This window comes from Caballeronia sordidicola (genome assembly GCF_000729995.1).
Taxonomy (GTDB): domain Bacteria; phylum Pseudomonadota; class Gammaproteobacteria; order Burkholderiales; family Burkholderiaceae; genus Caballeronia; species Caballeronia sordidicola_A.
In genome coordinates this window covers 288,358-519,043 of record NZ_JNFG01000199.1, presented here as the reverse complement: position 1 = coordinate 519,043, position 230,686 = coordinate 288,358, and the positions used below count along the sequence as shown (strand labels likewise).

Sequence of the window (230,686 nt, the reverse complement as noted above, 5' to 3'; positions counted from 1 at the left end):
AGCAGTCCGCACGACCAGATCAAGGAGCAACTGCGTCTGGCGATCGAGACGATCAAGGAATTGCAGGAGAGCCAGCTGATTAACAACCCGGATTACGGATTGCTGGCAAACGTCACGGACGAGCAGCGCCAGGTGCCGCTCACGGGCGCGCCGACCCCGGATGACCTCGATGAGTTGCTGACGAAGGTCTGGAAGGAACCGGCGTTTTTCCTGACGCATCCATGGGCGATCGCGGCGTTCGGCCGTGAGTGCACGCGCCGTGGCGTGCCGCCTCCAACCGTCAGCCTGTTCGGTTCGCAATTCCTTACATGGCGAGGCATTCCGCTGATTCCGTCAGACAAGGTGGCGATCGAAGACGGCAAGACCAAGATCATGCTGCTGCGGGTGGGTGACAAGCGTCAGGGCGTGGTGGGTCTCTATCAGCCAGGCGTAGCCGGCGAGCAGGGGCCCGGATTATCGGTGCGCTTCATGGGAATCAACAATCAGGCGATCGCTTCGTACCTGGTGTCGCTGTACTGCTCGCTCGCCGTGCACACGCCGGACGCGCTGGCAGTCCTCGAGGACGTTGAGGTTGGCAAGTACCATGACTATGCCGACAAATACCTCTAGTTCGCCGATAGCCTATCCCGACCCGAGCTCAGCGCTTCCTGCCGGTTTGCCCGATCCAGCAACGCTAACGCGTCTTGCAAACGAGTTCTTTGCCGCGTTTCCGGGTAGCACGCCAGCGGGCAACGGCGTGCCGGGCAGTGCGCCCTCCGAGCTCGCCGCGGCGGCGCCTGCCTTGCCGGCTTCAACGAATCCAGTACCGCCGGGTTCGCCGATGGCGGGACCCTCCGGCGCAGGCAGCGGCATACCGGGCGCGGCGATGCCGCAAGGCAAGGTGCCGGGCGCCAACCTTGCACCTTCAGCGCCGACCCACGTTCTATCGCTCGGCAACCGCGCGCCCGCCTTGTTGCCGCATGCCGCTGCGCAGAACGGCTTGCCCGACAATCTGGTGACGGTCGCGCCCGGGCTCGACAGCCGCTACGGCGGTACGGCGCTTGGCGTGCCGGAAGCCGCCGCGGCGAATTTGCCGGCCGATGGCGCACCGGGTCGCAGTAGCGCATCGCCTTACTATTTCATGAATCTCGACAGGCCTCAGACGCATGGCGGCCAGAACGCGCCGCTACCTACGGTATCTCTGTTCGATCCTCTGAGTGTTCCGTCGCTCCTGCCTGCTGGAGAGTCCGCGCAAGCTATCCCGCCGCAAGGGTCAGCGCGCGGGTTCACCGGTACGGCACCCGTCCAGCCGGACACCACCGAGCGTTATTTTCTCGACGATATCCGCTCGCCCGGGACGCCGGCATCGAGCCGCAGATCGGACCCGGTCGCACAGGCGCAGTCCGGCCATCCTCAGTTCGACGTGAACGCGATCCGACGCGACTTCCCAATTCTGCAGGAGCGTGTGAACGGGCGGCAGCTCGTATGGTTCGATAACGCGGCGACTACACAAAAGCCGCAGACCGTCATCGACCGGCTCGCCTATTTCTATCTGCACGAGAATTCCAATATTCATCGTGCAGCGCATGCGTTGGCTGGGCGCGCGACCGATGCCTATGAAGGAGCCCGCAGCAGGGTCCAACGCTTTATTGGCGCCTCCCAGCCGGAGGAGATCGTGTTTGTGCGCGGCACGACCGAGGCCATCAACCTGATTGCCAAGTCGTGGGGCGTGCAGAACATGGGGGCGGGCGACGAGATCATCGTGTCGCATCTTGAACATCACGCGAACATCGTGCCGTGGCAGCAATTGGCGTCGCTGGCGGGCGCGAAGCTGCGCGTGATTCCAGTCGACGACTCGGGCCAGGTGCTGCTCGAAGAGTACAGCCGGCTGTTGAACGACAAGACGAAGATCGTTGCGGTCACGCAGGTGTCGAATGCGCTTGGCACCGTCGTACCCGTCAAGGACATTGTGGAAATGGCGCACCGTGTTGGCGCGGTTGCGTTGATCGACGGCGCGCAGTCGGTGTCGCACATGCGCGTGGATGTGCAGGCTCTCGATGCGGACTTTTTCGTGTTCTCCGGTCACAAGGTATTCGGCCCGACCGGGATCGGCGCGGTCTATGGCAAGCGGGCGCTGCTCGATGCAATGCCGCCGTGGCAGGGCGGCGGCAACATGATCTCGGACGTGACGTTCGAGCGGACGACGTTCCAACCGGCGCCGCATCGCTTCGAGGCGGGCACCGGCAACATCGCAGATGCAGTCGGCCTGGGCGCGGCGATCGACTATGTGACGCGCGTCGGCATAGAAAACATCGCGCGTTACGAGCACGAGTTGCTCGACTATGCGACCGGCTTGATGAAGCCGATTCCGGGCGTGCGCCTGATCGGCACCGCGCAGGACAAAGCGAGCGTGCTGTCATTCGTTTTGAACGGCTACACGCCCGAGGAAGTGGGGCGTGCGCTCAGCGAAGAGGGCATCGCCGTGCGGGCCGGCCACCATTGCGCACAACCTATCTTGCGGCGCTTCGGCCTTGAGGCGACCGTGCGGCCGTCGCTCGCGTTCTATAACACGCCGGAAGAGGTCGACCGGATGATCGCAGTGGTGAAGCGACTGGCCAGGCACTGAGCGGCGGGACACATGTGCGTATGCGCATGCGGGTTTGGACCGCCGCCGCAGCCTGATCTGCCGGGTGTTAAAACGCCGGTATGATCGCTCCTTTATAGCGCGTCAGAATGAACTCGCGCACTTCGTCGGATTGATATGCCTTGACGATCTGCTGCACCCACGGCTTGTTGGCATCCTGCTCCCGAACGGCGATCAGGCAGGCATAGGGCCCATTCGCATCTTCTACCAGGATGGTGTCCCGACCTGGATTCAGACCGGCTTTGATCGCGTAGTCCGCGTTGATCGTGGTCGCATCGAAATCATCGAGTGTGCGCGGCAGTTGCGCCGCGTCGATCTCTGTAAATTTGAAATTCTTCGGGTTACTGATGATATCGCGAGGCGTCGCGTTGATACCCGTAATGGGGTCGATCCCGGAGCGCAGTTTGATCACCCCCGCCTTTTGCAATAGCAACAGGGTCCGGCTCTCGTTCGCCGGATCATTCGGAATACCGATGCTGGCGCCGTCGGGAAGCGCTGAGAACTGCTTGACCTTTTTGGAGTAGATGCCAATAGGGCCGATCCATGTACGCCCGACTCCCACCAGCTTATAGCCACGTGCCCGAATCTGGGCAGCGAGAAAAGGACGATGCTGATAACTGTTGGCGTCGATGTCGCCTGCATCGAGCGCGGCGTCCGGCTGTATGTAATCGCTGAACGCCACAATCCGGATATGCAGACCGTAGTCGCGCTCAGCCACTTTTTTGACGGCCTGGAAAATTTCTTCGTGAGGCCCCGTCGTCACACCGATCTTCAGGACTTGCTCGTCCGCGTTTGCATTCAGGCTGCCCGTCAAAGCGAAACAGGCCAGTGAAAGCAGGGCGACCCGCCGGGAGAAACGCAGCAAAGAGGACACGTTATATTCCTTTACCTGGTTTGTTGAGCGCGCAATTTAACGCCGGCTTGCACACACGCAAACCAAGTATTTCGGCTTTAGAAAGCATCGTCCTCTTGAGCCGGTCCCTCTGTCATGCGCCGGCGAGGTCACCCCGACTAGTCGTCGAGGCGAATGCCGACCTTTAGCGTCACTTGCCAGTGCGCGACTTTGCCGCCTTCGACATGACCACGGGTTTCAATGACCTGAAACCAGTCAATGTTGTGCAAGGTTTTGTCGGCTCTTGCCAGAGCCACCGACACCGCGTCGTCACTCGATTGCGTTGACGAACCGGTCAGTTCGATTTGCTTGTAGACGTGATGGGACATGGAGAAAGTTTCCTTTAATAATTCAGGCTGCGAATCTGCCTTCGGTGGCGATTTCGCCAAGGGGTTTGCGCGGACTGGGCGTTTCTCGCGCCTGTAGCGTCTCCGAGAGTGACGCCTTGTCGCCGAGACGGCCTATCGCGATCGCTGCTTCAATCGAGTAGGTGTCCGGGATTTTCAACTCTGTCCGGATCTTGTCTCGCTCGATTCCGGCGAGCCCGTGCGTATGCCATCCAGCCAGACTTGCCTGCAGCGCAAGATAGGCCCACGCGGCGCCGCTGTCGAACGAATGACTGATTGACGTCACTTCGTCTGTCGCGCCGGGCGGGACAAACGTACTCTTTGAAAGGACGATGACCAACGCTGCTGCCTCACGGGCCCAGCTGCGATTGAAGTCGTTCAGGAAGCCCAGGAATTGCTTCCAGTGCTCGCTGTCGCGCGTTGCGTAGATGAACCGCCACGGCTGTGAGTTATACGAGGAAGGCGCCCAGCGGGCGGCCTCGAGAAACGTCAACAGCGTCGCATTGTCGATAGGTTCCGGGCTAAAGGCGCGCGGCGACCAGCGATTGACGAATTGCGGATCGATAGGGTGGTCTGCGCTGCGAGGGTTCGGCGTTGTCATGATGGGTAGTCGCTCACAAGTTGCTCACTGGTTAGTCTCTCAACAGAGCCGCGAAGGAAACGGCACGGTGAAGTCGTTGAGTGGCTCGGTTCGAATCAAGCAGTTACGTGAGCGAGTATAAGAACGAGGCACGATTTGATCTAACAAGAAATCGGCCGAACCTTATCGCGATGGAGCGGCAACGCGATTTCGTGTTCGGATATAAGGGGGTGAGAGCATGCGCAGGGACGGAAGCTTTCACCAGGAATGGCCGCATCGGAGCCGGATTTCCATTCCGGTTTTCCTTCTATCGATATGCGAACAAACTGGAAGAGCGGCATTGACCCGCGCGATGCGCTCGACGCATGCTTGCAGGTTGTGATTCTTCTCTTTCTCAATCCACGTCAGGTCGACTCATGCCTTCGTCAACTCCCCGCTTCGGTATTTGGGCGCTGGTGCACGGTAGCCGTGCCGCGCTGCAGGATCCCGACGAACCCTACGATGCTTCATGGTCACGCAACCGCGAGCTCGTCCTGGAAGCCGAGCGACTCGGTTTCGACTCGACGCTGGTCGCGCAGCATACGATCAATCCGCATGATGAAACGCTTGATCAACTGGAAGCCTGGACTGCTTCGGCAGCGTTGGCTGCTTTAACCTCGCGCATCGAGATCATCACGGCGATCAAGCCATACCTCTATCATCCCGTCACGCTGGCCAAAATGGCCTTGCAGATTGAAGACATCAGCGGCGGGCGATTCGCCATCAATCTGGTCAACGCGTGGAATCGTCCTGAACTGGCCAAGGCCGGTATTGGTTTTGCGGAGCATGACGAGCGATACGCTTATGGCCGTGAATGGATCACGGTCGTGAATGACCTGATGCGTGGCAAGCGCACCAATTTCAAGGGTCGGTTCTTCAACGTGGAAGACTATGTCTTGCGTCCTGCGGACCGCTTCCGGGAGCGACCGCGCATCTATGTCGGCGGCGAGTCGGAGCCGGCGAGGGCACTCGTGGCTGACCACGGCGATGTCTGGTTCATCAACGGCCAACCGTTGCAGGATGTGCGTCGGCTGATCGAAGACGTGGGAGGGCGCGCCCGTACCGGTCCGCCATTGCGCTTTGGGCTTTCTGCTTTCGTGATTGCGCGGCCAACGGACGGGGAGGCGCAGGAGCATCTCGATCACCTGTTCGCGCTTGCTGCGAAGGATGCGCCGTTGCGCGCAGTGCAGAAGGAAAACAGCGATCCAAAGGTGGTCATGCACCAGACGTTCGCCAAGTCAGCGCGCGTTGGATCGAATGGCGGAACCGCAGCGGGGCTGGTTGGCAGCTATGAGACGGTCGCGCGGCGGATTGTCGAGTTTCATCGGGCCGGAATCGAATTGTTCATGCTCCAGTTCCAGCCGTTCGAGGCGGATATGAAGCGATTCGCGCAAGAGGTGATTCCGCTCGTTCGTGAGCTGACAGCGCGGGACGATAAGTGAGACGTAGGCAGGACATTTGACCCACACGGACCTACGAATTCAAGGAGGGATTGATAGGCATCTACGCGCGCTCCCTCGGTTGGACATAAGCGCGCTGGCGGAACAGAAACTGATCTGACGCATCATCTTTCAAGATCGGTGTGACGTGAACATGCGTAACGCCAGAATACGATTTGATTCACCTCACCGAAACGCATGCGCGACGGCGGTCCCACCGGCTCTCACATAGTGCTGTCTGGTGCGATTCGTCGGTCGCACGGCAAAACGTTCGGCAAGGAGCGCGCGGGTCAGGTTGAGTTGGCCCGCGCGTTCGGCCGCCGCAATCAGTGTCTGCGTAATAAGATCCCGCTGGGCGTGGCTGCCGCCGATGCGCACCGCGTTATAGCGCACGGGCAGGATCAGTTCGACCGCGCGGGCGTAGGCACCTTCGGCGAAAGCGAGTACGCCGTCGATCAGGCGACGGCCAACGTCGGCGGTGATGTTGCGGTTGTCGCCCAGACCCTCACGCACGTAGTGATCCAGCGAGCGGCGCAGGCGTTCGATGCCCAACTGGTTACCCGCCCGCGAGACAGCGAGCGCAATATGCAGATCGTTGAATACAAGCACATGGTCGTCGACATGGGTCAGCCATTGGTTGGCGAGCGGCCGCCAGCGGTCTCCCACGTTGGCCCCTGCCAACTCCAGTCGCCAGAGCAGAGCCGAGGCATCGACGAGATCGAGCAGGAAGTCACCGGCGAGCTTCGGTGCAACGTGCTGATCATAATCGGCCAACACTTCATCAAAGCGCTCTTCCTCGATCAGGTAGAGCGCAAGATGCCAGCCGTTGTGAATGGCAAGCGCGTGAGCCTGGCGCCAGGCCGGGCGCGCTGCCTTGAGGAACGCGATACCTTCGGTTTGCCGGCTTTCGGCCTCAAGCACGTGTGCGATCGCATGAATCGCCCAGCCGTCCCCGTCGTTGCGAGCGATTGCCGCGTGAGCGACTTCTTCCGCACGACGCAGTTCGCCCGCTTCCTCAAGGCCGAACGCATACTGTCCGAGGATATAGCCGTAGTTCTCACCCTGCGGGTCCCATTCCGGCAGCACTCTCGCGATGGAGTCACGGATGCTAAGCGACTGACCGAGGCAGAAATAACCGTCGTGCGCGAAGCGCAGCGCTAATGCATCGGTCGGATGGTCGACCAGAATGCTTTCCCAGATATGGATCGCGTTGGAGATTTCGCCTGCGGCCAACGCCTTGGCGGCAGCGAGGTGGAGGACTTCGCGCGAGGTCGCGCCGGCGCTTGCACGGTCGGCCGCGCCGAGGGCGGTGGTGACGCGTGGATGGTCGCCACGAAATCCGCCCAGCAGGAACAGTGAAGCGATGGCGCTACTGCCCAGACCAAAGCCAGGATCGTTGTCCACCGCACTTTGCAATCCGGCGACGGGATCGCCCTTCCAGCCGAAGTAGTCGGAGATGGCGCGATCAAGCGCAGCGGCAGATTCGGTTGATGCTGTTACCGGCAAGCCTTGGGCGTCCGCGGCCATCACCGTGCTCCGGGGTTGCGGCCGTGCAACCGCCTCTGTCTTGCGGCGGCAGAACAGCGGACGTGCTGCCCGCTACCCTTCACGCGGGTCCGATCCGATACGTTGGACGGTGGCGTCATGGACTGCGGTTGAGCAGGAGCGACACGAGATGATGCACATCGCCGCCAACGTAACCAGTGAAAATGGCCAGCAGCGACCCATTGGTTGCGCCCGAAATTTCCCTTTCGATACACGCGATAAGCGCAGCGACCAGCAGCACGGTGCCTGCCCGTCTAACGGACACGCGGTGCGGGTCCGATGGTGTGGCGGCGTTTCCAGTGGCTTCATCGAGCGTTCGATGAAGGCGATATCCGAATCCCTTCATGGCGGTGGTCAGCGGGTCGATTTGAACACTAATAGTCTCCGCAATCGCGAGGCGGTGCCGAACTAACTTTTTCGTATATCGATAGCAGTACGGCTTCTTTGCAGTGCGTGTGTTCCGCCTCGGCACGGGCGGCAAGACACTACCCGCGCCTGTTTAACGCTTGCATTGCTGCATCGCTTCGCTCCGACGCACTGACGAGGTCTGTTTGTCTCAGCGGGCTTTACCGCCTTCAGTCGTGGGCGCAGGGCGGGCGCGCTGGTTGTAAAGAATCTTGCGGCGGCGTTCCTGTTCCTCGGGTGTCACGCTGGCGGGATCTTCCGGTTCCCCTGCGGTCACGGCCAAACCTCGTTGCACTGCCGGCCTTTCCGACAGTTCATCGAACCAGCGTTTGAAGTAGGGGAATTCCTCCAGGTCGATGCCTTGTTGCTGCCAGGAGACCGTCCAGGGGTAGGACGCAATATCCGCGATCGTGTATTCGTCGCCGGCCAGGTATTGGCGATCATAAAGGCGGTTGTTCAGCACGCCATAGAGGCGGTGAACCTCGTCGTTGAATCGACGCTTGGCGTACGATTGGTCGCCGGTGCTCTCCGGGACCCGCGAGAAGTGACCGCGCTCGCCGAATTTCGGTCCCTGGTTGGCCATCTGCCAGATCACCCATTGGGTTACTTCATACTTGGCGTGAACATCGTGTTGAGGCCAAAAGCGACCTTCCTTTTCAGCCAGGTAGAAGAGGATGGCGCCGGATTCGAATACGCTGACAGGGGAGCTCTCGCGCTTCGGTTCAGTGTCGATGATGGCCGGCATTCGATTGTTGGGGCTGATCGCGAGAAACGCATCCTTGAATTGGTCGCCTCGGCCGATGTTCACCGGAACAATGGTGTAGGGAACACCCAACTCCTCAAGCAGGATGGTCACCTTCTTGCCATTCGGGGTCGGCCAGTAATGGACTTCAATCATGAGCTTGCTTCCTTTTAATGATCTGCCGAAAACGGCACACGGCGTCTGGCAAATACGCAATAAAGATCGGGGGCTGTCAGGTCGGGAAGTATTGGTTTGCCGGCCTCGCAAGCCCGTAGTGGCCGCGCAGGGTCGTGGCCTCGTAATCGCGCCGGAACAGGCCGCGCTGCTGCAGGATCGGAACGACGTGATCGATGAACACATCGAGTTGTGCCGGCAACACCGGAGGCATGACGTTGAAGCCATCTGCGGCGCGGCTTTCCACCCAGTCTTCGATAACGTCGGCCACGCGCTCGGGTGAGCCCGCGACCGTGAAATGCCCGCGGGCGCCTGCCAATTGATGCAGCAGCGCGCGCAGCGTGGGACGCTCGCGCGCCACGAGACCGGTAATCACCGCTGCGCGGCTCTGCGCCGCCTGCACGGTGGCGGGGTCCGGAAAGTCGTCCACGGATAGCGGGTGATCCAGGTCAAGGTGCGAGAAGTCGTATCCGCCGAAGCGGTTTGACAGACGGCTCAACCCAACACTAACGTCGGTCAGTCCGTTCAGCTCTTCGAGCAGCGCTTGCCCTTCGGCATCGGTTGAACCGATTGCTGCGCTTATCCCCGGCAGTATGACCACCTGATCGGCGGCGCGCCCTTGAGCGGTTGCTGCCGCTTTGAGATCGGCATAGAACTCGACAGCGGATGCTTTTGTCAGATGGGCCGTGAATACGGCTTCCGCATATTTTGCGGCGAACTGCTTACCCGCTGCGGACGAGCCGGCCTGCACAAGCACGGGTCGTCCCTGCGGCGAGCGGGGCAGGTTCAGTGGCCCGGCCACGCTGTAAACACGCCCTTTGTGACCCACGCGGTGAACGCGGGCCGGATCTAGAAAGCGTCCGCTTGCGGCATCGTCGATGACTGCATCGTCGGCCCAGCTGTCCCATAGCCCTGTTGCCACTTCGAGGAACTCATGCGCGCGTGCATAGCGTTCGGCGTGCTCGATCTGCTGATCGTAGCCGAAGTTCGGTCCTGCGCCGACAACCCAGGACGTAACGATGTTCCAGCCGACGCGTCCGCGCGAGATGTGATCAAGGGATGCGAACTGACGGGCCAGGTTGAACGGCTCGGTATAGGTGGTAGACGCTGTTGCAATGAGCCCAATGTGGGTGGTCACTTGCGCCAGCGCAGCAAGCGCGGTCACCGGCTCGAGCGCGCCGCTGGCGACATACTGCGCGCCGTCGCCAAGCGCGAGCGAATCCGCGAGGAAGATCGAATCGAACAGACCCTGCTCGGCTCGCTTCGCGAGTGAGCTGTAATAGTCGATGTCGGTTAGTGCATGCTGCGATGCGCCTGGGTGACGCCATCCCGCCTCGTGATGACCGCGGCCGTGGACGAACAGATTGAGATGGATTGATCTGGGCATGTGGAGTCGCGAACCTGTCTGGCGCCGGGGACTTCCGCGCCCCGATCAGCCGTTGATCTTAGCAGCAAGCACAGCGCCGCCCAACGAAGTACGGCTCATATGGATATCATTGGGTGACGAGGTTTTAGCGCTGGAATTTTGTAAAGAGCCGCGGCAAGAAAAGGCTTTCATGGATGCGACCGAAACGCCTGCATCCCGTTGCTTTGGTTCTCGCGATGGTCTTTTTGCTGCAAGGAAAATTCAGATGTAAAACATGGATTTATAACGTACTACGTATTAAAAAATGGCTGAATGGAAAATCAATGGCAGAGGCATTCACGGCGCGCAGCGCGAGATCGATCCTGACAAAGCCCGTCCAAAGGAGGCGCAAGCGCCCGGCGGTGCGATACCTGCATGTGGAACAACAAAAACGCGTATATGCATATCGTGATTACTTCGTTGCGCCGATAATCCTACCCTCTAGCATTGGACGAGTTTCGGTGAATTCGTGAATTGACCAAGCATAGGAGAGCCATGTCCGTTCTTGATGAAGTGCTGCAAGCAAATGCAGAGTATCAGCAGGATTTCAGCGATAAAGGCGAGCTGGCACTCCCTCCGGCACGGCACTTTGCGATACTGACGTGCATGGACGCGCGGCTCGATCCTGCCAAGTATGCAGGGCTATCGGAAGGCGATGCCCACGTCATCCGTAATGCAGGCGGCCGAGCCAGCGACGACGCCATTCGCTCCCTCGTTATCTCGTACAAGCTGCTCGGAACCCGGGAATGGTTTGTGATTCATCATACCGACTGCGGCATGGAGCTCTTTACCGACGACGTGATTGCAGGCTTGCTTGAACACAGCCTCGAAACCGCGACCGTCGACGCAACCGGGCGGCATGACGTAGGGCAAGGTCCGGGCTCACCGGAAGGGCGCTACATAAAGTGGCACACCATTAGCGATAGTGCGGGTAGCGTCGTTGAAGACGTCCGGCGCATTGCATCGCATCCGCTTGTGCCGACGACTATCCCTATCTACGGCTTTCTTTACGATGTCCGCACTGGACGCTTGATTCAGGTTCCCGGCGCCAGCCGGGACGAAGCACCAGCGAAAGCTTGAAGTGCCAATCGACGCAAGTCCGATTGTTCAGCGACGCAGCGAACGCGGCAGCAGTTAGTGCGAAATATCCTCTGTCGCTCTCGTCAACGGGCCCATTATTCTTCGGTTGCAGCGGCAATCGTTGGGGCGGGAACAAGTTCCCACTGTAGCTGTGCGAAGAGCATTGTGACCAGACCGGTTTATATCTGGTACGGCAGTCAGCCCTTGGTAATCAGCCTCGCGAAGATCCCTTTAGACCGACCACTTGCGTATAGTCCTGACCCGGCGTTCTCCGTCGAGGAGCCCGTGTCGCGCAATCTTGCATGTGACAGCACTCATGCCTATCTGCGCACTATGTCTCTATGACTTACGGGCCCGCTCAAGGCCCCATCCCACTAGCCCATACAGGCACCATCCTGCCACCATGGCGGGCAGGAAATAGAGCGCTTCTACATTGGGTGCCGCAAGCAACGCGATCGCCGGGCCGGGACAATAACCCGATAGTCCCCAGCCAGCACCAAAAATCACGGCGCCGGCGATCAGTTTGAGGTCGATGATCTTCGTCGTCGGTAAATCAAACGATGGCGCCAGCAGCGGTGTTTTGCGTCGCAAAATAAAATGGAACGCGACAGTCGCAACCGCCGCGGCGCCCCCCAGTACAAAAATCAGACTGGGGTCCCAGCGCCCGGTGATATCAAGAAACCCAAGTACTTTCAGAGGACGGGGCATGCCGGACAACGCGAGCCCCACCCCGAACAGGAGTCCGCACACGAGACTGGTCAGATAGCGGAGCAGCATTACTGAAACCCCAGCACGTGCCGCACCACATAGGTTGTCGCAATGCCCGCTGCAAGAAACGTCAGCGTGGCGACAAGGGAGCGCGGCGACAGGCGGGCGAGGCCGCACACACCATGTCCGCTGGTACATCCTCGCGCTAGCGCCGTACCGAAGCCAACTGCCAGGCCGCCGGCGACAAGCAGACCTGGAGGAAAGCCTGGTCTGCTGTGCGGGGCAAGCTGGGGATATCCGGCATGGGCAGTCAGCCTGTAGAAGAACCACGCCCCGCCGACGAGACCGGCGAGAAAAATCGCGCGCCACAAAAATTCAGCGCGATCGCTGGAAACGAGACCCCGGGCAATACCACTGATGCCGGCAATCCGGCCATTGAACCATAGCAATAGTGAAGCTGAGACGCCGATCAGAACACCGCCGATCAGTGCGCTATAGGGTGTAAAGGATTCCATGGAAACACTTTGTCGAGGCTGATGAAATCACCTTCCGGCGCGTCGCCGGGATTCAGGAAGGAGCATAGCAGACAGTCGTAAAGGGCCGTCTGAATGATGTCCGAACAGAAAATGATCTGACGCATCAACTGTTCGCGATCGTGCATGAAGTGAAAACCTATTGCCGGAACACGCCGCGGGATCATGTCGCCGTTCAGCGATGTTTCATCCTCAACGTCAGCCGGCTTAGCCGGCCTGGCTGCCCGTGCCGAACTAATCTCGATTGCAGATAAGCAATTTCCATTTTGATAGTAGGCCCGTGTCATTCGCACTGTTCCAATTGAGGGCAAGCCTTCGCATAGGTGACAACGGTTTGGGATGCTCGCTTCGCTTTGATGTTCTGCAGCAGAGCTTTGCGATAGCCAAAAATACCGGGAGCCCGCGAGCAATCTTTCTATCTGGAACAATCATGTCGACCCGTACTATCGAAGGCGCTGAATTGCGCTTGCCCAAACTTCCCGATCCAAAGCGCGTCCAGCGTATTTCCAACGACGCACAGGCGCTGGACGTGGCTCGCCGCCTCGCCGATGAATTCGCACCGGGCGCCGCGAGCCGCGATCGAGAACGCTTGCTACCCTGGGCCGAACTCGATCTCTGGTCCGAAAGCGGCCTCGGCACGATCACGGTACCGCGCGAATACGGCGGCGCCGACGTGTCGCTTGCGACCCTTGCCGAGGTATTCGTCATACTGTGCGCGGCCGATCCAGCCTTGGGGCAGATTCCACAGAACCATTTCGGAGTGCTGGGCGTGTTGCGAGAGATCGGCACACCCGCTCAAAAGTTGCGCCTGTACAACGAGGTATTGGCTGGGGGACGGCTGGGCAATGCCGGACCGGAGCGTCGCTCAGCCGAAGCTTCGACCATCCTCCAGGGCACCACGCGTCTTCGCACGACTGCTGACGGATTGCGCCTGGACGGCCGGCGTTTTTACTCCACGGGTGCACTGTTCGCACACCGCGTGCCTACTCGAGCGATAGACGACGAAGGTCGCGCTGTCCAGGTTTGGGTACCCCGTGATGCACCGGGCTTGAGTGTGATCGATGATTGGAGTTCGTTCGGTCAGCGGACCACGGCCAGCGGCAGCGTGGTGTTCGACCAGGTAGCAATCGACCCGCAAGACGTGCTTCTGATCTGGCAATTGGCCGATCGTCCTGGCCTATACGGCCCGACTTCACAACTGATCCAGGCCGCGATCGACCAGGGCATCGCCGAAGCGGCGGTCGCGGATGCAGTGACTTTCGTTCGCGAACGCGCCCGGCCGTGGATCGATTCGGGCCTGGCGCATGCCGTGGACGATCCGTACATCATCGCTGATGTCGGTCGCCTGCAAATCGACCTGCATGCGGCTCACGAAGTTCTGCTCGAGACCGGCCGTACCCTGGATGCGATTGCCTCAGGACCCCTTGACGCTGAGTCGAGCGCACGTGCTTCGGTGGCGGTCGCCGAAGCGAAGGTACTGACCACGCGCATTGCGCTCGAGGCCAGTGAAAAACTGTTCGAGCTGGCCGGCTCGTCTGCCACGCGCGCGGCCCATAACCTGGATCGTCATTGGCGCAACGCGCGTACTCACACGCTTCACGACCCGGTGCGCTGGAAGTCGCACCTGATCGGTAACTACTATCTTAACGATGTGCTGCCCACGCGGCACTCCTGGAATTAAGCCATGACCTTTTTTGAATCCAAGGGCAGCACGGCCGCCGCGCTCGCTGGACCGATCCCTTCCGCACGTCCGGCTCGCGTACCCGATTTGATCAACGATGACGCGCAGGCGCTGGAAGTCGCGCATCGCCTCGCCGCTGAATTCGCGCCCGAAGCGGCGCTGCGTGACCGCGAGCGTCGCTTGCCATGGGCCGAGCTCGATGCCTTTGTCCAGAGCGGCCTGTGGGGTATCACCGTGCCGCGTGAATACGGCGGCGCCGGCGTGAGCAACGGTGTGCTCGCAGAGGTGACAGCAATTATCTCGGCAGCCGACGGCTCGCTCGGCCAGATTCCGCAAAACCATTACTACGCGCTGGAGGTGTTGCGCGTAGGCGGCAGCCACTCGCAAAGGCGCTTCTTTTACGAGCGTGTACTGGCGGGCGAACGCTTTGGCAATGCGCTCGCCGAGATCGGCAACAAGGACTTCAAGCGTCGCACCCGGCTCACGCGCGCGCCCGGCGACTGGCATATCGACGGCCAGAAGTTTTATTGCACCGGCGCCCTCTACGCGCATTGGATTCCCACGCTGGTCGTGGCGGATGACGAAGGCCGTGACGTCACTTATCTCGTGTTCGTGCCGCGAGCAGCACAGGGCGTCACGGTCACCGACGACTGGGACGGCTTCGGCCAGCGAGTGACCGGCAGCGGCTCCGTCCGCTTCGAGCGTGTGGCGGTGCAGCCCGAGTGGGTGATCCCGTTCCAAACCTCGTTTGATCGCCCCACCACAATTGGTCCGCTGGCGCAGATCATCCACGCGGCCATTGATTTGGGTCAGGCCCGTGGCGCTTTCGAGGCGATGTTGCCGTTCATCCGCGAGCGTTCGCGGCCGTGGATCGATGCAAAAGTGGCGCATGCCAGTGACGACCCGTTGACGATCGCCCAGGTTGGGGACCTCGCGGTGCGCCTTCGGGCAGCGGAGGCCTTGGTGCGCAGAGCCGGACGGGCAGTCGACGCGGCGCAAGCCGAGCCCACTGAGCGCTCGGTGGCGGAAGCTTCTGTTGCGGTGGCTGAGGCGCGTGCGCTCACGACCACCGCTTCACTCGACGCGGGCTCGCGCTTGTTCGAACTCGCCGGTACCGCAGCGACGCTCGATGGCCTCGGTCTTGACCGGTTCTGGCGCAATGCGCGCACCCACACCCTGCATGACCCGGTGCGCTGGAAGTATCACGCCGTGGGCAACTTCTATCTCAACGATAAGCTTCCGCCCCGGCATGGAGCGCTTTGAACGCTTGCCTTTACGGCTGCGCTGCCTGCAGCTCACGCGCCACTTCCGCACTGCGTTTTCTTCGCAGCCGCGGGTTGAACGCGGTGTGCAGCGCGTCGCTCAGAAGGTTGAGTCCGAGCACGGTCAATGCAATCGCCGAGCCCGGCACTGCGATCATGTACCAGGCAGTGCGCAACGCTTCGCGCCCCGTGCCGACCATCGAACCCCAGCTCACCACATTCGGGTCGCCGAGCCCGAGGAACGACAACGCTGCTTCCGACAGGATCGCATTGGCGACCAGCAGCGCGGTGGAGACGAGAATCGGCGTCATTGCGTTCGGCAGGATTTCGATGAAAATCAGGTGCGCGTCGCTGGCGCCTAACGCTACGCTCGCACTGACGAATTCGCGCTCGCGCAACACAATGAACTCGCCGCGCGTCAGGCGCGCGATGCTGGGCCATGCCGTCACGCCGAGCGCAAATACGATGGTGCCAAGCGAAGGCGTCAGGATGGCGACAAGAATGATCGCGAGCAGGAAGGGCGGTACGGTCTGGAAAAACTCGGTGATCGCCATGAGCACCTGATCAATCAGACCTCCGAAATAACCTGCGGCACCACCAATCAGAATGCCTAGAACGAGCGCTATGACGGCGACCGACCCGCCCACGTACAATGAAACACGCGCCCCGTGAAAAAGCCCCGCCAGCAGGTCGCGCCCCATCAGGTCCGTGCCAAGCGGGAAACCGCTAGTGGCGCCGGGCCATTGATAAGGTGCCGCTACCATGTCCAGCGGATCGCCCGGGAAAAACCAGTTTGCCGAGAGCGCCGCGCCCACAGCCAGCACGAGCAGAAGTGCGCCGAAGAACGCCGACGGTTTCCAAAGAAAATGCAGGAATTTTTTCATTGCCGGTGCCTCGTACGCGGATCAATCAAGCCATAAAGCAGGTCGACAACAAGATTCAATACCACCACCAGCACAGCCGACAGCAGCAACACGCCGACGAGCAGATTCACGTCGCGGCTCTTGATCGCTTCGAACGAGAGTTGCCCGAGTCCCGGCCAGCCGAACACCGTCTCCACGATGATCGAGCCGCCCAGCAACGCGCTGCTCTGCAGGCCCAACATGGTGAGAACGGGCAGCATGGCATGACGCAATGCGTGATGCGTCACCACGTACCATGGCCGGCCACCCTTGGCACGGGCAGTGCGAATGAAGTCTTCCTGCAGCGTCTCGATCATCGAAGCGCGCGACAGCCGTGCGAAGACGGCGACGTAATAAAGCACGAGCGTGGCGGCGGGCAGTACCAGGTGCCGCAGCCGGTCGAGCAACAGCCCGAAGCCGTGATGCGCGATGTTGGTATCGACGATACCGCCGATCGGGAGCCATTCGAGGTGCACGCCGAACACCACGATGAGCATCAGCGCTGTCCAGAACATGGGCGCTGAATAGCCGAGGGTCGCGAGCGTGGACAAGAGCGTATCGACAAATCCGTGCGGCCGGCGTGCAGCGAGCACGCCCAGCAGCACGCCGAGCAGCACCGAGATGACCAGTGACGTGCCGATCAAAACCAGCGTGGCCGGCAGGCGCTCGAAGATCAGCGTCGCGACCGGCTCGCCGAAGCGAAACGAAAAGCCGAGATCGAGCCGCAGCGCATGCCCGACGTAATGCAGCAACTGCCACACGACACTGTGGTTGAGCCCGTAAGCCTCACGAAGCTGGGCCACATACTCCGGCGAGACGTTGCCGCTCTCGCTCGCGATGACATCGACGAGATCGCCCGGCATCAGCTTGAGCAGCACGAAGTTGAGCACCGTGGTGCCGAGCAGGACCAGCACCAGTTGAATCAGGCGGCGCCTGATCCTCTTCCCGTTAGTGCCGGATGTCAGTTGCAGCATGGTCGTTACGCCTTGTCGAACCAGACTTGCGCGAAATTGGCACGCGAATGGCTGGCGGTATCGGTGACATTGCGCAGGTTCTTGGCCCACACGCCGAACCAGCGGAACTCGAACAGGTTGATGAGCGACAGGTCGCGTTGAGCGATCTTTTGCAACTGGACGTACAGGTCGCGTCGTTTGGCCGGATCGGTTTCCGTTTGTGCCGCTTCGATCACATGGTCCATCTCGGGGCTCGCGTAGCCGGACGCGTTGAACCAGGGGGTGCCTTTGGATTCTGCTTTCGACCAGTAATGCTGCTCTATGCCGATCTGCGGATCCAGGCCGTCGGTGCCCCAGGTGCTGATGAGCTGGAAGTCGTAGTCCGTGAACACGTTCTTGATCCAGGTCGGGAGGTCCTGTCCCCGCAAGGTGACGTCGATACCAACGCGGCGCAGCGCCTGACGCACGAATTCACCGGTGCGGCGATAGTCGTCGCCATACGGAATGAAATCGTGGTTGAGCTTGAAACGCCAACCGTCCGCCTGCTTCGGGAAGCCCGCCTTGTCGAGCAGGGTTTCGGCAAGTTTCGGATCGTACGGATACTGCTGCGTGTCGGGCGTGTAGAACGCCTTCACCAGCGACGATTCCGGCCCCGTGGCGGGCACGGCGTAGCCACCCCATACCGTCTTGACGAGGACGTCCCGATTGATCGCGTGCGCGATGGCCTGACGGACTTCGAGTTTGGCAAGAATCGGGTCCCGCAGGTTCGGTTCGAGCCACAACCATGCCGCGTAGCCGTTGTAACCCTCCCGGGACACCACGAGGTTGGGCAGCGTGGCAAGCCGGTCTGCGTCCGCGAACGTCACCGGATTGCGCTCGCCATATTGTGCGGCGCCGGTCTCGAGCGCTGTCGCTCGGCCCGACACGTCGGGCGTGATCTTCCACGTCAGGCGATCCAGATACGGCTGGCCGGGCGCCCAGTACTTATCGTTGCGATCCAGCACAATACGATCGCCGCGCAGCCATTCCTTGAACACGAACGGACCGGTTCCTACCGGTTTGTTGTTGTACGGATTGTTGCGGATATCGGTATTTTCGTAGAGATGCTTCGGCAGGATCGGCGTGCCGAGCGAATCGAGAATACCGAAGGTGGCAGGCGTCGATTTCGATAAATGCAGAACGACCGTATGCGCATCCGGCGTGTCGATTTTCGTCAGGAATTGCAACACGCGCCGCGATGCCGGGCTGATCTTGAGCCAGACCTCCTCGGCGGAAAATTTCACGTCGGCCGAGGTGAACGGCTGGCCGTCGTGCCAGGTGGCGTTCTGACGCAACTTGAAAGTCCACGTGAGGCTATCGGGCGAGACTGTCCAGCTTTCCGCCAACTGGGGACGCGGTTTCAGGTCGGGGCCGTATTCAACGAGACCATCGAAGATCTTGCTCGCGACCGCACCAATCATGGTCGCGGAATTGACGAAGAACGCGAGGGTCGGCGGCTCCGGATGAATGACTGCGGTCAGCGTGCCGCCTCGTTTGGCGCCCTGCAGCGTGATCGGCAGCGGTTCGGTCAATGCCCATGCCTGGCCGGTGAACATGAATGGCGTCGTGGCGCCCGCGAGCAGCGCTCCGGCGCCTTTGAGCAAGCGCCGCCGCTTGAGGTCGGCGACTGCCGCGCCTAGCGGATCATCGCGAAACAGGAGCGTCGAGGTCGAAGGCGGGAGTGGCTTGGGCGGCTTGGATGTCACGATGGGTTTTCCTTGTAGTGAACGGTAACGGCACATGCGACGACGGTACGGCGTCGATTAGCGCGCGCGTGTGGGGATGCTGCGGCGAGGTCCAGATGGAGCGGTGATCGCCGGTTTCGACCAGACGACCCGCTTGCATCACGAGCACGCGATCAGCGATATAGCGGACGACAGAAAGGTCGTGCGAGATGAAGAGCAGGGCGAGCCCGAGTTCGGCCTTGAGGTCGGCCAGGAGATCGAGAATCTGCGCCTGGATGGATACATCGAGCGCGGACACCGGCTCATCGCAGATCACGAGTTCAGGTTCGAGCACGAGGGCTCGCGCGATGCCTATCCGTTGTCGCTGGCCGCCAGAAAATTCGTGCGGATAGCGCTGCAGTGCCGAAGAGGGCAGGCCAACCGCATCGACTATCCGGCGAATTTTTGTTTCGCGTTCGCGTCGTTGCGACACGCCATGAATCGCGAGAGCTAGGCCCATAGTTCGTTCAACGGTATGCCGCGGATTGAGCGAGCCGTACGGGTCCTGAAAGATCATCTGCACGCGCCGGCGATACGGACGCAATGCACGGCGCCGGCGATGCGTGATGTCGTCGCCATCGAATACGATGCTGCCGGCGGACGGTTCCAAAAGTCGCGTCAACGCGCGGGAAAGCGATGACTTTCCGCAGCCCGATTCGCCGACGAGGCCCACGGTCTCGCCTGCTCGAATGTTGAACGAGACACCGTCGACCGCGCGTACGGCACGCCCTGCGCCGGGATAATCGACTTGCAAGTCGGTTACCTCAAGCAAGATGCGCGGGTCGGGATTCGCTGTTGCGTTTGTGCCGGGCAGCCGCTCGCTGATCGTCTCGGTCAGGCGGCCGTCGCGGTAATGCAGTCCCGCACCGAAGTGCAGCGACGCGCCAAGCAGCGCACGGGTGTACGGCTGCGAAGGATGCGCAAACAACGTCGCGCTATCGGCTTCCTCCACCTTCGCGCCGTCCTTCATCACGATCACGCGGTCAGCCCAGCGCGCGACGACGCCAAGGTCGTGCGTGATCAGCAATACCGCCATCGACAACTCGCGTCGCAACTGATCGATGAGTTCGAGAATTTGCGCCTGGATGGTGACGTCGAGCGCGGTCGTGGGTTCGTCGGCGATCAGCAGGCTCGGACGGCACGCTACCGCGATCGCGATCATCACGCGTTGCCGCTGGCCGCCGGAAAGCTGATGCGGATAATGATCAAAGCGCAGAGACGGCTCGGGCAGACGCACGAGGTCCAGAAGCTCAAGCGCCTGTTTGCGTGCCTCTGAAAATGACATCGGCTTATGCAGCGTCAGCGCCTCGGCGACCTGCCGGCCAATAGGCTGAAGCGGGTTGAGCGACGTCATCGGCTCCTGGAAAATCATGCCGATGCGATTGCCCCGCAACGCGCTCCATTCGCGCTCTCGCAGCGTGAGCAGGGCCTGGCCTTCGAAACGTATTGACCCTTCAACATGCGCTTGCGCCGGCAGAAGTCCCATTGCAGCCAGTGCGATAGTCGATTTACCGCTGCCCGATTCACCGACCAGCGCCAGCATTTCGCCGTGTTTAATGGAGAGATCGATGGGGTGAACGGCCGGACGTCCGCCGAACGACACGGCCAGCTTGTTCAATTCGAGCAGTGGAGTCGTCGGGTTCATTTGGACAGTGTGCAGGTCTGTTGTTTCGGCAATTGCACCTCGCTGCGGGGATAGCCGATCACCTTGTTCCCGCTGGTTCTTTCATCGATGCGATGCTCCATAGTCGGAAATCGCCGCTTAAGCAGATAAGGCGCTTTGAAAGTCAGGTTCACGTCGATGTCGATGTCGAAGCCGTTACTGCCGACGAAATGCATGCTGAAAGCGCTCAGAGGGCTGTTCTGGCTCATGGCGGGACACGCGACGGACTAATTGAAATGAAAGAGTAGCGATCGGCTTGCGGCGTTAAACACAGTGTCGCGAGCGACGAGGCAGGATCGCTAGCATGGCATGGCTGCGCTTTTTGGCTAACCATCGAATTGACATTTGCATTCCACGAAAGCGCCATCACCACGATGAGCCGGTCGTGGCGATGGCCCAGGCGGGCAGTGGTTATTTGCTTCCGGAATCCGGCTGGCCAGCGCTTAGCGCTGTGCGTGCCGCATTGCCCCGTAACAGTGCATTCGACGGCGCATGAATCCGGCCGCAGAGCACATTGCGATGATGCAGCTCTAGCGGATTACGACGTGCCAACCCATGGTTGCCCGCAAGTTCGATTGCGAGTTCTACCGACTGCGCCGAATTTTCGATGACTACATGCTTGAGCGTGCCTGCCAGTGAGTCGGGCGCGGTGCCCGCGTCAAAAGCCTCGGCATGACTGCGCATCAGCCAGTCGTTGGTTGCAAGCAGAATTTCAATGCGTCCCACGATCTCCTGTACGGTCGGCAGGCTGGCGAGAGAGGCGCCGCCAAGCGAACTGGGGCGTCGCTGGTTAAGGAATTCAATAAGCCAATCTCGCGCGGCGCGTGCGGCGCCGTCGTAGACCGCGCCCAGCAAGCTGAAATACCAGGCAATGCCTTGCGCGTCACGCTGTAGCCCGAGACGAGCAGGCTTGAGCGCGACCACGTCCGCGAGCGGGATGGCGACATCCGACAAAATGACATCGTGGCTCGCCGAGGCGCGCATGCCGATCGGGTCCCAGGTCTCCACTATTTGTACACCCGCCGCATTGCGAGGCACCAGGAAATGGCCGAGTCGCGGTTCGTCCTCGTCGGTCCGCGCCAACACATTGATCCAGGACAGCAGCGGCACGCCAGTCACGTAGATCTTGTGTCCGGACAGATGCCACTTATTGCCCACGCGTCGGGCGACGGTATCGGGCAACCCGCCGTGCGAGGGCGAACCGAGTGCCGGTTCGACTTGCGCCGCATTGATTAGCGAGCGCCCCGTGACGGATTCATCCGTGAGCCGGCGTATAAGGTGAGCGGGCCAGTCGGGGTCGTGGTTTCTTGCGGCACGCGAAATTGCAGCGTGCTGCGCGTAGTGCATCGCGAGGATCAGCGCGACCGATGGATCGCCGTGGGAAATCGCGCCCACCACCGCGCGCGCCACGGCAAGGCCTGCGCCATAACCGCCAGCCGAATGTGCGATCGTGAGCTTCAGCAACCCGGCCGCGCTCAGCGCGTCGAATTGCGCGCTGGGTGGCTCGCCGGTGCGGTCGTGTGCAGAGGCATTAAGCGCGAACTGCCGGCCCAATTCGACAGCTTTACTAATTAATTCTTCATGCGAGGTTGCGTCATCGCGGGGCACTGAGAACGTACTCATCGAGCAGGCACCGCTTCGTAGCCAGGTGCGAAAGTCAGGCCGTCGAGAACAGTCGGCTTGGGGTCATCCAGTAAGTGTGCGGTCATGATTCGATACGCTCAAGTGCGAGTGTCAGGTCCTGGCTTCGATCCAGGTGTCGGAGAAATCGCCTGCTGCCAGGTCGATGCTGTTGCTCAAGTTATGGACACGGGCGTTATAGACCTGCAACGAAGGCACCGTCACAAGTGGTAGCACCGGCAGGTCGCGGCCAACAATGCGCTGGACCTCCCTGAACGCAGCGCCACGCTTTGTTTCATCGGTCTCGACCGCGGCTTGCCGGAACAGCTCATCGACTTGCGGGTTTTGGTAGTGCGAAGCATTGATCCAGATCAGCGGATGCTTGACGCCGTCGGACCAGTAGATGCGTTGCACGCCGACAGTCGGATCATAGAGGCGTCCCAGTCCATTGATATTCAGGTCGAATTCGCGGGTGATGTAAGCGCGGCGCAGGAAGGTCGGCTGGTCGCCATCGAGAATAGAGAGCTTGATACCCACGCGAGACAGCGCTGCGCGAAGATACTCCGCCGTGCGCCTGAAGTCAGGGCCGGGGATGTAGGTTAGCCTCAATGCGAAGCGTTGACCGTCGGACTGTCTTTTATATCCTGCGTCGTCGAGCAGCCGGTTCGTCACGCTCAGATCGTACGGGTAGTGGAACGTGCTGTCGTCGAAATAGTTCGACAACACGGCCGAGACCGGGGAGTTCACGACGGCAGAACGCTTGTAATAGATATTGTCCCTGATGAAATTGCGATCGAGCGCCTGGGCAATGGCTTTACGCACTTCGGCCTTGGCCAGAATCGGGTTCTCGACGTTGAACTCCAGAAACGACGCATTGTTCAGATAAGCGTCGTAGGTGTCGTCTATGCGGAGTTGCGGTAGCGTGGCAAGACGCCCCAGATCAGCCAGCCCGACATTGCCGGCGGCATCCGCTTCACCCGTCTCGAGCGCGGCTGAAATGGCAGCCTGGTCGGGGACGATCCGGTAGATGACGTGGTCCAGATGAGGTGTGCCCTTGCGCCAATAGTTCGGATTCTTGCGCAGGCTCACGTAGCTGCCTCGCACCCATTTATCGAAGATGAACGGGCCGGTGCCAATGGGTGCATTGAGGTTCGGGCTGGCGAGCGGATCGCCGTCTCCATAGCGATGCTGCGGCACGATCGGCAGTTCCGCCGATGACAGCGCCTTGATGAGATAGGGCGTAGGCTTCGTGAGTACCAGCACGACTGTAAGCGGGTCCGGCGTATCAACGCGCGCTACATTCGCCAGCGTGATGCGCCCGCGCGGCCCGAGTTTTTGTTGCGTAAGCACCGAATAGCGCACATCAGCGGAAGTAAACTCACGACCGTCATGCCACGTTACAGCGGGCCGCAGCTTGAACGTGTATTCAAGCCCGTTGGCGCTGACGCTCCAGGAAGTTGCCAATAAGGGTTGAGGCTTGAATTGAGCGTCATAGCGCAGCAATCCCTCGGTGATCTTCGCGCTGATGTTGCGAATAGTTGTGTTGGTGTCGAGCAGCGACACCAGCGATGGCGGTTCTGTCGGGATGGCGTAAGTCAGCGTGCCGCCTTCCACCGGCGTGTTCGATGCGGCTGCGTCGGCCTTGACTGGCACGATCCCCGTGGCCCCGGCCGACATCAACGCAAGCGATGTTTGCAGGAACGCTCTTCGATTCAAAGTCATTTTTTATCCGGCTTAAGCTGGCTGCCCTGGCGTTGTAGTAAGTGCGCGAATGCCGGGCACGGGCGAGGAAACCAAGTATTTCAAGCGTACCGCTGGGGGCGTTCGTCGATCCACATGCGCGCCCAGCGAGCCGCATAGGCCACGGCAAGATCTGATTCGAAGAAGTAGTCGAGTTCGTCGAATACGAAGGCCGGCTTCAGCAGCGATACCTCATCCTGAATCACGAGATTGGCTGCGAACAGTCCGCCGGGTAGCGCCTGTGCCGCCGGTGCGACGTCATAACCTTTGTAATGCATGCTCGATTGGCCTCCGCGACATGAAGCATGTTGAAAGCAACGAGTCGAGGTTAGCCTGCTTATCGAAGCGCGAGAAATAAGCATTTGGCAAAAGCAAATCCGAATTGGGTCGTCGTTGGATAGATGCAAAAGAAGAGTGCTCCAACAGAGCGGCGACCGGACTTGAACGCTTGAACATGATGAACCCGGGCGCATTGCTCGAAAACGCATATGCGTACCAGTAGATGAGTCATATTGGTAGCGTGAATTGTTAGATCGAGCCGTGTTTCTGCATAGGCAATTCTTGGGTAATGTACGCGCAGGACCTGAGTGGTCCAAACGGACTTAGGCACTTGCCTGGCGAGGTGCGCCTGAGTTCATCAAGCGATCCGAACCCGCCGCATGTGAATCGAAGAATACCGGATCGATAATTTCGGAGCGCCCACATGAATGACCGTACTGCTGCCCTGCAGGCTTCCCCGTCCGCGGCGATTCGCCATCAGCTAGGTTACCCGGTGATCGACACCGACGTTCACACGAACGACTACACACCCGCCCTTGAGGATTACGTAGCGAATTATGGTGGTGTGGGCTTGGTGGACGCGCTGCGACGCGCATCAGGCGCACGCCGCAACGCGACCTTGCGCGATGGACGGGACTGGTACGAACAGACTCCGGAGGAACGGCAGCGGCATCGCACGATCAGGTTGCCGTGGTGGGCGCGGGTCACGCGCAATACGCTCGATGTGGCGACTTATCATCTCCCCGCACTGCTCTATGAGCGCCAGGCCGAACAGGGCTCGGATTATTCGGTGCTGTTTCCCAACAACGCGCTCGCGGCGCTGGCTGCCGGCGACGATAGGCAAGCGCTGCAGCGAGCAATCAATCACTACCACGCGGACCTGTATAGGCCATTTGCGGATCATTTGACCCCGGTCGCCGGCATCCCGCTGCACACACCGCAAGAGGGCATAGAGGAGCTTGAGTTTGCGGTCAAGACTCTCGGCCTTAAAGTCATCAACATCAGCGGCGGTGTGCGGCGTCCCATTCGCGCGCTCGCCGAGAAATATCCTCCCGAGCAATATCCGGATATTGCAAAGCACGCGTCTTACATCGACTTTTACGGCATCGACAGCGAGCACGACTACGACCCGTTCTGGGCCAAGGTTGTTGAACTCGGCGTACCGGTCACGACGCACTACGGCAGTCAGGGCTGGACCGGCCGCTCGTCGATCAGCAACTACATGTACAACCACATCGGACATTTCGCGGACGCATCGGAAGCGTTTGCGAAGGCGCTATTTTTCGGTGGGGTGACGCGCCGTTTTCCAGCGCTGCGGGTCGCACTGCTCGAGGGCGGTGCCGCATGGGGCGCGAATGTTTATATCCATCTCGCAGACCGTTTTTCGAAGCGCAGCCGCGAAGGGTTGCGGCACTATGATCCGCGCGAGACCGATCGCAAGCTTCTGCTCGAACTGTTCAAAAAATATGGCGATGGCCTGACCAAGGGGCGTCAACTGGAAGAAGAGACGCTGATTCGCGACACGCTCGGTTCGTCGTACACCCGTGACGCGCGCCAGCCCGCAGCGCACGAACTTGAAGACTTTGCGGCAGCCGGGATTGAGAAGGTCGAAGACATTCGCTCACGCTGGGTCGACAATTTCTATTTCGGGTCCGAGTCGGACGACCGCACGATCGCCGCCGCGTTTAATGAGCGCGCCAATCCGCTAGGCGCAAAAATCAACGCGATTTATTCGTCGGATGTCGGGCACTGGGATGTACCCGACCTGACCGAGGCGCTGGCGGAGAGCTGGCAACTCGTGGAGCAGGGCGTGATCAGCGAAAGCGATTTCAAGGCCTACGTGTTCGACAACCCTTACAGACTCTACACGCAGGCGAATCCTGATTTCTTCAAGGGCACAGCGGTCGAACGTGCATTGGCCGGGAAACGCTAAACGACTGTCCGACTGTCTCTGCCAGGAAAAACACATTGTCTACTGACTACACGCTTGACCGCTTGTCCCTTGAGGCCGTTTCCGGGTCCGCCAATGCAGCATGGCAAGCCCGCTACGGAACGCAGTTGCCCGAGTCTCTGCCCGAATGGAACGACACGCTGGAGACGTTGCTATCGCATCGCTCTGTGCGCGCCTATAGTGATCGGCCGTTGCCCGGGGGTACGCTTGACACACTGATTGCGGCCGCACAATCCGCGTCAAGCTCGTCGAATTTGCAGACCTGGAGCGTCGTCGCAGTTGAGGATACTGAACGAAAGGCCCGACTCTCCGTTCTGGCGGGAAATCAGGCGCATATCCGGGAAGCACCATTATTGCTGGTGTGGCTCGCCGACTTGGCCAGGCTTGAGGCAGTGGCGGCGAGCGCCAGCGTTAAGCCCGAAGGACTGCACTATCTGGAGACGCTGCTGGTTGGCGTAATCGACGCGGCGCTCGCCGCGCAAAACGCGGTGGTCGCGCTCGAGTCGCTGGGTCTTGGTTCGGTCTACATCGGTGCAATTCGTAACGCCCCCGTGCAGGTGGCCGCAGAACTGGGCTTGCCGGCGCATGTGCTGCCGGTATTCGGCTTATGCGTCGGCTACGCGGACGAGACTCGTCCAGCGCAGGTCAAGCCTCGCCTGCCGCAGTCTGTTGTATTGCACCGCGAACGCTACGATGCGCATGTGCAGCCAGCCGGCATCTCTCTTTACGATAGGATTTTGTCGGAGTTCCAAGCTCAGCAGGGTCAGTCCGACGCGGCCTGGACCGACCGCTCGGTGGAGCGCTGGCGTACCCGGGAGTCGCTGCATGGCCGTGACCGCTTGCGCGATGCACTGGCCGCACTGGGCTTCGAGTTGCGGTGAAGGCCTTGGCGTGCATCATGTAAGCCACACTTGTAAGCCGCACGCCAGCTTTCCTTAGACCTACGTCAGAACCGCTTCCTTCGTAACAATCTTGCGGGGAATCAGCTTCAGTTCGTAGAAGGTATCGGCGATGCGTTGCTGTTCGGCAAGCACAGTGTCATCGATCGGTTTGTACACGTGCGCATAGTGGCGTAAGCCGGTCTCGATGATTGCCGCGTCAAGACCCTGAATAGGCGCCAGTTGAGCCGCGGCCGCCGAGACATTCTGCTTCACCCATTGTCCTTCCTTGCCTAGCTCTTCCAGAGCGATTGCGATCACGTCCTTGCGCTTTTGCGCAAACTCGCGCTGACTCAAGAAGAACTGGTGATGGCTGGCCACGCCTTGTGCGTCGGCAATGAGACGTGCGTTGCTTTGTCCCTCCACTGCTGCAAGAAACGGATCCCAGATGGCCCAGGCGTCAACGGCATGCTGTTCCAGCGCGGCGCGGGCGTCGGCCGGCGCCAGGTACACAGGCTGAATATCCGGAAAGTCGAGACCGTTTTTGCGCAGCAGCGCAACGATGAACCAGTGGACGTCCGACCCCTTGTTGAACGCGATCTTTTTCCCCTTGAGATCGGCGACGCTCTTGATCGGCGAGTCTTGCACGACGACCACCCCTTCGGCGTGCGGCGTGGGAACCTCGTAGGCGGTATAGACGAAATCCGCGCCGGCGGCCTGGGCAAATACAGGTGGCGCCTCGCCAACATAGCCGAAGTCGATCGCCCCGACATTCAACCCTTCAAGTAACTGCGGACCCGCGGGAAACTCGTTCCAGGACACCTTGACACCAAGCGGCGCGAGGCGCTTTTCGAGTGCGCCATGCGCTTTCAGCAGCACCAGCGTACTGGCCGCCTTCTGGTAACCGATTCTGAACTGGTCTGACTGGTATTTTGCCCACGACGGCAACGCAACGCCTGCCATGGTTGCGCCTAGTGCTGCGATAAAGGTCCTGCGTCCCCGTTGCTTCGAGTCATTCATTGCCAAGTGTCCGGTAGTGGTTACTCATCAAGGCTGCAAGCGGCTAAGGCGAGGAGCGATCGGCTATATGCGCGTGGTGCACACACGCTGCCGCGGGACTCGCCGAGATGAGCCAAGTCAGATTTCGCGCAACGATAGAACGCAGCGCCGGCAATCACAACGAAGCAATTGAAATATGCATATGGCCCTTTGATGCCGTCATGTCCGCGGCTACTCCCGCCAGCGGCACGGCCGCTTATCGATCCGCGTCACTTTGTGAATTTCAAATGAAATTAAATTATTTCTGCTTTCTGCGCCTTGCTCTCATAGTCTCAGTCAGGCGGCGCATTGCGCCGCAATCATCATGAGAATAAGCCGCGCGACTGACCCGGCGTTGAACAGCCAGTCCCCGCGGTTTTCCGTCTTTCAATCCGGAATCCCTGGCTTGCAGGGCGCTGCTTTGAAGTGAATCTGGTCTGGAGCGCTGTCCGATGTCGCACGTATCGCCGTCTCCCGAGAGAGCGTCGCAGAAATCACTTTGGGTGGTTGGCATCGCCATTCTTCTGGTGTGCATCGAGGCAAGCTGGAAGACCCAATCGACAAAAGAGACCGGCGCCACCGCCGCGCGCCGCGTCGTTATTCCCAATGACGCGAAAGCACCTGACTATGTGGTTTACCGGGCGGTCGATGACCACACGGTTTCTTTCAGCCTGAAGGCCGGGGATGATTGCGTCTATGTAGACGATGCGAAAAGCGTGAGTCGGGACGGCAACACCGGCACGGCACTCGTGCCGGTTTTTTGTCCCGCTCGCGGGGCTGGATGGACATCGTTGAGCCTCTTGACGCGTAGTGAGCCTGCGCAGGCGCGTTGATGAGGCATTGCGGGGGGGCGCTTCGCGCTATATCCCCCGAACGCCGATCACCTCGATCACGCTGGTCAATCCCCACTGTACCAACCGTTCTTTGCTTTTACCGAATGTGCCCCAGGCGTCCACGATTCTTCGTTTTGCGTGGCGACGTAATTCCACCGCTTTGAGAACGACCTATGAAGCCCATCCCCTGGTTGAGTGTTGGCGCGGTAGCGGCCGTTGCGGTCGCGGTCACGCTGATCGGTGTCAAGAATGTCCAGGGCGACGTCAACCGCCAGATACTGAATGTGTCGTACGATCCGACGCGCGAGCTATACCTTCGGCTCGATCAGCAGTTCGTCGCCAACTATCAGCGTGAAAATGGCGTTCACCTGCAGGTGAAACAATCGCACGGAGGCTCCTCGCGGCAAGCGCGCGCGGTCATTGATGGTGAACAAGACGCGGACGTGGTGACGCTCGGACTGTTCACCGATATCGATGCGCTCCGCAAGCGCGGCCTGATTGCCGATGGTTGGCAGGACCGCTTGCCGCATCATTCCCAGCCCTATTATTCGACCATTGTCTTCGTGGTTCGCCGGGGCAATCCCAGAGGCATTCATGATTGGCCAGATCTGGTGAAACCCGGCGTGGAGGTCATCACGCCGGACCCTCGAACGTCAGGCAACGGGAAGCTCAGTGCGCTGGCTGCGTGGGGCGCTACGACGACGCGTGGGGGCACCGACGCTGACGCACGCTCGTATCTGGAGGCCCTGTACCGTCACACTACGCGCCTTGATAGCGGAGCTCGCGGCGCCGCGACCACCTTCGTTGTCGAGAAGGTGGGTGACGTTCAACTGACCTGGGAAAACGAAGCGATACGCGAGCTTGCCGACGCGCCGGGCGAACTCGAGATTGTGTATCCGCCGGTCAGTATTCTTGCCGAGCCTTACGTTGCGTGGGTCGACCGCAACGTCGCCCGGCACCACAGCGAGCGCTACGCACGAGCTTATCTCGACTACCTCTTCACTGATTCGGCGCAGGAGATCGTGGCGCAAGCGGGGTACCGGCCAATCAATCCTGCGATTGCCAGCAAATACGCTGACCGATTAAGGCCGATCAAGCTTTTCAACGTGACCGATATAGCTAAAAGCTGGGACGACGCCAGTCACAAGTTCTTCGACGAGAACGGGGTCATCGATACCGTTCTCGGTCCTGCCGGCACGGCGGCCGCCGAAAACGGCGCTGTCGCAATCCAAAAGAGTGGGGCATGAAACCCAGCATGAAACTCCTAAGCCAACTTAACTACACCACGCAGAAGGGTCGCCGGGATCTGGTGGCCGGCCTCACAGTTGCCGCCATATCCTTGCCGCAAGGCATGGCGTATGCGTTGATTGCCGGCGTCGATCCGCGCTTTGGTTTGTACTCGGCCGTGATAGTGACGCTGGTGGCGTCGATCTTCGGATCGTCGTCGCATCTGATCAATGGACCGACCAGCGCCATTTCCCTCGTGGTATTCAGCGCGCTCGCTTTTCTGGATCCCAATGCAAGCGCGGACATATACGAAGCCATGTTCCTGCTCGGCGTGATGGTCGGCATCATTCAAATAGCGATAGCGGTGTTCCGTCTGGGCGACCTTACACGGTACATTTCCGAATCCGTGATCCTTGGTTTCATGGCGGGCGCGGCCGTGCTATTGGCAGTCGGGCAGATCGGCAATGCGCTTGGCGTGCGTGAGAAAGGGACTGGCCACCAGCATGTGCTTTACCGGCTGTGGCTGACTGTCGTCCACGGCGATCCGGTGAACCTTAAAGCCCTTGCGATCAGTGCTGTCACGGTCGCGCTTGCACTCGCATTACGCCAAGCCGTGCGTCGGTACAAGCTGCCGCAATTCGATATGTTGCTGGTGCTGATCGTGATAAGCCTTTCCGCTTTTGCCTTGGGATGGTCGACGCCGGGGGCAGGGGGCAAGACGGCGATTTCGGTGATCGGCGCGTTGAAGGCCAGCCTGCCCGAGCCGCATATTCCTGAGATCAAGTGGTCATGGCTTGGGCAGCTCTCGTCGTCGGCAATTGCGATCGCGTTCCTTGGTTTGCTTGAAGCGCTTTCGATTGCTAAATCGATTGCGCATAGGACCGGCCAGCCGCTGGACTATAACCGTCAGTGCATGGCTGAAGGACTCGCTAACCTGGTAGGCGGCTTTTTCCGGTGTTTGCCGGGCTCTGGTTCTCTTTCCCGTTCAGCCATCAATTACCAGGCGGGCGCAGTCACACGGTTCTCGGGCGTGATCACGGCGGTGATCGTCGCCGTTGCAGTGCTGCTTCTGGCTCCGTTGACACGCTATATTCCCAAGGCCTCGCTTGCCGGTCTTCTGCTTGTTACGGCGTTCCGCCTGATCGACTTCGAACGCATCCGCTATGCGCTTAGGGCGTCTCGTTACGACGCGGGGCTCGTGTTGATTACGGCATTGTCGGCGCTTGTGATTGGTGTCGAGTTTGCCATTCTTGTCGGCGCAGCCGTGTCGATTGTGCTGTTCGTGCCGCGCGCGGCCAAATTGAAAGCGACCGAATTGTTTGTTAGTCCGGAGCGGGTGGTGCGCGAACGATTGCCGAGCGACCCGGAATGTACGTCGGTTGCGGTGTACGACCTGGAGGGCGAGTTGTTCTTCGGCGCCGCACTAGAGTTGGATCGTCACTTCGAAACGATCAATGCGCAAGTCGAGGCTCGCGGGATTCGCCACGTCGTCTTGCGGCTCAAGCGAGTGCGTAATCCAGACGTGGTGTGTATAGAAAAGCTCGAACATTTTCTGCGCGAAAGTCAAAGCAACGGCCGGATCGTTTTGCTCGCGGGACTGCGTCCTGAGTTGCAGGCGGCGCTGGGCAATCTTAAGTTCTCCGACTGGTATCCGCCCGAGCGTTTCTTCCCTGAAGAGGACGAGCGCTATTCGGCAACGCTTCGTGCAGTACGTTACGCGTATAGCCTGATTGCGGATGCGAATACGTGTGCCCACTGCGCACAGCACAGGGTAGAGCCGACTCCTGTGCAAGAGGATGACCGCCTGTATTACCTCGTCTGACTTGTATTGCAGATGAAATCGCTTTCAGCCGATGGCGGCCCGAGCCGGCGCTATACGTTCATGGCCGGTCTTGCCCGCCGCACTGCTTGAGTCAGAATCGGCCGCCGTATTTGCTATCACGAATATGTCATTTGACATCATTGCTCGTGGCACCAAGAATGGGCTTCATGTTGCGACGCACCACGTTCGCAGCATGTTTTCGAATTAGCCGCCATTGCCCGCAAGTGTCCGCCTACCAGGAGCATAGAAATGACCCAGTTTTCTCCGGAACAGTTCGCCGCAGGACAAAAAAGCCATGTCGACACATTCTTCAGCCTGACGAACAAGGTGTTCGAGGGCGTCGAAAAGCTGACCGCCCTGAACTTGCAGGCCGCGAAGTCGATATTTGCCGAGACGCAGGAAACCGCGCAGAAGACGCTGTCGGGGAAGGACCCCCAGGATCTGCTCAAGCTTCAAAGCGGCCTGACGCAGCCGGCCGCTGAAAAGGCCCAGGCATATAGCCGTCATGTGTATGAGATCCTGACGGGCACCCAGGCGGAATTCCTCAAGGCCGCCGAAGCGCAGTTTGCCGAATACAGCCACAGCGCGCAGAGCTTCATCGACACACTGACCAAGAACGCGCCGGCCGGCTCGGAAACTGCAGTGGCCCTGCTGAAGTCGACGATCACCGCAGCCAATACCACGTACGACACCGTTCACAAGGCAACGAAGCAAGCCGTCGAAATTGCTGAAAGCAGTTTCGACGCAGCGACGTCTGCTGCGTCGAAGGCGGCGAAGGACACCGCTACGCAGGCATCGCGAGCCTCTAAGGCCGCCTGACACAACACCCAGGCGGGGGGGCAATGCGCCGTGCAGCACCGACCGCCGGGGCGTTCCCTCCGGTCGGTCGGAAAGGGCTTTGTTGGCCACCCCTGCGGTCCTTTCGCAATCAAATGCTGCTTGTTCTCTGAGGTGCGAGGACCGACGCATCCGTTGTCATCCTTTGCTTACGAGCCGGTCCGCCGCGGACCTCGAAATCAGTTCACGAAACCATGCTTGAGAATGCTGACCTCCCAGCCGATCCGCGCGAACCAACGGCCGACGGTCAGCGCTCGCACGCCCGGTTCGGCATCGATCAGAACAAGCCGCGCCCCGAGGACCGCGACCCACTTGCCGAGGCTGATACCCAGTTGTCCGGCAGGAGCGCTCACTGATCCACGCAGATGCGCGCGTTCGTAATCTTCAGGCAGCCGCACGTCCAACGCGTAAGTTGTCCGTGATGGTTCCGCAAGCCAGGTCTGTAGTTCGTCCGCGTCGATAGTGGGAAAGCTTTCGGCAAGAGCCGCAAGGGCCTGTTTCGCAAAATCCAGATCGACGGGACGGATGGCCTGCAGAGGGTTTTCTGGTCCGTGATTGAGTGGGTAGCCCGCGTCAACCCAGCCGAGCGTCCCGAAGTCGAGCGTCGACACGGGGTTCGTCAAGCCAGCGAGGATCAGGGTCTGGGCACCGAGCACAGCGCGGGAGCGCCCAGCACAGGTGACGACTACATGCGTGTCTGGAGAATCAACCAGTGCATTGAACCGCGGCAGTATTTCGCCGCCCGGCGTCGGGAACGAGCCGGGAATGTGCTCGCGCTCGTACTCCGCTACTGAGCGGGTATCGAGCACGATCACCGAGGCACCGTTACGCCTGAGCGCGGCCAGTTCAGCGGCGGTCGTGACCGGCGTGCGGAAGCTTCTTTCCACCTCACCCGCTATCACCCGAGGACCTGCGATACGAATCGACACCACAGGCAGGCGCTCGTTACCGGTCAATCCGCCCGCGAGGCCCCGCACGTCGGTATAGCCTAGTTCGAGAAGCTCGGATGCGGCTTTCGCGATCAGCTTGCCGTCGGCATCGAGAAGCACGACTGGGGTATGCCGGTGCGGGACAAGCTCGCGCACGCGACTCGACAACTCGGCGGCGGCAACATTGGCTCCATGGAGCGGGGCGCCATTACCGAATTGCTGCGCCGGCCGCAGATCCAGAACGGCGAGCTCACCGGAGCTGCGCAGAAAAACACCCAAAGCTGTAGCGTCGACTTCCTGATAGGGCATCGTGAGATATTTTATGTTTGGGGATTGTCATTGGGATCGAGCACCCGTTGTCCGGTAAAACGTTTGACGCTTTGAACATTCGGCATCCTGACGAAACGAGACTCGTGATCGTAATAGTTCCACCATTAACGGCATTTTTCCAATAGCGCGCACTCGCGCTGTTGGCGGACGGAATAGGTGTACAGCGGACCAACATACGACGCGGGGTTCTCAGTCACAACCAAGCAATCGCACTATGCATATATGTCGCGCCGGCGGTTTTCAGCGCTGTCCGTGTATTGGATATCAGCATTGATCGTTTCGTTCTCAGCCCCTTGGTTGCTAGGATTGTTGGCCTGACGTGATCGCCGGTATGTTTTGTCGTTCCCGCCGTGGCGTGGTGCGTCGAGACCTGCACGAATCTCGCGGGTCGATTCCTTGATGCCGTGCCAGCCGGGCGCAGTGTCACTTACATAACGAAGGAGCATGGCGATGGGCATCACCGCAATCAATATTCGCAACCAGTTCAGGGGACACGTCAAGGAGATCATCCGTGGCACGGTGGTATCCGAGATCGACGTGCAAACGCCGTTCGGTATCGTCACGTCTGTGATCACCACCCGTTCCGTTGATGAACTCGATCTTCAGGTCGGCAGTGAAGTGGTCGCGCTCGTCAAGGCGACCGAGGTATCCATCGCGCGGCTTTGAGCTTCGTGCGGATCTGAATGGGAAATGAAGCCGAGACCCGGCTAGCTGGATGATCGCGGCTAGCCCGGCGGCGGTCGCTCAGGAGCTCAACAGTTCCGGCGTTTGCGTGGCCGGCGCCGCTATCGTCTCGCCCAATGCGTTTTCCAGCAGATGGACTTCCCATCCGCGTTGCCGCAGCCAATAGGCGGTCGTGACAGAACGGGTGCCGTCGTCATCGATGAGCACGAGGCGCGCGCCGCGCGTGGCCACCGTGCGGTGGGATACCGCGAGCAACTGGCCCCCCGGCGCCGAGATGGAGCCTGGAACATGGCCTGCTTCGTATTCCTCGGCCGAGCGGATGTCGAGCAGGTAGGTCGTGCGCTTATCGGTGTCCGCAAGCCATTCCTCGACGCCCTGATGGCTCACTGTGCTGACGTCAGCACGTGTCGCGAGTGCGAGCGCGTGTTTCACGCCGAAGCCGGCTGCGGCGGTACTGGCGGGCACGCGCTTCTCGCCGCCGGTAGCCAGTTCAAGCGTTTCGCGAGTCCACCCTGCGGTGCCGTCCTCTAGGAACGCGACGCGGTTTGGCACCCGCGCGTCGATGAGCGTCTGCGCGCCGATGATCGCGCGTGGAAGGCCCGCGCATGACACGACAACGAATGTGTCCGGATTGGGGACCTGGTCGAGGAAGCGATACAGAATCTCTTCACCTGGTGCGTTCACCGCGCCCGGTACGTGGCCGCGTGCAAACTCGTCCCGAGTCCGGGTGTCGATCACGATGACGTCCTCTTTCGCGTCGACCAGTTTCTTGAGCTGCGCTGCTTCAATGGACGGTGTGCCGCGCAAGTCGCGCACGCTTTCTGAAAAAATTATGCCGGGGATGTCGAAGGTGGGCAGCCCGTTGAGACCATCGGCCGTCCAAGCGGGAATACCGCCGGTGAGTACGTTGATGTCACTGTAGCCAAGGCGTTCGAGCGTCGCAGCGCCTTCTACGGCTGCGTCATCACCGTTGTCGACGAGCACGAGCCGCACCGACTTGCGTGGTACGAAGCGCAGCGCATCGCGTTGCAGATTTTCCACCGGCAGGTTGGTTGCAAAGAGCGGGTGTCCTTTTGCGAACGCTTCCACCGACCTCAGATCCAGCAGGGCGAGTTCCTCGCCGTTGCCGAGGCCGCTTTCTGTCAGCCATTTCTGTAGTGTCGCGCGATGAATATGCCGGATGCTCATGTCGATCTCCTGCTACGTAGTCTTGAATGAAGTTGGGACGCGATAGGCGGATGCTGTCGCGCTGGATCCGATGCCCGTTGCACAGGCAGGCGGCGAAGGTCCCGGAAAGGGCGGTGCCAGGAACCAACATAGCGTACGAGCGAAAGCGCGACAGACTCAACGAAGCGATTGCGGGATCGTTAGCATTGGTACTGCAATCGGGCTGATTCTGTTGATGAGGCCCACCCGCACGGTGCGCTTGCTACAGACGCAGTCCCGCCTGCTTCAATAAAGGCAGAATACGTTCGCCGAAGTATGTGAGGTCGGGCAGGAAATCGAAGAAGCCGAGTTGCACGCCGTCTATGCCAGCTTTTTTCAGCGCGACGAGCTGTTCGACCACCTGCTCTGGAGTCCCGATAATCTCGATGTTGCCGCCAATCCCGCGTCCCTGTTTCTGCGATGCATCCTTGCGTCCGCGCCATGCGTGCGCATCGCTGTCGTAGCTTCGATCGCCGCTCGACACCGTGTTCGCCACGATCGCATCGGCATACTCGTTGGCTTCGCGCTCAGTATCGCGGCTCACGATCACCGGATTGATCACGGTGCGCACCGTGCGGCCCACGCGTGCGGCTTGCGCCTTGATGTTGGCAATATGCGCGGGCAGCGTCTCCAGCGCACTGTCGATATGCGCACCGCCTGGGCTTGTGATGAACACGATGTCCGAATACTTTGCGGCGAACGCGATGCCCGCTTCGGAGCCGGTCGCGTTCACCAGCACCGGACGTCCGAACTGCGGTTTCGGCGTGATGTAGCCGTTGTGTACTTTCCAGGGCGACTTACCCTCGAACGAGAAGTTCTCGGTATCGGTCCACAACCGCTGGACGACATCGAACAGTTCGCTGGCGAGTTCATAGCGGGTGTCGTGCTCGATGCAATCCCAGCCGAACATCTCGTGCTCGACGGCACGGTGCCCGGTGACAATGTTGATGCCCCACCGGCCCTTGGAGATGTGATCGAGCGTGGCGCCGTACTTCGCCAGATGCAGCGGATGGATCGGGCCGTACAGCACGTGGATGGTCGAGATCAGCAGGATGTTCTTGGTGATCGCGGCCATGGCGCCGAGCGCAACGAATGCATCGAGCGAAGCTTCGCCGTCATAGCCGCCTTTCGGCAGCCATTGCGTGCGGCTGAACGCGAGTTCGAAACCAAGCTCGTCGGCCTTGCGCACCACTTCCGCGTTGTAGTCGAAGGTCCAGGTGGACGTGCGCGGCAACGTCGAGCGCTTGATATCCTGCAAGTCAAGAAAGACACCCAGCATTAGCGGTTGCTCAAAGGCCTTCGCGAGCGGACTGCCGGGAATGTCGGCAGGAGAGGTCGTTTCGTAGGTCATGGTGGATGCGGCGAGGCCGCCAACGGAATGGACTTGATAGTGTGGGTCCCATGAAGGGCGCGGCCAACGAAGATTAAGCGGATTGGTTATGAATTCAGTCCGCTATACCCGTGATTTAGATATCTCGATTGCTTGCTTTGCTTGAACTTCCCGAAGTGCTCTACTATCCGCGGCCGGTGTTTGGGCCGGCCTCATTGGCACATTACTGAGCACAGTGCTCAGCACAGCGGGAAGCATGGCATGGATCCTTGGGACGTCATCGTGATAGGCAGCGGCGCGGCAGGACTGGTCGCCGCGTGGCATGCGCGCGCGGCGGGGGCGAACGTGCTCGTCGTGAACAAGAGCCTGGTAGGGCGCAGTGGCGCGACCATCACATCGGGCGGTGGTGTGTCCGTGTCGGGGCGCACGGCCGTCGAGCTCGGCTTCGACGCGAATCCCGACGATACCGACGAAATATTTTTCTCCGACACCATCCGCTCCGGCTCCTTCCTGAGCGACCAGAGGCTCGTGGCGGCGATGGTGGAGGGCGTGGGAGACGAACTGCGCCGGCTGATCGCAGACGGTGCAAAGATCAGTGCTCCGAAGCATGCACCGGGGCACAGCAGCGGCCGCGGTGTGCGGATTCCCGGACCGTCAATGCAGCGTGTGGTCACCACGGCCGCATTACGCGCGGGCGTGCGCTTTCGCGAGGACTTTCAGTCGACCGATCTGCTGACCCGCGACGGCGCGGTGATTGGCGTGGCAGGCCTCGACCGGCGCACCGGCGTGGTCGAAGCGCTGCACGGACGCGCAGTCGTGATCGCGACAGGTGGCGCGACCTCGAATTGGAGCTTGCGTACGGCGCCTGAGGAGCTGTCGGGCGACGGTCACGCCATGGCGCTTGCGACGGGCGCCGACCTGATCGAGATGGAGATGCTGCAGTTCCTACCATGCTGCCTGGTCGCTCCGGACATGTGGCGCGGCTTGCAATTTCCCTGGATCCTCGGGCCGCAGAGCGGCGTTCGCGCGTGGCTGCTTAACCGCTACGGCGAGCGCTTCATGGCGCGCTGGGATCCCGAGCGCATGGAACTTGCCACGCGCGATGTCGTTGCTGCGGCGAGCGCCGCCGAGGTGTTCGAGGGGCGCGGCAGTCCGAACGGCGGCGTGTATCTGTCATGGGCGCATCTGCCGCGCGACATAGTCGATAACTTCACGCAGTGGTCTCGCTCATTTTCCACAGACTGGCGTTGGGAAGGTTTCGACATGACACCGCTTGTCGAACGCATTCGCGCCGGCTATGCGATTGAAGTTGCGCCCGCAGCGCATTTCTCGCTCGGCGGGATCCGTGTCGATGTGGATGGCTCAACCGGCGTGCCACACCTGTACGCGTGCGGGGAGGCCACCGGCGGCGTGCACGGCGGCAACCGACTGTCCGGCAACGCGGGTGCGCAGGTGCTGGTGCAAGGCAAGACCGCGGGCCGTTCTGCCGCGGCGCTTGCGCTTAGCCGGTCTGACGAGGCGGTAAATCTTGTCGCACTTGAACAATGGCGCGCGGTGCAGGCCCGGATCAAAGCGCCGTTCGAGCGCACGGATGGAATCGCGCCCTTCGATATGAAAAGGCGCCTCGGTCAACTGGTCGACAGCGCGCTCGGAGCGGTGCGCGACGGAGCGGGACTTGCAAAGGCTCTGGATGAAGTACGTGGCATTTCGGGCGACGACCTTTCGCGGCTCGCTTGCCGCAATCGTGATGCCGGCTGGAACCGCGACTGGAGCGATGCGCTCGAATGCATGTCCGCGCTGCCTGTGATTGAAAGCGCGTTGCTATCTGCGCTTGCGCGCACGGGGTCGCTTGGCGCGCATCGTCGGCACGACCGGAACGAACAAGCCGTCACGGCTCCACTGGAACATGGCCTGATCTCGCGGCAGGCCGGCTCGCATGCGCTGCTTCACCGCGCGGAGCCGGTCCGGTTCCCATTTCTCGCGCTCGCATGAAAGCGAACAGTGCGTCGATGACAATGGTCATCCATCTCCACCGAAGGCCCGGCGATAACACCCCGAGCACCTACATCCTTCCGAGTCCCGAGGAAGCAGGCATTGGTGCGAGCGACTGGTCGGGCGTGAGCGTATCAAGCGCTTTGCAGTATTTGCAGCGCGCCGTCGATCCCGCGCTCGCATTCTCATTGTCGTGCCGGCGCGGGTTGTGCAACGTGTGTGCGATGCGAATCGACGGCGTGGTGACCACTGCCTGCACAACGCCAATGCGCGACGGCATCCTGATCGAGCCGGCGCGCAGCGCCTTGCTGCTGCGTGACACTGTGATAGAACTGAGCCTCGTTCGGCGCGCGCGCATGGAGGCCGTCACACCGCTGCCGGGCGAGCACGATGCCTGATGCGGTCGTCACACGGCATCTCGAGCGCCTTCTTTCGCCACAGCTGGCGGAGGATTTTCGGCGCGGTGTAGTGCCCGACAAGGCTGCCGCTACGCACGGCACGCTCGAGCGCTTGCCGGAGGTGCTGAGGCAGCCGCCACTCGCCAGCTTCGTTGCGTTGTCGCGCGTCTATCGCGGGCCGGTCGCGTTCGGGCGGGGTCTGCGCTTTCCGCAAGTCTTCGACGCAAGCGCAAACGCCGCCAATCTGCGCCAGCTAGGCCTGACAGTTTATCTGCGCGACATCGCGCCGTACGCGGCGGGCGCTCATGCGTTCCTGCGCGAGCTGGAAGCAGAATTGGGTATCGCGCAAGGAAGCGCTCGTCTCACGGCTTTCTCGTCACCGCATGATGACGGCGTCGCTTGTCACTACGACGCGGAAGAAGTGATCTCGGTACAGATGGAAGGCAGCAAGACGTTCTACGTCGCACCGATGGATGAGATTCCCCAACCGTACGGCTCGCAATTTGGCCCCGGGATGGCCGCCTCCGAGGACATGTACGCGCAAACGCGCGAGGCGTTTCCGGATGCGTCGCGTGCGACCTTCGACGCGATCAGGATGACACCCGGCTCCGTGCTGTTTCTGCCTCGTGGCACGTGGCACCGTACCGAAGCGACGGAAGACTCGTATTCGATCAGCATCGTGCTCCGGCCGCCTTCCTTGCTCGAAACGCTGCAGCAGCAGTTGCAAGGACTTTTGCTGCAGCAACCGGCGTGGCGCACGCCGCTGTACGGTTCGCGCTTAGAACATGGAGGCTCTGTTTCGGCGCATGAAACCGCCGCGCAGCTGCTTGCCGCGTTGCCGGACAGTCTGAAGCGCCTGAGCGCGAGCGACCTCATGCCTCACTCGATCGATGAACGGGTGGCGTCGATCGATCAGACATCGCGTTTCAGGCGCATCCCGACGTCGCGTGCGCAAACCATGCCTCTAAGTCGCATCGCAATGACGCTGACGGTGAGCGCCTGGGACCGCGACTGGGTGACGCGGACCACGCTCGGAACTGACGCGCCAGTGTTGCTCGAGCCGGTTATCGGATGGCTTGCTGCGAACGAATCGGAGTTCAACTTAAAGGATGTCGAGCGCGAGTTTCCGTCGCATCGCAGTGCGGATCTTCGTCAGTTGCTCGGCCTGCTCGTGCATGCTCAGTATTTGCGTTTTCTTGACTTTCCCGCAGCGTGAGCTGCGTCGATGTCCGCTGGTGCAGCGCTATCTTCCCGTGCAGAAGATGCGTTCGAAAATCATATAGATAACCTAATTAATTGGTTCATCCCGACATGAGGCGTCAGTACCATCCACGGGAACAGGACTTTTCCCGGGACCCCGATCATGGCTGTCAGTCGCAGAAGTTTTCTTAGGATTGCCGCGCTCGCCGGCATGGCAACGGACCTCGCATTACCCATAAGTGCCCGGGCGTCGCAGACGCTGCCACGAGGTGGCACATTGGTCATCGGTGCGGGACCGGAATCCACCAGCGGCCTGACAAGCGCGATCACCTCGGCGGGCACCGCGCAGCTCGTCTCGGGCAAGATCTTCGATGGCCTGCTCACCTTCGACGAGCAGTTCAATCCCAAGCCCCAGCTCGCTACGCACTGGGAAGCGTCCAGCGATGGGCTCTCGCTGACATTCCATCTGCGACCCGGCGTGAGGTGGCACGACGGCCAGCCGTTCACGTCGAAGGATGTTGCCTATTCGGTGCTGGAGATATGGAAGAAGTATCACAGCCGCGGCCGTACGACGTTTGCCAATGTGATCGCCGTGGATACGCCCGACGCGCTGACGGCAACCCTTCGTCTCGGCAAGCCGGCGCCTTATCTTCTAAGCGCGCTGATGTCTTCAGTGGAAGCGCAGATCTTGCCGCAACATCTCTATGCCGGTCGGGACGTGCTTTCGAATCCGCTGAACAACGCGCCAATCGGCAATGGTCCGTTCAAGTTCGTGAAGTGGGAGCAGGGCAACTATGTCCTGCTCGAACGCAATCCGGACTACTGGGATGCGCCGCGGCCGTACGTCGACAAGTTGCTGATTCGGTTCATTGCGGATCGAAGCGGTGGGGCAAGCGCGCTTGAAACCGGCGAGGTGCACCTGACCGACAACTATGGAGTCGCGCTGACCGACATCGTGCGCCTGTCACGCAATCCGCAGATAGTGGTCACCGACTATCCCGCCACCTATATCACCGGTACCGCCGCGTTCGAATTCAATCTCGACCGCCCGCAGTTTCGCGATCCTCGCGTGCGCCAGGCTTTTGCGCATGCGTTCGATCGTGATTTCATTGTGAAGAACATCTGGCTGGGTTATGCGGAAAAGGTCGAGGCGCCGATCCCGAAAGCCTTCCCTGCCTTCTTTACAACCGATGTGCCCACGTACCCGCTTGATCTCGCGAAGGCCGAGGCGCTGCTCGAAGGCGCCGGACTCAAGCGCGATGCACAGGGCGTCCGGCTCACGCTCACTAACGATCCCGCACCGACGGGTCCACTCGCGCCCATCGCGCAGCATCTTCGTAGCAATCTGCAGAAGATCGGTGTGCGGCTGAACATCCGTTCGTCGGACTTCGGTGAGTTCGTGAATCGCGTCTATACCCGGCGTGATTTCGACACGATCATCTATTCCGCCAACGCGGGTCCGGACCCGGCTATCGGCACGCAGCGCTTCTACTGGTCGAAGAACTTCAAGCCGGGCGTGGCGTTCTCGAACGCTGCCGACTATCACAATCCGGAGGTTGACCAGTTGCTGGAGAGTGGCCAGGCGGAGATCGATCCGGCCAAACGCCGAGCGATCTACGACCGCTTTCAGCAACAGGTGCAAACCGATGTCGCGCGCATCCCGCTGATCTCGCCTCATGTGGTCACACTCGCCCGGCGCGAGGTGCTCAATTTTGGCGGCAACCAGGCGTTGTATACAAATTTCGCCAACGTCGCACTCGACAGAAAACCCGCGTGAAGCATTCGCGCAACACCGTGCGTTGCTTGCAACGCCGTTATACGAGGACAAATTCATGAGTCAGGATTCAGTCTCGGAGCTGTGGTACACGCGCTGCCCGGTGCCAACCACATCGGGTATTGCCCAGCATTTCCGCTGGTTGCATCGCGAATTTGAACGCAAGGGCATCGCGCTCAAATCGATTCGGGCGGCTGACGACCAGGCGGTGCGCAATTCGCATTTCGACCACACGCATGCCGGGATGTTTCGAGAGGGCGGCAACGTCCCGCCGATCTGGGCCAGGGCCAACGGCCGCGACACGGCGGTGGTCGGCATTACGTGGGTGGATGAGGAACAACTGATCCTCGTGCGCGAGGACAGCGACATTCGCGATCTGGTGGGACTGAAGGGGCGCCGCCTGGGTCTGCCGTTACACGCGACGCATCTCGTGGATGTGGGCCGCGCTCAGGATTTACGCGGACTGCTCACGGCGCTCGAACTCGGTGGGCTCACGCGCGAGCAAGTGGAGTTCGTGGATGTGGCGGCGGGCGGCTTCGACTTGCGCGAACAGGACGCGAACACGCCGCGCCGGCCTCATGTGAGTGCGGCTGCACTTATTGAAGGCTCTGTGGACGCGATCTACGCGAAGGGCGCGGTCAGCGCGACCCTCATCGCTGAGCATGGCCTGCGGCCGATCTTCGATATCAACGCGAACCCCGACCCGCTGGTGCGTGTCAACGCGGGCACGCCGCGTCCCATCACCGTGGACAGGACGCTTGCGCTCACGCATCCAGAAGTGGTCGCACGTTATCTTGCCGTACTGTTACGCACTGCGCAGTGGGCCGGGGAGCATCAGGAAGAGGTGGTTACTGCGATTGCGGCGGAAACGGGGAGCACGACGGAGGCGGTGCGGCGAGGCTTCGGCCCGAACCTTCACCGGCAGTTTACGCCGTTGCTCTCGGACCTCTACGTGGACGGATTGCGCCAGCAGAAGGCGTTCCTTCTGCGCGAAGGTTTCCTCAAGGCCGATTTCGCCTACGACGAATGGATCCTGCGCGAGCCGCTCGAGTTGGCCCGGCAACTTGCCGAAGAGATCGAATTTTCGCGAGCGGCCTGATTGAAGGAAAACAAACGTTTGAACGCTATAGTCCCAGCGGCTTCACGCCGGAGCGAGCGTCGCGGAAGCAAAGTTGCCGTAGATTCCCTCAGCGGACACGAGCACGTCGTTCACGCGCTTGTTTGCCAGCAGCACGGTATCGGGGGAGATGAGCGGGATACGCGGCAGGTCTGTCTGCGCGAGCGACTGGAACGTCGCGTAGAGCGTGCGGCGCTTGCCCGGGTCGACTTCCACTTGCGCCGCTTCCAGCACGCGGTCAACTTCCGGGTTGTGATAGTGCGCGCCGTTGGAAAATGCCACGCCCGGTTGGAAGTCGGCTGACCAGTAGAAGCGCTGTGTTCCGATGGCGGGATCCGGACCTGCGGTCGCACCATTGAGCGTGGTGTCGAAATCACGCCGCTTGTAGACGCGATTGACGAATTCACCATAGTCGCTTGAACGGATCGACATGTGCACGCCGATCTTCGCAAGCGTCGCGCGGATGAATTGCGCCGAGAGGATCGAGGTGCCAATAGGCAAGGGGTCGTTCTGGAACGCCATGCGTACCCCGTCCGTTCCACGCTTGAAGCCGGCTGCGTCCAGCAAAGCCTCGGCGCGTTTCAGGTCGTACGGATAGAGTGGCACGTCTCCTGTATGGAACGCGGGCATTCCGGCGGGTATGGGGGAGTTCGCCACTTCGCCGTAGCCATAGAAGATATTCTTGAGAATGAACTCGCGATCAATGCAGTGGGCGAAGGCCTGGCGCACGCGCGGGTCGCGAAATAACGGGCGGTCGAGATTGAATTCGAGCACCGTCAAGCCGACAGCGTAGTCGGCGGCATGTTCGGTCACCGTGAGCGACGGCTCTCGTCCAAGGCGCCCAATAGCGCTTTGAGGCACTGTGCCGGTTGGGGCTATGTGCACGGCGCCCGTCTCCAGTGCGGCAGCCGCCGCGTTGGCCTCGGGGAGAATCCGGAACACCACGCCATCGAGAAAGGGCTTTCCCGTGTCCCAGTAGCCAGGGTTACGTTCGAGCACGATTTCGCTGCCCTGCGTCCAGCGCACGAAACGAAACGGTCCGGTTCCGACCGGCGCGTTGTTATAAGGGTTCGAGAGGACATCCCGGTTGGCATAGAGATGCTGCGGCACGACCTGGGATTCGACCGACGACAACGCGCTCAGGATGTAGGGAGCGGGCTTCGAGAGGCGCCAGATGGATGTGAGGGGATCGGGAGAATCGGCGGCAATGGCATTCGCGAAGGTCGAGCGTCCGCGGCCGTGATATTTCTTCCAGATTTCCATCAGCGAGAAAGCGACGTCGGCCGACGTGAAGGGCTTCCCGTCGTGCCATGTCACACCAGGGCGCAAGTGGAAGGTCACCGTCAGCCCATCGCTGCTCACTTCCCAGCGGGTGGCCAGTTGTGGACGCGGTGTCATCCCCGGACCATAGGTCAGCAGGCCGTCGAAGATCTTGCCGGATACGGACTGTGCAGGACCCGCTGTCGTCCATGCGCTGGTGAGGGTGGGCGGCTCCGGATACTGGGCTACCAGAAGCGTACCGCCACGCTTTGATGAGGCCGGCAAGACCGCCGCAGTCGCGAGCCGGCCAGTGAATTCAGAAGAAAGAGCGGCGCCTGAGAGCAGCGCCCGGCGGATGAAGTCGCGACGTGTCGACGGCATCGCTTAAGGGGTCTGAGGCGGTTCGGATACCAAAGCAATCTTGGAGAAGCCAGCGTCGTTGATCTCGCCCATTGTCTCGATCACCTTGCCGTATGCCAGACCCTTGTCGCCACGAATATTTATTCGCCGTGTCTTGTCGCCTTCCGTGGCGCTGGTGAGCGCGCTGACCAGCGTGACGTTAGTGACCTCGGTCTTGTCGACATACAATTTGCCCTCCGCGTTCAGGCTTAGCGCAATGGGCGGCTTCTCCTCGCTCAAGGGCTTCGCGTTGCTGGTGGGCAGGTCGACCTTCACCCCGGATGCCATGAGAGGAGCGGCAACCATGAAGACGATCAGCAACACAAGCATCACGTCGACGAGCGGCGTTACGTTGATCTCGCTGACCGGTGGCACGCCGCCTACGGCACCTCGATTATTCGACAGCTTGACGGCCATGATCAGGCTCCCTGGGTCGCGATCGATCGAACATCCGCGCCGCTTGCCGGCTGCACGGACTTATCCTTTTGCCTGGCACGGTTGTCGCCATCCGCTGCGTCGACCGTGGCGTCGCCCGCATCCACCTGACGCGACAACTGTACTTCCACAATCCCGGTGAGCGTGCTTAGCGTGCTGGCGTAGTCGTTCAAGTCTCCCGATGCACGGTTATAGGCGATCACTGCGGGAATGGCCGCAACCAGACCGAGCGCCGTGGCGAACAACGCTTCGGCAATCCCCGGCGCCACGACGGACAGACTCGTATTGTTAGACGCTGCAATCCCCTGGAACGAATTCATGATGCCCCACACAGTGCCGAAGAGGCCCACGAACGGCGACACCGAGCCGACCGTGGCGAGGATGGACAGTCCGCGTTGCAGCTTGCCAATTTCGATGTTCGTGGCAATCCCCGCTACGCGATTGATACGCTCCTTGAGGCCGTCAGCACCCCGGTGGGTGGCTTGGAGGTCCAGGTCGTGGGTCTGGCGCCACTCGCCCAGCACGGCGGCGTAGATGCGCGAGAAGGGGTCTGCAGGGTGCTGCTGCACGGACGCCGATAGCTTGACGAGCGAGCGGCCGCTGCCGAGCAGATCGAGCCAGACGCCGGCACGTCGGCGCAGGCTGCGAAACCGGGAGATCTTTTCAGCGATGACCGCCCAGCTGCTGACCGATGCCAGCGCGAGAAACACCATGATGGCCTTGACCACCACGTCCGCGTTGATGAAGAGATGCCATGGCGACAAGTGCGCCGACAGATTTGCTGCGTTCATGTTTGCAACTCCGTAATGAGAGAGTGGTAGGGCAACGCCGACGGTCAGTAGTCGAAGCGTCAGTCGCCGAACTTGTAGACGATTGCGCCGGTAAGCTGGTATGACGAGCCGCCGAGATCGGGCAGGTGCGGGAAGGGCGCAGCAGCCCGGATGGCTTCCTCGGCCGCGTCGTCGAGCACGCTTTCTCCCGACGACTGCAGATCGAGCTTCAGCAGCTTGCCCTCGGGACTGAGCGTGAGCTTGTAGCCAATCCGGCCTTCAAGATGGCGCATCTTTGCGGCGCGCGGATAGTGCCCGGCTGCGCTGCCGTTGATCCGTGCGTAGACCTGGTTCACGTAGTCGGTCGGGATGCCCTCCATGCCGATGTTGTGCGGTACTGGACGTGCCGGGGGCGCGGGCGGTGCCGGCGGCGCTACCGGTTCGGTGGTCGGCTTGGCCGTTGTATCGACTGGCGGAGCCGGAGGGGCTGCGACCTCGGCTTTCTCCGCGGTAGTCGGCACGGTAAGGCGACGCGCCACGGGCGCAGCGCGATGCACCGGCGCGGGCGTCGGCGGCTGCAGCTTCACCGGCGGCGCCTTTGGCGGAGGAGGCGGCGGAGGCGGTACGATCACCTTGGGCGGCTCGGGCGGCGCCAGCACCAGTTGAATGGCGTGGTCGACGGGTTTGGGCTCGTCTTTATGCCCCGACAATGCAATCAGCGCGACCGCGGCGGCAACATGCAGTGCGATCGAGACGACTACGCCGGGCCGCGCCCACCAGCGATCACTCATTTGTGACGACTCGACGAGCAGACCGCTTGGATGCGAAAGGACTATGGCGTTCATCGGCTATGACGTGCGTTGCGGGCACGTCCGTGAGTTGGATCGGATGGATCAGTGTCGGACGGTACTTCTATTCGCGACTTCAACCTTAGCAACAAAATATAGGATCACGAAACATTAATTCGCGATGAAGTTTCTCATCGTGCTGATATGTGAATGAGGAGCTGCATGAGATGTCGCGCGAGCAGCGTGATCGACAACCATGCGGTCACACTGCAAAGCGATAAAACGAAAACGGCAGGTCCACGTCGTCTTGTCGTGGCGCAGTCTTGTCGTGCCTGTGTCTGCTGAACGCCGGTTTCGGGACGGCGTCGATCAAGCTGCGCGTATAAGCATGCGCGGGGCGGGACCAAATGGTTTCGTGATCGCCGGACTCCACAATCTTGCCTGTGTTCATCACCAGCACGCGATCGGCTATGTAACGGACCACGGAAAGATCGTGCGAGATGAACAGGTAAGAAAGCCCGAGCGACTGCTTCAGTTCGACAAGCAGGTTCAGCACCTGCGCGCGGATGGACACGTCGAGCGCGGAGACCGGTTCGTCGCAGATCACGAGCTTCGGCTGCAGCACCAGGGCGCGCGCAATGCCAATTCTCTGCCGCTGGCCGCCTGAAAATTCGTGCGCAAAGCGCTGCAGCGATTTCGAAGCGAGCCCCACGCGATCCGTGATGTCAGCAATGCGGCGGCGGCGCTCCTGCTTGTCGGCGACGCCGTGGACAATCAGCGCCGCATCGAGAATATCCAGCACGCGCTGGCGCGGATTCAACGATGCGTAAGGGTCCTGGAAGATCATCTGGATCTTCGGGCGGATTGCACGCAGCTTGCTGCCGCCGAGATTCGTAATGTCCTGGCCGTCGAGGCTGATGGAACCGCTCGTTGATTGAATCAGCCGCAGGATGGTCCGGGAGAGCGTCGACTTCCCGCAACCGGACTCTCCGACAAGGCCGACCGTTTCGTCCTGACCGACGTCGAACGACACGCCATCCACCACGTTGCGCTTGCCGTCGTAGCGCGTGACGAGGTCGCGCACGGCGAGCAACGGCGCCCGAGTGTCTGCCGCCGGCGCGCGAACATACGGACTGCGGGTGAAGATGATGTTCGGCGCGCTTGCGATGCGTTCGTCGCTGAGCGAGAAGTCGCGCAGGCCGGTGTCGGCGTCGATGTGGCTGCGAATCTCGGTGAGACGGCGCGTGCGGTAGTGCAGGTTCTGGTCGAGCGTGAGCGACGCTCCCAGCAGTCCCTTGGTGTAGGGGTGGCGCGGCTGCGTGAAGATGCGCTGGGTAGTGCCGTCCTCCACGGCCTCGCCGCTATACATCACCGCGACGCGGTTCGCATACTGCCCGACCACGCCGAGATCGTGCGTAATGAGCAGCACCGCCATCGAGAGGTCCCGGCCCAGCGAATCCAGCAATTGCAGGATCTGCGCCTGGATGGTGACATCGAGCGCGGTCGTGGGTTCGTCGGCGATCAGGAGACGCGGGCGGCATGCCACGGCCATCGCGATCATCACGCGCTGGCGCTGGCCGCCCGAAAGACTGTGCGGATAGTCGTGCGCGCGACTTGCGGGTTCCGGCAGCCGGACGAGATCCAGCAGTTCGGTCGCGCGCTTCCACGCGGCATCGGCCGATAGCGGCTCATGCCGGCGCAGTACTTCCACAATCTGGGCGCCTACCGTCATCACCGGATTCAGGCAGGTCATCGGCTCCTGAAAAATCATGGAGATCGCATTGCCGCGGATCGAGCGCATGGTCGGCTTCGACAAGCCGACGAGGTCACGGCCCTCGAAATCGATCCTGCCTTCGAGCGTGGCGCTGGACGGCAACAACTGCATGATCGCGAGCGCGGTAGTGGACTTGCCGCAACCGGATTCACCGACGAGTGCGAGCATCTCGTTCTCGTGCACGGTGAAGCTCAGGTTGCTCACCGCATGCTGTGCGCCAAAACGTACGGCGAGCCGATCGACTTCGAGTATCGGTTTCATCATGAACGCTCGGCGAGACGCGGGTTGAGGGCGTCGTTGAGGCCGTCGCCGAGCAGGTTCAGCGCGAGCACGGTAAGCACGAGCGCGCCTCCCGGCAACGCGGTCAAGTACCACGCGGTGCGCAGCATTTCGCGACCGTCGCCAATCATGCTGCCCCAGCTCACCACATTCGGGTCTCCCATGCCGAGGAACGACAGCGCGGACTCCATAAGAATTGCCGTGGCCACCATCACGGAAGTCGTCACGATGATGGGAGGCAACGCGTTAGGCAGTATCTCGCGCCAGATGATGCGGGCATGGCCGAAGCCCAGGCTGCGGGCGGCCATCACAAAGTCACTCTGCACCAGCGAGCGGAATTCTGCCCGCACGAGGCGCGTGATGGTGGGCCAGGAGGTGACACCGATCGCAAGCGAAATGACGGTCATCGAGGGATGTCCAATCGACACGATCACGATGACGAACAGGAACGACGGCGTGGTCTGGAACAGTTCGGTTACGCGCATGAGGACATCGTCGACCCAGCCACCGAAGTATCCCGCAAGCGCGCCGACCAGCGTGCCGATCACCACGCCGATCAGCGCGGCCGTCACGCCGATGGCGAGCGACGCGCGGCTGCCATGGGCAAGTTCCGCGAGTACGTCGCGGCCGAGCGAGTCCGTGCCGAGCCAGTATTGCGGATCCTGCCCGGGGGCGAGCAGGGGTTGCGCGACGATGTCGAGCGGATCTCCGGGAAAGAGGGTGCCTGCGAAAAGTGCGATGAGAAGCAGCGCAAGCAGCAGCGCGGCGCCGCTCACAACAGAGGGATTGCGCGCGAGCGCCCTGAGTGCAGGCCAGCGGCGCGCTTCCGATTGGTCTAACGATGCGTCAGTCGGTCCATGTCCAAAGCGCCCAAAGCGCCCTAAGCGTCCAAGCCACAAAGAGATGAACTGGCGGCGCCAACCACTGCGCTCAAGTTCTACAGCAGTGTCGCGCAAGAGCCGATTACCGCCCGGCTGGACCGGCGAGCCATCGGCTTGTTCGAGAGGCGAATGATTGGATGACATGAGGGACTTTTTCAATGAAGCGCGATGCGCGGGTCGAGCCAGGCGTGCAGCAGATCCACCAGCACATTAGCCACGATCACGAGCATGGATGACAGCAACAACACGCCGAGCAGCACGTTGTAGTCGCGGCCCTGTACGGCTTCGAGCGCAAGGCGCCCGAGGCCGGGCCAACTGAAGACGGTCTCGATCACCGCAGCGCCGCCGAGCAGATTGCCAAGATGCATGCCGGCCACCGTGGTGATCGGCAGCAACGCGTTGCGAAGCACGTGGCGCACGGTGACGAACAGCGGGTGCAGGCCCTTTGCCTGCGCGGTGCGTACATAATCTTGCCGCTGAACTTCGAGCATCGCGACACGCGTGAGGCGCGCATAGATCGCGACGAAAAAACTCGCCAATGCGAGTGCGGGCAGCAGCGCATGACTGACGCGGTCCAAGAGCCAGGACCAGCCAGTGAGATTGACACCGAGCGTCATGTCGCCACCGCTAGGCAGCCATCCGAGCTTCACCGAGAACAGCACGATGGCCATGAGCGCGAGCCAGAAGCCGGGCATGGAATAAAGCACCAGCGCAAAAAACGACAGCACGCGATCGGGCCACTTCCCGGCCCAGCTCGCCATCGCCACGCCGATGATGATGCCGGCCACGATCGCGAACGCCAGCGCACTCACCATCAGGATGAGCGTGTTCGGCAGGCGGGCCATGATCAGCGTCATGACCGGCGTGTTGAAGCGCGGCGAAAATCCCAGGCTGAAGTGCGAAAGGTGCTTCAGGTACGCAAGAAGCTGTTGCCACAGGGTCAGGTCGAGGCCGAAGTGGTGGCGCATCATCGCCATGGTCTCGGCGGTGGCGGAGCCCGATTCCCCCGCGAGCACGTCAGCGGCGTCGCCGGGCACCAGTTGCAGGAGCGCGAAATTGAGCACCACAACGGCGATGATCGTCGGTATGGCTTGCGCTCCAGTGCGGTGCAGGCGCAGCGCCACCCGTTTCAAGTTAGAGGAAGTCATGCGCTAGGTTCCATCGGTTCCATCGGTTCAGGGACTCAGGTACACGTCGGAAAAATTCGAATCGAGGCCGTCCGGCGACGTGGTGTGGTTATGCACCCGCTTGTTGTAGATGGTCACTTGCTGTTGCTCGACCACGTTGACGTCGGGTAGATCACGCTGGACGATCTGCTGGAACTGCCCGAACAGTTGCTTACGTTTAGCATCGTCGGGCTCGACCGCAGCTTGCTCGAGCAAGCGGTCGACCTCTGGATTACTGTAGCCGGACGCATTCGTGAACGGCACACCCTTGCGGATGCTCTGCGACCAGTAAAGACGTTGCACACCGACAGTCGGATCGAAGAGGTTGCTCATGCCGTTGACCGCGATATCGAAGTCGTGGTCCGAATAGACGCGCCTGAGGTAGGACGGCAGGTCCTGGTTTCGAATCGTCACCGCGATGCCGATCTTCGCGAGCGCGGAGCGCAGGTAAGCGGCCGTGCGTTGCGGAATATCGCTGATCGGCAGCGGATCGACAATGACGGTGAAGCGCACACCGTCGCTGTTACGGGGCAGGCCCGCCGCATCGAGCAGCGCGTTGGCCTTGGCCACGTCGAAGGGGTAGGGCGTAGGTGTCTGGTCATGGTAAGGGCTTTCGGGAATGATCGGACTGCTGAGCACACTCGCGTAACCGTAGTAGATCGTCTTCTGGATCACATTGCGGTCGATCGCCCGCGCGATCGCCTGGCGTACGGCTGGCACTTTCAGGTACTGATTGCCCAGGTTGAACTCAACGCGCACGACGCCCGCTTCGAACTCATAGCCTCGCGTTTCAATACCGAGCTTTGGATCCTGCTTGAGCCGGGCGATGTCGGAAAGCGGTACCGGGGTATTGCCGCCCAGGTCGACGGAGCCCGTCTCGAACGCAATGGAACGTGCCGGCGCGTCCGGAATCAGCTTGACGATTATTTTGTCGAGGTAAGGCTTCGGCTTGTCCCAGTAGTCCGGATTGCGATCGTATTCGATGTAACTACCGCGCACCCATTTCACGAACTTGAACGGCCCCGTACCAATGGGCGCGTTGTTGTTCTGGTTTGAGAACGGGTCCGTTCCCTCATAGATATGTTTGGGCACGATCGGCGATTCGCTAGCCGAAAACGCCTTGATGAGGAAGGGAGAAGGCTTGGACAGCACGAGCACGGCCGTGAACGCATCGGGTGTCCTGATCTGCGTGACGTCGGCGAAGGTGCTTTTGCCGCGCGGATGCACACGCTTGAGCAGTTCGATAGAGTAAGCAACGTCCGCTGACGTGAAGTCCTGTCCGTCGTGCCACTTCACTCCGTGACGCAGGTTGAACGTGTATTGCAGGCCGTCCGCACTGACCGACCAGGACGTTGCAAGCTGCGGCCCGGGATGCAGGGCGAAGTCATAGGTCAACAGCCCTTCGGTGACCTTCGTGCTGACCTTGAGGGTAGGGACGGCCGTGTTGGTCAGGTCGACGAGGGTAGGCGGCTCGGGGTCGACCACGAAGTTGAGCGTGCCTCCCTGTATCGGCTGGGCTACGTCGGCCGTGCTTGCGCCAATGGCCGAACCTTCAATTAGCAGGGCAGTGCTGGCAACCATGCAGGCAACTACGAACCGCCACGGCGGCAACGCAAATCTCATCGATGAAATCCTGTGCGTGAATGTTGGGCGATGCATTTACGCCGGTACCGCGAGGTGTCGCTCGGCCAGCAGCGCGCGGGCCGCGGCGAGGGGCACCGGGTCGATCCAGCTTGCTATGTCGAAGTCTTGCGAAATGAATTCGTGCTTGAAGAGAAACTGCTTGAAGTGATCGAATGCCGCGATCGCGTTCCGGTCGAGGCCAATCTGCAGTTGTGTGGCCAGTTGCGAACCGTAGGCATGCCTCGCCCAATGCTCGGCAGAGCGGGTCTCGCGCGCTACATAGGCGGTCGCCTCCTGGGGATGTGCGCTCGCCCATTCGCCCGCTTGAATCGCCCGCGACAGCACGCGCGCGACCAGATCGGGGCGCTCGCGCAATAGCTTGGCATCGACCGTCAACGGCCGCGGTGTGCCGTTGTTGGCATGGGCGAACCGGTCCGGCTGGTTGCTGAGATCGACAATCGCGCGGGCGCCAATAAGGTTCGCGGCTTCGAGTCCACTCGCGCCCTTCACGAACACCACATCGACTTCATCACGCGCGAGGGCCAGCGCTTCGAAGCTGAATTCCTGGCCGCGTTCGGTTGCGAGCAACCGTGCTGCGCCGCTATCGAGCACGGCGGGTTCATCGGCGAGGCCACGTGGAGCGGTCGGAAGATCGACAAGTTGCACGTCGTCCAGCGTGAGGCCCACCGCGCCGAGCAGCGTGACAAAGCCGCGCAATGCGGTCGCGCGATGAAAGTCGACCACCTTCGCGCGGGTATTGCGAGGCAGGCCGAAGCGTCGTCCGCGCAGGTCGGCCGGCTCTTCAATACCGCTTGACGGGAGCGCGACCAGCCCTTGAAACTCATCGACCCACGAGAGCCCGATCACGCGCGTGTCAGCACCTTGCGCGCGCGCCCACAGCGCGGGGATGTTGCCGCCCTGGCGAAACGAATGCGCTTGCGAGTGCGTAAAGTGCGATTGCCGGATCACAGGGTCGCTGGAATCCTGCAACGCCTGGATGTCGATGCCGTCGTTGCGAAACTCGTCCTGCAGCCAACCTTGCTGGATGGCGATGCCGAACGGAGTGGGCGCAGGGCAACGCGTGTACCAAAGACGTTTGACGGGCGGATTCTCGGTCGATTGGGTCATGGCGCGTCCAGGAAAAGTGGGGTTGGAGCGAAGAGGGCAACGCTTCGCCCCGTGGCCGGGGCGTTGCAAACCAGCTCTTGATCTTAGAGAGTCACGATGACTGCGCATACGAAGCATTCGTCGTAAATATATGAGGCGTATGCTGATATCCGAAGTCATCGGATTGAGGCTTCGCTTGTTGCTTCACTTGTTGCCGGTGGTCCTCGGCTGACGGCCAAAGAACGGGTGGCCCGGATCGTTGAAGCCCGGTGTGGATGCGTGGCCTGGCGTGACCAGGGAATCCACGAACGCTTCGTCCTCCGCAGTAAAGCGATACTCGAGCGCGGGCAGATAATCGTCCCATTGCGCCTCGGTGCGCGGCCCGGTGATGGCTGCCGTGATCAGCTTGTTATTCAGCACCCACGCGAGCGCGAATTGCCCCGGTGTAATGCCGCGCTCTTCGGCATGACGCTTGACCTGCTGCGCCAGCGTTAATGATTCCGGACGCCATTCGGTCTGTTGCAGGCGCTTGTCCTGCCGACCGGCGCGCGTGCCGGCTTCGGGTGCCTGGTCGGGCTGGTATTTCGCCGTGAGCACGCCGCGCGCAAGCGGGCTGTAAGGCACCACGCCGAGCCCGTAGTAATCAGCCGCTTCGAGATGCTCAAGCTCAACTTGCCGATTCGCCAGGTTATAGAGCGGTTGCGAAGCAATGGGCCGGTCGACACCGAGCGCATCGGCGGTGCGGCTGAATTCGGCCAGCTTCCACGCCCGATGATTCGACAGGCCGTAGTGACGGATCTTGCCCGCGCGAATCAGGTCGTCAAGTGCGCGGACGGTTTCCGCAACGGGCGTGTCATGATCTTCGCGATGCAGATACAGCAAGTCGATATAGCCGCCACCGAGGCGCTTCAGACTGCGATCCACCGCTTCTATGATGTACTTGCGCGAGGCGCCGCGATCGTTCGGGCCGTCACCGCGCGGACTGGCGATCTTGGTGGCCAGCACCCAGCTGTAGCGGCGTTCCGCAATCAGCCGTCCAACGACTTGCTCGGAGGCGCCGCCCGCGTATCCGTCGGCGGTATCAATGAAATTGACGCCTTGTTCGAAGGCCTTTTCGGTGATGCGGCGCGCGGTCGGCTCGTCAGTCTGGGCACCGAACATCATGGTGCCGAGGGCCAGCGGAGACACCTTGATGCCGCTAAGGCCGAGGTTGCGATACGTTGTCATGGGTACTCTCTCTGGTGGAAGTGAATGGGAAGGCTTAAAGTAAAATTCGGATCAGAGCCGCAGTCCGGCTTGCTTGAGCAGTGGCAGGATGCGTTCACCGAAGTAGCCGAGTTCGGGAAGGAAATCGTAGAAGCCAAGCTGCACGCCGTCGATTCCCGTCTTCTTCAGCGCGACGAGTTGGTCGACCACTTGCTCTGGCGTGCCAATGATCTCGATGTTGCCGCCAAGGCCTAGTCCTTGCTTGTGCGAAGCATCCCCGCGGCCACGCCATGCGTGCGCGTCGCTGTCGTAACCGCCGAATGCTCCCTTGATGGCGTTGCGGGAAATCGCATCGGCATACTCGTTCGTTTCGCGCTCGGTGTCGCGGCTCACAATGACAGGATTGATCACGGTGCGCACAGTGCGGCCCACGCGTGCGGCTTGCGCCTTGATGTTGGCGATATGCGCGGGCAGCGTCTCCAGCGCGCTGTCGATATGCGCACCGCCTGGGCTCGTGATAAACACGATGTCCGAATACTTCGCGGCGAACGCGATGCCCGCTTCGGAGCCGGTCGCGTTCACCAGCACCGGACGTCCGAACTGCGGTTTCGGCGTGATGTAGCCGTTGTGTACTTTCCAGGGCGACTTGCCCTCGAACGAGAAGTTCTCGGTATCGGTCCACAGCCGCTGGACGACATCGAACAGTTCGCTGGCGAGCTCATAGCGGGTGTCGTGTTCAATGCGATCCCAGCCGAACATCTCGTGCTCGACGGCGCGGTGGCCGGTGACAATGTTGATGCCCCACCGGCCCTTGGAAATGTGATCGAGCGTGGCGCCGTACTTCGCCAGATGCAGCGGATGGATCGGGCCGTACAAAACATGGATGGTCGAGATCAGCAGGATGTTCTTGGTGATCGCGGCCATGGCGCCGAGCGCAACGAATGCATCGAGCGAAGCTTCGCCGTCATAGCCGCCTTTTGGCAGCCATTGCGTGCGGCTGAACGCGAGTTCGAAACCAAGCTCGTCGGCCTTGCGCACCACCTCCGCGTTGTAGTCGAAGGTCCAGGTCGAGCTTGTCGGCAGCGTCGACAGCCGGATGTCCTGCAAGTTCAGGAAGACCCCCAACATCAGGGGCTGCTTGAGCGCATTGGCAAGCGGACTGCCGGGGATGTCAGCCGGAGAAACCGTTTCGTATGTCATCAAAACTCCTTAGTCGTCGGGCCGCGTCTAGCTGAATCAAGCAGTCTGCAAGCGGGCTCGGGCCAGATCACCAGACAACGTCGAGGCGGGCGTAATAGAAGCCGCCGTTCACGCCGTAAGGCGAAAACCAGCTTGGATTAGGCGTGGAAACCGGGAAACCAAAATACTGGATGGCCGCGGCGGGGAGATTGGGCGGCTTCTTGTTGAACAGGTTGTTCGCGCCAATCGACAGCCTGGATTTCTTGGTGAGCCAGTAGCTCAGGTTCAGATCGGTAATGAAGGCCGCCGGCACATATTCGTCGCGATTGGCGGCAATAGCATTGAGCCCAATCACGCTCGAATAGCGTGTCTCTTTCACAAAGACACCAAACTTGCCGTAGGTCCAGTCTGCGGACAGCGATGTGACGTTCTTCGGATTCGCCACTGTCAGGCGCCCCTGAGCATCGCGTCCAATCAGCTGAATACCGTTCGCGGTCAATACGGCGGGATTGTTCAGACTCCGGATTTGCTGGTTCTGCTGCGTGCTCATGAAGGTCCACTTCACATCGCCGTATTTACCCAGCGGCGTGAAGTAATCGGCTATGACGTCGACGCCTTGCGTCACGGTCGTGCCTGCATTCGCAAAGTACGAAACCGTCTGGTTCGCACTCTGTCCGGCGGCCGTGAGCAGTGCCTGAACCGCGCTACCTTGCAATGCCGTCGACTGGACAATGCGGTTGTCGATCACGATCTGGTATGCATCAATGGAGACATTGAGCCGCTCTATCGGCTTGAGCACGAAGCCTACGCTGAAGCTGGTTGATTTTTCCGGTTTCAACGCCGTGGCGCCCAATGCTTGTGCTGCGGGGTTCGAAGCGGGGACGAGCTTGCTGATCTGCTGGATCCACGCGCCGGTGAAGACGTTGCGGTTGTAGCTGGAGCTAATGTTCGTGAAGTACGAGTCTTGCAACGAGGGGGCAGAAAAGCCGTTGCTGACTGTGCCGCGAACTGCAATAGCCGGCGAGAATTCATAACGAGTAGAGAGCTTGCCGCTCGCTACATTACCAACACCCTGGTCATAGTGCTCAAAGCGCCCCGCAAGGTCGACGGTCCACTTGTTAGTCAATGCTTGTGCCAGGTCGATATAAGCCGCGTCATTGGTGCGTCCGTAGGACCCGGCGGCGGACGGCGAGAAGCCGCCCATGCCGGCGGAACCCGGAGAGATAGGCTGGCCAGCGAACGCGCCGGTCGTAGGCACATAGCCGCCTTGTGCGTACGACTGATAGTCGCCAACGGTCTGTTGGAACTCATCGTATCGATGCTCGAAGCCGAAGGACACTTGCAAAGGCTTGTCGAAGAGCCCGGTGTTCACCTTGCGGGTCAAATCGAGGTTGGTCGTCCATTCGCTCGCGATCAGGCTGCCCAGATAAAAGTTGGTGGCGCTCGCTGTTCCGAACGACGGGCTTAGCGCGTTGTTGTCCTCGACTCTCGCGTCGTCGCGGCCATACGATGTGCTCAGGTCCCAGTCCCATCCCAGCAGGTTGGTTCCCTTGACCCCCGCGACTACCTGATAGTCGTTGTCCTGTACCGCGAATTGCGGCAGGAAGCCTTCGGGATAAAACGCGAGGTTGTTCTGCGACGAGCTGGCTGACCGATAGGTACCGAAACCTTGGGAAAACCGGTGACTGTATGTCGCATTCGAATAAACCTGAATGGAGTCGTTTATCGGAAGATTAAAGTTATAAGCGAAATTTTGCGTCTGCGTGTTCGGTTGTCCCATGATCTGCCGATAGCGCGAATTGGTTGTCTCGCGCGGATCGGGAGATCCGTTAGGCAGCAAGGGATAGATGTTCGTATTGTTTGGGACCGGCCCGGCCACATTCGTGTCCTTCTGGGTGATCACCGCGGCGCTTAGATTCAATGAGCCGCCGTGCGGAAGTGCAATCCCCTGATTTAGCGAAAAATCCCCGGTTTTCCCGTTCTGCCCGAGACCCCCCACGTTCGCATTGGCGTTTTGTCCATAAGACGTGCTAAGGCTGCCGCCGCTCGGATCGGATTTCAGAATGATGTTGATCACGCCCGCAATGGCGTCCGATCCGTACTGCGCGGCGGCGCCATCTTTAAGGATTTCGATATGGTCGATTGCGCTGACCGGTATCAGGTCGAGGTCGGTTCCCGTTCCGCCGATGCCCGCGATGGTCACCGCCGACGAATGCCGCCGTTTGCCGTTCACCAGCACCAGGACTTCATTGCCGCTCAACCCGCGCAGACTGGCGGTGTTCACGCCAATGCCCTGTTGGCCCTTAAAACCAGGCACGTTTGCATAAGTAGGATCGAGCGACGCGAGTGCGTCACGCAAATTCTGCTTGCCCGTCTTGGCCAACTCCGCGTCGGTCACGACCGTGATGGGGGCGAGACTATCGGCGACGGTTTTTGTGTCGCCACGCGAGCCGGTGGTGACCACGACGTCCTGAACCTTCGCGACGTCGTTGCCCGTTGTGGCTGATTGCGCCCATGCTCCGGCGCTATACAAACTTCCGAGAGCCACCGAAATGGCGGCCAGCCGCGGCGTATTGCGCTTCGAGATGCGAGCGTTTCGTCTATAGGGCCGAGACATAGCAATCCTTGATGCACGCCTGGCTCCGCGCGAGTAGTAGCGGGGGACGTGCGATTAAATGGAATTAATAGTGCGTTCTCAATCAAGCCGGAGAATCAACGCGCAACATCGCCCGTTCCTCTGGAGCTGAGAGGCGGAAACTGAACGTGTGGGAAAGTCATTTACCGAAGTGCATCCAAACGATATCAAAATTACTTTCCATTCCTAACGAACTATTTCTTATTTCGTTGTGTCGTATTGTTTCAGTTTCCGATTCCTTGCGGATAAGCTGGCGCGTGCGTCATGATTGTCCGCATCAGTGGCGGTTCCCATGACGAAGCAGTTTTACTCACGCTCAAAACACACGGCCTTCGTCGAAATCGGTGCGAACTCCGTTTAGGTAGTAATCGCCTATGACCCGGCCCTTCAGAAGCAGCGGATTGTGATTGAGGATCGTGCGGATGTTACGCCAGTGGCGGTCGAAGTCGTACTTGCGTGAGGTGGCCGATCCGCCGCCGGTGTCGAAGAGCTTTTCGGCCGAGCGAATGGCGAGCTTGCCGACCACGATCTGCGCCTTCGAGTTCGCAAGCGCACTCGCCATGACGAGTTCATCGAGGTTCGGTGCGCCCGTGACAATACCGGCCGCCGCCGCATCGAGCGTTCGCGCTACGTCGGCGATGATCACATTGATCGCATGGGAAGCCGCGGCTATGTCACCGATCACCTGCTGCACGAAATGATCGCCTCGCGCCGTTTCGGAATGGCTGTGCTTCGCCGAGCGCGCCTGCTTCTGGGCGTACCCGACGGCATCGCTGAAGACGTTGCGCACGATACCGGCGATGCATGCGACCAGATGCAGTTGCGCGCGCGTGGCATTGTGCCGCCGTACGAACGGATTGCCGTCGAGTCGGGAGGTGATCTCGTCGGGAAACACTTCCACGTCATCGAGATCCACGCCGCCGCTTGCCGTCAGCCGCTGGCCCATGCCGTCCCAGTCGTCGAGGATCTGCACGCCCTTGCGGTTGGCAGGAACCAGCGCGCCGGTTACCCGGCCGTCTTCGTCGAGTGCGGTGAAACTGGTGTAGTCGCAGAAGGCCGCACCCGTTGCGTAGTATTTCTTGCCCGTCAGGATGTACCTGTCACCTTGCTTGACCAGCTTGGTACGCAGCATGTTCGGCCGTGGCGTATTGATCTCCATATGCGCGCCGCCGAAGAGCTTGCCATCAAGCACTTCCTTGACATACTTCCGGCTGACCGCGGCGTCGGGATCGACAGCAATGGACTCGAGGAAGCCGAAATGACTGCGCAACGCGTGCGCCACGTTCGAGTCGGCGGCGGCCAGCGTGCAGATGGCTTCTACCTGATCGGCGAGGGTCCCGCCGGGGCCGCCCAAATGCTTTGGCACGCGCAGCCATGTCAGACCGGTCTGGCGCAGGGTGCGGAAGATTTCGAACGGCAACTCGCGGCCGAGTTCGCGAGCGACGGCGCCTTTGGCTATCTCCTCTGCAATGGACGGGAGGTCGGCGAGGATCGCCTCCCGGCTGCGGCGAGTCGAACCGGCAGGTGGGTTGGGCTCTGAATCGGCCCGGTCGAGTGTGGGTTCACCGGCGGACGAGTCTTGCAGAAGCTGGACGGACATTGCCTCGCGTTCCTTGCATTAGATGTTGGGAATGTCTGGAGACGCTGGGGAGCGGATATGGACAGAATGCAGCCAGCCGCGTGCCGTGCTGCCTGTTTTGGCCCGCCCTTGGCCCGCTCGACTGCTACTGATTAAGGAACGTAGGGGCAGCGCGTGCTTGCTCTAGTGAACCCCTGGCGCTTCGAGCGATAGATTGGAGCATCGCTCCTGTCAGGCCACAACGAAGCTATTCGAATTTTCTTTACACAGGAATGATCGGGCGTTTATCAGTCGCGACCGCATAGCCTTTGCACCTGTGCTTGTTTCGTGGGTGCATCGATGAAGGTGGCGTGGCGTCGGTAAGCGGCGCTCAACGTGCGGTTTCGACGCATGGTGGGCGCAATTGAAAGCTCAACGAAAACATTCATGTTTTATGGATGAAACTACTTAGGGTTACAAAACTATTCATCGTTGACCGGGCCGGGTTGAACGAGCCCAATCGAGATGAATGTGAATGCCCTCTACCTGCACCGGAGCTAAGACGTCCAGCCCGTCAAGTGCAAAGCCGCTCGAGAACTTCCAAAAACGCTCGTTAAACGGTGATTAGCATTCAACGAACAATTCTTAGGCCTTTGAAAACCCCGTCCCTATAATCGCCCAACACTAGTTCAACATTAAAGAGAGAGTCACTATGGTTCGCCGAGCCTTACGCCTGATAGCTGTTGTTGTTGCTACCTTCACGATGTCGCATGGCGTGGCATTCGCGGCCGATTCAGCGCCCTTGAAGGTGGGCGTGCGCGGAGGTGTGGACGAGCAGATCTGGGAGATCGTGACCCAGGTAGCAAAGAAGAATAACCTGCCGGTGGAATCCATCGTTATCACTGGTACGGCTAGCCCCAACGAAGCACTTAACAACGGCGATCTGAATGCCAATTCGTTCCAACACATCCCATTCTTGCGAGATCAGGTGAAGCAGCGGGGCTACAAGATCGTGCCGGTGGGGAACACGTATATATCGCCAATCGCGTTTTACTCAAAGAAGTACAAGTCACTTGAGGCATTGCCGGAAGGCGCAACGGTCAGCATTCCAAGCGACCCAAGCAATCAGACTCGCGCGCTGGTCATTCTGCGTGATCACAAACTGATTACGCTGCGCGACGGATTTGATCCGTTCACGGGAACCGCCACGCTGCAGGACGTGACGGCGAACCCCAAGAACCTGAAGTTTGTCGAGGCCTCGGACATCGTGCAGGTACGGTCGCTCCCGGACGTCGACGCTGCCGCTATCGTCAACAACTTCGCCTCCGAAGCGGGCCTCTTCGCAACACGCGATGGTATTGCGGTTGAGAGGAAGGACCACAATCCGTATGTCAACGTCATCGCGGTCCGTGAACAGGACAAGAATGCTCCGTGGGTCAAGAACCTGGTCAAGGCTTATCAGTCCCCGGAAGTGCGGACATACATCGAGACGCATTTCAACGGTTCTGTCATTCCCGCGTTCTGATGGAGTGACGGCGTATGACCTGCCCTTCGTCGATCGGAGGGCGTCGCATGATCTCTCACTCTGCCCGAGCGTCGCGCATGTCTTTTGAACCCCCGACGTCGTACTCTCCCGCCTTAGGCCGAATTCCTGTTCGAGGTTTATCTATCAACGATGTTCATGACTCTGTTCGCCGCGTGGTTAGCGGATCACTACCGAGCGCGAAATCGCCGGACGTTCATATTGCGTTCGAGAATTTGCAAAAACACTACTCAGGACGCAAAGGGACGGTCACGGCGCTCACGGACGTCTCGTTCAATGTAGAACGCGGCGAGATCTTCGGCATTATCGGACGCAGCGGGGCAGGGAAGTCCACGCTGCTCCGAGCGATCAATATGCTCGAGTCGCCTAGTGCGGGGCGGGTGCGCGTCGACGATATCGACGTAGGTACGCTCGATGAGGACGCACTCGTCGCGCTGCGGCGGCGCATTGGCATGATTTTCCAGCACTTCAACCTGCTCTCGGCGAAGACTGTCAGGGAGAACGTCGGCCTGCCTTTACGTGTTGCCGGTGTGAAGCCGAAAATTGTGCAAGAGCGGGTCGAGGCGCTGCTAGAGCTCGTAGGGTTACGCGACAAGGCGGACGTTTACCCGGCGAAGTTATCAGGCGGCCAGAAGCAGCGAGTAGGCATTGCTCGCGCTCTTGTTCACGATCCGGAGATTCTGCTCTGTGATGAGGCCACTTCGGCGCTCGACCCTGAAACCACGCAATCCATTCTCGATCTGCTACGGGACATCAACCGCAAGCTCGGTCTGACTATTGTGCTTATTACGCACGATATGTCGGTCATTCGGGAGATTTGCCATAAGGTACTGGTCCTGGATCGTGGGCAGGTCGTGGAGCGAGGAGAAGTCTGGGAAGTCTTCGGCAATCCACAAGCAGATGCAACGCGAGCTCTGTTGCGCCCACTGCTGCACGATCTTCCGCTGGATCTGGCCGACAGGCTCGTAGCGGATTTGCGCGGTCGTCCAGGTGAAGCCATTCTCAAAGTCAGATTTCCGGGGAATGGGCTTCCCGGGGGTGTCCCGTTCGCAGCCCTGGCCGCGCTGGGGCAGGGTGCGAACTTGTTACATGGTGGACTGGATCGCCTTCGCGGGCATGCGCAGGGAAACCTGCTGATTGCGGTGCCCGCGCAGGGGTGGAATGAAGAACAGGCGCGTAAGACGCTGCCGGCTGCTCATATAGAGGTGTTAGGTTATGTCCACGCCGATACTTGACCGATACATTCACGCGCTTCTGCAGACGCTGCTCATGGTGAGCGTGTCGATGGCGATCGCGATCGTGGCGGGTCTGATCATCGCCGTTGTATTGAACGCGACCACTGTCGACGGGCTCTATCCAAAGCCGCGTTTGAACAAGACGCTGTCGATCGTCATCAATATGTTTCGTGCGATTCCCTTTATTATTTTGCTGGTCGCGCTATTGCCCGTAACACGCTTCATTGTAGGAACGACGCTTGGCACGTGGGCGGCGGTCGTGCCGCTTAGCGCGAATCTCATACCGTTCTTTGCGCGGATTGCGCAGGTCAGCCTGAACAGCGTCGAGCCGGGTTTGATTGAAGCCGCGCGGGCGATGGGATGCCGGCGCTGGCATATCGTGCGGCATGTGCTGCTGCCTGAAGCGCTTCCCGGCATCCTGGGTGGTATGACCGTGGCTGCCATCGCCATGATCGATACCTCTGCAATGGCGGGAGCCGTGGGCGGGGGCGGCCTGGGCGACATGGCAATCCGATACGGCTATGAACGGTACGAGACGCAAGTGATGTTCATGGTTATCGTGATTCTTATCGCCCTGGTCTCTATCGTGCAGTTTGCGGGTGAATGGCTTGCACGTCGGGTTGACCATAAGCGTTGAGGGTTCCGGATTTTGGAGCGCGTGATGGCTTACATTGAATGAATCCGGGAATAGATAGGATCATAAGTCGCTTGGAGCGGGTTTGACGCGCAACTACTATCGTCAGGAACCCGTCTTAGTTACAGGATCGTCAATGAAGCTCACGCAGGTTACTCTTCTTGGTCGCATGCAGCTTGGCCGCGACTACAATCCAACGTATCTGGCGCAATATTTTGACGTCACAACCGCCATCCTGCGCGACACCCTATGCGCACTCGCCCAGGAGGGTTTTGTAAAAATGATCAATAAGGCGGATGGGAAAATCGCATTTCGCCGGGTAACGAATGAACTGCCTGTACAAGGTGACAATGCGACTGAACAGATCAGGAGTACCGCCACTTTCCCCGTTACGCGTCGCGTGACGGGTATTCTCAGCGGCTATGGTGCATCATTGGCAAGCGTTCGAGATCTCGCGCTATTAACACGCAGGGCTTAATCTTCTGCGTACGGTTGCAGACCGGGTATCGGCAGCTGTGCTGCCAAGGCCTCCAGGCACCGTCATCGTTCGTGCGGTGCAGCCGGGCCTTTACTTTTTGATGCTCGGGATGTACGACCTTTTCCGCAGCAGCGCGCACGTGGACGCCTTAGATCAATGGAGCCGAGTACTTTGCAACCATCCTTCATACCGGCGAAGCTGGTGCCGGAACTGCTGGTTACGGATATCAACGCAAGCTTGCGGTTCTGGCGTGATCTCTGTGGCTTCGCGGTCGTTTATCACCGTCTGGAGGAGGGCTTTGCCTATCTGGACCGTGAAGGTGCGCAAGTCATGCTGGAGGAGCGCGGTCGCGGGCGTAACTGGATAACGGCTGTGCTGGAGGCGCCGCTTGGACGAGGAATGAACTTTCAGGTCAGCGTTAAAACGCTTGCGCCGATACTCGAAGCGTTGGGAAGCGTCGACTGGCCCTTATTCCTGGCGCCGGAGCAAAAGTGGTATCGCACCGGTGAACTTGAAGCGGGAGTGCATCAGTTCCTGGTCCAGGACCCGGACGGCTATCTTGTGCGATTTTCGGCGAGCCTGGGTCATCGGCTAGTCGGAGACACGACCGGCGAATAGGGCGAGTGGTGCGCCGGGTCTGCTGTGCCTACCCGCTTAGTTCCAAGGCGCGGCGAGTTCAAGACCTTCGACAACTCGCTGCGCTACTACGTAGAAACGCTTCGCAAGAGAAGGAGACTGTTGAATTGCAGGTACGCCCCATTTCGCCGACCGAGCTCGATCAACTGCTGCTTCTCTATCGCCACCTCCACTCCGCAGATGAGCCGTTGCCGGATGCATTGACGCTTCGCTCAGTCTGGAACGAACTCATTACGGACCCTCGCCATATTGTGTTCGGTGGATATAGGGACGGCGAGCTGGTTTCCAGCTGTGCTCTGACTGTCATACCCAATCTCACACGAGGTTGCAGGGCCTATGGCGTCGTGGAGAATGTCGTGACTCATAGCGCTCATCGCGGGAACGGCTACGGCAAAGCAGTGCTTCGGGAGGCGTTGGCATCGAGCTGGTCGGCTGGTTGTTATAAGGTCATGCTGCTTACGGGACGAAAGGATAAAGCTACTGTCCAGTTTTACGAGTCAGCGGGCTTTGATGGGCAGGAAAAGCTTGCGTTCATCGCGAGGCCGGGACGGTAATCGTCAAGCTCTGGCGAACAGCCGGCGACGCGCTGGCCGGCACCTGGAAGACCCAGGCACGCGGCAAGCAATAGAGCGTTTAAATCCGACACACCACAAGGAGCCTTAGCCATGATCATCGCGCACTACTCGCATCGCCTGCCGGCCAATTACGACATCGGACTGATCCGCACCCGGGCGAAAGAACGCGGTCCGCTCTGGGATGACGTTCCAGAGCTTTACTTCAAGGGTTTTCTGCTGCGGGAAAAGGGGCGTTACGGCGCCATCGCGAATAGCTATTCGTCGCTGTATTTGTGGCGTCATGATGAGGCATTCCGTGATTTCCTGGTGAGCGGTCGCTACAAGGTTGTGACAGACGCTTTCGGGCGAGCCGAGATCCAGACGCGGTTTGCGCTCGACGCGCGCAAGGGGCAAGCGCACCACGCTCGATTTGCGATCAAGGAGGACCTGGACATTCCTCTTGATGCCGATTTGACGGCTGTGTTCGCCAGCGAGATCGAGCGGAACCGGGAGATCGCCGAGCGCTCCACAACGGTGGCCGCCGCAGTGGGTGTGGACACTCAGACCTGGAAATTCACGCGCGTCGTGCTGACTGAGCATGAACCGACCGGAAACGAAGCTGGCACAAGCTATGAGATCCTGCATCTCGCCAGGCCGCTTCTGGAAACACTGCCACGTGGAAGCGCCGCATAGAAACGAGAGGTCAGCGTCACACGGGAACCTGCGGCATTCGAATTCTCGTGTCGCACGTCACCCTTTAAACCGTCAATCCTGCTTTTGCTGGCGGTCAGCCCGGCACGAATAACGGTTACGGAACTCGCACGACTGCGTCTGCGACATGAACGGGCCGTGGAATCAAGTGATAGCGCGCGAAGGTGTCTGCCACTTCCTGTTGCGCGGCAATGACTTCGGGTGTGAGCGGCGCACTCACGCCCCATGGGTTACGTTTCAACGCTATCTGCCAGACGGCCGCCGGAACCCGGGTATCTTTCTCGAGAAAGGCTGCTGTCTCGTCGATATGTGTTTGCGCGTGATGCTCGGTGGCGTCGACGAGTTCCAGCACGCTGCGCAGTACTGCCGGATACTTTTCGGCGAACGCCCTTGGAGATACATAGAAGCTGTATTGCGCTGGCAGGCTCGCGGCGGTCGTGATCACGCGCATGCCGGCGTTGGTTTCAACGTCGGCCAGACGCGGGTCCGGTACGACCCAGGCGGCAACGTCTCCGCGTTCTATCGCTGCGCGCGCCTCGCTGTATTGCAGGTACGTGATATGAACATCGGCGGGGGTCAACCCTGCGCTCTCCAGTGCCTTCAGGAGCAGATATTCGCCTGCGGAGCCCTTTGCCACAGCGATCCGTCGTCCCGTCAGATCGGCCATCGTGCGCGCATCCGAGTTACCCGGCACGACAACGCCATAGTTCGTCCCATACGGTGCTGCGTAACCCACATACACGAGATTCGGTGCACCGCCCGCTTGAGCGAACACGGGAGGCGTAGCGCCGACGAAACCGAGATCAATATCGCCGGCGGCCAGCGCCTCGATCATTGGCGGCCCGTAAGCGAATTCGTGCCATTCCACCTTGACATGCAGCGGCGCCAGCGTCTTCTCCAGTTCGCCGTTCGCCTTAAGAATCACCAGGCTATTCCCTTTTTGATATCCAATGCGAATGATCTCAGGGTAACCCGGCGCCGCTAGTGCGAGCTGCGCAAGTGATAGAAGCAAGGCAACGATAAATGTGAAACGGAAAGCTTGGCGCACCATGTCAGAATGTCCTGGTCCGTGGTTTTCTCATCAGTCCTGCTGATGGATCTGAGAATGGGATGTGTGTTTGACAGATGCGTTAATATGCTGCGGATTCCTCAGCAGATTCAGAATGGGACAGGTGCGTTCGACTTCCGCGAAAAGGCTGTCGATAGCGTCCTTGCTGGCCGGTGAGTCAATATGCACGACGTAGCCAATATCGTGCGGATACACGGGAATATGCTCGAAACCCGGTTTGCCTCCGCGTGGGTCAATGCTTCCAATCACTTCGACCTCGATTTTGTTAAGGGGAACCTGCCGATGCGCCGCTTGAATCAGGAAGATGTGGGTGACGCACGACCCGAGCACGCCGAGTTGCAACTCGGGCGAGCTAGGTCCCAGGTCGTAGCCGGCGAAATCGGCCGGACTGTCGCTGATCACCTGGTGACCACGAATACGGATTCGACGCACACCGCTACGGCCCTCTGCGGCAACCACTGCGTTCAGTTCCACCGGCTGCGCGTCGCCGCCGGCAATCCGTTGTTCACGCGCCAGCACGGCGCCGCGCTTTTCTGTCAGGTATTCGTTAAGGCTTGTCATCTGGTGAGTGGGTGTAATGGTGAAAGGGATGGCACTATTTCGGGCCATACGTTACCGGCACGGCCCCGGCTTTAGCTCTTTGGCAAACCTGGCGGATTGGTCGTTGCCTTCTCGATTCTCTCCGAGCCGAGATTCCACTTTTCGAGTACCGGGTTGTATTTTCCCGTCTTGATCAGATCGTTGAGGGAGCAGGTGAGCGGCGCTTTACCGACGCCGAGATCGACCCGCCCGGGCGCGAGCGATGCAAGCCGATTGAAGTTCTCCACGACCCGGAACCGATGAAATCGATGGTTTTCCGCGAGCCGTGCCAAACCATTGAGCTTTCGACAATACCGTTTGCGAGCGGGGAGGCTAACCAACGAATTAGAATAAGGATATCGAACGATGCCTGGGGCTATCAGGGACGCTCAGAGTAAAGCGCGACGCTCACATACTCGCCATGGTGGACATCCGACCAGGTTGTAGTGCTACGCGCGGGGCGTGTGGTCGAGCACGGTCCCACTGAGGCAGTGTTCAATCAGCCGCAGGCGGAATATACGCGCTCGTTACTCGCCGACAGCTTTCATGTTGAGCGACGCGAGAGCGGCGTCGGGTCGGTTTCGCTCGATCTTGCCGTGTGACTCGCAAGGGCGATTGGGACTGCCAGCACTCGGATGAGCGGCGCTGGTCCGACTGATCATTCAACGGTTCGCACAAGCAAATTCGCCGCGGGCCGATGTTGATCTTGCCCACGGCCGCGCTCCCAAGATCACGTTTGCCGGGTGAGAACTGAAACGAAATTCGCCGTTTCGGGCTGCTTCGGCCGGTTGAAGATATCGTCGGCCAAACCGGATTCGATCACGCTGCCACCGCTGAGGAACACGACCTCGCGAGCAATCGATGCAGCCAGACGTAAATCATGCGTAGCAAACAGCATGGTCATGCCTTCTTTCGCGAGCTGGCTCAATACGTCGATCACTTCGGCCGCCAGTCCGGGGTCGAGCGCAGAGGTCGGTTCGTCGCAAAGAAGAATGTCCGGAGAGGGCGCGAGCGCTCGCGCAATGGCCACCCGCTGCTGCTGTCCACCGGAGAGCGTGGCAGGCCAGGCATCGGCCTTCTGCGAGATGCCTACCTTTTCCAGCAATGTGCCGGCTCGTACCCGCGCGCGTTCCTTGTCCCATTTCTGGACGGTGACCAGACCCTCCATCACGTTCTGTATCACGGTCCGGTGCGGGAACAATTGAAAGCTCTGGAACACCATTCCCGTCTTGCGACGTATCCTGAGGACCGCGTCACGAGACGGTTTCTCCGTGCTGCTGAATTCGACTCGCTCGTCGCCTAGCGTGAGCGATCCGGTGTCGGGAATCTCAAGCAGGTTCACGCAACGCAGGAGCGTGCTCTTGCCGCTTCCCGACTGCCCGATCAGTGCCGTGACCGTACCCTGTGCGAGCGTGAGATCGACCGACTTGAGCACATGATGATCACCGAAGGATTTCTGGATTTTATCGAGGGCTATCATCACTGACCCCCCTTGAAGAGAGCATGTTGGCCGAGTCTTCTTTCAAGCTGAACCTGGGCCGAGGACAACACGGAACTGAACACCAGATAGATCAGCGCCGCCTCCGTGTACAGGATAAGCGGTTCGTAGGTTACTGAAGCAATCCGCTGAGCCGCCTGGAAAATCTCGGGTACCGTGAGCACTGCGGCAAGCGACGTATCCTTGACGAGTGCGATGAAAGAGTTCGCCAGTGCGGGCAGGGCGACGCGAGCAGCCTGCGGCAAAATTGTCCGCCGCAGTGCTTGCGAGCGCGTCATGCCCATGGAATACGCCGCCTCCCATTGTCCATTCGGAATGGATTCGACTGCGCCGCGGATGACTTCCGAGTTGTAAGCGCCTACGTTCAGCGAGAAGCCGATAATGGCGGCCGTGAGTGGGTCCAGCACGATACCGACGCTGGGGAGGCCATAGAAAATCACAAAGAGTTGCACGAGCAGCGGTGAGCCGCGGATCAGCCAAACGTAGAATCGTGCAATCTTGACCGCCCATTGCGGTCCGAACAGCCGCACAAGTGCGGTTGCAAATGCCAGCGTCAAGCCGAGTGCAAACGATGCAATGGTGAGCGGCACCGTGAACACGAGTCCCGCGTACAGGAGTGGCCAGAGCGACTCGCCCATCAAGTGGAGCCATGCCGGCATATTTCGGATCTCTAATAATTAGCTATGGGCGGCGCTGAGCGCGATGTTACTTCGATACATCCTTGCCGAAGTATTTCTGCGAAATCTGCTTGTAGGTACCGTCTGCCTTGATGTCGGAAAGCGCCTTGTCAATAGCGGCCAGAAGCTCCGGATTGCCCTTCTGGATGATGACGCCCGAGTACTCGCTGTCAGCCGAATTGTCGATTGCCGCGATCTTCACCTTGGCGTCCGGCTTGTGCTTCTTGAAGTCGAGGAACGACAGGCTGTCGTTCACTGTCGCATCGACGCGGCCAGATGTCAGCAAATCAATTGATTCGTTGAAGCCCTGCACGCCCACTACGTCCGCACCGTGATCCTTCGCGATCTTGCCGAAGTTGCTGGTCAGCGTATTGGCCGACTTCTTGCCCTTCAGGTCATCGAAGGTCTTGATGGTCGTGTTATCCGAGCGCACGATCAGGGCCGCATGGGAAGCAATATACGGCTGCGAGAAGTCGTACTTGGCCTTGCGGGCGTCGGTGATGGAGACCTCGTTGATGACCGCGTCGTACCGGTTTGCATCGAGTCCGGCAATCAGTCCGTCCCACTTGCCTTCAACAAACTCCGGTTTAACACCAAGGCGTTTTGCAATAGCCTGGCCGATTTCCACGTCGAAGCCTGTCAGCTTGCCCGACTCGTCGTGGTAGGTGAAGGGTGCGTATGTTCCCTCGGTGCCGATCTTGATGACACCGGCGCTCTTGATGCTTGCCAGATCGTCGGCCGCGAAGGCGCTCGACAAAGCCGTCAACTGTACGATGCCGGCAAGCAGCATGACTTGGAGAATTTTCATGGGAGTGACTCCTTAAACGTTTATCTATTGTTTATTTCATCTTCGACGAGCGAAGACGAAACGCTTTGGCGCGACTGTAACAAGGGGGTTTAGTTTCACAAAGCACAACTGTGTCGAAGGTTATGCCTGAATTGAATAAAGGTGTGGGCAGTTTGTTAAGCGGAGGTTGAAAACTACAAAGGCGGTCTGACGCAAGGTTTAGTAACCCCGGCGGATATCCACGAGATCTTCCAGCGTCGTACCTTGAGTGAAGGCGCTGAAATTGCGCGCGAACTTGCGGGCCAATTCAACCGCATTGTGTGGACCGATCGCCGACGTGTGTGGCGACAGGCGGACGCGCGGATGCGTATAGAAAGGATGCCCGGACGGCAGCGGCTCCGGCTCGGTGACGTCGAGCGATGCCGCGTCAATGAGACCGCCCGCAAGCGCCTCAAGCAATGCCTCATTGTCGATTAACGAGCCACGCGCAACATTGATCACGTGCAGTCCCGGCTTCGCCTGAGCCAGCAACTCTCGACTAACGATATGACGCGTGGCCGCAGTAGCCGGTGCCGCGAGTACGAGATGGTCCACTTGTCGCACCAGTTCGCCGATATCGGCAACGAGGGTAACTCCGGGCAGGTCCGGGGTGGTGGAACTTTGACGCCGCACCGCAATAACCCGGGCGCCGAGCGCGAGCGCTTTCTGTGCGAGAGCCTGACCGATCGAACCGAAGCCGAATATGCCGACTGTGCTGCCCTGCACCGTTGCGAGGGGCGTCAACGCCCATTGCTGTGCGTCGTGAATCCAGATGTCCGGCAGGCGTTTCGCGTGGGCAAAGATTGCTGCCAACGCGAATTCTGCAATCGCTGTTGAGGAGGTGCCACGCGCGGTGGTGACGGGCGGTCCCTCAAAGAACCAACGCGGATAGAAGTCGATCCCCGACGAACCGAGTTGTACCCAGCTCAGCCCGAACGGCCAGCCGGAGGGGGCGTGTTCCGGTGCCCGTGCACCCCGTATGATGATTGGGGCGGCAACCAGGATCGACGTTTCGTCAGGTAATTCGGCCGGCACCCCGCGCGGTATGCCGACTACGTGAACATCGGGCAGCAGCGCGCGCACTGCATCATTGAAAGGTTCGGCGAGCTGGCTGGCTATTGTGACCATGGGTTTTCAAAACGGGAAGTGACGGCACACTCGCGCATGCAGGGCGAAAGGCTTGGTAAGGACTGCGTGAAGGAAAGATCGAGTAAGCGTAGAACGTGGCGAACCGCTGCGTCACGAATCCGATGCGCACGTCAGAGCGTCTGAAACTGGACGCGCTGACGTGCCTGCATACTTACATGTTGGAAAGCCTCAGAAATCGAAGCCCGGTCCACCCGCACCCGGTCCACCAGCGGGACCAGCAGGGGCTGCGTTTTTCGGCGCTTCGGTTACCGTTGCATCGGTCGTGAGCAGCAAGCCCGCGATAGATGCCGCGTTCTGAAGCGCGGTGCGCGTCACTTTGGTCGGATCGAGCACGCCCGATTCGACCAGATCACCGTATTCACCCGTCTGCGCGTTGTAGCCAAAGTTGCCCGTACCCTCGGCGACCCTCGCGACGACCACGCTGGCTTCCTCGCCCGCATTCGTGACGATCTGGCGCAATGGTTCTTCCAATGCGCGCAGCACGATCTTCACGCCGGCGTCCTGGTCCGCGTTGGCGCCCTTCAGGCCGCTGATTGCCTGCTTGACGCGAATGAGCGCGACGCCGCCACCCGGCACGATGCCTTCTTCAACTGCTGCACGCGTCGCGTGCAGCGCATCGTCAACACGGTCCTTCTTCTCCTTGACCTCGATCTCGGTTGCACCGCCCACCTTGATCACCGCTACGCCGCCGGCCAGTTTCGCTACGCGTTCCTGCAGCTTTTCGCGATCGTAGTCGGAACTGGCCTCTTCGATCTGCACACGGATCTGCTTGACGCGTGCCTGGATATTCTTCGTGTCGCCGGCGCCGTCGATCACGATGGTGTTTTCCTTGCCTACTTCAATGCGCTTGGCCTGGCCCAGTTCAGCCAACGTCGCCTTCTCCAGCGTGAGGCCGGTTTCTTCCGCGATCACCTGGCCGCCGGTCAGGATCGCGATGTCTTCGAGCAATGCCTTGCGGCGATCGCCAAAGCCCGGCGCCTTGACTGCGACTGTCTTCAGGATGCCGCGGATGTTGTTGACCACGAGCGTCGCGAGCGCTTCGCCTTCGACATCTTCAGCGATGATCAGCAGCGGCCGTCCCGCCTTCGCAACCAGTTCCAGCACCGGCAGCAGATCGCGGATATTCGATACCTTCTTGTCGTGCAGCAAGACGAACGGATCGTCGAGAACGGCGACCTGTTTGTCCTGATCGTTGATGAAATAGGGCGACAGGTAGCCGCGATCGAATTGCAGTCCTTCAACCACATTGAGTTCATCTTCGAGCGACTTGCCGTCCTCGACCGTGATCACGCCTTCCTTGCCGACACGATCGATCGCTTCGGCAATCCGCTGGCCGATCGATTCTTCGCCGTTAGCCGAGATGGTCGCGACCTGGGCGATCTCCTTGCTGGTCGTGGTGGGCTTGCTGATCTTCTTTAGTTCTTCGACGGCGGCGATCACGGCCTTGTCGATGCCGCGCTTCAGATCCAGCGGATTGAGGCCTGCAGCCACGTATTTCAGCCCTTCGCGTACGATCGCCTGTGCCAGCACGGTGGCGGTAGTGGTGCCGTCACCGGCGTCGTCGCTGGTGCGCGACGCGACTTCCTTTACCAGTTGCGCGCCGATATTTTGCAGCTTGTCGGCCAGCTCGATTTCCTTCGCAACCGACACACCGTCTTTGGTCACGATCGGTGAGCCGAAGCTGCGCTCCAGCACGACATTGCGGCCCTTGGGCCCAAGCGTTACTTTCACTGCGTTGGCGAGGATGTTGACACCTTCGACCAGTTTCGAACGTGCGCTATCGCTAAAGACAATTTCTTTGGCTGCCATTTCTGAAGCTCCGTTATTGTTGGGTGACTACGGCGACAATGTCTTCTTCGCGCAGCACGAGCAGTTCGTTGCCATCGACCTTGACCTGCTGGCCCGCATATTTGCCGAAGAGCACGCGCTCGCCGACCTTCAGGTCGGGCTCGATGCGCTTGCCGTCGCTATCACGCTTGCCGGGGCCGACGGCAATGACTTCGCCCTGGTCGGGTTTTTCAGCGGCGCTTTCGGGAATAACAATGCCCGACGAGGTTTTTGTTTCCTGGTCGAGGCGCTTGATGATTACGCGGTCGTGTAGCGGACGTAGGCTCATAGTTGGTTTCCAATTGTAGTGAGTGAGTAGCACTCCTCGCAGGCGGGTGCTAACAGGAATTGAGTATAGGAATCTGCGGTGGCTCGATCCAATAACGAATACATGAAACGTTATCGGCGTTTGGCATTTGGCCGCGGTGCTTCGAGTACGCACATCACGCGTGCCACGCAACACCATCGGGGCGCTTTAACAAAGCCCCTTGGCGCGCGTTTGCGATCGCGCTCAGAAGTACTGGCTGGTTGCCAATCAACGTCCGGTCGCGGCGATACTTCTATAGCGAGCGCCCGGGTGGTTCAGCTCGCCGCGCGCTTCTGTATAGCCTGGACGTAGCGATTTTCCGGACGTGGCAGTCCGAGATTCTCGCGTAACGTCGTGCCTTCATACTCGGTGCGAAACAGGCCGCGTCGCTGCAACTCCGGTACCACCAGTTCGGCAAATTCGGTCAGGCCACCCGGCAACCATGGTGACATGATGTTGAAGCCGTCCGCGCCTTCTTCCTCGAACCACTGCTGCAATTGATCGGCAATACTCTCCGGAGTGCCAACGACTTGCTGGTGTCCACGAGCACCTGCTATGCGCAGATACAGGTCACGAATGCTCAGGTTTTCGCGGCGCGCCAGATCGAACAGCAGTTGCTGGCGGCTTTTGCCGCCATTCGTTTCCGGCAGGTCGGGCAGCGGCCCGTCGATGGGATACTTCGACAAATCAACACTGCCGGTCATTTTCGACAGCAATGCGAGGCCGACATCGGGGTGAATGAGGTCCTGTAGCGCGTCGAACTTGGCGCGCGCTTCTTCGTGGGTCCTGCCGATGACCGGGAAGATACCCGGCATGATCTTCAGATCCTCAGGTTGCCGGCCGTATTTAATGAGCCGCCCTTTGACGTCCTGATAGAACGCCTTGGCTTCATCGAGGGTCTGGTGCGCAACGAAGATCACCTCGGCGGTCTGCGCGGCAAGCTCGCGGCCGGCATCCGATGCTCCGGCCTGCACGACCACCGGCCAGCCCTGGGGCGAGCGGGCGATGTTGAGCGGGCCGCGCACCTTGAAATGCGGGCCGCGATGGTCCAGCGTATGCAGCTTGTCAGGATCGAAATAGAGTCCGCTTTCACGGTCGCGGATAAAAGCGTCGTCTTCCCAACTGTCCCAGAGGCCTGCGACGACGTCATAGAATTCGCGTGCGCGCTCGTAGCGAACGGCGTGAGCCGGGTGTTGCTCGAAGCCGAAGTTGAGTGCTTCCGTTTCGCTGCTTGATGTAACCAGGTTCCAGCCCGAGCGGCCGCCGCTCAAGTGGTCGAGCGAGGCGAACTTGCGTGCGACGTTGAACGGTTCATTGAACGTGGTGGAGACCGTCGCGATCAAGCCGATGTTCTTCGTGACTACCGACAAGGCGGCCAGCAGGGTCAGCGGTTCGAAGTGGTCGGCGCGGGCCGTGCGCGAGAGCGATGCGAGATTCGTATCCCGGATGCCTACGCTGTCTGCAAAAAACACCGCGTCGAATTTCGAACGCTCGGCGATCTGCGCGAGTTCAGCGTAGTGTGAGAAATCAAGCCCACCGGCCCGATGCGTCTCGGGATGACGCCAGGCCGCAATATGGTGGCCCGTCTCCATCAGGAAAGCACCTAGCTTGATTTGCCGCTTGGCCTTGCTCATTGGTTTGCTCCACGTCGTTGGGCGGTTCGGATGGGTGGACGCATATTCTTGGGCTTGGGCACGATTTCACCAATCAACGATTTTTGCTTTGCATATTCAGTGCAACGGCAAATGCATGGCGCTAAACCACGAAAACATCTGCGAGGTTGCCGCTCAGGCCGTCGGCGGTGAGCGTGTGGTTGTGTACACGTTTGTTGTAGATCGTCACCTGCTTCAATGTCACCAGGTCCACGATCGGCAAATCACGTCCGACGATCTGTTGAAACTGCCTGAAGTAATCCACTCGTTTACGTGGATCATTTTCGACTGCCGCGGTTTCCAGCAACTGGTCGACCTCCGGGCTTTGATAGTGCGTAGCGTTCGAAAACGGCACGCCTTTTTTGAAGTTGTGAGACCAGTAGAGGCGCTGCACGCCGACCGTCGGATCGAAGGTATTGCCCAGGAAGTTCGCGTCGAGATCGAAGTCACGATCGGTATAAATGCGCTTCACATAGCTGCCGAAATCCTGCGAGCGCACGGTTGCCTCAATGCCGGCGCGGCGCAGAGTTTGCCGCAGATACTCGGCTAGCCGGGCGAAGGTCGGATCATAGGGGTTGTAGTCGAGATTCAGCTTGAAGCGGAAGCCGTCGGACTGGCGTGGAAAGCCTGCCTCATCCAATAATTGTTGGGCGCTTGCAAGGTCGTAAGGCAACGCCTTCGCGGCCGGATCATAGAATTGGGTAAGCAGCGGACTGATCGGTGACGGCGAGATGATCCCGTAGCCATACCAGACCGAGCGCAGGATCGCTTGCCGATCGATGGTATGGGCAATCGCTTGCCGCACTTTCGGATTGGCGAGGTAACGATTGTCCAGATTAAACTGCAGTTGCGTCAGCGCCGCGTCGTAGCTGTAGCCGCGGGTTTCGAGCGCCAGATGCGGCAACGCCTGCAGCCGGGCAATGTCCGTCAACGGGACCGGATTCTCCCCGGCGAGATCCAGTTCACCCGTTTCCAGCGCAGCAGCGCGTGCTGCCGGATCGCTCATGAAGCGCACCACCAGTTCGTCGATGTAAGGCTTCGGCGCATCCCAGTAGTCTGGATTGCGGGCGAAGACGGCGTGACTGCCGCGTGCCCAACTTTTGAAAACGAACGGTCCGGTTCCTACGGGATTGATATTATGAGGATTACTCAGCGGGTCACTGCCGTCGTACAGATGAGCCGGCAAGATGGGGGATTCCGACGCAGCCAGCGCGTAGATCAGGTAGGGTGCCGGTTTCGACAAACGCAGTACGGCCGTGTGAGCATCGGGTGTGGCGACTTCGATCACGTTTGCGAAGGTCGAGCGTCCTCGTGAATGGTACTGCTTGAGCAATCCAATTGACGTCGCAACGTCCTTCGACGTAAACGGCTTGCCGTCGTGCCAACGTACATTCTGACGAAGCCTGAAGAGGTATTCGCGGCCGTCCGCGCTGATGGTCCACTGTGTCGCCAGTTGAGCTTGCGGGCGAACATCGAAGTCGTAGCTCAACAATCCTTCCGTCACCTTCGGACTGATTTTTTGCTCGGCGCCTGCGGTGGTCGCGAAGTTGATCAGCGCATTCGGCTCGGGATTGACCAGCAATGTAATCCGGCCACCTCGTCTCGGTGCGACTTCCGGTGCCGCTGACGATCCGACGGCGCTGGCTGCCAACGACGTCAGCGGCGCCAGCGCAACGCCGGCCGCGCCGCTAGCCAGACTGAGAAGGGTGTTGCGGCGGCTGGACTGAAAGGGTTTGCGCTGAATCATCGATCGTTCTCAAGGTTGGCAATGGGTTAGAGCAATAAGTTGCGGCTCAACTTAGCCTACGGACCTAAGCCGTCGGACTCAACGAAGCAATTACGGGATCTTTATGACTAGTCGGGTGAATCGACGAAGCCCTGGTCTGATTAACCGTCTTGATTATTCCGTCTGGCGCTTAGCACAACACGAATCGATGGTTCGTTACGGCCCGGTGCGCTGCTACATTTCGGGCTGTGATGCACCGCTTGGGTGCTCGCTCTATCTACAACTGCGCAGACCAACACATAATGAAAATCAAACTTCTCACCGCAGCTTTCATGGGCTCGCTGCTGTTCATGTCGAGCCTGGCGCATGCCGATCGCCTCGACGATATCAAGAAGGCCGGCGTGCTTCGCGTGGCGACTTTTGACAGCAATCCGCCTTTCGGCTTTGTCGATCCAAAGACCAACAAAATAGTCGGTCTTGATGTTGACTATGCGAAAGCGGTCGCCGACAAGCTTGGCGTGAAGCTCGACATCCAGCCGACCAACCCGGCCAACCGCATTGCATTTCTGACATCGAAGAAAGTGGATCTCGTGTTCGCCAACTTCACCATCACCGACGAACGCAAGAAGGAAGTCGATTTCAGTACGCCGTACTTCGCGTCGGGCACGCAGTTCATCGCTAAGAAGGGCACGCTGAAGTCGCCTGAGCAACTGAACGACCTGCGTATCGGTGCGGATAAAGGCACTACCAACGAGCAACAGGTTCGTACTCAGTTTCCGCGCGCAACGATCGTGGCCTATGACGACACGCCGTTTGCGTTCGCCGCGCTTCGAACGGGCAACGTCCAGGCGATCACGCAAGACGGTCCGAAACTTGTCGGCTTGCTCGCTAACGTGCCGGACCGCGACAAATACGAAATCCCGGCTTTCACGATATCGAACGACTATGAGGGCGTGGGTGTCCCTAAGGGCGAGCCGCGCCTGCTGAGTGTCGTCAATGACACGCTGACGGGTCTCGAAGCAAACGGTACCGCAGGCCACATCTATGACCAGTGGTTCGGGCCGAAAAGCCGCGCGCCGTTGCCGCGTTTGTTCAAGATCGGCGACCCGCAGAAAAGCTGATCGATGCATGTTTCAGCAAGCCCGCTTCGACCGTGAACGGTCGAAGCGGGCTTGGCATTTCAATCTTCCATTCGTGTTTAGCTGAATGATTCCAATGAACGGATGGCTCGCGCCGAAGTACCTGATCTGGCTGCTCCAGGGCTTCGGCATGACGCTGGGATTGTCAGCGTCGGTGATTGCCGCGGGAACCTTGGGCGGTTGCCTGCTGGCGCTTGCGCGCACTTCGCGCGCGGCGCCCGTACGTCGTGCCGCTGCGCTCTATGTATTGGTATTTCGAAACTCGCCGCTAATCGTGCAATTGCTGTTCTGGTATTTCGGCGTGGCGACTCTCTTGCCCGAAGCGGTCATGACCTGGTTAAACACGCCGCATGCGGTGGATCTCGGCTTGTTCAGGCTACATTGGCCATCGTTTGAATTCGTGGCGGGCTGGATCGGGTTGACCTGCTATTCGACCACGTTCATTGGCGAGGAATTCCGTTCGGGGTTGTCAGGTGTTCCCGTGGGGCAGCACAACGCAGCAGCCGCCCTCGGACTCACGCCGTTAGCCGCATTCGTTCATGTGATCTTGCCGCAGGCGGTGCGGATCTCGACGCCGCCCTTGTTCGGGCAGTACATGAATATCGTAAAGAACTCGTCGTTGACCATGGCGATCGGGCTGGCGGAACTCTCGTATTCGTCGCGTCAGGTCGATACCGAAACCTTCAAGACGTTTCAGGCATTTGGCATGGCGACAGTGCTGTACATACTGACCATCGCACTGCTGGAAGTGGTGCTCGTGGTGGTCCAGCGTAGCGGTTCACGAGCAGCGGTGCGCCGATGAACGACGCTCTTTCCGCCATCCTGTCGAATCTGCCGTACTTGCTCGTCGGCACGTTTCCCGATGGTCCGTTGGGCGGCGCGGCGCTGACGCTGGTGATGGCCTCGATCTCCGCCGTGTCTTCCGCCATCCTCGGGCTGGCAGGCGGCATCGGGCTTGCCATGACGCGTGGCGTGAGCCACGTGATCCTGCTTGGCGGAATAGGGTTCTTTCGCGCCATACCTGTGCTCATGTTGATTTTCTGGACCTTCTTCCTGCTGCCGGTCTTGCTTCACATCGACGTGCCCGGTTTGGCGACGGTCGTGGCCGCGCTATCGCTGATCGGCGGGGCCTACCTGTCGCATTCGGTTCATGCGGGCATTGAAGCAGTAGGGAGTGGACAAGCTCAAGCAGCGCTGTCGCTGGGGCTGACGCGCTGGCAGGCGATGCGTCATGTACTGCTGCCGCAGGCTATCCGCATCATGGCGCCGTCGTTCATTAACCAGTGGGTGTCGCTCGTCAAGGATACGTCGCTGGCCTACATTGTCGGCGTGCCGGAACTCGCGTTTCTTGCCAACCAGGTAAATAGCCGGCTGATGATTTATCCCGTGCAGATCTTCCTCTTCGTGGGCCTCGTCTATTTGATCCTGTGCACATCGCTCGATGCGCTGGCGACGCGCCTGTTGCTGGGACGAGCGCAAGCAACTGAGCGGCGCGTAAGAGCGCGCCCTGCGGCAATTGTCCCGTCGCCGGATTGAAGCCGAGCCGCGCTCGCCGCTCAGCATTCGTATACTTTCAATAATTACGCAAAGATCGAAGGAATTTTGTAATGTTCACCATCATCATACGATTGCCGATGTCGCAAAGCCTGCTTTAGAAATACGTTTTTATTGGTTCAGCTTCTGAGCGGCCTCTTTCATAGTGTCAATTGATGGCTATAGACGGTTGCATTTCCTCTGGCAGCCGTTTGGCCTCAATGAGTTTTCAAGTGACAGTACAAGGAGACGTCATGGCAGTTGAATTGGAAGAACGCGTAACTCAAGAATCTCATGAGGTACTGGAAGCGGCGCGCGCCGCAGCGGCAGCGAATCAGCTGCCCTACGCGGGAGGCGTTTCACCTCGCGACGCATTTGAGCTGGTTGAATCGGGCTCAGCGGTGCTTGTGGATGTCAGAACGACCGAAGAGCGCAAGTTCGTGGGTTACGTGCCTGGCAGTGTCCACGTGGCCTGGGCGACAGGCACGTCGCTTACGCGCAACCCGCGCTTTGTCCGGGAGCTGGAAGCAAAGACCGGCAAGGATGCAATCGTGTTGTTGCTGTGCCGCAGCGGCAATCGTTCCGCGCTTGCAGCGGAAGCCGCGGCGAAAGCAGGCCTTACTCAAGTGTTCAACGTCCTTGAGGGTTTCGAAGGGCAACTGGATTCGCAACAGCAGCGAGGCGCGCAGGATGGCTGGCGCTTTCAGGGCTTACCGTGGATTCAGGATTGATCAAACTCTAATGGCTTGATGCCGAAGGATCTCCGACTGTGGCTGCATTTGACATCGACGACATCGTCCAATCGCTCCAGACGGTGCGCCAGCAATGGCGCGAAGTGCAGAAGCGTTCGCTCGAACCGGGCGGGCGCGAACTGCCGGCACGAGAGGCGCTGGCAAATATTGTAGAGACCTTGAAGGGCGTGCTGTTTCCTATGCGGCTTGGACCGCACGACCTGCGTCAGGAAAGCGAGAACTTCTACGTGGGGCATGCATTGGATTCGGCCTTGCATGCTCTATTCGCCCAGGCGCAACTTGAATTGCAGTACCGCGATCGTCATCTCTCACGTGACGACGAAAACATCGCTGCCCGTGCGGGTGTCGCCGTTCGCGCGTTCGCGGCCAAGCTTCCCGAGATCCGTACGCTCCTTGATAGCGACGTGCTTGCCGCCTATCACGGCGACCCTGCCGCGGGCAGTGTGGACGAGGTGCTGCTGTGCTACCCCGGCGTCCTCGCCATGATTCATCATCGGCTCGCGCACGAGCTGTACAAGCTCGACCTTCGCCTGCTTGCGCGCATTGTGGCTGAGCTGGCGCACGGTGCAACCGGAATCGATATTCATCCCGGCGCGCGTATAGGCAAAGGATTTTTTATCGATCACGGGACGGGCGTGGTGATTGGCGAGACCACGGTCATTGGCGATCACGTGCGTGTGTATCAGGCTGTCACGCTTGGCGCGAAACGTTTTCCCCGCGATGCAGAAGGGCATCTGGAGAAAGGACTGGCGCGGCATCCGATCGTGGAAGATGAAGTCGTGATCTATGCGGGCGCCACGATTCTCGGCCGCGTCACGCTCGGCCGGGGGGCGGTGATTGGCGGCAACGTATGGCTGACGCACGACGTTGAACCGGGCGCTAACGTCACGCAGGCCATCTCGCGCAATGACGGCGTGCAACCGCGCGTTGCGGCGAGCGTGTCATGACCGAAGTCGTCCGCAACTTCGGAGCCGCCGTCAGGCTTTTACGCGAGGCGCAGGCCTGGTCGCAGGAGCAGCTTGCCGAGCACGCCGGCCTGAACCGCTCTTATATTGGCGAGATTGAACGCGGCCGTGTGACGGCATCCATCATCACGGTGCACAAACTCGCTCGCGCGCTCGACGTTCCCATGGCGGAGTTACTGCAACCCCTGCCAGTGAGCGGGCCAGGCTGATCATTTTTTCCGAAATGCCGTCTATAGCATGTTGAATGACCCGGGACGTCGTCTTCATAATGACGCTTCCTGATAAGCATTCCCGTTTTTCTTCTATAGACTTCGGAGCAACACATGACGGCAAATGTGGGCGGCCAGACGGCGCTCGGCGATAACGCAGCACGGCAACTAGCCAATGCCACCAAAACCGTTCCCCAGCTATCGACTATCACGCCGCGATGGCTCACGCACCTGTTGCAATGGGTGCCGGTCGAAGCCGGTATCTACCGGTTGAACCAGGTCAAGAATCCCGAGGAAGTGAAGGCGGCATGCACGCAACGTGAAGACGAAAGCGAGCTGCCCCGGACTTTCGTGCCCTACGACGAAAACCCGCGCGAGTATTTTCTGAATGCGGTCAGCACGGTCCTCGACGTGCAGACCCGTGTGTCGGATCTCTATAGTAGTCCGCATGATCAGATCAAGGAACAACTGCGCCTGACGATCGAAACGATCAAGGAATTGCAGGAAAGCCAGCTGATTAATAACCCGGATTATGGTCTGCTTGCGAACGTTGCCGAAGAACAGCGCGTGTTCCCGCTGACCGGTGCGCCGACCCCTGATGATCTCGATGAACTGTTGACGCGTGTCTGGAAAGAACCCGCGTTTTTCCTGACTCATCCGCTGGCGATCGCGGCGTTCGGACGCGAGTGCACGCGTCGCGGTGTGCCGCCGCCGACCGTGAGCCTGTTTGGTTCCCAGTTCCTCACGTGGCGTGGCATTCCGTTGATCCCGTCGGACAAGGTTCCTGTTGCCGATGGCAAGACCAAGATCCTGTTGCTGCGTGTGGGTGACAAGCGGCAAGGCGTGGTCGGCTTGTTCCAGCCGGGCGTGGCAGGCGAGCAAGGGCCGGGACTCTCAGTGCGCTTCATGGGCATCAACAACCACGCGATCGCCTCGTACCTGATTTCGCTGTATTGCTCGCTCGCAGTGCACTCGCCGGACGCACTGGCGGTTCTGGATGACGTGGAGATCGCCAAGTACCATGACTATCCTGACACCTACAAGTAAGCCAGTGAGCAGCGCTTCGCTTCCTGATGTTCCGCAGGGTGCCGCACCGGCCGGCTTGCCGGACGTCGCCACGTTGTCGCGTCTTGCTACCGCGTTCTTTACGGCGTTGCCCGGCAGCGCTACGCCCGCGCTTGCCAGCCTCGGCAGCGGCGGTGGTGAGTCGCTGTCGGCAGGACTGCCGGTGGCTGCGCCTGTGCTCGCGTCTGCGAGCAATCCTGCGCCCCCAGGCTCGCCGTTTGCGGGGCCGGGCGGTACAGGGACGGGCGTGCCGGGCCTGAGCCTTCCGCAGGGCAAGGCAGCAGGCACTAACCTGCTGCCGTCGTCGCCCACGCACGTTTTGTCATTAGGCAATCGTGTACCGGCGCTGGCGCCGCATGCCGTTTCGCAAAACAACCTGCCTGACTCCGTGACGACTGCCGCGCCCGCGCTGGAGCCGCGCTTTGGCGGCGCTGCGCTTGGCGTTGGCGCGCCCGATGCAACGCAACGAGATCAATCGGCGGTGTCGCCGTTCTATTTCTTGCGGGACGCGGGTGCGTCATCCGGTGCGAGCCGCGAGTTGCCCTTGCCTTTACCTGGTCATGACGTGCCAACGGCTGAATCGCTCGGTCTGCCGGCTTTGGACGACTTGCGCTCATTCAACGGTCGCGAGCGTTCAGTGTCGACGGGCAGTGAGTCAGACCGCAACGGTTCATTCTATTTTCTCGACCATGCTCGTGCGCCGCATTCGAATGAGCACGTGCCGAAGACCGGTTCGGCGCATCCGCCATTTGATGTCAACGCTATTCGTCGTGACTTCCCGATTCTGCAAGAGCGTGTGAACGGACGTCAGCTTGTCTGGTTCGACAATGCCGCGACCACGCAGAAACCTCAGTCGGTCATCGACCGTCTGTCGTATTTCTACGAGCATGAGAACTCGAACATTCATCGTGCCGCACATGCATTGGCAGGACGTGCGACCGACGCATACGAAGGTGCGCGCGATACGGTGAGACGCTTCATTGGCGCTGCCTCGGCGGAGGAAATCATCTTCGTGCGCGGCACGACAGAAGGCATCAACCTGATCGCGAAGACCTGGGGCGTGCAAAACGTTGGCGAGGGCGACGAGATCATCGTCTCGCATCTCGAGCATCACGCCAACATTGTGCCCTGGCAGCAACTCGCCGCGCAAAAGGGCGCGACGCTGCGCGTGATTCCCGTCGATGACTCGGGTCAGGTCCGTCTGGATGAATATCAGAAGCTGCTTAACAGCCGCACGAAGATTGTCTCGGTAACGCAGGTATCGAACGCATTGGGTACCGTTGTGCCGGTGCAGGAGATTGTCGCGATGGCGCATCGTGCAGGCGCCCGGGCGGTGGTTGACGGTGCGCAATCAGTCTCGCACATGCGTGTGAACGTGCAGGAGATCGACGCCGATTTCTTCGTGTTCTCTGGCCACAAGCTGTTTGGCCCGACCGGTATCGGCGTGGTCTATGGCAAACGCGATCTGCTCGAAGATATGCCGCCATGGCAAGGCGGCGGCAACATGATCGCGGACGTGACGTTCGAGAAGACCGTGTTCCAGGCGCCCCCAAATCGCTTTGAAGCGGGCACGGGCAACATTGCCGACGCAGTAGGTCTCGGGGCTGCGATCGACTATGTGACGCGCGTGGGTATCGAGAATATCGGGCGTTACGAACACGATCTGCTGGAGTATGCGACGAGCGTATTGCAGCCGGTGCCGGGCGTACGTTTGATCGGTACCGCGAAGGATAAAGCCAGCGTGTTGTCGTTCGTGCTGAAGGGCTATGAGACGGAAGAGGTCGGGCAGGCGTTGAACGAAGAAGGGATTGCTGTGCGTTCGGGTCATCACTGCGCGCAGCCGATTCTCCGGCGCTTTGGCGTCGAGGCGACCGTGCGGCCGTCACTCGCTTTTTACAACACATGCGATGAAGTCGACAGGCTCGTGTCGGTCGTGCGCAGGCTTTCGTCGCGGCGGTAGGCTAGACGCTGGAAACTGGTAGCGCAGCGCGCGGTCACGGCGATTGCGCAGGGCGGCGTCATCGGGTCACGATCCCTATATTCAACTTTAGGGGGAGTATCTCGTGGGCCGCTTACCCGCCACGCTCCCTGGGCCACTTTGGGAACGGCCACACGTCTGCGATCGGTTGTTCCACGCGGACGACCTTGGCAGCCCGCCCGCGGCATCCACACGACGTTCGCAGGCCGCTTCGTACGTAACTGGAGGCAAAGATCTTCCCGACCCCACAGTCACACTGGAAAAACCAGCGTGCGCCGTTCTTGCCGTGATTCACATAGTGCGACGCAGTGAGTTGGCCAAAGCGATGGCCGGCTGCGATTTCAATCTGACGCAAGCAGCCGCACGATAGCGTCTTGCGGTACTTGACGCTTTGAGCGTCGAGAACCTTTTCGACGCCGCACGCGCACCTGAAAAGCCAGCGAGAACCATCCTCCCGGGCTACAGCGGTAAGCCTGCCAAACGTGCGGCCGGTGATATCGATTGCCATCTTGAATCAGCTCAAAGCAAAACTGCTTGTCGTAAAGGTGCAGCGGTTTTCATTTCGTCCGCGCGATCAAAGCGTGGGTTGCCGGTGAGTGTCCCGGATCGGCCTACGCCAGGGGTTCAATACTGGCAGAGTGCGCGGATCAGCAGAGAATCATACCAACGTCATTGTACGAGCCCGGCCCTTGTGATGTGAAAGCCCGCGATTGCGGTCAATTCCTAACACAAGGGTTTTGTTGCGTTGAGCATTAGCGCCTTGAAGAATTGACGGCTGAGCGCGGCGTTTCGGTCGGTCGTGCAACCGTGAACTGCTGGGCGCTCAACTCTCGCCGATAGTGGAGAGAGCGCTTCGCCGACGCCAGATGGGGTCTACTGAGGGCTAGTCGGAACATCGTATTGCACGACGATCACGACTCGGCGATTGGCTGCGCGGGCAAATGGGTCATCACCCATCACAGCGGGAATATTGTCCGCGCGTCCGATAGCCGTGAGCCTGTGTGGCTCAATGCCCCGATCAACCAGGAATCGTACGAGCGAGCCGGCTCTCGCGGATGATAGTTCCCAATTGGACTCGTATTTTGCCGTCGATATGGGTACGGAATCAGTGTGTCCTTCCACCAGGATCTGTTGCGCCGAATTTTCTTTGAGCGCCGTCGCTACCTGGTCCAGCACTGCGTTTGAGTCCTGCATCAGATGGGCCTCGCCCGAGCGAAAGAGTATTTTTGCATTGATTTCGATCTCAACGCCACGTGCACTTTCGAGCACACGGATTTCCTGCTTGTCGCGCATTGCCTTCAATGCATAAATCAGTTCTTTCTTGGACGCCTGGACCTGTTCAAGCGCCGCAGTCCGGGGCGCTTGAACATTTGCAGCGGTTGCGCTGCGCTTTTCCAACGGTGCAAGCGTGAGACTCTTTGTTTCCATTTCTCGATGCTGGGCTAGCTGCATCGCGTACAGAGCGATGAATAGAACCATCAGGGTGGTGACGAGATCCGAGTACGAAATCAACCACCGCTCGGACAGTATCTCGGCCTCGTCGTCAAACTTGGGATTGGGTTTGGTAGATACCGAGGACATAGTCTTCACATAGAAATTGGCGCTGTAAAGTGCCTGGGGTCACATGCATCCGGGTCGGGCACTCGCGGCTGTACTGCATGCGGCGGAGAATTGCTATCTCCAGGCCATCAGTCATCCTTAGCGAATTCCATTGGGGCCTGGAGCGAGAGCTTCATCATCAACTTTACTTATTGCATACGCCTCTAAGCAATATCTGCTACGAGGCGGGCTTCGATCAACTGCGGAGACTCCTTGCGGGAGATGGCAAGCAGCCCGTCAAAGTACAATTTCTTGAAGCGTAGTTCGCTATCTATTCTTGCCTTGATTTTTCCGTAGATGGGCAGCAACAGGATATTGGCGAGAGCCAGTCCGTACAGCGTCGTGATAAAAGCGACCGCCACACCCTGGCCTAGCTGAGCAGGTTCCAGGAGGTGCCCAGTCACCTGAATCAGACCCAGCACCGCGCCCAGGATGCCGAAGGTAGGGGCATACCCTCCAGCCTGCAGCCATATCCGCGCCGCAGCCATCTGGTTGCGCTCGTACGCATCAAGCTCTCTTTGCAACGCGTCCTCAATCACGGCAGTCGGCACGCCGTTGGCGATCAACTCGAGTCCTCTCTTGGCAAAGGGGCTGATGCCTTCGGGATTGATGGTTTCGAATGCGAGCATCCCTTCCACTTTCGCTTTATGACCCCATTCGAGCAGGATGGTCAGGTTTTCCCGATCTATCGGCTTGGCCTTGGTGAAAACCATGCCGAGTTGCTTCACCCCAGCCGAGAACTTGGCCCACGTGTTCTGGACCATCACGGCGCCGATCGTGCCGCCCGCCACAATCACGATGGCTTCCAACTGAAAGAGCGTCAGGAAGCGGCCGCCTTCCAAAGTGAACCCGGCCACAATGGCGACGATGCCAAGCAGCGCACCGCACAGCGTTAGGATGTCCATTCGATCTCTCGTTTATCTTTTGACGGCTGCGATTGTTTTCGATGCTGATTCGCTGTATGGGTCAGGACAGTCAGGCGACGACCGAAAGCTGTTCGGGAGCGTCGGCTGCGGGTCCGGCCTTTATCGACTTGACTAGTTGAATGAAGCGTTCTTCGATGTCCTGGATCTCGAGAGGATTGGTCACGAGATCACGCCGCATGATCCACGACGTCTCGCTCTGCCGTGCCTTTGTCATGACGGAAAGCAGCCGCTCGGAGATCGTGTGGTCCGTCGCCGAGGCAAGCAGTTTCGCGAGATCGTAGGTATCGAACGCGCTGACGGCATCGAATAGTGTCCGGTCGTCAATGAGATCAAGGTCCGTAAGCGATTCGAGTTCGCTGGCCGGTCGAGCCTTTTTCTTGGAGAAATAAGCGACGCCGTTCTTTTCGATATACGTCAGCACTTTGGTCCGCCGGAACGCGAAGATATCTTCGGCAATTTCCGCACGCGAGAGCTTATCGAGTATCAACTGTCTCTCGACGCCGATCAGCGCCTCGAGGTCGGACAGCTCGATCAACTCCAGTTCGCTCGCGATCGAAATATCAAGCTCTTGATCACCGACTCGTTGAGCACGTTCGATAATCCGCACGGCATCGAAGGTGACAACCTGGCGGCTGGACGTGTCGTCCGTGGCGGCAGCGGGGACGTTGCCGAGAAAGTCCGCGCGACCGGACTCCAGCGTGACGAGGTTGAGTTTCTCCATGCGTTTGAGCATGGCCATGACATGTACGCGCGGATGGCCTGCTACGGCCTGGCACCGCTTGCAGACTTCAGCGAGTGCGATTGAGACTTCATCGGATTGAAGCCGGCGGCCTCGCGCTTCCCTGTTTTCACCGCCCGCCATCAAGCTGAGCACGTGGGCGTAAGAGACTATGCCGGGCAGAAAGTCAGCGTTCGTGTATGTCGCGAGGAGTTCGTCCTTTCGTTTGTTGCGGCGAATCAGTGTGCGCATCAAATGGCGAAGGAGCGGCGAGACGCGTTCCAGTTCTTCTTCCACGACCTTCGCTTCAATCACGCTCAGCCGGCAGAAGCTAAGCGCCTTCGCTGTCGACCCGCGTGGCTCGGACGGCAACAACGCCGATTCTCCGAAGCACTCTCCCTTGCCCAGGGTCGCGAGGACAACACGCCTGTCGTCGCATTTTGCCGAGATCTCGACTTTTCCTTCAGCAATTACATAGATCGCCGAGGTACCGATATACCCTTCCGAGTAGATGACTTCACCCGGTGCGATAGCCCGCAGTCTGGACAAGCTTTCCTGATTCAATGTAGCCCCCGAAGTGTTGACGCCAGGTCCCGCTTTTGTTTGTTGGGTACTCAAGCGTTTTGCCGATATTTACGTGTTCTGCACGCAATATCGGCCCTGTTTGGGAACTCTTTAGCGATGGTTACGCAACAAATTGGTTGACTGGAGGAGGGCACCGCAGGGACTCTTCCCGGGCGCTGCCTAACGGTCATTTGCTGCAAATACGCAAACGTTAAAGCGGGTTAACAAGGGCCGGTTGACGTCAGGCTTGCATGGGAAGACCGAATGCATTGGCTCGATCAGTTATCGCTTGGCTGATGCACGGAATTTGTCCGGAGTTCTGTCCGTAACCCGGTGATTTCGAACGCTTCACCGTGACGATTGCCCAATGAGGGAGCGGACTTGTTTATTACAATGGCTAAACATTGAACGGGGACTAGAGAGAAAATTTCGCAGGGCGAGGGGCGCTATACAACCCAGCCGTCGATTGCCTTTCTGCCAAACCGCTCGAACATCTCTGACACGGAGCAATTAATATTATTAGTGTTACGGATTAAGTGCGTGATTATCAGAACTTGGCCGCCGCTTTCGAGTGCAGATATTTTTCAAATCACAGTCACGCAAAAAACAATGCTGATTTTTCGCTGCGACTGCTCAACGAAGTGTTATAAGGAATTCGAGTCACCCTAACCAATACGTTATGCGAAATACTTCGACGAATCACTCGGCATGCAGGTGAAGTTGCTCAAAGCAACTTTCATGCAACAACAGGCACTGCGTCGAAAGGGACGAAGCGCGTCATCGAGGAAGCGCCGAGCGTGGCACAGAAATAAATAGGCGAAGACCAGCCTATAAAGTAGGTTCTAATGGACGTCGAGGGCGCTAGAGGGGTTTCCCATGAGTGCAGCGTGGATGGGTATGGTCGTCGGTCTGTTCGTGCTTGCGAGCGCAGCCATATTGGTCATTGCCCACTATCGCCGGGAGCATCGGCGCAAGCGGCTGCTTCGTCGGATGGACCATCGTCAATGTTGGGAGGTCATGCGTCGCAGGCATTGAGCGTGACAGGCGTCGCTATTCACGGGTTCGCGTCTTGCGGGCCGCAACGGGCCAACTGAGGGTCGTGTCCGTCTGGCAGGCGTTAAGACAAAGTGACCGGGTGACAGTCACAAAGCATGGTGGGCGAAAAGCAAGAACCTGAGGGGAGGAATTCATGAGCCTCGATGATCGTCGACAACAAGATCTCTCACACATCGAGAGAATGATTCGAGAACTCGAACGCCAGGCACCGGACGAGCGAGGAATACCGGAACGAAGCCCGGTCATTCGGCCGGAATACTGGCGTGATCGTATCCATGTCCTGGTAAGTTCTTCGGACGCAAACGTTTCAACGATCAAGCACGCTGCTGTTCTATTGGAAAGGCTGGCGCGCTTGTCCGCGAGGTGAGCAACGCGATGGAGCCGTATCAACGTAACCAGGATGGGTCCAGATAGGGCTGTTGTCAGGGCGCCTTTCGTCTCAACTTGCTTTGCACGAAGATCGATCCTGGCGAAGAGATATGAGCAATACCATTCATCAAACAGTGAGGTTCCATGTGGAAGTGGATACGCTGACGCAGCGCATTCGGACCCGCGCCAATGAACTTTGGCGGCAGGACGGCAGTCTCGAAGGCTGCGCCGACGAATACTGGAGACAAGCGCGAGAACTCGTTGAACTTGAGGCGGCCCTGGAGGCTGCGGTAACGGGGATTGGGCGCGCCGAACAGAACAAACCTGACACAGCGTTCAGTCAGAGACAATGCAAATTGGGTGGCACTACTTTAAGCCCGAGTTATGAAGTCACTTAACCTGATGTGAGCACATCGAAGTTGCCAGAAATTCCTCAGCTATTCTCATATCATTCGTAGGACCTGCCGCCGCTACTAGGTTGAACAGGCTTGTTCCGTCTAGCTCTCTAGCAACAGCAAGCACAGCCGCCTTGATGCCTGAAACCATAGGCTCCTTCTTCTGTCGGCGTTTGTCTGCCGCGCGTTGCCAGCCGCACCGTGGAACCGCTGGCAACGCGCGGCGACAAGACACCGCACTTCGGGCACGGTGCTTCTTCACCGCGTCTGGAAACCGGACGCATGGAATCAAACGCACCGCAAGTATTGCAGGCATGCTCGTAGATCGGCATGACGTTCTACCAGTGGCCGCCAAGTTCGCCGCGCGCGACGAACTCTCCCTGACCGGTGCGTCCGACCCAGTCGCCGTTGTCGATCAGCAGCTCTCCTCGTAGCAGCACCTTCTTCACCCGGCCCGTGACCTCGCGGCCCTCGAACAACGTGAAGTCGCAATCGCTGTGCTGCGTGTGGGCGCTGATCGTGTGCGACTCGTTCGGATCGAACAGGACAATATCGGCGTCGCTGCCAACTGCAAGCGTTCCCTTCTTCGGGAACAGGCCGAAGAGCTTGGCCGGCGCAGTCGACATCAACTCGACGAAGCGATTCAGCGTGATGTGGCCGCTCCGTACGCCGCCGTCATAGACCACGGTCATGCGTGTTTCGACGCCAGGCACGCCGTTCGGGATCTTCGAAAAGTCGCTGCTTCCCAACGGCTTCTGGTTGACGTTGCCTCGATGGCCTTCCTTCATGCAATACGGACAGTGATCGGTCGAGATCAGTTGCAGGTCGTCGGTCTTGAGCGCCGTCCAGAGGGCCTTCTGCGACTCCTTCGATCGCAACGGTGGACTCATTACATATCGCGCGAGATCGAAGCTGTCATCGGAGTACGCTGAGTCGTCGAAGAAGAGATAGTGCGGACAGGTCTCCGCGAACACGGGAATGCCGAGGTCGCGCGCCTCGATCACATGCTTCAGCGCTTCTTTCGCCGAAAGGTGGACGAAGTAGACCGGTGCTTCGGCGAGTTCGGCGAGCTTGATGCCGCGATGCGTAGCTTCCCCCTCCATGATCGCGGGACGTGTCAACGCGTGATAACGCGGCGCGGTGTGACCAAGCGCCAGCGCCTCGCGAATCAGCAGGTCGATGATCGTGCCGTTCTCGGCATGCAGCGCGATCATGCCGCCGTGCTGACCGACCATCCGCATGGCCTGGAAAATGGCGGCGTCGTCCGACATCACCGTGCCGGGATAGGCCATGAACATCTTGAAGCTCGATACGCCTTCGTGACGGATCGCATATTGCATGTCACCAAGCACGCGCTCGTCCACCTGCGTGACGATCACGTGAAACCCGTAGTCGATGCTCGCCGCCGATGCAGCCTTTGACTGCGCCCGCGAGATCGCATCGAGCGGACTCGTGCCGGCCGTCTGCAACGCGAAGTCGATGATCGTCGTGGTGCCGCCGAAGGCCGCCGAGCGCGTGCCCGAGGCAAAGTTGTCGGCTGTCACTGACGGCCCGAAGGTGTTCTCCATGTGCGTATGGCAATCGACGCCGCCGGGAAACACCAGTAGCCCGGCGGCGTCGATCACGCGCGTATCCGGTCCCGCATCGAGGTGCAACCCGATGCTGACGACGCGCTCGCCTTCCACGAGGATATCGGCGACATAGTCGTCAACGGCTGTGATGATGCGGCCGCCTTTGATGAGGATGGTGCTCATGAGTCACTCCGTTGAACGCTGGTGGCGATGGCGAGCGCGTCTTCAAGACGCGCTATTTCTGCGCGGGAGAGCGGCGGGATGGGCGGGCGCATCGACGCATGCGGGAAGTGGCCGAGCAAGTGCAGGCATGCCTTCAGGCGCGCATTGGCGTGGGAGCCCGGCGCGGTTCCATAGATGGCCTTCGCAAGCGGATAGACGCGCTCATGAAGCTGCTGCGCCTGGGCGAGATCGCGGCGTTCCACAGCGCGATACAGCGCGACGATCAGTTCAGGCACCACGGCTGCCAGACTGACGAGGGTGCCTTCGGTGCCGAGCGCAAAACAGGTGAAGAGGTGCTCGTCGCCGGAAGCCATCACGGCCACATGCGGCGCGATCGACTTGATGAGCCGGCGGTTCGCTTCATAGGCGGCGGTTTCCCAACTGCCTTCCTTGATGGCCACGACCTCGGGCAAGCTGACGAGCGCGGTGAGCATCTCCGGCGTGTAGGCCATGCCGCCGGTGGCGACGCCGGCCTGGTAAAGCATCATGGGCAGGCGTGCTTCGGCGTTGGCGATCCGGTGATGCAGGAGAACGGTGTCGATATCGGTCGACAGCGCCCACGAGTACGGTGGAAACAGGAGCATGGCGTCGGCGCCGGCCTGCCGTGCATCGTTGGTGTGGGCCTGCGCTTCATAGCTGTCCTCGGAGTTCACGCCCGCTACGATGATCAAACGATCACCGCAGACGGCATGCGCAATGTCCACTACGCGTCGTTTGTCCGCTGCCGAGAGCGCGAAGTTCTCGCCGGCGTGGCCGTTCACGAGCAGGCCCGCAATGCCGTCCACATCCGCCACTGTTTCGATATGCCGCGCGAGCGCGGCTTCGTCCAGGTGTCGGCCGTCCGCGTCGAGAGGGCACAGCGTGGCGGCATAAACGCCGTTAAATGGGTCGGCATGCGTGGGAATCATTCTGTCTTTTCTCAATGAGGTTGGGCAAGCGCCTCGACAGGAACCATGAGGCGCGCCGGATCGAACAGGGGCAACTCGGGTTCCTCGCCGAGCATGGCTTGGGCAAGCAGCTTGCCCATGTAGGGACCACTGGTGTAACCGGAGTGCACGCAACCGATCACCCAGGCATCCGGAAGACCGGGAAGCGCGCCGATCATCGGCATGGCGTCGGCTGTTTCTGCCTCAAGCCCGAGCCAGATGCGGGCCACGCGCGCTTGGGCGAGCGCGGGGATCACATGCTGCGCGAGCCGGAGATTGCCGATCAGGTTGTCGGGCACCGTCTCTACTCCACCGCGAACACGATCGCCAACGCCTTGCCAGCCGCCGCCTATCAGCACGCTGCCGTTGGCGAACTGCTTCATCGACAGCAGTCCATTCGCAATGCTTAATACTGACTGCATCACGGGCGGCATGCGTTCGGTGACGATCAGCTGATTAACGAGCGTCTTGACGGGGATGTCGATATCGAGCATGGCGAGCAGGGGTTCCAGCCACACGCCGCCCGCCATCACGAGACGTGTTGCGTCTATATGGATTGCGTCGGCCGGACCGGTCACTTGATACATCCCGGCGACCCGATCGATGCGCGTAGCCGGTGTCTGCTCGAAAATATGCACGCCCGCTTCGCGCAATGCTGCATGGTAGGCGCGGCCAGTGAGGTAGGCGCTGGCGAAACCGTCGGTTGCGCAGTGCGCCGCTTGCAGGACTGCGGGATTCAAGCCGGGCTCGACGGCGAGCGCGGCATCCCGGTCGAGCAGATCGATCCGGGCGCCGTACGCGCGTCTTGCCGCCGCTCGTTGCTGCAACAGCGTCTTCTCGTGCTCCGTGAAGGCGAGCGAGAGGCCGGGCGCGGCGGTGGCGAGTACGCTTTGGCCTAGCCACGCATCAGTGTTCATCCACATGTCCCACGCGCGGATAGCGTAGGGAACGAGCGCGGCACGCGTCATGTGCAGCGTCAACGTGCCGGCGTTCACCCCTGATGCGCCACGGCACAGCGAATCGCGTTCGACCACCGCCACCCGCATGCCGGCACGCGCAAGGAATAGTGCGGTTGTGCATCCCATCACACCGCCGCCGATCACGGCGACATCGAATGCGGTTGTCATCGCCTGGTTCATAGGGGCGCCGCCATCGGGATCGGAATGTCGTCGTAGCTGAAGTTGCCGGTCAGCGCCTCCACTGTCATGGGCCGCAACGGCGTGCGGGCCGACAAGCAGCCGGCGCGTTCGCGCGAGCCACCATGCACGCGTGCGGCCAGCAGTTCCGCCGCCACGTCCCCGCAGGTGCGGCCCTGGCACGGTCCCATCCCGCACCGGGTCCACGCCTTGAGCTGATTCATGTCGTGCGCGCCGGCGTCGCAGGCGGCGTCGATCTCGGCGCGGGTCACGTCTTCACATCGGCAGACAATGGTTTGCGGCTCAATGCTGTCAGTGTGCCCAGGCCGCAGCGCCATCAATTGCGCCATCGAACGGCCGAAGCGCGCAGCCTTGGCGTGCGCCTGACGTGCGGCCGGTACGCGTGACCGGAGTTGGGCGGCGTCAGTGCCTAAGTGAGTACCTAAGTGAGTGCCTAAGTCGATGGCGCAGGCGAGCCCGGCGAGCGTGCCGTGGTGGCCCGCCGCGGCCGCGCCGGCGATACCTGCGCCGTCGCCTGCCACGTAGAGCCGTGGGCGTGACGTGCGGCCGTCCTGGTCGGCAACGGCGATCCAGCCACCCGCTTGCCGCGAGTAACGGTGTTCCGCGCGCAAGAGCCGCGTGATCTCGGATGACGGGGTCAGGCCATGACCGACCGCGATGCAGTCGGCGACCACGCTGCGCTGTTTTCCTGCGATGGGGCGCCCCGCCGCGTCGCACGGCGCGAGCGTCGCGTGCAGCCCGTCGTGGGCTTGCTCGACTTTGACCAGGGTGTGCCGTGAAAGCGTGGGTACGCCCGCGCTCCAGATCTCGCGCACCCAGTGGAACCCTTCACGCATCAGGTCAGGGCGCGACACCATGGCGGGCAACGTGCGTCCCCAGTCGCCCACGCCTGCTATATCCGCAATCGCCTCGACCTTGCCGCCGCCTTCTATGATCTTCGCCGCGACGGCCGCGAGCAACGGCCCGCAGCCGGCCACGAGCGTCGAGCGTCCCGGCAGGATGCCCTGCGATTTAAGGAGGATCGTCGCGGCGGCGAGTCCTATTACGCCGGGTGTGGTCCACCCGTCGAAGGGCACGACGCGTTCCGTGGTTCCCGTGGCGACGATCAGTGCGCGTCCGCTGCAATGCACGGGGCCGGCCGGACCGGCAGCATCGACACGATAGTCCGCAGTGACGGCCCACACCACGTGATTGAAGTATGTAATAACCGCACTTTGGTCGAGTTCGTGACGAAGGGTATCGCCTTGCTGCAGGTCCCCTGTCGGAGGGATCGCGCTGCTGATCGGGGCGCGATAGACCGGGTCGCGATAAACCTGACCGCCGGCCGCCGGGTTCTCGTCGAACAGCGCAACCTTGAGACCCGCCGCAGATGCCGCCAGCGCTGCGTTCACGCCAGCGGGGCCGCCACCGAGCACGAGGACGTCGAAGTCAGGCATTGATGCCGGCCTCCGGTACCGTCTCAACTCGCATGCCGTCAGCGACCGGGGTCCTGCACGCAAGCACGCGGCGAGCGTCGACCATGACCAGGCACTCCTGGCAAGACCCCATCAGGCAGAACATGCCGCGCGGCGAGTGCTCACGCGGACTTGCACGCAGGCTCTTCGTACCCGACGCGAACAGGGCGGCCGCCACGCTTTCGCCCACACGCGCCGACGCCGGCTGCCCGTCGAAGAAAAACCGGATGGTGGTGGCGCGGCCTGAATTGTCGATGCGCATGGTCTCGTCATTCAGCATGAGACGGCCTCCCTTGACAACTAATTTCGTCGATGTTTCCATACTATCGTATACGGTTCGTATACGTAAATTGGTCAAAATAAAGAGGGTCCGGGAGTACCCGAACCGCACGCCAGAACTGTGAGCAATCCGCCCCGAACCTTTTACGGAGTTACCGCATGAAATCCCTGATACTCTTGAGCCGCCGGCTCGCCGTGGGCCTTGCCGCTTGCTCGTTGCTTGGCTCGTTGCTTAGCCCCATGAGCGGCAGCGCCCGCACGCTCGACGAAATCATTGCGTCGAAGAAGATCGTGTTCGGCATCAACCCTAACTTGCCGCCGCTCGGCACCTACGACGCGAAGAACAACATCGACGGCTTCGATGTCAGCATTGCGAAGAAGATTGCGGACTCGCTCGGCGTCAAGCTTGAGATCGTTCCGGTCGGGTCCAATGATCGCGTGCCGTTCCTGATGACTGACAAGATCGACGCGGTCATGGGGGGCATGACGCGTAACGCTGACCGCCTGAAGGTGATCGATTTCACTGATCCGGTGAACACGGAAGTGCTGGGTGTCCTGACGACACAAGCGACGTCCTATTCGGACTGGACGCAGTTGAACGATCCGGCGGTGCGTCTCGTGCAGGTACGCGGCACGACGCCTATTCAGTTGATCCAGGAGAAGCTACCCAAGGCGCAGCTCCTGATCCTCGATAATTACCCGGACGCGGTGCGCGCGATTGCCCAGGGCCGCGCCGATGCATTGATCGATGTACTCGACTTCATGCTGAGCTATACGAAGAACTATCCGACAAAATGGCGTGTGGTGGACGCACCGATCGAAGTGGACTACGACTGTATCGGTGTGCAGAAGGGCAATACGGCGCTGACGCAGCGGCTGAACAAGGAAGTTGATGCGCTGCAGAAAAACGGCTTTGTCGCCGCGAGCTGGAAGAAGTGGTTCGGCAGTGCGATGCTGCATGACCCAACTGCTGCGCCTGCTCAGTAACTGCACAGTAACCGCATCCGGTGAGAGCCACTATTCGATGACCCTTCACTTCGAGCCGATTCTCCAGCAGTGGCCTTATCTGCTTGGCGGTGCATGGCTCAGTCTGCAAATTGCCGTGCTCGCGTTCATGCTCGGCATGGTCATCGGGCTCGTATGCGCTTCGGTGTTGCGCTACGGGCCGGTATTCTTGCGCCGGGTGGTGACGGCGTATGTGACCTTCGCGACCAACACGCCGCAACTCGTGCAGATTTTTTTCCTGTTCTTCGCGCTGCCCGAGATTGGCGTGACCCTCTCGCCATTCACGGCGGTGCTGATCGGGGCGACGTTCAATGCGGGCGCGTATCTGTGCGAGATCCAGCGCGCCGGTTTTAATTCGGTCCGCCTGATGGAAGTCGAAGCCGCTGAAGTGCTTGGGTTTTCCACGATGCAGATCGTGCGGCACGTGATTCTGCCGCACGTACTCAAGGTGATGTTTCCTCCGCTGTCGAACCAGTTCATCGTCATGACGCTCGGCACGTCGATGGCGTCGATCTTCGGCGTGGAAGAACTGACGGGCCGCACGTACAACCTCAGTTCTCAAACGTATCTCTCAGTCGAAGCGTTCAGCGTGGCCGCGGTGCTGTATATCGCGATCACACTGATCGCAACCTTCGCGCTGGCGATGATCGGGCGATATGTCTGCCGCGCCAAAATCAGGGTCTTCTGATGTTCGCTTCCTCACAGGCCGAAATCGCGCAGCTGTTTTCCTTTTACAACCTGCTGTTGCTGTTGGAAGGATTCGCCGCAACGTTTGTGCTGTCGGCGCTCGGCTGCTTCGCGGGGTTCCTGGCGGGCTTCGTCGTGGCGGTTGTCCGCGTCACACATTCCCGCGCGATGGCGCCCCTGCGGGCGCTCGCCTTCGCCTATTGCTTCCTGTTCCGCCGCATCCCGTTCCTGGTGACGCTGATGCTCGTGTTCTTCGCGAGCCAGTCGTCGAAAGCGAATCTCTCGACGTTTGCCGTGGCGTCACTGAGCGTTTGCCTGATCGCAGCCGCCTACCTTGGGGAGATCATTCGAAGCGGACTCGAATCGGTACATGGAAACCAATGGGAAGCCGCACAGACGATGAATTTCTCGACCTTCCAAACGTTGCGCTTCGTGATCGTGCCGCAGGCGTGGAGGGTGGTCGTGCCGCCCACGTTCGGCTTCTTCGTCATGTTCATCAAGGACACCGCGCTGGCCTCGCAGATTGGCGTGATGGAATTGACCTCGGCCGGCAAAGTGCTGACCAACAAGGGCTTTTCTTCATGGCTCGTGTACGGCGCGGTCCTGGTGCTGTATTTCGTCATGTCGTACCCGCTGTCGCGCTTGGGTAAGCGCCTGGAGAGAAAACTTGCCGCAACTCGAAATCGTTGATCTGAAGGCATCGTACGGACCGCACACGGTCCTCGAACGCATCAACCTCTCGGTCGAGAAGGGCGAAATCGTCAGCCTGATCGGACCTTCCGGGTCGGGCAAGAGCACCTTGCTGCGCGTCTTGACGGGGCTGTTGCCACCGGAGCGCGGCACCGTGCGATTGAACGGCAAGCTTGTGAACTACGGGGACAAGGCGGCCGTGCATGCGTTGCGCTCGGAGATCGCGATTGTCTTTCAGCAATACAACCTGTTCCAGAACATGACCGTGCTGGACAACGTGATGATCACGCCCACCAAAATCAAGGGTTGGCCGCGCAAGCAGGTGGAGGAGGATGCCATCAAGCTGCTCACGCGCGTGGGCCTTGGACATCGGCTAAAAGCGTATCCGGACGAGTTGTCTGGCGGACAGCAGCAACGCGTTGCAATCGCCCGTGCGCTTGCGTTAAAGCCGAATGTACTGTTCCTCGATGAGGTGACGGCCGCGCTCGATCCCGAACTTGTCACCGAAGTACTCGACACTATTCGAGCGCTGGCGTCGGAGGGAATCACGATGTTTATCGTGTCGCATGAGATGAGCTTCGTGCGCGAGGTCTCGTCTAAAGTGGTGTTCATGGCAGGCGGCCATGTGATCGAGAGCGGCTCGCCGCAGCAAGTTCTCGATGCCCCGCAGGAAGTCCGAACGCGCGAATTCGTCGGCAAGATCCTGCGGCACTGATCCGGAAGCGAATGGGCATCGAGCCGATGAACGTGTAGCGCTGCGAGCCTGATCGCGCTGGTCTGTTTCAGGTACCGCTGTCTTCACTCAGGCGGTCGAGCACGAAACGGCGCAGGTTTTGCAGATGCGCGCGAACGGCGCTGCGTGCGGCATCCGCGTTGTCCGTTGCGTACGCTTCGAGGATCGCGAGGTGCTCCGCGCGATCTTCCTCGATGCGGTTGAAGGGCGTCGAGAGTTCGAACAGCCGGGTGTTCGTGCGCACGACTTCGATCATCCGCGCGAGAACTTCGTTGCCGCTGGCGTGCGCCATCATGGTGTGGACCTGATCGTCGACCTGCCAGTGCTCCTGCTCCTGCTGGCCGCTGCGCAGTGCCTTGATCTTCTTGATCAGTTGCTGGATCTGCTTCTTGTCGATCTTGCCGATGGCCAGGCCGATTGCCTCGGCCTCGAGCAGCTCGCGCACCTTCATTGCCTGGAAATACTCCTGCGCGCCGACGAAGCGCACGGAATAAGAGCGGGCGCCCGCGCGGGCCAGCAAACCCTCGCCTTCAAGCCGCAGCAGTGCTTCGCGCATGGGCGTGCGGGAGATGTTGAGTTCCTCGGCAAGCCGCCCTTCGACGACGGGGCCGCCGCTGCGCAAGGCCTTGTCGAGGATCATTCGCCGCAGAGCCTGGTAAGCCAGTTCGCCTAGTTTTTCCGGGGTTGTCAGGGGAGATGCTGTCACGTTGTCTCGCTCGCTTTAAATGCACGGTATACGCATTGTATGCGATCAACCGGTCATCTTCGTTTCGCGATACCGCTCTCGTTCCCGAGCCTTTGATAAAGGCCAGGCGTGGACGCGGGCGAGCAGGCTGCAAGCATCTCTTGCTGCAAATAGTTCGGCGAACCGGGCCTGACTAAAAGGCGAAGAGCTGCATCGAAAATCTCTTGCAGTAGGCGATCAGGATGGAGTTCGAATATTATTCCGGTTAGTCTGCCAATGGCGCAGCGCCATTTTGCGTGATTCCGGCCGCTGCAAAGAAGCCTTTTTCGCCTTTGGCGTTTCCAGGGGAAAGTGCACACTGTACCGTGCCTTACTGCACAAACGAACAGAGCGAAATCACCATGACCACTCGAGTACCGCTCAACGGGCAATCATCAGCATCCAGGCGAGACGCAGTCGCCCCTCGCGGTATTATCAGCGCAGTGCTTGCGGGGTTGCTGCTCCTGGCAACCGTGTTGTTCCCGCTCTCTTTGGGGGCGACGCTGGAAGCGTTGATCGAGGAATACTGGGTAGGGACGGTCTCCAGTCAATACGATTCCTTTTTGGCGCTATTCATTCCGCTCACTAGTGGTACCGGTATCGCAGTCATGCTCTTGGTGTTGCTGCGCATGATAGCCGGCAGGCGCAGGCGTCAAGCGCGATAGATGACGACTCACTGTTTGCGGGTACGCACTTGCGCCTCCAACGGCAAGACAATCGCGAAACAACGGCTTGGGGCTCGCATTGAAAGTCCGGTCGAGGGTGCAATTCCGTGTCGAGTAGAACTTTCGTGGGCAATGTATGAACGAATCCGCACGCGACGCCGGCGGCACAGATGCGATTCTCAAAGAACTGGAACGGGAAAATGCTGCTTTGCGTCAGGACCGCGATAATCTGAAGCGGTTGCTGGCCGAGCGTGATGAACTCCTGCACCTGACCAGTTTTGCACTTAATCAGGTGCGCGAATCCGCCTATCTGTTCAATGAAGCCGGTCGCCTCGTCTATGCCAACGAGGAAGCCTGCCGGACGCTGGGATACAGCAATACCGAATTGTTGCAGATGGGCGTGGCGGATATCGATCCGGAATGGACTGCCGATCGATGGGACGAGGCATGGCCGGCGCTGCGCGAGAAGGGTTCGCTCGTTGTCGAGACTACGCATCGCCGCAAGGACGGCAGCCTGCTGCCGGTCCAGATCAACGCCAGCCATTTCGAATATGGCGGTAAGGAGTACAACCTGTCGATCGCGCGCGACGTCACCGAGCGCGAGCGTGCAAAACTCGCGCTGAGGGAGAGCGAACAGCGTTACCGGCAGGTTTTCGACAATGTTTCAGATGTCCTCTATCTGCTTGAAGTAACGTTGGAAGGACGTTTTCGCACGCTCGAGATCAACCCTGCCGGAGAAAAATCATTCGGTATCCTGAGGGAAAAATTGATTGGCAAGTTCATCGACTACGCATTGCCGAAAGAGGTAGCCGAGGTCCTGGGCGAGAAATACCGGCAATGTGTTCAATCCGGCGTGGCTTGCAACGATGAACTGACGCTCGAACTGCCCGGCGGGCGCCACCATTTCCACTCGACCCTGATCCCCGTGCACGACGAGTCCGGACGCATTCACCGGATTGTCGGCATTGCACGAGACATGACGGCCCACCATCGGACAGAATCGCTGCTGACGACCCAACTGGAACTCGAAGCTCAGTTCCGCTGGCTGGCGGAAAGCACGCTCGACGTTATCTGCCGATATGACCGGCAATGCCGTCTCGTCTACGCCAATTCGGGGCTTGCAGCGACGCTGCGCAAACCCTTGCAGGATTTGTTGGGCAAGACACCGGTGGACCATGAGTCCGATGGCCGGTACGCGCAGTATCAGGGGTTGCTCGAGAGCGTCATTGAAACCGGCACGGAGCGTCATGTCGAAGTCACTGTGCCCGATGGTGGCAGTGGCGCGCGCCATCATCACGTCCGGATCATCGCTGAGCGCGGGTTGCAGGGCGAGGTTGTGGGCGCGCTTGCGCTGGGTCTCGATATTACCGAGCGCAAGGAGGCGGAGCAGCGGCTCTATGCGAGTGAACAGGCCTTCCGCGCCGTTGTGGAGCATTCACCCGATTACATCGCCCGTTACGATCTCGACTTTCACCGCGTATACGCGAATCCTGCGCTTCTCAAGCTGATGAGCTTGCCAGCCAGCGACGTGCTCGGTACGACGCCGGCTCAACTATCGTCGTTTGTCGATGCTGCTCGCTATATGGACCAGTTGCGGCGCGTGGTGGAAACCGGCAACGAAGTGACAGAGGAGGTGCGGCTGCGCGGTGGCGAAGGCCAGATTCGCTGGGGGCATATGCTGATCGTTCCCGAGTTTGCGCCCGACGGTAAGGTTGCCAGCGTGCTCGCCGTCTGTCGCGACATCGACGAATTGAAGCGAAGCGAGCAGCTCTTTCGCACGCTGACCGAGAACTTTCCGGATTTCATTGCCCGGTTTGACCGCGACGGCAGGTTTCTCTACGCCAATCCCGCCATAACCAAGGGGTTCGGCCTGCCACAGGAGGCTTTGATCGGCAAGCGGCCAAGCGAGCTTCCTACTGATGACGCGGAGCAAACCGAGCGTATTGAGCAAGGTATCCAGCGGGCGTTTTTGGAGGGGCAATCGAACGAAGATGAAACGCGATGGCAAACCGTCCAGGGCGTCCGCATGCTCGAGGCGCGGCATGTTCCGGAAAAGGACGCCGAAGGCAAGGTCGTCAGCGTGCTGGGCATTGGCCGCGACATCACCAGACTGAGAACGACCGAAGTGGCATTGCGCGACAGCGAACGGGCCTTTCGCACGCTTGCGGAAAACGCGCCGGATGCGATTGTCCGGTACGACCGGAACTGCCGCCGTACGTACGTCAACCCGGAATTCGTGCGCGTGACCGGCGTTGCGGCCGAGAAGCTTTTAGGTGAGCCTACGGAGGTCATGGGTGCTACGGACGAAGTAACCCAGCGGGTTCAGGCGAAACTCAAGGAGATCATGGAAAGCGGCGTGGCGGCCAAATTCGAAGTGAGCTGGACCCGGCACGGCGAGGCTAAGTGCTGGTATGCCCATGCTGTGCCCGAGTACAACGCGGATGGGGGAGTGCAGAGTGTGTTGACAATCTGGCGCGATATCACCGAGCGCAAGGAAGCCGAGCAGCGCTTGCGCGAATCTTATGAGTTGCTGCGTGAGCTCACCTCACGGCGCGAAACGGCTCGCGAGGAAGAGCGCAAGCGTATCGCCCGCGAGATGCACGACGAACTCGGCCAGCACCTGACCGCGCTTCGCATGGGTGTCTCGACCCTGCGCCTGCGGTTCGGCCATGACAATCCGGACCTAGGCGAGCATGTCCAGAGAATACTGCTCCTGTCCGACAAAACGATGCAGGTGCTACGCGACGTCGTGACCTCGCTGCGTCCTGCGGTGCTCGACGCGGGTATCGCCGCGGCGCTCGAGTGGCTGGCTGCCGAATTTTCGCAGCATGGCCAGACGACCTGCCGCCTGAGCGTGTCGGATGAAAGTCCGGAGCTGGCAGAGGAGCGGGCCGTTGCGATCTTCCGGATCGTCCAGGAGGCGCTCACCAATGTCACCCGACATGCCGAAGCGCACGAGGTGTTCATTACGCTGGAGCAGACGGGGGACGATTGTTTGCTGGAAGTGCGCGATGACGGCCGCGGATTTGACCCCGTGGCGATTCCCAGGAAATCCTTTGGGTTGGCGGGTATGAAGGAGCGCGTGTTGATGCTGGGTGGCGCGCTCGACGTCGCCAGTTCGCCGGGGCATGGTACTTCTATCAAGGTGCGTGTGCCGTTTGGTCCGGGTGCCTGACGGCAAGCTTTAGTGCTTTTGACTAAAGGTCCGTCGTATTTGCTGCCTTGTACGCAAGGGTCGGGAGGCCGGCGCGTTCTCTCGCCCATGGTTGAATTGAAATTGCAGCCAAGACAGTTGTCACCCTGCACCTGCTGAACCAAATCGGCCACCGGGTCGTATTGACGACCCAGCGTAACGGTGCCCTAACTCGTACCCGACAATCCGACGAACCCCTGGCGCCCGAATTCGCGGCCGCCTCGACCCAGTTTTCCAGTCGTCGAATTAAAGCCGTTTTCCAACTGGAAAATAGCCGCGCAGTTGATCAATCACGATTTTGCACGGTGCCTCGGGACAAGCGGCAAGCACGCGTCTGAAAAACTGCTTCGATGCCACCGTGTCCCGACGCTCCTGCAGCAGGATATCGAACTCGGCGTCGTGCTGATCGACTGCTCTCCTCAACAGATCAACTAAGCAACTAAGGCTCGCCGCGGTGGGGGTGACCCTTGACCTCCATCACATGCTTACCGTTTCTTACTTGATGGATTCGGCCGTTGCTACGTCGGCGCTGCTGTCCAAATCAATCCGCTAGCCCAAAGCATATTCAACAATCTGTCGACCAAATTATGGTATTCCATAATATTGACGCGCTTGGCTTGCATACATATTATGGAATACCATAATCTCAACGAGCGACATTCTTAGCCTCGCCCACGTTGCTTGCCAGGAAACGATATGAAGCTGGAAGCGCGCAAGTTGGTCACCTATGTCGAAGAGACCTTTATCGAAGGTGATAAGGCTGCGGCCCGGCCATTGGAGGTGCTCAGCGCGGCGGCCGTGCTGCTTAAGCCGTGAACGGGCCGTGGACGAGCCGGGGTTGCGCCAACGACCTGAAGTCCGAGATACACGCACTTGCGCCGAAGAGCCAGGGACAGCTGGAAGAAATGCAGAACACGATCATGAAGCCAGCACGCTTTTCGCCGCTCGCCTGAGAGAGAGCGTACGACTGGCCGCCCTATCCGTTGATTGGATACCCAACCGCTACCCAGGAGATTGACATGAGCAGCAGAAGCACCTCGTTTATCACGCCGTTGATCGCCGTCTGTGCGGCGGCGTTTGCGGCGGCGCCAGTACTCGCCGCAGACCCGATCGTCTTCACGAGTTGGGGCGGCACGACGCAGTCGTCACAACAAAAGAGCTGGGCGCAGCCATTCACGCAGGCGACCGGTATCAACGTGCTGATGGACGGGCCGACGGACTACGGCAAGTTGAAGGCAATGGTCGACAGCGGCAACGTCAATTGGGATGTGGTCGACGTCGAAGGCGACTTCGCGTATGCCGCGCAGAAGGCGGGTCTGATCGAGCCGATCGACTATTCGGTCGTCAACAAAGGCGAGCTCGATCCGCGCTTCGCGTCGGCCAGCGCGGTGGGCAGCTTCTACTATTCGTTCGTGCTTGGCTACAACAAGGCGAAGTACACGGCCGCACAACCGTCGGCCTGGGCTGACGTGTTCGACACCAAACGTTTCCCCGGCAAGCGCACGTTCTACAAGTGGTCCGCACCAGGCGTGCTTGAAATCGCACTGCTCGCCGATGGCGTGCCGCAGAACAAGCTGTATCCGCTCGATCTCGATCGGGCGTTCAGGAAGCTCGACACAATAAAGAGTGACATCGTCTGGTGGAGTGGCGGCGCGCAGTCGCAGCAGTTGCTCGCCTCAGGTGAAGCACCGATCGGCATGTTCTGGAATGGCCGCCTGCATGCGCTCGAACAGACGGGCGTGCCGGTCGGCATTTCATGGAGCCAGAACCTGACGGCTGCCGACATGCTGGTAATTCCGAAGGGCGCCAAACACAAGGCCGAAGCGATGAAGTACCTGGCTGCTGCGACGAGTGCGCAGGCACAGGCAGACTTCGCAACGGCAACGGGTTATGCGCCAGTCAACGTGAAGTCCGCAGCGCTGATGTCGCCGTCGGTCGCGAAAACGCTGCCCGATCAGTACAAGACGTCGCAGATCAACCTCGACATGAAGTACTGGGCCGAGCATCGTGACGAGATCGCTGAGCGCTGGTATGCATGGCAATCGAAGTAACCGAGCCGCGGAGCTACGCGTCGCTGCCCGGGAGTCGTCATGCCTAATGCTTTGAGTGTTCAGCGCCGCTTATAGGCAACCTCGTATGCAATAGGGGTGTTCTAACAAGCCGACGGTGGGGCAAGGAGCGCAGACATTTTCGAGTATTCGATTGCTGACGTGTGTACCGCTAACCGGCGCCAGCTAGGACATATTCGCGTTCCTGGCGCCGATCCTCGTGTGTCGTCGGCTCCTCTGCCAAGACATTGATGTAGAGCTCGGGTTACTGATGTGTGACGCGTTTACCAACAATAGACTGCTTACAAAGACCTCCAATGAAGACCATCCAGAATCTATCCATTGCCGGAAAGATAAGTCTCGCATTTTTCAGTGCAATCTTTGCCTTCGTAGTGAGCGCGGGTATCTGCTTATCCAGCGTCCGGGCTATCGACCAAAAGCAGAAAGAGATTGAGGCATCGGAACAGATACTCCTCTTGCTAACGGATGGAACAGCGGACTATCTGAATATCGTCTGGGCTGTTCTGGCAAACAACCTGAACGGCAAAGCCGGGCACAAGGAATGGATTGTCAAGCACGGTGGCGATTTCGCCACGAGACTATCCGCGTTGCGGCCGATAGACGGTACAGCCTTAGGCGCGAGACTTGCCGACGAGTGCCAGAAACAATACGACGCATGGCTCCAGACTGTCGTCGGCCCTCTCGTGGACATGCGAAAGAAAGTGGACGAGTTTTCAGTCAATGTGAGTGACCTGTCCGGACTGACCGAAGGCTTCGGTTCGTACCTTGGAACCGAGAAGCTAATAGCGGCCATCGACAAGCTGGATGATTACGAGAAAGGGCGGATGTTGGCGAGCCGGAATGAACTCGATTCGCTGCGCATCAGGATGTATGTAACGATCCTATCCACGTCCTTGATTGCGGTAATTGCCGCCATTCTCGCAGGTGGTTGGCTTGCCCGCACTGTGTCCCGTCCACTGAAACAGGCCGTGATTGTGGCAACGCGTGTCACCGAGGGTGACCTGACGACTCGCATTGTGGCGTCGTCAACCGATGAAACCGGCCAACTGATGTTGAGTATGAAAGCAATGAACCAAAGCCTGCTAAGAATTGTGGGGGGCGTGCGGACCGGTGCCGATAGCATCGCCACCGCTTCGAGCGAGATAGCGGCTGGCAACTTCGATCTCTCCTCTCGCACTGAACAACAGGCAAGTTCGCTTGAAGAGACCGCGGCCAGTATGACGCAATTGACCGAAACCGTGAGACAGAACTCAGATAATGCGCGACAGGCCAACACACTGGCCGTGCGTGCCTCCGGCATGGCCGACGCGGGGAATGAGGCGGTACTGGGTATGATTCAGACAATCGGGCAAATCAGTGGCAGCTCGAACAAGATTTCCGAGATCACCGGCGTGATCGAAGGCATCGCATTCCAGACGAATATCCTTGCGCTGAACGCGGCTGTTGAGGCTGCTCGGGCCGGCGAAGAGGGACGTGGATTTGCCGTGGTCGCGAGCGAGGTACGTAGCCTGGCTCAACGCTCGGCCACTGCTGCAAAGCAGATCAAGGAGCTGATCGGCTCGTCGGTCGAGATAATTCAGAACGCCGCGAAGCAGGCAGATGACGTGGGTGCGACGATGGGGCAAGTCAACCTGGCGATCAAGCAGGTCTCCGACATCGTCGGTGAAATTGCTGCTGCGTCCGAGGAACAGAGCCGCGGCATTGAGCAGGTCAATCTGGCTGTCAACCAGATGGACGAGGTCACGCAACAGAACGCTGCGCTCGTGGAGGAGGCCGCCGCCGCGGCTCGGTCTCTCGAAGAACAGGCGAATGACCTGAAAGACGCCGTGGCTGTGTTCAAGCTCGCCGACATGGATGTCACCATGTCGCGATTCAGTGCTTCGTAAAGGAAATCGCGCATTCCCTTGCTGAAGGCATTAGCTGCAAACCAGAAAGCGAACGCAAATGGCCTAACGTTCGGCGGATATCTATGCGAAATCGGATGTATGTGAGCGGCGATTTCCGTGAACTCTGGACGCGATATCGGCGCATGCGGGCGATTGATCTCGAGCGGCACGGTATATGGCCGAGTGATTCACCATGAGCGCCTCTGCCGCCTTCTGCAGACGCCCGCATCGCGCGATTTCGAGTACCACCGAAATATGGCGAAGCTTCAGTGGGCGGCATAGGTTCACGCTCGCGACGCTTACTGAAAAGCGTCCAGTGCATTGGCCGCCACGAAGAGGGCGATCGTCTGCTTCACATGCGAACGGATGTCGCCGCGGACCTCATCAAGACTCTCGCCCATCAAGGCTCTCATGAGCATGGGCGAGACGATCGCGTCGAGGATCTGGGTTGCAAGGGCGCGCGAATGTCGCTTGGCTTGAGCGCGCGCCGGGGGATCGAGCGTGCGCCCGGAGTGCTCCGCGATCATCGTCGCCACCGCTTCTATTGCGCGCAACCTGCCGGCGTCGCTCGTCAGTTTCGCCAGCGTTGGAAACCGCGGCGCATCCGCGACCACCAGTCTGATCAATCCAATCACCTCGTCGCTGAGCAATCTCGTGACAAGCGTCTGCGTCACCGAGACCAGCCGTGGCGCAAGCGCCACTGATTGCGGCGCTTCAAACACGAGATGCAGGCTGCGTTCGCAGGTTCGTTTGACCACTTCTGCAAATAGCGCTTCCTTGCCGCTATACCGGCTGTAGAGTGTCGCCTTGCCGGCGCCCGCCGCCTCGGCGATGCGTTCGAGCGACGCCCCGCCAAAGCCGTCCTGAAGGAACACGGACGTGGCGGCATCGAGAATCCGCTCTTCGACGTCGCCCGCCATTGCGTTCGACGGCCGGCCTTTCTTGCGTGAAAACATCGACCTGATCGGGCAGGACGCCGTCTCTGCATCAACACTTTTCGGGGTACGTCCCACAACTGCTCCTTGCACGAAATCTCAAGGTCGGATTATCGCAGGCTTTTTTAATAGAACGATACCGTTCCGTTCTATTGTAGAATGCATCTCAATATTATTTTGGAGAGTGCAATGGCCGGAAGTGAAAGCGAAAACAGCACGCCCTCCGGCGGAAACAAAGCCGATGGCGACCACGCGGCAGCGGGCGAAGCGCAGGAACAGGAAACTTCCCAGCCGATGGACCCGCGGCGCAAGCGCCTGAACGCGATCATCGGCGGGGCGGGGCTGCTGGTCTGCGTGGCCGCGGGCGTTGGGTACTGGCTGCATGGCAGGCACTATGAAAGCACCGACGACGCATTCATCGATAGTAATCAGAGCCAGATCGCGTCGCAGGTGAGCGGGCGTGTCGTCGAACTGCTGGTCACCGATAACCAGCACGTCGAGAAAAACCAGCCGCTGCTGCGAATCGACCGGCGCGACTTTGAAGTCAAGCTCGAACAAGCCGAAGCGCAGGAAGCGAATGCGGTTGCACAAGTCGCGCAGGCGCGTGCCGACCTGCTGTACCAGACGGCAAACCTGGCGCAGCAGGCAGCGCAAGTGCGGGTCGCGGAAGCAGACCTGACGCAGGCAAAACAGGATCTGGCGCGGTTCACGGGAACGGATCCCGCTGCCATCACGCGCCAGCAGCTCGAACAAAGCCAGGCGACGACCAAGAGCGCGTTCGCCAAGCTCGACAGCGCCAAACAGGCGGTCCAGGCCGGCGAGGCACAGGTTGAGTCGCAGAAAACGAAGATCGACGCCGCGCAGGCGTCGGTGCGCCAGAACCATGCCGATGTCGACAATGCAAAGCTGCAACTGAGCTACACGGAAGTGCTCGCGCCGCAAGCAGGGAAGGTGACGCGCCGCACGGTGAACCTCGGCAACTACGTCACGCCGGGGCAGGCGCTGGTTGCAGTCGTTCCCGACGAGATGTGGGTCACGGCCAACTTCAAGGAAACGCAGCTCGTGCACATGAACGTGGGACAACCGGTTGATGTCACTGTCGACGCCTATCCGGACAAGGTCCTTCATGCGCACGTGCAGAGTCTGCAGCGCGGGACAGGGTCCGTCTTCAGCAGCCTGCCCGCGGAAAACGCAACGGGTAACTACGTGAAGGTCGTGCAACGCCTGCCCGTGAAGATCGTCTTCGACGGCGACGACTGGCGCCACCTGCCGCTCGCGCCCGGCCTCTCGGTCAGCCCGCGCGTGACGGTGCGATAACCATGGCCTTTACCCAGGCTCAGCACATGGCGTTACCGAGGTCGGCGGCGGGGCCGTTCAACCCGTGGCTGATCGCGGTCATCGTGTCGATCGCGACCTTCATGGAAGTGCTCGACACCACCATCGCCAACGTGGCGCTCCGGCACATCGCCGGCGGCCTTGGCGCGAGCCTCGACCAGAGCACCTACATTACGACCAGCTATCTCGTGAGCAACGCGATCGTCTTGCCGATCAGCGGATGGCTTGCGAACGTGATCGGCCGCAAGCGCTTCTACATGATTTGCGTGCTGCTGTTCACGATCAGTTCGGTGGCATGCGGGTTCGCGACAACGCTGCCGATGATGATCGTCTTTCGCGTGCTTCAGGGACTGGGCGGCGGCGGCCTGGCTCCGGTCGAGCAAAGCATCTTTGCGGACACGTTCACGCCCGAAAAACGTGCGATGGCGTTCGCGCTGTACGGCTTCACGGTTGTCACGGCGCCTGCTATTGGACCGATGCTGGGCGGCTGGATCACCGAAAACTATTCATGGCATTGGGTGTTCCTGATCAACCTGCCCGTCGGCATAGTGTCGCTGGTGCTGACGTGGATGTTTGTGAGCGACAGCAAGCTGGTGCAGCAGGAGCGGCGGCAACTGCTCGATAAAGGCCTGCGGATCGACTACCTGGGCTTTTTTCTCGTTGCGGCCGGTTTCGGCAGCCTGCAGATCGTGCTCGACAAGTTCGAGCGCGAGGACGGGTTTTCATCGAATTTCATCTGCTGGTTCACGGCGATCGCGTGCGTATCGCTGATCGCGCTGGTGATTCGCGAACTGACCACCGAGCAGCCGATCGTGAACCTGCGGCTGTTCAAGTCGCGCGCTTTTGCCATCAGTTGCAGTGTGATGTTTGCGTTCGGTTTCATCATCAACAGCACGACGCAGATGCTGCCGCAATTTACGCAGGAACTGCTGGGCTATGACGCCACCAACGCGGGCCTGACGCTGGGTCTGGGCGGCCTCGTCACGCTGTTCATCATGCCGATAGCAGGCGTTGTGACCGGGCGCCTGTTCCAGCCTAAATGGCTCGTCATGATGTCGCTCGCCGGCACCGGCTTCGCGCTGCTTCATACCGCGGGACTCGACTTGAACATCGGCTTCTGGGATGTATCGTTGTCGCGGCTCTATCAGGTCATCTGGCTGCCGTTCCTCTTCATTCCGCTTTCGACGGTGCAGTTCATCGGCATCCCGCCGAAAGAGAACAACAATGCGTCGGCGCTGATCAACATGATGCGCAACCTTGGTGGCAGTTTCGGCGTGTCGCTGGTGACGACGCAACTCGCGTGGCGGGAACAGTTTCACCATGCAAGGCTCGCCGAGCACATCACGCCGTACAACGGCTTTGTCAGCTCGCTTGGATCGATCGCCTCGACGGTCGAGCAGCAGGCGTCGGTCATGAGTTACCTCGACGTCTTCATCATGCTGGGTGTGATCTCGCTCGTGCTGGCTCCCATTTGTTTCTTTTTGCCTAAGCTGCCGAAGGGGGCACAGGTCAATGCGCATTGATTATCGATGGATTCCGTTTGTAGCCTTCTTGTCCGCCTGCACGATGGGCCCCGACTTTCAGCGCCCTGCATTGCAGACGCCGGCACAATGGCCCGACGCGCCGGCCACTACCGACGCAGTTCGTTCGGTCGCGGTGCCTGAGCCCGTTGATCCGCTATGGTGGAACAGCTTCGGGGATCCGCTTCTGACCGAGCTGGTCACGCGCGCCATGGACAGCAATCTCGATCTCAAGATCGCAGCGACGCGGCTCGCCGAGTCGCGGGCGCAGTTCGGGCAAGCGAAAGCGGACGAGCTCCCTACGTTGAACGGCAACGCGTCCTACACGCGTGAGCTTCAGAGCGCCGATGGCGTCATCGGCCTGCTCGGGGGCAGCGGGTCACCGTCAGCCACCGATACCAACGGGCTGGGCGGACGACAGGGCGGGATACCGACGCAAAGCGCGACATCGAGCGCATTGCCGCCATTCAACCTGTATCAATACGGCTTCGATGCATCGTGGGAACTCGATCTCTGGGGCCGCGTGAGGCGCACGGCAGAAAACGCAAGCGCCACAGTCGATGCTCAAAACGAAGCGCGGCATGATGCGATCGTGTCGACGGCGGCCGAAGTCGCTCGCGATTATCTGAACCTGCGTGGAACGCAGCAAAAGCTTCGCATCACGAAGGAAAATCTCGCGTTCGCCGAGCGTACCGTGCAGCTGACGAACGAGCGTGCCAAGCATGGACTCGCTACCGATCTCGATGTCGCCAATGCGCAAAGCCAGGCCGAGTCGAACGCCGCGGATATTCCGCAGGAAGAGCAGCAGGAGGCGAAGCTGATCAACGCGATCGGGGTCTTGCTTGGCGAGTTTCCGCGAACGCTCGCGGAGAAGCTGAAGGAAACGCCGGACGCGCCTGTGGTGCCGCCGCGCGTGCCGATCGGGCTTTCATCGGAACTCGCGAGGCGCAGGCCGGATATCCGTGAAGCGGAAGCACAGCTTCATGCGGCGACGGCGAACATCGGCGCGGCGAAGGCGGATTTTTTCCCGAAGATCACGCTGTCGGGAAGCGTCGCCATTCAGGCGACGCAATTCACGAATCTCGGTAGCTGGGGCGCGCGCAGCTATAGCGCGGGGCCGAGCCTTTCGATTCCTATTTTCGAGGGCGGGCGCCTGCGTTCCACCCTCGCCTTGAGGGAGGCGCAGCAGCAGGAGGCGGCGATCACGTACCGCAAGACGGTGCTCTCGGCGTTCCAGGAAGTCGATGACGCGCTGACAGGCTTTACAGCCGAACAGCGTCGCCGGGACCGGCTGGATGCAAGCGTGCAAGCGTCGAAGCGTGCGTTGGATATCGCAAATCAGCGCTATATCCGGGGTCTGTCGAATTACCTGGATGTATTGACGGCACAAAAAACCTTGCTGACGAACGAGCAGCAATGGGTCGACAGCACGGCGACGGTATCGACGAACCTCGTCGCGCTATACAAGGCGCTGGGCGGCGGGTGGGATGCGGAGGCTGGGCAGGACGCCGGCAGCGGCGTAGTGTCCACGGCCGGGCGGGAATGAAGTCGAACGATTGATGTTTTATAAGTTGTCCGGCCGATGCGCGAGCAGCGCCGGCATCGGATTGTCTCGACCGTCACGATCGCTCCGCGCTCGCGTCGATCACGAACCATCTGCTTTCTGAGCAAATGCGCGTCCTCTCCACTAGCACGGCGCTGACGCTTTAACGCGACAGCGCAGCTAGCTCAATACGCGAACGTGCAACCGGTGCGACCGGAATGAAGCGCGAACGCACGGTCGATGCAAGCCGCGATCGACCATCCTGACTCAACTCCCCATTTCACCTTCGGTCGTCCCATGGGCAACCTGGTATCCGTTGATGCCACGGTTCGTCCGTCAAATCTTCCCAGCGAAGTATTCGCCTCGCAGCATCAACAATCTTGCTTTGATCGACGAAAAGGGGCGACCCGCAACGACAAAGCCGTGCATATCAAAGTTGTTGGTAAAACGACATTAAAAAACCTAAAACGAACATTAAGCGATCGTTTACTAACCATCAGTCGTACGATAACTGTCGTGTTGTATCAAGTAATTTTTTCAAAATTCCGGTAATAAAGCGTCGTTTTCCCCACAAAACTCACGTTTTTACCTATTGGGACGACGCTTTCTAGTGGTACGATGACTGAATCGTAAATCGAAACAATATTCGAATACGAACATCACAGTGAACCGGATGGAGAGATCTGTTCCGGCGGACCAGAACGGAAGGAGACGGGTTTGAAAAACAAAATCGGCTTGCGTTGGTGGATCATCGCGCTCGTGTGTCTCGGCACGATCGTCAACTACCTGTCGCGCAACGCACTCGGCGTGTTGGCCCCGCAGTTAAAGACAATGCTGCATATGAGTACGCAACAGTACTCGTATGTCGTCGGCGCGTTTCAGGTGGGCTACACGATCATGCAGCCGGCATGCGGAGTGATCATTGACCTGATCGGGCTTCGCATCGGCTTTGCCATATTCGCTTGCCTCTGGTCCCTGGTTGGCTGCTTTCATGGTTTTGCCGGCAGCTGGGTTTCGCTCGCCGCACTCCGAGGGCTGATGGGCTTGTCCGAGGCAGTCGCGATTCCGGCGGGCATGAAGGTGGTGGCCGAATGGTTTCCCAACAAGGAGAAGTCCATCGCGGTCGGGTACTTCAATGCGGGCACATCGCTGGGTTCGCTGTTGGCGCCGCCGCTGGTCATCTTTCTCTCGCTTCGCTATGGCTGGCAGACCGCTTTCGCGGTAACCGGCGCACTCGGTTTCGTCTGGGCTGCGTTGTGGTACCTGTTCTATCGCTCGCCGGCGGATCACCCAAGGATCTCGCAGAAGGAACGCGACCATATCATTGGCGGGCAGACGAGCATCGTTGGTCCGGGAAAGCACGGCATCAAGCAAGTGCTGAGCACGCGCCGCTTCTGGGCGATCGCTCAAGCGCGCTTCTTCGCGGAACCGGCCTGGCAGACCTTCAGTTTCTGGATTCCGCTTTATCTCGTCACCGAACGCCACATGGACCTCAAGGAGATCGCGCTGTTCGCATGGCTGCCCTTTCTAGCGGCCGATATGGGCGGTTTGTTCGGTGGTTACCTTTCTCCGTTCCTGATGAAGCATCTGCGCGTGCCGTTGATCTGGTCGCGTATCGCAGGCGTCGCGCTCGGCGCACTCATGATGATTGGGCCGGCTTGCATCGGATGGGTCGCTTCTCCCTATCAGGCCATCGCGCTGTTCTGCGTGGGCGGCTTCGCTCACCAGATGATCTCGGCGCTCGTGAATACGCTGAGCGCGGACGTCTTTGAACCCGGCGAAGTGGGAACGGCCAGCGGCTTCGCCGGCATGGCGGCGTGGATCGGCGGGCTTGGTTTCTCCCTGCTCGTCGGCGCCCTGGCCGACACGATTGGTTATAAGCCGCTATTTGCCGCACTGGGCGCATTCGACCTGATCGGCGTGACGCTGCTGGTGATCCTGATGCGCGGTTACGCGCGCACATCCCGGCAACTTCCGGGCGATCACGGCGCGAGTACAGCCGTTTAATCCAACCTCATCCAACCTCATAGGTGTGAGATGGCAACACTCAACATTCGGCCTCGCTTTGCGCTTTCCGGTCACGCCGGTAACCACCTCGAATTGACGGCGGACACCGGCTGCCGGATCGAACTGTTCGTCCTTGCCGACGACATCATTCGCGTGCTCGTGCTGCCCGAGGGCGAACTTCGCGGACCCCGCACCTGGGCGATTGCGCCCGGGATGGAAGACACGGCGGTCGACGGCCGCGAGCGCCGCGACATGAGCGGCTTCAGCGACACGCACTACACGGTAGTGAACGCAGCGCAGCGGCTTGTGGTTGAAACCGCCTGCATCCGTCTTACCGTCGAGCACGACGGAGGATTCTGTTCGTGGGAAGTGCTCAAGGACGGGACGTGGCATCGCGTCTTGAGCGATCGCCGGACCCAGGCGTACAACTTCGGCTGGTGGGACTCACGGGTCTATCACTACGTCGAGCGCCAGCGCGGCGAGATGTACATCGGACTGGGTGAGCGCGCCGGGTCGCTTGACCGAGCGAACCAAAGCTACGAGATGCGCAACATCGACGCGATGGGTTATAGCGCCCGCACGACAGATCCTCTGTATAAACACATCCCGTTCTACGTGACGTGGCAGCCGGAAACGGCCACGGGATGGCCTGTTCTACGACACGCTCGCCGACTGCCGTTTTGACATGGGCCGCGAGCTGGACAATTACCACGGCGCCTATCGGCATTTCATTGCCGAACACGGGGATCTCGACTACTACTTCATCGCGTCCCCCGCCACGCCGCTTTCGGCGGTGCGGCGCTTTACGTGGTTGACGGGGCGCCCGGCCTGGATGCCGAAGTGGGGGCTCGGTTATTCCGGTTCGACCATGAGTTACACCGACGCACCCGATGCGCAAGAGCGCATGGGCGAATTCATCGAGCGGTGCAGCGAGCACGACATTCTGTGCGACTCGTTTCATCTGTCCTCGGGCTACACGTCAATAGGCGCGAAACGCTACGTCTTCAACTGGAATCACGACAAATTTCCGGACATCGAGGCTTTCGTCAGCGGCTATCTCGAGCATGGCGTGCGGTTGTGCGCCAACATCAAACCTTGCCTGCTGCAAGATCACCCGGCCTTCAAGGAAGTCGATGAAGCCGGGCTCCTCATTCGCGCCCGAGACGGCAGTCCCGCGTGGGTGCAGTTCTGGGACGAGGTCGGCGCGTACCTCGACTTCACGAACCCCGCGACGATCGACTGGTGGAAAGCGCGGGTCAAGGACAGCTTGCTGCAATACGGCATAGCGGCCACCTGGAACGACAACAACGAGTTCGAGATCTGGACGCCGGACGCCATGGCGCATGGCTTTGGTAAGTCATATCCGGCGCAGCAGGCAAAGGTGCTGCAGACCCAGTTGATGATGCGCGCATCAAGAGATGCACAGCGCGAACACGCGCCGGGCAAGCGTCCGTTCCTGGTCTCGCGCTCCGGTGGCGTTGGCATGCATCGATACGTGCAGACATGGTCGGGCGACAACACCACCTCATGGGAAACATTGCGCTACAACCTGAAGATGGGCCTGGGTCTCGCGATGTCGGGCGTGTCGAACACGGGGCATGACATTGGTGGGTTTTCGGGGCCCGCGCCGGAGCCGGAACTGTTCGTGCGCTGGGTGGCGTTCGGCATATTCCTGCCGCGTTTCAGTATTCACTCATGGAACGACGACGGCACCGTGAACGAGCCATGGATGCATCCGGCGCTCACCCGTCAGGTGTCCGATCTGATCAAGCTGCGGTATCGCCTGATTCCCTACCTCTACGAACTGCTGTGGCAGTCGCATAGCGCCTATGAACCGGTGATGCGGCCGCTCTTCGCGGAGTTTCCCGGCGATCCGAACTGCCTCGCCGACGGCGACGACATGATGCTCGGCGCTTCGCTGCTGGTGGCGCCCGTCGTGGAATCAGGACAGACGACACGCGAAGTCTATCTGCCCGCCGGCTCGCGCTGGGTCTCCTACTGGAGCGGGGAAGCATTCGAAGGCGGCGAGACCATCCGCTTGCCTGCGCCTTTCGACCAACCCGTGATGCTGATTCGTGAAGGCGGCGTGATCGCGATGAATGTGGCCGAACAACACTTCGCACGTCCCGCCGATGAACGCGCGTTCATCGTCGTGCCGTTCGCGGGTGAGGGCGTCGCGCGTGGCGGCTGTGTTGAAGACGACGGCGAAAGCGAGGCGTGGCGCACCGGCGAGCAGGGGCGATGGAACGTATCGATAGAAACCACGGCGCAAAGCCTGCTTCTTTCCGTCACGCGGGTGGGGCAGATGCCTAGTGAGCAATCGCATGTGCGGGTACTGATACCCGGTTGTGAGACGCGTCCTGTCACGTGTGCGGGGGCTGTACTGATGGCTGAAGAATCGTCTGCCGGATGGCGGAGCCTGACCGTTCGAATCGATTGACACTCAGCATGACGAGCTACTCAATGAACAAAAAGAGACTTCCGGGCCGGCGCTATTTTTAAAGCAGTACGCGAGTTCAGATCGTAGAAACTTTGGGAAACACTTAGTTAGGCTGAGTATTAATATTTTTTCGACAGGAGATGGAGAGATGAGTATGAAAAAAATAGCGCTTCACCGAGGCGTAGTGACGGGACTGTGTGCAGCCGTCTCGTCTGTTGTTCCGATCGCGGCGCACGCTCAGAGCAGCGTGACGTTGTATGGCGCTATCGATAACGGTTTTACCTACAGCAGCAATCAAAAGGGTAACCACAATTTCTACATGAGTCAGGGCAGCCTGAACGCGAGCAAGTTCGGCTTTCTTGGTTCAGAAGATCTGGGTGGCGGTCTAAAAACGATCTTCCGGCTCGAAGCCGGCTTCAACTCTCAAACTGGCGCTGCCAGCTCGTCCGGTTATGAGTTCAACCGTCAGGCATACGTAGGATTGAGCGATCAGCAATACGGTACGTTCACAGTGGGTCGCCAGTACACGCCGTACTTCAACTTCGTCGGCGCGCTGGGTCCGACCGGGTACCTGACGGGTGCCACCGGTGCGCATCCGGGTGACCTGGACGCACTCGACACCACCTTGCGATTCAATAATTCGCTTACCTACACGTCGCCGTCGATTCGTGGCTTGCAAGGTAGCGTGCAGTACGGTTTAGGCGGTGTGGCCGGGAGTTTCTCGCAAGGCAATACGCTGAGCGCGGCGCTTCGTTATGAGATGGGTCCTTTCAAGGCCGCGGTTGGTTTCAATCGCCTGAACGATCTTTCCACCAGCAACGCGGTGGGCACCGTAGCCGACAACTCGCCCGTCAATGTTGCATACGCCAGCGCGGAAACCAACCAGATGGTGGCGGCGGCCGCCCAGTACAAGTTCGGCAACGTGATGGTCGGGTTGAACTACTCGAACGTGGTGTATCGTCCGGGCTCGGGATCGGCTTTCCAGCAGACGGCTGTATTCAACACCTATGGTGCGATCTCAACCTACCAACTGACGCCGGCGATCTTTTTGGCCGCCGGATATAGTTATACGCGGGCGAGCGAGTCGAATGGCATTTCGGATTCGGCGCGTTATAACCAGTTCTCGTTCGAGCAGACTTATTCACTATCGGCCCGGACCTGCGTCTACTTCCTCGAGGCGTATCAGCACGCCAGCGGCAAGGCGCTCGCGTCGAACGGCACCTCGATTGTCAACGCGGTGGCGGTGGTCGGCGATTCGCAAAACGCGACACCTTCATCGGGACCTTCCCAGTTCGTGGGTACTATCGGCCTGCGCCACTTCTTCTGAAGTGGATTTTCCGGAGTACGCGTGGGGTGATCTGGCCGGCAGCATGAATGTAAGCCATGCTGCCGATTTATCTCCGTCGCGTGGCCCCGCAGGGTGACTTCGAGTTGCGTCGCGTGAGCCCACAGGTTGCGACCGTAGGCGAGACGCAAATCGATTGCGGCTTGCTCGCGCAACGCCTCGGGACTCGCTGTTTCGAGCCACCGGCGGGTAGTGTCCGGATCCCCGGTGCTCAGGGCCTGGTACGCTGAGAACACGGAGCGTCGAGGTGGCGATACACGAATGTCCTGATGGGTCGAGACCACGTAGCCGAGCCCCTCGCCCCGGTACACCACGTTGTCCCACGCAAGCGGTACGCCCGGCATTTCGTCCGGCATGCCGTCGATCAGGAAATTCGAAACATGTGCGGCAGCGCAGATCCAGAGCGCACGGTTGCTTCAACTGCGCGCGAGTTGAAGGCGCGTATCGGCAAAGTGGATGTGTCCAGGCGGGGCGCTTAGTACTTGTGATCGACCAGGGATCGGAGCGCAGGGTCAATGATGCGTGTCTCGGCGCCAAGCCACTATTCAGCAAGCCGCTAATCCAGGACCGGAGCTTCTTCTGCTAACGGCGAAGATACGCCACGACGCGCTTCGTTCTCCGCTTCGTTCTCCTTTCCTCCCGTGACTTCTCCGTGGTCGGAGCGAACCCGCCCAAGGAGTGCAAAGACCAGAACGGCAGCAATCAAGGTCAGAATAATTGCTACCCAGAGAAGCTTCTTGAACGCAAGATCATAGGCCAGGAGCAGGTGCGCGTGATCGAAGCCCGAAAGGATCGATCCGGCTTTTGCCAGCGTTCCGGCGGCGAGTTGCGCCGCACCTGATGCCAGGGAATCCGCATTCTGATCGGGCCTGATGTCGGTCAGGGTTTGCCGAGCGAAAAACGCCAGCAATGAACCCACAATGGCCATGGCAGTGCTATCGATCGAGACGCGCAAAGCGCCAAAGATACCGACAGCCATCCCGGCTTTCTCGCTAGGGACAACGCTCACGGCAAGGTTGTCCATCAGCCCCCATGGAATGGCGGCGCCCAGACCGATCAGAAGCAGATCCACGCGCATCAGGATGCCATGATCTCCGAGCGGCACCTGGGTGAGTAGAAAGAGCCCTGCGACCGAGATAAGCATGCCCAGACCCGAGAGGATGCCAACCGGAATGAAACGGGTAAGCATCGCCGACAGGAATGGAATAAAAAGCAGCGGCGCTGAAAAATAAAGCATCAGTATTCCGGCATCCAGGGCATTGAGCCCTTCGATCCCGATGAACCGCAGCGGCAAAATGACGAGCAGCGCAATATATGAATACGCTGTCGCGAGCGGCAGAAGTTGCGCGCCTACGAAACGCGGATAGCGAAACAGGCTGAGATCGAGCATGGGATTCAAGACTTTCGTCTCGATCACAATAAACAGGACCAGCACCAGAGCGCTCGCCGCGAAGAGTCCCAGGACAAGGGGGCCTGTCCATCCATGCACCGGGGCTTCAACGACCGCGAAAGTGAAGAGCGTCAGCATGAGCGTGAAGGTGCCGGCGCCGGCCCAGTCGAGACCATGCACCGACGCATTCTTGCTGTCCGTCATGAAGAAAATGCACAAGATCAGTGCGATAAAACTGATCACCGCGCTGCTGAGAAAGACCGCGTGCCAGTTGTAAAAAGCGATCAGGATGCCGGCAAGGGTCGGGCCGAACGCGAGGCCTGCGCCAAACGCGATGCCGATAAGACTAAAAATCCTGACGCGTGCGGGACCTTCAAATTCCTGGGCCAGCATCGACACACCGCCGGCATAGGCACAGGCAGCCGCAAGACCATGCGGAACGCGAAGAAAATCAAGCCACAAAACGCTGGGTGCGAGCGGCATCACAAGCGAAACGATCGTCATGACCAACATGCCGACGAAGAAGATTTTCTTGCGGCCGTAGTGATCGGCAAGCGCACCCGCCACCATCAGGGTGCTGCCGCAGGCGAGCATGAACGCATTCGTGATCCAGGAAAGAGCAACAGTCCCTCCCGCAAGGTCACGACTGATGAAGGTTTGGGCAGCGGGTCCTGCCGAGAGACTCAAGGGCAAGCTGATACACGCCAAAATCACCGCAATGAGAACAAGGGCTTTGGCGCGCGTGGACCGCGGCGCTGTCGGGGAAGCATTCGTGGTGCGCTGGAGCATCGATAAGATTCCCTAAGGTTCATGCGATACAGGAATGGCGCAACGTCGCGTCTCCCGGGTCTGGGTTAGGGTGAATCCTAAGAGGATCAGCGTCATGGATAAAGAAAGGCAATCCGAATTCATCTGTCGGGAAACCCGAATAATGAAAAACTGACTGCATGCTGCGGCTTTCCTGCACGACACCGATGCTCATCTCCTTAGCCGACGATGAACTGATAGTCGATGAGAATGCGATGATTGGTATCGACGATAAAGACTTCGCGACCTGTGGCGACGACGGCGTCTTCCGTGCTCGACACCATGTGCCAGTCCACCATGACAGCGTCCTGCAGGGCGTGGACAGCGCTTACCCTGAAACGATGGCCGCCATCGCGGACATTCTTCTCGTGCGAGCCTGTGATGCGCTGCTCCAGCGCATCGAAGCCCTGGACTTCCCGGCTTCCCACGTAGTGGACGCCCTCCGGCGCCCAGAGTGCAGCGATGCTTTCGCGGCGTATTTGTGGATCGGTCTCGTTCCAGACGGCGACGTAGCGCTCCGCCAACTTTTCAGCTTCGTTCATGACAAGCTCTCCCTGGATAGTGGCTTTCTGCCGGGGCCGGCAGCACCATGGACTCGACTGTGCGCTTGAGTCGTGCCACGGTCGATGACCTCCGAGGTCATGAAGCATGAGTCAGGTCACCAGAACTTGACCTGCGGAGTCATGGCGAGGAGCCGGATATCTTGCTAGAGTAAAAATATGAACCTCCATATGAATGCCGATCCAGCGCCCTTCGGAATGTTGCTAAACCGTTGGCGGCAGCGCCGTCGGCTCACACAAATGGACCTGGCTGGCGCAGCCAACACCTCGACGCGGCATCTGAGCTATCTGGAAACGGGCCGCGCGCAACCAAGCCGGGAAATGGTCGTTCGTCTCGCCGAACACCTCGATGTGCCGCTTCGCGAGCGCAACCTGCTTCTTCTGGCTGCCGGTTTTGCGCCGGCCTATCAGGAGCGATCGTTTGAGGAACTCGCCGCTGCAAGGCAGGCGATCGAGCAGGTCATACAGGCGCACAAACCTTATCCGGCTTTCGCGGTCGACCGTCATTGGAACATCGTCCTGTCGAACGCTGTGCTGCCGCAGCTGTATGTGGATGTTGCCGCCGAGTTCCTGCGCCCACCGGTCAACGCAGTGCGCCTCATGCTTCATCCGCGAGCCATGGCGCCGCGGATCGTCAACCTTTCCGAGTGGCGCGCGCATGTGATCACCGTCCTGCGCCAGCAGATTGAAGCCAGGGCGGAGCCGGGCGTCCAGGCGCTACTCGCGGAGATCCTGGCCTATCCGCAGGTAGCGGCCGGAGCGGTTGAGGATGTCACCGAAGGCCCGGTGCGTTTTGCGACGCCGCTCAAGATCGCGACGGATGAGGGTGTTCTATCGTTCCTCAACACCACCACGGTCTTTGGTACGCCGACCGACGTCACTCTCTCCGAACTGGCGCTTGAAATGCTGTTCCCCGCCGACGGCGAAACCATTGCGATCGTGAGCAAGCTCACCGCGCACGATTGCGCGGCGAGGCCTTCCAACACCGATCAGTGATGTGACAGGCGAGGTTCTCCAATCGCTCTTTACAGGGGCGAAAAACACTGCCTCTCGCCGAGTGCGCCGATTATTTTATTCGTTTTACTAATCGATAGAGCGCGCACGCTATCGTCACCCGCTTCTTCCGCACTTATTCCAAACTCCGCAATGCCGCAGTAACACCTCATCTGCGCAGATCCAGGCCGGGGGCGCAATATCGACCGTCCGGTACTATTGCCGCCACGCTTGGCCTCGCGACCTGATATTCCACTTAGGAATATCAGAAGAAAGATTTTTGATTGCCTGAAGTTCAGCTTTTTACATAGACTGGATGAGCGTCAGGAGATTTCCTCTTTCTTCACATGTGCCGGCACGCGTGCCCGGCATTCTCCAACAGGAGAGATAGATGGACGACAGACCGGCTTCCAACACATCCACAGTCCGTTCGCTGGCCCTGATCGCGGTCGTCGTGGTCGCGCTGGTCGCCGCCTTCGCCTTTACGGCCGGCTGGCTCTCGCCGGGGCGTTTGACGCCGGCAAAGATCGTCAACGGTCTTGCGCCGCCGGGCGGCGCGGCTCTCGGCTTCCGGCGCAATCACGCCAAAGGCGTGTGCTTTACCGGCACTTTCGAATCGAATGGCGCGGCGGTGGCCTTGTCCAAAGCGCCCATGTTCGCGGCGGGCTCGTACCCGGTCACGGGTCGTTTCAACCTTGCTACGGCCGACCCTAAGGCGCCGGACGCCACGGTTCGGGTCCGGGGCCTGAGTCTACGCATCGTCGCACCGGATGGCAGCGAGTGGCGCTCGGCGATGATCGACGCCCCCATCTTCGCGGTCTCCACACCGCAGGCCTTCTATGCTTTGCTCAAGGCCGCGGGCGACAAGAGCGATCCGGACGCCATGAAGAATTTTATTGGCGCGCACCCGGAGTTCGGGGCGTTTGCGGCGTGGGCCGGCAGCGCACCGTGGACGGGCTCTTTTGCGCAGGAGCAGTACAACAGCCTCAACAGCTTTATCTTCACCGATGCCGCGGGACAGGATCAGGCCGTGCGCTGGTCTTTTGTGCCGGCCGCGCAGCCTGAGGCCGTCACCCCCGACCAGTTGAAGGCGCGTGGCGATGACTTCCTCGACGCGGATATCACGCAGCGCGTGCACAGCGCGCCGCAAAAATGGACGCTGGTCGTCACGGTTGCCAATCCCGGCGACCCGACTGCGGACCCCACCAAAGCGTGGCCGGAGGATCGACGCAAGGTGGAGGCGGGTACGCTGGTGGTCAACGCCATCGAACCTGAGCCGGACGGGCCGTGCCGAGATCTCAACTTCGATCCCACTGTTTTGCCGCCCGGCATGCACGTCTCGGACGATCCGTTTCCCGCCGCGCGCTCAGCCGCCTATTCGGTCTCGTTCAACCGGCGGACCGCTGAGGATAAGGACTATCCGCACACCCCGGCGGGAGGAACCACGCAATGACCCCGATCCACGATCGCTTCACACCGCTGCAACGTGTTCTTCACTGGCTCATGGCGATTTGCATTCTGGCGATGCTGTTCATCGGTGTCGGGATGGTGTCCACCATTCGCCCGGATTATCTGACGCTCGTGTCCATCCACAAGCCGCTGGGCATCGTGATTCTCGTGCTGGGGCTGATTCGCCTGGTAGTGAGGTTCAAGCGCGGCGCGCCACCGCTGCCGGCCGCGATGCCGGTACCGATGAAACTCGCCGCCCACCTTTCGCATCTTGCTTTCTACTTGCTGATGATTGGACTTCCGCTGATCGGATGGGGCATGCTGTCGGCGGCTGATTATCCCGTCGTGGTGTTCGGCGTACGCTTGCCGTCCATCCTGCCGCATAGCAACAGCCTGCACTCGCTGCTCTGGAATGCGCATAGGACGCTCGCGCTATGCTTCTTTGCGCTGATCGTGCTGCACCTGGCGGCGGCGCTTTTGCACGCGCTGGTCAGACGTGATGGTGTTTTTCAGACGATGGCGTCGTGGCGTTCAGGCGTCGGGCCTGACGCCTCTGGCGATCGGTGACCTTCGAGCAAGACGAATCTTTGACTATGGGCCGCTGCCGTTCGCGACGCGGTGCTTTGATGGCGTCCGGCAAGCCGCGCTTGAGTTCGGCCTCTCCCACGTGGATAGTGTTTCGGGCGCGGGACACGACGCGTGGCCAGAGTCCTGCGCTCAACCCGCACTGCAGAACAACTGCACGACCAGACTTCGCAGCCAACGATTTCCCGCTTCGTGATGATATCTGGCGTGCCAGTGCTGACGAACTGCAAAGCCATCAACAGGAACTGGACAGGGATGCACCGCGAGATCATTGACTTTCGCCAGCGTCTCACCAATGTGTCGAGGCAGAGTCGCAATCAGGTCGGTGTTTTTGATGATCGCTCCCAGCCCGAGGAACCCCGGCAACTCCAGCACCACGTCGCGCTCGATATGCTCGCGCACCAGCGCCTGTTCAAGTAGTTGCGCGCCCGTCCCCGCCGCGATCGCGACATGTCCCTCCGCGCGGTAATGCTTCAACCCAAGTTTGGCCCTCAGACGCGGGTGATGGCGATTCGTCAGACACACCCAATCCTGCATGTATAACTGCTGTTGGTAAATCCCACCGCCAAGCCAGGGCACGTGGCCAATCGCAAGGTCGGCTTCGCCAGATTCCAGTGCCCGTTCGGTATTGCCGTCGATACCCGCCGCTTCCAGGCGTATACCCGGCGCCAGCGCGCGCACGTGCGCCAGCATTCGTGGGAGCAGCGTGATGTGACTGGCGTCCGTCATGCAGATACGGAAGCGCCGTTTCGCCGTGGCGGGATCGAACGCGATTTCCCAGGCAGCGAAGCGCCGCAGCGATTCGAGAATCTCCCGGCACGGCCCGATCAGCGCATCGGCTTGTGGCGTCGGCGCCATCCCGCCCGGTGTACGTACGAACAGCGGGTCCTGCAGATGCTCCCGCAAACGGCCCAGCCAGATGCTGATCGTCGGCTGACTCTGTCCGAGCTGCTCGGCCACGCGGGTGACGCTGCGGACATCGTAGAGGAGATCAAACAACTGCAGCAGCTTCAGGTCAGGAAGTTCGGTCGAGTTCATAGGACTATTGCCTCTCGCAATGACGTCATTGTAATCATTGTATTGCCGATATGAACGCCGGCTCGTATCTTGATCTCCATGTTAAGGAGACTGCAGTGAAGATTGCGATTCTGGGTGCAGGGGCGCTGGGCTGCGCTATTGGCGCGGCGCTGACCGAAGGGGGCAACGAGGTCTGGTTGCTGAACCGCTCGGCGGCGCACGTGAAGGCGATGAGGCGTGACGGTCTAAAGGTGGACGATGCGAGCGGCTCCCGTCACGTGAAGGTCCGCGCCACGACACGGGCCGCCGAAGCCGGCGTCGTCGATCTGGTTGTCGTGCTGGTCAAGTCATTTCATACCGCCGCCGCGATGCGCGGCGCACTGGAACTAATAGGACCCGAAACGCTCGTCCTGTCGTTGCAGAACGGCCTTGGACACGAAGATGTGCTTGCCGACATCGTGGGTCGCGATCGGGTGCTGGCCGGCAAGACGTACGTTGGCGGGGTAATGCGCAATCCGGGGCACATCGAGTCCGGTGTCGCCGGCAAGGCTACCTACATCGGCGAGCTCGACGGCGGAATCACTTCCCGCGCGACGGCGATCGCTGAAACCTTTAACGCTGCCGGACTGGCCACCACGGTCAGCGACAACATTGTCGGCACGATGTGGGACAAGCTGCTGGTCAATGTCGCGACAGGCGCGCTGACCGGCGCCACCGGCCTGACCTACGGTCAACTCTACGACGAACCGGTTCTGAAGACGACGGCGCTTGCGGCGGTCGCCGAAGCGATGGCAGTCGCCCATGCCGCTGGCGTGACGCTCTCCACCACCGATCCTGAACGCCCGTGGGCCCTCGCCGGCGAAGGACTCTCGCCGGCGTTCAAGACCTCGATGCTGCAAAGCCTCGAAAAAGGATCCATCACCGAAATCGACTTTATCAACGGCGCGGTCGTGCGCTGGGGACAACGGCACGGCGTGCCGACCCCGGTCAACGCGACGCTGGTGGCCTGCATCAAGGGCATCGAGCGTGCCATGAGCGACCGACAACATGAGGAGACAACCGCATGAACGGCAGCAAGGCGTATCTGGAGCATGTCGCCATCTGGGTGAAGGACATTCACTGGCACATCCGCTTTTTCGAAGATGTTCTCGGCATGACGATGCGCGAGATCGACGGCACCGTCGAGGAACCCCGGCAGTACTGGACGCTCGGCGGCCTGCAATTCATCCATCAGCCGGACCACGACGGTCCTGAAGGCCGGCTCGGCCACCTGGGCGTGATGTGCGAAGACATGGAGGCAGCGCTGGCCGCCGCGCAACGCTATGACGTCAGCGAAATGCCACAAGGACGCAACTGGTTGCGCCTGCCGGACGGCCTCGCCGTCGAACTGATCCAGGCCAAGCCCGCCTCGTGCGTTGCGCGGGCGCTGGACATCAACCCGCGTGCGGAGGTGTGAGATGACGATTGTCGATAAATACTGGGATGACGCAAACGAGGGTGACGAATGCGTGAGCCCGGCCTACACGGTGACCAAAGAACGCATTCTGGCCTACGCCGACCTCACCGGTGATCACACTCCGGTCCACGTAGACGAGGAATACGCGAACGCGAGCCACTTTGGCTCGATCGTCGCGCACGGCCTGTTTGGCTTGTCTATTGCCGATGGCCTCAAGACCCAAAGCGAATACCGTTTCCTGCCGGGCATGTCGCTCGGCTGGACCTGGGACTTCAACCTGCCGATCAAGGTCAACGACGTGCTGCATGTCAAATTCCGCGTGGGCGCGATGCGCGCCAGCAAGAGCCGTCCCGACTGGGGCATCGTCGTGCTGCCGTCGGACCTGATCAATCAGGACGGCCAGGTCGTCCAGCATGGCGAGCATCGTCTGATGGTGCCGCGCCGACCGGGAGCATTCTGATGCAAGCACGTCCTCTCGAAGGGATTCGCGTCGTTGACTACAGCCACTTCCTGGCCGGTCCGTACGTCGGGCGCTGCCTCGCGGCGCTCGGTGCCGAAGTCATCAAGGTCGAGCGTCCCGGCAGCGGCGACGCGGGACGTCAGCACGCCACCGTGCTCGATGACGAGCAGAGCGGCTATTTCCTGCAGCTCAACATGGGCAAGCGCGGCGTCAGCGTCGACATGAAGGACCCGCGCGGCAAGGAGTTCATGCAGCGGCTGTGCGACTCGGCGGACGTGTTCGTCGAGAACTACCGGCCCGGTGCGCTGGGCAAGCTCGGGCTGGGTTATGACGAACTGTCCGCGCGAAATCCGCGCCTCGTCTATTGCTCGATCTCGGCGTATGGCCATACGGGACCGGACGCGCATCGCGCCGGCTTCGGCCTGATTGCCGAAGCCAAGAGCGGGATCATGCAGATGATCGGGAACCCCGGCGAGCCGCCGCCGTTGATGCGCATCTCGCTCGGCGACATGTATACCGGCATCCACGCGGTGGCGGCGATCAACGCCGCGCTGCTCGGTCGCGTGAAGAGCGGCCGAGGCCAGCACATCGACATGGCGCTGTACGACACGCTGGTGTCGATGCACGAATACGCTGTGCAGTGCTACACGATGCAAGGCATCGTGCCCGAGCAGACCGGTCACGACATGCCTACGTCGACGCTCTATGGCGTGTTCCGTGCCGCCGATGGCGACCTCGTGATCGCAGCGCAGGTCGACGACGCCTGGAAACGCTTCGCCGCGCTCGTCGAGGCGCATGGCGGCCCGGCCGGCTTTGGCACCGACACACGCTTTCACACGTCCGCGGGCCGCAATGCCAACCGGCTGGAGATTCTGTCCGTGGTGAAGCCCTGGGTGGTCGGCCGGCCGGTCGCGCAGGTGCTGGAACTGCTCGATCGTATCGACGTGTCTTGCGCGAAGGTGCAGCGTATCGACGAAGTGCTTGCCGATCCGCAGATCATTGCGCGCGGCATGGTGGTCGAGCAGGAGCACCCGCGCTACGGCAAGTTGCGTCTGCCGAACCTGCCGTTCCGATTCTCCGATTGCGACACGACGATTCGCGAGGTTGCGCCCGATCTCGGTCAACACAACGCGGAAGTCGCGCAGTCGCTGGGCTTCGGCGCTGCCGAGATCGACGCGATGCAAACCGATGGTGTGCTGTATTCGAAGGTGAGGCCATGATGACTGACCAGTACGCAGTAATCGGAAACCCGATCGGCCATACGAAATCTCCGTTGATCCACGGTCTCTTTGCGCAAGAAACGCAGCAGGACATGTCGTATACAGCCATCGAGGGTCCGCTGGAGCCGCACGACGCCTTTGCCGCGACTGTGCGTGCGTTCGTCGCGGCGGGCGGCAAAGGCATGAACGTGACCGCACCCTTCAAGCTGAAGGCGTTCGCGATGGCCGATGAACGCAGTGAGCGCGCGGAACTGGCTGGCGCTGCCAACGCGCTGAGCTTTAAGGACGGGCGGATCGTGGCCGAGAACTTCGATGGCGTCGGCTTGGTGCGTGACATTGAAGTCAACCTGAGCCAGCCGATGGCCGGCAAGCGCGTGCTGGTCCTCGGCGCGGGTGGTGCGGTGCGGGGAGCATTGCTGCCGTTCCTGGCGGCGCGGCCCGCTGAACTCGTCGTTGCGAACCGGGACGTCCCGAAGGTCAGGGCGCTGGTCGCACAGGTCGCGGCGAGCGGTTCATTGTTCGCCTGTGGCTATGGTGATCTTGAAGCAATGGGACGCTTCGACCTTGTGGTCAACGCGACGTCGGCCAGTCTCACTGGCGAGTTACCGCCGGTTCCGCCGAGTGTCTTCAGCGCGGAGGGCGCCGCCTATGAGCTCGCCTACGGCAAGCGGCTGACGCCATTCTTGCGGCTCGCGCGCAATGCGGGCGTGGCGAGTGTCGCGGACGGCGTCGGCATGCTGGTGGAGCAGGCGGCAGAAGCTTTCGCCTGGTGGCGTGGCGTGCGACCCCAGACGCGCGCCGTGATCGACCAACTGACGGTTCCGCTTGATTGAACGCATCAGGAGGCCGGGGATGACACTTCGGCCTGATCGTTCAGCAGGACGCGATTCGCGCTTTGCAAACGCGCTATCCGGAAGTAGAGGATCGCGCTGTAATCTCCGCAGGATCGAGTTCTTGTCTATTCAGTTCCCGGCTCGCCGATGGCCCATTGACGCCCGTTTTAACTGTCTGTTGTTCAACGTAGGACCAGAGCTGTTCGGCGGCTCGGCCTCTCTGCTTGCCGGAACGGTACAGACGTATTTCCAGTTCGGTAGTCCAGGCGTCAGAGCTTGCCCTGACAAGCGAGCCGTCGCTCAATTCCTTGGTTATGCAGCTCTCTGGCAGCCAGCCGATACCGTGACCTGCCACTACCATGCCTTTCAACGCTTCGGACATATGAGTCTCGAAGCATCGGTACAAAGCGTACGGCTCGGTTGCATTCAGCAACAGCATTTCGACCACGTTCCCAAGGAACGCCCCTGACGAATAAGCCAGCAGGGGCAGTGGTTTGCCGCTTTTTCCAGGTAGCTCGAACAATGGTTTGCCATTGCTGTCGGCAGCAGAAACCGGCAGAACCCGCTCGACGCCCAGCGTAAGGAAGGGAAAGAGATTGGGGTCCAGTCCAAGGGGAAGATGGGGATGGTGGTAGCCCATCAGCAGGTCGCTGTCACCGGCAAGGAGATGTTGCACGCCCTCGGGGACATTGACCGCCTGGACCCGGGCCATGATGTCGCCGAACTTTCCGTTCAGCCGTTTGAGCCAGTCCGGGAAAAGTGTGAACACCAGCGTGTGAGCGACCGAAAAATGAACCACGTGATCGCTGTCGGCAAACTGTTCATAACCGCCCACCATATTACGGGCCGCATACATACTCTTCAAAATATCCGTTGCCAGGCTGCGAAACATCCGGCCTGCGGGCGTGAGCGAGATCGGGTTGACGCTGCGATCCACCAGTTTCGTTCCCATCCATGTCTCGAGCGCGACAACGCGCCGGCTGAATGCGGACTGTGTTAAATCACGGTTGCGGGCCGACCGGGAAAAGCTTTTTGTCTCCGCGAGACTGAGAAAATCTTCCAGCCATTTTGCTTCCATAGTCATCGCTCTTCAAGGACGTCGACCGTTGCCATGGGTCAATAAGTTTCCCTAGCGTGCCACAGGTCGACGAATAACCAATATCTATTTTCGAATGGCGTTAGTCGAAAATTGCATAGGCATTGCACCCGTCAATTTGACACCCTAATTTTGGGCTTCCCAGCTAAGTTGACATGTCGCTCGACATGTTGATCAGAGCCTGCGTCATCTGGATAGAGTTTGTAAGACTGAGCCGGGAGGCTTTGGATACGCACGGCCATTCCGCTAACGTTCATCGCCAAACTGTCGATTTTTGAAAACCGTTCTTAAGCAGGAGATGATCATGGCTACAGCACCCGATCAATCATCGGTTCAAGCGTCCGGTGAGCTGGATAAGAAAAGCTGGCTGGAATCCCATGAAGCGGGGTACCACAAAACGCTTGGCAATCGACAGGTTCAGATGATTGCAATCGGCGGCGCCATTGGCACCGGATTATTTCTTGGCGCGGGTGCGCGTCTGCAAATAGCCGGTCCGGCCCTGGCGCTAGTCTACTTGGTATGCGGTGTCTTCTCATTCCTGATCCTGCGCGCGCTGGGCGAACTGGTCATGCACCGCCCGAGCAGCGGCAGCTTTGTCTCCTATGCACGTGAGTTCCTGGGTGAAAAGGCGTCGTTTGTCGCCGGCTGGATGTACTTCCTCAACTGGGCGATGACCGGCATTGTCGACATCACCGCGGTCGCGCTTTACATGCATTATTGGGCGGCATTCAGCGCCGTGCCTCAATGGCTGTTCGCGCTGCTGGCGCTGTGTATTGTCGCCACCATGAACCTGATCGGCGTGAAATGGTTCGCCGAGATGGAGTTCTGGTTCGCCCTGATCAAGGTCGCGGCAATCGCGCTGTTCCTGCTTATCGGCGTTGCCATCCTGGGCACGGGTACGCCGGTTGCCGGACATGCAACGGGCTCGCATCTGATTACAGAAAATGGCGGCCTGTTCCCGCATGGACTGATGGCGGCGCTGGTCCTCGTTCAGGGCGTCGTGTTTGCTTTCGCGGGGGTGGAACTGGTCGGCACGGCCGCGGGCGAGTGCAAGGATGCCCGCAAGGTGCTGCCGCGTGCCATCAACAGCGTGATCTGGCGTATCGCGCTGTTTTACGTCGGGTCCGTGGTGCTCCTCGTTTGTTTGCTGCCGTGGAGCGCCTATAAGGCGGGGCAGAGCCCGTTCGTCACGTTCTTCGGCGCGCTCGGCGTGCCTGGCGTTGGCTCGGTGATGAATATCGTCGTGCTGTCAGCCGCGCTGTCGAGCCTGAACTCGGGACTGTATTCCACCGGACGCGTGTTGCGCGCTCTGTCGATGGGGGGCTCCGCGCCGCACTTCCTCTCCCGCATGAGTTCACAGTCCGTTCCGTATGCCGGCATCCTGGTGACGGTGGCGATCTACGTTCTGGGCGTCGTACTCAATTATTTCGTTCCGTCGAGCGTGTTCGAGATCGTGCTCAATGTAGCGTCGCTCGGTATTCTCAGCACCTGGGGGTTCATTGTTGTCTGCCAGATGAAGTTGCGTCAGGCGGTGGCCCGCGGTGAAGCTGAGCCCGCCACCTTCAAGATGCCCGGCGCGCCGGTGACGTCGTGGCTGACGCTGGCGTTTTTGCTGGGCGTGCTGGTGTTGATGGCATTCGACTACCCGAATGGCACGTGGACTGTCGCGTCGATTCCAGTCGTGGTCCTGCTGCTGGTCGCTGGATGGTACGGGGTGCGCCGCCGCGCGCTGACCATGATGAAACCGACGATTCCCTCGGTCAGCCTGACGCAGAGCATTCTCGAGGACAACCCGCGCTAGGAGCGGCGGCATGTCCGTTTCGGGCGTGCGCACCGGGAAGGGTACGGAGACGCTGTCGGTCGAGATCGAGGTCGTGCGTTCGCCGGTTTAAGAGTGACGGCGGCTGAGGACCCGGGCAGATGACGGTTCCTTCGAACGCTTTATTAAACGTTGTGTTTTCCTAACCATGAGAACGGGGGTAACAGCATGTCAGATTCCTACAACGCGGTGAACGACGTGGATAAAACTCTGCAAACGACAACGCTTGATTCCCGTAAGGTACGAGCGCGTCTTAAGCACGCCCGCAAAAAGGTGGCCGATGCCCAGGTCGTGGTCATCACGCGGGGAAAGAAATCGGCAAAGCTGGCGAACGGTTATGTGCGTGAGCGTCCATGGTCGACAGCCGGGGTGGCCTTGGGCGTCGGGGTACTCATTGGATGGCTGGTCGGCCGGAGATAGCAAGGGTACGGCCGTGGGGAGCCAACCCTGTGCCGGCTTTGGCACGTTGAATAGTCGCGACTACCCGTTCTGACGTGGGCTCCCGGGCCCACCGGCCGAGATGGCCGGTGCCCGGGGCGGGAAGCGTCTTGCCTTAACGACTCGATGACTGCGGTCGGAACGAGGCGAGTGAGGAATGCCTCAGCGCGAGGATGGAAGCGCTTGCCTCTTGACGTCTCACTGTACGATCTCGCCGCTCCATCGATCACGGTGCGCCCAGAACGGACACTTCATACATTCTTCGCCTTCTGGGTAGTCAATGCCTTCCTCATGCGGGCAGCCGATGATGCGATCGACGGCCGCCACCGATTCGGCTCCATGCTGATCAATAAATCGTACGATTGCTTCAGTGATTTCCGGATCGCTTCTCGCATCGGTTGTTTCGCAAAACCATCGCTCTACCGGGTCCGCGTCGGCATCTTCTTGCGCGACGATAGCAACAGAGACCTTCGTCGCTCTCGTGTCGTCTGGCCCGTAGAAAGCAACCGTTGCCACTGGATAGCTGCAGAAACCTTTGCCTCGTTTTTTTGCAAACTCGTCTCGGTACCACTGAGCCTTGAATGTCATGATCCCTCCCTTGCATGCCTTGCCGAGTGACGTGAGCGGCGTCACGGAAGTCAACACAAAGCGTAGCAAGTTTTTTTGCACCTTCAGCGTACGCCGCTACACGCGGATTTGCGAAATGCTGGCTGTTAGGCTGAGCAAGGAGCGTTCGCATAGACGCAAGCAAGCGCAATGGTGTGAATCACACGGGTCGGAGATCGGCGGTGGTCGGAGTGCAACGGTCATTGCTGCCTAGGAGCCGGTCGTCATATCTTCGGCCGGACCGGCCGTGCGGGATTCCTCGTCGTTGCGCTGCTACGAATGTCCGCTGACATGAAGATCGAATGAGTCTTCTCGACCCTCAACGGCCAATCCGGCCACTTTCGATTTCGTCCGCTTCAACACTAGCAAGCGACGTTCGAAACCGGAGGACGAAAAATCAAAAAAAGGCTCCGTACGTACCGTTGCGCGGTCGACAAAAGAGTGGGCTTACGTCAGCGACGATTGTCTGAACGATAAGCGATAGCGAGCGCATCGAGCCCTGCCGTTACGAAGCGCACAAAGTCCTCCGCAAGCGCGTCCTTGTCTTTCACGACAGCGGGCAAGAGGGAAGCTTGCATCTGCTTTGGTGCGACCATCATCGCGACGCAGGGGAGCACAGCAAACATCACGGCGCGTTGCACCGCTGGAGCCTTCGGGTTCAGCCCCAGCACCTCGCCGATTAGTCCGAGGATGAACGTAGCCTTCGGCCGCACAGCTTTCTCAATAAGCGCCGGAATGGAGGCTGACGGCGAGAGCACTTCGCGCAACATGACCATGAAGCCCCATGGGGTGCTGGCGCTCGTTGAAAGGCCGACGAATCGAGACAGTACAGCGCGAAGTTTTTCCCTTGGATCACTGAGTCCCGCAATCAGCGCCTCTAGTTCGTCGAGGCCCACAATCTGCCGATGGGCCTCGACGAGCGCTGCCTCATAGAGAGCCTCCCGGCTGCCGAAGTGGTAGTTGACCGATGCCATCGGCGTACCGGCACGCTCGCAAATCTCCTTGCTGGTGGCATCCGCAAAACCACGTTCCGCAAACACTTGGCCCGCGATGTTGAGCAAGTGCAGCCGTGTCGCCGCCCCGTCGGCACGCGAGGCACGTTTTGGCTGTTTTGCGGCTGTTTTTCTCGTATTTGTCGACATAATAGGGGCAATAGATTCGTGCAAAAATAGTTTGAATTCGAATTTCAATTCGAATATTATCCATTCTACTTCATCTGCGTCCGGACCGCGAACGGACGCGCCAGCACGAACTGCTGCAACGTCGAAGCAACCGGAATGTCCTCGCGGGGACCACGAATCCAGGCCGATCGATCCGGCCTGTTGAACGATGGAGAAGCCATGTCTCAATCAGTCTCCGGGATCGAACCCGGACAGCGTCAACTCAATGGGCCGCAGACGAGCGGCCGCGAATACCGTAATCTCTCCATGCCCAGCCTGCAAATGGATACCGACTATGACGTGTCTGTGCCGATGCGGGACGGCATCGAACTCCTCGCTGACATCTACCGTCCAGCGACCCCAGGCCGGTATCCGGTGCTTGTGTCCGCGTCGCCGTATCCTCGGCAGATACAAAACCTGGGAGCCCCGCTCGGTTTCATCGAAGCAGGCGCCAGCGACTTCTTCGTCCCGCGCGGGTACGTCCATGTCATTGCGAATATCCGCGGCACGGGTGGTTCGGGCGGGACGTTTGGGTTTTTCGACGGGCAGGAGCGCCGCGATATGTACGACCTGGTGGAATGGGCTGCGGTGCAGCCATGGTCCGACGGCAACGTCGGCATGGTCGGAATCAGCTATTTCGCCATGACTCAACTGGAGGCCGCGGTCGAGCAGCCGCCTCATCTGAAAGCGATCTTTCCGGTCGCGGTGACCGTGGATCTTTATGAAGCGGCCCTGCACCACGGGCTGGCGAGCACGTCCTTTCTCACGCCCTTCCTCTCGATGATCGGCATGACATCCGGACACGGCAGCGCGTTCTACCGCAACAAGTTCGTCGATGCGGCGAGTTACATCCTGAAGACCCCCACTATTCACAAGAAGTTTTCGACGATGAACGGCGAGGCGGCAATGGCCGGCATCAAGGGTTTGCTGAAACTGCAGCACGCGCCGCATCCCTGGGACGATCTCTGGCGTGCATGCGTTGTGGAACATCAGGCGCGCGACGGCTGGTGGGACGACCGCAATCTCCTGCCGTTGCTGGACCGGGTCAACGTGCCTGTCTATCTGGGTTGCGACTGGGATAACGTACCCTTGCATCTTCCGTCCACGTTCAAGGCATACTTCGCGCTCGTCAACAGTCCGCACGTTCGTGTGGGAATGTTGGGCAAGCATGGTCTCGCATGGCCGTGGGAGAGCTTGCACATCGAGGCTCTCGCGTGGTTCGATCATTGGCTGAAGGGGCGCGACACCGGGATTCTCGAAGGCCCTCCCATTCGTTACGTTATGCCGGGTGCCGAAGGGTGGCAGACTGCCGATTCATGGCCGCCCCACGCTGCACACATTGCGCTGGCGTTAGGCGCCGACGGCACACTTGCCGAGGACGAAGGCGTTGGCGGAATACGCCAGCTAATGAGCTCGGGCGCCGGACTGAACCGGGACCATCCGAGTCCCGTGGACCCTGTATCGAGCCTGACATGGACCAGTCAGCCACTGGAGCACGATCTTGATATCGTAGGTGAAATAGAACTGCAACTTGATGCGATCAGCACCGCGCCGGACACGGCTTGGATTGCCATTCTGCAGGACGTCGATACCTCGGGTGCGGTGACCGAGGTTACCGCCGGCTACTTGCGTGCCAGCCTGCGGGCTGTCGATGAAAGCATCAGCCGCCTCGGAGCGCCAGCCCTCCCTTGCAGGACATTTGAGGCAGTGCCCGTCGGCAAGCCTGTGAAATACCGAATCCCCTTGGTGACCAACGCACGACGATTCCGGCTGGGTCATCGCATCCAGTTGATCATTGCCAGCGACGACCAGAATCCCGAGACGCCGGCAATACTGCGGTTTCGACATGCGAGTGTTGGCACCAGCAGCCTTAACACGATCAGTTCGTCCTCCCGCTTGATGCTGCCGGTGCTGCTGGAGTCGCGCTGAAATCCTTCCGCCATAGAGGGGCGCAGAGCGCGTTTGTCGCCAGATCGCTGAGCCGTCGCTACTTTCCTGGAATGCGCGAGGTGCATTGGGCAAACGTCGTATAGACCTGTCACGGCAGTTGAGGAACAGTGCGGGTCCGGACGAGCACGGCATCGTGGCCCATCTCAACCAGATGTTCATTAGTAACCCGCTGCCGACTCCATGGCGCGTGCCATATCGGCAGCCAGCGATGCTCTTCTGCATCCTCGGATCTCAACCACACTCGGCCAACGGCTCTTGCCTAGCTCAAATCGGACGTTCGAAATCTGATGCCGAAAGGCGGATGATGGGCGATCGCGGTCGGACGGCGAGCTTTCGTACCGGCACGTGACCAGCCCGGTTGCCCCGCGCTATGGGTGTCTTTCATAGAGCCTTTTCTGCAGATAGTGTCGTTCATGTCTGCCGCTGAACTCCTCCAGGCGGCCGAACTCGCCATATCCGAGCTTTTGATAAAAACCGAGCGACTGAAAACTGAACGTATCGAGAAAGGCGTGCTTGCAGCCTCGCCGACGGGCTTCGCTTTCTGCCGCATTCAATAGTCGCGTTGCATGCCCCGCATTGCGATGCGCCTCGCTGACCCAGAGAACGTGGACTTCGAGATATTGCCAGAAAGTGTCGGCTAGCAAGCCGCCGATGATGCTGCCGTCCGCGTCGCGTGCGAACACGCGCAACAACTTGAAGTCTCTTACAGTAAACGCGGCGTTGTAGGCTCGGAGTTGCGATGCGATGAAAGCGTCATCGTGCTCATTCGGCACGTCGGTGACTTCAATTTTCATGATCGTTTGGCGCCGTACCTGGAGAGCGAAGATTAGCCGTTTTATGGCTGCAACCACAAAGCGTGGTCCCATTCTGCGTGGTCGGTCAGAGCGCCCAAAGCTGCCGCTTGAGAAGCCACCTTCTAGCTGCCGCTGAGCATTGGATCTCTCCCAGGGTCTTTCGCGTGAGCAGCAGTCAGAAGCAGCCACATTAAATGTCCCATCTGCTGTTCGCTAACTCTATTGCCGTTTCCTACAAGACCAAACAGGGCGCGGGTGTTGGTCTGATGAACAACGACGAGATCGTCTATCGGATCGACGATAACAAATTGACCATCTGATCCATCCGCCCAAAAACTGCCTGCAGGCAAATCTTGCGTATCTAGATGTTGGCCATTCCTACTGGTCCACCATAGGTAACCGTAACCAGCGTGCATGATCGCGTCGGAGTGAGGCGTCGTACTCTCTGCGACCCATGACGCCGGTACGACCTGCTGCTCTTTCCATCGGCCTTCGTTAAGATATAACAAGCCAAACCGCGCCAGGTCGCGCGCACTCATCTTGAATAGGTATGCGGCATGCAACGAGTCCGAACCTCGCTCGTAGCTTCCGTCGCTCACGCGATAGTCCTGCATTTCCAGCGGATCAGCTATCTGACTTTCAAATGATTCGAAGATTGATTTTCCAACGGCCTTTTCGTAGATGGACCCGAGGGCATTGAAATCCCAATTGTTGTAATACCAGAAGGTGCCAGGCGCATGGGAGCCCCGTATCGGCCTCACGCGGCGCTCGCGATCAGTTTCATAGAGTGCGACGTGGTAAACGCCGGACTTTGATTCGAGTAGGTCTCGTACCGTGGCTCGCTTCTCGCTATCGGTGAGCGCTGGAAACACGTCGTCTATTCCCAGCGTCCCAAGCGTGTCGTCCAGATCAAGTTGATGGGCATTGACGGCAATGCCAGTGAGTGCGCTCAACAAGCTCTTGCGTGCGGAGTAAATCTTGAATCGATGATCAATGTCACCACAGCTCGCGACGATAGTACCGTGTTGGATCGCAATGAAACTTGTCGTGCCTATCTGTTTCGAGTAGTCGTGCGCTTCCGTCAAGATCTGCGGATCCCATCCGGCCGCTTCAGGAGTAGTGCGGCTCCATTCGACACCTGGGTATAGAGTCGGCTGGGCCGCGTCAACGGAGATCTGACTGAACATAGCCAAAATCGAGAGAACAGAAAGTGATACGGATCTCGAAAAAATGCCTTGTGGTCGGCTGGTCATATCAGAATTCAGCATGAGGGTTACGCAGTCTACAAGCCGTTGCTTTCGAGTTGCTTTAACGTTGCGGTTGCCTCGATCGCCAGATAGAGCGCCGGTTTAGCCTCGATCTGTCGTGAGCCATCCCTCCGCCCTCATCCGATCACGAACCGCGTCGGCGGTCCAGTTTGTTAGCACGTCGCGGGCGGTGCTGTAGGCTTGGATGGGCAGTTTGCTTTTTACAGACTCGAACCTTGCCAACCAGAAAGGTCCTGCCGCAGGTGGCGCGTCCGGTTGGTGCAATGCGCCATCCACAATGTTTGCGGCTTCAATCTCCAAAAGGGCTGTGAAAGTTGGATCGTCAATCTCGACGTCTGTGCCCAACGACGGGAGCGGAATGCGATACGGTGCGGCGACCTGTCCATCAAAAAACGTGTGTCGATTTCCCATGCAAAAGAGAAATACGAGAGCTTCTGCATCTTGCCCGATGATCTGCTGAATTTTTGGACGCTGATCCAGGGAGACGGCTTTCTCGCGAAATTCTTCTGTGCCGTAAATACTATGAAAGGCGCCAGCGCGAACCAAAGTGGAGGAAGCCCCCCATTTATCGAGCCATTTGGCGGTCTCGATCAGATGCGCAGTAAGCGGTCTGCCGAAATGAAAAATCCCTTGAGTTCCAAACTCACGAACTTGCCTTTCCAAGTCGTTCAGCATAAAGAATGACCTCCCCATGACGGTTTCTCTGGCCGCAATCATGGCATAACCGGAGCGGGTAGCGTCAACTTGACTGTTCGCTTGACACTGAGATCTATGCGACTGTCAGCGGTCGGAACAACGGCGATGGAGGCGGTTCATGGCTTCAACGAGGTCGGGAGTAACGTCGGAAACTGAAGTAACGGAAATGATCATTGTCTGCGTTCGTTTGCGCCGCCCAGTTAGGCGACTGGTTCCTGCAACCACAGCATAAACACCGATTCTCGACGATGAATCATCGATACGGCAGCAAGGACGAGCGGAAAGCCCGTCAGTCACCATCCGAGCACGCGTGGCCGCACGCTTTTAGATAGTCATCAACCCGCTTCAACAACAACGCACAGCGTTGCATCGTCCCTTCACTATCATTCAATTCGTGACGTTCGAGAATATCGAATTCCTGAATAGTTGAACCGGCCGGGAACTGCTGCCAGCTTAGATCAATGTGGTACCAGTCGTTGCCAACACGAAGCCCGTTCCAGAAGTGAACGTCTACTGCCTTTCCGGTCCAAACCTTCCCTTTGATGATTTCGGTTTCGGGGTAGTAGTGCTGCACCACCCGGGACGTTGGATAGCACTGACCCAAAGCAGGATTGTCCACTTGCTCAACCTCTAAATAAGCCGTCCGCTTGTCCCAGGAGGCGGCTAGCGCTTCACGAAGGCAGAGCATGAAATTCGGGTTGCGCGCCATAGTCACATCCAATCTATCGTATTCGATCGGGTTCGCCGTTCATCGATTCGCGTCGGGGCAGAAGTCGACCCTGTATAGCGGTCAACCAACTTTCTCGACAACGGACGTTCACGCAAATTTTGTGTCGCGCCTCGTGAACCAGTCAGCAACGTGTTCAATCGCTCCGTCGAGTTCCCCTAATATCCGGAAGCTCAGTTCCGCGACCTCTGCAGTCGGTGGTTTCAGGTCTGGAACGATGACCACTGCTATGCCGGCGCTAGCGGCCGCGTGCGCGCCGTTATCGCTATCTTCAAAGGCTAGACAAGCATCCACCGGCACACCCAGCCGATGGGCTGCAAGTCTGTAGACCGCCGGATCGGGTTTCCCACGATCGACTTCATCGCCACCAGCGATCGCCTTAAAAAACTGAAGCACGCTTACACGCCCAAGGCGCGATCTAATCTCATCCACAGGAGATGAGGAAGCGACAGCGCAGGGAATGCCTGCTCTCGCTAACTCAGTCAGCAGGGCTCGTGCTCCAGATTTCAGCGGAAATATCGGATGCACTGATGGCTTGCTCAAGTGCTGCCGGACCCGGGTCAGCGCCTCCCGACATGTAGCCGCCCCACCGAGCAGTTCTGTCAGTATCAGCTCGCATTCCGTCGCCGACCTTCCGACAATCCGAAGATAATCGCTAGCCGACAATGCGATCCCAAGGTCCAATCCCACCGTGATCCACGTGTTCATGATCGCGCGCTCTGAATCGACCAGCAGGCCGTCCATGTCGAAGATCGCCGCTGAGAACATCTGCTTCACTCCCTGAACTCCCGTCGAGAGACCGCACTGTATCAAACGTAGCGTCGAGACAGCAGTCTCTGGCAGTCTATTGACTCGACATAAAGGGTCCGGCCAGCTACGTATTGATGTCGATCGCCCCGAAATGACCGCGTTGAGACGGATACAGGATTCAGGCTGTGCCGGTTCGAGTTGCAGTTTCAGGCGAGAAGCCGCGTTTTTCAAATAGTTGCTCTGATGCGTCGCTCCCAACGGTAATCATCGTGCAGCATTCCAGGTAACCGAGCGCCGCGAGCGACAACAGTGCTGCGTCCACCAACGCTCCGCCGTCACCCGTTCGTTTGTGCGAAGGTGTAGTCGCTACCACGGCAATGACTGGACAACCATACGGTTTGTAGTCGCAAACAAGGCATGCGGATCGAAGACCGTCAGTTTCTTCAATCGCCCAGGATGCTGCTGGAATCCATTCCCCGTACCGACCGGCGACAATTGCCATTGCCTTTGATCCGTATTGGGCTACGGCCTGACCAGCATCATCGATCGTTCCGAGGAACGCGCCAAAAAAGAGCGTGCCTAACGCGGGTATGTCTTCCCGCGTTACGTTGCTAATATTGGCAGGTCTCGCGCCCGCGTCAAAATTGGCCAACAACGTCCGCTTCCAGAGTCGGGCGTTACGCTCGTGCGTCGTGTCCGTCATCGCGTGTTCTTCTCATCAACATGAAAGCAGCATTGTTCGCGAAATGAAGATCGATTGTCGACTATATAGGCCGCATGGTCGAGTGTCTCTTCATGGCCGATAGCGCCAGTTCGACTAAGGCGCCTGAAGCCAACATTCGCGAAGACTGGGACGAGCTCGCCAACGACCGCAAAGGCCGACGACCTGCCGGTTACCAATGCAACATGAAGGACACGTGGTCGGCCATTCCCGACCTTCGGCTGTCGTTTAGCGTTATCGGTGCCTGCCATCGTCCGCAGGATTGTGAATGCTCCGTCGCGCGCGTGTTGGTAGGCGTCGAATAAGCCTCAACGGACCTTGCCCGTCGGTGGGAAAGCAATTGGATACGGCACAAAACGGTAGTCCGTCACGGTCCATCGCCGGGGCACCACCGCAGCACCGACTCTGCACCGTGGCTTGCCAGTCCCGGGCGGAAGTCCGCGACATCTGGTGACATAGTTTGCGCATGGTTTTTAACCGGGCCGCGCACTACATTAGCTTCACCCGACGCAGTAGCAGCCTTTTCCCGCAAACGACGCGTCCAATCTGAACCGGTTATCTGCCTATCATGGTTACCACTGGAAAAATCGCTCTTTGCGCTACGTTGTTCGTCATTGCTGTCTCACTGATCGAGGCATGCGTGCTCACTCGCAGGCAGCGCAATAGCGCCATGCCTTTCGATTGGTATGAAGTGTGGATTTCGCTGGCCGATGTGGCCGGTCGCAAACTGCTCGCACTGCTGCCGCTTTCGCTCGCGACCCCGATTTTCGCACTTGCCTGGGATCACCGGATCTTCACCGTCACGCTCAACAGCGCGCTGATGGTGTTCCTGCTCTTTATCGGCCAGGAGTTCTGCTACTACTGGTACCACCGCGCGTCGCACCGCATTCGCTTTTTCTGGGCAACGCATGCGGTTCACCACTCGCCGAATCAACTGACGCTTTCGTCTGCTTACCGGCTTGGCCTGACCGGCAAGCTGACTGGCTCAGCGATGTTTTTCGCCCCCCTCGTATGGCTTGGCGTGCGTCCGGAAATCGTGCTGGCGACGCTGAGTTTTAATCTGCTTTATCAATTTTGGCTGCATAACACGTGGACCCCGAAACTCGGCTGGCTTGAATATGTGTTCAATACGCCATCCGCGCATCGCGTGCACCACGCATCAAATGCCGACTATCTTGACGCGAACTTTGGCGGCGTGCTCGTCATATTCGACCGCTTGTTCCGTACGTATGTCGAAGAACGCGCTGATGAGCCGTGCCGCTACGGTCTGACGACACCAACGCGCTCTCGCAACCCGCTCGTTGTCGAATTCGAACACTGGGTCAGCCTCGCCCGTGATGTCATGTCGGCGGGCAGCGTGTGGACCGCGATCCGCAACGTGATGCTGCCGCCGGGCTGGCACGTGGACGGTTCTAGCCAAACAACCGAAGCGCTGCGTCAGCAGGATCTGGCCGCACGTCGTACAGTTCCAGTAAGTACGCAGGGACGGTAACGGAATATCAAACTCGCTGTGGCACTTCCATTGAAACCGCTGCCGCCACTGATTTTCTTTGCCATCGTCGTAATCTGTTGCTTCACGATGGCGTCTACGCGAGGGCCACGCTGACGTGGATGGAGCCGTGCTCACCAGTGCAATTGTCGGCGACATAAATTGCGGAGAAAGTGGGCGAGGTCATGGGCGAAGCGCCACGGAGCCTGACGCTGATTTTCACTGGAGACTGACCCACTGTTGGGTCAGTATTGTGTGGCCATCAACAGGTCGCGACAATCCAGCTCTTTAGGTTGCCGAAGTAAATTTCCGACGCAGTTTGCCGGCCGATAGCCACAACGCGGAGACCAGAAAATAGATCGCGCCGACACCTGCATAGCCGGCTACCTTGACAATCGCGGGAGGCACTGTTGCATGGGCCTGCGCGATGAAAAACGCGCCAGCCAGCGCCGACTGGCCCCCGCTCAGAATCATTGCCCATTGCGCACCAAAGTGCTTCCAGCGGCGAACAGCAGTGCCAAGCTGAAGTAATCCCGAGAGAACGGCCCAGACTCCGAATACATCGAGCACCAGGCTGGAATCAACGCTCAATACCACTATTACCGCAATCGCTATCGCCGCGCTAGCGAAGACGTTGAACGCCTGAGTGAGGTTTTGGCGCATTCCACCGCTACGTGACATATCGACGTAATTGGCCAGCGCATCCCATATGGGATAAACGATAAGCAGCGCGACTCCAATCGCCGTGGCATGCTGCCCAACGGCGAACACGAGCGCCACCCACACGACAGAAAACGCGGCGCGGGTAAAGTAGTAGTGTTTTAGCCACCGCTCGCCCTGAAGGCGAGTGGTATCTGAAAGATGAGTAGCCATTGAAACTCCTCTGAGATTTTGTCGACAGCGTCGCCTTTGGCTACGCGCCGCGCTATTGCCGAGTTCGGCTGTCGGCAGGACTGAGCCAGCGCTTTCACGACATGAAGGCTGCTCTGATAAGGATAATGGCATTCGGCCTGGCTTGACGGCATCGGTCAAATGACCGATGCGCTCTAAAAGGTTGGCATATAGCTGGCAATCTGTTCTACCAGCGCTGCGCTATCCATCTTAATGACCGACTGACCGACGAAAACGTCACCTTTTCACGCAGTGCGCGTATTCGATGAGTCCGCCTGTGGTCGACCCTCTGCCCCACGGACGATCGACCGTACCCGACCTTTTTAGCCCTCGGTTATCGCGTCGATTCACCGCTTCGCCTTCTGCCAGGAGCGGGTGATCGGGCCCGGTCGCCTCTCGTGAGTTACGTGGTCGACGGGTTTGGCTATCGTCATGAAGCCGCGCACGGAATCCCGGCACACCGGCGCTGGCAGGTCCGCGCTTTCACAGCTCGAGCGTTAGCCGCATTCGCACGCGACGCATTGATTTAATGATTTCCAGCCGGGCGCAGGAGGAATGATGCGTTTGCTTGCACCGTAGTCTACGATGTGATTTAGATACCCGCTCTCCTGCGACAGTACATCCGTATTCTCGCTGGACGTCTACCGCCTTAAGTCGTTGCCCGGCTGGCGCCACGACAGACGAAGCGTGTCATTCCCCGTTTGCGCAGAGCTGATTGATCGGCTGAGCCGTGAGCATGGCAAGCGATTTGCCGAAACGCCGGTATATACCTAAAGGTCCGTCGAGGGATCAGCTTCGACGCGGCAAAGTATCGGCGGACGTGCGGCATCCCAGGCCGGCGCAGCGGACCCTTGATGGAGGCAGAGCATGACAAACGACACATCCGAAAACGCAGAGAGCGGCACAGGCTGGATCGACCAGCCCGATGATGCGAATGTGATCGCTGCCCTCGTCGAGAAAATCAAGGCGCAGCAAGCGACGATCGCAGCCAGCAGCAAGACTCATCTGGACGGACGCATCGACCGGGGCCAGCACCAGAAGCAAACGCTCGGGGCCTTCGGCACGCTGCGTATCTTCGACACGATTCCTCCCGCATTGCAACAGGGACCCTTCGCGAAAGAGAACGCTCTTGCGCCATCACTTTCCTATCGGGTGGCTTGCCGCTTTTCGAACGGCCAGCCGTGTCCCTTTTCCGACAGTGCCGCCGACGTGCGCGGCGTCGCCCTCAAGTTCTTCACTCTGCAGGGCACTGAAACCGATCTGCTCATGACCAACGAGGGCGGCCGCTCGCACGCGAGGAACGCGGTGCAGTTCATGGATTTCGCCGATATCCTCGTCGCCCAGATCGCGAAGGGCGCCGTTGGTGCGCTGGAGCAAGCATCGATGGAGGTGTTCGGCGGCAAATTGGGACCCATCGAGACAGCCCGCATCGTCGCGATCCTGGCGAAGGAGACGAAGCTGCGCTCAGTAGGCAGTCTGGCGACCGAGCGGTTCTGGGGCTCGGTGGTCAAGCTGGGGACAGCCGCCATCAAGTACTCGCTTCAGGCCGATGACGCCGCCATGCAGGGCACAGACGGCGATCGCCACGGCGACAGCTATCTGCGCGAGGACTTATTGAACCGCTTGCAGAAAGGCCCGCTCAAGTGGCAACTCTGCGTGCAGCTCTTCACGGATGAAGAAAGCACGCCGGTACACGATGCATCGGTTGTGTGGGCGGGGACGCCGATTGCGGTCGGCGAGCTGGAGATTTCGTCGTTGCCCTCCGCCGATGACGAAACGTGCATCAATCAGATGGCATTCAACCCGGGCAACGGCTTTGAGCCGCTGGGCATCACGCACGCCCGCAAGGCCGTGTACGCGGCCAGCGCCGCAAACCGCAAGGACCGCGGCCTGCTGTCGACCGACGAGGCGCGCAAACACCTTTGATCGGTGTGAAGCTGCACATAATTTATTGGAGCAAAACACACGGTGTACGACCAATAAGCGGTGACCATTTTCTGTCGGTGCGCGGATGTATTCTGCCGTCGTATGCGCTCAATTTCGAAGCCGTCGGCGCTTATTGTCTGGAGAAGCGATGACCACTGGCACACAAAAGCCTGACACCTCTACCTGCCGACTGGTGCGAGCCGGCCCACAGTTCGAGGGAAAGCAAGGGCTGACTTATGCTGTAGGTATCTCAGCTGAAAGTGTGGGATCGAAGCATGTGCATCTTCAGCTCGCCACCATTGCGCCGGGCGCCCGTGCCAAAGCGCATCTCCATGCGGAACACGAGACGGCCATCTATCAGTTGAGCGGCGTCTCGGGGTGCTGGTATGGCGAACGATTGGAGCACCATGCGACGGTTCGGGCGGGAGATTTCTTCTACATCCCCGCAGGGGCACCGCATGTTCCATACAACGCGAGCGCGGATGAGCCTTGCGTCGCGGTGATCGCCCAAACGGATCCCAACGAACAGAAAAGCGTCACGATGCGGCCGGATCTTGATGCGTTGCCTGACTCGTCGCGCGGTACGCCTTTAGCGCTCTAATTGCGTAGTGTGCAACCGAGCAGTCGCACTGTAACGCGTGCGCCATATCATCGCTGATTAAAACAAACGAGCATGGGGAACTGCAGGTGCCGTTCGAGGGCATGCGATCTGGTTTGACTCACTCCGGCCACTCGTTGGCGAGCGCCAGCGAAGGTACAGTGGTCGTTCCTTTCCTAGATCGTCAGACAGGTCGTCAGCCTTTGCTGTCGTTGGCGAGCTCGTCCCAGTCTTCGCGAATGTTGGCTTCAGGCGCCTTAGTCGAACTGGCGCTATCGGCCAGTCAGAGACGTTCAACCAGACCACTACAATCTTCACTCTGACGTTCGGACGTCCGCTCCGCCCAAACAACGGACTTAGCCTCGCGATCATATCGACCGACGCCCGCCTCCCTGGGCAGCCATGTTCATGTTGGTGGCGTCAGTGTCACGAGCACCGGCGGCCTTACGACAGATCGGGGAAGCTACACAATCATCTTGTAGAAGGCGCACGAATTAAAGGAGGGAAAACCTGCGCCCACGCTCACGCTCAGTTCCCCCTCATAGAAAGCGCCATAGCGAGCAGGCGTGAACCCATCCGGGACTCGACTAGCGGAAGCCGTAGACCAGGACCTTTTTCCCTTCAAAGGTAACTTGCACACCTAACTGACAATTCGATGAACACGTCGTGCCGTCGGCGGTCGGCCCGGCGGACGGAACCGTCTCCGTAGCGATAATCGCTTTGACGAGCGTCCCGTCGTCAGCGACCACCATTTCCAGGTCAAGCACGACGCCGGCAGCCACAGGGCCGCCGTTGTACGTGATTTGCATGGTACCGGTGCAATCGGCGTTCACCTTGTAGGTGCCACTCTGATTCGGATTGAATGCAGTCTGTCCACCTTTCGGGACCCCGTTCATATTGCCGAAGTCGGTCCGTGTAAAACGACCTGAGCCATCAAACGTCACGATAGCGACGTCATTCAGGATGGACGGGGTGGTGAACGCGTGCAGCGTAGTTCCATCCAGCAATCCAAGAACTTCCCCTTGGGCGCTAAACCCATACGGTCCCTTTAGCGTTGCGTTCGAGCAAAGGCCGCCGGCTTGCGCGGCGCCACTTAGCGAGAGAAGTGCAACGGCGGCTGCCGACAAAACGCTTAAATGTTTGATCTTCATGTTCATCTCCTTGTCACCGAATCAGGCGCTTACCGTCACAGTGCGCACGGAACCTATTCCTGGCTGGATTAGGCATCCGATTCAAACAAATAAAATTTCAAATCGCCACAGTGATAACTCGCTGCCGCCGTTTGCGGAGCAAGTGATGAGAGAACGAGGGTCCGTCGGTGCGGCCAGCTGATCCGGAGCTGTCGTGCCGCAGCCGGCGTCGCGATCGGCCTGTGCCACCCAGTTTTAGACCGTCCGTATGCCTCCATCATCGACGCTCTGACGGGAGCGATCAGGTCTGAAGATGCGCACGCCGCCGGTGACGACGCCCTCAGACGATTCAGGCAGGTTACCCGGATCGTTGGGGGGTGTCGGGCGAGCCATCGGCGGTCAGTGACCGAAGAAAGTGTTGCAGTAACTGGCGGGGCCGACGCACGACGATGGCGAGGGCTTCGGCAGATGCTGGTAACTGCCGGCGGCCGAAGTGCCGTTGGTCGTCGTGCCGCCAACGTCGTTGTTGCCCGCCTTCTGGCTGTCCTCTGCAGCGATCTTTGCTTCAGCTGCTTGAATTTGCGCGGGATAGGTCGTATGGTCGCCGTCGCCGGCGTGATAGCCGGCCTGCGCGAGACGGATCAGTTCATCGCGCACCTGCGCGCGGGTGACGGGCGCAGTGCTCTGAGCGATGCTGACGACCGGGCTGGCAAGCGCACAGCTGGCGAGGACGATGCATGCAAGTGTTTTCATGATGGAGCTCCTTGAATCGGTTGAACGGGGAACGTCGTGTTACGACGCTGGCAATCTCCTTAAAAGTGAGGTGAAAAAACGTCGCACATGGAACCCACACGGGCGCGTGCCGATTAAGCAGTGATTGTTCGAAAAATCGACGATGCATATTTATGCACTGCGTGATCCCCACCGGTCGGTTATAGAGCCGTACTCGTAACAGGCATGCGAGAAAAGAAGAATGTGGGTCATCGTGCGGTGAATTACGCCGTCCTTGTGTCGAATTATGCTGCGTTATTCCGCCATGAAATACCGTCAGTTGTAGTGAGGTCGGTTATTTGATGTTCGGTATTAAATGTAACTTTATGGGCGAATAAATGTTCGGTGTCGCTTTGCGATTATTCGTTACAGTTACTTCGTGAGAGCATGCCCCGCACGCCAGGTCACGGAAGCAGATCGACCCAATACCCGACGCGCTGCGAGCGCCGAATATCCCGATTGACGAGCCGTGCTTGACCAGGACTATCGCGAGTTGCTGGTACTGCGTGGCGCCGCACATCGGCCCTATATTTACCCCCTATCGGCCGCTTTGATAGTTTTCCCGCAAATGCACGCAGCGGGCGCGAATCTCGTGCATGGTTCGCCTACGTGGTTCACGAACATTTGTTCGGCAAGTAACGGAACACCTGTCCATCGACTTGCTGACGGACCGGTAGCACAATGGAGCACATGCTGAAGCTGATCCTCGGAGGCTTCTTATGGCGTCCGGTACTCAAACACGAGGTGATTCTGACGCAGGCGAAAAGCCCGGGGTCAGAACATCACCGAGCGCGGGTGAAACGGTTCAGAAAATCGAGCGCCGCAGATTCGCTGAATTTGTGGATCTTTTTCTGGGACCCGTTGCAGCACTCAGTTCCGAGCAGACTCTTCTCGTCAAACGCGAGTTATTGGGATCACTGTCCCGTCGAGCAGTATATTGGATTGCGCTACTGTTGGTTGGAAGCTTGCTCTGGTTCGTATGCGGATTGTGGGATCGAAACTTGAGATATTTATCTTTGTTCCGTGCCGCATGGATCTTCGGACTGTGGGGGATGGTCGCTCCTATGGCAGCATACTTACTGAAAAAGACGATGGCCCTCCCAAAGCACGCTGGCGCCAACGCGATCGAGCAGATGCACTGGGCATGGGCTGCTTTGGTCATGCTGACATCGTTTTGGTGGGCGGCAGGTAGCTTTGGGTTAAGCCCACCAAAATTCACGCTGCTCCATGGTTATTACTTCAGATTCATCAGGTACAACTTCCTTGAGTTGACGATGATCAGCTATGCATTTAATTTGCTGCTGATCGCGCCTAGTCTTCGTGCGACTTTAGGTTCACTCGTGTTCGGCGCTATCCCGTTCGGATTTAGCATGGCACCCGCGCTATTTATTAATCGGCCAGGAATGTTTGACTGGAATACGGCTCAACTAATTGGCTATTGTTTCATGGCATGGTTTATTTGCAACGATCAGAAGCGCGCATGTGTCAAAGAGGTCATTCTAGAGGAAGCCCGATCGCAGGCTGAAGCGGCAACCGCGGAAAAGAACCAATTTATCGCGGCGATAAGCCATGACTTGCGCCAACCGCTCACAACGCTCGGCCTCAAGTTAAATTATATCGAGCGGAACATTGAATCAACCAAACTGACCGAAGACATCTCGATTGCGCAAAGGCAAGTGGATGCGATGGAAGGTATGATTAACGGCGCACTGGATATCTGCCGCCTCGAATCGGGTACCTGGAATGTAGAAATTCAGGAGGTAGTGCTGGCTTCACTTTTACACGGCATAGTTGTGGATATGCAGCCGCTGGCCCGGGCGAAAGGGCTGAAGTTACGACTTCATAGCCGGCCCTATCTGACCCATACGGATCGACATGCGTTGGACCGGATCGTCCGAAATATGGTGACCAATGCGATCCGTTACACGCCTTCCAAAAAGGGAGGTAGGAAGGGGCATATTTTGCTGAGTTGCCAGAGGCGGGGCAACCTCGTAAAGATAAGTGTCTGGGACAACGGGATCGGTATCCCTGAAGGTAGACAGGCGGATATCTTCAAAAGCTATGTCCAGGTCGATAATCCCGAGAGGGATCGTGAAAAGGGGTTCGGTCTGGGTCTGTCCATTGTCCAGGGTCTTGCGAACCTTCTTGGTCACAAACTGGACATGGACTCGACACCAGGGCTGGGATCGCGTTTTTCGGTTACGGTCCCTTTCGTAGGCCGCATACCGCCAGAGTTGCTCGAGGTTCAGACGGTTGAAAACGGCGCCCCGGACCTGACCAATATGGTGGTGGCGCTCATCGAGGACAATAGCGACTTGAGAATCGAAATATCGATGCGCCTGATCGAGCGCGGATGCTACGTCGTGGCGGGAGAATCATCATATGACGTCATCGAGCAGCTGCGCATTGAAGCATTGACAAGTGGTCCTCACTTCATCCTCTCTGACTACCGGCTGGAACACGAGGACGGTATTGCTGCGATTGCGGCGGTCCGCGCTGCGACCGACACCTCGATCCCTGCGATCCTGTGGTCGGGGGATACCTCGTCTGCTGTGCTCAAAAAAGTAGCTGTCAGCGGCATGAAGCTTTTGTCGAAGCCGGTTTCCGAACAGACCTTGTTGACCTTGCTTGCCAGGCATAAGCCCAAAACACCGATCGAAGGCGCGTGAACGTGATGGCAGCGGAACATGGAGCGGTGTAGCAGAGATATTCATGACAGTCCCTTATCTGGTCCCCGTACCCCGGCCAGCGTTTCCTGATCTTCCCTGGTGCCGGTACCGATGACGGACCGGTGTGCATGACCACACCGAGCAGGAGGCGCAGGCAGTCAAGACGGCGCTTTAGGCAAGGTTGGTAGCGTGCCATCCGGATAGCACTGGGGTCGTCTACTGCAAGGATGGAAGTCGCAAGAGCGTGGTTCACCTATGTGGACCACGAACATTTGTTCGGCAAGTAACGGAACACCTGTCGATCGACTTGCTGGCGGACCGGTAGCACAATGGAGCACATGCTGAAGCTGATCCTCGGAGGCTTCTTATGGCGTCCGGTACTCAAACACGAGGTGATTCTGACGCAGGCGAAAAGCCCGGGGTCAGAACTTCACTGAGCGCGGGTGAAACGGTTCAGAAAATCGAGCGCCGCAGATTCGCTGAATTTGTGAATCTTTTTCTGGGACCCGTTGCAGCACTCAGTTCCGAGCAGACTCTTCTCGTCAAGCGCGAGTTATTGGTATCACTGTCCCGTCGAGCGGTCTATTGGATCGTGTTACTGTCGGTCGGAAGCTCGTTCTTGTTCGTATGTGGATCGTGGATCAAAACTTCGGATATCTTTCTTTTATTCCGTTTTGTCTGGGTCTTAGGACTGTGGGGGATGGCCACTCCCATGGCAACATACTTACTGAAAAAGACGATGGCCCTCCCAAAACACGCTGGCACCAACGCGATCGAGCAGATGCACTGGGCATGGGCTGCTTTGGTCATGCTGACATCGTTTTGGTGGGCGGCAGGTAGCTTTGGGCTAACCCCACCCGACTACTCGAGCCATGCTCCTTACTTACAATTCACCAGGCCTGGCTTCCTCGAATATACGCTGATCAGCCATGCATTTACTGTGCTGCTGCTCGCGCCTAGTCTTCGTGCGACTTTAGGTTCACTCGTGTTCGGCGCTATCCCGTTCGGATTTAGCATGGCACCCGCGCTATTTATTAATCGGCCAGGAATGCTTGTCTGGTATTCCGCTCAACTAATTGGATATTGTTTCATCGCATGGTTTATTTTTTACAATCAGAAACGCGCATGTGTAAAAGGAGTTATTCTCGATGAGGCCCGATCGCGAGCTGAAGCGGCAAAGGCGGAAAAGAACCAACTTATCGCGGCGATAAGCCATGACTTGCGCCAACCGCTCACAACGCTCGGCTTCAAGTTAAATTATATCGAGCGGAACATTGAATCAACCAAACTGGCCGAAGACATCTCGATTGCGCAAAGGCAAGTGGATGCGATGGAAGTTATGATTAACGGCGCACTGGATATCTGCCGCCTCGAATCGGGTACCTGGAATGTAGAAATTCAGGAGGTGGCGCTGCCTTCCCTTTTACACGGCATTGTTGTGGATATGCAGCCGCTGGCTGAGGCGAAAGGGCTGAAGTTAAGCCTCCATAGCCGCCCCTATGTGGTCCGTACGGATCGACATGCGTTGGACAGGATCGTCCGAAATATGGTGATCAATGCGGTCCGTTACACGCCTTCCGAGCAGGGAGGAAAGAGGGGACATGTTCTGGTGAGTTGCCAGAGGCGAGGCAGCTGCATAAAGATAAGTGTCTGGGACAACGGGATCGGTATCCCTGAAGGTAGACAGGCGGATATCTTCAAAAGCTATGTCCAGGTCGATAATCCCGAGAGGAATCGCGAAAAGGGGTTCGGTCTGGGTCTGTCCATTGTCCAGGGTCTTGCGAACCTTCTTGGTCACAAACTGGACATGGACTCGACACCAGGGCTGGGATCGCGTTTTTCGGTTACGGTCCCTTTCGTAGGCCGCATACCGCCAGAGTTGCTCGAGGTTCAGACGGTTGAAAACGGCGCCCCGGACCTGACCAATATGGTGGTGGCGATCATCGAGGACAATAGCGACTTGAGAATCGAAATATCGATGCGCCTGATCGAGCATGGCTGCTACGTCGTGGCGGGGGAATCATCATCCGACGTCATCGAGCAGTTGCGCATTGAGGCTTTGGCAAGCGGTCCGCACTTCATCCTCTCGGACTACCGGCTGGAAAACGAGGATGGTATTGCTGCGATTACGGCGGTCCGTGCTGCTACCGGCACTTCGATCCCTGCGATCCTGTGGTCGGGCGACACCTCGTCAGCTGTGCTCAAAAAAGTAGCTGTCAGCGGCATGAAGCTTTTGTCGAAGCCGGTTTCCGAACAGACCTTGTTGACCTTGCTTGCCAGGCATAAGCCCAAAACATCGATCGAAGGCGCGTGAACGTGATGGCAGCGGAACATAACGAGCGGTGTAGCAGAGATCTTCATGACAGCCCCTTATTTGACCCACTTCCAAGGGCCAGTTCGGCACTGACTTTTAGCGCAGCTTCAACGCGGTTTCTGACTTGAAGTTTGTCGTAAATAACACAAGAAACCTGTCTGACATGTCCCGCGGTGACGTCAAGCTCTCTTGCGATTTGCTTCCCTGAGAGGCCACGTGCAATGCAGCGCGCCACATCCCACTCTCGCAGAGAAAGTCCAAGATGATGCTGATTCCCGCCAGGTGAGGGCGTTTGTGTCGAGCAGGCAAAGCGCATCAAGACTTCTTCCGGAATCCAGAGTTCACCTCCCAAGATCCTGCTCAGTCCAATGAACATTTTCTTGTGTGCACCTCCTTTCAAAAGTATTCCTCGGGCAGAGTAGTCACGCATGCACGCTCGCAAAATTTCGACTTCATCATCGTTTCCAGGAGCGAGTCCCGTACAGATGACCACGGGAACATTGGATGGATTTCCGGCCTGAAAATGTTCAAGTGTCGTGGTGCCACGGTTCTCACCATCCAGATTGAGATCCAGGAAAACGAGGTCCGGGGGAGGTGTCTTGCTTACCTCTTCGAGCGCGCTGGCAAGCGTAAATACGGGCGTGACTTCGATTGGGGTTACGCTCAACTCCGATGCATGTGTTTGGACATATTCGGAAAGAGCAACGCAAAGAATCTCGTGGTCATCGACCCATAGGATTTTCATGGTCGCTTCCCCTTTCGATACCTCAGAGAAAAACAATCGATCGCGCGCTAAGTTTGTGCGCAGCACCGCTTAATAGCTAACTTGAACCCTGGCATTCTCCGACCGTCAAAATGGGTGCCTCATGCCTCGCGGTATTTGCGTCCCCAAAACTTCGGGTCGATAGGGCCGATGACAGTTTTGGCCGTTGGGCGCAGCACTCGCACGCAGGTTGTAAACGCAGAATTCATTGACGGAGCTCTACTTCCGTGGCACACGCGATGAGGGTCGAATAAACGTAGCCCCGCGGGTTGGTGCGCTGTACCCGCCTTATCATTCTTACCGTGCACGCACAGGCATGGAACGCTGCGGACTACGTTTCGTGCGAACCCTTCAGAGTCTTCATGCCTGCTTAGCCTCGTTGCTGGTCCATTCTTGCCGCTCGCGACCAAATGAACAGGCCGGCGGCGCGACATATTGAAGAGGATACATCGCATCGCGGACGGGAGGAACAATAGAGGATGAACTTTACGGTTGGATGCGCGGCCGAATGCGGCATCGAGAACGCAATTGCGAGTGACATACGGTCAACCAACGATAGCCGCTAGACAACCGGTACAGTCCGAATACGTCCACGTCCGCATCCCGAAGCCGTCATCGATGCCGCGCCCGCCCGACTGACAAGGGTCGGGAGTGCGAGTTCAATGATGCAGGAGGCTGCCGTCCGGCTGCTCAATGGCGCCACCATCAGCAATCCCGCACATGGCTGACGTGCAAGCTAACACGCCCGGGTGTCGGAAATCGCCGAAGACGAGTCCATAGGTGAAGGCACGGTATGGCCGTTCCACTCTGATACCTGCCGTTGGAATCTCGACGACCCGACCGTCGGCAATGGGTCGAGAAGACTCATGCGATCTTCATGTCAGCGGACATTCGTAGCAGCGCAACGACGAAACATCCCGAACGGCCGGTCCGGCCGAACACCCGCCCCTCAGGCAAGCTTCGACAATCAAACTTCCATGTCGAATCAAATCAGAGCGACACGATTTGTCGCAAAAGCTCCAAGGCTTTCATTTCGTCCAGGCGACCAGTACGTGCTTTGCCCGCGAGTGTTTTTATCAGCGCCTCTGCTATCGGCTCGATACCTTGCAGATTGTCCAGGCTAGTGGCTGAAGCGAGATGGCGCGGTTCTGTGATGGCCTGCTGTGCGATAGCAGGCGCAATCTGCTGACGCACCGCAGAAAACGAGACGCCGTTATCCGCGGGTTGCCGAATCGCAGGTTCGGAGGCGGCCGGGAGCGTTTGATCCTGTTGCTCCAACCCCGTGTTCGTCTCAGCGTCGACGCTCGTTAAAACGCGCGCGTTATCCGCATCAGGAGGCACGGCGGGGTGAGCGCCCGCAATTTTCACCTTCGTACTCGCGCGCTTCTTCGCGGCTATTGATGTTGGTTCAACCGCGGATGGCAATTCTTGCTGAGCGGCCGCATGGCGACGTGACGCAGGAACAAGTAAATCCGAAACCGGCTCGGGGATATCGGTTACCGAACGCGGAACGTCTAGCCAGCCGTGCGGCAAACCAAGGCGTTCCGTGAACCTGTTTGCTTCGGCATCGTCCATACGTTTCTGTCCATAAAAACGATTGGCCATGTTGGAGTCGCTAATTTCCATCACCTCACCGAGCCGCACCTTCGATCCTTTGCGAGACGTCAGTACGTGCAGGTTGGCGCGACGAATGTTTTCCACGGTTGCGGCGTCATTCAACGCCAGAGATTGCTGAGACTCCGACTTTGCGGACGCCTTGAACTTCGCGGGTGCCGATTGCGGTGGGATTGCCGTAGCAGGCTTCGCCACTGGAGTAGGTTTGCTCTTCGCGACGGCCCTCGGCGACCCGCCACTGGTTTTCTTTGGCATTTCTGGTTCCCTGGGCAAACGATTAGTGGGGATAGGGTGGTGGTCCTGCGCGACCGGAGCTGGCTTGAATATTTCCTCGTACACAGCTTCCGGTTCAACGTTCGCGTGAATGAAGTCCAGCGGCGACCTTAAGCGAGCAATGGTCTCGGGCGTAAGCACAGGATTGGGTTGATCGAAAAAACCATCGGGCAGACCCAGCGTTGTTTCGATATGAAAGGCTGTCTCGGGCGTGAATCTTTCGCCGTTTACCAATTCGGCCACGCGCGTCAAGTTGGAGTCGAGTCCTAGTGCGATGTTCTCCGCGCCCACCGCATCCACCAGCAACTTAAACGAACGCGTTTTGAAAATGGACGCCGTCTGGGCAGGTTCTCGAGTAGGTGGAGGTTTTACGTATGGCTTGTTCTGTCGATGGGATGTCGTTTTTGAAGGTTGGCGCGATTGACGCTGGCCCTTGTCTCGAGATCCCGAGTATCGCCCGTGTGCTTGACTCATAAAGTGGGGCTCCCCGCCGTGAAATCACTATCAGTTTTAGCATTATAGGCGAGGGGGTAATGACATCGCACTTGCCGTCAGTCGATGAGCCATTCTGGTAACCCTGACGCCCAACCGGCATCAGATGATCCTCACCGCAACCGTTGCACGTCGCGTCGAACTGGTTCACGCTTATCCGTGACCGCACGATTTTCGTCGGCAATTCAGGCTACGCCATGCGCCCATCCCACTCTCTTTTCGTGCTGATCGGCACCTTGCTCGCCGGGGCAGGGTATGGGGCGACGTTTTTTCTCTCGATGCGTTTCCGCTCTCTCGGCGGAAGTGATCTCGACACGGGGCTGGCGCTCGCAGAAGCCACAGCCGGTACCCTCCTTGGCGTGCCGCTTGTCGGCTGGTTCGCGCAGCACATCGGCGCCGCGCGAACGACGGCGCTTGCCGCGTTGTGCATCGGGCTGGGTGTGACGGGGTTTGCGTTAGTCGACCATGTGAGCCCGCTAACCGTTTTTCCGGGGTTTCTCGTGGGTCTGGGTTGGGGCGCATTCTATCTTGCTGCGCCGATGTCGCTCGCAGAGCGAACCAGCGATGCAGACCGGGGAGTCTGGTTCATGCGCTTCGGCACGGTCCAGATGGCCGGCATCGGTGGCTGCCCGGCACTGGCGGCGTTTGCCATTCGCACGTTGCACTGGCCGCTCACCAGCGTGCTCTACCTCGTCGGCGGCCTGTGCGCAATCGCGGCGCTGATGCTTGAAATCTTCGGCCGGATTTCGCCGCATTCGCCGACGGCGACCGTGCCGGTGCGAGATCGGTGGCTGCGTGAATTTGGCGCCATCTTCCGGACACGCGCGGTTTTCCCAATCGTCATGATCTCGCTGTGCGCCTGCGTTTTTTCCGGCCTGATGACCTTCCAGATGGCTCTGGTGCAAGGGACCCACGCGCAAGCCGGCACCTTTTTCAGCTTCTACGCGATCGCAGTCGTGATGGCGCGCTGGTTGCTGGGGCGGTTTGTGATCAGACTTCATCGCGAGGGCATCACGAAAGTGTTGCTCATCTTCATGCTGCTCGGCGTAGTGGCGACGTTTGCGGTGCCGTATCACGGATGGTTCCATCCGGCGAGCGCAGTGCTGCTCGGTACCGGTTACGGGCTGGTCTATCCGACTATCGAGGCTCAGGCCGTCAACGATTCCGCGACAATCCATCGCCCGGCCGCGCTGACCTGGTTTGTCGTGGCGTACTTCATCGGCACGTTCGGCTTCCCGGCAGTAGGTGGCTGGGTCCTCGTCCACATGGGGCGAGGCATGCTGGTCGCGCTCATTGCCGCTTGCGGGATCGCCGCTCTCATGCTTGCCATCGCGCGAGACAAGCGGGGTGGGGTCGCGCTTGAGGCATAGGCGCAGAACTCGATGGCTGCACAGGTATCGCGCGCGAATCACCCTCTTGCGTTGACACCATCCTGTGCGCTGAACAGCCTGCCGTTGCGGCAGGCCGAGACTTCAGCTTCGCTTGTCGCCGAGGCCAAGCAGAGCGCGGATCGTCTTTTCCGTCTCTGCATAGTTCCCTTCGCCGAAATGGGAATAGACCAGCCGGCCTTGCTGATCGAACAGATACAGCGCGGGCCAATACTGATTGCCGTACGCATTCCAGGTTGAATATTCGTTATCCTGTGCAATCGGATACTCGATGCCGAAACGCTTGACCGCGTTCTGCAGGTTTTCAGTTTTGTGCTCGAAAGAATATTCGGGTGTATGCACGCCGACAACCACCAGACCCTTGTCGTGATATCGCGCATACCAGTCCTTGACGTAGGGAATCGTGTGCGCGCAGTTGATGCAATCGAACGTCCAGAAATCGACGAGCACCACCTTGCCACGCAACTGCTTCATATCGAGGGGCGGGCTATTGATCCAGCTGGTGATCCCCGTGAAATCCGGCGCGGGTGCGCCGGTCTGCAGTGAGCTTGAGTTGGACTGACCGGTTTCGCCTCCGGCGTAAACGACGCCGGCCAGTAAGGCAGCACCGGCCAGCGCGGCAGCAACAGTGGCGATCTTCAGACGATCAAACATGACGGTTTCTCCAATCGTTCATCAGTTGAGCTATTGGAGCGCGCCAACGTATCTCGCCTATGTCCACCACCGGCCGATATGCAAGGTTGTGTGTCTGCATGGCGCCCAGGTACATTGAGATACAAAGCCGATCGCTACGCTGCGCCGCACCCCCAGGGCCGGGGTTTTGTATCAGTGTGTGTCCAAGGCGGCCACCGATACATGCCGTTGCGCAATTGCCCCCTTCCTGAAATCTTCCCGATACATGAGAGCGCTGAAATACGGCACATGGCCTGGTATGCCGGTTCGCACCGGCGTTCGAGGCCGGTCCATCCAACCGTCTGCTCTCTGGAGACAGATCTCATGTTACTTATCGTCATTGCATTTCTGGGGGGCGCGTTCACTATCCTGAGCCCCTGCATCCTGCCCGTCGTGCCGTTCGTGTTTGCACGCTCCGACGCTCCGTTTGCCACGGGTCGTCTGCCTATGCTTCTCGGCCTCGCGGCAACCTTTGCGCTCGTGACCGGAGTCGGTGCCGCGGGCCTCGCCGGCGCCGAGCAACTGAGCGAATATGGGCGCTGGATTTCGCTCGCGCTCTTCGCCGGGTTCGGTGCGACGCTGCTGTTTCCGGCGATCGCAGCAAAGCTGTCTCGTCCGTTGTCCGCGCTTGCCGACCGCATGATGTCGCGCTCGCAAGGTCATGGCGTGACGCGCCAGATCGGCTCCGCGGTGTTGCTCGGCGCGGCGACCGGCCTGTTGTGGGCGCCATGCGCGGGACCGGTCCTTGGCCTGATCCTGACTGGCGCTGCGCTGCACGGCGCGACCTGGAGGACCGGGGCTGCCCTTGCCGCCTATGCCGTCGGCGCCGCGTGCTCGTTGGCGGTGGTATCCGGGTTGGGCAAGCGATCGCTGGATCTGCTCAAGCGTTCGTTCGGCGTCGGCGAAGGGCTGCGCCGCGCCATGGGTGCGCTCGTCCTGCTCACGGTGGCGGCAATCGCATCGGGCCTGGACACCCGGGTCCTTGCGTATGTGCCGGGCGCCCCGACGAATGGCCTGGAGAGCAGCCTGGTCGCGCTGCTCTCATCGAGTGAACCGGTACGCAAGGTACGGCAACCGGTGAGCACGGTGCAGCCTGGCCGCATCATCCGTGTTTCCATGCCAGCCGCGCTGCCGGTCGAGGGCCAACTGCCTCCGCTCGACGGCGCGACGCAGTGGCTGAACACAGCACCGCTTTCCAGCGATGCGTTACGCGGCAAGGTGGTGGTGGTCAACTTCTGGACGTACTCCTGCATCAACTGCCTGCGCACCTTGCCGTATCTGAAGACATGGGCGGATCGCTACCGCAATGACGGCCTCGTCGTGATTGGCGTGCACACGCCGGAGTTCGGCTTCGAGCACGATACAGGCAACGTCAAGCGGGCGCTGACGGACCTGAACATCCACTACCCGGTTGCGATCGATAACAACTACGGGATCTGGCAGGCTTTCGGCAACCAGTACTGGCCGGCGTTCTACATCGTCGATGCGCAAGGACGCATCAGATATCACCACTTCGGCGAAGGCAGCTATGGCGAAGCGGAGCAGGCCATCCAGCAACTGCTGGCCGAAAACGGCCACGCGATGCCTGGCGGCGATCGGCAACAGGTGCAGGCGACAGGCACGCAAGCCGCTGCAGATCCGGCAGACATCGGCTCAGAGGAGACTTACGTGGGGTACCGGCAGGCGCAGGGCTTCTCATCGCCGCAGCGCGTGAGTGCGGATGTCACCGCGACATACACGCTGCCCGCGCAATTGCCGGTCAACGACTGGGGGCTCGCGGGTCAGTGGAACATCGGCGCCGAATCCGCCGTGCCGAGCGCGCCGAACGCGCGGATCGCGTTTCACTTCCACGCCCGCGACCTGCATCTGGTGTTGGGGCCGACTGCGGACGGCAAGCCCGTGCGCTTCAGGGTCACGGTCGACGGCAAGCCGCCCGGCGACGGGCACGGTACGGACGTCGCCGGCGACGGGACCGGCACGGTGACGAGCGCGCGTCTGTATCAGCTCGTGCGCCAGCGTGGTCCGGTGGATGACCGGACGTTCGAAATCGAATTCCTCGATCCGGGCGTGCACGTGTTCAGCTTCACATTCGGCTGACCCGGGCGGTTCCAGCACCATGGAGAACACCCCCGCGTTTTCGAAGACGCGGGGGTGTCCGGGTTTTTCGAAAGGGGTTATGTTCGTTGACTGAAAAGACCGATGCCTGCCGGTCCATCCAACAGTTTGGTGGTTATGGCGCGGAAACCCTGCCCGTGGCATTCAAACCTTGCTGCGTGCCTCCGAGCGATACCGGCCGGGGCTTTGACCAAACATCCTTTTGAAAGTCGAACTAAAAGTGGTTTCGGACGCGTAGCCGACGGCGGCGGCGATGCTCGAGAGATTGTCGTTGCCCGTCTTCAACGCTTCCCTGGCAATCGTCATGCGCCAGCGGATCAGATATTCCACGGGAGGCAACCCCACGAGATCCTTGAAGCGGTCAATGAACGCGGTGCGTGACATGCCGACCTTCGACGCCAGTTCGTCCACCTTCCAGCGACGCGCTATTTCCTCATGCACCATCCTTAGCGCGGAGCCGATTCTTGGATCCGACAACGCACCCAGCCAGCCCGCCGACCTCGGGTTAGCGGCAAGATGAGCCCGCAGGATGTTGACGAGCACAATACTCGCGATGCTGCCCGCCATCACCGCCGCGCCAGGCCGAACTGACTCCGTCTCGGCCCTGATCAATTCGAGGGCCGGACTCAAGGCCCTGGCATCCGGAGAATCCGCGGCAACGTGAACAAGCGGGGGCAGGAAATTGAGCAGCAAGCCGCTCGTGTCACCATCGAATTCGAAGAGTCCTCCGACGCTAATCGTGCGCATTTCTCCCGGTCCAAAGCGGATGATCCCGTCCACACCCACGTTACTGGCAAACACCTTCTCCCCGTCTTGCAGTTCCACGCCGGGATCGCTGGCAAAACAGTAGGGCTGTCCGTCAGTGAGCAGACAGAAGTCTCCCTCCTCCATTTTCGCGGGGGCGGTGACGCCTTCAATCCACACCCATCGAGTGCCCTTGATGACTCCGGCAAATTTGACATGACGATAGGCGGGGAATCGAAGGCCCCAGGGATCGGCAGCCTCAAAGCGCGCCGAAAGCACGCTTTTGACCTTCAGCAGAGAGAAGACGTCAGAGAGCGGATCCATGTGAAAAATGGTCGATGCGATACAAAATTTGGTCGATTGATTATGGATTGAACGGATGTCATGAGCAAGAATGAGCCGTTGCGGGTTTCTCCCACGCTAACAGGCGCCATGTCAAAAATGTCTCAGATTCCACAAACAAGTAGCAAAGACGAACTTCTCGCCCGTCTTGTCCCCTTTCTGCAAGAGGTCAAAGACATGACCGCGAGCACCGAGGTCGAGCAATGGCTGAATACAAAGTATGGCGTTGAAAGCGCGTTGTACAGGGACCTGGCGCGACTGATTACGCTCGGCGTACAGGAAGGCTGGGCGGCCGATGCCGAAGTCGCCGGCCCGCGTTATCGTCGCTCGCAAGTCAGCTTGCCCTGCGCGGACACGTTTTTCTTCAGCATCACGGCGGTGCTGCTGGACAGCACGGATAACGCCCAGGACAACCCCGAACACAGCTTGCGTGCCGGCTATCACCTGCACCCGTATGGCGAGATCAATCTGGTGGTGCCGCTCAACGAAGGCGCCGCGCTCGCAGGTCCGAACGGCTGGTGTTATGGCGGTTGGACGGCGCCTGCGCCAGGAAGCCACCACTTTCCGGAAGTCAAAGGCGGTGCGCTCATCTCGCTCACTTTTCTGCCCGCAGGACGGATTGCCTTCGACGTCAAGCCGCCGCAGCAGTGAAGCGCTCAGGCGTGCCGGTATGAAGGTGTCCTCACGGTTCACGGGTGAGGAGCGTGCGAGTGAAGTGCAGTTCGAGAAACCAATGGGCACTTCGTCCGCAATCCCGGCCATTCAAGGCGCCGGGTCGACCGTCCCTTCATGGTCTGCCAGGGGCCAGGAAACCTGGTCAGAAAATCGGCGACGACCTGCCTTCCCGCGCCTGACCCGAGAAAACGCCATGCTACGAAGAAGTAGCCGACAGCGCGATTTGCCCCCCGGCATGGATCTCGTTGTCGATGATCACGAAAGTGGTACGCACTCGCTGAAGTCATAGTTACGCGTGACATTGGCCCGGCTCATCACGCCGGTTGCGCATCCACTCACAACGAAATCAGGATATCCCTACAAGCTTCCCCCTGTGCCATCCCTGAGCGCGCGCCGTATACCCGTCGAGAAGGTGAAAAAACCACGGGCCCATCCATGCGTAGCATCTCACGACCATTGCTCCTCTGGCTGAAAATCGGCCGCTATCGCCAAGCCTCCGAGCAAGGTTTCTCTCACCTTGCCGAGAACGCTTCGCTGTACATCTGCCGCTACGATCGCCATGGCCGCTTTCTCTACATAAGCCCGAACATGGCCCGGGCGTTGAACGTCGGCCCGGACGAGCTGATCGGAAAAGTCGCGACGGCCAAGCGCTATCCTGACGACCGCTTCGACACTTACCATCACGCGCTCCAGCAGGTTCTCGCGACCGGCGAGCCGACGGAGTTGGAGCTCACCGTCCCCAACGCCGACGGGAACACGGCGATTCATCACGTGAGGCTGGTGGCGGAGCACGATTGGCTGGGACGGCTGGCAGGCGCTCTCTGCATCGGCCGCGACATCACCGAGACCAGCCTCGCCGAAAAATCGCTGCGTACGCAAGAGGCGGAGCTTCGCTCGCTGGCGGAGGGCTCCCCCGACAACATCGTCCGCTACGACCGCGAATGCCGCATCACCTTCGCGAACCACAACCTGATGCAGCGCGTGAACGTGCCCGTGGCGCCGGTCGTCGGACAGCGGTCACACGATATCAGCTGGGGTGAGGCGCTCGCGGCAGAAAAACGCCGCTACCGCGAAACGCTCGAGCGTGTGATTCGAAGCGGCGAAGCGGAGACCGTCGAAGTCCTGATCGGCTCGCCCGACTCGACCGAGCCGCGTCTGCACCACATCAAGATGGTGGCCGAGCGCGACGAGGACCAGCAGATCAAGGGCGCCCTGGTGTTCGGCCGGGACATTACCGAACGCAAGCACATGGAGGAGCTTCTGGCCGCCCACGAGCGCGAGTTTCGCTCGCTCGCCGAAAACCTGCCGGACATCATCATCCGCTTCGATTGTGAAGGCCGCCGCACCTACGTCAACGGTGCCCACGAGCGCTTCACCGGCAGGCCGCCGGAGACGTTTCTCGGCAAGACAGTGCTGGAGATTTCCGCGTTCTCGATGGATTCGCGCACGTATCACGCGCAAATCCGGCAGGCCATCAAAACGGGCAGGGAGTCCGACGTCGAATGGAAAGCGTGCGGCTTGGACGGCATCGAGCAGATTTTCCACACGCGGCTGCGCCTCGAGCGCGACGCCAACGGCAAAGTGCTGGGCCTGCTCGCGGTTGCGCGCGACATGACCGAAGTCTACGAATACCGGAGCAAGATCCATCAGCTCGCGTATTTCGACACGCTGACCGGGCTCGCCAATCGCGCCCAGTTCAACGAGCGCATTTCGCAGGCGTTGCAGCAGGCCGGCCAGGAAGGCTGCAGGGTTGGCGTCCTGATGATGGACCTCGACCGCTTCAAGACCATCAACGACACGCTCGGCCACGTCGCCGGCGATCAACTGCTGTGCGAGGTCGCGCGGCGGCTCGAAGCGAACGTGCGCGCGACGGACACTGTGGCCCGTCTCGGCGGCGACGAATTCATCATCGTCTCGTCTCGCGTGCGCGACGCTGCGGAATTGCGCGGCCTCGCCGACCGCGTGCTGTCGGCGGTGGCCGCTCCGGTGCAGCTCGATGGCCGGGCGCTCGTGGTCCAGGCGAGCATCGGCATCGCGGTCTATCCCGATCATGGCGACGCCACGGAACAACTCGTGCGCTATGCCGACGGCGCGCTCTATCGCGCCAAGGAGGCAGGGCGCAACAACGTGCAGTTCTATACGCGCGACATCACGGACAGCGCCGCCGAACGCTTGCGCCTCGAAGCGGACTTGCGCCGCGGCATCGCCCGCGGCGAACTCGACGTGCACTACCAGCCGCAGGTCGACCTCGCGACCGGCCGCATCGTCGGCGCGGAGGCGCTGTTGCGCTGGCTGCATCCCGAGCGCGGCTGGATACCGCCGTCCGATTTCATCGGCATCGCCGAGGAGACGGGTCTGATCGTGCCGATCGCCGAGCAAGTCATGCGCAAGGCATGCGCCGTCGTCTGCCGATGGAACGCGCGGCAGGGGGGCGAGCGGCACATCGCCGTCAACCTGTCGCCGAGCCAGTTTCACCTGAGCCACCTGCCGGCCGTCGTGCAACAGGTCTTGAGCGACACCGGCTGCCGGCCGCAATGGCTCGAACTGGAGATCACCGAGGGGCTGCTGCTCGTCAACCACGCGAGCACGCTCGACACGCTAAACGCCCTGACCCAGATGGGCGTGCGCATCGCCATCGACGATTTCGGCACCGGCTACTCGGCGCTCAGCTATCTCACGCGCTTTCCCATCGCCACGCTGAAGATCGACCGCTCGTTCACGCAGCCGGCCACCGGCTGTTCAAAAAACCGCGTGCTCATGGAAGCCATCGTTGCAATGGCTCACGGCGTGGGGCTCTCGGTGGTGGCTGAAGGCGTCGAGACGCGCGAGCTGGCCGACTGGCTCGCCGGCATCGGCTGCGACATGGGGCAGGGCTATCTATGGTCCAACGCGGTTCCTGCGCACACGCTGCTCAAGATGGAAACGCACGCGCGCGGCTCTCTCGCCAGTTGCCATGACGACGGGCCGGTGCATCGATCCGCGCTTGGGCTTATCAACGAGAGGTTGCTGTAGTCAACTGAGCGCGGCAAGCGTGGTCCAGCCGAGGACATCGCGCGCTTCGATATGAAGGGAGGTGAACGCGCCGGCGCCTTGTGTGTCTTTTGTGCCTTTTATCACGAGCGGGTTTCCACGGTGTACGAAGTCCTCGAATGATCTATTTTTTAGTGCACCCTCTAGCAATAATTGTTCTTGCGGTGCAAATTCATTTCACGAAATATGAGGGGATCAACGAGTGGCTTGAACATAAAACCACCGATTGATCCGACCACCATCTACGCATACCGGACGGTATGCGCAAGGATGAGGCGGCCCCATACGAGGGCACTTTGGCTCATTAGCTACTCGATATCATGCACACGCACGTATCGGCATTGTGCTTTTCGACCGGCCCGATTCGGGCCGGCGTATTTATCGACAGCATTAATCGCTTACGATGGCAAACGCAATGATTGATGTGGTATTAGCGTCTGATACGAAAACCCCGGATGTGATTGCGCGCATGGTTGAATTCGGCGGAAGTCTCTCGTGCGCGAAAATCCGGTATAGACCGGATTCGGGGATCAGTGCGGGCGAGCCCTTGGTGTAGAGAGAAAAATAAATGGTTGCGATTGTGCGGCGTCACGTCATCTTGCTGCTGGCTTTTGGCCTGCTTTCTATTTTCAGACCGGATGTGGCGAATGCCGTAGGTTGCTGGACTGCACCGTATAGCTGTCATTCAGGCGGGGATATCGACCCGTCCACCGTCGCCACTTACGAAGCCCGATATAGGGCCTACGCCGAGCTGGCCTGGCGGGATTTCATCGCGTTAAACTTCCCGGCCGGAACAAGCCCGCAGGGAAAGCCGGAGCCGACACCAAGCAAGGAGCACGGGCTGGACTATCACGCCGGGGACTACACCGCCGTCTGGCAAACCTGGCCGGAGGCACGGGACATCTTCCTGCCGGAGGCCGCAGCGCCTGCTGCGTTCGGCACGGGCCACCAGACCCCGGCAAACTGTCTCAGGAAGGACGCATCGGGGCGGCTTGAACTGACTGACAGGATCGTGCTCGACGAGTATGTGCAGGCCAACCGGATGGGACCGGTGATCGACAAGCAGGGGCAGTATGTCCGCTATGGCCTGAGTTTCAACAAGCCGATGTTCGACTACATCACGGCTCACCAGCTCTATTCCACCCAGGGACAGACTGCCATGGACGTGAACAACCCGGACCATGACAAACAGACGGTCCAGTTCCCGGCCGGCCAATATTCCGATAAAGACGATCCCGCGATGACAGGATCCATCTTTGTCAAATCGTCCTGGAAGATACTGGACGCTTCGGACAACACGTCGAGCTTTTACCGGACCCAGGCCTATGTCTATGATCAGGCCGGCGGTGCATTCGCCGATGAACCTACGGTAAAGGAGCAGTGCTCGCTGAAGCCGATCGGACTTGTCGGTTTTCATATCGTCCATCTGACCAGGTCGGCGCCGCAATGGGTATGGGCCACATTCGAACATGTCGATAACGGGCCCTGGCTCAACGATTTCACTTCTAAGCTCAAGCGTGGGTACACTTTTTTTGACGCTGCCAAATGTCCGGCATCGGGTGGAGTGCCGAGCTGCGCGTTCGATACCGTACCGGCTGCGCCGTGGAATCCTCAACGTCCCGGACAGACGCCGACGCAGCTCGTGCGCCTGGCTGCCCCGGGCAAGCTCGCGCTGGCCGTCAACGAGCAATACAACAACCGGATCAAGACGACCTTTCCGGATAGCGTCTGGGCTAACTACTTCCTGGTCGATGTCCAGTTCCCGACCAACGTAAAGACCGCGGGCGGCGAGCAGGGCGTCGCTGTACCGAATCCCGCCTACCCGGATGGAATGCCCGCCACGTCCTTCCTGTCGAACTCGACCATGGAGACGTATATCCCGGGGTTCTTCCACGGTGAGATTACGCCGAGCGGCAACCCGATTCCCCCGGACGACCAGATGCAGACCCTGCCGCCAACGGGGGCGGTGACGCCCTTTTCTTCTACGGGACCTCATACCGTGTCGGGCGGTGCTGATCGTACGACGTCGAGTTGCGTCAGTTGCCACTCGGATGCCGCCATGACCACCGGCTCATCCAGCGACTTCGTGTTTTCGCTGAGCCGCGCGCAAAGCAAAGGCAAGCTGAACCTGAGCACTTCCGGCACCAAATCGGGCGGTGGTTCCGGCGCGGGAGTACTCACAAGACACGAAGCGTCCTCGGTCGTCGAATACGTGATGGGGACCACCAAGCCCGAGGAGCGGGCGGGGAAATAGGGTGGGCGGAAATCGCGGGTGAACATTAAAAGACAGCAAGAATGTCAAGGGACCATGCATGATAAAAATCAGTCGCAGAGACGTACTGAAAACCGCAGGTACGATCGGCGGCGCGCTGTTGGCGCCGGGGCTGCCGCTCTGGAGTCTTGCCGAGGCGGCGCCGCGCGAGAAGGCGCCCGCCGGCTTCGTCAATTTGTCATCGGCGCTGCTCGGTATTGACGCGGGCGTTCTGAATCCGGTGATCCGGCCGGATGATATATCGATGGCGGACGTGTTCTATGGCCTCACCGTGCTGGCCGGACCGCGAAGTATTACAACTCTGCTCGCCGCCTATGACGTGATGGAGAACCAGCACCTCAGGCCCGATCAAATCGCGCAAGCGTTGCTCGCCTCCGGGAATGGGCCCAATACCAGTCTGAATGGTGCATTTTCCCGCCTGATCACACTGATGTGGCTCTACGGCACCTGGTACGGCCACACCGAAATAACCAATATCCCCACGTCGGCAAGCGGGATCGCCGCTGATTACCAAAAGGACTTCGTTATTTCCAGCCGCGCATACAAAAGCGGCTGGATCTGGCGCATCGCCCAGACGCATCCAATGGGCTTCAGCCAGTTCAGCTTCGGTAGCTGGGCAAGCGCCCCGCCGTCGCTCGCCGATTACGGAATCAGTCTCGCGTAATCGCGGCGCCGTCTTTAAACATGGGGAATCGAAGATGCCTGAGTATGACGTGATAATTGTTGGGACCGGTCACGCGGGTGCCTTCATGGCTTACGAACTGGGAAGCAAGGGAAAGAAGGTGCTGATGCTCGAGGCGGGTCCTGCCACGCCGCGGCATCGTGAAGACTATATGGAGTCCTTCTATCTTGCCGGATTCAAGTCACCGGAATCGCCGTATCCGCCCGATGCCAATAACAATCAGCCGCGCAAGACAAATGCGCCGCATCCGACGATCCAGCAACTGGTCTTTGGCTGGAACAATCCGGAGATTTCCTATCTGACCTACACCCCGGGTTCACTGCCGTTCGGCAGTACCTATCTGAAGCTCGCGGGCGGTACCGGCAATCACTGGCAGGGCACCACGCTGCGGATGAGCAAGAATGATTTCATGCTGCAGCGGAAATACCAGCATGGACTCGACTGGCCGATCGCCCAGGAGGAACTGGATAATCATTACGCAAAAGTCGAAGCGTTCATGGGCGTTGCCGGCAGCACAGCGGAACAGCTCGCGGCCCGCGACGACATTCCGCCGAGCTATCAGTTCCCCATGCCTCCGATTCCGCTGTCACTGAGCGACAAGTACATGAAGGCTCGCGTAGATGGCGAGCCATTAACTGATGAGGATTACTTTACAGGTCAGAAGACGGTTGTCACCAAGACGCCGCAAGCACGAAATTCCGTGCCTTACGACGATCGCAGGGTATGTCATGGCAACACCAACTGCGTGCCAATTTGCCCGATCCAGGCGAAATACGACGCGGCGTATGCGTTGGGAAAGGCGCTCGCTACCGGGTGCGTCACCGTCAGGTATAAAACCGTGGTGGACAAGATCACGGTCGGCGAGGACGGAAAAATCAGCGGCCTGCATTACCTGACCTACGACGATATTTCAGTGCCGGCCAAGTCGGGACAGACCGGGCAAGGCACCGCGGTCGGCACATTGTTCGTGCTGGCGGCCAGCGCGATCGAAAACGCCAGGATATTGCTCAACTCGCCGTGGAAAATGGGCGTGACGGTCGCGAACAGCAGCGACCAGGTTGGCAGGAACCTGATGGACCACGCCACGTATCTGGCCTGGGGGCTGATGCCCGTCAATGCGCCGGCGTACAGCTATCGCGGCCCGCTCGCAACCAGCGGGATCGAATCGCTGCGTGACGGTCCGTTCAGAAGCACGCGCGCGTCCTGGCGACTGGAGCTCGGCAATGAAGGATGGAACTGGGCGAAAGGCGAGCCATACGCGATCGGCCCGGATTTCCTGTACGGCACGAACAAGGGCGGGCTGAACAACGGCGGTCCGAACGGGAGCGCGCAGGTGCTCGGCAACAAGAGCCTGCTGAAGACATTGAATGGTTACTTGACGCGGCAATTCAGGATTGCCTTCCTGGTCGAACAGGACGCCGAACAGACCAACCGCGTGCAGTTGTCGCCGACCGAGACCGACAACCTGGGGATCCCCAGGCCGCTCATCACGTACAACCTGTCCGACTACACGCGCAAGGGTTTTATCTCCGCCAGGCTCGCCACCACCGAATTCATGCGCAGGACAGGCGCGCAGGAATACACGCAATTCGATGCCGGCAACGCCAAACAATTTATCTGCGAGAAGCAGTCATTCAACTATTACGGCGCCGGGCACGTGTGCGGGACTCATGTGATGGGTTCTATCCCCAGGGCCTCGGTGGTCAACTATCGCCAGCAAAGCTGGGACCATTCGAACCTGTATATCGTGGGTTGCGGATCAATGCCCAGTATCAGTTCGCAGAACCCGACGCTGACGATGCTCGCAATCACATCGTTGACCGTGGACCATATTCTTACCAGAGTTTGATGGAGCAGGGGGCCTTTCAATTTGCGTGACTGCCGGATCGTCATCCGGTCATCCGCTTATGCGTCAACAGTCATGTCGATTGAGAGATTTGCGTATCCAGAATCACAATTTCCAAATGGGTGGTCGAAATGACAAAGGTAACAACCGTGGAGCAGGCGATGGAAATCGCCGCGGATCAAACGCTCATCGCCAGCTGTGCGAATACCTTCTCGGTCGGTGGCCTGCTGGTCGACGACGCCGGTAACGTCCTGCACGCGATGCCGAACCAGGTGATCAAGGGCGGCTATACCTCTGACCCCACAGCACACGGAGAGCGGCAGCTTACCGACTGGTATTACGCAAATAGCAATAGCCTTCCTGAGCCGGGCCAGATCACCGTGGTCACCTCTCTCGATCCGTGCTGCATGTGCACGGGCGCGATCCTGACGGCGGGATTCAAGGTTTTGACCGCCGCCTACGATACGTATTCCGGCATCAACTACGACACGAAGTCCGATTTTCCGTCGTTGACGCCTGGCATGGCGCGCAGGGCGAAGGAGCGATTCGGTTATCCCGAGGTCGTTGACGGTGTTTGCTACAACCGCCCGGCGAAGGGGCCGGAGAATAACGTTCCGGCATTCACCGCGAAGACCATCCAGGGCCGTACCGTTGCACTCTGCGAAAACATTTTTCAGGCGACGCTCGCGAGCGTACGCAAGCAGATCAACAATGATCTGCCGTTCGATGAACTCGGGGATATCCTGTCGCTGCCCTCGACGAACCCGATCCGCGTTGCGCTGTCCAGCAAGTATGCCCAGGCCCTGCAGTACCGGTCGCAGGCGCCGTTCACACCGGACGAGGGGCTGGTGCCGTACCTGAAGCCCATGATGCAGCATGACATCACGCTGGGCGGCAAGGGACAGGCGGTCGCGCTGCTCGACCACCATGGCAATCTGCTGCTTTGCAAGTCGGGGTCGGAGTCCATGTCGTCCATCCGGACCGCGTTCATGGAAGTGACCCGCGCTTATGCAGGATTGCGCCGGCAGCTTCTGGTGGATGGAATCACGGACACGCATAAATACCTGCCCCATCCGAAGTACTGCACTTTCGTTTTCGCCTTGGGACCGATGCTGGACGACGTGCCCCCGGTGCGCCCCGACATCGGCCCGCTTAGCCAGACGCAGAGCTTCATGGAGCTCGGCGCCTACGGTTCGACAATGGAAGGCGCGCTCGATACTGTCAACAACCCGTCGCCGTATCAATACGTGCGCACGCGGATGAACGCCGACGCACTGGCGGCGTTCTGCAAGAAGATGCCGCCGTTGTATAGCGAGGAGATCAAGGTCAACCCGATTCAGGTGACGAACCACGCATTGATCGAAGGGATCGGCTGATCCGCTTGATCCATACTTAATCCGTACTTGAGCCACGGGGTGTTTTCCAACCGGAACCTCGTGGCTTTTTCACGCCTGCAGGACGAGCGCTTCTTTCCCCACCTCGCACGCGCGTCGCACCTCCTGGACCGTCGCCGGTGCATCCAGGAAAAACAGCGGCGAGAGCTTGCGCTCGACGCGCGACGCACGGATCGCCGCCTTGATGGCAAAGAACACGCTGTTGGCGAGCACCATGGGCGGTTCGCCGGCCTCTTTCGACGAGTAGATCCCGTGCTCCTCGGTCTTCGGTACACCCGCGACTGACGGGTCGTTTCGCGGGAACAGGTGCACGTTCATTTCCAGCGGAATGGATACGTGCGCGGGGACTTTATAGCGCCAGGTATTGAGGGTGTTCAGGCGGCCCTTTTCGTCGCCTTCCGGCTCGAACACAAGCTCTTCAGAGATCAGGTAGCCGACGCCCTGCACAAACGCTCCTTCGACCTGGCCAATATCGATGGCTGGATTCATGCTCCATCCCATGTCGTAGGCAATATCTGAACTGATGATCTTGACCTCGCCGGTCAGAATATCCACCTCGACGACCGAGCATGCCGCGGAGTAGGTGAAGCCGACGAAACAGTCGACAGTACCGCCGGGCTGCGCACTTTCGTCAACGTCGATGCCCGGAATCCGGGGTTGCTGGTCCAACGGCTTGAACGTCTTCCATGGTACGGATTCCTCACCACCGGCGACCTGTACCGTGAAACTCGCTACCAGATTCACCCTTGCTACATAGGCGTAGTGAATCAGGTTCTGCCAGATCAACGCGGTTTGCCCGTGTGCGAAGACTTCTTGCGCCCAGCCGGTTTCTTTGTAATCCCAGTAGTTGATGCCATTGTCCTTGCACCATTGCTCGCCTTTGTCGACTCTCAGCTGCTGCCCAAATTCCCGAAGACGCCTGGCGAGGTCTGTGCAGATAGCCTTGGCCACTTCGCAGTTGTATTGCGTTCCGGTCGAGGCTCCGGTGCTGGTCGGGTTCGGCGTAACGCTGGTCTTGGGGCTTTCAATATGGATCATCTCCATCGGTATGTTCAGCACATAAGCGGCGACTTGCAGGACCTGGGTGATCAGGCCTTGTCCCATCTCCACGCCGCTTTGATGAATCGTCACCGTTCCGTCCGCCTGATTGACCACCGCGATCCCCGCGGCCTGCTCCAATTGCAGCAGGTTATATCCGGAGCCGTACTTCACCGGGATCATCGCGATACCGCGTTTGCGCCAGGTGTTGTCGCGGTTGAATTGCTCCACGGCGCGGGACTTGTCTGCGAAAGAGCAGGTGGTTTTCAGCCAGTTCCACACCTGCCTGATATAGCAGCCGTCCAGCACCTGTCCAAACGGAGTCAGGTCGCCAGGGTTATAAAAGTTGGCTTCCCTGAGTTGCTCGGACGGTATGCCGAGTGCGACGGCTGCATCGTCGATCGCATTCTCGATGATGTTTTTTCCCTGCAGGTCGCCGAATGCGCGCATCGCAGTGCTCGGTGCGGTGTTCGTCCGGCACACGTCGATCTGGCTCTGGTAATTCGGCACGTTATAGACGTTGTCGGCTCGTAGCTGGATGCAGTTTGAAACGATAAACGAACAGTCGTAGTAAGCGCCGCCGTCTCCCCACATCCGGGTCCAGAAGCCTTTGATTTGCAAAGTCGTGCGATCGACGGCGATCTGGCACTGGCCAAAAAATGCATGCCGCTTGCCGATCATGCGGGTATCGACGTCTCTTGGCAGCACCACCCGTACCGGACGGTTGAGCCGGTATGCGGCCACGACAGCGGGTCCGGTGACGAATCGCGCCTGTTCTGTTTTCCCGCCAAACCCGCCGCCAACCGGTGCGACGCGGACATCCAGCCGATTGTAGGGAACCCCGATCGCCATCGCAGACGTTTGATGCATTTCCATGGGGCTCTGCGAGGACGGGTGGACGATAAACCGGCCTTCATCCTGCGGCACGACCAGGCAAGCCTGGGTTTCCATATAAAAGTGGACCTGCCCGCCGTTGCGCTGGCTGTTCGCCAGCCGGATACAGTTGGCAAAGGCCTGATCCGGCACACCGGACAAGTCGGTTACCGCGATGCTTCGATCAAGCGGCTCACGGCTAGAATCCATCCAGTCGAACGTGCTTGCCGGTCGTGTGATCTTCCAGATATGCGTCACGTAGTTCGCCGTACTCGGGGCATCCGGGAAAATGCTGTTTCTCGCGATGGCATCCTCAATGCTCAGCACCGGTTCGTTCCACTGCGCCGGCCAGCTTCCGTCCCATGTGATCGTTCTATAGCCAATGCAGAACCGGGTCGCATACTCGGCTATGTCATTGGCTGCCTGTTCGTCGCGGGCCAGTACCATCGCAATCGTCTGGCCCGGGTAATGAACGCTGCGCTTCGCAAACAGCGGCTGGTCCAGCGCTTTTCCCTGAAGGTTGAGACCGTGGGGCGGAACACTGTCGCTTGTCAGGACATCGGTGAATTGATTGGGAAACGTTGCGTCGAGATGGGTCTTGAGTTGTTCGCGCTTGATTTCCGTATTAGAAGAACCCGGCAGGCAAAAATAGAACCCGGCCAATGCGCGGAGGCTTTGGACGAAGGCGCCATGAATTGTCCGTGGAGGGATCGGCAGTTCGTGCGTGTAGTGCATTTCGCCGAGGGCCTGGTAGATAGCCGTATTCTTGATATACGGCTGGCCCACCGGATGGCGGTCGACCGGCGGAACGGCGTATGACTGGCGTCCTGAACTGACGCCCCAGTTACCCCATCGGATATCGCCTGCCGAGGCTACAGCCGGGTCAACCGGCACGCCCCGGTGCACCAGCGCGTTGATCAACGCCTTGTAGAACAGGGACAAGGCCAAATCCACCCGGTAATCGTCGGAGAAGCCGTCGTCAGGCAGCTTGGCCCGAAACGACGCCCATTTCTCGAGCTCGTGCCTGACTTCCCGCTCCAGTATGGTCAGGCTTTCCGTGAGGTCTTCCGTCGTCAGTGGCCGGCCCAGGCCATTCAGGAATGCTTCCGTCCGTTCGGCCGGCCACGGCGCATCAGCAATCCCGCCGAATACAAGGGTTGCCGTCTGGATATAGCTACTGGAAGGTTCTTCGCCTGCCGCCGCCCACACCGTATCGCTCGTCATATTGACGATCGCGTGAGCGTTCACCTCTCTTAGCGCGGTCTTTTGAGAAAGGACAACCTGATTGGCCCGTTCAAGCGGAATCCGGTACGACACAATCAGCGTGGCTTCGCCGGCCTTCCCGCCGAGGTCCTGAAAGAATGCGATCGCCTCTTTCACGGACATCACATGGGTGGTGGTGCTGGACGGCGGGTCGATCAGAGATGGCCGTAGCATGACGAAGGTCATTTCCGCACCGATCGCGGCCAGTACCGTCAGCGTGTCGGAGGGGAACGGCTCACCACCGTATCCCGGATGTGCGCCGTTGCGCGGGAACAGGTGTTTCATCACCAGCATCGTATTGCCGCCCAGGGTAGCTGCATTTCGGACTATGCGTCCCCCGGTCCTGCGGGCCATGGAACGCAATGCGGCCAGCGGACTGACTGCGGACTGTTCATATTCCGCCATCACCGTGTCGAGAAGAGCGATCAGGTCGTTGAAGGTAATGCCAGCGCTGACCGTCAGCCATTGGGCATCCACGCTGTGCGGCCGGTTTAATTCCGGTACCCGGCGCACATCAATAGACGCACGCGACTCAAGACATTCGTCCTTGTAGATGCCGAATGAGGTGTGGCCGTTGATAAACTGGTAGGGAATCGCCTCGGCCTGGCACTGGAAGGCATACTCGAACGCTTCGTTCCACGAGGTCGCCGTGTACCAATGCTTGCCCGCTTGATGAGCCCCGCGAGGCCCGCTGATCGTGACCGGCCGGGGCACAGCCCGGGCCGCCTCCGGAAACGGAATCGCGACGCTGGCCGCCGGCAATTGCTCAGTCTGGCCGCGCTCCAGCAGGCACTTCATCCGCTCGTTCTCGTCCTCGGGGGTGTAGTCGCATGCGAAGGTCTTCATGCCAGTCAGGATCGGACGATAGCCCGTGCACCGGCAGATATTTCCATCGAAGATATCTTCGATCTGCTGCTTGGTCGGACGCGGGTTATTGACGATGAATTCGGACATGTTCATCACGAACCCGACCGTGCAGTAGCCACACTGACTGCCATTGTTTGCCGCCAGCCGCTGCGCGACAGGATTGATGCCGGGCAGGTTGCCGGCGATGTGCAGATCCTCGGCGCCAGGGTCGGGCATGCCGGCGGTGGCCGAAAAATCCGCTAACTTGGTTGTACCGGATGCGATGCTCGTCATGCGTGATCGCGTTGCGGCTTGCCGCACCGCCGGCGGCGGCGTCCAGTTGAGCGGGGCGAAGCCCGAAGTCGGCGCGTGCATGGGGTAGCGTGCGGGCAACACTCCGGGTGTTCCCGTTCCTTCCACGGTCGTGACGACGAGCCCGCTCAGTGCACAAACTGGCCGAAGACAGGCATTGATGGCGCGGTGCTCCTCGCGGTTGTCTTTCCAGCTAGACAGGATCACGGTGCACGATCCACATCCGCCTTGTCCGCACGCCTTCTTGGGTCCGGCGAGACCGATATCGGATGACCGCAGAAAGTCGATCAACAGAAAATCCGGACTGGGATTTTCGATGCTGACAGGTTCTCCGTTCAGAAAAAAGTCGACACGATTGACGTATTGGGTTTCACCACTCATATGAAGTCTTCCGCAGGTTTGTTTTTAAGCCCTCTCCATAGTAGTGCCGCTTATTTCGGCATCTGGTTTATACATTCGACCGGAGGAAAACCGGTTATGCGCTGAGGCCCGCAACACGCCCTTGTGTTCAGAAGCTTTGAGTCATACCGATCCGGACATCGACCTGCTTGTTTGTTGTGGACGGGGAAAACGCGTAGCCAATAGCGGCACGCGTACCCGCGTTCGCCAGCAGATAATCCGTGCCGGCGTAAACCGAGGTGCGTTTGGAAAACAAATAATTAATGCCGGTCGAAAACCGGCTCCATCTTGATTCTTCAAACCGCGTGCGTTGATAATCGAAAATGCCAAATACATCAGGTGCGAAATAGTATTGCGTTCCGCCCTGGTAAACTTGCATGGTCGAACTGGTTCCGTATCCCTTGACGTTGATATTGTTATAAAGAACATTCAGCTGAAGCTTACCGATTACGTAAAGGGCGCCGGCGCCGAAAACTCCTTTGCTGTCGACCTGTATGCCGCTTGGGAACAGGTCGGTGGCAACGCCTGTCGCAGGATTGATAGTGGCGACTTTCTGGCCCAAAAACGTTGTTACGCCCAACTGGGCATAGGGATCGAACCCCTGCCTGCCAGTCGGGTTATTGATTTTTGTATAGACAATTGCAGTGCTGAATGCGCTGCGCTTAAAGGCGCCGCCAAAGCTCCAGGCGCTTCCTTGATGAAAATTCCCCGCGACATTACCAAATTCATACATACCGCCAAATCTGGCGCCACCAAAATCGGCACTCGAGAATTTGACTGCATTACTTAGCCGATCCGCCCCTGAGTACCCGTCGAAGTCTCCCTGGTGGCTGCTATATCCTGTCCCTTCGGATGCGAGATTGAATCCACCCAGATTCAGATAATCCCATACGAAATCGTATTGATTACCCAAAGTAAATGCGCCCCATTTGCTGTTCAATCCAACAAAAGCCTGTCGCCCGAACAGTGCGCCATTTTGATATGCTTTCCCGGTTCCCAGTGCAAAGCCATTCTCAAGAGTGAATATTGCGCTCAAGCCGCCGCCTAAATCCTCGGCCCCTTTGAATCCCCACCGGTTACCGTACCAGATGCCGTCTTCAAACCGATAGGCACTGCTTCCGGCATAATTCGATACATAAGTTAGTCCGGCGTCGAGCCGGCCGTACAGTGTTACGCTACTTTGTGCGTGTACGAAGAGTGGGACTAGCGATGCGGCAATGGCGCCAAGCAAGTTAACCGCTCTTTTATTATACATATCTTCCCAGTTTTAAAAAACACCTTGATCTTATGGCAATTTGGGCTGCTTTCGTCAGACCAGTGGGGTCGATGCCAGATTTTTTGATAAAAAAATTGGTGTTGCAAGTACAAAATTTATGTGTATGTGCCCACAAAATCAGAACACCCAATAGGGAAAAGGCTCTCAGGGGAATCGGGTGGGGTGGACTAATTTTAGCAACACACGCAGGCAAAATTTGATCTTGTGGTGCACAAGTTTAGATGTTTTCATTGCAACAAATAGAGCGTTTCGCTGTTCGACGATCTGTTTTTCTTACATTTTGGGATGATGACCTGATGCATTACCGATTCAATTTGCCGAGACGAAAGCTCGTACTGGGGTCGCTAGCGACACTCGGCGTTGCGGCGACGGGTTCTCTTGCGACAGTCCAGGCTTTGGGTGCGGAGGATGGGCTCATCAATCTGCAACTTGGTTATATTGCCGGCGCCGATCAAATTGCCGAGGTAACGGCGCGGGCCATGGGGTATTTCAAGGATGAAGGACTGACGCTGGCGATCCAGCCGGGCGGCCCGAGTGTTGACGGCCTCGCCGTCGTGGCGTCGGGCCGGTTTGAAGTAGGGGAGATCTCGTCCAGCCCGTCGATCATGCTGGCCACATCTCAAGGCATTCCGATCCAGTCTTTCGCAGCGGGTTTACAGCGGCACCCGTACGGTTATTTCTCTCTCAAGAAGAACCCCGTTCGTACACCTCAGGACTTCATCGGCAAGCGCGTGGGTGTGGCGCCGACCGGCGTGATCTTGCTACGCCTGCTGCTGGCCAAGAACAAGATCCCGGAAAACCAGGTGACCATTATCCCGATTGGCGGCGACATGTCGCCATTGCTGACCGGGCGAGCGGATGTGGTGACAGGCTGGCTCTCGAACACGTCCTCACTAAGGGCGTTGGGCGACGAGCGAGTCGGCCTGACGTTATGGGACGCAGGCGTGCATCTGTATGCGTGGCCGTACTACGCGACTCAATCCACGCTCCAGACCCGTCCGGATCTTCTCGTGCGGTTCCTGCGGGCGACAGCGCGCGGCTGGCATGTCTGCAGGACGCAGCCGGATCGCGCTATCGACTACTTGATGAAAGATTATCCGCAGTTGAACCGTGAGGACGAACGGGCGGCGCTGGCCATCAAACTGCAATGCGCGCTGGACGACGAAACGGTGGCGAACGGCTGGGGCACGATGAGCGCCGACCGCTGGCAGCAGCAGATCACGCAGTTTGACCAGCTGGGTCAATTTTCCGGCCACGTACCCACGGTGAACGAAGTCATGACGACGGCCATCCTCGATAAGACCCGGTCAGTCCGGATGGCCGTATGAACGCGGATACCGACATGACGGCAGCCCATTCTCCGGCGCGCGGATTGCGCGGTGCCGGCGACGCGGTCACCGGACATGCGATCAGTTGCCGCGACATCGTTGTTCGTTTTTTTTCCGAACGCCGCAGCGTGACGGCAATTTCCGGGCTGTCGCTGGATGTGCCGGAAGGCGAATTCCTGACGCTGCTCGGTCCTTCCGGATGCGGCAAGTCGACCTTCCTTCGGGTTGTAGCCGATCTCCTGCCGCCCAGCAGCGGCTTGATCACGGTTCTCGGCGACAAGCCTTCGCGCGCCCGCGCCAACGGCGACGTTGCATTTGTCTTCCAGGATGCGGCCTTGATGCCGTGGCGAACCGTGCTGCAGAACATTGAGCTACCGCTCGAGATCGCTGGCAAAAGCACGCGCGAGCATCGTGTCAGAACCATGGAGCTACTGGATCTCGTTGGGCTGAGGGGATCGGAAAACGCCTACCCGAATGAACTGTCCGGCGGAATGCGGCAGCGGGTTTCCATTGCGCGCGCGTTGATAGGCAATCCCAGGGTCTTGCTGATGGACGAGCCTTTCAGCGCGCTCGACGAAATTGTGCGAGATCGTCTGAACGACGAGATCCGCAGGATATGGAAGGAAACCAAGCTGACGATCCTGTTCGTGACCCACAGTATTTATGAGGCGGCTTATCTCGGCGAACGGGTGCTCGTCCTGAGCGCCAATCCCGGGCGCGTGCGCGACATCGTCCCCGTGCCGCTGCCCTATGAACGCACGCTCGAAGCGCGGGAAACGCCCGAGTTCGTGTCGCTTGCCGCCAGGTTGCGCAGAACGCTGGAGACCTGCTGATGGACGCCTATTCAACCTCCATGAATGCGCCGCCGGCCTCTCTTGCTATCGACGAAGCGCGCTACCTTGCAGAGCAGCGCCGGCTCGCGCTGCAGCGGCGCATGCTGCCTGTGCTTGGCATCGTGGGCTTGCTGATCGCGTGGTGGGCGGTTATTGCCGGCTTCAACATCAAGCCCTTTATCGCGCCGTCTCCCTTGCTGGTGATGCAAACGATCATCCAGAGAAGCGATCTGCTGCTGCAGAACCTCGGCGTGACTGCACTGGAAGCACTGTTCGGGTTCATCTTCGGAAACCTCGCGGCAATCCTGGTTGCGTCCGTGTTCGTGCACAGCAAGATTCTGCAGTGGATCTTCCTGCCGATCGCGGTCGCGATCAATGCGATTCCCGTTGTAGCCAAGGCGCCGATTCTTGTGTTGATCATGGGCAACGGCATGGCGCCGAAAATCACGATCGCCGCCATGGTGTGCTTCTTCCCGACGCTGATCAACATGGTGCGCGGGCTGGAGGCGGTGAATCCGCAGATCATGGACTTGATGCGCATGCTGTCGGCAACGCGTACGCAGATCTATTTCAAACTGCGCCTGTTCAGCGCGCTGCCGTATCTGTTTTCCGCGCTGCGCATAGCCGCTTCCATGTGCGTGATCGGCGCCATCGTGGGCGAGTGGATCGGGTCGACACAGGGTATCGGCGCCCAGATCATTCAGGCGACCTACAACTACGACTCCCCGTTGTTATATGCCGCCATTGTCATGAGCGCATTTTTATCGGGTCTCTTCTATGTGGTGATCGCGCTGTTGGAAAAGCGGATCGTGAAGTGGTCCGCGTCGCACTGAAGCGACTAATTCGTTGATACAGGCAGCAAGGGAAAAAATGACTGTTAATAATTTTCTGCATGAACCGGCGCGCGACACGAAGATCGTTGCCAAAGCCGACGTGGTGGTCGTCGGCGGTGGCCCCGCCGGCGTGGCCGCGGCTCTGGCGGCGGCGCGCAATGGTGCGCAGACAATTCTCCTTGAACGTTATAACCATCTTGGCGGCCTTGCATCCGGCGGTATGGTGCTGATACTGGACGACATGTGGGACGCGAGCCAACACGAAATTTCAGTGCGAGGCACCTGCCTGCAATTCATTGAGCGGCTGTCGCATCGGGGCCTCGCTGTCTATCCGAAATCGAGCGAGTGGCGGCAGAGCGAAGAGGCGTATCGAAAGTGGGCTCGTTGGGGCACGTTCGATTTTCATAGCCACCAGAAGCCGCGTCCGGTTTGTTTCGCGGTGGCGTTCGATCCCGATGGCTGGAAACGTGTGTCGCTCGAACTCGTCAAGGAGACCGGGGTTCAACTGCGCCTGCATTCGTGGTTCTCAAGCACGATCGTCGAAGACGGTGTCGTCAAAGGCGTTGTGTGCGAGACCAAGAACGGACGTGAAGCCATTTTCGGAGACGTTGTGATCGACGCAACGGGCGACCTCGATGTCGCCGCGTCGGCAGGTGCGCCCTACATTGGCGGAAGCTACATCATGACGACCGTTTTCCGGATCGGCGGCGTGGATACCGACACCGCTGAGCGGTTCGAATTCGAAGACCCTGTGGCTTACGCCGCGCTGGACCGGACGATCAAGCAGATGCTGGGCGGCGCGTGGGCCTACTGGTGGCTCAAGACACCACTGAAGGGCATCGTCTGGTGCAACTGCCCGCACCTGCCCGGCTATAACGGGATCGAGGTCGAAGACCTCACCAAGGTGGAGATGCTCGGGCGCGAGATCGTTCACGAAGTGCATGAATTTGCGAAAAAGAACTTCCCGGGTTTTCAGTCGAGCTATGTGGTGGACTTCGCCTCTCAGACCGGTGTCCGGCAAACGCGGCTGTTGCAAGGCGAGTATGTGATGACAAAGGACGACATCATGAAGCGGGTCCGTTTTGCGGACGCAATCGCGCGCGGACGTGACTACTACTATCCGTATCGCTCGCTGCTGCCGAAGAAAGTCGACAACCTGCTGATCGCGGGCCGCCACTACTCCTCAACCTCCCAGGCGCAAAAAATGTCGCGTGAAATCCCGCCTTGCATGGCAATGGGCGAAGCCGCAGGCGTCGCCGCGGTGCAGGCGCTCAACGCGGGCAAAAAGGTTCGCGATATCGATGTCGGCCTGCTGCAACGAACCTTGCGCGCACAAGGCGCGGACCCGGGGGACCAGATGAGTCCCAACCCTGACATTCCCGCACTGGCCGAAGGCGTCACGATTGGGGTGGCCGCATGAGTTCGGTTTCGTTCAAGTCGTCTGTGTCTGAGCTCCCGCTGTCGGGAGTCAAAGTTGTCGATTTCACGCAAGTGATGATGGGCCCCGTGTGCACCCAAATGCTGGCCGACTACGGTGCGGACGTGATCAAGATCGAGCGGCAAGCTGAAGGAGATCTGAGCCGCTCGACGTTCCGGCCGGTCGCAGGCGCGGATAACCCGGTCTTCTGCAGCCTGAACCGCAACAAACGGAGCGTGGCGCTCAATTTGCGCGACCCGGCACAGCTGGAAGCCGTCAAGAAACTCATTGCCGGCGCTGACGTCGTGACCAGTAATTTTCGCGCCGGGGTGATGGAGCGTATGGGCCTCGGCTATGAGGAATGCAGAAAGCTTAACGAACGGATTATCTTTGCCGTCGGAACCGGCTTTGGCGAAACAGGCCCCTATAGCGCGAAGGGAGGGCAGGATGTGTTGGCGCAGGCAATGTCGGGTGTCATGGCCCGGCGCTCGGACGAGTCGGTGCCGCTGAACATCTATCCGACCACGCTTGCGGACTACTCGGCCGGCATGCACATGGTGCAGGGCATTTTGCTCGCGCTGCTCCATCGCGACAGGACCGGTATCGGCCAGAAAATATCCGTGTCGCTGTACGACTCAATGCTTGCCATCCAGATGCAGGAGGCGGCCATGCTGATGATGGAAGGCTCCGATCTGAATTGGGCCGCGATGCCGCTGTCGTCGGTATTTCACGCGAAGGATGCGGCGTTTGTGCTTGTCGGTGCGTTCAAGTCGAACCCGTTACGCGACATCTGCGATGTGCTCGGAATCGATGACCTGTCCACTGACCCGCGCTACTGCAATCTCGGGCAGCAATTGCTGCACAAGGCTGAACTTCGCCGCATCCTGGCCGAGGGCTTTCGCCGCGAGACCCGCGATCACTGGCTTCGCCTGCTGGAAGAAAAGGATCTGCTGTGCGCACCTGTGAAGCATCTGCGCGAGGTGCTGGACGACGAACAGACGCATCACAACCAGATGATTTTGCAAGGGCAGGGAATAGGGCGGGAGTTGAAGCTGATCGGCAGCCCGATCCGGATGTCGGCGTCACCGGTTGAACTGCGCCGGCCACCGCCTTCTCTCGGACAGCATACCGCCGAGGTACTTGGCGACGACTTCGTCAAATGACAGGTGACATTCAATGGGCGTAACTCTGGAAGTGAACGGCGGTGTTGCACGGGTCACGATTTCGAGGCCCGAGGTGCTTAACGCACTCGACTCGGCCGCGCAGCAGGAACTGGAAAATATCTGGCAACGGATCGAACGGGACCCGGACGTCCGCGTGGTTGTGCTGACCGGCGCCGGCGAGCGCGCGTTCTGCAGCGGCGCGGATATAAAAGCGGCAGGTTCCAGCGGGCTCGATTACTGGGCGCATCCGCTGCCAAAAGGTTTCGGCGGATTGCCGCTACGCGATACGTTGAACGTGCCGGTCATCGCGCGCGTCAATGGGTATGCGCTTGGCGGCGGACTGGAACTGATGCTTGGCTGCGACATCGCCGTTGCGTGCTACGAAGCCACCTTCGCGCTGCCGGAGCCGAAAGTGGGCAGGATGCCGCTCGACGGCGGCATGACGCTGCTCGCGCGCCAGATTCCCTACCGTCATGCGATGGGCATGCTGCTGACCGGACGACACGTCAAGGCAACCGAAGCGTTCGAGATGGGACTCGTCAACGAGGTCGTGCCGCGCGCGGATCTCGATGTGGCGGTCGAGCGCTGGGTCGGCGAGATCTTGTCCTGTGCGCCGTTGTCGGTGCGCGCAATCAAGGCTTTCGTGCGCTCGACGCAGGGACTGTCTCCGTCCGCTGCGCAGGGCATGCGCTTGCCCGCGCTGGTCACCGCGCTGGAATCCGAAGATGCGCTGGAAGGCGTCCTGGCATTCAAGGAGCATCGTAAGCCCGTGTGGAGAGGGCTCTGATGGCACATGTCATGACCGGGGCATGCATTGATGTCAAGGATGACCAGCCGGGTTTGGAAAATATGAGCGGATCAATTGCGGATTCTTCGGGCCTGCGGTAACAGGGCTTGGCAGTCCCCGCGGAGCGTGCGGCGCCGGCTCGACCGGCATCGGCCATCCGGAAATCCGCAGCTATACGAGACAGTAATACGGGTAACGAGGTTGAGATTTCCATGCATGCCAGCGTTTTAAAATATTTTACTGAAGTTGCCCGGTGCGGTTCGATGCGCAAGGCGGCGCAACATTTGTTCGTTGCGCCGAGTGCTATCAACCGGCAGATTCGGAACCTCGAAGATGAACTGGCGGTTGAACTATTCGACCGCCTGCCGAGCGGGCTGAAGCTGACGCCCGCGGGCGAACGGTTGCTCAAGCATATCCGCGAAACGCTGGATGGTTTTCATGCGATGCGTGCGGAGTTCGACGCAATGAAAGGCGAGCGAACCGGCCATATTTCCGTTATTGCAATGGACTCGGCCATGGAGAAACTGTTGCCGGCGGCTATCGACGATTTTGGCGAGTCGTTTCCCGCCGTGACCTACGCAATCCAGTATGCATCGTTGTCCAAGGTGGCGGAGCGAGTGGCGTCGGGGCAATTCGACATAGGCATCAGCTTTTGCCAGAAAGCGCCTGCCGGAACGCGGATCGCCGCCACCGCGAGTTTCCCCAGCGGCGCTGTGCTGTCGGCTTCTCATCCGCTGGCAAAGAAAGACCAGGTGACGTTCGAGGAGTGTCGTGAATATCCCATTTTTCAAACGGGCGTCGCCGATGAATTACCGAGCCCGTTGTCGCTCGAGTACTCCCGCCACTGGGAGGAAACGAAGGTTCATATGCAGTCCAACTCTATCCGTGTGATCAAGTCCATGGTGGTTCGGGGACGTGGAGTCGGGTTTTTTACGAAGCTGGGTTTCATCGACGAAATTGATCGGGGAGAGGTTGTCTGGCGGCCCATAGCAGGGGTGTCGGACAACACGCCGCCTGTAGCAATCCTGGCTCCCAGCCCGAAGGAACTGTCGCCGATCGGTGAGGAATTTTTGAACTGTCTCACCCGTTTTTTCAAGCAATTCGAAGCTATGACGCAAAGCGGTCATTAATTACTACGGGGTGCGGTCTAGAGTCTGAGAGAAAAGAAAGGGCGCAGTCCAGAGCCCGAGAGAAAATACAGGGTGCAGTTTAGAGCCCGAGAGAAAAGAAAGGGCGCGGTCTAGAGCCTGAGAGAAAAGATTGTCGTGATCATGGGGACGGGAGCTGGCGCCGGCATCGGAGCTGCGACCGCCCCCGGGTCCGGCAATGCAGCAGCGTGCGTAGCTGTGCGGGATGGCAGCAACGCAAGAGGCTAATAAGTAGTCCGGATGTTCTTGGGGCCCGGCAACCCTGCCGGGCCGTTTTACGCAGACGTAGGCGAGATCATCGAGGTCGACAGGCCCATGTCGGAGGTGCGTGCAGCCTTCGGCCAGATTGATGTGCTGCTCAACAACGCTGGTGGTTTGGTAAGGCACTCGCCGATCGTGGATGCGAGTGACGATGACATCGACTCCGTGTTCGCCTCAACGCCCGCTTGGCTGGTTCAGCAGCGTTTGATGGCGGTGTTCGCTTTAACTAACCGGTATGACTTTCATGGCTGCTTCTTCCCGACTTCCCAGGCATCTGTTTAGCGTTGGCAATCCTCTGACGCTCGAACTTCGTTCGCTGCTGGACACGCGCGGCTGGACCGTCAAAGCGCTGGAACTGGATCGTGAACCGGGGGATTTTTCGTCGCAACCTAGTGGTGGACTGCTTGATTTCTCGGCGCGAGGCGTGCTGGCCAACCTGCGTCTGGCCGAAACGTGGTTATCGGTAAAGACCGTGGGATGGGTGGCGCTCGTGTCGCCCGAGCAGCTTGAAGATCCAACCATCCGACGCCTTGTCCGCGATTTCTGCTTTGACTATGTCACGACCCAGGCATCAGGCGAGCGGATTCTGAATGCGCTGGGCCACGCTTACGGAATGGTGGCGCTGCATGACAGCGCCGCGCGCGACGCAGGCAATGACAAAGACGATGCCGGCACGGAGGGCGAAATGATCGGCTCGTGCGACGCGATGCTTTCGCTCTTCCGTGCGATCCGCAAGGTGGCCGCGACCGACGCGTCGGTGTTTATCTCAGGCGAATCGGGAACGGGCAAGGAACTGACAGCCGTGGCCATTCACGCGCACTCGGAGCGGCGCGACCGGCCGTTTGTTGCGATCAATTGCGGGGCGATTCCTCCGCATCTTTTGCAGTCCGAGTTGTTCGGGTACGAACGCGGCGCCTTCACTGGCGCAAACCAGCGCAAGATCGGCCGCGTGGAAGCGGCGAATGGCGGCACGCTGTTTCTCGATGAAATTGGCGACTTGCCGCTGGAGAGTCAGGCGAGCCTGCTGCGTTTCCTTCAGGAGCGCAAGATCGAGCGCCTGGGCAGTCATGAGTCCATGCCTGTGGATGTGCGCATTGTCTCGGCGACCCATGTCGACATGCAAAGCGCGATGGCTGAAGGCCGATTTCGTGCTGACCTGTATCACCGCCTATGCGTGCTGCAAATCGATGAACCACCGTTGCGTGAGCGTGGCAAGGATATCGAAGTGCTGGCCAGACACATGCTCGATCGGTTCGAAAAGGACTCAAACCGGCGTCTGCGCGGGTTTGCACCCGACGCGATCGCAGCCATTCATAACTATCGCTGGCCGGGCAACGTGCGTGAACTGATCAATCGCGTGAGGCGCGCGATCGTGATGGCAGAAGGGCGGCTGATCGGTGCGAGCGATCTGGAGCTGGGTGAGTTTGCGCAAGGTATCCCGATGTCGCTTGCGCAGGCACGGGAAGTGGGGGAAAGGAAGGCGATCGAAATGACGTTGTTAAGGAATCGCGGGCGCGTGGGCGAAGCTGCGCGGGACCTCGGGGTGTCCCGCGTCACCTTGTACCGGATCTTGTCTGCCTACAGCATGCGAAATGGTGAAGTGAACCGCGCCGGGTTTTCCGGAGACGCCAGATTCCTCGACTGAATTGCTCTTATAGCAGACGAGTCCCGTCTTCTGCGCGGCGATTTTGACCTCGGGGCACTGATTGGCGCCACTGTCGTCCTGCATACCCGGGGTTCCGCGCTCATGCAGCACGAGCGCCAGCGTGTGAGTTTCCTGGCTGAGCCCTCCCCGGACAGGTGCCGCCCAGCACTGCGGGCGGCATCCGGAATGCCTATTGATTTCGTTTCGGCGAGGGCTACTCGACCTGTCAGGCGCCGAATGTGAAGCGCGTGCCTGTCGATGACCAAAGTACCTTTCCTGGCATTGCCTGGGTCGCCATCGCGTAAAACGCTTCGCCCGAACAATGCATTGGGATCAGGTAGTCCGGATTGATCTCCTTCAGCATGTTCACCGTGGCCTGCTGGTACTCCGGCGGCTGCGGCGCAAGATGAAAGCCGCCTACGATCGCGTGAACCCGGCTAACCCCCGACACTTTCATTGCTGTCTTGACGGTATTGAGAACACCGCGGTGCGCGCACGATGTCAGCACCACGAGCCCCCGATCCTTCACCAGATAAGCTGTGCCCTGTTCATGTTGAAAATCGTCGGGAATCGTCGTGGCACTCTGCTTGTCCAGCGGCAATTTGTCGGCGGCACAGCCCACGCCATTACGCACACCTACGGTCATGTTGCTGGGATTGAGCGGCTTCTCGAACGTAGTCTGGGGAATCCAGCCCGTAGTGAACGCGTGATTCGCCACGACTGCGGGATGCTCCGCGAAGATGACGTTCAGGTTGGCGTCCCGCATCGCCTGCCGGTCTAGCGAGCCGAACTGGCGAACGCCAATTTCGCGTGTACAAAAACACTCTTCACCACCAAGATAAATGGGAAGCTGCGATTTCAACTTGTCGCGGTTGGCCTGGAGGAAGCCAACCATGCCGCCAAAGTGGTCGTAGTGTCCGTGTGTGAGCAGTAGCGCGTCGAGTTGCGCCGGATCGATTTTCAGAAGGCCAATATTATTGTTCAACGTCTCGGGCGTATAGCCGAAGTCGATCAATATCTGCTTGCTTTGCGCTCCTTGCGAGGACTCGACATGCATGGAGAGGCCCCATTCGTTCTCGATCGCGAGGCGCGGACTCTGATCTTGTGCGAGGGCCAGGCCGAAGCGCTGCACGTCAACGTTGCCGATGCGACGACTACTTTCCAGAGCCGAATAAGACGAATCGGTGACGACCCGAACCGATACTTTGTCGACGACAGGCACCGGCCCGTTCAACGGCTCGGCGAACGCAACACGCGATTCGCCGAGCAGCGCGCCTGAAAGCACACCTAGCGCGCCCAGTCCTCCAGCGCGCAGTACGCGGCGACGCGACCAGCTACCCAAATATCTTTCGTCCATTGCCCAACCTCCATTGGTCTCGTTAAAGTCAATGCAGCAATCGCCTGCTCATCCAAAGAGGCAATCAATTGATTGCCGGGAACAGGGGCGCGGTTACGGGAAAGCACCGATATTGCCTTCCACTTACGAGTGCAGTCGTAAACGGGGACAGGGTGCTTTCGGATGGTAGCCGAATGCACCTGGAAGCAAGCGAGAAGTTGGGGACGAATGCGCGATCGCGCACGGGCAAAACGAGGGATGTAAGTTAAACGATGGATACTGGTTAAGATAACGAAAGAATGTAATGGATCTCGATCTGTCGACTCTCCCGAAAGCCGTCATTCGCGCCCGAGAAATTGACGAGCCGTCGAATGACCCCGAAAGGTAGCGATGCGAAGATTTGCATAGCGACGCCTATGCATAAATCTCAACCAGGCATAGAAGGTTGCATTGAAACTGCTGTGCGTCGGCGGGACGCGGCAAACCGCAGGTCAGCTTTCGACTCGCTTGACTCAGAATGGAGGCAGCTTGCGGACAGTCGAATACCGCTTTTCCACCATTTGGCGTATCGATGCGCCAGTGCAGGAAGTTTGGGCGGCAATCCAGGATTCGGCGCGCTGGCCCGAGTGGTGGAATAACGTCGAGCGCGTGGACCAGCTAGAGGCGGGTTCCGATCAGGGCGTGGGGGTCGTACAACGCTATACGTGGAAAGGCTGGTTGCCTTATCGCCTTGTGTTCGATATGCGGGTGACGCGCGTCGACCCGTTGGTCGCGCTGGAAGGGGAAGCCAGTGGCGACGTCGAAGGCGCCGGACGGTGGAGCTTTTCGACCGACGGACGCAACCGTACCGTGGTCCGCTACGACTGGTGCGTGCATACGAACCGCGCATGGATGAATGCATTGGCGCCGTTGTTGCGACCGGTTTTCCAATGGAATCACGATGCAGTGATGCGCGAAGGCGGCGCGGCGCTAGCGCGGCGGCTGGACGCGCGGCTGCTTGGCATCGAGCATGGATGAAGCCAGCGCGCCAATGGATTGAACGCTCTGCAATGGTCGCTCTTTACCTCGATGCAATGCAATTCTCTGGATATCGCTCTTCCATTCCTGCTCATCAGGTCCGCCATCGCTGCCATTTGTCTGATGAAAACCGTGATCAGTCGTTTATCATGGTTAACTCCGACGTTTAAAAGATCAGTCAGTAAGTATGATGAATAGCCGAAAGATTTTGATGATTATTGGAGGGCTCCTGCTCGGTGCAGCAGGGGCCACGTACCTGATGTTCCTTCAGGCGGACCGCCACGCAATGGCAGGAGTCACGGCCGCCATGGATGAATCCGCGCGCTCTCCCGTCGTCGATTCGCGCGTCAGCGATCACGTGACGGAGGGCAGCATCGGCCAGTCAAAGCCCTCCGACGCAATCGAGATGGCAGCAGCGCCTGCATCCAGTTCGGCCGCCGTACAAGTCACCGGGCAACCGAAATCGGAGACACGGCTGAAGCAGGCGCCATCGACGGCAGTCGCGTCGGTGAACGTGCAGGACTCGGGTGCGCCGAAGGTGGTTCCAACGCAGCGCGCCCAGCGTGGGCGAGACGGTCTGGACCGTCGCGCGTTAACGACTCAAGGCGCGACTCAAGGCGCGACTCAAGGCGCGAGACCGGAAACGGACGAACTGGTCAGGGAATCGGCGAAGCTCGATCCATCGTTGCCTCCGCCGGATATGTCCGCCGCTCGCGCTGCCATGGACCAGCGTAGCTCGAAGCCACCCACGGGCTCGAGCCCGGTCGCGGTCGCGATGACGGATCAGCTTGTCAGGGATTCAGCCAAGCTCGATCGCTCGCTGCCGCCGCCCAAGTAACCGACTTCTCCGGCAGCACGTGCGGATGCACGAACGCTGCCGGCACTTGAGCACCGCGCTGCAGTGCCTGGCGCAAACTCTTTTCATTTAGAGGTATTGCGCGTCCTTATCGCTCTATACAGCAAAAATACACGGGGCATCCGCGAATCGAATTGCTTATAAAAAAACCATATCACGCCACGTGATTTCCTGGTTGGGATGCCCGCGGCGGAAGACATCAGCCAGCCCGGTCATGGGCAAGGCGAACACGCCATTGCAAGGCTCATCCATTTTCGTCTTTTTGTATCGGCGAGAGAGAGCTTTGCGAGCATTTGCTGAAGTCGTATGAAACACGCTGCTTCACTGTTCTTGACTCAAGAATCAAGGAAAAATGCCGTTATATTCATAGCGGCCAGAGCGCGATATGATCGAACGCAACGCGTACCACTATAAAGCCATGCGTCAGGATTTGAGAAAACGCCAATGTGAAGGGTAGGAGAACCATCAGGAACTGCTGGTCGCGTCGAAAAGGAGTTTGAGCAATGAAGCCGTCTCTTGCGTTTGTAAGTCACCGAGAAGCCATTCGTCGAGTGGTTGCGGCTCATCGCGCTTCCAACGCGCGCGTGTTTGGCTCCGTCATTTACGGCGACGATTCCGAGGGCAGCGACCTCGACATTTTGATTGACCCGGCGCCTGAAACGACATTGCTCGACATCGGCGCGATCCGGCACGAACTGCTCCAACTCCTTGGTGTGCCGGTTGATGTGGTGACTCCAAACGCCCTACCTGTGGATTTTCGTGCGATTGTCCTTGCTGAGGCAGTCCCGGTATGAGCCGTGACAAGGATCGATTACCTCACTATCTGGAACACGTCCTGGAGGCTATCCGGCGCATCGGGCGATGCACCGTCGACATGAGCGAGCAGGAACAAAAAAGTCCAAACGTTGCTTCAAGACCTCCGGCCAGTGGCCGCAAGACCGGCATCCCGCAGCCCCGGAGCTTGAGCACATAAATCGGAACATCACGGCCACACGGGCAAGGATCCATGGCTGCATTCAGAGACGACTTTGCTGTGCAATTGAACACGTTAAACAAATAAAACCGTTGCAAATGTCAAAGGGGATTCAAATGTCGAATGGCAATACGTTCGTGGAACCGACCTCGAACAAGACTAAAGTGAAAATCATCAAGTGGGCCATTATCGGCCTCTGTATTGCCGTGGGCGCGCCACTGGCAATCTTGTTGATCAAGGGGCTCGTTGGGTTGATCGTAGCCGCGGTCCTGGGTTTGGCGGCAATCAATTTCGCGCCGGTCATTGCGATGAAGTTTGCGAACCAAAAAGTCAAAATGATCGTCACTGAGGCGGAGAAGAATCCGATCGAGACGCTATATAACGAATTGAACGACAAGCGACAGGCGGCCGAAAAATTTAAGGACAGCATTACGGCCTTTCGCACTGAAGTGAAGAACTTCGAACAGAAGACCAGCGTTTTCAAAAAGCAGTATCCCGAAGACGCCGGTCGCTTCGAGTCGCAGTTGGAAACGATGAACAAACTTCTTGCTTTCCGTGAAGGTCGGTACAAACAGGTTCAGCAGGAGTTGCAGCGCTTTTCTGACGCGATCGAACGGGCGAAGGCACTGTGGGACATGTCGCAATCAGCGCAGCGGATGAACAAGATCGCCGGCATGCAGTCGAGCAACACGTTTGCCCAGATCACGACTGACGCAGCGCTCGATTCAGTGATGAATTCAGTCAATAAGGCCTTCTCCGAAATGGAAACGTCCCTGATGGAGAATTCCGAGGTGCAGCAGGCAAAGGCCGCCATTGACGTCACGATTGCAGCTCAGCCGGTGCAGCAGCAGTTGGGCTCGCCCGTGCAGCCGAAGTAAGCGCGGACTTGCGCTGAAACGCGAAAACAACCTTTAGCTATTCACATACAAGACATGAAGAAAATACTGGGATCTGCTCTCTTTCTGGTCGTGCTCGCTGCCGGGTGGCTCATCTATCACGGGGGAGTGAAGGGCTTGCTCGGTGAGGGCGAGCCGCACGTCACCGCCACTGATGCCTCCGCAGCCGGCGCAGCGAGCGGCGGGTGGAGTGATTCTGACACGCCGAAGACGGCGTCCAGTACGCCATCAGGCCCGGCACCGACCAGTGACACCTTAAAAGCGATCCTTAGCAGCGGCGTTGTGCGTGTCAGCGTCGAAAATCCATCGAAGCCCTTTTACTCGGAAGACAACGGTAAGGCGCAGGGCTTCAATGTCGACTTCGCGAACCTGCTGTTCTCGCAGAAGGAATTTGCTTCGGGCGATCACGGCAGCATAAGGGTGGACACGCGCCACGGCGTGGATACCTACCCAGCGGTGCCCGCGCAATTGACGCAGTCCGACAAACATGGCGACGCGGTGGTGGACGTTGCGATGGATGGACTGACTTTCCCGGATGACACGCCGAGTGGCGTGGTTTATACGGTGCCTTATATCGATGACTTTGGTTACTCACTCATCGTGCGAAAGGGGTCCCGGGTAAAGTCGGCGGCCGATCTGGCCGGCAAAACGGTTGGCATCCTGGAAGGAGACCCGGACGTCAAGGCGTTTGCGGAAAAAGCGTTTCCGGCGAGCAAGATCGTCGAGTTATCTGATGCCAGTATCAACGGTGAGCGCTCCTGGACTTCACATTATCTGGACAGCGGCCGGGTCGACGCTATTGTCTACGACTACCCGTTCGGCGTATCAGAGATCGAGGGAACCGACCTGACGTTTGCGGTCACGAAGCTTGATGGTTCGAACCTCGCCTACAAGATCGGAGTACGCAAGGATGACGCCACGCTTCTTGTCTACCTGAATTCCGCTATTGCGAAGGTCAAGCAGACGCCCGAGTATCTGAATCTGTTGAGGAAATATTTCATTAGCAATCAGGTCGTCACAACTGCCGCGACAAGCGGCGAAAAGACTTATTTGGTCAAGGGCGGCGATACGCTGAATTTGATCGCGTCGAGCCAACTGGGAAGCGCCGCAAAGTACGTTCAGATTCAGAAGCGTAACAACCTGCCGAATCCGAACCTCATTCTTGTAGGCCAGCATCTGATCATTCCAGTGTTGTAAGCCTACGAGACGATCTGATGCTGGCGCGATAAATTCGGCGCGGGCTTTGCTCACCGGCTGAAAGCGGCGCGACGCAAGCCCGGTGCACTGGGCGCCTTGACGAGATGTTCGTCACGCTGCGTAGCGAACCGTAGCTGCTCTGGCGTGCAGTCGACGAGCATGGCGCTGAACGCTGGTTCTTGCTGCAAAACGCACGTCGCCGTGGATCGCGCGTGCGAGTAAGCCAAGAGCGACGTATCGCTGAAACATCCTGTGATGCTGTAGTTCGTTGTCCAATGCTTCCAGGGGCGATCTAAACTTGGCCCGTGCTCCAGCGTGCCCCGCTACCGCACGCTACAGTAGCGGAAAGGATCGCACCGCACTCACTCGTTCACGCCGCGATTCATGCAGGAATGTCCCGCACCACTTCGATCAACTTGGCGGAACTGATTTCATAGAAGAAGCCGTAGAGCTTGACGTGCTTCGGCACCGCCGGGCTCGAACGAAGCAACTTGATGTCATAGTTAAGCGACTCCTCGAAATCCATGATGGCGAGGCTATCGTGATCGAACAGCTTGGAGATATCAGCGTGATGATGATCATGAAACTCCTCGACGATCAGCTCCGGCGTCAGGGTCGTCGTACCGCAGAACGAATGGTGAACTACAACGACTTTTTGTACATCGAATAGATAATCCATCGCCGCCACGGACGCTAGAGCGAAGGCGGCGCGTCCGCCCGCGTTGGTCGCGGCAAACAGTGTTCGCGTGGATCCAACTCGGGTGCCATTTTCGTCGGTGATGATTTCTCCCGGGTAGACCTCGTCCCCGAAATAGTCGGCGACGGCCTGCGGGATTTCGACAGCCCGAGGATCAAGGCAGTGAATCACAAGTGTCTTCATCGGGATGGCCTGGTTCGCGCCCTCGAAGGTCTTCATATCGAACCCGGGTAGATTCCTGTACTCGTAATCGCTAAACTTGTCCATTTTCTTGCTCCGTTGGTGCGCAACCAGGGTATGGAACATCGCCCCTGTAAGTTACTTGCGAATCCGTCACTTGCCGAAAGCGTCCGTTTAAAGAAGTGCGTTCCACACCGGAAGCGGTCATGGCGGCGTCAGAAGTACGCACGGAAGTTGCGGGTCGAGCAGGTGTGAAAACACGCTGGTCGCCTACACTGGATTAACTCAGGGCGTCTTTTCCCAGAATCGCGGGCGACCGAAGGGGAAGCGGCGACTGTCGCACAGTCGCCCTCAGGTACTTTATGGATGTTCGCAAGCGATACCTGGCCTATCCATTCTTCCCTGTGACAACTTCTTTCAGTTCCCCCGTTGCGAGATTTAGAACGAAGCCGCGAATGACGATTTCTGATGGCACCCACGGATGAGACCGGAGCTTCAACATCTGCTTCTTCGTTGCTTCATTGACGTCGGTATAGAAGTGGAATTTTGCGGGAGTCACTGCCAACACCCCGGTGCGTTCGTGAAGATGCTTCTCGAACGACTCGTCTGTAAACATCTCACTCCCACAGCCCGTGTGACCGACAATCATGATTTCCTTCACGCCCAGAACGTGAATCGAAAACATGAGCGACCGTACAACATCCTCGGTAACAGCTGTTCCAACATTCCGAATAAGGTCCGCATCAGCAGGTTTGATATCAAAACGTTCCAGTAGTCCGTTCATACGAGGGTCCATGCACGTGATGATCGCGACCTTCGGAGCGGGCTTATCCGCCAACGATGGATCGTGGTGCTTTGCACTTGCCTGACTTGAAACGATTGCGTGATCGATCAGACTCATTTGGATTCTCCTTTGCGCTTGACGATCGATATCTTCGATTTCGTCAAGGCGCGGTTTGTCGGCACTCGTTGAAAACTGACCGCGAAAGGGGCTGCGACCGAAAGATTGGCTCTTGGCCGTTGATAACCGCACCTCCCGCCCAAAAAAATAGCTTTCGACTTTGAAAATTTAGTAATCCGATATAAAGCATATAAATCTGTTTCGATGCTTTGGTCGGCTCGAGGTCAGAATTGCTCCAGCCACCGCTGAGCGCGCGAACGAGGTGCTTTGCCGATGAAGATGCCTCATTGGTCTGCTGCGCCTCAGACGTCTCAGTCGTGATCCGGGATGCTTTGGATTCTGCGCGCGTTTCGACGCGAAAACATCATGTCCCGTGGCAATTCAATTGTTCCCATCACTCAACCATGTGTCGGCCCTGAACTGATTGGTACATGTACTACTCCATGCCTCGCACGCGCGCACGGTCAAGGCATTCCACGCTTGGCCGAACTGCTGAACCAATACAGCTCCAAATTTAAAGTTATTTTTTTCGTGAACACTTAACGGATATCAAAATCGCACGCGGTTCGACCTTGCGATTCGTGCAGTTCAAATGTTTGCTTGACGCTGCTGCACTTCTAACTTGAAAACGCCGCGATTTGAAGCTAGTGTGATGAGGCCGTCGGGCGTGCCTGCATCTTTTTTGCACGGTAGACACGGGTCGCAACAGGCTCCAGCGGACAGTAATCGACATGCGCGACGTTGTCTCCGCGAAGGCGCCCTGAAGGACGAAGCCTGTGACGCATCGCGATGTTCATCGTGGTGCTGCTGGTGCTCTCCGTCCCCGCGAGCGCTTTAATGCACGCGGCCGCACCGGCACTGGAACAGATGCCCGGCACGATGCTGGCCCGCGTCCCGGGTGTGCCGCCTGCACAGTGTCGGACTATATTGACGGCAGGCAAAACCATGTCGATCCGGGCCAGACAGTGGTTCCACACGGCCCGAATCGCGAACTCAGCATTGCCTGAGTGCGCCCGGAGCTCAAGACATAACGGTTCGACATCGCGCGAATGTGTGGTTGCCTGCGGAGACGAAACATGGCTCGACTGCTATCGGTGAACGTTGGACTTCCGCGCGACATGGAGTGGAAGGGCCGCACTGTGCACACCGGGATCTGGAAGACGCCGCTGCAAGGCCGTTGTCGGGCGAGGCGATTGAACCTGGATGGAGACGGGCAAGGCGATCTGGCCGGTCACGGGGGCGAGCATCGAGCCATCTTCGTCTACCAGATTGAATCGTATCGTTATTGGCAAGAGCAGTTGAGCAGGACCGACTTCTCCTACGGACAGTTCGGCGAGAACTTTACGATCGAAGGCATGCCTGACCTGGATGTGTGCATAGGCGACCGCTATAGGATCGGAAGCGGGCTGTTCGAGGTCACTCAACCTCGTGTCACCTGCTATCGTGTAGGCATCCGAATGAATGAGCCTCGGATGCCGGCGTTCCTGACGGCCAGCGGCCGGCCGGGGTTCTACTTTCGCGTCTTGCAAGAGGGCGAAGTGGGTGCCGGCGACGAGATCGTGAAGGTGGCAGGGGTTAATGAGCGAATGACCGTCGCCGAAATCAACGCCCTTTTGTATTCACCCAATCATTCGCGCGATCAACTGGAGCGCGCATTGCGAATAGAGGCGCTTTCCCCCGGATGGCGCGGGTCGTTCGAGGCGTTGCTGCAGAGCTCCATGAACGGATCGACGACGGGCAATGCCGGCCTTGCACCCGCGGGGGCTTCCTATCATGTTGCACCGGGCTTTCGAGCACTAAAGGTGACGGCGATCGAGCAGGAAGTTGCAGACGTCCTCTCGCTGACATTCACGAGCACAGACGGACAACCACTGCAGAAGGCTCTTCCCGGCCAATACGTAGTGTTACGCCTCCAGCCGGTCGCGGGAGGGCCATCGCTTTTCCGCAGCTACTCGCTTTCGGGTTCACTTTCGACGGAAAGCTATCGCATCAGTGTGAAGATCGAGCCGCATGGTGCGGCGGGAACCTACCTGCGGCAGCATGTACAGGCGGGCGACGTGCTCGATGTCAGCGCTCCACGCGGGAGTTTCGTTCTCAAGCCGGGAGACGGGCCGGTGGTGCTCCTCAGCGCGGGTATCGGCGTGACGCCCGTTCTGGCAATGTTGTACTCGCTGTCCGCGGCCCGGTCGACAAGAGAGGTCTTGTGGATGCATACGGCGCGCGACGGGAAACATCATCCGTTCGCTGCCGAAGCGCGCCGTCTCATGCTCGCGCTGAGCCATGGCCGCCGCTATATCTGCTATAGCGCGCCAGACTCGCGCGACCAGCTGGATGAGAGTTTCGACGCGACCGGTCATCCGTCGCAAGCGATGCTCGATGAGGCGGGTGTCTCCCGAGAGGCGGACATCTATCTCTGCGGACCGCCACGCTTCATGGCGGACATGAAAGAGGCGCTTGCGAACCTGGGTGTGGCGCCGCAACAGGTTCACGCCGAAATCTTCAATGGGGGCGAGGCCTTGAATCCTGGCATCGTCAGCAACTCGACACGCGCTCCGCATCCGCCCAAAGACGAGACGAACAAGGGTCCGCTGGTATCTTTTTCGCGCAGTGGCATCGCCGCACGCTGGAATGCGTCGGCATACGGGAGCATTCTGGAGTTGGCCGAGGCATGTGACGTTCGGGTCCGCTGGGCCTGCCGCGCCGGTGTATGTCACAAATGCGAGAGCGGCTTGATCTCCGGGCCCATCGCGTACCAGCCTGATCCACTCGACCCGCCTCTTGAGGGAAACGTCTTGATCTGCTGCGCCTCGCCGCGGGGTGACGTGGTAATCGACATCTGAGCGGCGTCGCGAGTACGGGGAGGGCAGGCGCTGGTGCTTTGTCGCAAGAAGGGGCCTGCTATGTTGAAGTCCCGAGAACGAATGATCTGGTCGATGAAGCAGAATCTGAATCCGGCCGTGACGAAGGTGCTCAAGCGTCTGCATTCGCCGACAGTGAAACCTGACATTCGCGGCTATTGCTATGCGAATGTCAGGAAAGTGACCTGTAGCCGCGTCTCCGGCGTCGTCACCTCAATGTCGGCGATGGCCGACGACCTGCCGATCTGAGACGCATAGTGGCGGGCTGTTGATCGGCCGGAGCTGCCATTGGGACGGACAGGGTTCTACGTCAGCAATATGCCGGATTGCTGACGGTGGTGGCAACGAGCAGCCGGACGGCAGCTTCACTACATCAGCGAACTCGCACTCTCGACTTGATGCTGCGGTGGCGCTGTCTGTCGTTATTTCTTATCCGGCAGATTGACCTCGCCAGTGTATTTGGGAAGATGAAGTTCCACGTCGGGGTTTTTCTGCAGGCCGAGTTCCATCAGTTTCGTGATAGTGCGCTGAGCCGCCGGACGCTGAACCGAAGTAATGAACGAGCTCCATTCCGCGGCGACTTCCGCGTTGGAAGGCAAGGTGGATGCATTAACCATTTGCTTTATATCGGCAAGGGACTCTTTGTCGAAGCTCGCAATCCGGCGCGCCAACGTGTCCACAAACTCGTCCAGTTCGGCATCCGGAAAGGAACGGTTGATATAGCCGTAGCGTTCTGCAATGTCGCCGGGGTAGTCATTGCCACTCAGCATGACTTCTAGCGCACGGCCCCGGCCGATCAAGCGCGGGAGGCGTACCATCGGGCCGCCGCCCGGTGTAAAGCCCCCGCCGATTTCGAACTGCGACAGTACCGCTTTTTCACGGCTGGCAAAGCGCATGTCACAAGCGAGGGCAAGTTCACTGCCAACGCCACTGGCTCGCCCACGGATCTCGGCAATCGTCACCACGGAAGAACGGGTAAGGCGGACAAAAATATCTGGCAGGGGCGGCAGGCCAGTGGAGCCGGGCGGCATGCCGGTGGTGGTCTCGAGGGGCGGAATGAAGTCGAAATGAGTTAGAAAAAATCCTGGCGTTGTACTGTCGAATACGACGACCTTTACCTTTGCGTCGCTCTCTATTTCGGTGACGACACTATTGAGCATCGGAATCGACTGCGGGCCGAAGATGTTGAACGGCGGGTGGTCAATTGTGACGCGCCAGTAATCCGGGCTGACGCGTGTAATTTTGAATTCTTGATTCTCGTTCGACGTCATCATGCGTCTCCGAATGAACAAAAAAACTGTGATGAACTACACCTTGGTAATCTCTACCTGAACGAAAGAAATTTGCCGTCGAAGTTTTTCCTCTACCGGGCTAACGGCTTCCTCAGAAGGGAAATCTAGGATTATTGTCGCTCCGAGCCAACCCCCAATCATGGATAAACAGTCTTGCCCGCGCAGAAAAGATCGGGGCGCGGCTCGATGATTCATGGGTCAACGTCGCTTGAGAAACGAAATGTCCGACTTCCGCGTTTTGGTTGAACGCTTGCGCGTTGGCTACTGGTCAGCTAATGGGCGATGAGCCAAATCCAGGAGCCACCGCCCCGATCTGCAAAGACGCCACCATTGAATTGATTGATTTGCTGCGTGAACAATTAATGTGTGGGCGTGGAGGACATTGAAGGCAAGTGAACCCATCCGCACTTGGCTCACCACACTTGCCGAACAAAGCAGCTATACCGCGGCGGCTTCGCGCATGGATGTCAGCAAGGCAACGATGAGCTGGCGTATTTCAGACTGGAACGCGCCACACCGGCGTAACGACCCAGATCACAACGCGCGTCACTTCATGCCTGCTTCGCTCGGGCAGTAGCGTGCGCGCCAGTCGCGCATGATTCTTTCCTCTGATTCATAACTGTTTGTCCGCACCGGTTATTCGAATTCGACGCCAAAACGCCTAGATTGAAATGATGTCCCAGATTGGCCGCGGACCCCTCCCAACTGATCGGAGGTTTCATATGGGCGATTTACCAGCGGAAGGCTTGTCAACCCCGGCAGCAGCCGACGACGACTATGCTTCGCTCGCAAACCAGATCGTTGACATCTTCTATAAGATCTACGGAACCCATCCTGGCTTCCGCGTCAACCACGCCAAAGGCTTGGTCGCGACAGGCAGCTTTGTCGCCACGCCTGCCGCGTCGGCATTGAGCCGCGCGGCGCTCTTCGACGGCAGCAGCATTCCCTTCACCGTGCGCTTTTCAAACGACGGTGGCTTTCCGGCCATCCCGGACGGCGCCCCTGGCAACATCAAAGGCATGGCCGTCAAGTTCCATATGGTTGGCGGGGCCGAAGTCGACATCGTGATGCTGGCGATAAAGACCTTCCCGATGGCAACTGGAGAGGAGTTTCGCGATCTGCTGATGGCCATTAGCGAGAGTCCCGACGGTACTCCCAAGCCGACCAGGTTCGATGAATTCGCCGCCAGCCACCCGACGGTTCCCGCGGCCTTCGGCACTGCGGGCACTCCGGACAGTTTTGCACATGAGGAGTACTGCGGCCTCAACGCCTTTATCTTCATCGACAAGGCCGGGCGCAGGCAGGCGGTGCGGTACATCATGACCCCGGATGAACTTGTGTATCTGACGGCTGATGAGGCTGCCAGACAACCTCCCGATTTCCTCATCGACGACCTGCCGCAGCGCATCGCGAAGAAGCCGGTCGTATTCCACCTCACGGCCCAGCTTGCCGAAGCCGGCGACCAGACGAAGGATCCAAGCCAGCCTTGGCCCAACGATCGTCAGGTGTTGGACCTGGGCGTACTGACACTCCACAAGGCCCTTGCCGACAGCCGGGAGGTGCAGAAAGATTTGCTGTTCCTCCCGACCAACCTCCCCGATGGAATTGAGCTCTCTGACGACAGGATGCCCGTCATCAGGTCTGCGGTTTACGGGGTAGCGTTCACACGACGCAGCCGTTAACCACACGCCGGGACCGATGTGCTGCAACGGACCGGCGTCTCAGGACAAGCAACGCATGCCTGACGCCGCGTTCATCACCGGCCACATCGCCCCCAGCCTGGCGCGCTCACTAAGCTCACTAAAGACCGGTCATTGAGGGCCCGCAGTCCAGGCGCAAGATCATTTGCGATTCGTCCTCGAATCAAAGTGAGGCGCGCTCCATCTCGGCTTCCGCTCGCAAACTATCGATATCGCGATAGATCGAAGCTACCGCAACCACACGTCCGTCTCGCTTGTAGCGCAGCACACAGTCGCGCCCTTCAATACTGCCGTCAACCGAAATTGCATCCCAACTCTCTGCAAGGCCGACATAGTTGATCGGAACATCGTAGTGCTGGCCCCGACCACGACAACGCGCCGCGCACTCGCTTCGGCGTTTTCCCCTATCAGTCCCCGCTTGCATTCGTTTGAAATTAACTTATCATCAATAACAAATATACAACATAACTAAATTCCAAACTGAAAGGAGACGTCTTCATGAGCATTGCCCCGCAACACGACACAGCTTACGAGCGCAAGACACTTGTCCTGCTTGGCCTCGGGTTCGGCCTCGTTGGTCTTGATCGATGGATTGTCGCCCCGCTGTTTCCGCACATGATGCATGACCTAGGGCTCAATTTTCAGCAACTCGGCAGTCTGATCGGCATTCTGAGCGTGACATGGGGAGTGTGGGCTATCGCAATGGGGGCGGTATCTGACCGTATCGGCCGGAAGAAAATTCTCGTGGTCACGATGATCGCTTTCTCCCTGTTATCGAGCCTGTCCGGGCTGGCCACGAGCTTCGCCAGTCTGATGCTGATCCGCGCGGTGATGGGGATTGCCGAAGGGGCGTTCACGCCGGCTAGCGTCGCCGCCACCGGCGAGGCTTCATTACCGTCGAGGCGCGGCTTCAACCAAGGTTTGCAACTCAGTATGTTCTCGTTGCTCGGTCTTGGTTTCGCCCCCATTCTTGCCACGCAATTGCTGCGGGTCGTGCCGTCGTGGCACTGGGTATTCATGATTTCGGCGGTGCCAGGGCTCATCGTGGCGGCGTTGATCGCACGGACGCTGCGCGATCAACCGCGCAGCGTTGGCGTGAGTGTTCGGACCACTGCTACGTCCAGCGCGGCGCGTCCGCGCTGGACTGCGCTCTTCGCCAGCCGCAACGTATGGCTGGCAATGGCTGCGATCCTGTGTGCCATGGCCGGCATTTTCGTCGTTAGCGCGATGGTGCCGACGTACCTCGTCGAAGTCCTGCATCTGGATACGCAGAGCATGGGTTTCGTCGTGTCGGCCATCGGTTTTGGCGGCTTCATCGGTTCGTTCGGCGTGGCCGGTGTGTCTGACTACATTGGGCGCCGTAACGCGGCAGTCATCGCGTTCGTTGCCGCGGCCGGATTGCTGTATGTGTTCTCGTGCACCGGCCCGAATCCGCAACTGCTGTTCGCGCTGTTGTTCGGCATCTCCGTGTTCGCACTCGGCCTGCTCGGACTTCTGAGCGGACCGATCGCCACTGAGGCCGCACCGCTTGGTCTGATCGCATCGTCGGTTGGCTTCGTCTCCGGTACCGGAGAGATATTTGGCGGCGGTCTCGCGCCTGTCATTGCGGGCTTCATTGCGCAGCACTTCGGTCTGGCGTTCACGCTTGATTTCGCGCTTGGCGGCCTGATCGCCGGCGCCGCGGTGTCGCTGTTCCTGGTCGAGACGGCGCCCCGCAAACTGGCAGAACGAGCCGTCATTCCCGGCACTTCGGGCGATCAGCCAGTATGAAACGCTAACCCGGCCGTTTCGAGACGCGCCGCGTCACTCGCTGACGCATCCGTACAGATCAACCCTTTGGATTCAGAGCGGCCTGAAGGCTGTGGCTTGCCACGCCTGTATCCGCTGCATCGAATCCGGGGGGCGTACCGCAAGAGCAATAGAAATAGAAATAGCAATACCAAACCAACTGACGACGAAAAGTCGCAATTTTTATATCCGGTAAGGAGACAGTCGATGAAGATGAAAGCGGTATGTACGGCAGCCGGCATGCTGTTCGCGTGCCACGCGTTCGCCCAAAGCAGTGTGACACTCAGCGGTTTGATCGACGGCGGCGTATCTTACGTCAGCAACGAAGGCGGCGGCCGCACACTGAAGTTCGATGATGGGATCGCGGTGCCCAACCTCCTGATATTTACTGGCAAGGAGGATCTTGGCGGTGGCACGCGGGCGATTTTTGAATTGACGAATCAGTATGAACTTGGCACCGGCTCCTTTATGCCCGGACAGAGTCTGTTCAGCCGCACGGCCTATGTGGGTCTCGCTGACGATCGACTCGGGCGTCTCACGCTCGGCAATCAATATGACTTCATGGTCGACTCGCTGTTCTTCGGCTTCGACGACGCAACCCTCGCCGCGGCGGGTGTTTACGACTTCCGCAACGGGCCGTTCGCCAAGCTTGCGTTGCCCGACAATCCGACTGGCGCGTTCGATTGGGACCGGATGGCCGGCGAACGGATCACCAATTCAGTGAAATATCAAAGCGCCACTTTTAATGGTTTTTCAGCCGGCGCGATGTACGGCTTTGGTGGCGTGGCTGGATCGATTGGCGCGAGCAATGCATCGAGCTTCGGGCTCAATTATGCGAACGGCGGGTTCGGTGCGAATGCCGCCTATACACTCGTTAAAACGGCGACGACTGGCGGTCAGGACAGCGTGCGCAACTGGGGCGTCGGTAGCCACTATCACGTGGGCGACTTCACGCTGACGGGGCTGTTCACAACAGTGCGCAACAACCTGAACGGCGCTGGCATATGGCAGGTCGAGGCCGGCAGCGCGTGGCAGATCACCCCCGCCCTGCTTTTGAGCGGCGCGTATTCGTATATGAAAGGCAACGCGGTGGTCGACGACAATCACGCGCACCAGTTGACGGCGATGTTGCAATACTTCTTGTCGAAACGCACCACCGTTTATGTCACGACCATTTATCAGCGTGCAAATGAAGGCGCCAACGCGCAGATCAACGACGTGATGGTGGCGTCGAGTTCGGCGTCGCAGTTCATCGGCCGGATTGGTGTGCTGACACACTTCTGAGCGGTGATCTGCATGGTCGCCCGCTTCGAATCATTCGTGCTGGGCCCAGGCGTTGCCGCGATGCGGCGGCTGCGCCTGCGGGCCAAGCTGACGGCGAGTTGCTTGATCGCGACGACCGGTCTGGCGCCTGCACAGACCGGCCAGAGCGGGTGCCGGTTCAGTCGGCAAAGATCTTTCGCAACAGCGCTTTCAACTGCTCGCGTTCGGCTGCGGAAAGCCTGTCTACCGCAGCGTTGTCTGCGTCCGCCGCCGCTTTCAGGGCGCGGCCATAGAGCCGCGCGCCTTGAGTCGTCAATTCGACGAGCTGCGCGCGCTTGTCTTCGGGGTTGCGCTGGCGGGTGAGCAGGCTGCGCGCTTCGAGCCGGTCAAGCAGCGTCGCGAGATTGGGCGGCGCCACCACGAGCGCTTCGGCCAGCGCCTTCTGATTGATTCCAGGATTGTCTTTTACGATCGACAGCACGCTGAATTCCGCTTGCCGCAGGTCGTGTTTTTCCATTCGTTCGTCGAATAGCGACTGTATGACGAGATACGCCCGGCGCAGGTTGTAACCCACGAGGCCGAGCAGTTCGGTCTGGTCGGCCTGATCGTCGGAAGCAACTGGAGCGGGTCTTGAGGCCATGGAGGTAGACGCTTTCGCGCAAAAGAGGGCGCGCCGATCATAACACGCTGGTTCATCGAAAAAAGCTTGCAGACACCCGATGAACGCGCCCCGCTTGTCATCTTAATAGTTATGTTGTATAACTAAATTCATGTTTTAACACCGACGCTTAACGACCATGAATATGACGCAACCTGAGTATGAGTATCTGAGCGTCCAGCTCGAAGAATCGATCGCGCTGGTCTGTCTTAATCGCCCCGCCAAGCGTAACGCGATCAGCGATGCGCTAGTGGCGGAATTGCGCCATGCGTTCGAAACGATGCCGGAGACCGTGAGGGCGATCATCCTGCATGCCGAGGGTGAACATTTTTGCGCAGGACTCGATCTGGCCGAGATGCGCGAGCGCCCCACGGTGGAGGCGATGCATCATTCGCGCATGTGGCACGCCGCTTTTGAGCAGATCCAGTTCGGGCGAGCGCCGGTTATCGCCGTGTTAAAGGGAGCGACCATTGGCGGCGGTCTCGAACTCGCCTCCGCGTGCCACGTCAGGGTCGCGGAAGAGTCGGCGTTTTACGCGTTACCCGAAGGCAGCCGCGGCCTTTTCGTGGGCGGTGGCGCGTCGGTGCGGGTGTCGCGTTTGATCGGTGTCGCACGGATGGGGGACATGATGCTGACCGGCCGGGTTTATAACGCACAAGAAGGGTACGACACCGGGATTGCCCAGTATCTGGTCAAGAGCGGCGAAGGGCTTGAGAAGGCGCGTGAACTCGCCGCGCGGATCGCGCAGAACTCGCCGACCACCAACTACGCCGTGACCCAGGTGCTGCCGCGAATCGCCGATCAATCGATTCAGGATGGCTTGCTGACTGAATCGCTGATGGCGGCGATCGCGCTGAGTGATCCGCAGACGCAGGAGCGTCTGGCGGCGTTCCTCGAACACAAGGTTGGCCGCGTGGTTCCAAAATAAATCCGCGCTCGCTCGTCACGCAACAAGATGGCCGCAAACGGCCGCTGCAAACAGGATGATGGACGGAGACAATTGATGCCAGCACATACCTATCGACGCGTAAGTTTCGGCGTCGGTCCGCTTGAAGTGAGCAATGACCGCAACAGCTCGTTGCGCGTTCGCTCGACAACACCGCTTGGTCCCTATCCGGATCGCGTGATCGATCGGTTGTTCGAGCATGCCGCCACGGCGCCGGAGCGCACCCTGGTTGCACGCCGTGGCCCCGACAGACAATGGCAGCACATAAGCTACGCACAGGCCGCCGCTGCGGCACGCAGCATTGGCGAGGCACTGCTTGCGCGCGGCTTGTCGGCTGAGCGTCCAGTCGCCATTCTTTCTGGCAACTCGCTGCAACATGCGCTGGTTGCGCTCGGCTGCATGTGCGCCGGCGTTCCGTATGTGCCGGTGTCTCCCGCGTATTCGCTGCTGGACAAGAGCTATGGGAAGCTGCGCCATATTCTTTCAATGCTCACGCCGGGACTTGTCTTCGCCGACGACGGCGCACGCTTTGCCGCAGCGTTGCGTGAAGCGGTGCCGGCTGACGTCGAGGTCGTCGTCGGAGAGACGCCGCCAGCCGGACGCACGAGTATTTCGTTAAACGAACTGATCGCCACGATGCCGACCGACGTTGTGGAGCGCGCGCGGGCCGCGACTGGCCCCGGCACCATCGTCAAGTTCCTGTGCACGTCGGGCTCGACGAAGATGCCGAAGGCGGTGATCAACACGAACCGGATGTGGTCCAGCAACCTCGTGATGGAAACCGCGGCATGGCCGTTTCTTGCCGAAGAGCCGCCGGTTTTTATCGACTGGCTGCCATGGCATCACACGTTTGGCGGCAACCAGAACTTCGGATTGACGCTGTTTCATGGCGGCTCGCTTTACATCGACGACGGCAAGCCGACAACGGATGGCATGGCGACAACGCTCGCCAACCTGCGTGAGATTTCGCCAACGGTTTATTTCAACGTGCCCAAAGGTTGGGAAGAAATTGCGCGTGCACTGGAGCAGGATGCCGAGTTGCGCGCGACTTTCTATCATCGGCTGCGCATGCAGTTCTATGCCGGCGCCGCACTCGAACAACCGGTATGGGACAGGCTTCATGCCAGCGCCGTCGCGCATTGCGGTGAACGGATCGTGATGAACACTGGCCTTGGCATGACGGAGACCGCGCCGTCCGCGTTGATGATCGTCGAGACGGAAGTGGTGGCGGGTCAGATCGGCGTGCCGCTGCCGGGAATGGAACTCAAACTCGTGCCGGTGGGTGACGGCCAGAGCCGCAAGCTCGAGGTGCGCTATCGCGGTCCGAACGTGACGCCGGGCTACTGGCGCGCGCAGGAGCAGAGCGCCGAGGCGTTTGACGAAGAGGGCTTCTTCTGTTCCGGCGATGCAGTGCGCTGGCTCGATCCGGAAGACCCCGACCGCGGCTTTGTTTTCGACGGCCGGGTTGCCGAGGACTTCAAGCTGAATACCGGCACCTGGGTAAGTGTGGGCCCGCTGCGGCAACGCGTGATTGCGGCGGGCAGTCCGTATGTGGGCGACGTGGTTGTTACCGGGCACGATCGCCACGAGATCGGCGTGCTGATCGTGCCGAATCTTGCCGCCTGCCGCCAGCTTGCCGGGGCATCGGACGATACGCCGGTCACTCAGGTCTACGCGCATCCCGATGTTGCCGCAATATTCGGCGCCCTGGTCGAGCGCCTGTACGCCGACGGTACGGGCAGCGCGAGCCGCGTTGCCCGTGCTGCGCTGCTCGATCCGCCGCCGTCCCTCGCGACCGGCGAAGTCACGGATAAAGGCTCGATCAACCAGCGCATCGTGCTCGCACAGCGTGCCGCAACTGTCGAAGCGTTATACCGCGGCGACACCACGCTCACCGTCTGGGTGCCACGTTCCATCGTGGCAGCATAAAGGGGTAAAGGAGTCACTAATATGGATATCGATAACCTGATCGCAATTGACACTCACGTTCATGCCGAAGTGTCGTGCTGCCAGCCGCCGGACCTGTTCGGCAAGGAATTCGACGACGCGGCGGACAAGTACTTTGGCACTGTGTTGCGCCAGGGGCGCCGCCCGACGATTCCCGAAACGATTGAGTACTACCGCGAACGCAAGATCGGTTTCGTCATGTTCACTGTCGATGCCGAAAGTCAGATGGGCCGCCGCCGGATTCCAAATGAAGAGATCGCCGAGTTTGCGGCCAATAACCGGGACATCATGATCGCTTTTGCGAGCATCGATCCGCACAAGGGCAAGATGGGCGCGCGCGAGGCACGGCGGCTGATCGAGGAGTGCGGCGTACGCGGCTTCAAGTTTCATCCGACCGTGCAAGGCTTCTACGCCAACGACCGCATGGCTTATCCGTTGTACGAAGTAATTGCCGAATACGGATTGCCGGCGATATTCCACAGCGGTCATTCCGGCATCGGCAGCGGCATGCCCGGCGGCGGCGGACTGCGGCTCAAGTACTCGGAACCGATTCACCTTGACGACGTCGCGGCTGACTTCCCCGACATGAAGGTTGTCATCGCGCATCCGTCGTGGCCATGGCAGGACGAGGCGCTATCAATCTGCCTGCACAAGCCGAACGTGTACATCGATCTATCCGGTTGGTCGCCGAAGTATTTCCCGCCACAACTTGTGCAGTATGCGAACTCTCTGCTGAAGGAGCGCATGTTGTTCGCCTCCGACTTCCCGCTGATTCACCCAGACCGCTGGCTCGACGATTTCCAGAAGGCCGGCTTCAAACCGGAAGTGCATCAGTTGCTGCTCAAGGACAACGCGGTGCGTCTGCTCGGACTGGGCGCGAAGCCTGAACCAGCACAGGCTGGCTAATTTTTAAAGGGACTGAAGACATGCAAGCAGAAGGACAAGCCGCGCTCGTCACCGGCGCTGCATCGGGGCTTGGCGCGCAAACAGCGCGTGCACTGGTTGCAGCCGGCGCACGGGTCACATTGCTGGACGTGAACGAAGCGGCGGCGCAGGCGTTGGCTGAAGAGCTCGGCCGTGCGAATGCGTTCGCGAAGTGTTGCGACATCACGGACGCGGCTTCGGTCGAAGCGGCCATCGATGCCGGCGAGCGCGTGCACGGCGTAGCGAGGATTCTGGTCAACTGCGCAGGGATCGGCGGCGCGAAGCGGCTCGTTGGGCGTGACGGTGCGCCGATGCCGCAAGAGGAGTTCGCGCGGGTCATCAACGTGAATCTGCTCGGCACGTTCAACGTGGTCCGCATTGCAGCGGCACGCATGACGGGTGCAGAGCCGCTGGCGGACGGAGAGCGTGGTGTCATTGTTTGCACGGCTTCGGTCGCCGCGTACGACGGACAAGTGGGGCAGGCCGCGTACGCGGCGTCCAAGGGCGGCCTCGTTTCGCTCACCTTGCCGCTCGCTCGCGATCTTGCTCAATACGGCGTACGCGTGATGACGATTGCGCCGGGGCTCTTCCTCACGCCGTTGCTTTATGCGCTGCCCGACGAGGTGCAACAGTCGCTCGCCGCTTCGATTCCGTTTCCGAAGCGGCTCGGCAAGCCGGAGGAGTACGCTGACCTGGCGCTGCATATCGTGCGTAATGTCGCGCTGAACGGCGAAGTGATCCGGCTCGATGGCGCGTTGCGGATGGCGCCGCGATAAGGATGGCGCCGCGATAAGGATGGCGCCGCGATAAGGATGGCGCCGCGAAAAGGATGGCGCCACGATCACTCAGTTCCAGTACTCACACGCTCAGCTGTCGGGGACAACTCATGCTGGATAAACAACTCGAAGCCATCGTTGCACAGGCGCACGCGGCCGGTGTGCCTGATCTTAGCGACCTGCCGCCCGCCGCTGCCCGCAGTTTGTACCGGCAAATCCTCGCGGCCGCCGACGTGGCGCCTGTGGACGTAGACGTGCGCGACCGCACTATCGATGGCTCAGGCGGACCGCTTTACGGAGATCGCCTGCTTGCGGCCGGCAATGCCGTGACGACGATCGAATATCACGGGCTCGCGCACGGCTTCATCAGCATGGGCGGTGGCGTTTCGGCGGCCCGTCTTGCACAACAGCAACTCGCACAGGCGTTGCGCGGCGCATTGCGTTAAGCACACGGGTGGCGGCGGGCAGGCTTTACCTGCGCTGTCGCTTTCGCGCTCACGTAACAGATCCAGCAAGACTTCTCATGCGAGCGCCGGTTTGATGACCGGCGCTCGCACTCCTTTGCTGCGTGGACCTACATGCGAACGATCGGCTTGATCGTGCGTCCTTCGAGTGAATCGGCAATTGCCGTATTGATCTCGCCGAGCGAATAGAACTTCACCATCCGGTCGAACGGAAAGCGCCCCTGGCGGTGCAGTTCGATCAGCATCGGGATGAAGGTATCCGGATTCGACTCACCTTCGACGATCCCCATCAACCGGCGGCCGCCGCTCATGAAATGCACCTCATCGAGCACAATCTCGGTGCCGAGCGCCGACGCACCGAGCACGCCGCAGGTGCCCCGCGGGGCCAGACTATCGGCGGCCTGGCGGATCACTTTTGCGACGCCGGTCGTGTCGAGCACATAGTCGATTCCGTAGCCTGTCAACGCAATGAGCGACGCGACCACGTCGTCGCGCGACGGGTTTAGCGTATGCGTCGCACCCACGTTGCGCGCGAAGTCGAGCCGCTCCTCATGCAGGTCGATTGCCACGATCGTCGTTGCTCCGGCGACGCGCGCGGCCATCACCGCTGAAAGCCCGACGGAGCCGGCGCCGAATACCGCGAATGATGCGCCGGCCGGTACGCGCAGTGCGTTCAAGACGGCGCCGGCGCCGGTCTGCACGCCGCACGCAAGCGGGCCGAGCAGTTCGAGCGGCGCGTCGCCGGGCACCTTCACAATATTGCGTTCGTGACATAGCGCGTGCGTTGCAAACGACGACTGACCGAAGAAATTGCCGTGAATCCGCTCGCCTTCCTTCGACAGCGCGCTACTCCCATCCGCACGAGTGCCGAAGAAGTTGCGGGGGAAAAAGGCGTGGCAATAGCTCTGCGCATGCGCCGCGCAGGACGGACATTGTCCGCACGAGTCGTAGGTCATGACGACGGCGTCGCCTGGCGCAACCTTGGTCACGTTGCGTCCCACCCGCTCGACGACGCCCGCGCCCTCGTGGCCGAGCACCACTGGATGCGGCGTCGGCAACAGGCCGTCGCGCACCACGACGTCGGTGTGGCAGACGCCGGTTGCCACGACGCGCACGAGAATTTCGTCGTCGCGCGGGTCTTCGAGCTCGAGTGTTTCCAGCGTGAGCGGTCCACCTTTGTCTCGCACCACGGCAGCCTGGATTTTCATCGTTCGTCTCCTTGTTGTTGTTTATCGTCTGTCGTTAGAAAGGCGTTGAGCGGGCGGCTTCTTTCACCGTGACCCATTGCCATTGCGTGTACTCGTCCAGGTCGGATGGGCCGCCCACGTTGCCGCCGTTGCCTGACTGACCGCGTCCGCCGAACGGGTTCACGCATTCGTCCGCAACGGTCTGATCGTTGATGTGCAGAAGGCCACACTTCAACCGCTCGCCGATCGCCATTGCGCGACCCACCGAGGCGCCGATCACCGCGCATGACAGGCCGTATTCAGTGCGATTCGCGAGGGCGACGGCTTCGTCGTCCGTATCGAACGGTGTGATGGCCGCAACCGGCCCGAAGATCTCCTCATCGAATGCGCGCATGCCGGGTTGAACGTTCGACAACACCGTTGGCTTGTAGAAAAGCTGTTCGTAGGCGCCGCCCGCTTCGAGCACCGCGCCAGCCTCAACCGAGGCGCGCACGATCGAGTCGATCTGCTGCAATTGCCGCGCGTTGATGACAGGTCCCAGCGCGACGGTGCCGCTCGCAGGATTGCCGACCGGCAAATGGTTGGCCTTCTCGATGAGCCGTCGCGTCAGCTCCGCGGCAATCTTGCGATGCGCAACGATGCGTCCCGTCGCCATGCAGATCTGGCCTTGATGAAAAAACGCGCCGAACGCGGCATTGCTCGCGGCGACGTCGAGGTCTGCATCATCGAGCACGATCAGCGTGTTTTTGCCGCCGAGTTCGAGCGAGACCTTCTTCAGATGGCGTCCCGCAAGTTCACCGACCTTGCGCCCCGCTGCGGTCGAACCGGTGAAGGCGATCATCCCGACCTCGCGCGCTTCGACGACTGCGGCGCCGGCATCCGCGTCGCCGGGCAACACTTGCAGCAGGCCCGGCGGCAGGCCCGCTTCCTCGAATGCGCGGGCGATCAGGAAACCTCCGGAGACGGGCGTTTGCGGATCGGGCTTGAGCACGACGGCATTGCCGGTCGCGAGTGCCGGCGCGACGGAGCGCATCGACAGGATCAACGGAAAGTTGAATGGCGAGATCACGCCGACTACACCATGCGGGACGCGCCGCGCGTAGCTGAGACGGCCGGCTGTTGTCGGCAGCACGAGCCCCTGCGGCTGCAGCGGCAAACTGGCTGCGATGTGCAGGAGCGTCGCGGCTTCGGTGACTTCGTGCTGCGCCTTCGCGAGGATGCCGCCGGTTTCGCGGGCGATGTAGAGCGCGAGCGCGGCGGCGTCGCGTTCGAAGGCGGCGGCGGCGCGGCGAAATACGGCTGCACGCTCGCGTGGCGCAAGCGCGGCCCATGCGGGTTGCGCCGCGGCGGCGTGAGCGGTGGCGCGCGCGGCGTCCGCCGGGCGCGCAAGACCGACCTGAGCGAGGCGTTCTCCCGTAGCGGGTTCGATGACGTCGCGCGTCTCGCTGGCCGCGTACCAGGTGCCGTTCGCGCCGCCGAACAGGCAGCCGGTCCAGAGCCTGTGATCGATGAGCGGGTTCGGTTGCGTATCTGCCATGTTGTTTGTCTCCTTGATTTGATTGGATGAGCATTGGGCTTTGAGCCAGCTCACGCAGGTTCTTTGCAATAGCCGTGCCATTGCCATGGCGCGCGCCGCGCAAGCTTGCCGTCTCCATGCACAGAAGCGCTGGTGGGACTGTATGAGCGACAGCAGCATCTCGCATGATAGTGGCGCCTGAGAACCAGCCGGCGGCATGGCCGGGACATCCTCAGCTTGCGCAAATGATAAAAGTTATATCAAATAAGTAATATGAGTTTTAATGATTTCATCAAATAACTATTCGACGAATCTCTGGTTGCACGTCTTTGAGGCAAAGACGCAAAGGGAAACGAAAGGAGACGAGATGCTCGATTCGATCACGCAATTGCATACCGGTCCGGGCAGAGTCTCGCTCGCCGACGCGGCGCGCTTATCCGGTGCGCTGATGAAGGCCGGCGACAGTGCTCATCTCGACGTGGGTGCTGTGCCGACGCTCGGCGATCTTGCCGAATGCCTGTTCTTCTCACCCGGCGATGGACGGATCTGGCTCAACGACCAGCGGATGCTGTTGCTGCACAGCGCATCGTTTGGTTCGCTGCGGCGCGAGTTGATCGAATGTGTCGGCGCTGGATCCGCGCGCCGCCTGCTGACGCGAGCGGGTTACGCATCCGGCGCACGCGACGCGGCGCTGGTCCGGCAACGCTGGCCCGCGGCCGATGGCGCGTCGCTGCTTGCTGCAGGCACACGTCTTCATGCGCTCGAAGGCGTGGTCAAGGTCGAGCCGCTGCATTTTGCGTTCAACGCCGCGACCGGGCGCTACGACGGCGAATTTCTCTGGCATCACTCGTCCGAGGCGGATGAGCATATCGCCGCTTACGGCGTTGGTAACGAGCCGGCCTGCTGGATGGAACTCGGTTACGCGATGGGCTATGTGACGGCCCTGACCGGAACGCTCGTGATTTTTCGCGAAGTCGAATGCCGGGCGATGGGCAGCGCGGTGTGCCGCGTGGTTGGGCGCAATGCGCAGCGCTGGGACGACGTCTCGGACGATCTGCGCTATCTGGACCCGCCGGTCACAGCCGTCGGCGCGGCGACCCATTCCGAGGCCAAGGGCCCGCCAATCCGACGCCCGGCCGAGCCGACAGAATCTGTCGCGGACGAAGGTCTGGTAGGACATTCGGCCGCCTTCGTCGCGGCACGCGATGCAATGGCGCGCGTGGCGCCAACCGACACCGCCGTTCTGCTGACCGGTGAGTCAGGCGTGGGCAAGGAATTGTTCGCGGCGACGCTGCACCGGCGTAGCCGCCGCGCGTCGGGTCCGTTCGTCGCAGTGAACTGCGCAGCGTTACCGGACACGCTGATCGAGGCCGAGATGTTTGGTGTCGAGCGCGGCGCATTCACCGGGGCCATGCAGACGCGCGCGGGCCGTTTCGAACGCGCGGCGGGCGGCACCTTGTTTCTCGATGAGATCGGCAGCCTGCCGTATGCCGCGCAGGGCAAACTGCTGCGCGTGCTGCAGGAGCGCGAGGTTGAGCGGGTTGGCGGGACGCGCTCGTTGCGGGTCGATGTCCGCGTGATCGCCGCGACCAATGTCGAGTTGCGCGAACAGGTGAAGCGCGGCCGGTTTCGCGAGGATCTGTTCTACAGGCTCAATATCTTCCCGATCGTGATTCCGCCGTTGCGGGAACGCCGCGACGACATTGCCTTGCTGATCGAGCGCTTCTTGCTGCAGTTTCGCCACGAGCACGGCCGCATAACGCCAGGCCTCACGCAGCGTGCGCGGCGCACGCTGCTGAACTATGCATTCCCCGGCAACATTCGCGAGCTGCGCAACATGGTCGAGCGTGGCGTGATTGCTGTCGATGACGGCGAGCTGATCGATCTCGCTCATCTGTTCCGCCATGAGCCATTGCCGGCTGCGGAGCTGTATTCCGTCGATCACGGCATGCTGCGGGCAGAGCGAACGGACGAGTCTCCGGACGGCTTGCCGAGGGCCACCACGGCGAACTTGCCTACGTTCGTTTCGATCGACGCGGCCGAGGCGCAATTGCTTGCCGATGCGCTCACGCGCGCGGGCGGCAATGTGTCGGCGGCGGCGCGGCTTGTCGGCTTGACGCGCGCGCAGTTCGCCTACCGGGTCGCGAAGCGCAGTGGCAGAAGCTGAGCTTTTCGGCGTGTGCGCATCGTATTCATGTTTACCCGCGAACTGAAGGGAAAAGTTAGACATCACCGCTTAGTTGTATACAATTGGCACCCAGAATGTCTGAGATGGTGGAACTTGTTTTTGCAGGCATCGAAATACTCGCCCTAAAAATGGCCATATCCTCAAATATATCTGCGATAACTCAAATCAATTCTTGATAAATTGTATACACAGGTGGAGACATGTTCCTGAAAAATGCCTGGTACGTGGCATGCACGCCAGATGAAATTGCTGGCCGTCCGCTCGGCCGCCGAATTTGCAACGAGAGCATGGTGCTGTTTCGCGGTCCCGATGGCGCGGTCGCCGCGCTCGAAGATTTCTGCCCGCACCGCGGCGCGCCCCTTTCGCTGGGTTTCATGCGCGAGGGCCAACTGGTCTGCGGTTATCACGGGCTGACGATGGGCGTGGAGGGCAAATGCAGCGGCATGCCCGGACAGCGGGTCGGCGGGTTTCCCGCGATCCGCCGTTTTCCTGCGGTTGAGCGTTACGGTTTCATCTGGGTATGGCCTGGCGATCCGCTGCAGGCCGATCCGGCCAAGATCCATCATCTCGAATGGGCGGAAAGCCCCGAATGGGCACACGGTGGCGGCCTGTATCACATCGCCTGCGATTACCGCCTGATGATCGACAACCTGATGGACCTGACGCACGAGACGTACGTGCACGCATCAAGTATCGGACAGGCGGAAATCGAGGAAGCCGCGCCGGAGACGAAGGTCGAAGGCGACACGGTCGTGACCCGCCGTTTCATGGAAAACATCATGCCGCCGCCGTTCTGGGCGGCAGCGCTGCGCGGCAATGGGCTCGCGAACAACGTGCCGTGCGACCGCTGGCAAATCTGCCGCTTCACGCCGCCGAGCCACGTCATGATCGAGGTGGGCGTGGCGCATGCGGGCAAAGGTGGTTATCACGCTGAGCCGCAGCACAAGGCGTCGAGCATCGTGGTCGATTTCATCACGCCGGAGACTGATACGTCGATCTGGTATTTCTGGGGCATGGCGCGCAACTTCAATCCGCAAGACACGAAGCTTACGGAGACGATCCGGGAGGGTCAGGGGAAGATTTTCGCTGAAGACCTCGAGATGCTTGAGGCGCAGCAGCGCAATCTGCTGGCGCATCCGGAGCGCAACCTGCTCAAGCTGAATATCGATGCGGGCGGTGTTCAGTCACGCCGGATCATCGAGCGGCTCATCGCGGGCGAGCGTCAGCCTGTCGCGGCTTTGTCCTGAGGTTCGGCATGCAAGTCAGGATCATTCGTAAATACGACGTAGCCACCGATATCTGCGCGTTCGAACTGGCAAGACCCGACGGTTCGGCGTTGCCTGCCGCCTCGGCGGGTGCGCACATCGATGTCCACCTGAGCGATGGACTCGTGCGCCAGTATTCGCTGTGCAATCATCCCGACGATACCAATCGGTACAAGATCGGCGTGTTGCGCGAAGCGAATTCGCGGGGCGGTTCGGTCGCAATGCACGCGCTGAGCGAAGGCAGTCTGCTGGAAATCAGCGAACCGAAGAATCACTTCCCGTTGGCGCAGGCGGCTAGCCATTCGTTGTTGCTGGCGGGCGGTATCGGCGTGACGCCGATTCTCGGCATGGCCGAGCATCTCGCGACTTCTGGGGCGTCGTTCGAGATGCACTATTGCACGCGCGATCCGGCGCGCGCCGCGTTCCGTGAACAACTGGCTGAGGCGCGGTTTGGGAGCCGTGTTTATCTATACTTCGACAGCGCGCCTGCCGACGAACGCGTGAACCTCCGAGCGCTATTGGCCGCGCCTGAGCCCGGCAAGCATCTATACGTGTGCGGCCCGTCCGGGTTCATAGGCGCGGTGCTGGACACCGCGATTGCAGCGGGTTGGGATGAGCGCAACGTGCATCGGGAATACTTCGCGGCGGTGCTGCAGCATGAGGCCGCGAGCGATGATTTCCAGGTCAAGCTGGCCATCAGTGGGCAGGTGATAGACGTCAAGGGTGGTCAAAGCGTCATCGCGGCGTTGACGGCGGCGGGCGTCGAGGTCCCGACCTCGTGCGAGCAGGGTGTATGCGGCACCTGCCTGACGCGCGTGCTGTCCGGCGTGCCAAATCATCGGGATGTCTATCTGACCGATGAGGAACGCTCTGCCAACGATTGTTTTCTACCGTGCTGTTCGCGCTCGAATTCACCTATGCTGGTGCTTGACCTGTGAGGGCAGGGCGCCGCGAGGACGCTGCAACGGCCGAGATTATCCCTGGAGTGCGACCAACGGAGTCAAGCGCATGGAGCAAAACGATCAGACACAACTCGATGCAGGCGCATCGGGTTCCGCATCGCAGACGGTTAAGGCGCAGTTGGGTTTGCGTGACCTGATTCTGGCGGGCGAACTGACGCCGGGGTCGCGCATCACCGAATTGTGGGTGGTCGACAGACTGGGCGTGTCCCGCACGCCTGTGCGGGCGGCGCTGATGCGCTTGCAGGACGAAGGCCTGCTTGATCCGTTGCCGTCGGGCGGCTATGCGGTGCGTTCGTTTACGGCAGCCGAAATCCATGACGCTATCGAGTTGCGGGGCACGCTTGAAGGACTGGCCGCGCGGCTTGCGGCCGAGCGCGGGGTCGATGCATCCTTGATGTCGTTGCTGCATGACTGTGTGGCACGGATCGATGACGTCCTCGAAGACGCAGACCTGTCGGAGCAGAAGTTCTCGCAATACGTCGAACTCAATGAGCGCTTTCATCGCCTGCTGGCTTCGGCTTGCGGCAGCAGCGTTGTAGAGAAGCAATTGTCCAAAGCAATGGCCCTGCCGTTTGCGTCGCCGAGCGGCTTTGTCAAGGTGCAGGCGGTGGCGCCCGATGCACACAACGTCCTGATCGTGGCCCAGGCCCAACATCGTGCGGTGCTCGAAGCAATCGAATGCCGTGAGGGAGCGCGCGCCGAAGCGCTGATGCGTGAGCATGCCCGGATCGCACACCGCAATCTGCAGAATGCGCTGAAGAACCAGCAGGCGCTATCGCACCTGTTCGGAGGCAATCTGATCCGGCAGTGGGCGCGCTAACTTGAATATCTCTTCCACGATTAACACGCTGGCAAGCCCGAACAAATCAGCTCGGTCAGCATCGACATGTCGCCGGCTTTCATCAAGGGCGTCAATGAACATCTGCCCGACGCTCGCGTGAGCTTCGACAAGTTTCACGTCGTCGCTCACGCGTCCAAAGCGCTCGACACAGTGCGTCGGCAGCAACAGAAGCTCGACCCGCAACTTAAGGGCATGCGTTGGACGCTGCTCAAAGACGCGAACAAACTTAATCTCGCCCAACTTACCGACCTCGAGGCGCTCGTCAGTCAGTACACCACCAAGCGTACTGCCCGCGCATGGCTGCACCGTGAGCAACTGCGCGACATTCTCGAACGCAAGCAAATCAATGTCGTGTCCGAGATGTTGCAGCAGTGGTGCACCAACGTCATGCGCTCAAAGGTCGAACCGATGAAGGACGTGGTGAGATTGATTCGTCGACATTTCGACGGCATCGTTGCCTGGACTCAGACGCGTCAGACCAACGGTTTTATCGAGGCCATCAACGGCTTGTTTCAGGCCGCCAAACGCAAAGCACGAGGATACGCTCGCTTCAAAACCATGCGCACCGTCCTGTTCCTCATCGCCGGAAAGCTCGACTTTACACGCTTTAACGAGCATGCCCGTTGAGCCCCGTTGAGCCCCGTGAGCCCCGTGAGCCCCGTGAGCCCCGTTACCCACTCCGTTTTCAACAGAGCCAGATAAATGCAATAAATCCTTCACGGCGGCCCACTCGCGCGGAGTGCCGCGGTGTAAGTCAACGCCGCGCTCTGGAGCCCATGCATCGGCTCGTTGGTGCAAAATGGCACGACCCGTACAAGGGGCGATTCCGCCTACGGGTTCCCACCCATGAACGCAGGAGACAACCATGACTTTTGACGGTTCGGCCATCAAGGCGCTGTTGGACGATGCTGTTTCGAAGGGCGCTGTTCACGGCATTGCTGCGGTGGTAGTTGACCGCAGCGGCCCCCTGTTCCATCACGCGGCCGGCGAAGCCGGCCAACATGCGATGTTCCGCAATGCCTCGATGACGAAGGCCGTTGCCACTACGGCGGCATTGCAGTTCGTGGAGAAGGGGCTTCTGAGCCTTGATGCTGCAGTCGAATCGATCTTGCCGGAGTTCGGTCAGTTGCAAGTGCTGGACGGCTTCGACGGCGACAAGCCGCGCTTGCGCCCTCCTGCCAGCCACGCTACCGTGCGCCAACTGATGACTCACACGGCCGGCCTCAGCTACTTCTTCCTCAACGAAAAGTTGCTGCGCTACCACGACCTGACGGGCGAGCCTCACCCTCTCACGGGATTGAAACGCAGTCTCTCAGTGCCACTCGTCAATGATCCCGGCACTGCCTGGGAGTACGGCACCAACACCGACTGGCTGGGGCTCATTGTCGAGAAGCTGTCGGGACAGGGCTTGGGCAGCTACCTCAAGCAACATGTGTACGAGCCGCTGGGAATGAACGATACGACATTCGCACCCAGCGCCGAGCAGCGCGGCCGGCTGTTGCGCGTGATGCAGCGCCAGACCGACGGCACGCTCGCGCCTTCATCGCTCGACCTGCCGCCAACCTCCGAATGGGACGCAGCCGGCCACGGGTCTTACGGGACCGTGCAGGACTACGGCCGCTTCGTGCAGGCATGGCTCAACGACGGTGCGGGCATCCTGAAACCGGCGACCGTGCAGTTGGCGCTGCAGAACTACCTCGGGCCGATCAGGCTCCCCGAGCTGATGAAGTCTGCGATGCCCGAACTCACAAACGACGTGCCCGCAATGCCGGTGCCACAGGGCTGGGGTCTGGGTTTCCATCTCACGCTCGACGACGTGCCGGGTATGCGCAGCAACGGCACCGCCGATTGGGCCGGCGTCTTCAATTCATACTATTGGATCGACCGCTCCAGGGGTGTAGGCGGCGTGCTGATGACACAACTGCTGCCCTTCTTCGACATGCCTGTCATCGAGACACTCATTGGCTTCGAGGCGGCGGTGTACCAGCAGGTGGGAGCGGCCGTCCAAGCGGCATGACGCCCGTGCACGAGCAGTGAGATCGGGACCGGCCGCATGTTTTCTCAGCAGGGTACGGTCCAGTTCGACCTCGAGCGACTGCTCTCGGCAGGTCGGCTTCGGCTGGAGCTGACCCGGTCTCGTGGACACCTATTCTTTGGAACAGGAGGTGTCCATCATGCAGAGACATCGCACCCCGTACGCGGCGCAATTCCGGGCACAGATGGTCGGGCGTTGGGCGGCTGCCTTTTGTCATCGCGCCACAGTCGTTGCCAACTCTGCTGCCAACTCCGCTGCCAGTTCATTACCCAACCAAACTCCTCACATAGTTGATCGGTGCATGATCCGCGAGGTCGCGAACCACATTATTTCCCGTTTTCCACGCATATTCGCGCACAAAGTCGGCCCTCGCGGCCAGTTGGTCCGAGAGAATGAACTCAGCGTCCGCCTGAGGCTGCAAAGCGCCACTTCGGTCTATGTAGGTCGATAGCCCCACATGAACATAACCGCCCAGTTCCGGCGGCAGTTCCGTGACTACATCGCAGCAATCGACGAAGCGGGTGATATCGATTCCGTCGAGCGTTTCAGCGAATGCCGAGTCGCCGATACGAGGCGATCCGATCGTGATCAGTTTGTCCGGCGTTACAGCGCTGGCAAGGAGCGTGGCGATTGCGGCGCCGAGACTGTGACCTGTCAATACGAGCTGCTTGCGTGCAGCCGAGTTAGTCGATAACCATTGCTTGACCGGTTCGAACACGCTTAGCGCCGCGCGCGCAAATCCCGCGTGTGCGTGCCCGCTGCTCAGCGGCCAGGCAGTCATGCTGACGTTCAGATCAGTGCCAAGGTCGGTGAGCGAGTTCGGCTCGGTACCGCGGAAGGCGAGCAGCGCAAGATTATCGGCGGATCTCCAGGCGCCATAGCCCTGCGTGCCTGTAGGCGTATCGATGAAAGACACAAAGCCATTGAAACCCACCAGGGCGAGCGCGGCCTCCAGACTCGCCTGCTCCGCGCCGCCGTCTTCAAAATGGATATACGCGAGCCGCGAAAGTTCGGCGCAAAGAGCCGGGAGCTCATAGTGTGCATCCGTCGTGAAAACGGTCGGCCGCAGTTGCGGACTATAGAGCGCGTCGCGGCTTGCATCATAGGGAATGTCTGGCATGCGTCGCTCCTGTTGTCATAACGAGTGGTTCTACGCAGTACGATTGAATGCTCAGGGCTTCGGGTACACGGTCATGCCGTCTTCGTTTACAAACGCTTCCGTTAAATCGCTTTCATTCAAGGACAACAGTACAAAGCCGTTGTTGACACGGCCCGTATAAGTCAGATCGCCCGCTAAATTGTTCTCGTACCAAAGAACGGCTGGATTCGGGTTCAGTCCTGAGGGTGCGCCGGCAGGAACCGCGCCATGACCGCAACAACGGGGATGGATCGTGCCTTGGTCCGCATAGGCAACGCCGGCGTGCAGGTGGCCCCAGTACCACCACACTTCGCGGCCAGCAAAGAGAGGGGCGATTTGTTCCCACAGGAGGGTTGTAGCACCGTCCGTAGACAGGCCGTTGTGATGAGTCAGCAGAATGATTTTTTGGTTGACTGCGTTGTTGAGAAGGCTGGTCACATAAGCGCATTGGTCCGGATCGAGCTTGCCGTTCTGATAGAGGTTGATCTCATCGGCGTGATAGGCTGTATCGAGTCCAATCACAAGCCAATCCTGGTTTTGCAACGCGAAGTAGCTGTTCGACTTCTGGGCACTGAACTGCGGGTCTGCGAGCGTCTTGCCGAAATAGCCCTGCGCGCCCGAATACATCTCGTGATTAGCGTTAAGTGCAAAACTTGCTTGTCCACCTGCAGGCCATAAGCCAAGAAAATTCTGTTGTTCTTCGCCCTGCGTGCCGGCGTAATACACATCACCCAGGTGAACAGTGTAGTCAGGGCGGAGGTTGTTGATCTCGTCCTTCACTTTCCCGGCACCGCTCGGTTGCCCGTCCGTCCTGTAATCAACCCCGGTTCCCCAGTCACCCGCAATGGCGATAGTCACAGCACTGCCAATTGCCATGACCGGCGGTGGATTTGTCAGGAAGGGCGCCTTTTGCGCGGGGGGGAAATGCTCGAGCCAGCATATCGCCGCCTCGGTCCATTCAACATCCAGCGACTCATATTTAAGTGTTCCCACCAGATCGCCTTCGCTCGTTACGCTGCTCGCAACAAGTGCGCCATTTTGATTGGGTAATAAAGTGGCGTTTGTCAGAAGGCTTCGTATGTTTGCAAGGATGTGATGTTGCGGAGAAGAGGTCGTCCGACCGCTAAGCAAATCGACGGTTTGACTTTGCGCCTGATCGAAAAGCTGGTGGAGCGCCTGGACTTTGGGGTCGTCGTCGGTCCCAATCGCTGCAAGGGCGTTTTGCAGGCGTTGCTGCATTGACGGTAGGGACATGTTTGGCTCCAAGTCGTTGATGGCGTCGTTACACCTAAAAGATAACGACCGGGATTTTTCGAAATCACCACTAACACAACGGCGTTGCCAGTTCGAAAGCATAGGCTGGCGAACCGTGTCAGGACATGATCGTATTAGAAGATGGCTATCCTAACCAACATATCCTCTTGGAATCTTTTACTTACGGCGGCGATGCGTGGCGCCTCATGCAGAGGCCTGGCAGTGAACAGGGAAGTAGCCGTTCTTAATTGAACTTAATGTAAGCAAAAAAGTTTCGCGTACAACTTGATTGCTTAGGCCCGATTTTGTGCGTTTTTATTTAATACACAACCCCTCATAGGAAGGGATAAGCAGTGATGCGGGCGAAAGGCAAGGCGGCGAACACGATCAGCAAGGTCGTCATCGCGAGAATGTAAGGCTCGATCCAATCTCGTATCCCGCCCCAGATCTGCCGTGGCATGATCCGCCGATCCGGCCTGTCGATAAGCTCAGTTCAGTGTGCGGAAGCCTTGCAGCAAATAAAAAACGTGGGTCCAGGGCAGGGCGCCGCAGCGAATGCTTCATTTGATCCGGGCGGCAGCCGGCGCATGGTTGATTGCGTGCAAGGAAGGCCTGCTAATACCTACCGCGCAAGAAAGTCCTATCGTTTGGCAAGATAGTCCTAACGCCGAGGGTCCATGCGCCATACGCTTCGTATGAAAACAGGCGGCGCGAGGACGATGCTGGAAATTTTGAAACGCGAAGCGCAATTCGAAGGCGGTTTTGAGTCGCGTTGCATCAGGTATGTACATTTCTCGCGAGGACTAAGCGGGATGGACTGTAGCGGAGGTAAATGACAATGAAAAATCATAGTGGTAATCAAGAACCGGGAGGGCGGCCAGAGGAGTCCTGGAACTACTCCGGCAATTACGTAGCCGCTTTGCTCGAGGACTGCATCAGAATGCTGACTTACGCGACAGACAAGGGTATCCGCATTTCCAAGCAAGATTCCCAAAATGTGGCGGCAGCTGGACAAGCGTTCGCGCGCGGAAAGTGGACCGGCGACGTAGAGTCAGATCTGTACACGACGAAGAGTAAGCTGGCCGAGGCGATCAAGCCGGTTACCACGGAGACGCTTGCCCCCGGGGCATTGCATTGCGCGCGAAGATCCACGCGCTTTTACTTCAAGGCGACGCTCGTGATTGCCGCCATCCTCTTGCCGCTGTCGATGGTGGTCTTTGCGAGTGCGAAGCTGACGAGCAGTAGTAAAGCGCTAATCGAAGCAAACGACATAATGGCCGTATCGCTCTACAACGAGCTTGAAGATCATCGCGATAAGATCATCAACAAGAAGCAGGAGCTTATAGCAGCGTCCTCTTCGTCTGCTCCGCCTTCGTCTGCTTCTTCCGCGTCGGCTGCACGTGTCGGCAAGACCGCAAAGGACGCCGGTTTTAAACGAATCCCCGTCTGCATGGAACCTTCAGACGCTGACGGGGCGACGGCCATGAACGTCGGCGCGACGACCTGTTCTGTGTCCGAGGCTTCGCTTACGAATGGCGTAACTGAACCGGGCATGGATGCCGACGATAAATTGGCCGACACGCCGTCCGCTCTGTTGATCAAGGCGGCACTTCAGGATTTTGCGCGAAACAACCGGTCACTCTATGCGCAAACCAGATGGCTGAGTTGGTTGAATCTTGCACACTTCCGGAATGTGTATGCGTCGCCCTGGATGCTCGACCAAACCACACTGCGAGAGAATCTCGAATTGAGCCTGCCCATTCTCACCAACCCGAACCGGTTGAAGAAGCAAGACGTGAGCATGAACGACGAGAAAATGAAACCGGAGCATGCAATCGATGACGGCCTGCAAAAGCTCGCCGTGTATCAGGATATCCGCGCGATGGCGCAAGACGCGGGGCGCACCAGTGACATCCTGTGGGCAGCTATAACAACTTACGTCCTGCCGGTGTTGTACGCGGTGCTGGGCTCGTTGGCGTTCATCCTGAGGGACCTGTCCGAGCAAAGCGTCAGTAAGACTTTCCATCCGACCCACGGAAGATTCGTCAATCGTGTGCGGCTTGTGGTTGCGGTAATCGTTGGCACGGTGATCGGACTGTTCGATAACTTCTGGCACGACAGTGTTGTCTCTGCGTCACCGCTCGCAATCGCGTTTATTGGCGGATATGCAGCAAATACTTTCTTTGCTTTCCTCGACACGAATTCGTTTTTAGACAAGCGCTCTGGCAAGCGCGCCTCAAATGGCTCTGCGCGATAGAAAAAAGTGCTAACGATCGCTCGATCGCAGGGCATATCCCAATTGCGTAGTTCAGGATCCGGTGTCGCCGACCGGACCTGATCATTGTCGCCGCCCGACGCGGTCCTCGTTGGACAGGATGGATCGCAAGACGCCGCCTTGTCGACATGTCCAACGCGCAACTCCGTGAGCGCTGACTGCGTTACTGATCACGCGCCGGAAAGCAACGCTCCCGCGCCGGGGACGATCGGCTCGAGCTTGAGCCGATCCAGCATGCCCCGGACGGTGCATACCGCAGTCGAGACGGTGCGGATTCCCAGCATGTCTTCGATGCGCTGAATTGCCGGTAATGAAGGCATTTGGACGCATGCGGACGCCACCACTACGTCGGCGCCTTCCGTGTTCAGGCCCCGGACGTCGTGGACCAGTTGCATCGGGTCGCGCAGACCGACTTCAAGGTTGTCGGGAATCTCAAAGCAGATGGAATCGATTACCTCAATCCCTTCGTTCTCGATATAAGCGACAACGAGATCGGTCAAGGGCCGCATGTACGGCGCCATAAGCGAAATCCGGCGAGCGCCCAGGATCTTCAGTCCTTCGACCAAAGCTCCCGCGGACGTCATGACTGGCGCCATGCAATGATTGGCACGCGCAACCTCCAACAGTTCACGTTCAGTTTCCCGATGATATCCGGGCCCCATCGCCATGATTGCAACCAGGCACGCCGTGCTCATGACATCAACTCGAGCGTCGGCGAGTTCCGCCGCGCAGCGCAAGCCTTCCTTGTTCATGGCTACCAACTCCTCCTTTGTGACCTTGTGCATTCTCATCCGACTCGAATGGAAAGTGAACCGCTCGGGGCGGATTGTTTCACGGGCACGTAACATGGCGGGAATCTCGGTTTCCATGGTCGTATTCGAGCTTGGAACGATCTGGCCAATGCGAAAGTTTTGAGGCATTTCCTTCTCCAAAATACAGTTAGGTATCCAAAACGTGGACCAAGATTTTCATGACGTCATGATCCACGTGAAAGTCGACCGGGCAAGACTCAACCCGGCATAGGGAGCGGCAATATCATCTCGGTTGACTTCAGACTTAATCGGAAAGACCACAGCCTTGCGAAGACGGCCCGCTGTCTCGTCTCCGCTGGTCTCGGTATGATGAAGTCAGCCGAGGTGCGTTGCTTGCATACGCTTTCCAGAACTACAATCGGAAGATCGCTGACTCAGTCCGGCATACCTGCGCCACGCGTCTCAGGCAAGAACCACGGCAGCACGATACCGAGCAGATACACAGAGCCGAGTGCCAACGCCGCCTGCGACACACCACCGAACGATTTGATCATGCTGCCAGCGATGATCGGGAAGACCCACGCGATCAGGCGCGCCGCATTGAACACAAAGCTGATCGCAGTGGAACGCACGCTGCTGGCAAAGAGTTCACATGGGTAGATCGCCATCCAGACATAGGCACAGCCGAGGGTGAAGAAGCCATTGATCGGCGCTACAACCATAATCGCTTCGACGCTTGTCGTCAGCTTATACGTGACGAATGTTGTTACCAGCGAACCGACGAAAGTCAGCGACATGAAGGCCCGCCGGCCGATTGCATCCACCACGAAGCCCGCAATCATGTAGGCCACAATCGCGCCAATGGTGTACGCGATCGATATCTTCGAGCCCCACGACAAAGCGTCGGTGAGACCTTCGGCTTTAGCGAGCGACACGGTGTAGGTCGGCAGCCAGCTGGAAATGGCCCACCATCCGACGGTCGTGACGATCGAGAGCACCAGTAGAAGCAGGGTGCGGCGCAGCGCTTCAGGTTCACTGAACAATTGCGTGAGCGTGAAGGGGCGCTTGCCCGATGCAGGCGCGTCGCCCGCAACCGGCTGGGTGCTCGTCGCGCTCCAGCGTTTCTCGCGCACCGCGCGTTGCCATTTCTCCGACTCGTTGACCCCGCGGCGGATGTACAGAACAAAGAGCGCCGGGACTGCGCCAAGCACGAACATCAGCCGCCAGGTTTCGGCACCGAGTGGATGCGCCGACGAAAGCGCGTACCACACGACCGCCGCGATCAGTGTGCCCCAGCCGAAGCCCGATTGCAGGAAGCCAGCCCCTTTCGCACGAGCCCGCTCCGGCCAGGTTTCCGACAGCAGCGCGACGCCCGTGCTCCATTCGCTGCCCATTGCGAGGCCAGTCAGGAAACGCAGCCCGCACAACACCCAGAAGGTTTGCGAGAACGCAGTCAAACCCGAAAACACCGCGTAGAGGAATACGGACCAGAGCATCATCCGCTTGCGGCCGACGTAGTCCGCGAGAATCCCGCCAATCAGACCGCCCGCCCCCCAGCCGAGCAACGTGATGCCGATTACCAGACCCGCGTAAGTCGTGGGGGACACGGCTTGTGCAGGCGACAGCACCGAATGCAGCATCGGCCCAAGAACAACGACGAGAGCCAGTGCCTCGTAGCCGTCGAAAATCCAGCCGAGAAAGCTAGCCTTTAGGACGCGCCAGTGCGTTGGCGTGAGACCCTCGTACCAGCGAGTTCGCGAGCTCAATGCAAGTTGTTTGTGTTCCATCTTTTGTCTCCTTCATATTTTCAACAGAGGTTTCATGCGTTCCGGCGGTGCACCGGCCTGTGCTTCTGAAAAAACCAGTGTGCTGTCTGCGGCAGCGATCCGTTCGAGGCCGCGCCGGTGCAGCTTTCTCACGGCGCCAATACGCGCACGGGGCTGCAACGTATCGCGCAACTAGGTGGCGGCCAGGACAGCTTCCACTTCTCGACATAAAATCGTGATGCACGCTACCCGGCCCCGCGTTCTGGTCGATGGTCCTGCGCGGATCGAACTCCATGGCACATAGGATGCCGGTTGCCGGGTGTATTGAAAACTTCTCAATTTTCAATACAGGCATCGCCAAACGCGATGGGTGCAGACCGAGCGGATATTCAACCCGAAGGAGCGAGGATGCGTGTTTCAACAGATCGGCCACTGCGACTTGACCTGGAGTCCCTGCGTATTTTCGTGGCTGTCATCGAGGAGGGCAGCATTGCTGCGGCGGCGGCCCGCACGCACATCGTGGCATCGGCCGTCAGTAAGCGCGTATCAGATCTCGAAGACGACGCCGGCACGCCACTGTTATATAGGCACAGCCGCGGTGTTCAAGCTACGCCTGCGGGCGAGGCGCTCTATCATCATGCGAAGCGGCTGAGCGAGCACTTGCAGCAAATTTCGGACGAACTGTCTGAATATTCGGAAGGATTGAGGGGGCATACCCGGATTTATGTGAACTTTACCGCAATGGTCCAGTATCTGCCCGGCGTGCTGCGCTCCTTTCTGCGCGCAAATCCGAAAGTGCGGATTGATATGGTCGAGAAATCGAGCGATGAAGTGGTGCAGGCGATCGCAAGCGGGGTTGCCGATCTCGGCATCTGCTCGACCACCGAGGACGCCCTCGGTGGTCTGCAGTGGCGTCCGTACAGCATCGACAAGCTGGTAGTGATCGTGCCGCCGGATCATCGGCTCGCCGCGTGCGCCAGCATGCCCTTCGCGGAAGCTCTGGAGGACGATATCGACATCGTCAGCATGCCGTACGGTACGTCTATTTCGAAATTGTGTCGCGCTGCCGCCGAGCGTGCCGGCAGGCGGCTACGCGTACGCATAGAGGTGACTAGCTTCGAGGGCGTGCGCAACATGGTCAGCGCGGGTCTCGGTATCGGTGTGCTGCCCAAGGGAAGCGTGACACCTTATATGCATTCGGCGCCGTTTCGCGTCGTCGAGCTTGATGAACCATGGTCGCTGCGGCCGCTCTTGATAATCGCGCGCAATTTTGACACGTTGCCGCTTCCTGCGCGTATGCTGGTCGACCACCTCGAAGAGCATCATGGAAATGTGGCGTGAGGAATAGTGCGAATCATGGCGAGCCGCACAGCGAAGCGAACTGCGGCTGTGCTCCTGGCGAGCTGGGCGTGGCGATTCTCACTTCACGGGGCACAGTCAAGCCGGCGCCCAACTTTTCTTCCAACACTGCGCGCGGTCTGATAGCTCACCTGGACTGCCATCGCGGTTCACGATGGGTGGCGTCGCTACTTATTGATTTACGTCGTGGGCTGGGTTGCATAGCATGCAATTCGGGAGTTGCGGTTTGAGTATTCCCGTGCTGTTGTGCAATGCTTTGCGCACCTGGATCAATTGCGGATTATTCTCGCAGTGATTCTCACTTTACCTGTTTGGCATCCACGCTCTGGGATATACGCCTGGCTAGAGTGGTATTAATCTTTTCAATTCCTGGAGCGCGTTTCATGGACCCCAAATTCCCTATCAAGGTAGCAATCCTCGACGACTATCAGAACGTCGCGCTGAGCATGGCAGACTGGTCGCCCCTCGAGAACCTGGCAGACGTTACGGTGTTCAACGACCACGTCGCTGATATCGGGAACCTGATTCAACGCCTGCAGCCATTCGACGTCGTATGCGTGATGCGAGAACGCACACCGCTGTCCCGAGTGGTCATCGAAGGCTTGCCGAACTTGAAGTTGATTGCCTCTACCGGCCCAGGGAATGCGTCGATCGATCAGGCCGCGGCTGCGCAACGCGGCATCGAAATTCGGCATACGGGCTATTCGTCCACGCCGACGATTGAGCTTACCTGGGCGCTGATTCTCGCGATGGCCCGCAACATTCCCCTCGAGAATCAGTCCCTGCGTCAGGGCGGCTGGCAGCTCTCGCTTGGCGATGAACTCGCGGGCAAGACGCTCGGATTGCTTGGTCTTGGCCACGTCGGATCGGCTGTCGGCATTATCGGGCGGGCATTCAGAATGAACGTCATCGCGTGGAGTCAGAACCTCACCGCGGAGCGCGCCGCGGAGAAGGGCGTGCAGCTAGTCAGCAAAGAGGTACTGTTCTCCACTGCAGATTTCTTGTCGATTCACTTGCGGCTGAGTGAGCGCACCCAGGGTTTGGTCGGCACGACGGAACTCGCGCAGATGAAACCTGCAAGCCGGCTGATCAATACGTCCAGGGGACCGATCGTTGACCATGTCGCCCTGCTTGGGGCGCTCACGACCGGTCAGATTGCCGGCGCTGCGCTGGACGTATACGACGCCGAACCGCTCGACAATCCGCACCCTCTGCGCGAGTTGCCCAATGTGCTCGCGACACCTCATATTGGTTATGTATCGAAGGAGTTGTATCGCACCTTCTATAGCGATACCGTGCGTAACATCGTTGCGTGGCTTGATGAAACCGGACGCTCTGCGCAAGGCTAGCGGAGGAGATGATCTTCGCGAGGTCCGTCTCGTACTCGAGGTTGCGCAACGCAGTCGGGCGGACAACAGCAGGCAATTTCGAATGCG

At 59.5% G+C, this 230,686-nt stretch carries 195 protein-coding genes and 7 pseudogenes (1 of these 202 cut by a window edge); 109 read left to right on the top strand and 93 right to left on the bottom strand.

Annotated elements, in window-relative coordinates; translation table 11 throughout:
* Positions 1–609 carry the 3' portion of a family 2A encapsulin nanocompartment shell protein gene (locus FH08_RS0137075; RefSeq protein ID WP_031363184.1) on the top strand. Its footprint begins 318 nt before the window's first position, so 609 of the gene's 927 nt are visible here — the last part of the coding sequence; its start codon lies off the left edge, out of view; the stop codon is at positions 607–609.
* A complete protein-coding gene (locus FH08_RS0137070) occupies positions 584–2,605 on the top strand; it encodes a family 2A encapsulin nanocompartment cargo protein cysteine desulfurase (protein ID WP_031363183.1) in 2,022 nt (673 codons plus the stop codon). Before FH08_RS0137075 ends, FH08_RS0137070 begins: the two co-directional genes overlap by 26 nt.
* Positions 2,606–2,672: 67 nt before the next feature.
* Here FH08_RS0137070 and FH08_RS0137065 read toward each other — a convergent pair whose 3' ends face one another.
* The 3 genes from FH08_RS0137065 to FH08_RS0137055 all read right to left on the bottom strand — a co-directional run bounded on the left by FH08_RS0137065 (position 2,673) and on the right by FH08_RS0137055 (position 4,463).
* Positions 2,673–3,461, bottom strand: a complete 789-nt coding sequence (locus FH08_RS0137065; RefSeq protein WP_235210640.1) for a MetQ/NlpA family ABC transporter substrate-binding protein — start codon at positions 3,459–3,461, stop codon at positions 2,673–2,675.
* 173 nt (positions 3,462–3,634) lie between these two features.
* The gene (locus FH08_RS0137060; RefSeq protein ID WP_031363181.1) at positions 3,635–3,844 is read right to left on the bottom strand and encodes a dodecin; all 210 of its coding nucleotides are present in this window, start codon (positions 3,842–3,844) and stop codon (positions 3,635–3,637) included.
* A gap of 22 nt (positions 3,845–3,866) precedes the next feature.
* Positions 3,867–4,463: a nitroreductase family protein gene (locus FH08_RS0137055; RefSeq protein ID WP_031363180.1), complete on the bottom strand. Its 597-nt coding sequence runs from the start codon at positions 4,461–4,463 to the stop codon at positions 3,867–3,869.
* A 395-nt stretch (positions 4,464–4,858) separates the two neighbouring features.
* Between FH08_RS0137055 and FH08_RS0137050 the strand changes: the two genes are divergently transcribed.
* Complete coding sequence (locus FH08_RS0137050) at positions 4,859–5,923, top strand: LLM class flavin-dependent oxidoreductase (protein ID WP_031363179.1); 1,065 nt, start codon at positions 4,859–4,861, stop codon at positions 5,921–5,923.
* Positions 5,924–6,106: 183 nt separating this feature from the next.
* On the opposite strand, the gene FH08_RS0137045 is transcribed toward FH08_RS0137050, so the two are convergent.
* The gene (locus FH08_RS0137045; RefSeq protein ID WP_035568325.1) at positions 6,107–7,447 is read right to left on the bottom strand and encodes a tetratricopeptide repeat protein; all 1,341 of its coding nucleotides are present in this window, start codon (positions 7,445–7,447) and stop codon (positions 6,107–6,109) included.
* Positions 7,448–7,595: 148 nt separating this feature from the next.
* On the opposite strand from FH08_RS0137045, the gene FH08_RS53750 reads away from it, so the two are divergent.
* Positions 7,596–7,877, top strand: coding sequence for a hypothetical protein (locus tag FH08_RS53750; protein ID WP_152603011.1), 282 nt, complete (start codon positions 7,596–7,598; stop codon positions 7,875–7,877).
* Positions 7,878–8,021: 144 nt separating this feature from the next.
* Here FH08_RS53750 and FH08_RS0137035 read toward each other — a convergent pair whose 3' ends face one another.
* Together FH08_RS0137035 and FH08_RS0137030 are read right to left on the bottom strand one after the other, a co-directional pair.
* A complete protein-coding gene (locus FH08_RS0137035) occupies positions 8,022–8,768 on the bottom strand; it encodes a glutathione binding-like protein (RefSeq protein ID WP_031363176.1) in 747 nt (248 codons plus the stop codon).
* 76 nt (positions 8,769–8,844) lie between these two features.
* Positions 8,845–10,173 (bottom strand): LLM class flavin-dependent oxidoreductase, encoded by a 1,329-nt coding sequence (locus tag FH08_RS0137030; RefSeq protein ID WP_031363175.1) that lies wholly within the window; start codon positions 10,171–10,173, stop codon positions 8,845–8,847.
* A gap of 513 nt (positions 10,174–10,686) precedes the next feature.
* On the opposite strand from FH08_RS0137030, the gene FH08_RS0137025 reads away from it, so the two are divergent.
* Positions 10,687–11,271: a beta-class carbonic anhydrase gene (locus FH08_RS0137025; RefSeq protein ID WP_031363174.1), complete on the top strand. Its 585-nt coding sequence runs from the start codon at positions 10,687–10,689 to the stop codon at positions 11,269–11,271.
* A 339-nt stretch (positions 11,272–11,610) separates the two neighbouring features.
* Here FH08_RS0137025 and FH08_RS0137020 read toward each other — a convergent pair whose 3' ends face one another.
* From FH08_RS0137020 to FH08_RS0137010, 3 genes are read right to left on the bottom strand one after another with little or no spacing between them, the layout of a single operon-like run.
* A complete protein-coding gene (locus FH08_RS0137020; RefSeq protein ID WP_031363173.1) occupies positions 11,611–12,048 on the bottom strand; it encodes a DUF6691 family protein in 438 nt (145 codons plus the stop codon).
* On the bottom strand, positions 12,048–12,494 hold the full coding sequence (locus FH08_RS0137015) for a YeeE/YedE family protein (RefSeq protein ID WP_031363172.1): 447 nt from the start codon (positions 12,492–12,494) through the stop codon (positions 12,048–12,050). Before FH08_RS0137015 ends, FH08_RS0137020 begins: the two co-directional genes overlap by 1 nt.
* On the bottom strand, positions 12,464–12,799 hold the full coding sequence (locus FH08_RS0137010) for a hypothetical protein (protein ID WP_031363171.1): 336 nt from the start codon (positions 12,797–12,799) through the stop codon (positions 12,464–12,466). Before FH08_RS0137010 ends, FH08_RS0137015 begins: the two co-directional genes overlap by 31 nt.
* Positions 12,800–12,942: 143 nt before the next feature.
* Here FH08_RS0137010 and FH08_RS0137005 point away from each other — a divergent pair, with 143 nt between their 5' ends.
* Together FH08_RS0137005 and FH08_RS0137000 are read left to right on the top strand one after the other, a co-directional pair.
* A complete protein-coding gene (locus FH08_RS0137005) occupies positions 12,943–14,193 on the top strand; it encodes an SfnB family sulfur acquisition oxidoreductase (RefSeq protein WP_031363170.1) in 1,251 nt (416 codons plus the stop codon).
* Between the two features lie 3 nt (positions 14,194–14,196).
* Positions 14,197–15,456, top strand: a complete 1,260-nt coding sequence (locus FH08_RS0137000) for an SfnB family sulfur acquisition oxidoreductase (RefSeq protein WP_031363169.1) — start codon at positions 14,197–14,199, stop codon at positions 15,454–15,456.
* A 10-nt stretch (positions 15,457–15,466) separates the two neighbouring features.
* Here FH08_RS0137000 and FH08_RS0136995 read toward each other — a convergent pair whose 3' ends face one another.
* The 8 genes from FH08_RS0136995 to FH08_RS0136960 form a co-directional block, all read right to left on the bottom strand.
* A complete protein-coding gene (locus FH08_RS0136995) occupies positions 15,467–16,339 on the bottom strand; it encodes an ABC transporter permease (protein ID WP_031363168.1) in 873 nt (290 codons plus the stop codon).
* Positions 16,336–17,331 carry an ABC transporter permease gene (locus FH08_RS0136990; protein ID WP_419178039.1) on the bottom strand — a complete coding sequence of 332 codons (996 nt, stop codon included), beginning with the start codon at positions 17,329–17,331 and terminating at the stop codon, positions 16,336–16,338. Before FH08_RS0136990 ends, FH08_RS0136995 begins: the two co-directional genes overlap by 4 nt.
* A gap of 5 nt (positions 17,332–17,336) precedes the next feature.
* Positions 17,337–19,055: an ABC transporter substrate-binding protein gene (locus tag FH08_RS0136985; RefSeq protein ID WP_031363166.1), complete on the bottom strand. Its 1,719-nt coding sequence runs from the start codon at positions 19,053–19,055 to the stop codon at positions 17,337–17,339.
* Positions 18,994–20,718: an ABC transporter ATP-binding protein gene (locus tag FH08_RS0136980; protein ID WP_031363165.1), complete on the bottom strand. Its 1,725-nt coding sequence runs from the start codon at positions 20,716–20,718 to the stop codon at positions 18,994–18,996. Before FH08_RS0136980 ends, FH08_RS0136985 begins: the two co-directional genes overlap by 62 nt.
* Positions 20,715–20,912 (bottom strand): hypothetical protein, encoded by a 198-nt coding sequence (locus FH08_RS0136975; RefSeq protein ID WP_152603010.1) that lies wholly within the window; start codon positions 20,910–20,912, stop codon positions 20,715–20,717. Before FH08_RS0136975 ends, FH08_RS0136980 begins: the two co-directional genes overlap by 4 nt.
* A 235-nt stretch (positions 20,913–21,147) precedes the next feature.
* Positions 21,148–22,359 carry an acyl-CoA dehydrogenase family protein gene (locus FH08_RS0136970; protein WP_031363163.1) on the bottom strand — a complete coding sequence of 404 codons (1,212 nt, stop codon included), beginning with the start codon at positions 22,357–22,359 and terminating at the stop codon, positions 21,148–21,150.
* Between the two features lie 111 nt (positions 22,360–22,470).
* The gene (locus FH08_RS0136965) at positions 22,471–24,078 is read right to left on the bottom strand and encodes an ABC transporter substrate-binding protein (RefSeq protein WP_031363162.1); all 1,608 of its coding nucleotides are present in this window, start codon (positions 24,076–24,078) and stop codon (positions 22,471–22,473) included.
* Between the two features lie 80 nt (positions 24,079–24,158).
* Positions 24,159–24,374, bottom strand: a complete 216-nt coding sequence (locus tag FH08_RS0136960; RefSeq protein ID WP_031363161.1) for a hypothetical protein — start codon at positions 24,372–24,374, stop codon at positions 24,159–24,161.
* Positions 24,375–24,799: 425 nt separating this feature from the next.
* On the opposite strand from FH08_RS0136960, the gene FH08_RS0136955 reads away from it, so the two are divergent.
* Complete coding sequence (locus FH08_RS0136955; protein WP_031363160.1) at positions 24,800–26,308, top strand: amidohydrolase family protein; 1,509 nt, start codon at positions 24,800–24,802, stop codon at positions 26,306–26,308.
* 35 nt (positions 26,309–26,343) lie between these two features.
* On the top strand, positions 26,344–27,207 hold the full coding sequence (locus FH08_RS0136950) for an NADPH-dependent oxidoreductase (RefSeq protein WP_235210619.1): 864 nt from the start codon (positions 26,344–26,346) through the stop codon (positions 27,205–27,207).
* A gap of 60 nt (positions 27,208–27,267) precedes the next feature.
* Here FH08_RS0136950 and FH08_RS0136945 read toward each other — a convergent pair whose 3' ends face one another.
* On the bottom strand, positions 27,268–28,224 hold the full coding sequence (locus FH08_RS0136945) for a sulfonate ABC transporter substrate-binding protein (RefSeq protein WP_031363158.1): 957 nt from the start codon (positions 28,222–28,224) through the stop codon (positions 27,268–27,270).
* A gap of 521 nt (positions 28,225–28,745) precedes the next feature.
* On the opposite strand from FH08_RS0136945, the gene FH08_RS0136940 reads away from it, so the two are divergent.
* From FH08_RS0136940 to FH08_RS0136920, 4 genes are all read left to right on the top strand, one after another.
* Positions 28,746–29,075, top strand: a complete 330-nt coding sequence (locus FH08_RS0136940) for a hypothetical protein (protein WP_235210618.1) — start codon at positions 28,746–28,748, stop codon at positions 29,073–29,075.
* A gap of 173 nt (positions 29,076–29,248) precedes the next feature.
* Positions 29,249–30,322, top strand: a complete 1,074-nt coding sequence (locus tag FH08_RS0136935; RefSeq protein ID WP_035568321.1) for a sulfate ABC transporter substrate-binding protein — start codon at positions 29,249–29,251, stop codon at positions 30,320–30,322.
* A gap of 8 nt (positions 30,323–30,330) precedes the next feature.
* A complete protein-coding gene (locus FH08_RS0136930; protein WP_031363155.1) occupies positions 30,331–32,124 on the top strand; it encodes a SulP family inorganic anion transporter in 1,794 nt (597 codons plus the stop codon).
* A gap of 249 nt (positions 32,125–32,373) precedes the next feature.
* Positions 32,374–32,943, top strand: coding sequence for a phasin family protein (locus tag FH08_RS0136920; RefSeq protein ID WP_031363154.1), 570 nt, complete (start codon positions 32,374–32,376; stop codon positions 32,941–32,943).
* Between the two features lie 197 nt (positions 32,944–33,140).
* Here the strand turns inward: FH08_RS0136920 and FH08_RS0136915 are convergent, their stop codons facing one another.
* Positions 33,141–34,199: a rhodanese-like domain-containing protein gene (locus FH08_RS0136915; protein WP_031363153.1), complete on the bottom strand. Its 1,059-nt coding sequence runs from the start codon at positions 34,197–34,199 to the stop codon at positions 33,141–33,143.
* Between the two features lie 471 nt (positions 34,200–34,670).
* Between FH08_RS0136915 and FH08_RS0136905 the strand changes: the two genes are divergently transcribed.
* Positions 34,671–34,886: a TOBE domain-containing protein gene (locus FH08_RS0136905; protein ID WP_031363151.1), complete on the top strand. Its 216-nt coding sequence runs from the start codon at positions 34,671–34,673 to the stop codon at positions 34,884–34,886.
* Between the two features lie 78 nt (positions 34,887–34,964).
* Here FH08_RS0136905 and FH08_RS0136900 read toward each other — a convergent pair whose 3' ends face one another.
* Together FH08_RS0136900 and FH08_RS0136895 are read right to left on the bottom strand one after the other, a co-directional pair.
* A complete protein-coding gene (locus FH08_RS0136900; protein WP_031363150.1) occupies positions 34,965–36,092 on the bottom strand; it encodes a rhodanese-like domain-containing protein in 1,128 nt (375 codons plus the stop codon).
* Positions 36,093–36,333: 241 nt separating this feature from the next.
* Positions 36,334–37,461 carry an LLM class flavin-dependent oxidoreductase gene (locus FH08_RS0136895; protein WP_031363149.1) on the bottom strand — a complete coding sequence of 376 codons (1,128 nt, stop codon included), beginning with the start codon at positions 37,459–37,461 and terminating at the stop codon, positions 36,334–36,336.
* A gap of 240 nt (positions 37,462–37,701) precedes the next feature.
* Here FH08_RS0136895 and FH08_RS0136890 point away from each other — a divergent pair, with 240 nt between their 5' ends.
* The 5 genes from FH08_RS0136890 to FH08_RS0136870 all read left to right on the top strand — a co-directional run bounded on the left by FH08_RS0136890 (position 37,702) and on the right by FH08_RS0136870 (position 43,903).
* Positions 37,702–39,432 carry an FAD-dependent oxidoreductase gene (locus FH08_RS0136890; RefSeq protein ID WP_031363148.1) on the top strand — a complete coding sequence of 577 codons (1,731 nt, stop codon included), beginning with the start codon at positions 37,702–37,704 and terminating at the stop codon, positions 39,430–39,432.
* Positions 39,429–39,830: a 2Fe-2S iron-sulfur cluster-binding protein gene (locus FH08_RS0136885; protein ID WP_200878841.1), complete on the top strand. Its 402-nt coding sequence runs from the start codon at positions 39,429–39,431 to the stop codon at positions 39,828–39,830. The genes FH08_RS0136890 and FH08_RS0136885 overlap by 4 nt, the downstream gene beginning before the upstream one ends.
* Positions 39,823–41,046, top strand: a complete 1,224-nt coding sequence (locus FH08_RS0136880) for a JmjC domain-containing protein (RefSeq protein ID WP_031363146.1) — start codon at positions 39,823–39,825, stop codon at positions 41,044–41,046. Before FH08_RS0136885 ends, FH08_RS0136880 begins: the two co-directional genes overlap by 8 nt.
* A gap of 147 nt (positions 41,047–41,193) precedes the next feature.
* Positions 41,194–42,807, top strand: a complete 1,614-nt coding sequence (locus FH08_RS0136875; RefSeq protein ID WP_031363145.1) for an ABC transporter substrate-binding protein — start codon at positions 41,194–41,196, stop codon at positions 42,805–42,807.
* Between the two features lie 55 nt (positions 42,808–42,862).
* Positions 42,863–43,903, top strand: coding sequence for an ABC transporter substrate-binding protein (locus FH08_RS0136870; protein ID WP_031363144.1), 1,041 nt, complete (start codon positions 42,863–42,865; stop codon positions 43,901–43,903).
* A gap of 42 nt (positions 43,904–43,945) precedes the next feature.
* Here FH08_RS0136870 and FH08_RS0136865 read toward each other — a convergent pair whose 3' ends face one another.
* The 13 genes from FH08_RS0136865 to FH08_RS0136805 all read right to left on the bottom strand — a co-directional run bounded on the left by FH08_RS0136865 (position 43,946) and on the right by FH08_RS0136805 (position 61,023).
* Complete coding sequence (locus tag FH08_RS0136865) at positions 43,946–45,562, bottom strand: ABC transporter substrate-binding protein (RefSeq protein WP_031363143.1); 1,617 nt, start codon at positions 45,560–45,562, stop codon at positions 43,946–43,948.
* A 3-nt stretch (positions 45,563–45,565) separates the two neighbouring features.
* On the bottom strand, positions 45,566–45,997 hold the full coding sequence (gene tolR / locus FH08_RS0136860; protein WP_031363142.1) for a protein TolR: 432 nt from the start codon (positions 45,995–45,997) through the stop codon (positions 45,566–45,568).
* A gap of 2 nt (positions 45,998–45,999) precedes the next feature.
* Entirely contained in the window at positions 46,000–46,806 is an 807-nt protein-coding gene (locus FH08_RS0136855) for a MotA/TolQ/ExbB proton channel family protein (protein WP_035568318.1), read from the bottom strand.
* A gap of 59 nt (positions 46,807–46,865) precedes the next feature.
* Positions 46,866–47,576: a TonB family protein gene (locus FH08_RS48920; protein WP_152603009.1), complete on the bottom strand. Its 711-nt coding sequence runs from the start codon at positions 47,574–47,576 to the stop codon at positions 46,866–46,868.
* Between the two features lie 259 nt (positions 47,577–47,835).
* Positions 47,836–49,608: an ABC transporter ATP-binding protein gene (locus tag FH08_RS0136845; RefSeq protein WP_051888851.1), complete on the bottom strand. Its 1,773-nt coding sequence runs from the start codon at positions 49,606–49,608 to the stop codon at positions 47,836–47,838.
* Positions 49,608–50,651 (bottom strand): ABC transporter permease, encoded by a 1,044-nt coding sequence (locus FH08_RS0136840; RefSeq protein ID WP_081889687.1) that lies wholly within the window; start codon positions 50,649–50,651, stop codon positions 49,608–49,610. The genes FH08_RS0136845 and FH08_RS0136840 overlap by 1 nt, the downstream gene beginning before the upstream one ends.
* 11 nt (positions 50,652–50,662) lie before the next feature.
* The gene (locus FH08_RS0136835; protein ID WP_031363138.1) at positions 50,663–51,655 is read right to left on the bottom strand and encodes an ABC transporter permease; all 993 of its coding nucleotides are present in this window, start codon (positions 51,653–51,655) and stop codon (positions 50,663–50,665) included.
* A 27-nt stretch (positions 51,656–51,682) separates the two neighbouring features.
* Complete coding sequence (locus FH08_RS0136830; RefSeq protein ID WP_031363137.1) at positions 51,683–53,254, bottom strand: ABC transporter substrate-binding protein; 1,572 nt, start codon at positions 53,252–53,254, stop codon at positions 51,683–51,685.
* Positions 53,255–53,332: 78 nt separating this feature from the next.
* Positions 53,333–54,424, bottom strand: a complete 1,092-nt coding sequence (locus FH08_RS0136825; protein WP_031363136.1) for an ABC transporter substrate-binding protein — start codon at positions 54,422–54,424, stop codon at positions 53,333–53,335.
* A 183-nt stretch (positions 54,425–54,607) separates the two neighbouring features.
* Positions 54,608–55,630 (bottom strand): aldo/keto reductase, encoded by a 1,023-nt coding sequence (locus FH08_RS0136820; RefSeq protein ID WP_031363135.1) that lies wholly within the window; start codon positions 55,628–55,630, stop codon positions 54,608–54,610.
* A gap of 51 nt (positions 55,631–55,681) precedes the next feature.
* Complete coding sequence (locus tag FH08_RS0136815) at positions 55,682–56,809, bottom strand: LLM class flavin-dependent oxidoreductase (RefSeq protein WP_031363134.1); 1,128 nt, start codon at positions 56,807–56,809, stop codon at positions 55,682–55,684.
* Positions 56,810–56,876: 67 nt separating this feature from the next.
* The gene (locus FH08_RS0136810; protein ID WP_031363133.1) at positions 56,877–59,405 is read right to left on the bottom strand and encodes a TonB-dependent receptor plug domain-containing protein; all 2,529 of its coding nucleotides are present in this window, start codon (positions 59,403–59,405) and stop codon (positions 56,877–56,879) included.
* A 334-nt stretch (positions 59,406–59,739) separates the two neighbouring features.
* A complete protein-coding gene (locus FH08_RS0136805) occupies positions 59,740–61,023 on the bottom strand; it encodes an acyl-CoA dehydrogenase family protein (protein ID WP_081889686.1) in 1,284 nt (427 codons plus the stop codon).
* 670 nt (positions 61,024–61,693) lie between these two features.
* Here FH08_RS0136805 and FH08_RS0136800 point away from each other — a divergent pair.
* The 7 genes from FH08_RS0136800 (at position 61,694) to FH08_RS0136770 (ending at position 66,754) form a co-directional block, all read left to right on the top strand.
* Positions 61,694–62,506, top strand: a complete 813-nt coding sequence (locus FH08_RS0136800) for a MetQ/NlpA family ABC transporter substrate-binding protein (protein WP_031363131.1) — start codon at positions 61,694–61,696, stop codon at positions 62,504–62,506.
* 14 nt (positions 62,507–62,520) lie between these two features.
* The gene (locus FH08_RS0136795; RefSeq protein ID WP_235210616.1) at positions 62,521–63,759 is read left to right on the top strand and encodes a methionine ABC transporter ATP-binding protein; all 1,239 of its coding nucleotides are present in this window, start codon (positions 62,521–62,523) and stop codon (positions 63,757–63,759) included.
* Positions 63,740–64,396 (top strand): methionine ABC transporter permease, encoded by a 657-nt coding sequence (locus FH08_RS0136790; protein ID WP_031363129.1) that lies wholly within the window; start codon positions 63,740–63,742, stop codon positions 64,394–64,396. The genes FH08_RS0136795 and FH08_RS0136790 overlap by 20 nt, the downstream gene beginning before the upstream one ends.
* 133 nt (positions 64,397–64,529) lie before the next feature.
* Complete coding sequence (locus FH08_RS0136785) at positions 64,530–64,871, top strand: hypothetical protein (protein WP_051888806.1); 342 nt, start codon at positions 64,530–64,532, stop codon at positions 64,869–64,871.
* A gap of 171 nt (positions 64,872–65,042) precedes the next feature.
* On the top strand, positions 65,043–65,489 hold the full coding sequence (locus FH08_RS0136780) for a bleomycin resistance protein (protein ID WP_235210615.1): 447 nt from the start codon (positions 65,043–65,045) through the stop codon (positions 65,487–65,489).
* Between the two features lie 5 nt (positions 65,490–65,494).
* Positions 65,495–66,061: a GNAT family N-acetyltransferase gene (locus FH08_RS0136775; protein ID WP_326929001.1), complete on the top strand. Its 567-nt coding sequence runs from the start codon at positions 65,495–65,497 to the stop codon at positions 66,059–66,061.
* A 111-nt stretch (positions 66,062–66,172) separates the two neighbouring features.
* Positions 66,173–66,754, top strand: coding sequence for a DUF4865 family protein (locus FH08_RS0136770; RefSeq protein ID WP_031363125.1), 582 nt, complete (start codon positions 66,173–66,175; stop codon positions 66,752–66,754).
* 115 nt (positions 66,755–66,869) lie between these two features.
* Here FH08_RS0136770 and FH08_RS0136765 read toward each other — a convergent pair whose 3' ends face one another.
* From FH08_RS0136765 to FH08_RS0136710, 11 genes and pseudogenes are all read right to left on the bottom strand, one after another.
* Complete coding sequence (locus tag FH08_RS0136765; RefSeq protein ID WP_031363124.1) at positions 66,870–67,823, bottom strand: aliphatic sulfonate ABC transporter substrate-binding protein; 954 nt, start codon at positions 67,821–67,823, stop codon at positions 66,870–66,872.
* A gap of 30 nt (positions 67,824–67,853) precedes the next feature.
* A complete protein-coding gene (locus tag FH08_RS0136760; protein ID WP_031363123.1) occupies positions 67,854–68,402 on the bottom strand; it encodes an OsmC family protein in 549 nt (182 codons plus the stop codon).
* A gap of 71 nt (positions 68,403–68,473) precedes the next feature.
* A pseudogene (locus FH08_RS52220) lies at positions 68,474–68,605 on the bottom strand (ABC transporter substrate-binding protein); the annotation flags it as partial.
* A gap of 545 nt (positions 68,606–69,150) precedes the next feature.
* A complete protein-coding gene (locus tag FH08_RS0136745) occupies positions 69,151–69,900 on the bottom strand; it encodes an amino acid ABC transporter ATP-binding protein (RefSeq protein WP_031363121.1) in 750 nt (249 codons plus the stop codon).
* Entirely contained in the window at positions 69,900–70,577 is a 678-nt protein-coding gene (locus FH08_RS0136740) for an amino acid ABC transporter permease (protein WP_031363120.1), read from the bottom strand. The genes FH08_RS0136745 and FH08_RS0136740 overlap by 1 nt, the downstream gene beginning before the upstream one ends.
* A 46-nt stretch (positions 70,578–70,623) precedes the next feature.
* Positions 70,624–71,403, bottom strand: coding sequence for an amino acid ABC transporter substrate-binding protein (locus FH08_RS0136735; RefSeq protein ID WP_031363119.1), 780 nt, complete (start codon positions 71,401–71,403; stop codon positions 70,624–70,626).
* A 198-nt stretch (positions 71,404–71,601) separates the two neighbouring features.
* The gene (locus tag FH08_RS0136730) at positions 71,602–72,549 is read right to left on the bottom strand and encodes a D-isomer specific 2-hydroxyacid dehydrogenase family protein (RefSeq protein WP_031363118.1); all 948 of its coding nucleotides are present in this window, start codon (positions 72,547–72,549) and stop codon (positions 71,602–71,604) included.
* 189 nt (positions 72,550–72,738) lie between these two features.
* Entirely contained in the window at positions 72,739–74,379 is a 1,641-nt protein-coding gene (gene groL, locus FH08_RS0136725; RefSeq protein WP_031363117.1) for a chaperonin GroEL, read from the bottom strand.
* Positions 74,380–74,392: 13 nt separating this feature from the next.
* A complete protein-coding gene (locus FH08_RS0136720) occupies positions 74,393–74,686 on the bottom strand; it encodes a co-chaperone GroES (RefSeq protein WP_031363116.1) in 294 nt (97 codons plus the stop codon).
* Positions 74,687–74,979: 293 nt separating this feature from the next.
* Entirely contained in the window at positions 74,980–76,338 is a 1,359-nt protein-coding gene (locus FH08_RS0136715; protein WP_031363115.1) for an LLM class flavin-dependent oxidoreductase, read from the bottom strand.
* Between the two features lie 121 nt (positions 76,339–76,459).
* The gene (locus FH08_RS0136710; RefSeq protein ID WP_035568312.1) at positions 76,460–78,103 is read right to left on the bottom strand and encodes an ABC transporter substrate-binding protein; all 1,644 of its coding nucleotides are present in this window, start codon (positions 78,101–78,103) and stop codon (positions 76,460–76,462) included.
* Between the two features lie 281 nt (positions 78,104–78,384).
* Between FH08_RS0136710 and FH08_RS0136705 the strand changes: the two genes are divergently transcribed.
* The 8 genes from FH08_RS0136705 to FH08_RS0136670 all read left to right on the top strand — a co-directional run bounded on the left by FH08_RS0136705 (position 78,385) and on the right by FH08_RS0136670 (position 85,705).
* Positions 78,385–79,203: an ABC transporter substrate-binding protein gene (locus tag FH08_RS0136705; protein WP_031363113.1), complete on the top strand. Its 819-nt coding sequence runs from the start codon at positions 78,385–78,387 to the stop codon at positions 79,201–79,203.
* 94 nt (positions 79,204–79,297) lie between these two features.
* Positions 79,298–80,023, top strand: coding sequence for an amino acid ABC transporter permease (locus FH08_RS0136700; protein WP_031363112.1), 726 nt, complete (start codon positions 79,298–79,300; stop codon positions 80,021–80,023).
* Positions 80,020–80,757, top strand: coding sequence for an amino acid ABC transporter permease (locus tag FH08_RS0136695; protein ID WP_031363111.1), 738 nt, complete (start codon positions 80,020–80,022; stop codon positions 80,755–80,757). The genes FH08_RS0136700 and FH08_RS0136695 overlap by 4 nt, the downstream gene beginning before the upstream one ends.
* Positions 80,758–81,008: 251 nt before the next feature.
* Positions 81,009–81,485, top strand: coding sequence for a rhodanese-like domain-containing protein (locus tag FH08_RS0136690; protein WP_031363110.1), 477 nt, complete (start codon positions 81,009–81,011; stop codon positions 81,483–81,485).
* 38 nt (positions 81,486–81,523) lie between these two features.
* Positions 81,524–82,453 (top strand): serine O-acetyltransferase EpsC, encoded by a 930-nt coding sequence (epsC, locus tag FH08_RS0136685; RefSeq protein WP_031363109.1) that lies wholly within the window; start codon positions 81,524–81,526, stop codon positions 82,451–82,453.
* Positions 82,450–82,680: a helix-turn-helix domain-containing protein gene (locus FH08_RS0136680; protein ID WP_031363108.1), complete on the top strand. Its 231-nt coding sequence runs from the start codon at positions 82,450–82,452 to the stop codon at positions 82,678–82,680. Before epsC ends, FH08_RS0136680 begins: the two co-directional genes overlap by 4 nt.
* A gap of 114 nt (positions 82,681–82,794) precedes the next feature.
* Positions 82,795–83,727, top strand: coding sequence for a family 2A encapsulin nanocompartment shell protein (locus tag FH08_RS0136675; protein WP_031363107.1), 933 nt, complete (start codon positions 82,795–82,797; stop codon positions 83,725–83,727).
* Entirely contained in the window at positions 83,702–85,705 is a 2,004-nt protein-coding gene (locus FH08_RS0136670; RefSeq protein ID WP_031363106.1) for a family 2A encapsulin nanocompartment cargo protein cysteine desulfurase, read from the top strand. Before FH08_RS0136675 ends, FH08_RS0136670 begins: the two co-directional genes overlap by 26 nt.
* 891 nt (positions 85,706–86,596) lie before the next feature.
* Here FH08_RS0136670 and FH08_RS0136660 read toward each other — a convergent pair.
* From FH08_RS0136660 to FH08_RS0136650, 3 genes are all read right to left on the bottom strand, one after another.
* Positions 86,597–87,304 carry an OmpA family protein gene (locus FH08_RS0136660; RefSeq protein WP_031363105.1) on the bottom strand — a complete coding sequence of 236 codons (708 nt, stop codon included), beginning with the start codon at positions 87,302–87,304 and terminating at the stop codon, positions 86,597–86,599.
* A gap of 182 nt (positions 87,305–87,486) precedes the next feature.
* Entirely contained in the window at positions 87,487–88,227 is a 741-nt protein-coding gene (locus FH08_RS0136655) for a motility protein A (protein WP_031363104.1), read from the bottom strand.
* Between the two features lie 70 nt (positions 88,228–88,297).
* The gene (locus tag FH08_RS0136650; RefSeq protein WP_031363103.1) at positions 88,298–89,530 is read right to left on the bottom strand and encodes a Crp/Fnr family transcriptional regulator; all 1,233 of its coding nucleotides are present in this window, start codon (positions 89,528–89,530) and stop codon (positions 88,298–88,300) included.
* A 1,535-nt stretch (positions 89,531–91,065) separates the two neighbouring features.
* Between FH08_RS0136650 and FH08_RS0136645 the strand changes: the two genes are divergently transcribed.
* Entirely contained in the window at positions 91,066–91,353 is a 288-nt protein-coding gene (locus tag FH08_RS0136645; RefSeq protein ID WP_031363102.1) for a DUF2934 domain-containing protein, read from the top strand.
* Between the two features lie 107 nt (positions 91,354–91,460).
* Here the strand turns inward: FH08_RS0136645 and FH08_RS54510 are convergent, their stop codons facing one another.
* Genes FH08_RS54510 through FH08_RS0136615 form a run of 6 tightly spaced genes read right to left on the bottom strand, consistent with a single transcriptional unit; the run spans position 91,461 to position 96,960 of the window.
* Positions 91,461–91,682 (bottom strand): FmdB family zinc ribbon protein, encoded by a 222-nt coding sequence (locus FH08_RS54510; RefSeq protein WP_031363101.1) that lies wholly within the window; start codon positions 91,680–91,682, stop codon positions 91,461–91,463.
* 6 nt (positions 91,683–91,688) lie between these two features.
* On the bottom strand, positions 91,689–93,104 hold the full coding sequence (gene hydA, locus FH08_RS0136635) for a dihydropyrimidinase (protein ID WP_031363100.1): 1,416 nt from the start codon (positions 93,102–93,104) through the stop codon (positions 91,689–91,691).
* Positions 93,101–94,051, bottom strand: a complete 951-nt coding sequence (locus FH08_RS0136630; RefSeq protein WP_031363099.1) for a dihydrodipicolinate synthase family protein — start codon at positions 94,049–94,051, stop codon at positions 93,101–93,103. The genes hydA and FH08_RS0136630 overlap by 4 nt, the downstream gene beginning before the upstream one ends.
* An 11-nt stretch (positions 94,052–94,062) precedes the next feature.
* Entirely contained in the window at positions 94,063–95,196 is a 1,134-nt protein-coding gene (locus FH08_RS0136625) for an NAD(P)/FAD-dependent oxidoreductase (protein WP_081889710.1), read from the bottom strand.
* 8 nt (positions 95,197–95,204) lie between these two features.
* Positions 95,205–96,662, bottom strand: a complete 1,458-nt coding sequence (locus FH08_RS0136620) for an NAD(P)/FAD-dependent oxidoreductase (RefSeq protein WP_031363097.1) — start codon at positions 96,660–96,662, stop codon at positions 95,205–95,207.
* Positions 96,655–96,960 carry a (2Fe-2S)-binding protein gene (locus FH08_RS0136615; protein ID WP_235210613.1) on the bottom strand — a complete coding sequence of 102 codons (306 nt, stop codon included), beginning with the start codon at positions 96,958–96,960 and terminating at the stop codon, positions 96,655–96,657. Before FH08_RS0136615 ends, FH08_RS0136620 begins: the two co-directional genes overlap by 8 nt.
* Before the next feature lie 158 nt (positions 96,961–97,118).
* Here FH08_RS0136615 and FH08_RS0136610 point away from each other — a divergent pair, with 158 nt between their 5' ends.
* The 4 genes from FH08_RS0136610 to FH08_RS0136595 are packed head-to-tail and all read left to right on the top strand — an operon-like array spanning position 97,119 to position 100,056.
* Complete coding sequence (locus tag FH08_RS0136610; protein WP_031363095.1) at positions 97,119–97,946, top strand: transporter substrate-binding domain-containing protein; 828 nt, start codon at positions 97,119–97,121, stop codon at positions 97,944–97,946.
* Positions 97,918–98,652: an amino acid ABC transporter permease gene (locus FH08_RS0136605; protein WP_235210612.1), complete on the top strand. Its 735-nt coding sequence runs from the start codon at positions 97,918–97,920 to the stop codon at positions 98,650–98,652. The genes FH08_RS0136610 and FH08_RS0136605 overlap by 29 nt, the downstream gene beginning before the upstream one ends.
* Positions 98,652–99,341 (top strand): amino acid ABC transporter permease, encoded by a 690-nt coding sequence (locus FH08_RS0136600; RefSeq protein ID WP_031363093.1) that lies wholly within the window; start codon positions 98,652–98,654, stop codon positions 99,339–99,341. The genes FH08_RS0136605 and FH08_RS0136600 overlap by 1 nt, the downstream gene beginning before the upstream one ends.
* Entirely contained in the window at positions 99,319–100,056 is a 738-nt protein-coding gene (locus FH08_RS0136595) for an amino acid ABC transporter ATP-binding protein (RefSeq protein ID WP_031363092.1), read from the top strand. Before FH08_RS0136600 ends, FH08_RS0136595 begins: the two co-directional genes overlap by 23 nt.
* Positions 100,057–100,123: 67 nt before the next feature.
* On the opposite strand, the gene FH08_RS0136590 is transcribed toward FH08_RS0136595, so the two are convergent.
* Positions 100,124–100,714 (bottom strand): GntR family transcriptional regulator, encoded by a 591-nt coding sequence (locus tag FH08_RS0136590; RefSeq protein WP_152603008.1) that lies wholly within the window; start codon positions 100,712–100,714, stop codon positions 100,124–100,126.
* A 446-nt stretch (positions 100,715–101,160) separates the two neighbouring features.
* Here FH08_RS0136590 and FH08_RS0136585 point away from each other — a divergent pair, with 446 nt between their 5' ends.
* Both FH08_RS0136585 and FH08_RS0136580 read left to right on the top strand, forming a co-directional pair.
* Complete coding sequence (locus FH08_RS0136585) at positions 101,161–101,463, top strand: hypothetical protein (protein WP_152603007.1); 303 nt, start codon at positions 101,161–101,163, stop codon at positions 101,461–101,463.
* Between the two features lie 136 nt (positions 101,464–101,599).
* Positions 101,600–104,638, top strand: coding sequence for a PAS domain-containing sensor histidine kinase (locus FH08_RS0136580; RefSeq protein WP_051888803.1), 3,039 nt, complete (start codon positions 101,600–101,602; stop codon positions 104,636–104,638).
* A 98-nt stretch (positions 104,639–104,736) separates the two neighbouring features.
* Here the strand turns inward: FH08_RS0136580 and FH08_RS54225 are convergent.
* Both FH08_RS54225 and FH08_RS54505 read right to left on the bottom strand, forming a co-directional pair.
* Positions 104,737–104,931 (bottom strand): annotated as a pseudogene (locus FH08_RS54225) (porin); the annotation flags it as partial.
* Positions 104,927–105,082: pseudogene (locus tag FH08_RS54505) on the bottom strand (DDE-type integrase/transposase/recombinase); the annotation flags it as partial. The pseudogenes FH08_RS54225 and FH08_RS54505, both read right to left, overlap by 5 nt.
* A 593-nt stretch (positions 105,083–105,675) precedes the next feature.
* Here FH08_RS54505 and FH08_RS0136560 point away from each other — a divergent pair.
* Together FH08_RS0136560 and FH08_RS54220 are read left to right on the top strand one after the other, a co-directional pair.
* Positions 105,676–106,707 carry an ABC transporter substrate-binding protein gene (locus tag FH08_RS0136560; protein WP_031363088.1) on the top strand — a complete coding sequence of 344 codons (1,032 nt, stop codon included), beginning with the start codon at positions 105,676–105,678 and terminating at the stop codon, positions 106,705–106,707.
* A gap of 272 nt (positions 106,708–106,979) precedes the next feature.
* Positions 106,980–108,611, top strand: coding sequence for a methyl-accepting chemotaxis protein (locus tag FH08_RS54220; protein ID WP_326929000.1), 1,632 nt, complete (start codon positions 106,980–106,982; stop codon positions 108,609–108,611).
* 299 nt (positions 108,612–108,910) lie between these two features.
* Here FH08_RS54220 and FH08_RS0136550 read toward each other — a convergent pair whose 3' ends face one another.
* Positions 108,911–109,567: a TetR/AcrR family transcriptional regulator gene (locus FH08_RS0136550; protein WP_035568304.1), complete on the bottom strand. Its 657-nt coding sequence runs from the start codon at positions 109,565–109,567 to the stop codon at positions 108,911–108,913.
* A 168-nt stretch (positions 109,568–109,735) separates the two neighbouring features.
* On the opposite strand from FH08_RS0136550, the gene FH08_RS0136545 reads away from it, so the two are divergent.
* The 7 genes and pseudogenes from FH08_RS0136545 (at position 109,736) to FH08_RS0136520 (ending at position 119,718) form a co-directional block, all read left to right on the top strand.
* Positions 109,736–110,863, top strand: coding sequence for an HlyD family secretion protein (locus FH08_RS0136545; protein WP_051888801.1), 1,128 nt, complete (start codon positions 109,736–109,738; stop codon positions 110,861–110,863).
* Between the two features lie 2 nt (positions 110,864–110,865).
* Complete coding sequence (locus tag FH08_RS0136540; RefSeq protein ID WP_051888800.1) at positions 110,866–112,404, top strand: DHA2 family efflux MFS transporter permease subunit; 1,539 nt, start codon at positions 110,866–110,868, stop codon at positions 112,402–112,404.
* Positions 112,394–113,947, top strand: a complete 1,554-nt coding sequence (locus FH08_RS0136535) for an efflux transporter outer membrane subunit (RefSeq protein ID WP_051888799.1) — start codon at positions 112,394–112,396, stop codon at positions 113,945–113,947. Before FH08_RS0136540 ends, FH08_RS0136535 begins: the two co-directional genes overlap by 11 nt.
* Before the next feature lie 237 nt (positions 113,948–114,184).
* On the top strand, positions 114,185–114,496 hold the full coding sequence (locus FH08_RS52205) for a hypothetical protein (RefSeq protein ID WP_152603006.1): 312 nt from the start codon (positions 114,185–114,187) through the stop codon (positions 114,494–114,496).
* Positions 114,497–114,661: 165 nt separating this feature from the next.
* Positions 114,662–115,951 carry an MFS transporter gene (locus tag FH08_RS0136530; protein ID WP_031363082.1) on the top strand — a complete coding sequence of 430 codons (1,290 nt, stop codon included), beginning with the start codon at positions 114,662–114,664 and terminating at the stop codon, positions 115,949–115,951.
* A 30-nt stretch (positions 115,952–115,981) separates the two neighbouring features.
* Positions 115,982–118,391: pseudogene (locus FH08_RS48910) on the top strand (TIM-barrel domain-containing protein).
* 148 nt (positions 118,392–118,539) lie between these two features.
* Positions 118,540–119,718 carry a porin gene (locus FH08_RS0136520; protein ID WP_031363081.1) on the top strand — a complete coding sequence of 393 codons (1,179 nt, stop codon included), beginning with the start codon at positions 118,540–118,542 and terminating at the stop codon, positions 119,716–119,718.
* Positions 119,719–119,795: 77 nt separating this feature from the next.
* On the opposite strand, the pseudogene FH08_RS54215 reads toward FH08_RS0136520, so the two are convergent.
* The 3 genes and pseudogenes from FH08_RS54215 to FH08_RS0136510 all read right to left on the bottom strand — a co-directional run.
* Positions 119,796–120,116 (bottom strand): annotated as a pseudogene (locus FH08_RS54215) (hypothetical protein); the annotation flags it as partial.
* A 176-nt stretch (positions 120,117–120,292) separates the two neighbouring features.
* Positions 120,293–121,915, bottom strand: coding sequence for an MFS transporter (locus FH08_RS0136515; protein WP_075583428.1), 1,623 nt, complete (start codon positions 121,913–121,915; stop codon positions 120,293–120,295).
* A 197-nt stretch (positions 121,916–122,112) separates the two neighbouring features.
* Positions 122,113–122,475: a nuclear transport factor 2 family protein gene (locus FH08_RS0136510; protein WP_031363079.1), complete on the bottom strand. Its 363-nt coding sequence runs from the start codon at positions 122,473–122,475 to the stop codon at positions 122,113–122,115.
* A 177-nt stretch (positions 122,476–122,652) separates the two neighbouring features.
* Here FH08_RS0136510 and FH08_RS0136505 point away from each other — a divergent pair, with 177 nt between their 5' ends.
* The 3 genes from FH08_RS0136505 to FH08_RS0136495 all read left to right on the top strand — a co-directional run bounded on the left by FH08_RS0136505 (position 122,653) and on the right by FH08_RS0136495 (position 125,502).
* Entirely contained in the window at positions 122,653–123,489 is an 837-nt protein-coding gene (locus FH08_RS0136505) for a helix-turn-helix domain-containing protein (protein ID WP_051888798.1), read from the top strand.
* Between the two features lie 388 nt (positions 123,490–123,877).
* Positions 123,878–124,939 (top strand): catalase family peroxidase, encoded by a 1,062-nt coding sequence (locus FH08_RS0136500; protein ID WP_031363077.1) that lies wholly within the window; start codon positions 123,878–123,880, stop codon positions 124,937–124,939.
* Positions 124,936–125,502 (top strand): cytochrome b, encoded by a 567-nt coding sequence (locus tag FH08_RS0136495; protein ID WP_051888797.1) that lies wholly within the window; start codon positions 124,936–124,938, stop codon positions 125,500–125,502. Before FH08_RS0136500 ends, FH08_RS0136495 begins: the two co-directional genes overlap by 4 nt.
* Positions 125,503–125,652: 150 nt before the next feature.
* Here the strand turns inward: FH08_RS0136495 and FH08_RS0136490 are convergent, their stop codons facing one another.
* Positions 125,653–126,558, bottom strand: coding sequence for a LysR family transcriptional regulator (locus FH08_RS0136490; RefSeq protein ID WP_031363075.1), 906 nt, complete (start codon positions 126,556–126,558; stop codon positions 125,653–125,655).
* A 95-nt stretch (positions 126,559–126,653) separates the two neighbouring features.
* On the opposite strand from FH08_RS0136490, the gene FH08_RS0136485 reads away from it, so the two are divergent.
* Genes FH08_RS0136485 through aroE form a run of 5 tightly spaced genes read left to right on the top strand, consistent with a single transcriptional unit; the run spans position 126,654 to position 130,506 of the window.
* A complete protein-coding gene (locus FH08_RS0136485) occupies positions 126,654–127,604 on the top strand; it encodes a ketopantoate reductase family protein (RefSeq protein WP_031363074.1) in 951 nt (316 codons plus the stop codon).
* The gene (locus FH08_RS0136480; protein WP_031363073.1) at positions 127,601–127,993 is read left to right on the top strand and encodes a VOC family protein; all 393 of its coding nucleotides are present in this window, start codon (positions 127,601–127,603) and stop codon (positions 127,991–127,993) included. Before FH08_RS0136485 ends, FH08_RS0136480 begins: the two co-directional genes overlap by 4 nt.
* Before the next feature lies 1 nt (position 127,994).
* Positions 127,995–128,453, top strand: a complete 459-nt coding sequence (locus FH08_RS0136475) for a MaoC family dehydratase (RefSeq protein ID WP_031363072.1) — start codon at positions 127,995–127,997, stop codon at positions 128,451–128,453.
* Positions 128,453–129,673 (top strand): CaiB/BaiF CoA transferase family protein, encoded by a 1,221-nt coding sequence (locus FH08_RS0136470; RefSeq protein ID WP_031363071.1) that lies wholly within the window; start codon positions 128,453–128,455, stop codon positions 129,671–129,673. The genes FH08_RS0136475 and FH08_RS0136470 overlap by 1 nt, the downstream gene beginning before the upstream one ends.
* Positions 129,673–130,506: a shikimate dehydrogenase gene (gene aroE, locus FH08_RS0136465; RefSeq protein WP_031363070.1), complete on the top strand. Its 834-nt coding sequence runs from the start codon at positions 129,673–129,675 to the stop codon at positions 130,504–130,506. The genes FH08_RS0136470 and aroE overlap by 1 nt, the downstream gene beginning before the upstream one ends.
* A gap of 73 nt (positions 130,507–130,579) precedes the next feature.
* On the opposite strand, the gene FH08_RS0136460 is transcribed toward aroE, so the two are convergent.
* Positions 130,580–131,584, bottom strand: a complete 1,005-nt coding sequence (locus FH08_RS0136460; protein ID WP_075583427.1) for a LysR substrate-binding domain-containing protein — start codon at positions 131,582–131,584, stop codon at positions 130,580–130,582.
* A 322-nt stretch (positions 131,585–131,906) separates the two neighbouring features.
* Between FH08_RS0136460 and ansP the strand changes: the two genes are divergently transcribed.
* Positions 131,907–133,403, top strand: a complete 1,497-nt coding sequence (gene ansP, locus FH08_RS0136455; protein WP_031363068.1) for an L-asparagine permease — start codon at positions 131,907–131,909, stop codon at positions 133,401–133,403.
* A 186-nt stretch (positions 133,404–133,589) separates the two neighbouring features.
* Positions 133,590–133,841 carry a DUF883 family protein gene (locus FH08_RS0136445; protein WP_031363067.1) on the top strand — a complete coding sequence of 84 codons (252 nt, stop codon included), beginning with the start codon at positions 133,590–133,592 and terminating at the stop codon, positions 133,839–133,841.
* Between the two features lie 216 nt (positions 133,842–134,057).
* Here the strand turns inward: FH08_RS0136445 and FH08_RS0136440 are convergent, their stop codons facing one another.
* From FH08_RS0136440 to FH08_RS54080, 3 genes are all read right to left on the bottom strand, one after another.
* Positions 134,058–134,447 (bottom strand): hypothetical protein, encoded by a 390-nt coding sequence (locus FH08_RS0136440; RefSeq protein WP_031363066.1) that lies wholly within the window; start codon positions 134,445–134,447, stop codon positions 134,058–134,060.
* A 470-nt stretch (positions 134,448–134,917) separates the two neighbouring features.
* Positions 134,918–135,607 carry a TetR/AcrR family transcriptional regulator gene (locus FH08_RS0136435; protein WP_031363065.1) on the bottom strand — a complete coding sequence of 230 codons (690 nt, stop codon included), beginning with the start codon at positions 135,605–135,607 and terminating at the stop codon, positions 134,918–134,920.
* Between the two features lie 65 nt (positions 135,608–135,672).
* On the bottom strand, positions 135,673–135,807 hold the full coding sequence (locus tag FH08_RS54080; protein WP_268810841.1) for a hypothetical protein: 135 nt from the start codon (positions 135,805–135,807) through the stop codon (positions 135,673–135,675).
* Between FH08_RS54080 and FH08_RS0136425 the strand changes: the two genes are divergently transcribed.
* Entirely contained in the window at positions 135,806–137,554 is a 1,749-nt protein-coding gene (locus FH08_RS0136425) for a CocE/NonD family hydrolase (protein ID WP_031363064.1), read from the top strand. The genes FH08_RS54080 and FH08_RS0136425 overlap by 2 nt on opposite strands.
* A gap of 389 nt (positions 137,555–137,943) precedes the next feature.
* Here FH08_RS0136425 and FH08_RS0136420 read toward each other — a convergent pair whose 3' ends face one another.
* The 6 genes from FH08_RS0136420 to FH08_RS0136395 form a co-directional block, all read right to left on the bottom strand.
* Positions 137,944–138,369 carry a GNAT family N-acetyltransferase gene (locus tag FH08_RS0136420; RefSeq protein ID WP_031363063.1) on the bottom strand — a complete coding sequence of 142 codons (426 nt, stop codon included), beginning with the start codon at positions 138,367–138,369 and terminating at the stop codon, positions 137,944–137,946.
* Positions 138,370–138,491: 122 nt separating this feature from the next.
* Positions 138,492–139,637, bottom strand: coding sequence for a serine hydrolase domain-containing protein (locus FH08_RS0136415; RefSeq protein ID WP_081889681.1), 1,146 nt, complete (start codon positions 139,635–139,637; stop codon positions 138,492–138,494).
* 81 nt (positions 139,638–139,718) lie between these two features.
* Complete coding sequence (locus FH08_RS49775; RefSeq protein WP_051888795.1) at positions 139,719–140,354, bottom strand: DUF6817 domain-containing protein; 636 nt, start codon at positions 140,352–140,354, stop codon at positions 139,719–139,721.
* A 268-nt stretch (positions 140,355–140,622) separates the two neighbouring features.
* A complete protein-coding gene (locus FH08_RS0136405) occupies positions 140,623–141,042 on the bottom strand; it encodes a YunG family protein (protein WP_035568301.1) in 420 nt (139 codons plus the stop codon).
* Between the two features lie 108 nt (positions 141,043–141,150).
* Positions 141,151–141,828, bottom strand: coding sequence for an HAD family hydrolase (locus tag FH08_RS0136400; RefSeq protein ID WP_031363059.1), 678 nt, complete (start codon positions 141,826–141,828; stop codon positions 141,151–141,153).
* Positions 141,829–141,988: 160 nt separating this feature from the next.
* A complete protein-coding gene (locus tag FH08_RS0136395) occupies positions 141,989–142,513 on the bottom strand; it encodes a hypothetical protein (RefSeq protein WP_031363058.1) in 525 nt (174 codons plus the stop codon).
* A gap of 92 nt (positions 142,514–142,605) precedes the next feature.
* Between FH08_RS0136395 and FH08_RS0136390 the strand changes: the two genes are divergently transcribed.
* Entirely contained in the window at positions 142,606–142,836 is a 231-nt protein-coding gene (locus tag FH08_RS0136390) for a hypothetical protein (protein ID WP_031363057.1), read from the top strand.
* A 263-nt stretch (positions 142,837–143,099) separates the two neighbouring features.
* A complete protein-coding gene (locus FH08_RS0136385; RefSeq protein ID WP_031363056.1) occupies positions 143,100–144,023 on the top strand; it encodes a sterol desaturase family protein in 924 nt (307 codons plus the stop codon).
* A gap of 285 nt (positions 144,024–144,308) precedes the next feature.
* Here FH08_RS0136385 and FH08_RS0136380 read toward each other — a convergent pair whose 3' ends face one another.
* A complete protein-coding gene (locus tag FH08_RS0136380) occupies positions 144,309–144,893 on the bottom strand; it encodes a hypothetical protein (protein WP_031363055.1) in 585 nt (194 codons plus the stop codon).
* Between the two features lie 885 nt (positions 144,894–145,778).
* Between FH08_RS0136380 and FH08_RS0136375 the strand changes: the two genes are divergently transcribed.
* Both FH08_RS0136375 and FH08_RS0136370 read left to right on the top strand, forming a co-directional pair.
* Complete coding sequence (locus FH08_RS0136375) at positions 145,779–146,837, top strand: peroxidase (RefSeq protein WP_031363054.1); 1,059 nt, start codon at positions 145,779–145,781, stop codon at positions 146,835–146,837.
* A 148-nt stretch (positions 146,838–146,985) separates the two neighbouring features.
* Positions 146,986–147,438 (top strand): cupin domain-containing protein, encoded by a 453-nt coding sequence (locus FH08_RS0136370; protein ID WP_031363053.1) that lies wholly within the window; start codon positions 146,986–146,988, stop codon positions 147,436–147,438.
* 584 nt (positions 147,439–148,022) lie between these two features.
* Here the strand turns inward: FH08_RS0136370 and FH08_RS0136365 are convergent.
* Both FH08_RS0136365 and FH08_RS0136360 read right to left on the bottom strand, forming a co-directional pair.
* On the bottom strand, positions 148,023–148,586 hold the full coding sequence (locus tag FH08_RS0136365; RefSeq protein WP_031363052.1) for a hypothetical protein: 564 nt from the start codon (positions 148,584–148,586) through the stop codon (positions 148,023–148,025).
* Positions 148,587–148,964: 378 nt separating this feature from the next.
* Complete coding sequence (locus tag FH08_RS0136360) at positions 148,965–149,318, bottom strand: DUF4148 domain-containing protein (RefSeq protein ID WP_031363051.1); 354 nt, start codon at positions 149,316–149,318, stop codon at positions 148,965–148,967.
* A gap of 737 nt (positions 149,319–150,055) precedes the next feature.
* Between FH08_RS0136360 and FH08_RS0136355 the strand changes: the two genes are divergently transcribed.
* Positions 150,056–152,005: a hybrid sensor histidine kinase/response regulator gene (locus FH08_RS0136355; protein ID WP_081889680.1), complete on the top strand. Its 1,950-nt coding sequence runs from the start codon at positions 150,056–150,058 to the stop codon at positions 152,003–152,005.
* 367 nt (positions 152,006–152,372) lie between these two features.
* Positions 152,373–154,319: a hybrid sensor histidine kinase/response regulator gene (locus FH08_RS0136350; protein WP_031363049.1), complete on the top strand. Its 1,947-nt coding sequence runs from the start codon at positions 152,373–152,375 to the stop codon at positions 154,317–154,319.
* 43 nt (positions 154,320–154,362) lie between these two features.
* On the opposite strand, the gene FH08_RS50870 is transcribed toward FH08_RS0136350, so the two are convergent.
* Positions 154,363–155,064 carry a LuxR C-terminal-related transcriptional regulator gene (locus FH08_RS50870; protein ID WP_075583426.1) on the bottom strand — a complete coding sequence of 234 codons (702 nt, stop codon included), beginning with the start codon at positions 155,062–155,064 and terminating at the stop codon, positions 154,363–154,365.
* A gap of 1,008 nt (positions 155,065–156,072) precedes the next feature.
* Positions 156,073–157,443 carry a hypothetical protein gene (locus tag FH08_RS0136340; RefSeq protein WP_031363047.1) on the bottom strand — a complete coding sequence of 457 codons (1,371 nt, stop codon included), beginning with the start codon at positions 157,441–157,443 and terminating at the stop codon, positions 156,073–156,075.
* Positions 157,444–157,658: 215 nt separating this feature from the next.
* On the opposite strand from FH08_RS0136340, the gene FH08_RS0136335 reads away from it, so the two are divergent.
* A complete protein-coding gene (locus FH08_RS0136335; protein WP_031363046.1) occupies positions 157,659–158,831 on the top strand; it encodes an MFS transporter in 1,173 nt (390 codons plus the stop codon).
* A 102-nt stretch (positions 158,832–158,933) separates the two neighbouring features.
* Here FH08_RS0136335 and FH08_RS0136330 read toward each other — a convergent pair whose 3' ends face one another.
* Complete coding sequence (locus tag FH08_RS0136330) at positions 158,934–159,503, bottom strand: thioredoxin family protein (protein ID WP_031363045.1); 570 nt, start codon at positions 159,501–159,503, stop codon at positions 158,934–158,936.
* A 342-nt stretch (positions 159,504–159,845) separates the two neighbouring features.
* Here FH08_RS0136330 and FH08_RS0136325 point away from each other — a divergent pair, with 342 nt between their 5' ends.
* Positions 159,846–161,618 carry a cytochrome c biogenesis protein DipZ gene (locus tag FH08_RS0136325; RefSeq protein WP_031363044.1) on the top strand — a complete coding sequence of 591 codons (1,773 nt, stop codon included), beginning with the start codon at positions 159,846–159,848 and terminating at the stop codon, positions 161,616–161,618.
* 162 nt (positions 161,619–161,780) lie between these two features.
* Here the strand turns inward: FH08_RS0136325 and FH08_RS0136320 are convergent, their stop codons facing one another.
* On the bottom strand, positions 161,781–162,704 hold the full coding sequence (locus FH08_RS0136320; protein ID WP_031363043.1) for an AraC family transcriptional regulator: 924 nt from the start codon (positions 162,702–162,704) through the stop codon (positions 161,781–161,783).
* A gap of 117 nt (positions 162,705–162,821) precedes the next feature.
* Here FH08_RS0136320 and FH08_RS0136315 point away from each other — a divergent pair, with 117 nt between their 5' ends.
* The 6 genes from FH08_RS0136315 (at position 162,822) to FH08_RS0136285 (ending at position 172,603) form a co-directional block, all read left to right on the top strand.
* Positions 162,822–163,373 (top strand): DUF4863 family protein, encoded by a 552-nt coding sequence (locus FH08_RS0136315; protein ID WP_031363042.1) that lies wholly within the window; start codon positions 162,822–162,824, stop codon positions 163,371–163,373.
* Between the two features lie 459 nt (positions 163,374–163,832).
* Positions 163,833–166,409 carry an EAL and GGDEF domain-containing protein gene (locus FH08_RS0136310; protein WP_051888794.1) on the top strand — a complete coding sequence of 859 codons (2,577 nt, stop codon included), beginning with the start codon at positions 163,833–163,835 and terminating at the stop codon, positions 166,407–166,409.
* A 586-nt stretch (positions 166,410–166,995) separates the two neighbouring features.
* Positions 166,996–168,681 (top strand): hypothetical protein, encoded by a 1,686-nt coding sequence (locus FH08_RS0136300; protein WP_031363040.1) that lies wholly within the window; start codon positions 166,996–166,998, stop codon positions 168,679–168,681.
* A 58-nt stretch (positions 168,682–168,739) separates the two neighbouring features.
* Positions 168,740–169,363 (top strand): twin-arginine translocation signal domain-containing protein, encoded by a 624-nt coding sequence (locus tag FH08_RS0136295; RefSeq protein ID WP_031363039.1) that lies wholly within the window; start codon positions 168,740–168,742, stop codon positions 169,361–169,363.
* Between the two features lie 85 nt (positions 169,364–169,448).
* Complete coding sequence (locus FH08_RS0136290) at positions 169,449–171,230, top strand: GMC oxidoreductase (protein WP_160172541.1); 1,782 nt, start codon at positions 169,449–169,451, stop codon at positions 171,228–171,230.
* Positions 171,231–171,358: 128 nt separating this feature from the next.
* Positions 171,359–172,603: a nucleoside deaminase gene (locus tag FH08_RS0136285; RefSeq protein WP_031363037.1), complete on the top strand. Its 1,245-nt coding sequence runs from the start codon at positions 171,359–171,361 to the stop codon at positions 172,601–172,603.
* Positions 172,604–172,672: 69 nt separating this feature from the next.
* Here FH08_RS0136285 and FH08_RS0136280 read toward each other — a convergent pair whose 3' ends face one another.
* Positions 172,673–177,334, bottom strand: a complete 4,662-nt coding sequence (locus FH08_RS0136280; protein ID WP_031363036.1) for a molybdopterin cofactor-binding domain-containing protein — start codon at positions 177,332–177,334, stop codon at positions 172,673–172,675.
* Between the two features lie 127 nt (positions 177,335–177,461).
* Positions 177,462–178,607, bottom strand: a complete 1,146-nt coding sequence (locus tag FH08_RS0136275; protein ID WP_031363035.1) for a porin — start codon at positions 178,605–178,607, stop codon at positions 177,462–177,464.
* A gap of 317 nt (positions 178,608–178,924) precedes the next feature.
* Here FH08_RS0136275 and FH08_RS0136270 point away from each other — a divergent pair, with 317 nt between their 5' ends.
* The 9 genes from FH08_RS0136270 (at position 178,925) to FH08_RS0136225 (ending at position 188,043) form a co-directional block, all read left to right on the top strand.
* Complete coding sequence (locus FH08_RS0136270; RefSeq protein WP_031363034.1) at positions 178,925–179,956, top strand: ABC transporter substrate-binding protein; 1,032 nt, start codon at positions 178,925–178,927, stop codon at positions 179,954–179,956.
* Positions 179,953–180,789 carry an ABC transporter ATP-binding protein gene (locus tag FH08_RS0136265; protein WP_235210609.1) on the top strand — a complete coding sequence of 279 codons (837 nt, stop codon included), beginning with the start codon at positions 179,953–179,955 and terminating at the stop codon, positions 180,787–180,789. Before FH08_RS0136270 ends, FH08_RS0136265 begins: the two co-directional genes overlap by 4 nt.
* Positions 180,789–181,622: an ABC transporter permease gene (locus FH08_RS0136260; protein WP_031363032.1), complete on the top strand. Its 834-nt coding sequence runs from the start codon at positions 180,789–180,791 to the stop codon at positions 181,620–181,622. Before FH08_RS0136265 ends, FH08_RS0136260 begins: the two co-directional genes overlap by 1 nt.
* Positions 181,623–181,659: 37 nt before the next feature.
* A complete protein-coding gene (locus FH08_RS0136255; RefSeq protein ID WP_031363031.1) occupies positions 181,660–183,042 on the top strand; it encodes an FAD-dependent oxidoreductase in 1,383 nt (460 codons plus the stop codon).
* Complete coding sequence (locus FH08_RS0136250; RefSeq protein ID WP_035568295.1) at positions 183,039–184,202, top strand: CaiB/BaiF CoA transferase family protein; 1,164 nt, start codon at positions 183,039–183,041, stop codon at positions 184,200–184,202. Before FH08_RS0136255 ends, FH08_RS0136250 begins: the two co-directional genes overlap by 4 nt.
* A 13-nt stretch (positions 184,203–184,215) precedes the next feature.
* Positions 184,216–184,989, top strand: coding sequence for an enoyl-CoA hydratase-related protein (locus FH08_RS0136245; protein WP_031363029.1), 774 nt, complete (start codon positions 184,216–184,218; stop codon positions 184,987–184,989).
* A gap of 212 nt (positions 184,990–185,201) precedes the next feature.
* Positions 185,202–186,119, top strand: coding sequence for a LysR family transcriptional regulator (locus tag FH08_RS0136235; protein WP_035568293.1), 918 nt, complete (start codon positions 185,202–185,204; stop codon positions 186,117–186,119).
* A 258-nt stretch (positions 186,120–186,377) separates the two neighbouring features.
* Positions 186,378–186,680, top strand: coding sequence for an SDR family NAD(P)-dependent oxidoreductase (locus tag FH08_RS48905; RefSeq protein WP_051888793.1), 303 nt, complete (start codon positions 186,378–186,380; stop codon positions 186,678–186,680).
* Complete coding sequence (locus FH08_RS0136225) at positions 186,643–188,043, top strand: sigma-54 dependent transcriptional regulator (protein ID WP_051888792.1); 1,401 nt, start codon at positions 186,643–186,645, stop codon at positions 188,041–188,043. Before FH08_RS48905 ends, FH08_RS0136225 begins: the two co-directional genes overlap by 38 nt.
* Before the next feature lie 226 nt (positions 188,044–188,269).
* On the opposite strand, the gene FH08_RS0136220 is transcribed toward FH08_RS0136225, so the two are convergent.
* Entirely contained in the window at positions 188,270–189,400 is a 1,131-nt protein-coding gene (locus tag FH08_RS0136220; protein ID WP_035568291.1) for an MBL fold metallo-hydrolase, read from the bottom strand.
* A 507-nt stretch (positions 189,401–189,907) separates the two neighbouring features.
* Between FH08_RS0136220 and FH08_RS0136215 the strand changes: the two genes are divergently transcribed.
* The 6 genes and pseudogenes from FH08_RS0136215 to FH08_RS54500 all read left to right on the top strand — a co-directional run.
* On the top strand, positions 189,908–190,396 hold the full coding sequence (locus FH08_RS0136215; RefSeq protein ID WP_031363025.1) for an SRPBCC family protein: 489 nt from the start codon (positions 189,908–189,910) through the stop codon (positions 190,394–190,396).
* Positions 190,397–190,607: 211 nt separating this feature from the next.
* Entirely contained in the window at positions 190,608–191,234 is a 627-nt protein-coding gene (locus FH08_RS0136210; protein ID WP_235210607.1) for a hypothetical protein, read from the top strand.
* Positions 191,235–191,755: 521 nt separating this feature from the next.
* Positions 191,756–192,046 carry a nucleotidyltransferase family protein gene (locus FH08_RS0136205; RefSeq protein WP_031363023.1) on the top strand — a complete coding sequence of 97 codons (291 nt, stop codon included), beginning with the start codon at positions 191,756–191,758 and terminating at the stop codon, positions 192,044–192,046.
* 295 nt (positions 192,047–192,341) lie between these two features.
* Positions 192,342–193,103, top strand: coding sequence for a hypothetical protein (locus FH08_RS0136200; protein WP_051888790.1), 762 nt, complete (start codon positions 192,342–192,344; stop codon positions 193,101–193,103).
* Between the two features lie 54 nt (positions 193,104–193,157).
* Positions 193,158–194,318, top strand: coding sequence for a transporter substrate-binding domain-containing protein (locus FH08_RS0136195; protein ID WP_031363021.1), 1,161 nt, complete (start codon positions 193,158–193,160; stop codon positions 194,316–194,318).
* Positions 194,319–194,339: 21 nt separating this feature from the next.
* A pseudogene (locus FH08_RS54500) lies at positions 194,340–194,536 on the top strand (IS6 family transposase); the annotation flags it as partial.
* 164 nt (positions 194,537–194,700) lie between these two features.
* Here the strand turns inward: FH08_RS54500 and FH08_RS0136190 are convergent.
* Positions 194,701–195,282, bottom strand: a complete 582-nt coding sequence (locus FH08_RS0136190) for a carbonic anhydrase (protein ID WP_031363020.1) — start codon at positions 195,280–195,282, stop codon at positions 194,701–194,703.
* 301 nt (positions 195,283–195,583) lie between these two features.
* Complete coding sequence (locus tag FH08_RS0136185) at positions 195,584–196,096, bottom strand: beta-class carbonic anhydrase (RefSeq protein WP_031363019.1); 513 nt, start codon at positions 196,094–196,096, stop codon at positions 195,584–195,586.
* Positions 196,097–197,172: 1,076 nt separating this feature from the next.
* Between FH08_RS0136185 and FH08_RS0136180 the strand changes: the two genes are divergently transcribed.
* Positions 197,173–198,936: an MOSC and FAD-binding oxidoreductase domain-containing protein gene (locus FH08_RS0136180; RefSeq protein ID WP_031363018.1), complete on the top strand. Its 1,764-nt coding sequence runs from the start codon at positions 197,173–197,175 to the stop codon at positions 198,934–198,936.
* Positions 198,937–198,996: 60 nt separating this feature from the next.
* Entirely contained in the window at positions 198,997–199,203 is a 207-nt protein-coding gene (locus FH08_RS0136175) for a hypothetical protein (RefSeq protein ID WP_152603004.1), read from the top strand.
* 173 nt (positions 199,204–199,376) lie between these two features.
* Here the strand turns inward: FH08_RS0136175 and FH08_RS0136170 are convergent, their stop codons facing one another.
* Positions 199,377–200,228, bottom strand: coding sequence for an enoyl-CoA hydratase/isomerase family protein (locus tag FH08_RS0136170; protein ID WP_031363016.1), 852 nt, complete (start codon positions 200,226–200,228; stop codon positions 199,377–199,379).
* 740 nt (positions 200,229–200,968) lie between these two features.
* Here FH08_RS0136170 and FH08_RS0136160 point away from each other — a divergent pair.
* The 3 genes from FH08_RS0136160 (at position 200,969) to FH08_RS0136150 (ending at position 205,018) form a co-directional block, all read left to right on the top strand.
* Positions 200,969–201,928, top strand: coding sequence for a catalase family peroxidase (locus FH08_RS0136160; RefSeq protein WP_031363014.1), 960 nt, complete (start codon positions 200,969–200,971; stop codon positions 201,926–201,928).
* 516 nt (positions 201,929–202,444) lie between these two features.
* Positions 202,445–203,716 carry an MFS transporter gene (locus FH08_RS0136155; protein ID WP_031363013.1) on the top strand — a complete coding sequence of 424 codons (1,272 nt, stop codon included), beginning with the start codon at positions 202,445–202,447 and terminating at the stop codon, positions 203,714–203,716.
* 225 nt (positions 203,717–203,941) lie between these two features.
* On the top strand, positions 203,942–205,018 hold the full coding sequence (locus FH08_RS0136150; protein ID WP_031363012.1) for a porin: 1,077 nt from the start codon (positions 203,942–203,944) through the stop codon (positions 205,016–205,018).
* Between the two features lie 157 nt (positions 205,019–205,175).
* Here the strand turns inward: FH08_RS0136150 and FH08_RS0136145 are convergent, their stop codons facing one another.
* Complete coding sequence (locus FH08_RS0136145) at positions 205,176–205,637, bottom strand: MarR family winged helix-turn-helix transcriptional regulator (RefSeq protein ID WP_031363011.1); 462 nt, start codon at positions 205,635–205,637, stop codon at positions 205,176–205,178.
* A 163-nt stretch (positions 205,638–205,800) separates the two neighbouring features.
* Between FH08_RS0136145 and FH08_RS0136140 the strand changes: the two genes are divergently transcribed.
* The 5 genes from FH08_RS0136140 to FH08_RS0136120 all read left to right on the top strand — a co-directional run bounded on the left by FH08_RS0136140 (position 205,801) and on the right by FH08_RS0136120 (position 210,694).
* Positions 205,801–206,583, top strand: coding sequence for a crotonase/enoyl-CoA hydratase family protein (locus FH08_RS0136140; protein ID WP_031363010.1), 783 nt, complete (start codon positions 205,801–205,803; stop codon positions 206,581–206,583).
* Between the two features lie 75 nt (positions 206,584–206,658).
* Entirely contained in the window at positions 206,659–208,530 is a 1,872-nt protein-coding gene (locus FH08_RS0136135) for a feruloyl-CoA synthase (RefSeq protein ID WP_051888789.1), read from the top strand.
* 21 nt (positions 208,531–208,551) lie between these two features.
* A complete protein-coding gene (locus FH08_RS0136130; protein ID WP_031363008.1) occupies positions 208,552–209,454 on the top strand; it encodes an amidohydrolase family protein in 903 nt (300 codons plus the stop codon).
* 20 nt (positions 209,455–209,474) lie between these two features.
* Positions 209,475–210,248, top strand: coding sequence for an SDR family NAD(P)-dependent oxidoreductase (locus tag FH08_RS0136125; RefSeq protein WP_031363007.1), 774 nt, complete (start codon positions 209,475–209,477; stop codon positions 210,246–210,248).
* A 110-nt stretch (positions 210,249–210,358) separates the two neighbouring features.
* On the top strand, positions 210,359–210,694 hold the full coding sequence (locus FH08_RS0136120; RefSeq protein WP_031363006.1) for a hypothetical protein: 336 nt from the start codon (positions 210,359–210,361) through the stop codon (positions 210,692–210,694).
* A 128-nt stretch (positions 210,695–210,822) separates the two neighbouring features.
* Here FH08_RS0136120 and FH08_RS0136115 read toward each other — a convergent pair whose 3' ends face one another.
* Together FH08_RS0136115 and FH08_RS0136110 are read right to left on the bottom strand one after the other, a co-directional pair.
* Positions 210,823–211,920, bottom strand: a complete 1,098-nt coding sequence (locus FH08_RS0136115; RefSeq protein ID WP_031363005.1) for an NAD(P)-dependent alcohol dehydrogenase — start codon at positions 211,918–211,920, stop codon at positions 210,823–210,825.
* Positions 211,921–211,954: 34 nt separating this feature from the next.
* Positions 211,955–213,436, bottom strand: coding sequence for a benzaldehyde dehydrogenase (locus FH08_RS0136110; protein WP_031363004.1), 1,482 nt, complete (start codon positions 213,434–213,436; stop codon positions 211,955–211,957).
* Between the two features lie 346 nt (positions 213,437–213,782).
* On the opposite strand from FH08_RS0136110, the gene FH08_RS0136105 reads away from it, so the two are divergent.
* The 6 genes and pseudogenes from FH08_RS0136105 (at position 213,783) to FH08_RS0136080 (ending at position 220,688) form a co-directional block, all read left to right on the top strand.
* On the top strand, positions 213,783–215,582 hold the full coding sequence (locus tag FH08_RS0136105) for a sigma-54-dependent Fis family transcriptional regulator (RefSeq protein WP_035568383.1): 1,800 nt from the start codon (positions 213,783–213,785) through the stop codon (positions 215,580–215,582).
* Between the two features lie 221 nt (positions 215,583–215,803).
* Positions 215,804–216,850 (top strand): aromatic ring-hydroxylating oxygenase subunit alpha, encoded by a 1,047-nt coding sequence (locus FH08_RS0136100; RefSeq protein WP_031363002.1) that lies wholly within the window; start codon positions 215,804–215,806, stop codon positions 216,848–216,850.
* 8 nt (positions 216,851–216,858) lie between these two features.
* Positions 216,859–217,806 carry a PDR/VanB family oxidoreductase gene (locus FH08_RS0136095; RefSeq protein ID WP_031363001.1) on the top strand — a complete coding sequence of 316 codons (948 nt, stop codon included), beginning with the start codon at positions 216,859–216,861 and terminating at the stop codon, positions 217,804–217,806.
* Positions 217,807–217,876: 70 nt separating this feature from the next.
* Positions 217,877–218,650, top strand: a complete 774-nt coding sequence (locus tag FH08_RS0136090; RefSeq protein ID WP_031363000.1) for a GntR family transcriptional regulator — start codon at positions 217,877–217,879, stop codon at positions 218,648–218,650.
* Between the two features lie 36 nt (positions 218,651–218,686).
* Positions 218,687–219,298 (top strand): annotated as a pseudogene (locus FH08_RS0136085) (ISL3 family transposase); the annotation flags it as partial.
* Between the two features lie 238 nt (positions 219,299–219,536).
* The gene (locus tag FH08_RS0136080) at positions 219,537–220,688 is read left to right on the top strand and encodes a serine hydrolase domain-containing protein (RefSeq protein ID WP_031362998.1); all 1,152 of its coding nucleotides are present in this window, start codon (positions 219,537–219,539) and stop codon (positions 220,686–220,688) included.
* A 283-nt stretch (positions 220,689–220,971) separates the two neighbouring features.
* Here FH08_RS0136080 and FH08_RS49770 read toward each other — a convergent pair whose 3' ends face one another.
* The 3 genes from FH08_RS49770 to FH08_RS54075 all read right to left on the bottom strand — a co-directional run bounded on the left by FH08_RS49770 (position 220,972) and on the right by FH08_RS54075 (position 223,558).
* The gene (locus tag FH08_RS49770; RefSeq protein WP_031362997.1) at positions 220,972–221,826 is read right to left on the bottom strand and encodes a lipase family protein; all 855 of its coding nucleotides are present in this window, start codon (positions 221,824–221,826) and stop codon (positions 220,972–220,974) included.
* A 51-nt stretch (positions 221,827–221,877) separates the two neighbouring features.
* Entirely contained in the window at positions 221,878–223,098 is a 1,221-nt protein-coding gene (locus tag FH08_RS0136070; protein WP_160172540.1) for a metallophosphoesterase family protein, read from the bottom strand.
* A 334-nt stretch (positions 223,099–223,432) separates the two neighbouring features.
* Positions 223,433–223,558, bottom strand: a complete 126-nt coding sequence (locus FH08_RS54075) for a hypothetical protein (RefSeq protein ID WP_268810840.1) — start codon at positions 223,556–223,558, stop codon at positions 223,433–223,435.
* 378 nt (positions 223,559–223,936) lie between these two features.
* Between FH08_RS54075 and FH08_RS0136060 the strand changes: the two genes are divergently transcribed.
* Positions 223,937–225,355, top strand: a complete 1,419-nt coding sequence (locus tag FH08_RS0136060) for a hypothetical protein (RefSeq protein ID WP_152603002.1) — start codon at positions 223,937–223,939, stop codon at positions 225,353–225,355.
* A 188-nt stretch (positions 225,356–225,543) separates the two neighbouring features.
* On the opposite strand, the gene FH08_RS0136055 is transcribed toward FH08_RS0136060, so the two are convergent.
* Both FH08_RS0136055 and FH08_RS0136050 read right to left on the bottom strand, forming a co-directional pair.
* Positions 225,544–226,293 (bottom strand): Asp/Glu racemase, encoded by a 750-nt coding sequence (locus tag FH08_RS0136055; protein WP_031362994.1) that lies wholly within the window; start codon positions 226,291–226,293, stop codon positions 225,544–225,546.
* Positions 226,294–226,559: 266 nt separating this feature from the next.
* Entirely contained in the window at positions 226,560–227,912 is a 1,353-nt protein-coding gene (locus tag FH08_RS0136050) for an MFS transporter (protein WP_031362993.1), read from the bottom strand.
* A gap of 387 nt (positions 227,913–228,299) precedes the next feature.
* Here FH08_RS0136050 and FH08_RS0136040 point away from each other — a divergent pair, with 387 nt between their 5' ends.
* Positions 228,300–229,232, top strand: coding sequence for a LysR family transcriptional regulator (locus tag FH08_RS0136040; RefSeq protein WP_035568287.1), 933 nt, complete (start codon positions 228,300–228,302; stop codon positions 229,230–229,232).
* 401 nt (positions 229,233–229,633) lie between these two features.
* Entirely contained in the window at positions 229,634–230,599 is a 966-nt protein-coding gene (locus FH08_RS0136035) for a D-2-hydroxyacid dehydrogenase family protein (RefSeq protein WP_031362991.1), read from the top strand.
* Positions 230,600–230,686: the final 87 nt, after the last annotated feature.

What these genes read in the sequence shown, in the direction of transcription:
- FH08_RS0136790 (WP_031363129.1), top strand. Translation starts at nt 63,740, where the DNA reads ATGTCCACGCCGATACTTGACCGATACATTCACGCGCTTCTGCAGACG.
- FH08_RS0136765 (WP_031363124.1), bottom strand. Translation starts at nt 67,823, where the DNA reads ATGGTGCGCCAAGCTTTCCGTTTCACATTTATCGTTGCCTTGCTTCTA.
- FH08_RS48905 (WP_051888793.1), top strand. Translation starts at nt 186,378, where the DNA reads ATGTTCTTGGGGCCCGGCAACCCTGCCGGGCCGTTTTACGCAGACGTA.
- FH08_RS0136900 (WP_031363150.1), bottom strand. Translation starts at nt 36,092, where the DNA reads ATGAGCATCCGGCATATTCATCGCGCGACACTACAGAAATGGCTGACA.
- FH08_RS0136175 (WP_152603004.1), top strand. Translation starts at nt 198,997, where the DNA reads ATGTTGAAGTCCCGAGAACGAATGATCTGGTCGATGAAGCAGAATCTG.
- FH08_RS0136630 (WP_031363099.1), bottom strand. Translation starts at nt 94,051, where the DNA reads ATGATTCCCACGCATGCCGACCCATTTAACGGCGTTTATGCCGCCACG.
- FH08_RS0136280 (WP_031363036.1), bottom strand. Translation starts at nt 177,334, where the DNA reads ATGAGTGGTGAAACCCAATACGTCAATCGTGTCGACTTTTTTCTGAAC.
- FH08_RS0137005 (WP_031363170.1), top strand. Translation starts at nt 12,943, where the DNA reads ATGTCGACCCGTACTATCGAAGGCGCTGAATTGCGCTTGCCCAAACTT.
- FH08_RS0136905 (WP_031363151.1), top strand. Translation starts at nt 34,671, where the DNA reads ATGGGCATCACCGCAATCAATATTCGCAACCAGTTCAGGGGACACGTC.
- FH08_RS0136700 (WP_031363112.1), top strand. Translation starts at nt 79,298, where the DNA reads ATGAACGGATGGCTCGCGCCGAAGTACCTGATCTGGCTGCTCCAGGGC.
- FH08_RS0136705 (WP_031363113.1), top strand. Translation starts at nt 78,385, where the DNA reads ATGAAAATCAAACTTCTCACCGCAGCTTTCATGGGCTCGCTGCTGTTC.
- FH08_RS0136320 (WP_031363043.1), bottom strand. Translation starts at nt 162,704, where the DNA reads ATGGATCCGCTCTCTGACGTCTTCTCTCTGCTGAAGGTCAAAAGCGTG.
- FH08_RS0136190 (WP_031363020.1), bottom strand. Translation starts at nt 195,282, where the DNA reads ATGGACAAGTTTAGCGATTACGAGTACAGGAATCTACCCGGGTTCGAT.
- FH08_RS0136605 (WP_235210612.1), top strand. Translation starts at nt 97,918, where the DNA reads ATGACCCAACTGCTGCGCCTGCTCAGTAACTGCACAGTAACCGCATCC.
- FH08_RS0136325 (WP_031363044.1), top strand. Translation starts at nt 159,846, where the DNA reads ATGTTACTTATCGTCATTGCATTTCTGGGGGGCGCGTTCACTATCCTG.
- FH08_RS0136250 (WP_035568295.1), top strand. Translation starts at nt 183,039, where the DNA reads ATGAGTTCGGTTTCGTTCAAGTCGTCTGTGTCTGAGCTCCCGCTGTCG.
- FH08_RS0136315 (WP_031363042.1), top strand. Translation starts at nt 162,822, where the DNA reads ATGTCTCAGATTCCACAAACAAGTAGCAAAGACGAACTTCTCGCCCGT.
- FH08_RS0136380 (WP_031363055.1), bottom strand. Translation starts at nt 144,893, where the DNA reads ATGGCTACTCATCTTTCAGATACCACTCGCCTTCAGGGCGAGCGGTGG.
- FH08_RS0137070 (WP_031363183.1), top strand. Translation starts at nt 584, where the DNA reads ATGACTATGCCGACAAATACCTCTAGTTCGCCGATAGCCTATCCCGAC.
- FH08_RS0136050 (WP_031362993.1), bottom strand. Translation starts at nt 227,912, where the DNA reads ATGGAACACAAACAACTTGCATTGAGCTCGCGAACTCGCTGGTACGAG.
- FH08_RS48920 (WP_152603009.1), bottom strand. Translation starts at nt 47,576, where the DNA reads ATGAGTGATCGCTGGTGGGCGCGGCCCGGCGTAGTCGTCTCGATCGCA.
- FH08_RS0136815 (WP_031363134.1), bottom strand. Translation starts at nt 56,809, where the DNA reads ATGACATACGAAACGGTTTCTCCGGCTGACATCCCCGGCAGTCCGCTT.
- FH08_RS0136880 (WP_031363146.1), top strand. Translation starts at nt 39,823, where the DNA reads ATGCCTGATGCGGTCGTCACACGGCATCTCGAGCGCCTTCTTTCGCCA.
- FH08_RS0136490 (WP_031363075.1), bottom strand. Translation starts at nt 126,558, where the DNA reads ATGAACTCGACCGAACTTCCTGACCTGAAGCTGCTGCAGTTGTTTGAT.
- FH08_RS0136330 (WP_031363045.1), bottom strand. Translation starts at nt 159,503, where the DNA reads ATGTTTGATCGTCTGAAGATCGCCACTGTTGCTGCCGCGCTGGCCGGT.
- FH08_RS0136060 (WP_152603002.1), top strand. Translation starts at nt 223,937, where the DNA reads ATGAAAAATCATAGTGGTAATCAAGAACCGGGAGGGCGGCCAGAGGAG.
- FH08_RS0136055 (WP_031362994.1), bottom strand. Translation starts at nt 226,293, where the DNA reads ATGCCTCAAAACTTTCGCATTGGCCAGATCGTTCCAAGCTCGAATACG.
- FH08_RS0136540 (WP_051888800.1), top strand. Translation starts at nt 110,866, where the DNA reads ATGGCCTTTACCCAGGCTCAGCACATGGCGTTACCGAGGTCGGCGGCG.
- FH08_RS0136610 (WP_031363095.1), top strand. Translation starts at nt 97,119, where the DNA reads ATGAAATCCCTGATACTCTTGAGCCGCCGGCTCGCCGTGGGCCTTGCC.
- FH08_RS0136120 (WP_031363006.1), top strand. Translation starts at nt 210,359, where the DNA reads ATGCTGGATAAACAACTCGAAGCCATCGTTGCACAGGCGCACGCGGCC.
- FH08_RS0136585 (WP_152603007.1), top strand. Translation starts at nt 101,161, where the DNA reads ATGACCACTCGAGTACCGCTCAACGGGCAATCATCAGCATCCAGGCGA.
- FH08_RS0136980 (WP_031363165.1), bottom strand. Translation starts at nt 20,718, where the DNA reads ATGAACCCGACGACTCCACTGCTCGAATTGAACAAGCTGGCCGTGTCG.
- FH08_RS0136225 (WP_051888792.1), top strand. Translation starts at nt 186,643, where the DNA reads ATGGCTGCTTCTTCCCGACTTCCCAGGCATCTGTTTAGCGTTGGCAAT.
- FH08_RS0136170 (WP_031363016.1), bottom strand. Translation starts at nt 200,228, where the DNA reads ATGATGACGTCGAACGAGAATCAAGAATTCAAAATTACACGCGTCAGC.
- FH08_RS0136100 (WP_031363002.1), top strand. Translation starts at nt 215,804, where the DNA reads ATGTTCCTGAAAAATGCCTGGTACGTGGCATGCACGCCAGATGAAATT.
- FH08_RS0136550 (WP_035568304.1), bottom strand. Translation starts at nt 109,567, where the DNA reads ATGTTTTCACGCAAGAAAGGCCGGCCGTCGAACGCAATGGCGGGCGAC.
- FH08_RS0136660 (WP_031363105.1), bottom strand. Translation starts at nt 87,304, where the DNA reads ATGTCCTCGGTATCTACCAAACCCAATCCCAAGTTTGACGACGAGGCC.
- FH08_RS0136735 (WP_031363119.1), bottom strand. Translation starts at nt 71,403, where the DNA reads ATGAAAATTCTCCAAGTCATGCTGCTTGCCGGCATCGTACAGTTGACG.
- FH08_RS0136265 (WP_235210609.1), top strand. Translation starts at nt 179,953, where the DNA reads ATGAACGCGGATACCGACATGACGGCAGCCCATTCTCCGGCGCGCGGA.
- FH08_RS0136460 (WP_075583427.1), bottom strand. Translation starts at nt 131,584, where the DNA reads ATGGAAGCAAAATGGCTGGAAGATTTTCTCAGTCTCGCGGAGACAAAA.
- FH08_RS0136115 (WP_031363005.1), bottom strand. Translation starts at nt 211,920, where the DNA reads ATGAAAATCCAGGCTGCCGTGGTGCGAGACAAAGGTGGACCGCTCACG.
- FH08_RS0136590 (WP_152603008.1), bottom strand. Translation starts at nt 100,714, where the DNA reads ATGATCCTCGACAAGGCCTTGCGCAGCGGCGGCCCCGTCGTCGAAGGG.
- FH08_RS0136290 (WP_160172541.1), top strand. Translation starts at nt 169,449, where the DNA reads ATGGCTTACGAACTGGGAAGCAAGGGAAAGAAGGTGCTGATGCTCGAG.
- FH08_RS0136560 (WP_031363088.1), top strand. Translation starts at nt 105,676, where the DNA reads ATGAGCAGCAGAAGCACCTCGTTTATCACGCCGTTGATCGCCGTCTGT.
- FH08_RS0136870 (WP_031363144.1), top strand. Translation starts at nt 42,863, where the DNA reads ATGAGTCAGGATTCAGTCTCGGAGCTGTGGTACACGCGCTGCCCGGTG.
- FH08_RS0136405 (WP_035568301.1), bottom strand. Translation starts at nt 141,042, where the DNA reads ATGGCGCGCAACCCGAATTTCATGCTCTGCCTTCGTGAAGCGCTAGCC.
- FH08_RS0136520 (WP_031363081.1), top strand. Translation starts at nt 118,540, where the DNA reads ATGAGTATGAAAAAAATAGCGCTTCACCGAGGCGTAGTGACGGGACTG.
- FH08_RS0136125 (WP_031363007.1), top strand. Translation starts at nt 209,475, where the DNA reads ATGCAAGCAGAAGGACAAGCCGCGCTCGTCACCGGCGCTGCATCGGGG.
- FH08_RS0136370 (WP_031363053.1), top strand. Translation starts at nt 146,986, where the DNA reads ATGACCACTGGCACACAAAAGCCTGACACCTCTACCTGCCGACTGGTG.
- FH08_RS0136235 (WP_035568293.1), top strand. Translation starts at nt 185,202, where the DNA reads ATGCATGCCAGCGTTTTAAAATATTTTACTGAAGTTGCCCGGTGCGGT.
- FH08_RS49770 (WP_031362997.1), bottom strand. Translation starts at nt 221,826, where the DNA reads ATGCCAGACATTCCCTATGATGCAAGCCGCGACGCGCTCTATAGTCCG.
- FH08_RS54075 (WP_268810840.1), bottom strand. Translation starts at nt 223,558, where the DNA reads ATGCCACGGCAGATCTGGGGCGGGATACGAGATTGGATCGAGCCTTAC.
- FH08_RS0136035 (WP_031362991.1), top strand. Translation starts at nt 229,634, where the DNA reads ATGGACCCCAAATTCCCTATCAAGGTAGCAATCCTCGACGACTATCAG.
- FH08_RS0136300 (WP_031363040.1), top strand. Translation starts at nt 166,996, where the DNA reads ATGGTTGCGATTGTGCGGCGTCACGTCATCTTGCTGCTGGCTTTTGGC.
- FH08_RS0136360 (WP_031363051.1), bottom strand. Translation starts at nt 149,318, where the DNA reads ATGAAAACACTTGCATGCATCGTCCTCGCCAGCTGTGCGCTTGCCAGC.
- FH08_RS0136350 (WP_031363049.1), top strand. Translation starts at nt 152,373, where the DNA reads ATGGCGTCCGGTACTCAAACACGAGGTGATTCTGACGCAGGCGAAAAG.
- FH08_RS0136090 (WP_031363000.1), top strand. Translation starts at nt 217,877, where the DNA reads ATGGAGCAAAACGATCAGACACAACTCGATGCAGGCGCATCGGGTTCC.
- FH08_RS0137020 (WP_031363173.1), bottom strand. Translation starts at nt 12,048, where the DNA reads ATGCTGCTCCGCTATCTGACCAGTCTCGTGTGCGGACTCCTGTTCGGG.
- FH08_RS0136180 (WP_031363018.1), top strand. Translation starts at nt 197,173, where the DNA reads ATGGCTCGACTGCTATCGGTGAACGTTGGACTTCCGCGCGACATGGAG.
- FH08_RS0136200 (WP_051888790.1), top strand. Translation starts at nt 192,342, where the DNA reads ATGTCGAATGGCAATACGTTCGTGGAACCGACCTCGAACAAGACTAAA.
- FH08_RS0136095 (WP_031363001.1), top strand. Translation starts at nt 216,859, where the DNA reads ATGCAAGTCAGGATCATTCGTAAATACGACGTAGCCACCGATATCTGC.
- FH08_RS0136205 (WP_031363023.1), top strand. Translation starts at nt 191,756, where the DNA reads ATGAAGCCGTCTCTTGCGTTTGTAAGTCACCGAGAAGCCATTCGTCGA.
- FH08_RS0136135 (WP_051888789.1), top strand. Translation starts at nt 206,659, where the DNA reads ATGCCAGCACATACCTATCGACGCGTAAGTTTCGGCGTCGGTCCGCTT.
- FH08_RS0136835 (WP_031363138.1), bottom strand. Translation starts at nt 51,655, where the DNA reads ATGACTTCCTCTAACTTGAAACGGGTGGCGCTGCGCCTGCACCGCACT.
- FH08_RS0137055 (WP_031363180.1), bottom strand. Translation starts at nt 4,463, where the DNA reads ATGACAACGCCGAACCCTCGCAGCGCAGACCACCCTATCGATCCGCAA.
- FH08_RS0136495 (WP_051888797.1), top strand. Translation starts at nt 124,936, where the DNA reads ATGACCCCGATCCACGATCGCTTCACACCGCTGCAACGTGTTCTTCAC.
- FH08_RS0136935 (WP_035568321.1), top strand. Translation starts at nt 29,249, where the DNA reads ATGAAGCCCATCCCCTGGTTGAGTGTTGGCGCGGTAGCGGCCGTTGCG.
- FH08_RS0136515 (WP_075583428.1), bottom strand. Translation starts at nt 121,915, where the DNA reads ATGCTCCAGCGCACCACGAATGCTTCCCCGACAGCGCCGCGGTCCACG.
- FH08_RS0136760 (WP_031363123.1), bottom strand. Translation starts at nt 68,402, where the DNA reads ATGACAAGCCTTAACGAATACCTGACAGAAAAGCGCGGCGCCGTGCTG.
- FH08_RS0136400 (WP_031363059.1), bottom strand. Translation starts at nt 141,828, where the DNA reads ATGTTCTCAGCGGCGATCTTCGACATGGACGGCCTGCTGGTCGATTCA.
- FH08_RS0136070 (WP_160172540.1), bottom strand. Translation starts at nt 223,098, where the DNA reads ATGTCCCTACCGTCAATGCAGCAACGCCTGCAAAACGCCCTTGCAGCG.
- FH08_RS0136110 (WP_031363004.1), bottom strand. Translation starts at nt 213,436, where the DNA reads ATGGCAGATACGCAACCGAACCCGCTCATCGATCACAGGCTCTGGACC.
- hydA (WP_031363100.1), bottom strand. Translation starts at nt 93,104, where the DNA reads ATGAGCACCATCCTCATCAAAGGCGGCCGCATCATCACAGCCGTTGAC.
- FH08_RS0136295 (WP_031363039.1), top strand. Translation starts at nt 168,740, where the DNA reads ATGATAAAAATCAGTCGCAGAGACGTACTGAAAACCGCAGGTACGATC.
- FH08_RS0136160 (WP_031363014.1), top strand. Translation starts at nt 200,969, where the DNA reads ATGGGCGATTTACCAGCGGAAGGCTTGTCAACCCCGGCAGCAGCCGAC.
- FH08_RS0136185 (WP_031363019.1), bottom strand. Translation starts at nt 196,096, where the DNA reads ATGAGTCTGATCGATCACGCAATCGTTTCAAGTCAGGCAAGTGCAAAG.
- FH08_RS0136220 (WP_035568291.1), bottom strand. Translation starts at nt 189,400, where the DNA reads ATGGACGAAAGATATTTGGGTAGCTGGTCGCGTCGCCGCGTACTGCGC.
- FH08_RS0136655 (WP_031363104.1), bottom strand. Translation starts at nt 88,227, where the DNA reads ATGGACATCCTAACGCTGTGCGGTGCGCTGCTTGGCATCGTCGCCATT.
- FH08_RS0136960 (WP_031363161.1), bottom strand. Translation starts at nt 24,374, where the DNA reads ATGCATTACAAAGGTTATGACGTCGCACCGGCGGCACAGGCGCTACCC.
- FH08_RS0136080 (WP_031362998.1), top strand. Translation starts at nt 219,537, where the DNA reads ATGACTTTTGACGGTTCGGCCATCAAGGCGCTGTTGGACGATGCTGTT.
- FH08_RS0136145 (WP_031363011.1), bottom strand. Translation starts at nt 205,637, where the DNA reads ATGGCCTCAAGACCCGCTCCAGTTGCTTCCGACGATCAGGCCGACCAG.
- FH08_RS0137030 (WP_031363175.1), bottom strand. Translation starts at nt 10,173, where the DNA reads ATGCCCAGATCAATCCATCTCAATCTGTTCGTCCACGGCCGCGGTCAT.
- FH08_RS0136480 (WP_031363073.1), top strand. Translation starts at nt 127,601, where the DNA reads ATGAACGGCAGCAAGGCGTATCTGGAGCATGTCGCCATCTGGGTGAAG.
- FH08_RS0136670 (WP_031363106.1), top strand. Translation starts at nt 83,702, where the DNA reads ATGACTATCCTGACACCTACAAGTAAGCCAGTGAGCAGCGCTTCGCTT.
- FH08_RS0136820 (WP_031363135.1), bottom strand. Translation starts at nt 55,630, where the DNA reads ATGACAACGTATCGCAACCTCGGCCTTAGCGGCATCAAGGTGTCTCCG.
- FH08_RS0136210 (WP_235210607.1), top strand. Translation starts at nt 190,608, where the DNA reads ATGATTATTGGAGGGCTCCTGCTCGGTGCAGCAGGGGCCACGTACCTG.
- FH08_RS0136955 (WP_031363160.1), top strand. Translation starts at nt 24,800, where the DNA reads ATGAATGACCGTACTGCTGCCCTGCAGGCTTCCCCGTCCGCGGCGATT.
- FH08_RS0136875 (WP_031363145.1), top strand. Translation starts at nt 41,194, where the DNA reads ATGGCTGTCAGTCGCAGAAGTTTTCTTAGGATTGCCGCGCTCGCCGGC.
- tolR (WP_031363142.1), bottom strand. Translation starts at nt 45,997, where the DNA reads ATGGCCGTCAAGCTGTCGAATAATCGAGGTGCCGTAGGCGGCGTGCCA.
- FH08_RS0137000 (WP_031363169.1), top strand. Translation starts at nt 14,197, where the DNA reads ATGACCTTTTTTGAATCCAAGGGCAGCACGGCCGCCGCGCTCGCTGGA.
- FH08_RS0136895 (WP_031363149.1), bottom strand. Translation starts at nt 37,461, where the DNA reads ATGACCTACGAAACGACCTCTCCTGCCGACATTCCCGGCAGTCCGCTC.
- FH08_RS0137050 (WP_031363179.1), top strand. Translation starts at nt 4,859, where the DNA reads ATGCCTTCGTCAACTCCCCGCTTCGGTATTTGGGCGCTGGTGCACGGT.
- FH08_RS0136625 (WP_081889710.1), bottom strand. Translation starts at nt 95,196, where the DNA reads ATGACAACCGCATTCGATGTCGCCGTGATCGGCGGCGGTGTGATGGGA.
- FH08_RS0136395 (WP_031363058.1), bottom strand. Translation starts at nt 142,513, where the DNA reads ATGACGGACACGACGCACGAGCGTAACGCCCGACTCTGGAAGCGGACG.
- FH08_RS0136845 (WP_051888851.1), bottom strand. Translation starts at nt 49,608, where the DNA reads ATGAAACCGATACTCGAAGTCGATCGGCTCGCCGTACGTTTTGGCGCA.
- FH08_RS53750 (WP_152603011.1), top strand. Translation starts at nt 7,596, where the DNA reads ATGATGCACATCGCCGCCAACGTAACCAGTGAAAATGGCCAGCAGCGA.
- groL (WP_031363117.1), bottom strand. Translation starts at nt 74,379, where the DNA reads ATGGCAGCCAAAGAAATTGTCTTTAGCGATAGCGCACGTTCGAAACTG.
- FH08_RS0136805 (WP_081889686.1), bottom strand. Translation starts at nt 61,023, where the DNA reads ATGTCCGTCCAGCTTCTGCAAGACTCGTCCGCCGGTGAACCCACACTC.
- FH08_RS0136310 (WP_051888794.1), top strand. Translation starts at nt 163,833, where the DNA reads ATGCGTAGCATCTCACGACCATTGCTCCTCTGGCTGAAAATCGGCCGC.
- FH08_RS0136355 (WP_081889680.1), top strand. Translation starts at nt 150,056, where the DNA reads ATGGCGTCCGGTACTCAAACACGAGGTGATTCTGACGCAGGCGAAAAG.
- FH08_RS0136275 (WP_031363035.1), bottom strand. Translation starts at nt 178,607, where the DNA reads ATGTATAATAAAAGAGCGGTTAACTTGCTTGGCGCCATTGCCGCATCG.
- FH08_RS0136365 (WP_031363052.1), bottom strand. Translation starts at nt 148,586, where the DNA reads ATGAAGATCAAACATTTAAGCGTTTTGTCGGCAGCCGCCGTTGCACTT.
- FH08_RS0136510 (WP_031363079.1), bottom strand. Translation starts at nt 122,475, where the DNA reads ATGAACGAAGCTGAAAAGTTGGCGGAGCGCTACGTCGCCGTCTGGAAC.
- FH08_RS0136435 (WP_031363065.1), bottom strand. Translation starts at nt 135,607, where the DNA reads ATGTCGACAAATACGAGAAAAACAGCCGCAAAACAGCCAAAACGTGCC.
- FH08_RS50870 (WP_075583426.1), bottom strand. Translation starts at nt 155,064, where the DNA reads ATGAAAATCCTATGGGTCGATGACCACGAGATTCTTTGCGTTGCTCTT.
- FH08_RS0136695 (WP_031363111.1), top strand. Translation starts at nt 80,020, where the DNA reads ATGAACGACGCTCTTTCCGCCATCCTGTCGAATCTGCCGTACTTGCTC.
- FH08_RS0136440 (WP_031363066.1), bottom strand. Translation starts at nt 134,447, where the DNA reads ATGACATTCAAGGCTCAGTGGTACCGAGACGAGTTTGCAAAAAAACGA.
- FH08_RS0136825 (WP_031363136.1), bottom strand. Translation starts at nt 54,424, where the DNA reads ATGACCCAATCGACCGAGAATCCGCCCGTCAAACGTCTTTGGTACACG.
- FH08_RS0136740 (WP_031363120.1), bottom strand. Translation starts at nt 70,577, where the DNA reads ATGCCGGCATGGCTCCACTTGATGGGCGAGTCGCTCTGGCCACTCCTG.
- aroE (WP_031363070.1), top strand. Translation starts at nt 129,673, where the DNA reads ATGACTGACCAGTACGCAGTAATCGGAAACCCGATCGGCCATACGAAA.
- FH08_RS0136915 (WP_031363153.1), bottom strand. Translation starts at nt 34,199, where the DNA reads ATGCCCTATCAGGAAGTCGACGCTACAGCTTTGGGTGTTTTTCTGCGC.
- FH08_RS0136505 (WP_051888798.1), top strand. Translation starts at nt 122,653, where the DNA reads ATGAACCTCCATATGAATGCCGATCCAGCGCCCTTCGGAATGTTGCTA.
- FH08_RS0136785 (WP_051888806.1), top strand. Translation starts at nt 64,530, where the DNA reads ATGAAGCTCACGCAGGTTACTCTTCTTGGTCGCATGCAGCTTGGCCGC.
- FH08_RS0136620 (WP_031363097.1), bottom strand. Translation starts at nt 96,662, where the DNA reads ATGCCTGACTTCGACGTCCTCGTGCTCGGTGGCGGCCCCGCTGGCGTG.
- FH08_RS0136680 (WP_031363108.1), top strand. Translation starts at nt 82,450, where the DNA reads ATGACCGAAGTCGTCCGCAACTTCGGAGCCGCCGTCAGGCTTTTACGC.
- FH08_RS0137060 (WP_031363181.1), bottom strand. Translation starts at nt 3,844, where the DNA reads ATGTCCCATCACGTCTACAAGCAAATCGAACTGACCGGTTCGTCAACG.
- FH08_RS0136340 (WP_031363047.1), bottom strand. Translation starts at nt 157,443, where the DNA reads ATGAGTCAAGCACACGGGCGATACTCGGGATCTCGAGACAAGGGCCAG.
- FH08_RS0136245 (WP_031363029.1), top strand. Translation starts at nt 184,216, where the DNA reads ATGGGCGTAACTCTGGAAGTGAACGGCGGTGTTGCACGGGTCACGATT.
- FH08_RS0136335 (WP_031363046.1), top strand. Translation starts at nt 157,659, where the DNA reads ATGCGCCCATCCCACTCTCTTTTCGTGCTGATCGGCACCTTGCTCGCC.
- FH08_RS0136745 (WP_031363121.1), bottom strand. Translation starts at nt 69,900, where the DNA reads ATGATAGCCCTCGATAAAATCCAGAAATCCTTCGGTGATCATCATGTG.
- FH08_RS0136675 (WP_031363107.1), top strand. Translation starts at nt 82,795, where the DNA reads ATGACGGCAAATGTGGGCGGCCAGACGGCGCTCGGCGATAACGCAGCA.
- FH08_RS0136855 (WP_035568318.1), bottom strand. Translation starts at nt 46,806, where the DNA reads ATGAACGCAGCAAATCTGTCGGCGCACTTGTCGCCATGGCATCTCTTC.
- FH08_RS0136990 (WP_419178039.1), bottom strand. Translation starts at nt 17,331, where the DNA reads ATGCTGCAACTGACATCCGGCACTAACGGGAAGAGGATCAGGCGCCGC.
- FH08_RS0136795 (WP_235210616.1), top strand. Translation starts at nt 62,521, where the DNA reads ATGACCTGCCCTTCGTCGATCGGAGGGCGTCGCATGATCTCTCACTCT.
- FH08_RS0136260 (WP_031363032.1), top strand. Translation starts at nt 180,789, where the DNA reads ATGGACGCCTATTCAACCTCCATGAATGCGCCGCCGGCCTCTCTTGCT.
- FH08_RS0136385 (WP_031363056.1), top strand. Translation starts at nt 143,100, where the DNA reads ATGGTTACCACTGGAAAAATCGCTCTTTGCGCTACGTTGTTCGTCATT.
- FH08_RS52205 (WP_152603006.1), top strand. Translation starts at nt 114,185, where the DNA reads ATGCAAGCCGCGATCGACCATCCTGACTCAACTCCCCATTTCACCTTC.
- FH08_RS0136040 (WP_035568287.1), top strand. Translation starts at nt 228,300, where the DNA reads ATGCGTGTTTCAACAGATCGGCCACTGCGACTTGACCTGGAGTCCCTG.
- FH08_RS0136580 (WP_051888803.1), top strand. Translation starts at nt 101,600, where the DNA reads ATGAACGAATCCGCACGCGACGCCGGCGGCACAGATGCGATTCTCAAA.
- FH08_RS0136645 (WP_031363102.1), top strand. Translation starts at nt 91,066, where the DNA reads ATGAGCAATACCATTCATCAAACAGTGAGGTTCCATGTGGAAGTGGAT.
- FH08_RS0137015 (WP_031363172.1), bottom strand. Translation starts at nt 12,494, where the DNA reads ATGGAATCCTTTACACCCTATAGCGCACTGATCGGCGGTGTTCTGATC.
- FH08_RS0136535 (WP_051888799.1), top strand. Translation starts at nt 112,394, where the DNA reads ATGCGCATTGATTATCGATGGATTCCGTTTGTAGCCTTCTTGTCCGCC.
- FH08_RS49775 (WP_051888795.1), bottom strand. Translation starts at nt 140,354, where the DNA reads ATGATTGCGGCCAGAGAAACCGTCATGGGGAGGTCATTCTTTATGCTG.
- FH08_RS0136930 (WP_031363155.1), top strand. Translation starts at nt 30,331, where the DNA reads ATGAAACTCCTAAGCCAACTTAACTACACCACGCAGAAGGGTCGCCGG.
- FH08_RS0136270 (WP_031363034.1), top strand. Translation starts at nt 178,925, where the DNA reads ATGCATTACCGATTCAATTTGCCGAGACGAAAGCTCGTACTGGGGTCG.
- FH08_RS0136715 (WP_031363115.1), bottom strand. Translation starts at nt 76,338, where the DNA reads ATGAGCAAGGCCAAGCGGCAAATCAAGCTAGGTGCTTTCCTGATGGAG.
- FH08_RS0136770 (WP_031363125.1), top strand. Translation starts at nt 66,173, where the DNA reads ATGATCATCGCGCACTACTCGCATCGCCTGCCGGCCAATTACGACATC.
- FH08_RS0136730 (WP_031363118.1), bottom strand. Translation starts at nt 72,549, where the DNA reads ATGGTCACAATAGCCAGCCAGCTCGCCGAACCTTTCAATGATGCAGTG.
- FH08_RS0136130 (WP_031363008.1), top strand. Translation starts at nt 208,552, where the DNA reads ATGGATATCGATAACCTGATCGCAATTGACACTCACGTTCATGCCGAA.
- FH08_RS0136975 (WP_152603010.1), bottom strand. Translation starts at nt 20,912, where the DNA reads ATGCATTTCGTCGGCAGTAACGGCTTCGACATCGACATCGACGTGAAC.
- FH08_RS0136500 (WP_031363077.1), top strand. Translation starts at nt 123,878, where the DNA reads ATGGACGACAGACCGGCTTCCAACACATCCACAGTCCGTTCGCTGGCC.
- FH08_RS0136970 (WP_031363163.1), bottom strand. Translation starts at nt 22,359, where the DNA reads ATGAGTACGTTCTCAGTGCCCCGCGATGACGCAACCTCGCATGAAGAA.
- ansP (WP_031363068.1), top strand. Translation starts at nt 131,907, where the DNA reads ATGGCTACAGCACCCGATCAATCATCGGTTCAAGCGTCCGGTGAGCTG.
- FH08_RS0136255 (WP_031363031.1), top strand. Translation starts at nt 181,660, where the DNA reads ATGACTGTTAATAATTTTCTGCATGAACCGGCGCGCGACACGAAGATC.
- FH08_RS54510 (WP_031363101.1), bottom strand. Translation starts at nt 91,682, where the DNA reads ATGCCGATCTACGAGCATGCCTGCAATACTTGCGGTGCGTTTGATTCC.
- FH08_RS0136475 (WP_031363072.1), top strand. Translation starts at nt 127,995, where the DNA reads ATGACGATTGTCGATAAATACTGGGATGACGCAAACGAGGGTGACGAA.
- FH08_RS0136545 (WP_051888801.1), top strand. Translation starts at nt 109,736, where the DNA reads ATGGCCGGAAGTGAAAGCGAAAACAGCACGCCCTCCGGCGGAAACAAA.
- FH08_RS0136830 (WP_031363137.1), bottom strand. Translation starts at nt 53,254, where the DNA reads ATGGTTGCCAGCACTGCCCTGCTAATTGAAGGTTCGGCCATTGGCGCA.
- FH08_RS0136420 (WP_031363063.1), bottom strand. Translation starts at nt 138,369, where the DNA reads ATGAAAATTGAAGTCACCGACGTGCCGAATGAGCACGATGACGCTTTC.
- FH08_RS0136155 (WP_031363013.1), top strand. Translation starts at nt 202,445, where the DNA reads ATGAGCATTGCCCCGCAACACGACACAGCTTACGAGCGCAAGACACTT.
- FH08_RS0136140 (WP_031363010.1), top strand. Translation starts at nt 205,801, where the DNA reads ATGACGCAACCTGAGTATGAGTATCTGAGCGTCCAGCTCGAAGAATCG.
- FH08_RS0137010 (WP_031363171.1), bottom strand. Translation starts at nt 12,799, where the DNA reads ATGACACGGGCCTACTATCAAAATGGAAATTGCTTATCTGCAATCGAG.
- FH08_RS0136615 (WP_235210613.1), bottom strand. Translation starts at nt 96,960, where the DNA reads ATGCTGAATGACGAGACCATGCGCATCGACAATTCAGGCCGCGCCACC.
- FH08_RS0137025 (WP_031363174.1), top strand. Translation starts at nt 10,687, where the DNA reads ATGTCCGTTCTTGATGAAGTGCTGCAAGCAAATGCAGAGTATCAGCAG.
- FH08_RS0136375 (WP_031363054.1), top strand. Translation starts at nt 145,779, where the DNA reads ATGACAAACGACACATCCGAAAACGCAGAGAGCGGCACAGGCTGGATC.
- FH08_RS0136105 (WP_035568383.1), top strand. Translation starts at nt 213,783, where the DNA reads ATGCTCGATTCGATCACGCAATTGCATACCGGTCCGGGCAGAGTCTCG.
- FH08_RS0136600 (WP_031363093.1), top strand. Translation starts at nt 98,652, where the DNA reads ATGTTCGCTTCCTCACAGGCCGAAATCGCGCAGCTGTTTTCCTTTTAC.
- FH08_RS0136195 (WP_031363021.1), top strand. Translation starts at nt 193,158, where the DNA reads ATGAAGAAAATACTGGGATCTGCTCTCTTTCTGGTCGTGCTCGCTGCC.
- FH08_RS0136445 (WP_031363067.1), top strand. Translation starts at nt 133,590, where the DNA reads ATGTCAGATTCCTACAACGCGGTGAACGACGTGGATAAAACTCTGCAA.
- FH08_RS0137035 (WP_031363176.1), bottom strand. Translation starts at nt 8,768, where the DNA reads ATGATTGAAGTCCATTACTGGCCGACCCCGAATGGCAAGAAGGTGACC.
- FH08_RS0136945 (WP_031363158.1), bottom strand. Translation starts at nt 28,224, where the DNA reads ATGAATGACTCGAAGCAACGGGGACGCAGGACCTTTATCGCAGCACTA.
- FH08_RS0136415 (WP_081889681.1), bottom strand. Translation starts at nt 139,637, where the DNA reads ATGCTGAATTCTGATATGACCAGCCGACCACAAGGCATTTTTTCGAGA.
- FH08_RS0136890 (WP_031363148.1), top strand. Translation starts at nt 37,702, where the DNA reads ATGGATCCTTGGGACGTCATCGTGATAGGCAGCGGCGCGGCAGGACTG.
- FH08_RS54080 (WP_268810841.1), bottom strand. Translation starts at nt 135,807, where the DNA reads ATGGCTTCTCCATCGTTCAACAGGCCGGATCGATCGGCCTGGATTCGT.
- FH08_RS0136470 (WP_031363071.1), top strand. Translation starts at nt 128,453, where the DNA reads ATGCAAGCACGTCCTCTCGAAGGGATTCGCGTCGTTGACTACAGCCAC.
- FH08_RS0136150 (WP_031363012.1), top strand. Translation starts at nt 203,942, where the DNA reads ATGAAGATGAAAGCGGTATGTACGGCAGCCGGCATGCTGTTCGCGTGC.
- FH08_RS0136720 (WP_031363116.1), bottom strand. Translation starts at nt 74,686, where the DNA reads ATGAGCCTACGTCCGCTACACGACCGCGTAATCATCAAGCGCCTCGAC.
- FH08_RS0137045 (WP_035568325.1), bottom strand. Translation starts at nt 7,447, where the DNA reads ATGGCCGCGGACGCCCAAGGCTTGCCGGTAACAGCATCAACCGAATCT.
- FH08_RS0136710 (WP_035568312.1), bottom strand. Translation starts at nt 78,103, where the DNA reads ATGATTCAGCGCAAACCCTTTCAGTCCAGCCGCCGCAACACCCTTCTC.
- FH08_RS0136285 (WP_031363037.1), top strand. Translation starts at nt 171,359, where the DNA reads ATGACAAAGGTAACAACCGTGGAGCAGGCGATGGAAATCGCCGCGGAT.
- FH08_RS0136810 (WP_031363133.1), bottom strand. Translation starts at nt 59,405, where the DNA reads ATGTCTCGGCCCTATAGACGAAACGCTCGCATCTCGAAGCGCAATACG.
- FH08_RS0136995 (WP_031363168.1), bottom strand. Translation starts at nt 16,339, where the DNA reads ATGAAAAAATTCCTGCATTTTCTTTGGAAACCGTCGGCGTTCTTCGGC.
- FH08_RS0136920 (WP_031363154.1), top strand. Translation starts at nt 32,374, where the DNA reads ATGACCCAGTTTTCTCCGGAACAGTTCGCCGCAGGACAAAAAAGCCAT.
- FH08_RS0136425 (WP_031363064.1), top strand. Translation starts at nt 135,806, where the DNA reads ATGTCTCAATCAGTCTCCGGGATCGAACCCGGACAGCGTCAACTCAAT.
- FH08_RS0136840 (WP_081889687.1), bottom strand. Translation starts at nt 50,651, where the DNA reads ATGTCATCCAATCATTCGCCTCTCGAACAAGCCGATGGCTCGCCGGTC.
- FH08_RS0136885 (WP_200878841.1), top strand. Translation starts at nt 39,429, where the DNA reads ATGAAAGCGAACAGTGCGTCGATGACAATGGTCATCCATCTCCACCGA.
- FH08_RS0136865 (WP_031363143.1), bottom strand. Translation starts at nt 45,562, where the DNA reads ATGCCGTCGACACGTCGCGACTTCATCCGCCGGGCGCTGCTCTCAGGC.
- FH08_RS0136690 (WP_031363110.1), top strand. Translation starts at nt 81,009, where the DNA reads ATGGCAGTTGAATTGGAAGAACGCGTAACTCAAGAATCTCATGAGGTA.
- FH08_RS0136965 (WP_031363162.1), bottom strand. Translation starts at nt 24,078, where the DNA reads ATGACTTTGAATCGAAGAGCGTTCCTGCAAACATCGCTTGCGTTGATG.
- FH08_RS0136800 (WP_031363131.1), top strand. Translation starts at nt 61,694, where the DNA reads ATGGTTCGCCGAGCCTTACGCCTGATAGCTGTTGTTGTTGCTACCTTC.
- FH08_RS0136390 (WP_031363057.1), top strand. Translation starts at nt 142,606, where the DNA reads ATGGCCGATAGCGCCAGTTCGACTAAGGCGCCTGAAGCCAACATTCGC.